Below are 225,985 nucleotides of genomic sequence, written 5' to 3'. Positions count from 1 at the left end.
ATGGCCGGCTGCCTCCAGAACACCGGCGAGGGTGCGCTCTCGCCGCACCACCGCCACGGCGGCGACATCGTCTTCCAGATCGGCACCTCCTACTTCGGCTGCCGCGACGAGCACGGCCGCTTCGACCTGGCCCGGCTCGTCGACCTCGTGCAGTCCGCTCCGGTCAGGGCGATCGAGGTCAAGCTCAGCCAGGGCGCCAAGCCTGGCCTCGGCGGCATGCTGCCGGGGGAGAAGGTCAGCAAGGAGATCGCCGAGATCCGGGGCATCCCCCAGGGCAAGGACTGTGCGTCGCCGAGCCGCCACGAGGTGTTCGGCGACGTCGACTCGATGCTCGACTTCGTGGAGACCGTCGCCCAGGCGACCGGCCTGCCGGTCGGCATCAAGTCAGCCGTCGGCAACCTGACGATGTGGGACGAGCTCACCGCGGCGATGGCCGACGGCCAGCGCGGCGTCGACTTCGTCAACATCGACGGTGGTGAGGGCGGCACCGGTGCCGCGCCGATGATCTTCTCCGACTCGGTGGCCTACCCCTTCCGGATCGCCTTCGCCGAGGTCTACCGCCGCTTCGCCACCGCGGGCCTCACCGACGACGTGGTCTTCATCGGCGCCGGCAAGCTCGGCATCCCGGAGAACGCGATCGTCGCCTTCGCCCTCGGCGCCGACATGGTCAACGCCGGCCGCGAGGCGATGATGTCGATCGGCTGCATCCAGGCGCAGAAGTGCCACACCGACCACTGCCCGGTCGGCGTCGCCACGCAGAACCCGCGCTACACCCGTGGCCTCGACGTGTCGCTCAAGAGCGTGCGAGCGGCCAACTACGTCCGCTCCATGCGCCGCGACCTGCTCAAGGTCTCCGAGGCGATCGGGGTCGTGCACCCGGGCCTGATCTCCCCGCGCGACATCGACATCCTCGACGGCACCCGCTCGGCCGTCGGGCTCGCCGAGACCTACGGCTACGACCCGACGTGGCCCCGGCTGGGCGAGCGCCTCGTCAAGGAGATCGAGGCGCTCATGGTCGCGCAGGACGCCACCGACCACACCGTGGACGAGGTGCGGCCGGGCCGCTAGTCAGCCGGCGTGCGGCTTGCGCGTCGCCTTGTCGTGGTGCTCGGGCAGCGTCTCGAGCTCGTGGAGGAAGTCGGCCGCCCAGCGGGCGACGTCGTGCTGGACGACGGTCTTGCGCATCGCGCGCATCCGGCGGCCGGTCTCCTTGTCGTCGGCGGCGTAGGCCTCGAGGAGAGCTGCCTTCATGCCGTCGATGTCGTAGGGGTTGACCAGCCAGGCCTGCCGCAGCTCCTGCGCGGCTCCGGCGAACTCGGAGAGGACCAGCGCCCCGTCGTCCTCGTAGCGGCAGGCGACGTACTCCTTGGCGACGAGGTTCATCCCGTCGCGGAACGGCGTCACCACCATCACGTCGGCGGCGCGGTAGAGCGCGGCCATCTCCTCGCGCGGGTAGGAGGAGTGCATGTAGGAGATCGCCGGGCGACCGATGCGTCCCTCGTCGCCGTTGATCCGGCCGACGAGCCGCTCGATCTCGTCGCGGAGGATGCGGTACTGCTCGACGCGCTCGCGCGACGGGGTCGCGACCTGCACGAAGACGGCGTCCTCGACGTCGATGTGGCCGTCGCGGACGAGCTCGCCGAAGGCGCGCAGCCGGGAGTAGATGCCCTTGGTGTAGTCGAGCCGGTCGACGCCGAGGAAGATCTTCTTCGGGTTGCCGAGGGCGGAGCGGATGTCCTCAGCACGCTTCGCCACGCCCTCGGAGCGGGCGAGCTCCTCGAAGCCGGCGGTGTCGATCGAGATCGGGAACGCCGTCGCCCTCACCGGCCGGCCGTCGGGCAGGTAGATCGTGTCGCGGTGCGTCTTGTGGCCCACCCGGCTGCGCACCAGGCGGACGAAGTTGGCGGCCGCCCCCGGCAGCTGGAAGCCGATCAGATCGGCACCGAGCAGCCCCTCGAGGATCTGGCGGCGCCACGGCAGCTGCGAGAAGAGCTCGGCGGGCGGGAACGGGATGTGGAGGTAGAAGCCGATCCGCAGGTCGGGTCGCCGGTCGCGCAGCATCTGCGGCACCAGCTGGAGCTGGTAGTCCTGCACCCAGACCGTCGCCCCCTCGGCGGCCACCTCGGCGGCCCGGGCGGCGAAGCGCTCGTTGACCGAGACGTAGGAGTCCCACCACTCACGGTGGAATTCCGGCTTGGCGACCACGTCGTGGTAGAGCGGCCACAGCGTGCCGTTGGAGAATCCCTCGTAGAACTCCTCGACCTCCTGCGAGCTCATCGAGACCGGCACCAGCGAGAGCCCGTCCTCGACGAACGGGTCGAACTCGTCCTCGTCGGCCGAGCCCGGCCAGCCGATCCAGGCGCCGTCGTTGGCGCGCATCACCGGCTCGAGGGCCGAGACCAGGCCGCCGGGGGAGCGTCGCCACGAGACGCCCCCGTCGGGCAGCGTCACCCGGTCCACGGGGAGGCGGTTGGCCACGATCACGAGGTCTGCCTGCGGGACGGTGGTCACGTCGTCACCCTATCGACGCACGGTGACGGGCGGGTCACCCCTCCGTGGCCGTCCGGTGCCCCGACGGGGACCGGTCGACCGCGACCGAGGGTCCGCCCGAGTTTGTCCAGACGACTCGCCGGAGGCGAATGACATCGTTGTCGTTCGTCACCTAGACTGACCGCAGTCCGCCCGGCCACGGGTGGACGTGGGGTCGAGGAGGAGATGGCACGGATGGACGCCGCCAAGCACATCGCAGCCGAGCAGGAGACTGCTGCCGGGCTGAGCCAGCGCGACCGCGACATCCTGGAGTTCGAGCGCCACTGGTGGAAGTACGCCGGTGCCAAGGAGCAGGCGGTGCGCGAGAACTTCGACATGTCCTCCACCCGCTACTACCAGGTCCTCAACGCGCTCATCGACCGTCCCGAGGCCCTCGAGGCCGACCCGTTGCTGGTGCGCCGCCTCCGCCGGCTGCGCGCCTCGCGCCAGCGCCAGCGCTCCGCCCGCCGCCTCGGCTTCGAGATCTGACGGGCGTCCACCTCCACCACTCACGATTGGTCACCTTCCCCATGGCCTCCTTCCCCAGCAGCACCGGCCGTCACCCCGGCTCCCGCCCCTCCCGTCGTTCGCGTGACGAGCGTGGCGTCGCGTTCCCGTCCCCGCTCGTGATGCTCTCGGTGCTCGCCGTCGCGATGGCGTCGATCACCTTCCTGGCCACCCGCGAGCAGTCGCCGACCGAGCGGCGGGTCGACAACACCGCCACGATCGCCAGCGCCGAGCAGACGCCGGAGGCGACGCCGAGCGCGACGAAGACGCCGAAGCCTCCGCCGGCGATCAAGCGCGGCGAGGTCTACGTCGAGGTCTACAACAACTCCGGGATCAAGGGCCTGGCCGCGACCACGGCCACCCGGGCGACCACCATCGGCTGGTCGGTGGTGGGCGAGGACAACTGGTACGGCGTCGTCCCGACGACCACGGTCTACTTCCCGCCGCGGCTCAAGGCGGCCGGCAAGCAGCTCGCCCTCGACCTCGGCATCGCGCGCACCGCGCCGGCCGTGGGGGAGATGAGGAAGGACCGGCTCACGGTCATCCTCACCACCGACGCGCCCCAGTAGTCCCCCAGCAGCCGGCCGGCGGTCCCAGCCACGCTCGGTTCGCCGTGCGTCCCCGCTGCGTGGTTGGGTGGGGGCATGGAGTTCACCTCCGACGACGCGCGCGCCCACTACGACGCCGTACGAGCCGTCCTCGACGGTGTCGTCGTCGGCCTCGACTTCGACGGCACCCTCTCCCCCGTGGTCGACGACCCGGAGGCGGCCCGGCTGCACCCCGGGGCGCCGGGCGCCCTGCTCGAGCTGGCCGAGGTCGTCCGCGCGGTCGCCGTGATCACCGGCCGCCCGGCCCGCCAGGCGATCTCGATGGGCGACCTGGACGCCCTCGGCAACGCGATGCTCGACCGGGGTGCCGAGCTCTTCGTCTTCGGCCACTACGGCAACGAGCGCTGGTCGGCCACCGACCAGCGGATCCGGTCGCCGCGACCGCCCGCCGGCCTGGCGACCTTCGAGCGCGAGCTGCCGTCGGTGCTGCGCACGGCCGGGGCCGCCGACGCGTTCATCGAGGAGAAGGGGCTCGCCGTCGCCGTGCACACCCGCCGGATGGACGACCCGGCAGGTGCGTTCGAGCGGCTGGTCAAGCCGCTGACGAGCCTCGCCGAGCGCCACCACCTCTCCGTCGAGCCCGGCCGCAACGTCATCGAGGTGCGCTCGGGCGACATGCACAAGGGCCACGCCGTGCGCGCGTTCGTGGCCGAGCAGGAGGCGACCGGCATCGTCTTCGGCGGCGACGACCTCGGGGACATCGAGGCGTTCGAGGCCGTGCGCGCGCTGCGGGCCGACGGCCTGCCGGGGCTCGTGGTCTGCTCCGCCTCGCACGAACAGCCCGACCTCGTGGAGCTCGCCGACGTCGTGGTCGAGGGCCCCGCGGGCGTCGTCGAGCTGCTCAGCGGGCTCGTCGTACGTCGCTGACACCCCGGTGCGACCACATCGTGGACTCGATGTGCGCATCGTGAGACGGCCTGCCTACTCTGGTCCTGCTCATCACGAGGGACTGAGGGAACGGCCCGTCGAAGTCCCGGCAACCACCCATGAGCCTCCTGTCCGGAGACCTTCCGGCAGTCATGGGAGCAGGTGCCAAATCCGGCCCACGCGAAAGCCGCGGGGGACAGATGAGAAGGAGGACTTCATGAGCACCCTGCTGGACGACACCACCACTCCCGGCACTGCCGGCACTCCCGCCCCGGCGAAGAAGGGGCCGCGCGACGGCGCCTTCGGCAATGCCCGGGCGCTGGCCTGCCGCGAGTGCGGCCACGAGGTCGAGCTCGGCCCCTCCTACGCCTGTCCGGAGTGCTTCGGGCCGCTCGAGGTGGCCTACGACTTCCCGGCCGTGACCCGCGAGGAGATCGCCGCCGGCCCCCGCAACATCTGGCGCTACAAGGCGCTGCTGCCGGTCCCGACGGACATCGAGCAGAGCCCCAACACCGAGCCGGGCTTCACCCGGCTGCTGGAGGCGAAGAACCTCGCCCGTGAGCTCGGCATCGACAGGCTCTGGGTCAAGGACGACTCCACCAACCCCACCAACTCCTTCAAGGACCGCGTCGTCGCCTGCGCCCTGAGCGCGGCCCGCGAGCTCGACGCCAAGGTGTTCGCGTGCCCCTCGACGGGCAACCTGGCCAACGCGGTGGCAGCGGCCGGCGCCCGGGCCGGGATCCCGACCGTGGTGTTCATCCCGAGCAACCTCGAGACGCCGAAGAAGGTCAACTCCGCCGTCTTCACCGAGAAGCTCGTCGCCGTCGACGGCAACTACGACGACGTGAACAAGCTCGCCTCCGAGATCGCCGGCGAGGAGGAGGGCTGGGCGTTCGTCAACGTCAACGTGCGCCCCTTCTACGCCGAGGGCTCGAAGACCCTCGGCTACGAGATCGCCGAGCAGCTCGGCTGGCGCCTGCCCGACCAGATCGTCATCCCGGTCGCCTCGGGCTCGCAGCTCACCAAGGTCGACAAGGCCTTCCAGGAGCTGATCAAGCTCGGCCTCGTCGAGGACAAGCCCTACAAGGTCTACGGCGCGCAGGCCGCCGGCTGCTCGCCGGTCTCGGTCGCCTACAAGGCCGGCACCGACGCGATCCGACCGGTGAAGCCCGACACGATCGCCAAGAGCCTGGCCATCGGCAACCCCGCCGACGGCATCTACGTCCTCGACGTCTGTCGTCGCACCGGCGGCGCCGTGGAGGACATCACCGACGACGAGGTGCGCGACGCGATCGTCCTGCTCGCCCGCACCGAGGGCATCTTCACCGAGACCGCCGGCGGCACCACGGTCGGCGTACTGAAGAAGCTCGTCGAGTCCGGTCAGCTCGACACCTCGCTCGAGACCGTCGTGATCAACACCGGCCACGGCCTGAAGACCCTCGACGCGATCTCCGACCGGGTCGGCCCCGTCGCCACCATCGCCCCCACCTACGACGCCTTCGCCGCGTCCGGAATCGTCTGAGGAGCCCAGCACATGAGCGTGTCCGTCCGGATCCCCACCATCCTGCGCACCTACACCGGTGGCGAGTCCGAGGTCAGCGCCGAGGGCGACACCCTGGCCGCGGTCCTCGACGACCTCGACGCGAGCTACGCCGGGATCAGGGCCCGCATCCTCGACGACGCCGGGGCGTTGCGCCGGTTCGTCAACGTCTACGTCGGCAACGACGACGTCCGCTTCCTCGAGGACCTCGCCACGCCGACCCCCGACGGGGTGCAGATCTCGGTGATCCCGGCCGTCGCAGGCGGCTGAGCGGAACCGTCCGGTGACCCCGGCACGTCGGAGGGACATGACCTCCATGAAGCGCCTGTCCCTCGTCGTCCTGCTCGCCGCCGTCGTCGGCGCCGGTGCTGCGCCGGCGTACGCCGTCACGGACCCGCAGCCGGTGCAGCCGTTCGTGCCCGGGATGAACGACGACCCAGCCCTCGACCGCGCGTGGCAGCGGTGGCAGTCCAAGGACATCGACGACTACGTCATCACCGTCCGGCTCAGCTGCTTCTGCCAGGTCTCCGAGCCCGTGCGCACCGTGGTGCGCGACGACGCGATCGTGCGGGTCACCCAGGGCGAGCGACGCGTCGCCCCCCGTCGCGGCTGGTCGGTGGACGAGGTGTTCACGATGATCCGCGAGTCCCAGGGGACCGCCGACGCGGTGGACGTCGACTACACGCGCCGCGGCGTCCCGACCACGATCACCGTGGACCGGATCGCGAACGCCACGGACGACGAGCTCTACTACACGGTCTCGCTCAGCCGCCTGTGAGGGCGCCGGTCACGGTGCACGTACGTCGACGACGGCGGCGTTGCCCCGACCGTCGACCTTGACCTCCGCGACGGCGCCGTCGCGGAGCAGCCGTTCGACCTGCTTCGCCTCGTCCTGCGGCAGGAACCAGCTCTCGATCCCGCACTGGACCTGCCACGTGCGGTCGTCGCACGCGAGGTACGGCCCGTCGTCCGGGCGCTCGCGGCTCCACTCGCCGGCCCGCCACACGTCGCCGTGCTGCTCGAGGGTGACGTAAAGGTCGCCCTGGCGACCGTCGTCGAGGACCGGGGCGTCGTCCTCGCGCAGACCGGGGTAGTCGAGCGCGACGTAGGCGCCGCGGAAGGGGTCGATCGGGTCGACCGGTGCCACCCGCAGGAGGTAGGTGTCGCCGCTCGCGCGGGCGGAGAGCTGGGGTGCGACGGCGAGGCCGACCAGGGCCAGCTGGCTGGCGGCGATCACGCCGGTGGTGAGGACGCGGTTCATCGGACGTCTCCTTCGGTGGTGTCGGTGCTGTCGGGGCTGTCGGTGGTGGTGTCGAGTGCCTGCACGAGCTCGCGGCGTGCCCGGTCGACGAGGAAGCCGGTCCCGAGGAACACGGTGCCGAGGACGACGAACAGCCAGGCCCCGGTGACGATCGGGGCGAAGACGGCGAAGCTCTGGAAGGTCGTGAAGACCACGAGCCCGACCATCGCCATCCACGACAGCGACGGGTGCTCGCGCACCGTGCCGAGGGCGACCAGCGCCACCGCCAGGGCGACGTAGGCGCCGATGGAGACCGCCGCGTGCAGCCAGTCGGCCGCGTCGACGTCGGAGGTGTCCGCGCCGGTGCTCCAGAGCGCGAGGAGGGTGGCAGCGCCCAGCACGACGATCGCGCCGAGCGGCTCGAGCGCCCGCTGGCCGGGGTGGACGACCAGCGCGGCTGCGGCGGACAGCCCGGCCATCGCCAGCACGACGACGAGCCAGGTGGACCACTCGACGCCACCTCCACCGATGTCGGGGACGGCCGCGACGAACAGCGCCAGCAGCGCCATGCCCCCGGCGAGCGTGCGCCAGGTCCGGGCGAAGGTGTCGAGGCGTCTGTCGTGCAGGACCGCCAGCCCGGCCGCGAGGACGGCGGCCGCGCCGAGGAGCACGACGACGGTGAGACCGCTCTGCGCGTCCCACATGGGCTGCGCGAACCACCAGCCGAGGCCGGTCACGATGCCGACCACGAAGGGCAGGTAGGCGCGAGCGAGGTAGCCGTGGAGGAGGGCGCCGGCAGCCCACACGCCGACGAGGCGCGGCTCGAACGCCGGCACCTGGAGCGACTGCGCGGCCTGGAAGACCACCGCACCGGTGCCGAGAGCGGCGAGGAGCCGGATCCCGCCGACGAGCGCGGGGGAGGCGTTGCGGGCGGCGAGCGCCTCGCCGCCGACGAGGAAGACCAGCCAGAGGCCGGTGACCACGCCGAAGCGGGCGACGGGGGCGAGCTGGTCGAGGTTCGCGGCGACGAGCCAGATGAGGCCGATGCCGACGAAGCCGCCGCCGAGGAGGAGCAGGACGCGGCCGATGCTGGACCGCGTGTGGTGGTCGGAGCGGTAGCGGGTGCGGATCACGTCCGCCTGCTCCGGGCTGATGAGTCCCTGCGAGGCCCAGTCGGAGACCTCGGTGCGCAGCCAGGCGAGCTGGCGCGGTGGGACCGGACGGATGGGGAGCGTCGATGTGTCGGTCATGTCCCCACCCTGTGCGCGCGACCGGTCGGGCGCATGAGTACGACGACCCAACTCGGGGCCGGCAGTTGGGTCCCCCGCCACCCGGGGGTGCCGGGCCGTTCACGTCCGTGTGGTTCAAGGGAGGCGTGTCCAGCAATCACCTGACCCGGGCCGGCGTGGCGCTGGCCGTCGTGAGCGGCCTCGCCGGTGGGACGGCGTACGGCGCGCGGGAGCTGTTGCAGCGCCAGGCGGCCCAGGCCCGTCGCGCGATCGGCAAGCCCCTCGGTGAGGTGGCGCCGTCGGCCGACCGGCACTACAAGAAGAAGTACGGCGAGCCGGTGGACCTCCTGGTGCTCGGCGACTCGATCGCTGCCGGGCTGGGCGCGGAGAAGCCCAAGCACACCCTCGGCGGACGGCTGGCCAACGGCATCGCCAAGCACGCCGGGCGTTCGGTGCGGCTGCGGACGGCCGCGGTCGTCGGCTCGGAGAGCAGCATGCTCGCCGAGCAGCTGGCCTCGTTGCCGTCGTCGTACCGTCCCGACGTCGCCGTCATCGTCGTCGGTGGCAACGACGTCACGCACCGGGTCCCGGTGTCGGAGTCCGTGCGCCACCTCGCCGAGGCGATCGACGAGCTCCGCGCCCGCGGGGCCCAGGTCGTCGTCGGCACCTGTCCGGACCTCGGTGCGTTGCGCCCGGTCCCGCAACCCCTGCGGGCACTGGGATCCCGGGCCTCTCGGCAGCTCGCCGCGGCCCAGCGGACCGCGGCCCTCCGGCACGGTGCACGCGTGGTCTCGCTGTCCCACGTGGTCGGTCCGTTCTTCTACACCTTCCCCGAGGAGATGTTCAGCCTCGACCGCTTCCACCCCAGCGCACACGGCTACAAGCGCACCGCGAAGGCGATGCTGCCGTCGGTGCTGGCCGCGCTGGGCGTCGTGCAGGCCGTACCGTTCGGGCACCACGCACCCGGGGTGGGCGGGTCAGGCTAGGGTCTGCGGGTGCGCACCACTGCTCGACGAGCCGGCCGGGCCGTCAAGAAGGCTGCCCAGAAGGCAGGCCGCATGCAGCCTCCCGCCGTTCCCCCGCCCGCCGAGCCCGCCGCCGTCGACCCGAAGGTCGAGCGCCGCCGCAGGCTCCTGGCCAGCAACCTCACCGAGCTCGCGATCGAGTTCCGCACCGACAAGTGGGGCGTGCACAAGTACACCCCCCACTACGAGCGGCACCTCCAGCACCTCCGCACGGAGTCGTTCACGCTGCTCGAGCTCGGCATCGGTGGCTACCAGAAGCGGCGCAAGAGCGGCGCCTCGATGAAGATGTGGCGCTGGTTCTTCCCCAAGGCGCGCATCGTGGGGCTCGACATCGAGGACAAGTCGTGGCTGACGCGCGGCCACATCCACACCTACCTCGGTGACCAGACCGACCCCGGGATCCTCCAGCAGATCATCGAGGAGCAGGGCGCGCCGCTGGTCGTGATCGACGACGGCAGCCACATCCCCGCCCACGTGCGCGAGTCGTTCCGGATCCTCTTCCCGCTGCTGCCCGACGGCGCGATCTACTGCATCGAGGACATCCAGACCTCCTACTGGCCCGCCTGGGGCGGCCAGCTCGACCCGCGCGCCCCCGGCACCTCGATGGACCTCGTGAAGGACCTCGTCGACGGCCTCAACCACGAGGAGTTCCTCGTGGAGGGCTACGAGGCGACCTACACCGACCAGTGGGTCCGGGCGGTGCACTGCTACCACAACCTCGTGATCATCGAGAAGGGCGACAACCGCGAGGGCACCAATCGCGACCACTCCGCCCACCACTTCCACGGCACCTCGGAGGTCCCCGATCCCGAGGTGGGCGAGTGAGCGTCCTCCTCGCCACGAGTGCCGGCTACCCGGACGGCGAGCCCGGCGCCCCGGTCCTCGACGCGGCCCTGCGCGAGCGCGGGATCGACTTCGCCTGGGCCCGGTGGGACGACCCGTCCGTCGACTGGGCCGCCGCCGACCTCGTCGCCCTCCGTTCGCCGTGGGACTACTTCACCCGGCAGGACGAGTTCCTGGCCTGGACCGCCTCCCTCGACCAGTCGCGCCTGCTCAACGGCGCCGACGTCTTCGCGTGGAACCACGACAAGCGCTACCTCGCCGACCTCGGTGACCTGCCGGTCGTCCCGACGCTGCTCGCCGACGACCGCGCAGGGCTCGCCGACGCCGTACGCCATTTCGGTTCCGCCGAGGGCGGGCGCGGCTCGGCGGTCGTCAAGCCACGCATCAGCGCGGGGGGTGCCGGCCTGCTCGTGGTCACCGACCCCGACGACCCCCGACTCGGTACGCCGATCCGCAGCACCCCGGACTACCCCGAGGTCGGTGGACCCTGGGTCGTGCAGCCGCTCGTCGAGTCGATCCGCACGGTCGGCGAGGTGTCGGTCTACGTGCTCGGGGGTGAGGTCACCGCGCGCTTCGACAAGCTGCCGGGTGCGGGCGACGTACGCGTCCACGAGGAGTTCGGCGGCCGGGTGCGCGAGGTCGAGCCCGGCGACGTCGGCGATCTCGCCCTGCAGGCCGCCGACGCCATGGCCGAGCGCTTCGGCCGACCGCTGGACTACCTGCGCGTCGACCTGCTGCAGTGGGAGGGTGCGTGGGTGGTGAGCGAGCTCGAGCTCATCGAGCCCGGCCTCTACCTCGAGGTCTCGCCCGCCAACGCGGCTCCCTTCGCCGATCTGCTGGCATCCCGCCTGCGCGCGTAGTCATTTCGGGCCATGCGTCTAGTGCGTCGTGACCATTTGCGCTGACGTCACGGCAAAATTACCCAGATCGGGAGAGGGCCCGTCTCGCCAGCCGATACTTTTGCGGCTGATCTGGCTGCACTGGGGGGTGCAGCGGGACGGGCTTCCCGGCACGGGTCGGGGGTCTACGAGGCGGCCGTATCGGGCGGCGCCACCTGCAGAGGGGGATCCAGTGCTCAAGTGGCGTCGTCGTCGTGGAGACGACCGCGGTGCGGCAGCGGTCGAGTTCGCACTCGTCGTTCCCCTCCTCCTCACCTTCCTGCTCGGCACGGTCGAGCTCGGGCTCTACATGAAGGACTACGTGTCCATGAGCAGCAGCGTGCGCGCCGGCGCGCGCGCTGCGTCCGCGTCGGCGGACGCCGGTCCCGGCACCTGCGAGGCGAGCGCGAACCCGCCGCCGTGCACCCCGGTCAACGCCCCGGCCCTGGCCCAGGCGGCGGCCGACACCATGCAGACCGCCGGGACGGCCATGAAGTCCGAGGACATCCAGTGGGTGATGATCTACTCGGCCAACACGGCGGGGTTCCCCGGCTCGGGCACCAGCATCCCGGACAACTGCACGGCCAAGTGCGTGAAGTACGTGTGGGACGCCGGCCTGAAGAAGTTCCGCTACTCCAGCGGTTCGTGGACCTCCGCCACGGTCAACGCCTGCCTCAACGACGACAACCGTGAGTCCGTCGGGGTGGCCCTGCGCGCCAACCACAACTGGATGACCGGACTGGTCAGCGGGCTGATGGGCGGCAACAAGGTGATGACCGAGCGCACGGTGATGCAGTTCGAGCCGCTCACCCAGGACAGCTGCAAGCCCGGAACCCCCAATGCGCACAGCTGATCGGACTTCTGCGATGCCGTTCTCCAGCAGGCTGAGGCGCCGGCGCGACGATGCCGGTGCGATCGCCATCATCGTCGCGATGTTCTTCGCCTTCATCGCGGTGCCGCTGAGCGCCCTCAGCATCGACGTCGCGCGTCTGTACGTCGAGCTGGAGCGCGTGCAGGCCGCCGCGGACGCGGCGGCCACGGCGGGCGTCACGTACATGCCCGACGACTTCACGAGCGCCAAGGCACGCGCCCTGGACATCGCAGCCGACAACGGCTTCCCGAACTCGGGCTCGACCTCGGTCGTCGTGACCGCCGGCGAGAAGCCGACGCAGCTCAAGGTCACGGTTTCGTCGACGGTGAAGAACTCGTTCGCCAAGAACTTCGGCGTCGGCCAGTCGACGATGTCCCGGTCGGCGGTGGCCGACTTCAACGGCCCGGCTCCCATGGGCAGCCCCTGCAACGCCTTCGCCAACGTCCCCAACGGCACGACCGTCACCACGGGTGCGGGCGTGGTGCCGGCCGGCTACGGACCCGTCGCCTCCGGCATCTTGGTCCCCGCGCCTGCCACCTGCCCGACCGAGCCCGACTTCTGGGGCGCGATCTCCGGACCGGACGTCTACAAGGACGAGGGCTCCGAGTTCGAGGCTCGCTGGTGCAAGGGCGGCGAGGTCGGCTGCACCGGCGGCAAGAACGACGAGTTCGACAGCCGCGGCTACATCTACCTGGTGCGCATCGGGGCGTCCGCCGTGGGCCGTCCCATCGACCTGCAGCTCTACGACCCGCAGTTCACCGGCACCGGCCTGCGCTGCGCCGACGGCCCGTCCGGCACGGCGATCTCGGGGGCGAACTACAACGACTACACCCCGACCGACTCCGCGGACCGCTACGGCAAGACCACCAACTCGTTCTGCGCCGGCGACGACGGCAGCAACACGTCGTCGTACAACGGCAACACCGAGTACGGCACGATCACGTCCTTCGGCCTGCGAGCCCCGGTCGACACCCTCGACCCCTACACCGCGCCGCCGATCACCTCCTGCGTGAAGCAGTACCCGGGCTGGCTCCCGAGCTCCTACACGCGCAACACGTTGCGCAAGGACTCGGGCAGCTACAACGACAAGCTGGCACGGGTCTTCCACCAGTGGACCTCGCTGTGCACCTTCACCCCGTCGAAGGCCGGCGACTACTACCTCCAGGTGCGCAGCAACGTCGCGCTCGGCGGCACCGAGACGAACGGCGTCTACTCGGGCAACATGAACGTCTTCAACCAGGCCGGGGACAACACAGCCGTGCGCGGCACCGGCAAGAACCACTTCGCCGTCCGGGCGATCTCGACCGCGCCGGCCGGTGGCGTCTCCGTCGCCGCCTTCGAGCGGATGCGCATCTACGCCAACGCGACCGGCGCCGAGACCGAGTTCAACCTGCTGCGCGTGCCGCCGGCGGCGGCGACCAAGACCCTGCTCATCACCTTCTTCGACGTCGGTGAGGGTGCGGGCAGCGGCGGGACGGTGAAGATCGTGAAGCCGACCGACAGCAACCTGCCGACCAACATCGTCGGCTGCGTTGGTGCGGGAGTGAAGGACGGCAACCTCTCCAACTGCGAGGTCACCGGCATCACGTCCGCCAACTACAACGGGCAGCTCCAGACGATCCGGGTGCCGATCCCGAGCACGTACACGTGCACGGTCGCGAGCACCGGCGGGTGCTGGTTCCGGGTCTCGGTGAAGTTCGGCTCCGGCAACGCCGTCAACGACTCTACGACCTGGACCGCCAAGATCGTCGGCGAGCCCGTCCGCCTCATCGAGTAGTCCCGACTTCCACCGCGTGGACGCCGCTCCGGACCCCCGGGGCGGCGTTTGCACTCTCCGGTGTCGAGTGCTAAACATGACGCTGGCACTCTCGTCATGAGAGTGACAGCGACCCCAGGTGACGCTGAGGTCCGCAGAAGCCGACGTGAATGGATCGCCGGCGGAGCGGATCGTCCGTCGCGGGCAGCCCAGCTGGTGGCCGCACACACAGACTCACGTCGATAGGAATCGCACGCGATATGGCCAAGCTGATTGCTTTCAACGAGGAGGCCCGCCGCGGCCTCGAGCGGGGTATGAACACCCTCGCCGACGCGGTCAAGGTCACCCTCGGCCCCAAGGGCCGCAACGTCGTCCTGGAGAAGAAGTGGGGCGCCCCCACGATCACCAACGACGGTGTCTCGATCGCCAAGGAGATCGAGCTGGAGGACCCCTACGAGAAGATCGGCGCCGAGCTGGTCAAGGAGGTCGCCAAGAAGACCGACGACGTCGCCGGTGACGGCACGACGACGGCCACCGTTCTGGCCCAGGCCATGGTCCGCGAGGGCCTGCGCAACGTGGCTGCCGGCGCCAACCCGATGGGTCTCAAGCGCGGCATCGAGGCCGCCGTCGCCGCCGTGTCCGAGCAGCTGCTCGCCATGGCCAAGGACGTCGAGACGAAGGAGCAGATCGCCTCCACCGCCTCGATCTCCGCCGCTGACACCACCGTCGGCGAGATCATCGCCGAGGCGATGGACAAGGTCGGCAAGGAAGGCGTCATCACGGTCGAGGAGTCGAACACCTTCGGGCTCGACCTCGAGCTCACCGAGGGCATGCGGTTCGACAAGGGCTACATCTCGGCCTACTTCGCCACCGACCTCGAGCGCATGGAGGCCGTGCTGGAGGACCCCTACATCCTCATCGCCAACTCCAAGGTGTCGACGGTCAAGGACCTGCTCCCGCTGCTGGAGAAGGTCATGCAGTCCGGCAAGCCGCTGCTGATCATCGCCGAGGACGTCGACGGCGAGGCGCTGTCGACCCTGGTCGTCAACAAGATCAAGGGCACCTTCCGCTCCGTCGCCGTCAAGGCGCCGGGCTTCGGTGACCGTCGCAAGGCCATGCTCCAGGACATCGCCATCCTCACCGGTGGCCAGGTCATCTCCGAGGAGGTCGGCCTCAAGCTGGAGTCCGCCGGTCTCGAGCTGCTCGGCCAGGCCCGCAAGGTCGTCATCACCAAGGACGAGACCACCATCGTCGAGGGTGCCGGCGACAACGGCCAGATCGAGGGCCGGGTCAACCAGATCCGCGCCGAGATCGAGAAGTCGGACTCCGACTACGACCGCGAGAAGCTCCAGGAGCGCCTCGCCAAGCTCGCCGGCGGCGTGGCCGTCATCAAGGTCGGCGCGGCCACCGAGGTCGAGCTCAAGGAGCGCAAGCACCGCATCGAGGACGCTGTCCGCAACGCCAAGGCTGCGGTCGAGGAGGGCATCGTCGCCGGCGGCGGCGTCGCGCTCGTCCAGGCTGCTGCCACCGCGTTCGACAAGCTCGACCTGTCGGGCGACGAGGCCACCGGCGCGAACATCGTCCGCGTCGCCACCTCGGCCCCGCTGAAGCAGATCGCCATCAACGCCGGCCTCGAGGGCGGCGTCGTGGCGGAGAAGGTCGCGAACCTGGAGCCGGGCCACGGCCTGAACGCCGCGACCGGTGACTACGTCGACATGATCGCCACCGGCATCATCGACCCGGCCAAGGTCACCCGCTCGGCCCTGCAGAACGCTGCGTCGATCGCCGCGCTGTTCCTCACCACCGAGGCCGTCGTGGCCGACAAGCCCGAGAAGGCCGCTGCCATGCCCGGCGGCGACATGGGCGGCATGGGCGGCATGGACTTCTGATCCGTCCTCCCACCAGCACCACCAGCGAGGCTCCCGCTCCGGCGGGGGCCTCGCTGCCATTTCACGCCGAGATGTTCGGTACGACGCGGATGTAACCAATTCGCGTACCGAGACGCCCGTCACGTCCTAGGCTCCACACGCTGCGCTGCCATCGGGGTGGGCGCACCGTCCTGTGGGAGTCACCTACCTTGCGTTCACTCATGCCTGCGCGCCTCAGCGGCCGCACCGTTCCCGCCCTGCTCGTCGCAGGCGCCCTCGTGGTCTCGGCCGGTGTCGGCGGCGCGACCGCCGGCGCCCTCATCACCGGCCGGGACATCAAGGACAAGTCCGTCACCGCGGCCGACATCCAGGACCGCACGCTCGGCACCAAGCAGCTGAGCGAGGAGGCCGTGAACAGCCTCAAGACCGTCTGGAACTCCGGCGTCGGCGCGCCGTCGGCCGAGGACGGCACGACGAACAACTGGTACCTCGACACCGCCACCGGCGACACCTACAAGAACACCCGCAAGGGCTGGGAGTTCCGGGTCAACATCATGGGCGCCACCGGTGCCCCCGGCGCCGTCGGCCCGCAGGGTGTCGCCGGCGCCAAGGGCGAGACCGGCGAGACCGGCGCCACCGGAGCCACGGGCGCGACCGGCGCCAAGGGCGACAAGGGCGACAAGGGCCTGACCGGCGACAAGGGCGACAAGGGCACCACGGGCGACACCGGTGCCACGGGTGCCACGGGCGCCACGGGCGCCACGGGCGCCACGGGCGCGGCCGGCAGCAGATGGCTCCAGGGCACCGCCGCCCCGACCGCCGGCGACGGGGTCGTCGGTGACTGGTACCTCAACACGACCACCTGGGACGCCTCCGAGAAGACTGCCTCCGGCTGGTCCGTGCGGGTGAACCTCCGCGGCCCGATCGGTCCCAAGGGCGACACGGGTGCCACGGGCGCGGCCGGTGCCGCCGGCGCCACCGGTGCCACCGGTGCCACCGGTCCCGTGGGACAGGCCGGCACGAACGGCACCAATGGCAGCAACGGCGCCACCGGTCCCCAGGGGCCTGCCGGGCCGATCGGTGCCACGGGCCCCCAGGGTCCGGCGGGACCGACCGGGGCCACCGGTCAGCAGGGCCCGGCCGGTGCGTCGGGTGCCGGCGGGGCAGTCCTCAAGGACGTGAACGGCGTCGTCCTGGGCACGATCCTGTCCGCCGGCTCGCCCTCGGCCGGCAGTGGTGTGGCCCAGTACAGCCGGGGCGTGCTGATCAAGACCTCGACCGGGTACATCATCAACGTCGGCTGGGACGGCTCCGCCTCCAAGGGCCAGCTCTACTACTCCGGCAGCTGCACGGGCGACGCGTACTGGAACGCGGGCAACTCCACGCCCCAGACGATGTACGGCAAGAGCGCGGTCTACTCCCACTCGCTCAACCAGTGGATGGTCGTCGCGACGGTCGTCAACGGCTTCGCCACCTCGGCCGCCATGCCGGCCGTCGGCGGGTTCGACAACTCCGGCCAGAGCGGGTGGAGCTGCAGCGCCCCGACCCAGACGCCCACGCAGTCGGCGTGGAAGATGCGTGCGTCGACGACCGCCGAGCTGGGCCTGCCCACGATGTCGGGCAACCAGTTCGCCGTTCCCCTGACGATCGGCTGACACCGGCAGCAGGCTGACCTACCAGCAGGGCCCCCGCTCCGGCGGGGGCCTTGCTGGCGTCCCGGCACCGACGTCCCCCATTTTGGGTACGGCGGGGTCCTCGGAGTCCTAGGCTTCTCACGCTGCGCCGCCATCCGGGTGGCCGCACCTGACTCTGGGGGTCATCCATCGTGCGTTTCTCCATGCCCTCGCGCCCCAACGGCCGCGCCGCCTCCGCCCTGCTCGTCGCAGGTGCCCTCGTGGTCTCCGCCGGTGTCGGCGGCGCGACCGCCGGTGCGCTCATCACGGGCCGGGACATCAAGGACAAGTCCATCACCGGCGCGGACATCAAGAACCGCGCCCTCGACACGCACCACCTGAGCTCCGAGGCCGTGGACACCCTCCGCACCAGCTGGAACTCGGGCACGGGCGCCCCGAAGGCCTCCGACGGGGCGACGAACAGCTGGTACCTCGACACCGCCACGGGCGACGCGTACAAGAACACGCCGCGCGGCTGGGAGTTCCGGGTCAACATCATGGGCGCCACCGGTGCCCCCGGCGCGGTCGGTCCGCAGGGCGTGCAGGGTGCCAAGGGCGACACCGGCGCGAAGGGCGACAAGGGCGACACCGGTGCGACCGGCGCCCAGGGTGCGACCGGTGCCCAGGGCGCGACGGGCGCCCAGGGCGCGACCGGTCCCCAGGGTGCGACGGGCGCCCAGGGTGCGACCGGAACCACCGGCGCGGCCGGCAGCAAGTGGCTCCAGGGCACGGCAGCACCCGCCGCCGGCCTCGGCACCGTGGGCGACTGGTACCTCAACACCGCGACGTACGACGCCTACGAGAAGACGGCCAGCGGCTGGACCCCGGTGGTCAACCTCCGCGGTCCCGTCGGCCCGAAGGGCGACACCGGAGCCACCGGAGCCGCGGGGGCCCAGGGCCCGCAGGGCACCGCCGGCACCACCGGTGGCACCGGCGCGACCGGCGCGACCGGACCGCAGGGTCCCCAGGGGGCTACGGGCGCCACCGGACCCCAGGGTCCGCAGGGTCCTCAGGGCCAGCAGGGGCCGCAGGGCACTGCCGGTGCGAACGGTGCCACGGGCGCGCCGGGCGGCCTGACGTTGAAGGACGGGGCGGGCAACACGCTGGGCAGGGTCACCTCGATCGACTCCTACGGTGTCGGTTTCATGAGCTCCACCGGTTACCTCCTCTACGCGGGCTGGGACGGCGAGACCTACCCCGCACAGATCTACTACACGACGGCGTGCGGCAACACGGCCAGCGGGCAGGCCTACCTCAACGACGGCGGCGAGGGCGGGCTGGCCCACATGGCCAAGGCCGTCTCGTTCAGCAACAGCCGCAACGCCTGGATGGTGCCCAGCTCGGTCGCCAACGGTTACGCGACCTCCGGTCCCTTCACGTCGCAGAGCCTCGACAACCCGGACTGCGGGACCAACGCCGGCCCGCGCAGCGGTTGGCTGCTCAGGACGGCGACGACCAGCGAGCTCGGACTGCCGGCAAGCGGGTCGCAGGTCAACAAGTTCGCGGTGCCGCTCACGACCGTCTCCAACTGACCACCAGCTCCACCAGCTCCACCAGCAGGGCCCCCGCTCCGGCGGGGGCCCTGCGCCCATTTCGGGCACGCGGTAGAAACGTCGCATGCGCCTTCCCGTGCCCGGCCCCCGCGACGTCCTCTCGGCCTTCGAGCGGGGCACCGACCAGATCGAGGCCCTGGTCGGGGCGGTGCCCAGGGTGCTGGCGCTGCTCGACGACGCCGAGCGCCTCATGGTGCGCGCCTCGGCGGCGATCGACCGGGTCCGGGAGGTCACCGAGTCCGCGCACGTGGTGGTCGTGCGCACCAGCGGCGTGGTGGACGACGCCGACGCGCAGGTGGCACGCATCACGGGCCTGCTCGACACCTTCGAGCCCTCCCTGACCCGGCTGCAGCCCACGCTCCAGACCCTGGCCGACACCACGTCCCCCGAGGAGGTCGCCGCCCTGGTGGGCCTCGTCGACCATCTGCCCGCCCTGACCGAGCAGGTCGAGCGCGACCTGCTCCCCGTGCTGACGACCCTCGGCACCGTGGCGCCCGACCTGCACGACCTGCTCAACGTCTCGCGCGAGCTCAACGAGATCCTCGGCAAGGTCCCCGGGATCGGGCGGCTCAAGCGCAAGGTCGAGGAGGAGGACGAGGAGATCGAGGCCGCCGCTCCCTGACCTCGTCGGGAGGGAACGCCACGACGTCGTCCTGCGTCCAAGGGCATGTGGCACGGTGAGGACACCGGCCCGATCCACCAGGAGGAATCGTGAACACCAGCCGTACCCCCAGCCGAGCACGTCAGCTGCTCGCCGTCCCCGTCCTCCTCGTCGCGCTCACCGGCCTCGCCGCCTGCGGCTCCGACGACGCGTCCGGCACTGCGCAGGAGTCGGGCGACACGACCGCCAGCCCGACCACCCCGGCCCCGTCCGACGACCCGACCGCCGGGGGCACCCTCGCCTTGGTCGCCGACGGCTCCGTGGCCGGCAAGTGCGCCGTCCCGTCGGCCGAGATGCTCGCGGGCTTCGACACCGCCTTCGAGGGCACGGTGACCAGCGTCGACGACGGCGCGGCGACCCTCCAGGTCGACCAGTGGTACGCCGGCGACGAGGCCTCGACGGTGACGGTCGAGGCGCCGAGCAAGGACCTGCAGGACCTCCTGATGGCCGTCGACTTCGAGCAGGGCAAGACCTACCTCGTCAGCGCCACGGGTGACCGGGTCACGCTGTGCGGCTTCACTGCGGAGAAGTCCCCGGAGCTCGAGGCGCTCTACTCCGAGGCCTTCGCCCTGTGACCTCGGTCGTCGGACTGCTCCTCGCGGCAGGCGCGGGGAAGCGGTTCGGCGGCCCGAAGGCGCTCGCCCGTGACGAGGACGGGACGTCCTGGCTACTCCGCGCGGTCCAGGCGCTGCGCCCGTGCGCGGAGGTCGTCGTCGTGCTGGGCGCGGAGGCGGAGCGCGCCGCCGCGCTGCTCCCGATGTCGGTGGCGCGCATCCGGGCCGACGACTGGGCCGAGGGGATGGGGGCCTCGTTGCGCGCGGGCCTCCTGGCCCTCGAGCCGACCGAGCACGACGCCGTCGTCGTGACCCTGGTCGACCTGCCCGACGTCGACGCCGCCGTGGTGGCGCGCCTGGCGGGTCGGGTGTCCGGCCCGGGCGACCTCCTGCGAGCGTCGTACGACGGCGTGCCGGGGCACCCGGTCGTGCTGGGCCGTGACCACTGGGCCGGGGTCGTCGAGGTCGCGACCGGGGACCGCGGTGCCCGCGACTACCTCGCGACCCGCGACGTGGCCCTCGTCGAGTGCGGCGACCTCGCCACTGGTGCCGACGTCGACACCCGCTGAACCTCGCCCCCCAGGTTGGGCGTCGCACGCCAACGTGCGACCAACGTGGTGGGTCGTAGCCTGAGTGCATGGAGTCAGCTGCGGACGTCGCCGCCCGCCTCGGCACGACGGGCTACCTCGTCGACGGCGAGCTGGCCACCGTCGTGTTCCTGGCCGCACGGATGCAGCGGCCGCTGCTGCTCGAGGGCGAGCCCGGCACGGGCAAGACGGCCCTCGCCGAGGCCCTCGCCCAGTCCCTCGGCCTCCCGCTCGTGCGGCTGCAGTGCTACGAGGGGATCGACGCCAGCCAGGCGCTCTACGACTGGGACTTCCCGCGCCAGATCCTTCACCTCCGCGCGCTCGAGGCGGCCGGAGCGGTCGACTCCGACGAGGCCGAGAAGAGCCTGTACGACGAGCGCTTCCTGCTCGCGCGCCCCGTCCTCGCCGCGCTCCGTCAGGCACCCGCCGTGCTGCTGGTCGACGAGGTCGACCGCGCCGACGACGAGTTCGAGGCGTTCCTGCTCGAGGTGCTCTCGACGTGGCAGGTCACGATCCCCGAGTTCGGCACGGTGACGGCGCCCGAGCCGCCGCTGGTGGTGCTCACCTCCAACCGCACGCGCGAGCTCCACGACGCGCTCAAGCGGCGCTGCCTCTACCACTGGATCGACCACCCCGGCCTCGAGCGCGAGGTCGAGATCGTCCGCTCGCGGGCCCCCGAGGTCAGCGAGGCCCTGGCCCGTCAGGTGGTCGGGGTCGTCCAGCAGCTGCGCACCCGCGACGACCTGCTGAAGCCGCCCGGCGTGGCCGAGACGCTCGACTGGGCCCGGGCGCTGACCTACCTCGGCACCGCCGACCTCGACCTCGCCTCCGCCGCGGCCACCCTGGGCGCCCTCCTGAAGTACCGCGAGGACGCCGACCGGGTGAAGGCCGCGCTCGACCGGATGCTCTCGCGATGACCGACCGCGGTGCCGACGAGGTGCTGCTCGGCTTCGCGCGCGCCCTGCGCGCCGCCGGCGTACCCGTCACCCAGGACCGGTCGCACGGGTTCCTCGCCGCCGTCGCGACGGTCGGGGCCGGCGACCGCCAGGCGACCTATTGGGCCGGCCGCGCCACCCTGTGCGGCTCGCCCGACGACCTCGAGCGCTACGACCAGGTCTTCGCCTCGTGGTTCGACCCCCACGACGGCCTGCCCCGCGCCCGGCCCCGCGAGCACAGCCGGCCGCAGACCGCGCACCTGCTGCCGGACACCGAGGTCGCCGGCGGTCCGGGCGACGGCGAGGAGGACGTCGTCCAGGCGATGGCCTCGACGTCGGAGGTGCTGCGCCACCGCGACGTGGCGACGCTGGACGCGGCCGAGAAGCGACGCCTGGCCGGCATGTTCGCCCGGCTGTCGCTGCACCCGCCCGCACGTCGTACCGCCCGTCACCGCAAGTGGCACCGCGGCCAGGTCGACGCCGCGCGCACGCTGCGCCGCTCGCTGCGGCACCTCGGCGAGCCCGCCGAGATCGCGTGGCGGCGACGCGGCACCCGGCCGCGCCGGGTGGTGCTCCTGGTCGACGTGAGCGGATCGATGAGCGCGTACGCCGACGCGTTGCTGCGGCTGGCCCACCGCCTCACCCAGTCGGCGCGGGCCGGCGGCGGCGCGGTCGAGACCTTCACCGTCGGCACCCGGCTGACCCACGTCACCCGCGCCCTGCGCTCGCCCGACGCCGACCGTGCCATCGTCGCGGCCGGTGAGGTGGTGCCCGACTGGTCGGGCGGCACCCGGCTGGGCGAGACCCTGCGGGTGTTCCTCGACCGCTGGGGCCAGCGCGGCCTCGCGCGCGGTGCCGTGGTCGTGGTCTTCAGCGACGGGTGGGAGCGCGGCGACGCCGAGCTGCTCGGCGAGCAGATGGCCCGGCTCCAGCGGGTCGCCCACCGCGTCATCTGGGTCAACCCGCACCGCGGGAAGGCAGGCTACGAGCCGCTCCAGGGCGGGGTGGTGGCGGCGCTGCCGCACTGCGACGACTTCCTGGCCGGGCACTCGCTGGCGACCTTCGCGGACCTCACCGAGGTGATCGCCGGTGCGTGAGGTGCTGCCCGAGCTGCTGGCGTGGTGGGAGGCCGGAGAGACGATCGGCGTCGGCACGGTCGTGGCGACCTTCCGGTCGGCGCCGCGGCCGCCCGGCGCCTCGATGCTCGTGGGTCCCGACGCCTCTGCCGTCGGCTCGGTGTCCGGCGGGTGCGTGGAGGGCGCGGTCTACGACCTCGCGCAGGAGGTGGTCGCCTCGGGTGAGCCGGTGCTCGAGCGCTACGGCGTCTCCGACGACGACGCCTTCGCGGTCGGCCTCACCTGCGGCGGGATCCTCGACGTCTTCGTCGAGCGCGTCTCGCGGGAGACCTTCCCCGAGCTGGGGGACGTCGCCGCCGACATCGAGGCAGGCCGTCCGGTCGCGCTCGCCACCGTGATCGAGCACCCTGACCCGTCGTGGGTCGGGCGCCGGATGGTCGTCCGGCCCGACGGTGACCCGGTCGGTGGGATCGGGTCGCCCCGCGCCGACGCCGCGGTGCGCGACGACGCCCTCGGCCTGCTCGCAGCCGGCACCAACGCGACGCTGACCTACGGGCCCGACGGGGAGCGACGTGGCGAGGGCATGCGGGTCTTCGTGTGGGGCTTCGCGCCCAAGCCGAGGATGATGGTCTTCGGCGCGATCGACTTCGCGGCGGCCGTGGCCCGCGTCGGCTCCTTCCTCGGCTACCACGTCACCGTGTGCGACGCCCGGCCCGTCTTCGCCACGACCTCGCGCTTCCCCGGTGCCGACGAGGTCGTCGTCGACTGGCCGCACCGCTACCTGGCCGCCGAGGTCGAGGCCGGACGGGTGGACCGGCGCACGGTGCTCGCGGTGCTCACCCACGACCCGAAGTTCGACGTGCCCCTCCTGGAGGTCGCGCTCCGGCTCGACGACGACGTACGCCCCGGCTACATGGGCGCCATGGGCTCGCGTCGCACGCACGACGAGCGGATGGCGCGACTGGTCGAGGCCGGGCTCACCGACGACGAGCTCGGCCTGCTCTCGTCGCCGATCGGGCTCGACCTCGGTGCCCGCACCCCGGAGGAGACGGCCGTGTCGATCGCGGCGGAGATCGTCGCCCACCGCTGGGGAGGCTCGGGGGAGCGCCTCGTGACCACGCGGGGCCGGATCCACCACGACGACTGAGGACCGAACCGGTTGCGTGCGGCACTGTTACCAGCGTCACAGCCGGGTTAGGTTGGCCGCGACCACGGGGGAGCCGCCATGGATGACCTGCAGGACCGACGCGTGCGCGCCATGCGCGCGTGGGCGCAGTTCGTCTCCGACGGAGGCGACGAGGCCGACGCCGTCCGGCCCGAGATCCTCAGCAGCTGGCAGCTCTCAGGCGTCGTCTCGCCCGACGTGACCCACGCGCCCCTCGCCGACGAGGGCGACACGGCCGACTTCTGGAACGCCTCGCCGCTGCAGACCGCCGTCGAGCGGGTCCAGGACGAGCTGCGTCGCACCGCCGAGGACGGCGACCTGGTCATCGCCGTCACCGACGAGCAGACCCGGATCCTGTGGACCTACGGCGGCCGGGTGATGCGGCGCAAGGCCGAGACGGTCAACTTCGTGCCGGGCGGACGGTGGGACGAGCTCAGTGTCGGCACCAACGCCCTCGCCATCGCCGGGCGCACCGCCGCACCGTCGATGGTCTTCAGCGCCGAGCACTACGCCGAGGTCGTGCACAACTGGGTCTGCTGGGCCGCACCGGTCTTCGACCCGGTCACCGGCCGGTCGCTCGGGGTCATCGACCTGTCGACGACCTGGGACCGGACGCACCCGATCGGCCTGGCGACGGCTCGGGTGATGGCGCGGCTCATCGAGGGCGCGCTGCCCACCGACCGGCGTACGCCGCTCACCGGGGACGTCGGTCCCGACGAGCCCGGGCTGTTCCTGACCCTCCTCGGCACCGCGGAGGTGTGGTTCGACGGGCAGCGGCTGCTGCTCAACCGGCGCCAGACCGAGATCCTCGCGCTGCTCGCGCTCCACCCGGAGGGCTTGTCGGTCGAGCACCTGCACGCCCTCCTCTACGGCGACGCCGCGGTCACCACCTCGACGCTCAAGGCCGAGGTGTCGCACCTCCGCACGGCCCTGTCGGGCCAGCTCTCGTCGCGTCCCTACCGGCTGACGATGCCGGTCACCACCGACGTCGAGGAGGTGCAGCGCCTGCTGCGCCGCGGTGACGTACGTCGAGCAGTGCGCGCCTACGGCGGTGACCTGCTGCCCGGCACCGACTCGCCCGCGCTGGTCCAGATGGCCGACTTCCTCGCCGTGAGCGTGCGCGAGGCGTTGCTGGCCCGCCCCGACCCCGACGCGGTGCTGCGCTACAGCGAGCTGGCGCCCTACGACACCGCGGTCGTCGAGGCGTGCCTGGCCGCGATCCCGGTGCACCACCCCGTGGCGCCGCTGCTGAAGGGCAAGCTCGCCAGCGCGCGTTGACCGATCCCGCAGATTCCGGTCATTTCCCACCTAGTGGGTGGCCGGGGCGAAGGAACCGGGTCGATCCTGCAACGAGGTGCCGTGCCGGGAGGGCGTGGCCCCGACGAGGGAGAGACGCATGGTCACGACACGAGGTGGGATGGCTGCGGGAGCGGCCGTCCTGCTGGCGGGGAGCCTGCTCGGCGCCCCGACGGCGGGGGCCGCCCCCGCACCCGAGCCCACGACGGTGGCGAAGAAGCTGGTCTCGCCGCTCAGCATGGTGGTCGCCGGCGACGGCACCGCCTACGTCAGCCAGAACTTCGCCGGCCTGCTCACGGCCGTCCCGCCCGGCGGTAGGCCGAAGGTCGTCTTCGCAGCGCCCAAGAAGGGCACCGAGGTCGGCGCGCTGTCCGAGTCCGGTGGCGTCGTCCACTTCGCCACGACGAAGGGCAAGAAGGCCGTCCTGTGGTGGATGCGCCCCGGCGGCGCGCCGAGGATGCAGGCCGACCTGGGCGCCTACGAGGCGAGGAAGAACCCGGACGCGAAGCAGGCCTACGGCTTCACCGACCTCGACGCGACCTGCCTGGCGCAGGTCCCGAAGGAGGTGCCGGCTGCCTACACCGGCATCGTCGAGTCGCACCCCTACGGCTCCGCGGTCGGCCACGGCACGACCTACGTCGCCGACGCCGCGGGCAACTCGATCCTGGGGGTGGACGCGAAGGGCAAGGTCTCGACGGTGGCCGTGCTCCCGCCGGTCCCGGTGGTGATCACCGCCGAGGCGGCGACGGCGAACAAGCTCCCGGCCTGCGTCGTCGGGCACACCTACAACTTCGAGCCGGTCCCGACCGACGTCGAGGTCGGCACGGGCGGGTGGCTCTACGTCAGCCTCCTCCCCGGAGGTCCCGAGGACGGCAGCACCGGCGCCAACGGCATGGTCGTGAAGGTCAAGGCGAGGACCGGCAAGGTGCGCACCGTGGCCACCGGCTTCGCGGCGGCCACCGGCGTGGCGGTCGCCGACAACGGAGACGTCTACGTCGCGCAGCTGTTCGGCGGGATGGTCTCGCGGATCAAGGCGGGGTCCGACACGGCCAGGCCCTACGTCATGGCGAAGATGCCGGCCTCGGTGGAGTGGGCCGACGGCCACCTCTACGTCTCGGCCGACGTCCTGTCCGAGAAGCCGAGGGGCACGATCCTCCAGTACTGATGCGCGGGTTGGTCCGCGGGCAACCGCGGACCAACCATCGACGCCTAGCGTCGGTGGCGAGAGTGACCCACCTCACACGCCCGGAGGCGCCACATGACCAAGATCGACCTCACTGTCGACGGAGCCGCGGTATCCGACGACGTCGAGCCCCGGCTGCTGCTCGTGCAGTACCTCCGGGAGAAGCTCGGCAAGACCGGCACCGTGATCGGCTGCGACACCTCGAACTGCGGGGCGTGCACCGTGCACCTCGACGGCACCAGCGTGAAGTCGTGCAACGTGCTGGCCGTGCAGGCCAACGGCCGCACCGTGACGACGATCGAGGGGCTCGCCGACACCGCCGAGGGTGACCTGCACCCGGTGCAGGAGGCGTTCCGCGAGTGCCACGGCCTCCAGTGCGGCTTCTGCACGCCCGGGATGGTCATGCAGGCCGTCGACCTCCTCGGTGAGAACCCGCACCCGACCGAGGAAGAGGTCCGGCTCGGGATGGAGGGCAACCTCTGCCGCTGCACCGGCTACCACAACATCGTCAAGAGCGTCCTCCACGCCGCCGAGGGAGCGAGGTCATGACCGCCACCCAGGACCGTCCCGCAGCCGAGATCGGCAAGGACCGCCGGCGCAAGGAGGACCAGCGCCTGATCACCGGTCGCACCCGCTGGACCGACAACATCACCCTGCCCGGGATGCTGCACCTGGCGATGGTGCGCAGCCCGTTCGCCCACGCGACCATCACCTCGATCGACACCGAGGCGGCCAAGGCCTCGCCCAACGTGGTCGCCGTGCTCAGCGGCAAGGACTTCGGCGAGGAGCTCGGCGCCTGCATCAACGCGTGGCCGATCACCCCGGACCAGAAGACCCCGACCCACTCGCCGATGCCCGCCGACCGGGTCGCCTTCGCCGGCGAGATCGTCGCCGTCGTCGTGGCCCGGAGCGTCGCGGAGGCCCGCGACGCCGCCGAGCTCGTGGACGTGGAGTACGACGAGCTGCCGGCCGTGATCGGCATCAAGAACGCGCTCAAGGACGAGGTGCTCGCCCACCCGGACCTGGGCACCAACAAGTCCGCGCTGTGGGTCTTCGACTCCGGCGAGGCCGGCACCGGCACCGACGCCGAGGCCGCCATCACCGAGGCCCGCGCCAACGGCATCGTGATCGAGCGGGAGTACCGCCAGCAGCGGCTCATCCCGGCCTTCATGGAGCCCCGCAGCGTCGTGGTCGACCCGACCAGCGAGCAGCTGACCATGTGGTCGGCCACCCAGATCCCGCACATCCTGAGGTTCGCCCTGGCGGCCACCACCGGGGTGCCCGAGAGCAAGATCCGGGTCATCGCCCCCGACGTCGGTGGCGGGTTCGGCGGCAAGCTGCAGGCGACCCCGGAGGAGTGGATCGCCTGGGCAGTCGCCCGACGCCTGTCGAAGCCGGTCAAGTACACCGAGACCCGCAGCGAGAGCCTGATGGCGGCCCACCACGGGCGCGACCAGGTGCAGACGCTGACCCTCGCGGCCGACAAGGACGGCAAGGTGACCGGGCTCAAGGTGCACCTCGACGCCGACCTCGGGTCCTACGTCGCCATCGTCGGCGGCGGTGTCCCGGTGCTGGGCGCGTTCATGTTCAACGCGATCTACAAGTTCCCGGCCTACCGCTTCGAGTGCCAGACGGTCCTCACCAACACGACCTTCACCGACGCCTACCGCGGCGCCGGGCGGCCGGAGGCGACGTACGCCATCGAACGGCTCATGGACGAGCTCGCCGCGGAGGTGGGCGTCGACCCGCTGGAGATCCGCGAGCGCAACTGGATCACCCACGAGGAGTTCCCCTTCACGACGGTGGCCGGGCTCGAGTACGACACCGGCAACTACGAGGCCGCCACCGAGAAGGCCAAGGCGTCCTTCGGCTACGACGAGCTGCGCCGCGAGCAGGCCGAGCGGCGCGAGCGCGGCGACCGGGTGCAGCTCGGCATCGGCGTCTCGACCTTCACCGAGATGTGCGGCCTGGCCCCGAGCCGGGTGCTGGGCAGCCTGGACTACGGCGCCGGCGGCTGGGAGAGCGCGAGCGTGCGCCTGACCCCGCTCGGCAAGGTCGAGGTCGTCACCGGTGCGAGTGCCCACGGGCAGGGCCACGAGACGGCCTTCAGCCAGATCGTCGCCGACCGCCTGGGGGTGCCGTTCGAGGACGTCGAGGTGCTGCATGGGGACACCCAGGTGGCGCCCAAGGGCCTCGACACCTACGGCTCGCGGTCGCTGGTCGTGGGAGGCGAGGCGCTGGTCAAGGCGGTCGACAAGGTGATCGACAAGGCCAAGGTGCTCGCGGCGCACCTGCTGGAGGCCAACGCCGACGACCTGGACTACGCCGACGGCAAGTTCACCGTGCGCGGCACCGACCAGGGCAAGGCGATCCAGGAGCTGGCGACGGCGACGTTCGCGGGGCACGACTACCCCGAGGGCATGGAGCTGAGCCTCGACGCCGACGCGACCTACGACCCCGTGAACTTCAACTACCCGCACGGCACGCACCTCTGCGCGATGGAGGTCGACACCGAGACGGGTGCGGTGAAGATGCGGAAGTACACCTGCTGCGACGACATCGGCACGATCATCAACCCGCTGATCGTCGCCGGGCAGGTGCACGGCGGGCTCGTGCAGGGCATCGCACAGGCGCTCTGGGAGGAGGCGGTGCACGACGAGGCCGGCACCCTCGTGAGCGGGTCGTTCGTCGACTACCTGCTGCCCACGTCGGCCGACACGATCTCCTTCGACGTCGTCCACACCGACGAGCCGAGCATCTGCACGACCAACACCCTCGGCACCAAGGGCGTCGGTGAGGCGGGGACCATCGCCTCGACCCCGGCCGTGGTCAACGCCGTCGTCGACGCCGTCCGACACCTGGGCGTGAACGACGTCCAGATGCCGTGCACCCCGGAGCGGGTGTGGCGCGCGATCCAGGGCTCGTCGGCCGGCGGGGCGACGGAGACACCGCCCGACGCGATGCCGCACTTCGACGAGGGTTCCCTCAACCAGGACGGAGCGGGCCAGTGATCCCGGTGAAGTTCGACTACCTCGCACCTGCATCGGTCGAGGAGGCCCTGGCCGCGCTCGGCGAGCACGGCGACGACGCGAAGATCCTGGCCGGCGGCCAGAGCCTGCTGCCCGTCCTGCGGATGCGGCTCAACGCGCCCGAGGTGGTCATCGACCTCGGCGGCATCTCCTCGCTGCGGGGCATCCGCGACGACGGCGACGCCATCGTGGTCGGGGCGATGACCACCCACCACGACGTGCGCGACCACGACCTGGTCAAGGAGCACGCGCTGCTGGTCGCCAAGGCGGCGGCCGAGGTGGCCGACTCGCAGATCCGGCACCGCGGCACCTTCGGCGGGGCGCTCGCGCACGCCGACCCCGCAGGTGACCTCGGCGCGCCGGCGCTCGCCCTCGGCGCGCAGTTCGTGATCGCCGGCCCCGGGGGGACCCGCACGGTCGAGGCAGCGGACTTCTTCGTCGACCTCTTCGAGACCGCCATCGGCGACGACGAGATCCTCACCGAGGTCCGGCTGCCCAAGCACACCGGCTGGGGCGCGCACTACGAGAAGTTCGTCCGCGTCGCCCACCAGTGGCCGATCGTCGCGGTCGCGGCGACCGTGCGGTCCTCGGGCGGCTCGATCGACGAGGCGAAGGTCGGGCTCACCAACATGGGCTCCACACCGCTGCGGGCAGCGGCCACCGAGGCCGCACTCGCCGGGGCGAGCGCGACCGAGGACGGCGTACGCGCTGCCGTGGAGCTCGCCGCCGACGGGACCAACCCGCCGACCGACCTCAACGGCGCGGCCGACTACCGCCAGCACCTCGCACGGGTGCTGACCGGGCGTGCGGTCCTGAAGGCGGCTGGCGCGTAGATGGAGCTGAGCCACCGCTTCACGGTCCCGATCGGCGTCGAGGAGACGTGGGCGCACTTCAAGGACATCGCCTCGGTCGCCGAGTGCTTCCCCGGAGCCCAGGTGACCGAGGCCGACGAGTCCTCCTTCGCCGGGTCGGTGAAGGTCAAGCTCGGTCCGATCGCGCTGCTCTACAACGGCACCGGCACCTTCGTGGAGAAGGACGACGCCGCGCACCGCTTCGTCGTCGACGCGAAGGGCAAGGACAAGCGCGGCAACGGTACGGCGGGGGCGAAGGTCACCGTCGAGATGACCGATGCCGGCGGTGCCACCGACATCTCCGTGGAGACAGACCTCGCCGTCACCGGCAAGCCCGCCCAGTTCGGGCGGGGCGTGATGCAGGACGTCTCCGACAAGCTCCTCGGCCAGTTCGTGGCCTGCCTCGAGCAGCGGCTCGCGGCACCCGAGCCGGCGGCTCCCGAGCCACCCACCGATCCGGACCCGGGGACCGCGGCGGGGGCGGATGCTGCCCTACCCCCCGAGCAGCTGGCAGCCCCGCCCCCGTCGCCCCCTCCCGGTCCGCGGACGTCGCCACCACCGCCACCTCCGCGGGAGGCCGAGGCGCTCGACCTCGGCAGCGCGGTGCTGCCGGTGCTGGTGAGGTCGTACTGGAAGCACGCACTCGCGGCCGTCGCGGGTCTCGCGGTGGTGCGGCGGATCCTCAGAAGACGTTGAGCGGGCGGAACTGCACCGAGATCCGCGGGCCGGCGTGCGCGACCTTGGGCACGGCGTGCTCCCAGGTGCGCTGGCAGGACCCGCCCATCACGACCAGGTCGCCGTGGCCCATCGTCACCGAGACGGACGCTCCGCCGCCGCGCGGCCGGAGCATGAGGCGGCGCGGGTCGCCGACGCTGACGATCGCCACCATCGTGTCGCCGGTGCGACCGCGGCCGAGGGTGTCGCCGTGCCACGCGACGGAGTCGCGGCCGTCGCGGTAGTAGCAGCAGCCGGCGCTCACGAACGGCTCGCCGAGCTCGTCGCGGTAGTGGGCGGAGAGCGCGTCGCGCGCGCGCTCGAGCGACGGATGGGGGAGTGCGTCGCCGCCGAGGTAGGTGTGCACGAGCCGTGGCACGTCGACGACCCGGTCGTACATCTCGCGGCTCTCCGCCCGCCACGGGACCCGGGAGACGAGTGCGGAAAACGCGGCGTCGGGGTCGGCCAGCCAGTTGCGCTGGACGTCGACCCACGCTCCACGCGTCAGGGTCCGGCGCTCAGGGGTGAGCGCCACGGAATCCGTGGTGGCATCGGCGAAGAGGGACGTCTGGAAGTCCACACGGGCATCCTAGCGCACGATCGAACACGCGTTCGATCCTCGAGGTTCCGTCGAGTGTTTATCGAAGGATTCCTCAATGTGGTGACACCTGGTCCAGCCCAGTCCTAATCTGACTGGCTATGGAACCTGTGGACCTCGTCGTACCGCGCCAGCGGGCGTTGAAGCACGTCCAGGTTCGTGAGCACGTCCGCAGCCTCATCGAGGCGCAGCCCCCGGGATCCGCGGCACCGTCGGAGCGCGAGCTGGTCGCTCGCTTCGGAGTGGCCCGGATGACCGTACGACAGGCGCTCGACGCGCTCGTCGCCGAGGGTCTGCTGGAGCGCATCCCTGGACGTGGCACGTTCGTCGCGCAGCCGCCCAAGACCGCCGGTCGCCTGACCTCCTTCACCGAGGAGATCCGTCGCCGGGGCATGCTGCCGGAGTCCCAGACCCTGCTGGCCCGCGTCGAGCAGGCCGGTCCGGGCGTCGCCCGCGCCCTCGACATCTCGCCCGGTGACCCGGTCCTGCACTGGCGCCGGCTGCGCCGTGCCGACCAGGCGATCGTGTGCGTCGAGGACGCCTACCTCAACGAGGTGCTGCTGCCGGGCTTCCTGCAGCACGGCACCCCGACGAGCCTCTACGAGGCGCTCGCCGCTCGCGGCCTGCGTCCCACCGAGGTCGAGGACTCGATCAGCGCCGACCGCGCCAGCGCGGAGGAGGCCACCGTCCTCGAGGTCGCCGAGGGAGACCCCGTGCTGCGCCACTCGCGTCGCGCCGTCTCCGACGGCCGCATCGTCGAGGTCTCGCGCACCTGCTACCGGCACGACCGCTTCACGGTCTACCTGTCGCTCGCCGACCGCTGAGCCTCACGCGCGGAGCTCGTCGAGCTCGCGCGTGAGGTTGGCGCGCGCCCCTGCCTCCCAGAGGCCGCGCCCCTGGGCAGTGTGGAAGAGCCACGGCTTGGCCGCGAGGTCGGCGAGCACCAGCGCCCGGCCGACCCGGAAGTCGTCGTCCGCGACGTGGGCGAAGTCGGCGCGCACGCCTGCCACGTAGGCGTGGTAGCGCTCGCGCGGAGCCGCCAGGATCGCGAGGTCCGCGTCGCTCAGCGCGCCGCCCGCCGGGTCGTCGTCGCCCGGTCGGTGGTGCACGGTCATCCGGACCAGCCGCGCCACCTCGTCGGCGTACGGCACCGGGAGGGCGCGCTCGGCCCACTGCGCCGACCGCTCCTCGTCGTCGGCCGTGCCGTCGTAGACGGCGTCGTGGAACCACGCCGCCAGCCCTACGGAGGTCGGGTCGAACCCGGCGCCGGCAGACCGCAGCAGGTCGAGGCGATCGAGGACCTCGGTGAGGTGCAGCAGGTCGTGGTAGCCGGACCGGTCCCAGGCGGCGAGGAGCTCGTCGCGCAGGTCGAGGTGGTCCTCCATCGGCCAGCGCGTGGCCAGTCGCGGGCCGAGGCTCACGCCCGCGAGTCCTCGATCGTCTGCGCGTGCTCGCGCCCGGAGGTCATCGCCCACCGGATCGCACCGGTCGACACCTTGCCGAGCGCGCGTCCGACGGTGACGTCGATCGCCCGGTCGAGCACGGGGGGATGCGGCAGCCCCAGCTCGCGACGAGCCGACTCGGACGTGAGCGAGACCGCGGCACCCACCAGGGAGAGGTAGGCCGGACGCGCTGCCAGCGGGAGGTCGGGGTGCCAGACCAGGAAGCGGATCGCGTCGCGCGCGGCGTCGGTGCCGCGCAGCTCGGGGGCGTACGACGCCAGGGTGGCGGCCAGCTCGTCCTCGGTCCGCGGCGGGTCGAGCACGCCGAGGTGGGCCGCGGCGACCGCTGCCTGGGCGACGTACTCGTCGCGCTCGGCACCGACCAGCGGGCGGTGGCCGAACCGGTCGTGCGCGCGCAGGAAGCTGTCGATCTCGGCGGCGTGCACCCAGCCGAGCAGGTGCGGGTCGGAGGCGGCGTAGGGCGTCCCGTCGGGCAGCGTGCCGACGACGGACTCGTGCGCGCGCTGGACGGCCCGGATCAGCTGCAGCGCGTCCTTCTCGGCGCCGAAGGTCGTCATCGCGATGTAGGTCGACACCTGGGCGAGCCGGCCCCACATGTCGCCCCGGTAGCCGGAGTGGTCGGCGACCCCCTGCATGGCGGCGGGGTGCAGCGACTGCAGCATGATCGCGCGGATGCCGCCGACGAACATCGAGGCGTCGCCGTGGACGCGGTGGATCGCGGAGCCGGGATCGAACCAGCGCGGGCCCGGCGTGCCGTGCACGCGCTCGCGCTGGCGGGGACCGTCCGGCCCCGCGACCTTGCGGAACAGCTCGGCGCCGATGCGGTCACGGACGTTCATGCTGCCGAGGCTATCCGTGCGACCCACGCGCGCCCTCGCGCGACGTCGTACCCGGTCAGGCGGAGCCGGCCGGCAGGTCCCCGGCGTCGACGATCCGGTAGGCGTAGCCCTGCTCGGCGAGGAACCGCTGCCGGTTCTGCGCGAAGTCGGCGTCGACGGTGTCGCGGGAGACGACCGTGTAGAAGTGCGCGCTGCGGCCCTCCGTCTTGGGTCGCAGCAGCCGGCCGAGGCGCTGGGCCTCCTCCTGGCGCGAGCCGAAGGAGCCGCTGACCTGGATCGCCACCTCGGCCGAGGGCAGGTCGATGGAGAAGTTGGCGACCTTGCTGACCACCAGCAGCCCGATCTCACCGGACCGGAACGCCTCGAAGAGCCGCTGGCGCTCCTTCACCGTCGTCTCGCCCTTGATGACCGGCGCGTCGAGCATCTCGCCGATCTCGTCGAGCTGGTCGATGTACTGCCCGATCACGAGGGTCGGCTGACCGGCGTGCTGCCTGACGAGGTCGCGTACGACGCCGATCTTGGCGTGGGTGCACGACGCGAGCCGGTACCTCGTGTCGGGGTCGGCCGTGGCGTAGGCGAGCCGTTCGCCGTCCGGCAGGGTCACCCGCACCTCGACGCAGTCGGCGGGCGCGATGTAGCCCTGCGCCTCGATGTCCTTCCACGGCGCGTCGTAGCGCTTCGGCCCGATCAGCGAGAACACCTCGCCCTCACGACCGTCCTCGCGCACGAGCGTCGCGGTCAGGCCGAGGCGGCGTCGGGCCTGGAGGTCGGCGGTCATCCGGAAGATCGGTGCCGGCAGCAGGTGCACCTCGTCGTACACGATGAGGCCCCAGTCGCGGGCGTCGAGCAGCTCGAGGTGCGGGTAGACGCCCTTCCGCTTCATCGTCAGCACCTGGTAGGTCGCGATCGTGACCGGGCGGACCTCCTTGACGGCACCGGAGTACTCACCGATCTCGTCGGGCGTCAGCGACGTGCGCTTGACCAGCTCGTCCTTCCACTGCCGCGCGCTCACCGTGTTGGTGACCAGGATCAGCGTGGTCGCCTGCGCGTGCGCCATCGAGGCCGCGCCCACGATCGTCTTGCCGGCTCCGCACGGCAGCACGACGACTCCCGACCCGCCGTCCCAGAACGACTCGGCCGCCTCGCGCTGGTAGGGCCGCAGGGACCAGCCGTCCTCGGCGAGGTCGATCGCGTGCGCCTCGCCGTCGACGTAGCCGGCGAAGTCCTCGGCCGGCCAGCCGAGCTTGAGCAGCGCCTGCTTGAGGTTGCCGCGCTCGCTGGGGTGGACGGCGACCGAGGCGTCGTCGAGCCGCTCGCCGAGCATGCCGGCGATCTTCTTCGCGCGCAGCACCTCCTCGAGCACCGGCTGGTCCGTCGACGACAGCACCAGCCCGTGGACCGGGTGCTTCTCGAGGCGGAGCCGGCCGTAGCGCCCCATCGTCTCGGCCACGTCGACGAGCAGCGCGTGCGGGACGGCGTACCTGCTCCAGGTCAGCAGCGCGTCGACGACCTGCTCGGCGTCGTGCCCGGCGGCGCGGGCGTTCCAGAGACCGAGCGGGGTCAGGCGGTAGGTGTGGATGTGCTCGGGGGACCGCTCGAGCTCGGCGAACGGGGCGATCGCCTTGCGGGCCTCGGCGGCCGACGGGTGGTCGACCTCGAGCAGGAGCGTCTTGTCCGACTGGACGATCAGGGGGCCGTCGTTCACCCATCGATCCTACGGATCAGCTGGCTGCGGCCCTCTGCCGCGCACGGTAGGCGGCCACGTTGGCCCGCGACGAGCACCGGTCGGAGCAGTAGCGGCGCGACTGGTTGGGCGAGGTGTCGACGAAGACGTTGTCGCAACGCGCCTCCGAGCAGATGCCGAGCCGGGTGGCGCCGAGGTCGCAGACCAGGTTCGCCAGGCCCATCAGGGACTCGGCGACCAGCAGCTCGGCGACCGAGGAGGCCCGGTTGGTCACGTGCATGTGGAGGTTCGACGGGTCGTGGTCGGAGATCATCGGCGTGACCGGGTGACTGGCGAGCAGGTCGTTGAGCGAGCTCACCACGAGGGGCACGTCGTCGACGTCGGACGCCTCGAACACCGGCCGCAGCTCGTCCTGGAAGGCCCGGAGCGCCGGGACGTCGGCCGCGACCACGGACCGGTGCAGCCACGTGCGGTCGGCGAGGTGGTCGTGCAGCGCGCCCTCGTCGACCAGCTCGGCGTTGACGAGCGCGGCGGAGCGCTCGGCGTAGCGGATGAAGTCCACATTTCAATCGTAGCGGGGAATGGTCCTTACACCATTCACACGGTCCGCACGCCCGTGATGCGGTGCACCGCGAACTCGCGCACGTCGTCGGCGCGGTGGTCGTACGCCGACAGCCGGCCGCCGTCGAGCCGGCGCGGGTCGACGACGCGCTCGCCGGTGGCTCCGTGGTTGTCGACGTAGCCGATGACGAGGGTGGAGCCGGCCTCGATGGCCTCGCGGATGGCGGCGAGCGCGGCCGACGGGTTCGTGGCCTCGGCCGTCGACGGCCGGGACGACTCCGCCCGGTCGCCGGCGCGGATCGCGGTCGCCACGGCCCGGACCTGGGCCGCGGCACGCGCCTCGACGGCACCGGCCGGTCGGCGGCCGCGTCGGGTGCGGGCGCGGTGCAGGTCGGGGCGCGACACCCGGACCGTGCCGTCGGCGGCCTCGACGACGGGCGCGGCACCGAGCTCGCGCAGGCGGGGGAGCAGCACGTCGAGCGGGGAGGTGGCGATGGCGACCGTCGGGGCCAGCAGGCGCAGGCCGAGCGTGCGGGCGCGGGGGTCGTGCACGAGGGAGGCGAGGGCGGCCTCGTCGTCGGCGCGCAGGAACGCCTCGGCGTGACCGACGCGGACCGTGCCGAAGGTGCGCGCGACGTCGTCGACGAGGAACTCCAGCGGCTGCGGGACCGGGGTCTGCGACACGGTCGTGAGGAAGTCGCGCACCTCGACGGCCGACCAGCCGGCGTCGAAGCCGCGGCGCAGCGAGCCCGGCGTGAAGCGGTAGACGGTGGCTCCGCCGCGCGACTCCACGTCGGCGAGCAGGTGCAGGCGCCGGGCGACCTCGGTCTCCAGCGGACCGGGCGCGACCGCCGTGAGGTCGGCCTGCAGGAGGACGTGGTCGACGGCCTGGGGCAGCTGCGGGTCGATGGCCGCGGCGGCGCCCGGGAGGTCGCCGTCGGCGACCAGCCGGCCGCTCGGTGGCAACCCGCCCGCGCCGCTCACGCCGAGCACCGCGGCCTCCGCGACGGCGGCGGCGACGAGGTCGGCGAAGACCCGTGGCCTGCGCGGGCGCAGCCAGTCGACCCGCCGGACGAGCGAGGCGATCCCGGTGCCGGCGGCGAGCACCTCGCCGTCGGGCAGGCCGGCCAGCTCGCCCAGCGCGAGGCGGCGGGCCTCCTCCGCCAGGCCGCTGGAGAGCTCCGGGGCGAGCGCGTTCCACGCCTTCCCTGCGGAGTCGCGCGAGCCGACGAGCGACGGCATCCGGCTGCTGGCCAGCCAGCCGCCGACCAGCCGTGCCCAGCGCTCGGAGACACCTCGCCCGGACCACACGTCGAACTCCTCGGTCGGCAGCCACGACGGCGTCCCGTCGGCGACCGCCGCCTCGGCGACCAGACCGGCGGATAGCGCCAGCTCCACGATGAGCGCGGCCTCGGCCTCGTCGACGTGCAGCTCGGTCGCCGTGGCCTTCAGGTCGCGGACGGCCAGGCCGCCGCTGCGCAGGACCGCCGGAGGTGCGACGCCCCAGTGGTCGAGCAGCAGCTCCACGCGTCGTACGACGTCGAAGGCGGCTCCGGCAGCCGTGCGGGCGACCAGCGCGGGCTCGCGCGACGACGTCGCCAGGGACGGCACGTCGTCGACCGGCCCCGTGGTCGTGCGCCCGCCACGGAGCGCCAGCCCGACCTCGCCCGGCAGCACCACGCTGTCGCCCTCCCGCGGCACGAGCAGGCGTCGGCTCAGCAGCTCCTCGGCGGGCGTGCGGGCGTCGGCGGGGGCCACCGTGCGCCTGGCTGCACCGGTCGTGCCCTCGCCGCCGTGCTCGTCGACGTGCCGCAGCAGCGCGGTCGCGGCCGGGCTCAGCTCGGCGATCCGCGCGGCGATGTCGGGGGCGGGTGCCGGGTCGGGGCTCGACGGCCGCAGGCCGCTCGTGATGCCGGGCATGCCGCGCATCGCGTCCGCGACGCCGGTCAGCGCGCGGACGCCGCCCGGACCCTCCCAGGCCAGGGCGAGGTCGAGCAGCCGCTGGAGCGCGGACGCCGTACGCCCCTCGTCGGCGAAGACGAGGGAGATCAGGTGCGCGGAAGTGGTTTGACCTGCAACCAGCAGGGCATCAAGGACGGTGAGCTCGAGACGGTCCAGGCCGTCGAGGGCCCGGTGAATCGACGAGCGAGTGGCGGCCCGCGAGGCCAGCTGCGACGAATCCTGAGGGGCGGGTGTGGCGAGATCCGGTCGGGCCCCCAGCAGCGCCACGAGTCGCTCGTCGGGCCAGCTGCGCAGCTGGTCGGCGAGGGTGCGTGCGGGTGTCGTCCGCGCTGAACTGGACATCCCTCTTACGCTACTCGCCGGGCAGCCACCATCGCCCACGATCTCGACACGGGGCGAAGAGGGCGCGGCATGAGGAACGTTGATCTGCACCACGGGGCGGCGACCGACGTCGGTCTGGTGCGCAAGGTCAACGAGGACTCCTTCCTGGTCGCGCCGCCGGTCTTCGTCGTCGCCGACGGCATGGGCGGCCACTCCGGCGGTGACGTCGCGAGCCAGATGGTCGTCGAGGAGTTCGAGCGGCTGGCCGGCTCCTACGACCCGACCCGCGGCGCCGAGCAGGTGGCCGACGCCTTCTCGCGCGCGCAGACCCGCATCGTCGAGCTCGGCAACGCCCATCGGGCGGTCCAGCCCGGCTGGCACGCCGGCACGACCGCGGTCGTGGCGGTGCTCGTCGACGACCAGGGCGTGGCCAAGTGGCTGCTGGCCAACCTCGGCGACTCGCGGATCTACCGCATCACCGAGGGCCGCCTCGAGCAGGTGAGCGTCGACCACTCAGTCGTGCAGGAGCTCGTCGACGCCGGCCACATCACCGCCGAGGAGGCGGCCGTGCACCCCGAGCGCCACGTCATCACGCGCGCGCTGGGCAGCCCGGGCGGCATCCACCCCGACTTCTTCCTCCTGCCCCTCGGCTCCGTCGAGCGCCTGCTGCTCTGCAGCGACGGCATCTCCGGGATGATCGAGGACAAGGAGATCGAGGACATCCTCGAGACCGTCGCCGACCCGCGCGACGCGGCTGACAAGCTCGTCCGCGCCGCGATCGCCGCCGGAGGTCGCGACAACGCCACGGCGATCGTCGTCGATGTGGTGGGATTGGTGAAGGACGCCACGTATGACTCCCAGCGCCAGCTGGAGAGCCTCGAATCCAAGCTGGGGGGACGACTGTGAGCACTGAGGCCAGGTTCGCCACGGGCGACTGGTACGCCGTCGTGGGTGACGAGGTCACCGTCCTGCTGCCCGGCAGCCAGCGCGGCCGGGTCGCCGCGATCTGGGACCTCGCCGACGCGGGTGCCGGTGCCGACGCCGTGCTCGACGCCCTGCTCGCGGGCGGACTCGCCTCGCTCGACCACTTCGCGCTCGTCGCCCACGGCGACGACGCCACGCGGCTGATCGTCCGCGGCGCGCCCAGCGCGACCGTCTCCTCGACCGACGGCGACGAGCTGGTCACGGCTGCGCCGGGCACCGCGTGGGCCGAGCGCCTCGTCACCGGTGTCACCAGCGTGCGCCTCACCCTGACCGGTGACGGGGTCGCCGACCTCCCCCTGACGGCCGGCGTCGCCCGGGTGTCAGTCGTCGAGGTCGGCGCCCCGGTCGGGGCGCCCGACCCCTCCGCCTCGTTCGCTCCCGTCGAGCAGCCGGCCGAGCAGCCCGTCGAGCAGCCCGTGGAGCAGCCCGTGGAGGCAGCGGTCGAGGAACCGGTCGACGAGCCCGTCGACGCGTCGACCCCGGAGCCGTACGCCGACCCCGTCGCGCCGGCGCCCGCCCTGGACGACGCGCTGTCGAGCCCGGTGCCCGACGCCGAGCCGGCCGTGGAGGCCGAGCCCGTCGCGTCGACGCCGATGAGCTTCGGCGAGCCGGGCGACGACCCGACCCCGACCGGCGAGACCCCGGTCGTCGACGAGGCGTGGTCCGAGCACGACGGCCACACCCAGGCCGGTGCGCCGATCCCCGACTTCGCCCGTCCGCCGATCCCCGGCCAGGAGATCGCCCCGGACGTGGTGTCCCAGCCCGTCGCGTCGCTCGTCTTCTCGACCGGCGACGTCGTCCTGGTCGACCGCACCGTGCTCGTCGGCCGCGCGCCTGAGGCGCGGCGCTTTGCCTCGCACGACCAGCCGCACGTCGTGTCGGTCCCCAGCCCGCAGCAGGAGATCTCCTCGACGCACCTCGAGATCCGCCCCGGCGCCGGCGCCGACCACGGCTCGGCGATCGCGACCGACCTCGGCTCCACCAACGGCACGGTCCTCGCCCAGCCCGGCCTCGACCCGGAGGAGCTCAAGCCCGGCATCGCGGTCAGCCTGGTCCCCGGTGCCGTCCTCGACCTCGGCGACGGCGTCACCATCCAGGTCACCAACCCCTAGCGACACCCCGTGACCCAGCACCCCCCGCACCCCCAGCAGCTCGCGCCGGCCCAGCCACAGGCGTTGACCTACCCCGTCGCCCAGCTCGAGCGGCGCTTCACCGCGTTCGCGATCGACCGGCTGCTGGCGTGGAGCCTGCTCGCCGCCGTCGGGCTGGTGACGGCCTACGCGATCTCCGACGAGCTCTGGACCGTCGTCGGCGCGGTCGCCGGTGCGACGGTGCTGCTCTGGCTCGTCCTCGCGGTCGTGCTCGGGATCGGCGGCTCCTCGCCCGGCAAGGCGATGACCGGACTCCGGGTGGTCCACCACGGCACCGGCACCCCGATCGGCGTCGGCCCGGCCCTCCTGCGCTCGTTCGTGCTCGGTTTCTGCGGGCTGCCGACCTTCGGCATCGGCATGGCGGCCCTGGCCTGGACGGCCGTCGAGGACCGCGGCCGCCAGCGCCGCGGGTGGCACGACCACCTGACCCACACCGTCGTGGTCGACGTACGGCCCGTGGTCGAGGTGGAGGACGCGGTCGACGAGGGTCCGCGCCACATCGTCAACCTCACCGCCATGCGGCTGATCCCGGCCCCCGCGATCGAGGTGCCGCGCACGCCCGAGCGCTCCGAGCAGTCGATGCGCCGCCAGCCGCTGCCCGCCGACGTCATCGCCCCTCCCGGTGCGGGCCCCGCACCCGGGACCGCGCCGCAGCAGCAGGCGCCCCAGCAGCAGGCGCCTCCGCTGCAGGCTCCGCCGCCGGGCCCGCCCTACCCGCAGCAGGTGCCACCGCAACAGCTGCCTCCGCAGGCGCCGCCCCACCAGTCCGCGCCGCAGTGGTCGCCGCCGCCCCAGCGCCCGCAGCCGGTGGCTGCCCGGTGGCGGGTGCACTTCGACAACGGCGAGAGCTTCGTGATCGCCGGCCTGGCGCTCGTCGGTCGGCGCCCGGAGGCCCGGGCGGGCGAGCAGGTCGCCCACCTCATCCCGCTGCAGTCGGCGGACATGTCGGTGTCCAAGACCCATGCCCAGTTCGGCCCGGCGAGCGACGGCACGATCGTCGTGATGGACCGCGGCTCGACCAACGGCACGATGCTCGTGCGCCAGGGCGTGTCGCGGCAGCTCGCCCCCGGCAAGCCGGCCGCGCTCGTCGACGGCGACAAGGTCGTCTACGGTGACCGCGAGATGACCATCACCCGCGAGGCGTAGGAGCTCGCCATCACGCCCGGAGGGTCCTCGTGAGGTGGGCTCAGCGGGTCAGCGCGACCGGGACCCGGGTGACGCCGCCGCGGGCGCCGAGCCAGACGAGCTCGCCGTCGTCGAGGCGGCCGGGGGTGCTGGGGCCCGAGACGGTGATGGTGAAGCGCGCGGACTCGCCCGGCGCGAGGCGTACGGCGAGGGGCTGCACGCGCACCTGGTGGGAGGTGAAGCCCCTGGCGGTGACGGAGAAGTACTCGGGTCGGGTGCCGATGTTGGTCAGCGTGCGCACCGCAGTCCGCTGCCGTGCCGACAGCAGCAGCGAGCTGGTGTTGAGGTCGGCGAGGCTGTGGGTGCGCAGTGCACGACGCCACGCACCCGGCGCCACGTCGAGCGCCAGGTGGGCCGTCGGCGCACGGCCGGGGAGCGCGCCGGAGCCCTGCTGGAGGGCCGACGAGCCGGGGACCCGGCGGGCCGCCGTGACGACCAGGGAGCGGACGACGGCTGCGGAGTAGTCGGGGTGCGCGGAGCGGACGAGCGCGGCGAGGCCGCTCGCGTGGGCCGTGGCCGCCGAGCTGCCGTTGAACACGCCCCACCCGCGACCGGTGGAGTCGGGCAGGGCGCCGAGGACGGCGTCCCCGTCGGCCACGGCGTCGGGCTTGAGGGCGGCACCGCGGGGGTCGCCGGCCGCGCTCCACGGAGCCGTACGGCGCGTGCCGGGGTCGCCGCCGACCCGGGTCATCCGGACGCGGGTGTCGGGGTGTCGCGCGGCCCAGCGGGTGAGCTCGCGTCCCGCGGTCGCGGCGAGGTGCACGGTCGGCACGGCGTGGAGGTCGGCGCTCACCGCCCCCGGTCGCCGGTTGACCAGGACCATCGCGCGACCACCGGCCAGGGCGACGGCGTCGGACTTGTCGATGCGGCCGATGCCGCCGCGGCGGCACACGACGATGCGGTCGGCGACCTGCCGGGTGTCGAGGGCGCCGGGACGGCACTGGGCGGCGGCGGTCCGGGTGGCACCAGGTGCGGCCGCGTCCCCGGCGAGCACGAGGCGGCCCGCGACGGCGACGGGTCGTCCGCCGCCGGTCCACGTCCGGCCGCCGGGCAGGGTGATGCGGCCACGTGACATCCGGCCGACGGCCGCGCCGACCGTGGTCACCCACGGCCCCGCGTGGGCGGCGTACGCCGAGCCGGCCGCGTTGCCAGCGGCACCGACGACGACGATGTCGGCCTCCGCGGCGCCGAGCAGCGCACGCTGGAGCGTGTCGATGCCCTCGCCACCGGCCAGCGCCAGGCTCAGCACGTCGACCCGGTCGGCGACCGCCGCGTCCACGGCGCTGACCACGTCAGCCGTGGAGCAGCCGTCGCCCGACGGGTCGGGTGCGCCCCAGCAGGCCTTGTAGGCGGCGACCCGGGCCTGGGGTGCGACGCCGCCGAACTGACCGGCGTCCCGGTCGTCGACCCGCACGGTGACGCCGGCGTTGCCGGCCGCGACCGAGGCGACCTGGGTGCCGTGGCCGAGGTCGTCGAGCGCCGAGAGGGTCTCCGAGGAGCGGATCCGGTCGGCGCCGAAGCCGTTGACGAACCAGCGGGCGCCGACGACCTTGCGCGTGCACTCCTCGACCGACCAGCCCTCGCCCTCGACGCACTCGCCCGCGAAGTCGCGCGGGGAGGCACCGAGGCCGGGCACTGCGGCGAAGGCGGGGGAGCCGGGCGCGATCCCGGAGTCGACCACGCCGATCACGACCCCGGCGCCACCCTTCAGCCGTGGGGACCCCGCAGCACCGCGGACGGCGGCGAACGACGTCCGCCCGGCGAGCGGACGGACCTGGTCGGCCTCGATCGCGACGACCCCGGGCTGGTCGTCGAGCTCGTGGAGCTGGGCGTCGGTGAGGGGCGCGGCGAAGCCGTTGAGGGCGGTGGTCCAGCGGTAGGTCGGCTCGCCGACGCCGATCGAGGCGAGCACGGCGTCCTGGCGGGCGAGCAGGTCGGAGGCGTCGGCACGGCCGGCGGCGGTGCCGGCACCCTGCAGGGTGACCAGCGTGAGCGTCGCGGGCGCGGTGGCCGCCTCGTCGGCGACCGCCAGACCCGTCGCCGGCAGGGTCGCGGCGAGTGCGAGCACGCCGCAGCCGAGGGCTCGGCCCACTGCTCGTCCACCCATGCTGCGTCACCCACCTCGTCGTTCGTCCGGGTCGTGCTGGTCGTCCCCGCCGTTGCGGCGGCCCCACGAGTGGTCCATCGTCCCAGCAGTCACGGCGCTGGGCAAAGGGCGGCAGGCAGAACCCGTTGGTGGCCGTGCCTCCCCGGGCCCTATCCTTTCCGCGCCGACTGCACCGACATGGGTGGCGGCACACGTGACTGACCGACCTGAGTGGAGTGGACCGTGCCCAGTGGCAAGGTGAAGTGGTACGACGCGGAGAAGGGCTTCGGCTTCCTGTCCCAGGAGAGCGGCCCGGACGTCTACGTGCACTCCGACGCCCTGCCCGAGGGGGTCACCACCCTGAAGGCCGGCACCAAGGTCGAGTTCGGCATCGCCCAGGGCCGCCGTGGCGACCAGGCCCTGCAGGTCCGCGTGGTCGACGCGCCCGCGTCGGTCACCCGCAACCAGCGCAACGCGCAGCGCAAGCAGCCCGACGCGATGGTCACGATCGTCGAGGACCTCATCAAGATGCTCGAGGGGGTCGAGGAGACCTACCGACGCGGCCGCCACCCCGAGCGCGCCGCCGGTCGCGGCACCGCGAAGGTGCTGCGCGCGCTCGCCGACGAGCTCGAGATCTAGGTCCGCGAGATCCAGGACGCCGTCAGGACCGGGCGGGCGCCTGCGCGGACCGCGCCGGTCGGCTGACCAGCACGAACGTGGCCCACAGCCCGAGCACGCCGGCCGCGATGCCCAGGCCGAGCTGCGGCATCAGCGGCATCGCGATGCCGATGAACCCGCCGATCACCCAGGCGAGCTGGAGCGTGGTGTCGGAGCGGGCGAACGCGCTCGCCTGGATCCGGCTCGGGATGTCGCGCTGGATGGTGGAGTCGAGCGACAGCTTGGCCAGTGACTGCGCGAGACCGGCCGTCAGGCCGAGCAGCACCAGCGGGACGAGCCCGTAGAAGAGGGCGGCGACCGTCGCGACAGCGGCGTCGGCCAGCAGTGCGAGCACCACCGTGACCGCGGGGTTGAGCTTGCGCAGCAGCGACCCGATCGTGATCCCGAGGGTGTTGCCCAGGCCGGCCGCGCCGATGACGAGGCCGAGCAGGACCTCGGGGCGCCAGTCGCCGATCGGGTTCTCGCGCAGCAGGAACGCCATGAACATCGTGAGGAAGCCCGAGAGCCAGCGCGGCCCGCAGTTGGCCCGCAGCGCGAACGCGACGGCCGCGGGGATCCGGGTGCGCGACCGCTTGCCGGTGGTCGTCGGCTCGACCTCCTCGCCGCCGAGCACCAGGTCGCCCTCGCCGTGGCTGGCGTCGACCTGCTCGGGCAGCCGGATCGCCCAGATGGTGGCGATCACGAAGATCACGAACGCATAGCGCAGCGACCACTCGGGGCCGAAGGTCGAGGCGAGGACCGCGAGCGGGGCGGAGACGCCCGCGCCGACGACGCCCGCGAGCGAGACGCGGGCGTTGGCCTTCACCAGGGTCAGGTCGGGGGGCACCAGCCGCGGCACGGCGGCGGCACGGGTGACGCCGTAGGCCTTGGAGGCGACGAGCACCCCGAGCGCGGCGGGGAACAGCCAGTAGGACTCGGTGGCCACCGCCGTGGCGAGCACCCAGCACAGGAAGCCGCGGATCGCCATCGTCGAGCCGACCGCCCACCGGCGGCCGTGGCTGAACTTGTCGAGGAAGGGGCCGATCAGCGGCGCGACGATCGCGAAGGGCAGCATCGTGATGCCCAGGAAGAGCGCGACCTGGCCGCGTGCCTCGCCGGTCGGGACCTGGAAGAACAGCGTGCCCGCGAGCGAGATCGCCACGGCCGCGTCACCGGCGGCGTTGAAGGCGTGCAGCTCGATCAGCCGGGAGAGCCCGGAGTCGCCCGCGCCCTCGGCGCGGGCGGCGCGTCGGGCCTGCCGCACGGCGTACTGGCCGGCCGTCCCGGCTCCGTGGCCGACCGCTCGGGCGCCCCGCCCCGTCGCGCGGACACCGCGTGCGGCGCCCGACAGCGAACGGCGTACGGCACCGCTGGGATGTGCCGACATCGGCTCGGTCGGCTGCCCCGCGTCGTGCTCCTGCTCGTGACCCGGGTCCTGCCCCGGCACGGGGTGGGGGCGCTCGGAGGTCACGGCACCATCTTGGCGTACGCACCCGACAGGACGGGTCAGGACGTCCACCGAGACGTGCACCGGGACGTCCGGACGGGACGTCGAGGGGACAGGACGACCAGGCGTTTGCGAGGATGCACTCGTGATCGCTCTCCCCACCCGTGCCGGAAAGCCGGACTCGGCCCTCGCCAAGGCCGTCGACCTGGCGCGCCAGGTCGTCCTCGAGGTCGCCGAGCCCGAAGAGCTGGGTGACCACCTCGGTGCCCGCGCCGAGGGTGAGCGCGTCGTGACGCACCAGTTCGCCTGCGTGCGCCCGGGCTACCCCGGGTGGTTCTGGTCGGTGACCCTCACCCGCGCCAAGCGCGGCAAGGAGCTCACCGTCAACGAGGTCGTGCTGCTGCCCGGCGACGAGGCGATCGTGGCGCCGGCCTGGGTGCCCTACAAGGAGCGGATCCAGCCCGGAGACCTCTCGCCCGGCGACCTGCTCCCGGTCGAGGACGAGGACGCGCGCCTCGTGCCGACCTACCTCGTCGGCGACGACCCGCTCGACACGCCGCTCGACGGCGACGCGAAGGCGCAGGTGCGCCGCGTGGCCGAGGACCTCGGGCTCGGTCGGGTGCGCACGCTCAGCCGCGAGGGCCTGGACATGGCGGCGGAGCGCTGGCACGCCGGCACCGGCGGCCCCGACGCGCCGCTGGCGAAGAGCGCGCCCGACCACTGCTTCTCGTGCGGGTTCCTCGTGCGGCTCAACGGCTCGCTCTCGATGAGCTTCGGCGTGTGCGCCAACGGCAACGCCAACGACGACGGCCGGGTCGTCACGCTCGACCACGGCTGCGGCGCCCACTCCGAGGTCAAGCTGGCTCGCAAGCAGCAGCCGCTGCCGATGCCCGAGCACGTCTTCGACACCCTGACCGACGACGGCTTCAGGCCCGCGTGAGCACCCAGACGGCGTAGTCGTCGTTCGGCTCGTGCAGCTCGTAGCTGCCGAACCGGTGCACCACCCGCAGGCCGGCCGACGCCACGTCGGCGACGAACTCGTCGGCCGGGTAGGTCCGGCTGCCGGTCTTGACCGCGGTCAGGTGGAAGCCGACGACGGCGCGACCACCGGGGGCGAGCAGGTCGCGGACCCGCTCCAGCACGGCCACCTCGGTGTCCTCGCCGAGGTAGATCATCACGTTGCCGACCACGACCACGAGGTCGAACGCACCGACCTCGGCCGGGTCGAGGGCGAGGGCCTCGTGGGGGAGCACGGCGAGGTCGGCGTACGTCGACTCCGACTGCGCACGCAGGTCCGGGTCGGGCTCGGTGGCGACCACCTCGTGGCCGCGCGCCTGCAGGGAGGCGGCGACGCGCCCCATGCCGGAGCCGATGTCGAGGATCCGTGCGCCGCGCGCGGCGAGCGCGTCGACGAACCGCGCCTCCCCGTCCACGTCCGCACCCCGGGCCACCTGTTCGGCGAAGTGCTGGCCGTAGCCCCGGTTGCCCTGGCCCGTGAGCTCCCAGCGGGTCCTGGGCAGGCTCACCGGTGCGCTCCGCCGGCACCGCGCTGCGCCGCGCGCTCCTTGCGACGACGGCGGCAGTACTCCAGGCCGCACAGGCCGAGGCCGAAGCCCGCCAGGCAGGTCCACAGCCACCAGGTGCGTCCGTTGTCCTGGAGCGTGCTCCAGAAGGGGAGCAGGCCGAGGAAGCCGAGCAGCCACAGGGCCGTGCCGACCTCGGTGGTGCGCACGCCGTCGACGTCGAGCGGCTCGACCTGCGCGACGATGTAGGTGCGGTTGCCGATCTCGTGCTGCGTCGGCTGCTCGTCGCCCAGGTCCACGATCGTCACGCTACACGCGCGTCACGGGGCGAAACACGGCCGTAGCAAGGTTCTGCCACACTGCGGTTCCGTGAGTGACACCAAGACTGCACCGACAGCCGGCCTCGACGGATTCTTCAAGATCAGCGAGCGGGGCTCGACCGTCGGTCGCGAGCTCCGCGGTGGCCTGGTCACCTTCCTCACGATGGCCTACATCATCGTGCTGAACCCGCTGATCCTCGGCTTCGTGCCCGACTCGACGGGTGCCTTCCTCGGTGGCGGCGCGGAGCCCGGCAGCGGCATCCCGGCGATCGCGGCCGGTACGGCGCTGGTGGCGGGCGTGCTGACCATCCTGATGGGCGGCTACGCCAACTTCCCGCTCGCCCTGGCGACCGGCCTGGGCCTCAACGCCTTCGTGGCGAACTCGATCGCGCGCCAGTCGACCTGGGGCGCGGCGATGGGCCTGGTGGTCCTCGAGGGCATCCTGATCCTCGTCCTGGTGCTCACCGGGTTCCGCAAGGCGGTCTTCCACGCGGTGCCGCAGCAGCTCAAGGTGGCCATCTCGGTCGGCATCGGCCTCTTCATCGCGCTCATCGGCTTCGTCGACGCGCGAGTGGTGACCCGCATCCCCGACGCGTTCCAGACCACCGTCCCGGTGCAGCTCGGCGGCGACGGCCACCTCGGCGGCTGGCCCGTGCTGGTCTTCGTGCTCGGCCTCGCGCTCGTGATCGCCCTCTGGGTGCGCCAGGTGCGCGGCGCGATCCTCATCTCGATCGTGGTCACGACCGTGGTCGCCGTCGTCGTCGAGGCCGTCGGCGACATCGGCGCCTCGTCGGCGGAGAACCCGAAGGGCTGGTCGCTCAGCGTGCCGACCCTCAGCGGTGACGTCGTGGGGCTGCCGCACTTCGACACCCTCGGCGACTTCAGCCTCTTCGGTGCGTTCGGCAGCGCCGGGACCGGCACGCTCGCCGCCCTGCTCCTGGTCTTCTCGCTCCTGCTCGCCGACTTCTTCGACACCATGGGCACGATGACGGCCATCGGCGCCGAGGCCGGGCTCAACGACGAGGAGGGCATCCCGCCCCACGCCCAGAAGATCCTGGTCGTCGACTCCGTCGCTGCCATCGCGGGCGGCGCGGCCGGCGTCTCGTCCAACACGTCCTACATCGAGAGCGCCTCCGGCGTCGGCGAGGGTGCCCGCACCGGCCTCGCGTCGGTCGCGACCGGCGTGCTGTTCCTGCTCGCGACCTTCTTCACGCCGCTCGTCGCCGCGATCCCCTCCGAGGCGGCCGTCCCGGCCCTCGTGCTGGTCGGCTTCCTGATGATGCAGCAGGTCACCGAGATCGACTGGCGCGACCTCGAGGTGGCGATCCCGGCCTTCCTCACCGTCGTGCTGATGCCCTTCACCTACTCGATCTCCGTCGGCATCGGCGCCGGCTTCGTCGCCTACGTCTTCATCAAGGCCGTCGTCGGCAAGGCTCGCGAGGTGCACCCCCTGATGTGGGTCGTCGCCGCCCTCTTCGTCGTCTACTTCGCCTACACGCCGATCAGCGGCTGGCTGTCCTGACCCACGCCCCTCAGTGATCCCCGGATGACCGGGGATCACTGAACTTGTCAGGCGTTGCAACCGCCGACATGTTCAGGAATCCCCGGCCGACCGGGGATCACTCCAGCGACCCGACGGTCGCCGGAATAGTTAGCACAGGTAATGAGTTACGCTAACGACATGCCGACCGCCGACCTTCGCACCGACGCCGGGCTCGCCTCCGAGCTCCGGGGTGGTGTGATGCGCCTGCGCCGCCGCCTGATGAGCGAGCGCCACCCCGACAACGACCTCAGCATCAGCCAGATGGTCGTCCTCGGGCTGCTCGTCCGCCTCGGCGACCAGACCGTCGGTGACCTCGCCCGTGCCGAGCGCGTGCAGCCGCCGTCGATGACCCGGACGGTCAACTGCCTGGAGCAGGACGGCTTCGTCGTACGCCGTCCGCACGAGACCGACGGCCGCCAGGTCGTCGTGAGCCTGACCGACGCGGGTCGTGCCGCGGTCCTCGCCGACCGTGAGCGCCGCGACGCCTGGCTCGCGCGCCGGCTCGACGCCCTCACCGACGCCGAGCGCGAGACGTTGCGCGAGGCCGCGCCGATCCTGGCCCGCCTGGCCGTCACCGACTGACGCCCGGCCTGCTCACCACGTCATCCCTGACCGCACCACCTGACCGCTGACCACCTGAGGAGTCACCACGAGTCCCACCTTCCGCTCCCTGGCCAACCCGAACTACCGCCGCTACGCCGCCGGCGGTGTCGTGTCGAACACCGGCACCTGGATGCAGCGCGTGGCCCAGGACTGGCTCGTCCTCGAGCTCGCCGCCGGCTCCGGCGCGACCGCCCTCGGCATCACGACCGGCCTGCAGTTCCTGCCGTTCCTGCTGCTGACGCCCTTCGCCGGGCTGATCGCCGACCGGGTGCCCAAGCACCGGCTCCTCCAGCTGACCAACATCGGCATGGCGGCGCCGGCGGCCGTCCTCGGCGTCCTGGCCGTCACCGGCCTCGCCCAGGTCTGGCACGTCTACGTCCTGGCGCTCATCCTCGGAGCAGCCTCGGCCTTCGACGCACCCGCGCGCCAGTCGTTCGTCAGCGAGCTCGTCGACCCCGTCGACCTCACCAACGCGGTGGGCCTCAACTCGGCGAGCTTCAACGCCGCCCGCCTGGTCGGCCCCGGACTCGCCGGTCTGCTGATCGCGGCGTTCGGCGGGGGAGCGGTCGCCACCGGCTGGGTCATCCTGCTCAACGCGGTGTCGTACGCCGCTCCGATCTGGTCGCTGCGCCACCTCGACGTCAGCCGGATCGACGCCGCCCGGCCCGCCGGCCGCGGACCCGGCGCGATCCGCGAGGGACTGGCCTACGTGCGGGCCCGACCCGACCTGCTGTTGGTGCTGAGCCTGGTGTTCTTCGCGGGCACGTTCGGGCTCAACTTCCAGATCACCTCCGCGCTGATGGCGACCGAGGTCTTCGACAAGGGCCCCGAGGAGTTCGGGCTGCTGGGCAGCGTCCTGGCGATCGGGTCCCTGACCGGCGCGCTCCTCGCCGCGCGACGCACGCAGGTGCGTCACCGTCTGGTCGTGGGCGCCGCGCTCGCGTTCGGCGCCTCGGTCGTGGTCGCCGGGCTGATGCCCTCCTACCTCACCTTCGCGCTCTGGGCGCCGGTCACCGGGTTCCTCGCCCTGACCATGATCACCGCGGCCAACACCTACATGCAGCTGCACACCGACGCGGGCGTCCGCGGCCGGGTGATGGCGCTCTACCTCATGATCTTCATGGGCGGCACGCCGCTCGGTGCGCCCATCATCGGCTGGATCGGGCACGAGTACGGCGCTCGCTGGACGCTGCTCGGTGGTGGCTGCCTGACGATCGCCGGGGTTGCCCTGTCTGCGATCATGTACCTGAGGCTCGAGAGGGCGCGTCACCAGCGGTCCTCCGAGGCCGGCGAACCGGCCGTGGAGACCGCTTCCGCGGCGTTTTGACCCTGTCGAAGCGCCCGAGTAGCCTCATTCCTTGTGTCTGGTCCGTCCAGACGCATGCCCACTGCTCGCCGAGTCGCGGCCCTCGAGGCCGCACCGACCTGCTGGCACCAGGCACATCGCAACATCGCTCCACACCCGAGTCCGGCACCGCGCCGGTCCGTGATGAGAAGACAGAGAGAGGGAACCACCCGGTGCCCACCATCAACCAGCTGGTCCGCAAGGGCCGCCAGGACAAGGTGTCGAAGTCCAAGACGCCTGCCCTGAAGGGATCCCCGCAGCGCCGTGGCGTCTGCACCCGCGTCTACACGACCACCCCGAAGAAGCCGAACTCCGCCCTCCGCAAGGTCGCCCGCGTGCGCCTGAGCAGTGGCGTCGAGGTCACCGCCTACATCCCGGGTGTCGGTCACAACCTGCAGGAGCACTCGATCGTGCTCGTGCGCGGCGGCCGTGTGAAGGACCTTCCCGGTGTCCGCTACAAGATCATCCGCGGCACGCTCGACACCCAGGGTGTCAAGAACCGCAAGCAGGCCCGCAGCCGCTACGGCGCGAAGAAGGAGAAGTAATGCCTCGCAAGGGTCCCGCCCCGAAGCGGCCTCTCGTCTCCGACCCGGTCTACGGCTCGCAGCTGGTCACCCAGCTCGTCAGCAAGGTCCTGCAGGACGGCAAGAAGGCCGTCGCCCAGCGCATCGTCTACAGCGCCCTCGAGGGTTGCCGCGAGAAGACCGGCACCGACCCCGTCGTCACGCTCAAGCGCGCGATGGACAACGTCAAGCCGGCCCTCGAGGTCAAGTCCCGCCGCGTCGGCGGTGCGACCTACCAGGTCCCCGTCGAGGTCAAGGCCAACCGCTCCACCACGCTGGCGCTGCGCTGGCTCGTGGGCTACGCCCAGGACCGTCGCGAGAAGACCATGGCCGAGCGCCTGATGAACGAGATCCTCGACGCGAGCAACGGCCTCGGTGCCGCTGTGAAGAAGCGCGAGGACACCCACAAGATGGCCGAGTCCAACAAGGCCTTCGCCCACTACCGCTGGTGATCGGTGCGGGGCTCCGCTGACGGAGCCCCGCACCCACCAACCCCACCAACTCTTACGAGGGACTGAGACTTTCAGTGGCTGTCGACATCACCACCGACCTCAAGCAGGTCCGCAACATCGGCATCATGGCGCACATCGATGCCGGCAAGACCACCACCACCGAGCGCATCCTCTTCTACACCGGCATCACCTACAAGATCGGTGAGGTCCACGAGGGCGCGGCCACGATGGACTGGATGGAGCAGGAGCAGGAGCGCGGCATCACCATCACGTCCGCTGCGACGACCTGCTGGTGGAAGAAGCACCAGATCAACATCATCGACACGCCCGGCCACGTCGACTTCACCGTCGAGGTCGAGCGCTCGCTGCGCGTCCTCGACGGCGCCGTCGCCGTCTTCGACGGTGTCGCCGGTGTCGAGCCGCAGTCGCAGACCGTGTGGCGCCAGGCGAACAAGTACGCCGTCCCGCGCATGTGCTTCATCAACAAGCTCGACCGCACGGGCGCCGACTTCTACAAGTGCGTCGACTCCATCGTCGAGCGCCTGCACGCCACCCCGCTGGTCCTGCAGCTCCCGATCGGTGCCGAGTCCGACTTCATCGGCGTCGTCGACCTGGTCGAGATGCACGCCAAGGTGTGGCGCGGCGAGACCGAGATGGGTGAGGACTACACCATCGAGGAGATCCCCGCCGACCTCGCCGACAAGGCCGCGGAGTACCGCGAGAAGCTCGTGGAGACCCTGGCCGAGGCCGACGACGACATCATGGAGGTCTACCTCGAGGACGGCGACACGTTCGACGTCGCGACCCTCAAGGCCGCCATCCGTCGCGCGACCCTCGCCGACAAGCTCAACCCGATCCTCACCGGCACCGCGTTCAAGAACAAGGGCGTCCAGCCCCTGCTCGACGCCGTCGTCGACTACCTCCCCTCGCCGCTCGACGTCGACGCGATCGTGGGCCACAAGCCCAACGACGAGGACGTCGAGATCCTGCGCAAGCCGAGCGACGACGAGCCCTTCTCGGGCCTCGCGTTCAAGATCGCCTCGGACCCGCACCTCGGCAAGCTGATCTACGTCCGGGTCTACTCCGGCAAGCTCGAGGCCGGCTCGACCGTGGTCAACTCGGTCAACGGCCGCAAGGAGCGGATCGGCAAGGTCTACCAGATGCACGCCAACAAGCGTGAGGAGATCGCGTCGGTCGGTGCCGGCCAGATCGTGGCCGTCATGGGTCTCAAGGACACCAAGACCGGTCACACCCTGTCCGACCCCACCCAGCAGGTCGTCCTCGAGTCGATGACGTTCCCGGCCCCGGTGATCGAGGTCGCGATCGAGCCCAAGACCAAGGGTGACCAGGAGAAGCTCGGCACCGCGATCCAGCGGCTCACCGAGGAGGACCCGACCTTCACCGTCAAGACCGACGAGGAGACCGGCCAGACCATCATCGCCGGCATGGGCGAGCTCCACCTCGAGGTCTTCGTCGACCGGATGAAGCGCGAGTTCAAGGTCGAGGCCACCGTCGGCAAGCCGCAGGTCGCCTACCGCGAGACCATCCGCCGCAAGGTGGAGAACTACTCCTACACCCACAAGAAGCAGACCGGTGGTTCGGGTCAGTTCGCCAAGATCGTCATCTCGATCGAGCCGAACATCGACCCCGAGACCGGCACGGGCGCGGGCTACGAGTTCGTCAACGCCGTCAGCGGTGGTCGCGTGCCGAAGGAGTACATCCCCTCGGTCGACCAGGGTGCCCAGGAGGCGCTGCAGTTCGGCATCAAGGCCGGCTTCCCGATGGTGGACGTCAAGGTCACCCTCGAGGACGGCGCCTACCACGACGTCGACTCCTCGGAGCTCGCGTTCAAGATCGCTGGCATCCAGGCCTTCAAGGAGGCCGCTGCCAAGGCCCAGGCCGTGCTGCTCGAGCCGATGTTCGCCGTCGAGGTGACCACGCCGGAGAGCTTCCTCGGCACCGTCATCGGCGACATCAACTCGCGCCGCGGCCAGATCCAGGCACAGGAGGAGCGTCACGGCGACCTGGTCGTCAGCGCCCTCGTGCCGCTGTCAGAGATGTTCGGGTACGTTGGCGACCTGAGGTCCAAGACCTCCGGTCAGGCGTCGTACTCGATGGAGTTCGACTCGTACGCCGAGGTTCCCACGAACATCGCCGACGAGATCGTGAAGAAGGTCCGCGGCGAGTGATCGCCGCCGGATCCTCGGCACCCAGCTACACCCCACACCCACGAGTCAAGTAACAACCAATCAGGAGGAGCCCCAGTGGCTAAGGCGAAGTTCGAGCGGACCAAGCCGCACGTCAACATCGGCACCATCGGTCACATCGACCACGGCAAGACGACGCTGACCGCGGCGATCACCAAGGTGCTGCACGACAAGTACCCGAACCTCAACGAGGCTTCGGCGTTCGACCAGATCGACAAGGCTCCCGAGGAGCGCCAGCGCGGCATCACGATCTCGATCGCGCACGTCGAGTACCAGACCGAGGCGCGCCACTACGCGCACGTCGACTGCCCCGGTCACGCCGACTACATCAAGAACATGATCACCGGCGCGGCGCAGATGGACGGCGCGATCCTCGTGGTCGCCGCCACCGACGGCCCCATGCCGCAGACGCGTGAGCACGTGCTGCTCGCCCGCCAGGTCGGCGTGCCCGCCCTGGTCGTGGCGCTCAACAAGTGCGACATGGTCGACGACGAGGAGCTCATCGAGCTCGTCGAGATGGAGGTGCGCGAGCTCCTCTCCGAGTACGAGTTCCCGGGCGACGACATCCCCGTCGTGCGCGTTGCCGCCTTCCCGGCCCTCCAGGGCGACGAGAAGTGGGGCGAGTCGATCATCGAGCTCATGACGGCGGTGGACGAGTCCATCCCGACGCCCGAGCGCGAGACCGACAAGCCGTTCCTCATGCCCGTCGAGGACGTCTTCACGATCACCGGTCGTGGCACCGTCATCACCGGTCGCATCGAGCGCGGCATCGTCAAGGTCAACGAGGAGGTCGAGATCATCGGCATCCGCGAGACCGCCCAGAAGTCGACCGTCACCGGTGTCGAGATGTTCCGCAAGCTGCTCGACGAGGGCCAGGCGGGCGAGAACGTCGGTCTGCTCCTCCGTGGCACCAAGCGCGAGGACATCGAGCGCGGCATGGTCGTCATCAAGCCGGGCACCACGACGCCTCACACGAACTTCGAGGCCTCGGTCTACATCCTCTCGAAGGACGAGGGCGGCCGTCACACGCCGTTCTTCAACAACTACCGCCCGCAGTTCTACTTCCGTACGACTGACGTGACCGGTGTCGTGACCCTTCCCGAGGGCACCGAGATGGTCATGCCGGGTGACAACACCGAGATGTCGGTCGAGCTCATCCAGCCCATCGCGATGGACGAGGGCCTGCGCTTCGCCATCCGCGAGGGTGGCCGCACCGTCGGCGCCGGCCGCGTCGTCAAGATCACCAAGTGATCACCGCCGGTCGCTGACCGGCACCCAGCGCCACACCGAGACCCCGTCTCCCGCGAGGGAGGCGGGGTCTCGTGCTGCTCGACCCGTGTCGGCGGGCGCGGGTACGGTCGCCGGCATGACCCTGAGCATCGGCATGATCACGATCGACACCCCGGCGGCCATGCCGCTCGCGACCTGGTGGGCGGAGCGGTTCGGCGCCGAGGTGGTGCAGGACTTCGGCGGCGAGTTCGTCATTCTCGGTGGGGGTGGCCTGCCGGCACTGCTGGGCTTCCAGCAGGTCGAGGACGCCACCCCGGGAAAGAACCGGATCCACCTCGACCTCGCGGCGGCCGACCTCGACGGCGCGGTCGACGAGCTCGTCGCGGCAGGTGCCGCACTCGTGGAGCGGCGTGGCGACGAGAACTTCCGCTGGGTGACCCTCACCGACCCCGACGGCAACCTGTTCTGCGTCTCCGGACAGCACGACGCGGAGCAGGCTCTCACCTGAGGGAGAGCCTCCTCGTGGGCGGTGCGGGCCGGGTGGCAGGATCACGGCCCATGGATGCCAAGGCTGTCGAGTCCGCCGTCGCCCGCGCCGTGGTCAAGGTCTTCGGGCGGGCGCCCGACCGCGTGCAGAGCCTCGTCGGCGGGCGGCGGGTCAACCGGGCCGGCGCCGTGCTCGAGCCCGAGGTGGCGGCGGCCCTGCGCCTGCTCGACGCGCTGCCCGAGAGCGACTACACCCAGCTGACGGCGGAGGCGGCGAGACGCCGCGTCGACGAGGAGGCTGCGCTGTTCGGCGGTCGTCCGCTGCCGATGGCGCTCGTCGAGGACGTCGAGATCCCGACCTTCGCCGGCCCGATCACCGGCCGCCGCTACCTCGCCCACCGCGACGACGCCGACCGCCTGCTCGTCTACTTCCACGGAGGCGGCTTCGTGGTCGGCTCGCTCGACAGCCACGACACGGTCTGCCGCTTCCTGGCCGAGCACGCCGGGGTGTCGGTGCTCGCGGTCGACTACCGCCTCGCCCCCGAGCACCCGTTCCCGGCAGCGCTCGACGACGCCCGGGCGGCGTTCATGTTCGCCGCGTCGAAGGCCGCCGCGTGGGGCCACGACGCGCACCGGATCGGGGTGGGCGGTGACAGCGCGGGCGGCAACGTCTCGGCAGTGCTGTGCCAGGACCTCGCGAAGGCCCAGGTGCACCCGGCGTTCCAGCTGCTCCTCTACCCGGTCACCGACACCAGCCGGCAGAGCGCGTCCTACCGTGAGTTCGCCGACGGCTTCTACCTCACCGAGAAGCAGATGGACTGGTACACCGAGCGCTACCTCGGCGACGCCGACCGCACCGATCCGCGCGTCTCGCCGCTGCTGGCCGAGGACCTGACCGGGCTGCCGCCGGCCTACGTCGCGACCGCCGGCTTCGACCCGTTGCGCGACGAGGGCGAGGCCTACGCCCGCCGCCTCGCGGAGGCCGGCGTACCCGTCGCGCTGCGCCGCCACGACAGCCTCATCCACGCCTTCGTCAGCACGACCGGTGTCGGGCGCTCCGGTCGGGAGGCCGTGCTCGAGGCGTGCGGGGCGATCCGGATGGGGCTGGGAGCCGGCCTGCGGCGCCACGCCCCGCGCTGACGGCGATGGGGTTCACCAGGGCCGAGCTCGAGTCCTTCCGCGACACCGAGGTGCCCGACCTGCTCCCGCCGCCGGGCCGGCCCCTGCGGCTGCTCTTCGTGGGCATCAACCCCGGTCTGTGGACGGCTGCGACCCAGACCCACTTCGCGCACCCCGGCAACCGGTTCTACCCGGCGCTGCTGCGGGCCGGGATCCTCACCGCGCCGATCGACCCGGCGGCGGGGATGAGCGACACGGACCGCGAGACGCTGCGCGACCGGGGGATCGGCATCACCAACGTCGTCGCGCGGGCCACCGCCCGGGCCGACGAGCTCACCCGCGACGAGCTCCGCGCAGGCGGTGCCCTCCTGGAGGAGCTGGTGGCCCGGCGCAGCCCGCGCGTGGTGGCGGTCGCCGGCATCACGGCCTACCGCACCGCCTTCGGAGACCGGGCCGCGAAGGTCGGCGAGCAGCCCGAGCCGTGGGGCAGCTCGAGCGTCTTCGTGGTGCCCAACCCGTCGGGCCTCAACGCCCACGAGACCGTCGACAGCCTCGCGACGGCGTACGCCGCAGCGGCGCGCGCAGCGGGCGTGATCGGCTAGTCAGCCGAGGTCGACGCCCTCGAAGTCCTCCGGGGTGAACTCGCGCCTCTCCACGAGCACCATCCAGTTGCCGGAGTTGTCGCGCATCAGCGCCTCGACGCCGTAGGGCCGCTCCTCGGGCTCCTGGAGGAACTCCACTCCCTTGGCCTTGAGCTCCTCGTAGGTCGCGCGGCAGTCGTCGACGTCCATCCCGACGCCCGGCAGGCCGCCCTCGTCCTGCGCGCGGCGCATCGCCTCGATCAGGTAGTCGGGCAGGGGACCGCTCGGCGTCGTCAGGTGGAGGTGGATCTCGGGCTGCTTCGGGTGGAAGACGGTGCACCAGCGGAAGTCGGGACCGAGCTGGAGGTCGTCGCCGACCTCGAAGCCGAGGACGTCGGTGTAGAAGGCGAGGGACTCGTCGATGTCCTTCACCCAGACGGACACGAGGGAGAGGTTGGTGATCATGCGACGAGCCTAGGAACGACCGGCGTCGTCCTGCTTCTCCTGTGTTGCTCTGCCGCGCTCGACCAGCCCGGCCATGAAGACGTAGCAGCCTGGGATGCGCGGGTTGCCGGCGACGGCGTACCTCCGCTGGAAGTCGCTCGGGCTCTCCCCGACGATCTCGCGGAACCTCGAGCTGAACGACCCGAGGCTGCTGTAACCGACGGCGTGGCAGACCTCGGTCACCGTCAGGTTGGCCCCCCGCAGCAGGTCCTGGGCGCGCTCGACCCGTCGCGCGGCGAGGTACGCTGCCGGCGTCGTGCGGTACGTCGTCGCGAACGACCGCGCGAAGTGGAACCGGCTCATCCCGGCGAGCCCCGCGAGGTGGTCGAGGTCGAACGGCTCGTCGAAGTGCCGGTCGAGGTGGTCGCGCGCCCGGCGCAGGTGGACGAGCACGTCGCCCGGCACCCGCCGCTGACCGGTCATCCGAGCAGCGCCTCCACGGCGCCGCGGAACGCCGACGTGTGCGCGTCGACGTCGGCGCGGGTGTGGAAGGGCGAGAAGAGCGACATGTTGTGGAACGGCGCGAGCAGCACGCCGCGGTTGACCGTCCAGAGGTGGAAGAACGCGTCGAGCTCCTCGTCGACGGCGGCCGCGGCCTCGGCGCCACCACGCGGGGGAGGGCAGAACCAGTACTCCGCGCGGCAGCCGAGCCGCTGCACGTGCCACGGGAGCCCGTGCTCGTCGATGACGCCCCGGATGCCGTCGGTGAACGACTCGGCGAGCGGGATCGCGACGTCGAAGTCCTCCTGCCGCAGGGCGGTCGACAGGGTCGCGCGGACCGCGGCCATCGCGAGCGCGGAGCCCGAGAGCGTGCCGCCCACTCCCGCCACGTCGATGTCGTGCCCGAGCATCGGTCCCTCGAGCCGGGCCGCCACCTCGGCGCTCATGCCGTAGGCGGCGACCGGGATGCCGCCGCCGATCGGCTTGCCGATGACCACGAGGTCGGGCTCGAGGTCCCACGCCGCCGTGGCACCCCCGGGGCCGGCGCAGATGGTGTGGGTCTCGTCGTTGACGAGCAGCACGCCGTGCCTGCGGGTGATCTCGCGTACACCTGCGAGGTAGCCGTCGTCGGGCAGCACGATGCCGATGTTGGTCAGTGCCGGCTCCATGAGCAGGCAGGCGACGTCACCCTCCGCCAGGCGGGCGTCGAGCGCGTCGAGGTCGTTGAAGGGGACGACGGCCGTCGTGACCGACACGTCGACCTGGGGACCGAGCGCACCCGGACGGGGCACGACGCGGTCGCCGGCCCGGCCGTGCTCGAGCACGCCGAGGGTCTCGTCGACGGTGCCGTGGTAGCACCAGTCCATGACCGCGATGCGAGGCCGGCCGGTCAGGTGGCGGGCGAAGCGGAGCACGAACCGGTTGGCGTCGGTCGCGGTCATCGCCATCTGCCAGCGGGGCAGCCCGAACCGGCGGCTGAGCTCGGCGGCGACCCACGCGGCGTCGGTCGAGGGCAGCATCGTCGTGATGCCGCGCTCGGTCCGCTCGCGCACGGCGTCGGCCACCGCGGGGAGGCAGTGCCCGGTCATCGAACCGGTGTCGCCGAGGCAGAGGTCGACGTAGGCGATCCCGTCGACGTCGGTGAACCGGCCACCCCCGGCCGACTCGACGAAGAGCGGGAACGACCCCGGCCACCGGGTCATCCACGGCATCGGGACGCCGGCGAGCAGGTGCTCGCCGGCCTCCGCCGCGAGCCTCGCCGAGGTCGGGTGCAGGTCGATGAAGCGCTGCTCCTCGTCCGCATGCAGGGTGGCGAGGCGCGCCCGGTCGATCGCGGTGCCCATCCTCAGAGTGCGCTGCCGACGTACTTGGTCTCGAGGTACTCCTCGATCCCCTCGAAGCCGCCCTCGCGCCCGAAGCCGGAGTGCTTCACCCCGCCGAAGGGCGCGGCCGGGTTGGAGACGATGCCGGTGTTGAGCCCGACCATGCCGAACTCCAGGGCCTCGCTGACCCGCAGGACCCGGGCGTGGGTCTTCGAGAAGACGTAGGCGACCAGGCCGTACTCGGTGTCGTTCGCGCTGGCGATCGCCTCCTCCTCGCTGTCGAAGGTCGTGATCGGCGCGACGGGACCGAAGATCTCCTCGCGGAGCACGCGCGCGGTGGCGGGTACGTCGACCAGGACCGTGGGCGGGTAGAAGTGACCGGGCCCCTCGGGGATCGCCCCGCCGACGACGGCCTGGGCGCCGGCCGAGACGGCGTCCTCGACGAGCTCGTGCACCCCAGTGCGGGCCTTCTCCGTGATGAGCGGACCGACCTCGACGCCCTCCTGGGTGCCGTCGCCGACCTTCATCGCCCCCATCCGCGCCGCGAGCTTCTCGGCGAACTCCTCGGCGACGGCCGAGTGGACGAGGAAGCGGTTGGCCGAGGTGCAGGCCTCGCCGATGTTGCGCATCTTCGCGAGCATCGCCCCGTCGACGGCGGCGTCGAGGTCGGCGTCGCCGAAGACGATGAACGGTGCGTTGCCGCCGAGCTCCATCGACACCCGCAGCAGCTGGTCGGCCGCCTGCGCGACGAGCTTCTTGCCCACGGCCGTCGACCCGGTGAAGGTCAGCTTGCGCAGCCGCGAGTCCTTGATGATCGGCTCGCAGACGCCGCCCGAGTCGGTCGTGGTGACCACGTTGAGCACGCCCTTCGGCAGGCCCACCTCCTCGAGCAGGGCGGCGAGCGCCAGCATGGTGAGCGGGGTCTCCGCGGCCGGCTTGACCACCATCGTGCAGCCGGCGGCGATCGCCGGGCCGATCTTGCGCGTGCCCATCGCGAGCGGGAAGTTCCACGGCGTGATCATCAGCGTCGGGCCCACCGGCCCCTTCATCGTGATCAGGCGGGTGTTGCCGGCGGGCGCCTCGGCGTAGCGCCCGTGGATGCGCACCGCCTCCTCGGAGAACCAGCGGAAGAACTCGGCGCCGTAGGCGACCTCGCCCTTCGCCTCCGGGAGGGCCTTGCCCATCTCGAGCGTCATCAGCCGGGCGAAGTCGTCGGCCCGCTCGGTGAGGAGCTCGAAGGCGCTGCGCAGGATCTCGCCCCGCTTGCGGGGCTCGGTCGCGCGCCACTCGGCCTGCGCACCGGCGGCCGCGGCGAGCGCGCGCTCGCCGTCGGCGGGCGTGGCGTCGGCGATGCTCGCGAGCACCTCGTCGTTGGCCGGGTTGGTGACCTCGAAGGTGGCGCCGCCGGTGGCATCGACCCACTCGCCGCCGATGAGGAGCCGGGTGGGGACGGACGTGATCACGGAGTCGTTGCTCGTCATCCCTCCACCTTGCCACTGGCGGCGGCGTCGAAGGCAGCCTCGAAGACGTCGAGGCCCTCGACGAGCAGGTCGTCGCCGATGGCCAGCGGCGGCAGGAAGCGGAACACGTTGCCGAAGGTGCCGCAGGTGAGCGTCACCAGGCCCTCGGCCGAGCAGGCCCGGTGGACCGCACCGGCGAGCGCCGCGTCCGGCGTACGACCGGGGCCGTCGCTGACGAGCTCCACCGCCAGCATCGCGCCGCGGCCGCGGATGTCGCCCACGCGGTCGGGGTGCCGCTCGGCGAGCGCCCGCAGCCGGGGCAGGAAGATCGCCTCGATCTCGCGGGCGCGTGATGGGAGGTCGGAGGCCTCCATCGTCTCGATCGCGGCCAGCGCGGCCGCGCAGGCGACCGGGTTGCCGCCGTAGGTGCCGCCCAGGCCACCGACGTGGACGGAGTCCATCACCTCGGCGCGACCGGTGACGGCGGCCAGCGGGAGGCCGCCGGCCATGCCCTTGGCGGTGGTGACCAGGTCGGGCACGACACCCTCGTGGTCGCAGGCGAACCAGTCGCCGGTGCGCGCGAACCCGGTCTGGATCTCGTCGGCGATGAGCAGGATGTCGTGCTCGGCGCACCACTCGGAGACGCGCTTCAACCACCCCGGCGGCGGGACGATGAAGCCGCCCTCGCCCTGGATCGGCTCGATGAGCACGGCCGCGCAGTTGTCCTCGCCGACCTGGGCGTGGACGGTCGAGACGAAGGCCTCGAAGGCCTCGTCGGCGCACGCCTCCGCGCCACCGGGCCAGCGGTAGGGGTAGGCCATGGGGGAGCGGTAGATCTCGCCGGCGAAGGGCCCGAAGCCGTGCTTGTAGGGCATGTTCTTCGCGGTCAGCGCCATCGTGAGGTTCGTCCGGCCGTGGTAGGCGTGGTCGAAGACGACGATGGCGTCGCGGCCGGTGTGGTGGCGCGCGACCTTGACCGCGTTCTCCACCGCCTCGGCGCCGGAGTTGAAGAGCGCCGAGCGCTTCTCGTGCCCGCCCGGGGTGAGCTCGGCGAGCTTCTCGCAGACGGCGACGTACTCCTCGTAGGGCGTGACCATGAAGCAGGTGTGGGTGAAGTCGGCGACCTGCCGCTGCACCGCCTCGACCACTCGCGGCGAGGCGTTGCCGACCGTGGTGACCGCGATGCCCGAGCCGAAGTCGATGAGCTGGTTGCCGTCGACGTCGCGGAGGATGCCGCCGCCCGCCTGCTCGACGTAGACCGGCAGCGTCGTGCCGACGCCGGCGGAGACGCTCGCGACCTTGCGGGCCTGGAGGGCCTGCGACTTCGGGCCCGGGATCTCCGTGGCGAGGATGCGTTGCTGGGTGAGTGTCATCGTTCCTCCATGCCCCACGGGGATCCGTACCCCTCGGGCTTCGGTGCTGCGAGCAGGTCGAGGAACGGCTTGGGGGGCAGCGCCTCGGGGCCGAGCACGCCGGTGCCCGACCAGGTGCCGTCGGCCAGGAGCTCCAGCGCGACGACGGGGTTGATCGCGGTCTGCCACACGACGCACTGCGCGCCGTAGTCGCGCATCGAGTCGGCGTTGTCGACCACGTGGTAGAGGTACGTCGAGCGCGGGAGGCCGTCCTTGCCGGTGCCGGTGACGAACATCCCGGCGCAGGTCTTGCCCTCCATCCGGGGGCCGATCGTCGCGGGGTCCGGGAGGCAGGCCGCGACCACGTCGCGGGGCGACACCTGCACGCCCTTGACGCTGACCGGCTCGACCGAGTCGAGGCCGAGCGTGTGGAGCGTGCGGAGGATGGCGATCATCTCCTCGCCCAGGCCGTACTTGAACGTCACCCGGTCGGCCTCGACCCAGCGCGGCATGAGGAGGACCTCCTCGTGCTCGACGTGCACGCACTCGACCGGCCCGATGCCCTCGGGGAAGTCGAAGACCTCGGGCTCGGAGAAGGGTGGGAGCGTGAAGAAGCCGGCCTCGAGGTCGCCGCCGCCACGCGCGCGCTCCCACACGACGGGCGGGTTGAGGCACTCCTCGATGATCGTCCACATCGAGAAGCCGGGCGCGAAGACCTCGTTGCCGTCGTCGTCGCGGATGACCAGGTTGGCGCCGTCGCGGGTGCCGAGCTCGTCGATGTGGTCGAAGAGCTCGTCGGCGGCGTAGCGCGCGAAGACGTCGGAGAGGCCGGGCTCGACACCGATGCCGAGCAGGGCGAGCCGGCCGGCCCGCTCCCACTCGCCGGCGAGCGCGAACTGCTCGTCGCCGAGCTTCACGCCGACCTGGGAGTAGGGCTCCTCGGGGTGCCGCACCGACAGGCTCATCGCCATGTCGAGGTAGTGGGCGTCCGCGGCCAGCGCGCCGGTGAAGATCGGCATCACGAAGCGCGGGTCGACGGCGTTGAAGACGTGGGTGGCCCGCACCTCCCGCGCGAGCGCGGCGACGGCCTCGGCGTCGGAGGCGTCGACCCGGGCGGCACTGAACCGCTCCTCGCCCGGACGACGTCCGCGAGCCGCCTCGACGGTCCGCCCGGCCCGGTCGAGGTCGTAGTCGGCGACCACCCAGGCCTCGAAGAAGTCACGCTCGACGGCGATCCGGGCAGCGGCGTCGCCGACGCCACCCGCCCCGACCATCAGCACCCGCATGGGTTCCGGCACTTGCTCACTCACTCCTTGTACTTGGATGCCCGCAACGAGCCCACGACCTGCGCGCCGATGACGAGCAGGACCGCGAGCACGAACATCGAGAAGCCGATGACGTTGGCCTCGGCAGGGATGCCACGGCGCGACGCGACGTAGACGAACTTGGGGAACGTGGACTCGTTGCCGGAGACGAAGTTGGTGATGATGAAGTCGTCGAACGACAGCGAGAAGGCCAGCATCGCCGCACCCGCGATGCCCGGCAGGATCAGCGGGAAGGTCACCTTCCAGAAGGTCTGCATCGGGCTGGCGTAGAGGTCCTGCGCCGCCTCCTCGATCCGGGGGTCGAGGGACTGGATGCGCGCCTTGACCGTCACCACCACGAAGCTCAGGCAGAACATGATGTGCGCGAAGACGATCGTGCCGAAGCCCAGGCTGATGCCCACGTTGGCGAAGCCCTGCACGAAGATCGTCAGCAGGGCCGCGCCCATCACGATCTCCGGCGTGGCCATCGGCACGAAGATCAGCACGTTGCTGGCCGCCTTGCCGCGGAACTTGTAGCGCACCATGGCCAGCGCCATCATCGTGCCCATCACGGTGGCGATCGCCGTCGAGAGCGCACCCACCTGGAGCGAGGTCACCAGCGACTCGCACGCCCCGGACACGCGGCACGGGTCCTGCCAGTGCTTCCAGGTGAAGCCCTGCCACACGATGTTGGTCTTGCCGTGGTCGTTGAAGGAGAAGGCGAAGGTGTAGGCCACCGGCAGGAACAGGTAGAGCAGCACCAGGATCGCGGAGAGCATCGCGAAGTGGTTGGCCAGCCAGAGCTGTGCGCGCTTGGCTGCCGAGGGCTTGTACGCCGGTGATGCGGGCGTCGTGGGCGTCGTCGTGGGAGTCGTCATCGTGGCCACCTCACACCAGCTCCTCGGTGCCGAACCGGCGTACGTAGAGGAAGACCATCACCAGGATCGCGGCCATCAGCGTGAACGACAGCGCGGCCGCCACCGGGTAGCCGCCGGGGATGGCGAGGAACTGGTCGTTGATGACGTTGCCGACCATCTTCCCGCGCTGGGGGCCGAGCAGCTCCATGTTCACGAAGTCACCCGCGGACGGGATGAAGGTCAGCAGCGTGCCCGCGAGCACGCCGGGCATCGACATCGGCAGGGTCACGGTCCGGAAGGTCGTGAAGCCGTTGGCGTAGAGGTCGCCGCCGGCCTCGATGATCCGCGGGTCGGCCCGCTCGAGCGAGGCGTAGATCGGCAGCACCATGAAGGGCAGGAAGTTGTAGGTCAGGCCCGCGACCACGGCGAGCGGGGTGTTGATGATGTGCCCGCTCGGCAGCAGGTGCAGGAGGTTCAGCGTCTGCGCGACCCAGCCCTCGTCGGCCAGGATCTGCGACCACGCGAAGGTGCGCAGGATGAACGAGGTGAAGAACGGCGCGACGACGCAGATCATCATCAGGTTGCGCCACTTGCCGGCCTTGAACGCCATCGCGTAGGCCAGCGGGTAGGCGACGGCGAACGCGAGGAACGTCGCGAGGCCGGCGTACACGAACGACCGCGCGAAGTGCGGGGCGTAGTCGGTCAGCGCACTGACGTAGTTCTCGAAGTTCAGGTCGCGGTAGTAGTAGCCCGGGAAGCCGGGGAAGCGGCTCTGCAGGCTCACCGACGCCAGCTGCACCAGCGGCAGGATGAAGAAGACGCCGAGCCAGAGCACGCCCGGCAGCAGCAGGAGGTACGCCGTCGGGCTGCGCCTGGCCGTCTCGGGCGCGGGCGCCGCCGGATCGACCGCGGGGTCGCCCGCCACCTGGGCGAGGGCGCTCATGTCAGTCCACCTCCACGCCGAAGGCGTGGGCGGGGTTCCAGGTCAGCCAGACCTCGTCGCCGGGTCGGAGGTCGACGGGGTCGACGTCGAGGTTCTGCTCGTAGCAGCTCCACGTCGTGCCGCTCGGCATGTCGACGAGGTAGCTCGTCGCCACCCCGAGGAACGACACGTCGCGCACGACGCCCTTGACGTCGTTTCCGACGCCGTCGGGCTGCTTGCGCGAGACGGTCACCTTCTCGGGACGTACGCCGAACATGAGCTCGCCGTCCTGCACCTGCGAGCGGGACCTGAGGACCTGCACCTTGGTGCCGAGGACGTCGGCCACCAGGCGGTCGCCGTCGGTGCCCTCGATGGTGCCGACACCGGTGTTGGCCTGGCCGAGGAAGTTGGCGACGAAGCGGGTGCGGGGGAGGTCGTATAGCTGGGCCGGGGCGCCGAGCTGCTCGATGTGGCCCTTGTTCATCACCGCGACCGTGTCGGCCATGGTCATGGCCTCCTCCTGGTCGTGGGTGACGTGGATGAAGGTGAGCCCGACCTCGGTCTGGATCCGCTTGAGCTCCACCTGCATCTCGCGGCGCAGCTTGAGGTCGAGGGCACCGAGCGGCTCGTCGAGGAGCAGGACCTCGGGGTGGTTGACCAGTGCCCGCGCCAGCGCCACGCGCTGCTGCTGGCCACCGGAGAGCTGGGCGGGCTTGCGCCCGGCGAACTGCGTCATCTGGACCAGCTCGAGCGCGTCGTCCGCCCGCTTGGCCGCGTCGGGCTCCTTGCGGCGCTTCGGGCCGAACGCGACGTTGTCGCGGATGGTCAGGTGCGGGAAGAGGGCGTAGGACTGGAAGACGGTGTTGACGGGCCGCTCGTAGGGGCGCGAGCCGGTGAGGTCGGTGTCGCCGATCTGGACCCGCCCGGCGGTCGGCTGCTCCAGCCCGGCGATCATCCGCAGGGTGGTCGTCTTGCCGCAGCCGGAGGGGCCGAGCAGGGCGAAGAAGGATCCTCGGGGGACCAGCAGGTCGATGTCGTCGACGGCGGTGAAGTCGCCGAACGACTTGGTCACGCTCTCCAGCTTGAGGTCGCCGCGCGCCTCGCGGAATCCGGCCATGTCAGTTCCCCATCACCTTCGTGGACCAGAGGTCGGCGAACTCGATGTCCTCGTCGGCCGTGAGCACCCGGAAGGACTGGATGTTGTGCTCGGCGATGTAGTCGGCCGTGGGGAAGATGAAGGGGCTCTCGGCCAGCGTCGGGTCGATCTTCTCCATCTCCGCCTGCGCGCCGTCGACCGGGCAGACGTAGTTGACCCACGCGGCGACCTGCGCGGCCACGGCCGGGTCGTAGTAGTAGTCCATCAGCTTCTCGGCGTTGGACCGGTGCGTGGAGGTGATCGGCACCAGCATGTTGTCGGACCAGAGCGTGCCGCCGGACTCCGGCACGGTGAAGGTCCAGTTGTCGTCGCCCGTGTCGGCGGCGAGCACGAAGATGTCGCCGCTCCAGGTGATGCCGGCGACGGCGTTGCCGCTGGTGAGGTCCTCCATGTAGGAGTTCCCCTTCACCTTGCGGATGTAGCCGTCCTCGATCTTGCCCTCGATGAAGTCGAGCGCCGCCTCGAACTGCGCCTTGCCCCAGTCGCTGTCGATGTCGACGCCCTGCGACTGCATCACCAGGCCTGCGGTGTCCCGGAACTCCGAGAGCACCACGATGCGGCCCTTGAGGTCGTCGCTCCAGAGGTCGTCGAGGGTCTTCAGCTCGCGGCCGACCTTCGCCTTGTTGTAGCCGATCCCGGCGAAGCCGCTCTGCCAGGTGATCGAGTGCTGGCGGCCGGGGTCGAAGGAGACGTCCTTGAGCGGCTGGAGCAGGTTGTTGACCACGTTGGGCATCTGGATCAGCTCGAGCGGCTGGCACAGCTGGTCGCGGATCACGCGGGCGGCCATCCAGTCGGTGAAGGTGAAGATGTCGCGGTCGATGCTCTGGCCGGCGCGCAGCTGCGGCCCGACCTTGGCGTAGTAGGAGTCGTTGTCGTCGACGTCCTCGCTGTAGGCGACCTCGATGCCGGTCTGCTGCATGAAGGCCTCGAGCGTCGGTGACTGTGTCTCCTTGCCGTTCATGTCGAGGTACGCCGTCCAGTTCGCCCACTTGAGCGTCTTGTCGGTGGCGGACACGTCCTTGGGCAGGTCGAGCGCCGCCGTGCCGCCCGACGGCGGCTCCGGCGGGGCGCAGGCGCTGAGGGCGGCGACCGAACCGGCGGCGAGACCGGAGCCGAGCAGTGCCCGACGGCTCATCCCCCCGGCCATCGCCTGGGTGAGGGCGGCCGCCGGCGGCGACAGCGGGCGCCGTGGGCGGCGCGCGATCGGTGTCATCAGTTCAGGTCCCTTGCTCTCAGCCCCGAGTGGTGTCTGGTGTGCTGCCCGGTCCGGTCCTGCTCAGCTCTCGATGTTGGCCATCACGTGCTTGACGCGGGTGTAGTCCTCGAACCCGTACATCGACAGGTCCTTGCCGTAGCCCGACTTCTTGTAGCCGCCGTGCGGCATCTCCGCGACGAGCGGGATGTGGGTGTTGATCCACACGCAGCCGAAGTCCAGCGCCTTCGACATCCGCATCGCGCGGCCGAAGTCCTTGGTCCACACCGAGGAGGCGAGGCCGTAGTCGACGCCGTTGGCCCAGCGGACCGCCTCGGCCTCGTCGGTGAACTTCTGCACGGTGATCACCGGGCCGAAGATCTCGTTCTGGATGGCGGCGTCGTCCTGCAGGAGCCCGGAGAGGACGGTCGGCTCGAGGTAGTAGCCCGCGCCCAGGTCCGTACGACGGTTCCCTCCCGCCGACACGGTCGCGTGCGAGGGGAGGTCCTCGATGAAGCCGCTGACGTGCGCGAGCTGCCGGGCGTTGTTGACGGGGCCGAAGAGGGCGTCCTCGTCGTCGGGTAGCCCGACGGGCGCCTGGCTGCGTGCGTAGTCGGCGAGCGCCGCGACGAAGTCGTCGTGGATGCCGGGCGCCGCCAGCACGCGGGTCGCGGCGGTGCAGTCCTGGCCGGCGTTGAAGTAGCCGGCGATCGCGATGCCCTCGACGGCCGCCTCGATGTCGGCGTCGTCGAAGACCACCACCGGCGCCTTGCCGCCGAGCTCGAGGTGGACCCGCTTGACGCTCGGCGCAGCACTGGCGGCGACCTCCGCGCCCGCGCGGACCGATCCGGTGATCGCGACGAGCCCGGGCAACGGGTGCTCCACCAGCAGGCGTCCGGTCTCCCGGTCCCCGGTGATGACGTTGAGGGTGCCGGGGGGGAGGAACTCCGAGGCCAGCTCGGCCAGCCGCAGGGTGCTCTCCGGCGTGGTGTCGCTGGGCTTCAGCACGACGGTGTTGCCGGCCGCGAGCGCGGGCGCGATCTTCCAGACCGCCATCATCAGCGGGTAGTTCCAGGGGGTCACCTGGCCGACGACGCCGATCGGCTCGCGCCGGATCCACGAGGTGTGCCCGGCCAGGTACTCCCCGGCGGCCTTGCCCTCGAGGACACGGGCGGCGCCGGCGAAGAACCGGAGCTGGTCGACCATCGGCGGGATCTCCTCGCTCGCGGTGAGCGCCTTGATCTTGCCGGTGTTCTCCGACTCCAGGTCGATGAGCTCCTGGGCGTGCGCCTCGATCGAGTCGGCGAACTTCAGCAGCGCCTGCTGGCGCTCGCTGGGCGTCGTGCTGCCCCACTCCTGGAACGCCGTGCCGGCCGCCTCGTAGGCCGCGTCGACCTCCTCGCTGCCGCTGACCGGTGCCAGGGCGACGACCTCGCCGGTGGCCGGGTTGACCACGTCGGAGGTCGAGTCGGCACCCGCGACGTAGGCGCCGCCGATGAAGTTGCGGAGCGTGCGTGGGCTGGGCATGTGAGGTCCTCCCGGTGTGGTGCGGTGCTGGGAGACTAGGACGGGTGCGGGACCGAACTCCATAGTTGTCCACAACAAAAGTGCGGTAATCGCAGATTTAACGAGTATGAAATGCGGATTCCGCGCTCGTCGGCTTGCGGAGAGGGCAACGGGCACAGCACGATGGGCCCCATGACCGAGCCATCTGTGCGGCTGGATGCGACCGCCAAGCGCATCATCGAGCTGCTCCAGGAGGACGGCCGGATCTCGTACGCCGCGATCGCGAAGGCGGTCGGCCTGTCCGAGGCCGCCGCGCGGGCGCGGGTGCAGAAGCTGCTCGACTCCGAGGTGATGCAGGTCGTCGCCGTGACCGATCCGACCCAGGTCGGGTTCACCCGCCAGGCGATGATCGGGGTCCGGACCGAGGGCGACCCGCTGAAGGTGGGCGACCGACTCGCCGAGGTGCGCGAGGTCGACTACGTCGTCACCACGGCCGGCAGCTTCGACCTCCTCGTCGAGGTCGTGTGCGAGGACGACCCCCACCTGCTCGACGTCATCCGTCAGATCCGAGAGCTCGACGGCGTGGTCTCCTCCGAGACCTTCGTCTACCTCAAGCTCAACAAGCAGCACTACAACTGGGGCACCCGATGAGCATGCAGTCCATGGACCCGTCGTTCGACTACCAGAGCGCCGGCCGCGACCACCTGTGGTTGCACTTCACGCGGCACTCGACCTACGAGAACGGCGGCGAGATGCCGCTGATCGTGAAGGGCGAGGGCCACAAGATCTGGGACAGCCACGGTCGGGAGTACATCGACGGCCTCGCGGGCCTCTTCGTCGTCCAGGTCGGCCACGGTCGTGAGGAGCTCGCCGAGGCGGCCGCTCGCCAGGCGAAGGAGCTGGCCTTCTTCCCGCTGTGGTCCTTCGCGCACCCCAAGGCCGTCGAGCTCGCCGACCGGATCGCCTCGCTGGCCCCCGGCGACCTCAACCGCGTCTTCTTCACCACCGGCGGCGGGGAGGCCGTCGAGTCGGCCTGGAAGCTGGCCAAGCAGTACTTCAAGCTCACCGGCAAGCCCGGCAAGCACAAGGTCATCTCCCGCGCGGTCGCCTACCACGGCACCCCGCAGGGCGCGCTCTCCATCACCGGCATCCCGCCGCTGAAGGAGATGTTCGAGCCGCTCGTCCCCGGCGCGCACAAGGTGCCCAACACCAACTTCTACCGCCGTCCCGAGTTCGTCGGCGACGACGAGAAGGCCTTCGGCCGCTGGGCCGCCGACCGGATCGCCGAGGCCATCGAGTTCGAGGGCCCCGACACGGTCGCCGCCGTCTTCCTCGAGCCGGTCCAGAACGCCGGCGGGTGCTTCCCGCCGCCGCCCGGCTACTTCGAGCGGGTCCGCGAGATCTGCGACCAGTACGACGTCCTGCTCGTCTCCGACGAGGTCATCTGCGCCTTCGGCCGCGTCGGCGAGATGTTCGGTGCCGCCGAGTTCGGCTACCAGCCCGACATCATCACCTGCGCCAAGGGCATGACCTCGGGCTACTCGCCGATCGGCGCGATGATCGCCAGCGACCGCCTCTTCGAGCCGTTCAAGTCCGGCACCACGGCCTACGCCCACGGCTACACCTTCGGCGGCCACCCGGTCTCCTCGGCCGTCGCGATGGCCAACCTCGACATCTTCGAGCGCGAGGGCCTCAACGCCCACGTCCAGGAGAACGCGCCCGGCTTCCGGGCCACCCTGGAGAAGCTGCTCGACATCCCGATCGTCGGCGACGTCCGCGGCCACGGCTACTTCTACGGCATCGAGCTGGTCAAGGACCGCGAGACCAAGGAGACCTTCGACGAGGCGGAGTCCGAGCGGCTCCTGCGCGGCTATCTCTCCGGCGCGTTGTGGGAGGCCGGCCTCTACTGCCGCGCCGACGACCGCGGCGACCCGGTCATCCAGCTCGCCCCGCCGCTGATCATCGGACAGCCCGAGTTCGACGACATCGAGCAGCGCCTGCGGTCGGTGCTGACGGGCGCACTGGCACACCTCTGAGGCGCGCCCGACCCGGCGAGCACTCGCAAGCGGAGCGAGCGACAATGTCTCCGTGAACGACGTCGTACGCCCTGCCCGGCCGCACCACAAGCTCACCGAGGACGGGCGTCGCATGCGCGAGGTCCTCACCTACTCCCGGCGCGGCAGCCGCTTCACCCCGCGGCAGGCCGAGTCCTGGGCGGCGCACCAGGCCGACTGGGTGATCCCCGACGAGGCCGTCGACAAGCCGGACTTCTCCCTGGCCGAGCGCTTCGGGCGCGAGGCGCCGCTGATCGTGGAGATCGGCTCGGGCATCGGCGAGGCGACGGCGGTGCTCGCCGCCGCGCGTCCCGACCACAACGTGCTGGCGCTCGAGGTGTGGCTCCCGGGTGTGGCCGACTCGCTGTGGCGGGTGGCCGAGGCCGGCGCCGACAACGTCCGGTTCTGCTCCGTCGACGCGGTCTGGTCGCTCGAGCACCTGCTCGCCCCCGCCAGCCTCGCCGAGCTCTGGACGTTCTTCCCCGACCCGTGGCGCAAGACCAAGCACCACAAGCGGCGCCTGGTGAACCCGGCCAACGCGGCCCTCGTGTCCTCCCGGCTCGTGCCCGGCGGCGCCTGGCGGCTCGCCACCGACTGGGCCGACTACGCCGAGCAGATGCGCGAGGTGCTCGACGCCGAGCCGACGCTCGAGGGCGGGCCGGTCGAGCGTTGGGCAGAGCGCCCGGTGACCCGTTTCGAGCGCAAGGGCGTCGAGGTCGGCCGCGACATCGTCGACTACGTCTACCGCCGTACGACCTGAGGTCCGGTCCGGCGCGCGCCTATCCTCGTGCTGTGCGCGGCGTCGGGAGGGGCAGGGGAGCGGCGCTCCTCGCTGCGCTCCTGCTGCTGGCGTCCGGGTGCTCGGGCGTCGGCGACGACAGCCCCGCTCCCTCGGGTGAACCGGTCGTCGACGCGACGCCCGACCCCACGGCTGCGCTGCGCGAGCGCTGCGGATCGGCGATCCCGGAGGGGGCAGAGCTCGATGCGTTCACCATCAGCGGCTCGACCGGCGGGGACATCGAGGCGGCCCGCATCGGCCCGGCGACTGCTGCGACGGTGGCCGTCCTGCTTCCCCAGATCACCGGGATGTGCGGCTGGGGACGGTGGGCGAGCGCCGCGCAGGATGCGGGACTGACCTCGCTGCTGGTGAACCCGTGCGGCTACGGGGAGTCGGTCTGCACCCCGGAGCAGGACGCCGATCCGCTCAACGAGGTCGCCGCCGCCGTGGCGACCGCCCGCGGCGAGCTCGGCGCCGATCGCGTGGTGCTCGTGGGTGCCTCGATGGGCGGCTCCCTCACCGTGATCGCCGCCGCCAGCGGTGCGGACGTCGACGCCTGGGCCGACGTGTCCGGCCCCTCGTCCTGGGAGGCCGTCGAGCTGGCCGGGCTCGCCGACCGGCTGCCGGAGCCGGGGCTGGTGGTGATGGCGCCCAGCGACGGACGGCAGGCGTTCCGAGATGCCCGCGCGCTGGCTCGTGCCGCCGGCGTAGGCTTCGTGCCGGGCCGCGACGGCCACGGCTGGGACCTCCTCGTCGATCCGGTCGACCAGGCCGTCACCCGGATCGGCAGGCGTCTGCTGGCCTTCGTCGCCGGCTGAGCCGGGCTCCGGGCATTCCGATTTGGCGTGGGGCAGTCGCGTCTGTCAAGATGTTCCGGTTGCTCCGGCGGGTCGCCGGGGACGGCACACATTGACTTCTGAATCGCGTCTCCTTGATCGAGCCAGTCGTCTGCGTGCGCCGCACCAGGTCACACGGTGATCGGAGACCCGACCAGATCCGCCGACCGGCGGGTGCCACCCACAGATACACCGCTTCCCCAACGGGGTCGTGTCATGGCTCCAGTTCTTTCGGGAGCGGCGACACGCCCGACCGCGGGGGTCGGAGGGTGGAGGAGAGACAGGCGGCGCTCGCCCACCGGGGGCTGAGAGCCGAAACAAGACCAGGCGTACGAGATCGAAGAGGACAGGGACCTATGGCGGGACAGAAGATCCGCATCAGGCTCAAGGCCTATGACCACGAGGTGATCGACACCTCGGCGCGGAAGATCGTGGACACCGTCACCCGCACGGGTGCGAAGGTCGCCGGCCCTGTGCCGCTGCCGACCGAGAAGAACGTGTACTGCGTCATCCGATCGCCCCACAAGTACAAGGACTCCCGCGAGCACTTCGAGATGCGCACGCACAAGCGGCTCATCGACATCATCGACCCGACGCCCAAGACCGTCGACTCGCTGATGCGTCTCGACCTGCCTGCCGGTGTCGACATCGAGATCAAGCTCTGAGGCTGCTGAGATGACTTTCGAACGCAACGTGAAGGGGCTGCTGGGCACCAAGCTCGGCATGACCCAGCTCTGGGACGAGAACAACAAGGTCGTCCCCGTGACCGTGATCGCCGCGAGCACCAACGTGGTCACCCAGGTCCGCCAGCCCGAGGTGGACGGCTACAACGCCATCCAGGTCGGCTTCGGCGAGATCGAGGCCCGCAAGGTGAACTCGCCCGAGGCCGGGCACTTCGCCAAGGCCGGGGTCACCCCCCGCCGCCACGTGGTGGAGATCCGCACCGCCGACGCCGCCGGCTACACCGTGGGCCAGGAGCTCACCGTCGACACCTTCGCCGCCGGCGAGGAGATCGACGTGACCGGCACCAGCAAGGGCAAGGGCTTCGCCGGTGTCATGAAGCGCCACGGCTTCGCCGGTGTCTCGGCCTCGCACGGTGCCCACCGCAACCACCGCAAGCCGGGCTCGATCGGCGCCTGCGCCACCCCGGGTCGCGTCTTCAAGGGCACCCGCATGGCCGGCCGCATGGGTAACGACACCGTGACCACCCAGAACCTGACGGTGCACGCCGTCGACGCCGACAAGGGCCTGATCCTGATCAAGGGTGCCGTTCCCGGCCCCAAGAACGGGCTCGTCGTCCTCCGCTCGGCCGCGAAGAAGCAGGAGGCCTGAGCATGGCTGTCAAGACCGTCAAGGTCGACCTCCCCGCCGAGATCTTCGACGTCGAGGTCAACGTCCCCCTGATCCACCAGGTCGTCGTGGCCCAGCAGGCCGCGGCCCGCCAGGGCACGCACTCGACCAAGCGTCGCGGCGAGGTCCGCGGCGGTGGCAAGAAGCCCTACAAGCAGAAGGGCACCGGTCGTGCCCGCCAGGGCTCGACCCGCGCGCCGCAGTTCGCCGGTGGTGGCATCGTGCACGGCCCCAAGCCGCGCGACTACGACCAGCGCACCCCCAAGAAGATGAAGGCCGCCGCCCTGCGCGGTGCCCTCTCCGACCGGGCCCGCAACGACCGCGTGCACGTGGTCGACGGCCTGGTGTCGGGCGACAAGCCCTCCACCAAGGCCGCGCTCGCCACGCTCACCTCGCTGACCGACCGCGTGGGCTACCTCGTGGTGCTCGAGCGTTCCGACGCGATCACCTGGCTCTCGCTGCGCAACGCGCCCGAGGTCCACATCGTCGCCGTCGACCAGCTCAACACCTACGACGTGATCGCCTCCGACGACGTCGTCTTCACCAAGGGTGCCTACGACGCGTTCGTGGGTGGCTCCGCTGCGGCCCCGGCCGCGAAGGCGGAGAAGCCCGCGACGACCGAGGCCCCGGCCGAGGTCAAGGCGTTCGCCGCCGTCCCGGCTGCCGACGAGGCCGCCGCCGACGAGGCCACCGCCCTGCCGAAGGGTGCCAAGGCCCCGCTGAAGAGCGGCAAGGCCCCGAAGGGCTACGAGGTCAAGGGCAACGCCGACTCGGGTCTCTACCACGAGCCCGACGGCCAGTGGTACGACACCACTGAGGCCGAGTTCTGGTTCAAGAGCTCCGAGGACGCCGAGGCCGCTGGCTTCACGCGTGCCGGTGGCGCCAAGGAGGACGACAAGTGAGCACCCTGCACAAGGACCACCGCGACATCCTGATCGCGCCGGTCGTGTCGGAGAAGAGCTACGGCCTGCTCGACGCCAACAAGTACACCTTCATCGTCCACCCGGACGCCAACAAGACCGAGATCAAGATCGCGGTCGAGAAGGTCTTCGACGTCAAGGTCACCTCGGTCAACACGATCAACCGCCAGGGCAAGACCCGTCGCACCCGCTACGGCATGGGCAAGCGTCCCAACACCAAGCGCGCGATCGTCAGCCTCGCCGAGGGTCACCGCATCGACATCTTCGGAGGTCCGGTCTCCTGACCGGGCTCCTGACTAGGAACTGATATGGCTATCCGCAAGTACAAGCCGACCACCCCGGGCCGTCGTGGCTCGTCCGTGGCCGACTTCGTCGAGATCACCCGGACCACGCCGGAGAAGTCGCTGACGCGCCCGCTGCCCAAGAACGGCGGCCGCAACAACCAGGGACGCATCACCACCCGCCACAAGGGTGGTGGCCACAAGCGTGCCTACCGCATCATCGACTTCCGTCGCTACGACAAGGACGGCGTCCCGGCCAAGGTCGCTCACATCGAGTACGACCCCAACCGCACGGCCCGCATCGCGCTGCTGCACTACGCCGACGGCGAGAAGCGCTACATCGTGGCGCCCAAGGGCCTCGAGCAGGGCATCCACGTCGAGTCCGGCCCGAACGCCGACATCAAGCCCGGCAACAACCTGCCGCTGCGCAACATCCCCGTCGGTACCACGATCCACTGCGTGGAGCTCCGTCCGGGCGGCGGCGCCAAGATCGCCCGCTCGGCCGGCAACTCCGCCCAGCTCGTGGCCCGCGAGGGAAGCCGCGCGACGCTGCGCATGCCTTCGGGCGAGATGCGCTTCGTCGACGTGCGCTGCCGCGCGACGATCGGCGAGGTCGGCAACGCCGAGCAGTCCAACATCAACTGGGGCAAGGCCGGCCGCATGCGGTGGAAGGGCGTTCGCCCGACCGTCCGCGGTGTCGTCATGAACCCGGTCGACCACCCGCACGGTGGTGGTGAGGGCAAGACGTCCGGTGGTCGCCACCCCGTCTCGCCCTGGGGCCAGAAGGAAGGCCGTACGCGCAAGCGCAAGGCGTCCGACTCCCAGATCATCCGTCGTCGCAAGTCCGGCAAGGGTAGGAAGTAACCGACATGCCTCGCAGCCTGAAGAAGGGCCCCTTCGTCGACGACCACCTTCAGAAGAAGGTGGACGCCGAGAACGAGAAGGGCAGCCACAACGTCATCAAGACCTGGTCGCGCCGGTCGATGATCGTGCCCGACATGATCGGTCACACCATCGCCGTCCACGACGGTCGCAAGCACGTCCCGGTCTTCGTGACCGACTCCATGGTCGGCCACAAGCTCGGGGAGTTCGCCCCCACCCGCACCTACCGCGGACACGTCAAGGAAGACCGGAAGGGACGCCGTCGATGAGCACCACCGAGCGCAGCCGCACCAGTGCGCGCCGCGAGTCGCTGCTCGGCGACCAGCCGGGCGCGTTCGCCAGCGCACGCTACGTGCGGATCACCCCGATGAAGGCCCGCCGTGTCGTCGACATGGTCCGCGGCCTCCAGGTCGACGAGGCCCTCACCCTGCTGCAGTTCGCGCCGCAGGCCGCCTCCGAGACCGTCTACAAGGTGCTGGAGAGCGCCGTCGCCAACGCCGAGACGACCGAGGGCCTCAACCGGGCCGACCTGGTCCTCTCCGTCGCGATGGTCGACGAGGGCCCGACGATGAAGCGTTGGCGTCCGCGTGCCCAGGGCCGTGCGACCCGCATCAACAAGCGCACCAGCCACATCACCCTCGCGGTGCAGCCGGCCGACGCGCTCACCACCAAGAACGGAAAGGGTGCCTGATGGGCCAGAAGATCAACCCGAACGGCTTCCGCCTGGGCATCTCCACCGACCACAAGAGCCGTTGGTACGCCGACAAGCTCTACAAGTCGTACGTGGGCGAGGACGTCGCCATCCGCAAGCTGCTCTCCAAGGGCATGGAGCGGGCCGGCATCTCCAAGGTCGAGATCGAGCGCACCCGTGACCGCGTCCGTGTGGACATCCACACCGCGCGTCCCGGCATCGTCATCGGTCGCCGTGGCGCCGAGGCCGACCGCATCCGCGGCGAGCTCGAGAAGCTGACCGGCAAGCAGGTCCAGCTCAACATCCTCGAGGTCAAGCAGCCCGAGATCGACGCGCAGCTGGTCGCCCAGGGCGTCGCCGAGCAGCTCGCCGGTCGCGTGCAGTTCCGCCGCGCCATGCGCAAGGCCATGCAGACCTCGATGCGCTCCGGCGCCAAGGGCATCCGGATCCAGTGCTCGGGTCGCCTCAACGGCGCCGAGATGTCGCGCACGGAGTTCTACCGCGAGGGCCGCGTGCCCCTGCACACGCTCCGCGCCGACATCGACTACGGCTTCTACGAGGCCAAGACGACCTTCGGTCGCATCGGCGTCAAGGTCTGGATCTACAAGGGCGAGGTCGCCGGCACCCGTGCCGAGCGCCAGGCCCAGCAGGCCGCCCGCGCCGGTGCCCCCGGCCGCGGTGGTCGTCCCAACACCCGTGGCGGCGAGCGCCCGAGCCGTGGCTCGCGCGGCGACCGCGCCCCTCGCTCCGAGTCGACCGAGGCTCCGGCCGAGGCCGCTCCCAGCGCCGGATCGGAGGCCTGACCCCCATGCTGATGCCCCGTCGCGTCAAGCACCGCAAGCAGCACCACCCCAAGCGCACCGGCGCCGCCAAGGGCGGCACGTCGCTCGCCTTCGGTGAGTTCGGCATCCAGGCGGTCGAGGGTCACTACGTGACCAACCGACAGATCGAGTCGGCTCGTATCGCCATGACCCGTCACATCAAGCGTGGCGGCAAGGTCTGGATCAACATCTACCCGGACCGCCCGCTGACCAAGAAGCCTGCCGAGACCCGCATGGGTTCCGGCAAGGGTTCCCCCGAGTGGTGGGTGGCCAACGTCAAGCCCGGCCGCGTCATGTTCGAACTCTCCGGTGTCGACGAGGAGACCGCTCGCGAGGCCATGCGCCGCGCGATGCACAAGCTCCCGATGAAGTGCCGGTTCATCTCCCGAGAGGCCGGTGAATTCTGATGGCTACCAAGCTGGAAGCCCACGAGCTCGACGAGCTCAACGCCACCGAGCTGGAGGCGAAGCTGCGCGAGGCCAAGGAAGAGCTGTTCAACCTGCGCTTCCAGGCCGCCACCGGTCAGCTGGAGAGCCACGGCCGACTGCGCGTGGTCAAGAAGGACATCGCCCGCATCTACACCGTGGTCCGCGAGCGCGAGCTCGGCATCCGCACCGCGCCGGGCACCAACGAAGAGGCGAAGGCATGAGCGAGAACGCAGTTGAGCGCAACCAGCGCAAGGTCCGCGAGGGCCTGGTCGTGAGCGACAAGATGGACAAGACCATCGTCGTGAGCGTCGAGGACCGCGTGAAGCACGCGCTCTACGGCAAGGTCCTGCGCAAGACGTCGCGCCTGAAGGCCCACGACGAGACCAACCAGTGCGGCATCGGCGACCGGGTCCTGATCATGGAGACCCGCCCGCTGTCCGCCACGAAGCGCTGGCGCCTCATCGAGGTCCTCGAGAAGGCCAAGTGACCTGAGGCCCCCGGGCCTCGAGCACCAGTTTCCACATATCAGTTCGGCCAGGCTCGCTCCCCGCTGAGGGGGCGAGAACCAGCTCGACAACCAGGAGAAATCAATGATCCAGCAGGAGTCGCGACTCAAGGTCGCCGACAACACCGGTGCGAAGGAGATCCTCTGCATCCGTGTTCTCGGTGGCTCTGGGCGTCGCTACGCCGGCATCGGTGACGTCATCGTCGCCACCGTCAAGGACGCGATCCCCGGTGGCAACGTCAAGAAGGGCGACGTCGTCAAGGCCGTGGTCGTGCGCACCGTCAAGGAGCGTCGCCGCGCCGACGGTTCCTACATCCGCTTCGACGAGAACGCCGCCGTCATCCTCAAGAACGACGGCGAGCCCCGTGGCACGCGCATCTTCGGCCCCGTGGGTCGTGAGCTGCGCGAGAAGCGCTTCATGAAGATCATCTCGCTCGCCCCCGAGGTGCTGTGAGAGATGGGTAAGGACATGAACATCAAGAAGGGCGACACCGTCAAGGTGATCGCTGGCAAGGACAAGGGTGCCCAGGGCAAGGTCATCTCGGTGCTCCGCGAGGAGGACCGCGTGATCGTCGAGGGTGTCAACCTCGTCAAGCGCCACACCAAGTCCGTTCAGCAGACCAACACCACCGGCGGCATCATCACCCGCGAGGCGCCCATCCACGTCTCCAACGTGATGCTGGTCGAGGGTGACGGCGTCACCCGCGTCGGCTTCCGCCGCGACGAGGTCACCAAGCGCCGTCCCGACGGCTCGACCTACAGCGCCACCCGCTCGGTCCGCGTGTCCCGCAAGACCGGCAAGGAGATCTGAGATGGCCGAGACCACCACCGAGATCCCGCGTCTCAAGACGCGCTACCGCGAGGAGATCGTCCCCGCGCTGCGCTCCGAGTTCGAGATCGCCAACATCATGCAGGTCCCCGGCCTGACCAAGATCGTGGTCAACATGGGTGTCGGCGAGGCTGCTCGCGACTCCAAGCTGATCGAGGGCGCGATCCGCGACCTCACCGCGATCACCGGCCAGAAGCCGGCCGTGACCAAGGCACGCAAGTCCATCGCGCAGTTCAAGCTGCGCGAGGGCATGCCGATCGGCGCGCACGTGACGCTGCGCGGCGACCGCATGTGGGAGTTCCTGGACCGCCTGCTCTCCCTGGCGCTGCCCCGCATCCGTGACTTCCGCGGCCTCTCGCCCAAGCAGTTCGACGGCCGCGGCAACTACACCTTCGGTCTCACCGAGCAGGTCATGTTCCACGAGATCAACCAGGACAGGATCGACCGGTCGCGCGGCATGGACATCACCGTGGTGACCACCGCCACCAACGACGACGAGGGCCGCGCGCTGCTGAAGCAGCTCGGCTTCCCGTTCAAGGAGAACTGACATGGCGAAGACTGCACTCAAGGTCAAGGCCGCCCGCAAGCCGAAGTTCGCTGTCCGCGGCTACACCCGCTGCCAGCGCTGCGGTCGCCCGAAGTCCGTCTACCGCAAGTTCGGCCTGTGCCGCATCTGCCTGCGCGAGATGGCCCACCGCGGCGAGCTGCCCGGCGTCACCAAGTCCTCCTGGTAATCACCTCACACCCGTTGCAGGTCCCCAGGCCGCGAGCCTGAGGAAACCACGACGAGAAAGAACCACATCATGACGATGACTGACCCGATCGCAGACATGCTCACGCGTCTGCGCAACGCCAACCAGGCGTACCACGACGTGGTGTCGATGCCTTACAGCAAGATGAAGGCCGGCCTCGCGGAGATCCTCAAGCAGGAGGGTTACATCACCTCCTACGACGTCGCGGACAACGTCGACTCCGAGGGCGAGCCCGCCGTCGGCAAGACGCTGACCGTCACGCTCAAGTACGGCCGCAACCGGGAGCGCTCGATCGCCGGCGTCCGCCGCATCAGCAAGCCCGGCCTGCGCGTCTACGCCAAGAGCACGAACCTGCCCCGGGTCCTCGGTGGACTCGGCGTCGCGATCATCTCGACGTCGCAGGGCCTGCTGACCGACCGCCAGGCGAACCAGAAGGGCGTGGGCGGCGAAGTCCTCGCCTACGTCTGGTGACCCGGACCAACTGAGACCAGGAAGAGAGAGAAGCATGTCGCGCATTGGCAAGCTCCCCATCGCGGTCCCGTCCGGTGTCGACGTCGCGATCGCCGACTCGCTGGTGACCGTCAAGGGCCCCAAGGGCACCCTGTCGCACACCATCGCGTCACCGATCACGGTCGCCCAGGGCGAGGACGGCGTCCTCGAGGTTCAGCGCCCCGACGACGAGCGCAACAGCCGCTCGCTGCACGGCCTGACCCGCACGCTCATCAACAACATGGTGGTGGGCGTCACCGAGGGCTACGAGAAGAAGCTCGAGATCGTGGGCGTGGGTTACCGCGTCCTGCCCAAGGGCCCGACGCAGCTCGAGTTCCAGCTCGGCTACTCGCACCCGATCATCTTCGACGCCCCCGAGGGCATCACCTTCACCGTCGAGGGCCCGACCAAGCTCGGTGTCGTCGGCATCGACAAGCAGCTCGTCGGCGAGGTTGCGGCCAAGATCCGCAAGCTCCGCAAGCCCGAGCCCTACAAGGGCAAGGGCGTGCGCTACTCCGGTGAGCACATCCGCCGCAAGGTCGGAAAGGCCGGTAAGTGACATGGCGATCTCGCTGAGCAACAACAAGCACACCGCCAACCGCGTGCGTGCGCGGCTGCGCCGTCAGGCGCGTGGCCGCAAGCGCATCAACGGCACCCCGGAGCGTCCGCGCCTCGTCGTGACCAAGTCGGCCAAGCACCTCTCGGTGCAGGTCGTCGACGACCTGCAGGGTGCGACGCTGGCCTACGCCTCCACCATGGAGGCCGACGTCCGTGGCACCGACGGTGACAAGACCGCCAAGGCCAAGAAGGTCGGCGAGCTGGTGGCGTCGCGTGCCAAGGCGGCCGGTATCGAGGACGTCGTCTTCGACCGTGCCGGAAACAAGTACCACGGCCGCATCGCGGCCCTGGCCGACGCCGCCCGTGAGGGCGGCCTCCAGTTCTGATCGCCCGAATGATGATTAAGGAGCAAGTCTCATGAGCGGAGCCCAGCGCGGACAGCGCGGTGGCGAGCGCCAGTCTGGTGACCGTCGCGGAGGACGCGACAACGGTCGTGGCCAGGCTGACAAGACCGCCTACATCGAGCGCGTCGTGGCGATCAACCGTGTCGCCAAGGTCGTGAAGGGTGGTCGTCGCTTCAGCTTCACCGCCCTCGTGATCGTCGGCGACGGTGAAGGTCTGGTCGGCGTCGGCTACGGCAAGGCGAAGGAAGTTCCCGCGGCGATCGCCAAGGGTGTCGAGGAGGCCAAGAAGCACTTCTTCAAGGTCCCCCGCATCCAGGGCACCATCCCGCACCCGGTGCAGGGCGAGAAGGCCGCAGGCGTCGTCCTGCTGCGTCCCGCCGCTCCCGGTACCGGCGTCATCGCCGGTGGCCCGGTGCGTGCGGTCCTCGAGTGCGCCGGCATCCACGACGTGCTGAGCAAGTCGCTCGGCTCGTCCAACCAGATCAACATCGTCCACGCGACGGTCGAGGCCCTGCGGATGCTGGAGGAGCCGGAGCAGGTCGCGGCTCGTCGCGGCATGCGGGTCGAGGACGTCACCCCGGCTGCGCTGCTCAAGGCGCGTGCCGAGGGTCAGGCCGAGGCCGCGGGGGTGCAGTCGTAATGGCTCAGCTCAAGGTCCAGCAGAAGCGCGGCACGGTCGGCCTCAAGGCCAACCAGCGCGAGACGCTTCGCTCGCTCGGTCTCAAGCGGATCGGCGACGTCGTCGTGAAGGAAGACCGCCCGGAGATCCGGGGCATGATCAACACTGTCCGTCACCTGGTGACGTTCGAGGAGGTGGAGTGACATGACGCTCAAGCTGCACCACTTGCGTCCCGCTCCGGGCGCCAAGACCGCCAAGACCCGCGTGGGTCGTGGTGAGGCGTCCAAGGGCAAGACCGCCGGTCGCGGTACCAAGGGCACCAAGGCTCGCTACCAGGTTCCGGTGGCGTTCGAGGGTGGCCAGATGCCGATCCACATGCGTCTGCCCAAGCTGAAGGGCTTCAAGAACCCCTTCCGCGTGGAGTTCCAGGTCGTCAACCTCGACCGCCTCGGGGAGCTCTTCCCCGACGGTGGCGCGGTGACCGTCGCCGACCTCGTCGAGAAGGGCGCGGTCCGCAAGGGCCAGCCCGTCAAGGTCCTGGGCCAGGGCGACATCTCCGTCGCCGTCCAGGTCAGCGTCGACGCGTACTCGACCTCCGCCAAGGCGAAGATCGAGGCCGCAGGCGGCACCGCGACCGTGGCCTGACGGGCCGCGCACTCGCACATCCGGTGAAGGCCTGGCCGCACAGTGGGAACTGTCGGCCAGGCCTTCGTCGTTCTCCCACTGACTGACGGGGAAGAGCGGGCTGAACCGCGACTTGTTAGGCTTCCCCGGGCCCACCGGCGCACGACGTCGAAGGTCTCTCGTCCGCCCGCCGTCCCCGGTCGGGCACCCTTACGAAAGAGGAACCAGTGCTAGGCGCGTTCGCCAACGCTTTCCGGACTCCGGACCTGCGGAAGAAGCTGCTCTTCGTCCTGCTGATCGTCACGATCTTCCGGCTCGGATCGCAGGTACCCACCCCGGGTGTCCACGTGGCCAACGTGCAGGCCTGCATCAGCCAGCTCGAGGAGGGCGGGCTCTACAGCCTGATCAACCTCTTCTCCGGTGGTGCGCTGCTCCAGCTCACCATCTTCGCGCTCGGGATCATGCCCTACATCACGGCCTCGATCATCCTGCAGCTGCTCGTCGTGGTCATCCCGCGGCTCGAGGCGCTGAAGAAGGAGGGTCAGGCCGGCCAGGCCAAGATCACCCAGTACACCCGCTACCTCACGCTCGGCCTGGCCGTGCTGCAGGCCACCGGCATCGTCGCGCTCGCGCGCAACAAGGCGCTGCTCCAGGGCTGCGACCGGGACCTGCTGCACGACAACGGCACCGCGACGTTCCTCGTCATGGTGATCACCATGACCGCCGGCACCGCGGTCATCATGTGGCTCGGTGAGCTCATCACCGACCGCGGCATCGGCAACGGCATGTCGATCCTCATCTTCACCCAGGTCGTCGCCACCTTCCCGGCGTCCCTGTGGAGCGTCCAGACCTCGAAGGGCTGGGTCACCTTCGCCATCGTGATGGTCATCGGCCTCATCCTCGTGGCCGCGGTCATCTTCATCGAGCAGGCGCAGCGCCGCATCCCGGTGCAGTACGCCCGCCGGATGGTGGGCCGCAAGATGTTCGGCGGCAACTCCACCTACATCCCGTTGAAGGTCAACCAGGCCGGCATCATCCCGGTCATCTTCGCCTCGTCGCTGCTCTACCTGCCGGCGATGGCGGTGCAGTTCAACCCGGACAGCGCGAACCCTGTCCTGGACTTCATCGGCACCTACCTGGTGGGCGGTGACCACCCGCTCTACATGGCGGCATACTTCCTGCTCATCATCTTCTTCACGTACTTCTACGTCTCGATCACCTTCAACCCTGTCGAGGTGGCGGACAACATGAAGAAGTACGGCGGCTTCATCCCCGGGATCCGGGCGGGCAAGCCGACCGAGGACTACCTGTCCTACGTCCTGTCCCGCATCACGTTCCCTGGAGCTCTCTACCTCGGCCTGATCTCGTTGGTCCCGCTCGTCGCGTTCGCGATGATCCAGGCCAACCAGAACTTCCCGTTCGGTGGCACGTCCATCCTCATCATGGTCGGCGTCGCCCTCGACACGGTGAAGCAGATCGAGAGCCAGCTCCAGCAGCGCAACTACGAAGGATTCCTCCGCTAAATGAGACTCATCCTCATGGGCCCCCCGGGGGCCGGCAAGGGCACGCAGGCCCGCTTCGTGGCCGAGCACTTCGGCGTCCCGGCCATCTCCACGGGCGACATCTTCCGCGCCAACGTCTCCGACGGCACGCCGCTCGGCGTCGAGGCCCAGCGCTACATGGACGCCGGCGAGTACGTCCCCGACGAGGTCACCAACAAGATGGTGCGCAACCGGATCGACGAGCCCGACGCCGAGCCCGGCTTCCTGCTCGACGGCTACCCGCGCACGCTGGCCCAGGTGACCGAGCTCGACGGGATGATCGGCTTCACCGGCCACCGCCTCGACGCCGTGGTCGTGCTCACCGTCGACCCCGAGGAGCTCGTCCAGCGCCTGCTCCAGCGGGCGCAGACCGACGGCCGCGCCGACGACACCGAGGACGTCGTACGCCGGCGCCAGGAGGTCTACTCCGAGCAGACCGCCCCGCTCATCGAGGTCTACCGCGAGCGCGGCATCCTCGTCGAGGTCGACGGGATGGGCGAGGTCGACGAGGTCACCCAGCGCGTCTTCGACGCGCTCGACGTGGTCCCGCAGAGCTGACCCGGGACCGGCAGGACGGGCAGGCCCGGGAGATGGCGTTCCGTGACCGCGGGATCGAGATCAAGTCGGCCGACCAGATCGACCTGATGCGGGTCGCCGGGCGGCTGGTGGGGGAGACCCTCGACCTGCTGCGTGCTGCCGTGAGACCGGGCGTCACCACGCTCGAGCTCGACACCCTCGCCGAGACCAACATCCGCGACCACGGCGGCATCCCGTCGTTCAAGGGCTACAGCCAGCCGCCGTTCCCGGCGACCATCTGCGCCTCGGTCAACGACGAGGTCGTGCACGGCATCCCCGGCCCGCGCGTGCTCGCCGAGGGTGACGTGGTCTCCATCGACTGCGGCGCGATCGTCGAGGGCTGGCACGGCGACGCCGCCATCACCGTGCCGGTGGGCGAGGTGTCCGACGACGTACGACGCCTGCTCGAGGTCACCGAGGAGTCGCTGTGGCGGGGCATGGCCGCGGCCAGGCTCGGCGGCCGGGTGACCGACATCAGCCACGCGATCGAGACCTACGTCCGCGGCCAGGGCCGCTACGGCATCCTCGAGGACTACACCGGCCACGGCATCGGCACCGAGATGCACATGGCCCCCAACGTGCCCAACTACGGCCGCAAGGGTCGCGGCGCGTCGATCGTCGAGGGCCTCGCGCTGGCGGTCGAGCCGATGGTCACCCTCGGCAGCAAGCACACCGACCTGCTCGAGGACGAGTGGACCGTGGCCACGGTCGACGGGTCCTTCGCGGCACACTTCGAGCACACCTTCACCGTCACGGCCCGGGGCGCCTGGGTGCTCACCGCGGTCGACGGCGGAGAGGCCCGGCTCGCCGCGCTCGGTGTCCCATTCGGCGGACGCTGACCCGCCCGAGTCGACCCGCCCCGCCGGGCGTGGAAGGATGGGTCCGCTGGAGGGGAGTATTCCCCGACGGTGGTGCCGTCATCACGGTGTCGCGCGAGCGGCCCCCGGTGCCATCGGTTCGCCCGTCCGGGTGAGCGGAAGAGACCTCCGGTGGCCGTGCCGTGCGCGGACACCGGCACTCACCTTTCATCCCTAGGAGCAACAGCGTGGACGTCCCCCTCTGGGTCTGGATCGCGACCTTCGTCGTGACCGCCGCCATCTTCACCTTCGACCTCGTGATCGTCGGTCGCCGGCCGCACGAGCCGAGCATGAAGGAGTGCGCGACCTACCTGTCGATCTACGTCGGCCTCGCCATCGTCTTCGGCGCCGGCGTATGGATGACCTGGGACCACCAGCACGGCCTGGAGTTCTTCTCCGGGTGGCTGGTCGAGTACTCGCTGTCGATCGACAACCTCTTCATCTTCATCATCATCATGGCGAAGTTCGCCGTGCCGAAGGAGCTCCAGCAGTACGCCCTGATGATCGGCATCGTGATGGCGCTGGTCATGCGTGCGATCTTCATCGGCGTCGGCGCAGCGGCGATCAACAACTTCAGCTGGGTCTTCTACCTCTTCGGCCTGTTCCTGGTCTACACGGCGATCAAGCTCGCCAAGGAGGGTGCCGAGGACGAGGACGAGGAGTTCGAGGAGAACAAGCTAGTCGCCTTCGTCGAGAAGCGGTTCCCGGCCACGTCGGAGTGGCACGGCAAGAAGCTGCTGGTCTCCGGCGACGGCGCCAAGAAGATGATCACACCGATGTTCATCGTGATCATCACGCTCGGCACGACCGACCTGCTGTTCGCGCTCGACTCGATCCCCGCGATCTTCGGCATCACCAAGGAGCCCTACCTGGTGCTCACGGCCAACATCTTCGCGCTGATGGGCCTGCGCCAGCTCTACTTCCTCATCGGCGGCCTGCTCCAGCGCCTGATCTACCTCTCCTACGGCCTGGCGTTCCTGCTCGCCTTCATCGGCGTGAAGCTCATCCTCCACGCGATGCACGAGAACGAGCTGTCGTTCATCAACGGCGGCGAGCACATCTCCTGGGCGCCCGACGTGCCGATCTGGCTCTCGCTGGTCGTCATCATCGCCACCCTGGCCGTCACCGCGGTCCTGTCGCTCGTCGTCTCGAGCCGGATGACCCCCGCCGAGCAGGACGCGTCCAGCGGCCCGCGGCGCGACTGGGAAGACGACTGACGCTCAGCAGCGGCGAGCGACTCGTCGTACGACGTCGGCGTCGGCCGTGGTGAGGGGGAGGTCCCACACCACGGCCACGCGGACGTAGCGGCGCACGTAGTCGCAGCGTGCGCGCCGCCACGGCGGCAGCCAGTCCTCCGGGCCGTCGGCGACCTTGTCCTGGTTGCTCCGCGCCGAGACCGCGAGGAGCTCGTGGCGCACGTCGTTCGCGAACGCCACGCGACGGCGCTGGGACCACGCCCAGGCGCCGCCGTGCCAGGCCCGCGCCAGCGGGTACACGTGGTCGATGGCGATGACGTAGCCGTCGTCGCGCCAGGTGAGCACCTCGCCGGTGTAGGGGTCACGCAGCCGGGCCTCGTAGATGCGGCAACGCGAGCCCCAGCGCATCTCGATGCCGCTCATCTGCAGGAGCAGGACGTCCTCGCGGGTCGTGCAGCCGTTGTGCCCCCGGGGTCCGTCGTGGTCGTCGGTCCAGGGCTCGCCGAAGACGCACGCGCCCGGGTCGCAGGAGCGGTCGTAGCCGGGGTGGTACCCGAGGTCGTCGACGACCCGCGCCCGGTCGAGCAGGCGCAGGATGCGGTCCTTCTCCGGCGACGCAGCGGGCGATGCAGCGGCCGAGGCAGCAGGTGGGAAGCCGGTGAGGCCGAGTGCGAGGACGCACGCAGCGATCAGGACACGCACTGGCTCGCGCTCGGCGACACGTCGTCGCCGCGCGTCATGCGGAGGTCGAGGCAGACCGGGCCGGGGGTGCGGACGAGGAGCTGCTGCTTGGTGGTGGTGCCGGCCTCGTCGGTGTCGTCGCGGTGCCAGCTGAAGGTGTCGCCGGGCTCGACGTCCACCGGTGCGTTCCATTCGAACAGCACGCCACGCGGGGTCCTGCTGCCGGACAGCAGGGGGGCCTGCGTCAGCGTGTCGACCACGATGCCGTCGGGCGTGCGGGTGGCGCCGGGGTCCCCGACGCCGGGGTCCTCCTCGCGGTCACCGCCGAGGAAGAGGAAACCGAGGATGAGGGCCAGCACCGCCACGCCCACCCCGGCCCACACGAGGCCGGAGACGCCCGAGCCGGTGGTGGCCTCCTCGGCCTCCTCGGGGTCCTGTGCCGCGATCCGCCGTGGGCCGCTCGCGGAGATGACGGTCACCGGCTTCATCGCGGTGGCGTCCTCCGGCACGTCGACGGCCTCGGTCGGCGCGGCCGAGGAGGAATCGGGCCGGTCGCCCTCGACCGCGACGGCGGTGCGCGCCCACCCGGCCGCGGACTCGATCCGCTGGAGCGCGCGGGCGAGCTCGAGCGCACTGGCGGGCCGGTGCTCCGGACGCTTGGCGAGGCACTGCTGGAGGAGGCGGTCGAGGGCCGGCGGGACGTCGGGCCGCTGGGTCGCGGGAGGAGCGGCGTGCAGGATCCGGGCGCTGAGGGCGCGCGTGGAGTTGTCGCCCGAGGGGATGGCGAACGGGGAGCGCCCCACCAGGAGGTGCCAGATCGTGGCGCCGAGCGAGTAGACGTCGGAGGCGACCGAGCCGTTGGACCGGCCGTCGAGCAGCTCGGGCGGCGACCACGGGTAGGAGATGCGGACGTCGTTGTCGCCCTCGACGTCGGCCATGTGACCGGCGATGCCGAAGTCGGTCAGGGCGGGCTCGTGGTAGCTGGTCACCAGCACGTTGCTGGGCTTGATGTCGCGGTGCAGGATGCCCGAGCGGTGGGCGGTCTCGATCGCACTGGCGAGCTTGATGCCGGTCGAGACGGCGTCCACGGGAGCCATCGGGTTGGAGCGCACGCGCACCCCGAGGTCCGGAGGTGGGCAGTAGCGCATGACCAGGAAGGGCCGCCCGCCCTCCGCGGTCACGCCGGCCGTGATCACCGAGACGATGTAGGGGTGGTCGGCCAGACGGGCCATCGCGTTGGCCTCGGCCGTGAAGAGGTACTTCTCGCGGTCGGTCAGCGGGACGTCCGGGCGCACGACCTTGACCGCGACGCGCTGGCGGGGCCACTGCTGCTCGTAGAGGAAGACGTCGGCGAAACCGCCGCTGCCCAGGTGCTCGACGAACGCGAACCCGGGGATGACGGGAGCGCTCACCGGCCGAGTCCCCCCGTCTCGAAGCGCACGGCGTAGACGTGCGCCAGGTCGATGACCGTGCCGGGCTCGAGGACGTAGGCCTCACCGGGCCGCATCCGCTCGGCGTCGCGTCCCGGCGGGGCGATGGTCGACCCGCCCCGGCTGTCGAGGTCGCGGGCGATGACGTCCCAGCCGTCGAGCTCGACCTGGAGGTGGCGGCGGGAGACGAAGGAGTGGTCGGACGGCAGGTGGACCAGGTGCGGCCAGTCCGTGCTGCCCACGTCCGGGGCGGGCTTGCGCCCGATGATCACTCCGCGGTCGAGCGGGACGACCTCGCCCGTCGGCAGCCGGAGCCCGCCGAGGGAGGGACGGTCGACCTGGCGGGGCTCCTGCGGTGCGACGCGCTGGTGGCACACCCGGCACTGGGGTGAGATCGGCGGCGTCAGGTGGCCCAGCGGGCAGCTCACCGCGAGCACCGTCGGGATGGTGCTGTGGGACAGGTGGGCGGAGCGCGCCGAGGTGGAGCCGTCGTGGTCGTCGACGTCCGCGACCGGTGCCGTGAGCGGGTCGCTGTCGGAGCGGATGGTGGTGCGGGTGCCCTCCTCGATGCGCGCGACCACCAGCGGGTCGGGCTCGGAGGTGTCGGTCAGGGAGCCGGTGTCCTCGACGCGGCGGCGGACCCGGGTCCGCGGGGGAGGGCCGTCCGGGCCCCTGGCGGCGAGGATGGAGTCGGGGATGCCGTCGATCATCGCGGCGGCCGGCTCGGGCGCCGCCACCTCCTGGGCGCGGTGGGCCGGCGCCGTGCGCACCGTCAGCGGCTGGATCTCGACCCGGTCGGCGGCGACCACGCCGCCCACGAGGCGGCGCGCGGGGGCGAGGTGGTCGGGGTCGGTGCCGCCGTCGAGGCTGAGCACCCGGGACGCGCCGGCCAGGCGCACGTGCCCGTTGCCGCGCGACAGCGTGGTGGAGGCGCCGGCGGTGAAGTCGACCAGGGCGAGGCCGGGCGGGTCGCCGTCGAAGGCCTTCTCCACGATCGCCATCACGCGCTCGACGACGGAGGACCCGCTGGGCGCGGTGAGGGACAGGGCGTCCCAGATCTCCTGGACGACCTGCTCGTCAGCGGGGTCGGTCAGCAGCACCCAGTGCGCGCCGCTGCCGAGCAGCACGCCGGACCCGCTGGCGTACCTCGCATCCACGATCAACGTCGGCCCCCCTCGTACACGCCCACCACTCCATCATCACCCATTCCGCCGTTCGCGCGCACGCGGTCCCGACTTGATGGATCCTGACCTCATACATACCCTCCTCTGGGTAGACGGCTGCGGCCGCATGTGATCGGCGGGGGCCAAGGGGGATCGACGTGGCACGTGCGACCGCTCTGCGCCGGCACCGGGCAGGCATCGCCTCCGGCGTCGCGCTCACGCTCGCTGCGGCGGCCGTCCTCGCGTACGCCGTGACGGCGAGCGGCTACAAGAAGCACGAGGCCGAGCTCAACGACGGCGGCGTGTGGGTCGTCAACGGCGAGAAGGGCTGGGCGGGCCGGCTCAACAAGCCGATCAACCAGCTCGACGGCGTCGTCCCGAGCCAGGACGGCAAGACGCGCCTCGACGTCGTGCAGGACGGGGCGGCCGTCGTCAGCCTCGACCTCAACGGCAGTCGGGGGCAGTCGATCGACGCCAGCAGGCTGGTCTCGCAGGACGGCGGCGCGGCCGCGGTGCCCGCCGGCGGCGAGATCCGCATGGCAGGAGGCACCCTGGCGAGCGCGGACGTCGAGACCGGTGACGTCTGGGCCGTGCGCTTCGACGACCAGCTCGGCAAGCCGGTGATGAGCGCCCTCGACCGGCAGGCGGAGCCGCTCCTCGAGACCGGTGAGGGCGCGGCGCTCGCCGTCAGCCAGTCGGGCACCGTCGTCGTCACCTCCAGCGTCGACGGCACGGTCACCACGCTCGGCGCGGGCACGACCTCCTTCGCGGGCGAGAAGACCCGCGACCTCCCGGGCGACGCCGGCCAGGTCGCCGCCGTGACCACGGTCGGCGAGCGCATCGTCACCCTCGACCCGGACTCCGGCGTCCTCAGCGTCGTCGGCGGCGCCACGGCCTCGGTGCCGGCGGGCTCCGTCCTGCAGCAGTCGGGGCCGGCGGCCGACTCCGTGCTCGTGGCCGGTCCCGAGGGCCTCTACAGCGTCGACCTCGACTCCGGCGACGTCACGACCGTGGCCGCCACCGACGGCAGGCCGGTCGAGCCGGTCCGCCTCGGCGCCTGCACCTTCGGAGCCTGGTCGGGCGGCACCGGTCACCTCGCCACCCAGTGCGGGTCACAGCCGGCCACCACCTCCGACCTCGGTGGCAACGCGACCAACCTCGCCTTCCGCGTCAACCGCGGCGAGATCGTCCTCAACGACGCGAACAGCGGTGCGGTCTGGGACGTCCAGCAGGACACGCCGATCCGGATCGACAACTGGGAGTCGTTCACCTCGAAGAAGAAGAAGGACGACGACGAGGAGGACAACGAGAACCAGAACGACACCGATCGCCGTCCGCCGCAGGCCAAGCCCGACTCCTACGGCGTGCGCGCGGGTCGCACCACGGTGCTGCACCCGCTCGACAACGACTCCGCGCCCCAGGGACGCATCCTCAGCATCGTCGACGTCGAGCAGCCCTCCGGCGGAGCGCGGGTGGAGATCAGCCCCGACGGGCAGACCCTGGTCCTCCAGATGCCCGAGGACGCGCGCCCGGCCACCTTCGACTACTTCGTCGACGACGGTCGCGACGGACTCTCCGCGCACGCCGCGGTCAGCGTCGACGTCCGCGCCGACCGCGACAACGAGGCGCCGACGGTGCGCGAGGGCTACGAGAAGCCCACCTTCAAGGTGCCGAGCGGCGGCTCGCTCTCGGTGCCGGTCCTGGCCGACTGGCGTGACGACCGTGACGGCGACACGCTCATGCTCGAGTCCGCACGCGCCGTCGACGGCGAGCAGAACGGCGCCGTCGCGCGGACCACGGCGGACGGCCGGATCCGGTTCTCCGCACCCACGGCCGCGGTGGACGGGCAGCAGACCGTCCGCGTCGACTACGCCGTCACCGACGGCAGGTCGGCGGCAGTGCGGAAGTCGGTCAGCTTCCAGGTGCAGGCACCCCGGGACCAGAAGGCCTTCGCGCCCACCGCCGAGCCCGACGTGGTCCGCGGCGAGGTCGGCAAGCCGATCAAGATCCGGCCGCTCCTCAACGACCTCCCCGGCTCCGACCCCAGCACGCCGGACGCGGACCTCGGACTGGCCGGCAAGGTGCCGCAGCAGCCCGGGGCCCGGATCGTCACCGACCTCGACGCCGGCCAGCTGTCCTTCACGGCCGACCAGGTCGGCACGTACTTCCTCGACTACGACGCCGGCTACGGCAACGCCCCGCCGGACCAGGGCACCATCCGGGTCGACGTCAAGCCGCGTCCCAAGGGTGAGGCCGAGCCGATCGCGATGCCCGACACGCTCACGGTCTACGGCCAGGCGCCGGGGATCGTCGACGTGCTGGCCAACGACCTGGACCCGGCCGGCGGCCTCCTGGTCGTCCAGCGCGCCGAGGCCGACCTCGGCGACCAGCTCGACGTGGCCATCATCGAGGGCCGCTGGCTCCGGATCTCGGCCGTGCAGCCGATCCTCGCGCCGACCACCCAGACGGTCTCCTACACGATCAGCAACGGCACCAGCTCGGGCGTGCGCGGCGAGGTCGTCGTCACCCAGCGCCCCGCGCCGGAGGACAACACGCCGATCACGGTCGCGGACAAGGTGGTCGTCCGTGCGGGCGCGTCGGTGACCGCACCCGTGCTCGACAACGACCTCTCGCCCTCGGGCGACCGGCTGACCCTGCTCGGCGACCTGGGCGAGGACGGCACGCCCGGCAGCCTCGACGTGGTGGCCCCGGTCGACGTCACGGGCGACGTGGGCAGGGCCTACGTCTCGGGCCGCGTGGTGCGCTACGTCGCTCCCGCCGCCATCGACGAGCGCGACACCTACACGGTCACCTACGTCGCGCAGAACCTCGACGGCCAGCGCGCCAACGGCACCCTGCGGGTCACGGTCGTCCCGGCCGACGACCCCAACGACCCGCCGGAGCCGCCGACCCTCGAGGGTCGGGTCGTGTCGGGCGACAACGTCAAGGTCCGGGTGCCGGGCGTCGGGGTCGACCGCAACGGCGACCCGGTGACCGTCACCGGCATCACCTCGGCGCCCCGGCTGGGCCGGATCGTGTCCTACGGCGGCAACTTCCTCGAGTACCAGGCCTATCCGCGCACGGTCGGCACCGACGAGTTCACCTACTCCGTCGCCGACTCCCAGGGCGCCTTCGCGACCGGCACCGTGCGGATCGTGATCGTGACGCCCACCGAGCCGCAGCCGCCGCTCGCCGTCGCGGACCGACTGACCGTCGAGCCGGGTCGCACGGCGACCTTCGACCCGCTCGCCAACGACTTCATCGCCCCCGGTGACTCCGTCGAGCTGAAGCTCCTCGACGCGCCGTCGGGAGCCAGGCTCGACCCGAAGACGAACCTCGTCACCGTGCCCGCTCCGGCGACGACCGACGAGCCGCCCGTGGTGATCGTCTACAGCGTCACCAACGGTCTCGCCGAGTCGCGCGCGACGATGACCCTCGAGACCGCCGAGGACTTCAACAACCCGCCGATCATCTACGACGCCTTCGGCAGCGCCCGGGACAGCGGTGCCGTGGTCGTCGACGTGCTCGACGGTGCCTACGACCCCGACGGCGACGCCGGGGACCTCGAGGTCACCTCCGTCGCGGGTGAGGCCGAGGTGGTCGGCGGCACGCAGGTGCGCGCCCAGCGCGGCCCGTCGCCGCAGGTGCTGCCGTTCGAGGTCAGCGACGCCGACGGCGCCGTCGCGACGGCTTCGGTCTACATCCCGCCGACGGGCAACGGCCTCCCGTACGTCCTCGACGACGCCCTGATCGAGCTCGACTCGGGGGAGAGCTTCACCGGCAAGCTCGCCGACTACGTCGCGGCCCCCGACGGTGGCGACGTACGACTCGCGTCCGGCCGGCGCTCGTGGTCGGCCTCCCCGTCCCAGCTGACGGTCGGCGCCGACAGCGACACCCGGTTCACGGTGTCCGCGGCGCCCGGTCTCCGCGGTCCCGGGGCCGTGCTGGTGGAGGTCACCTCCGCGACCGACGACGCCGGCAACGAGGACACCTCGACGACCGACGACGGCGCCACGGTGCTGCTGTCCATCCCCGTCCAGGTCGGCGACGACACCCCGAGCCTGGAGTGCCCCTCCACGGTGCTGCCGATCTCGGCCGGCCAGGCCTTCGACCTCGACATCGCCACCTTCTGCAAGGTGTTCACCCTCGACCCGCGCGACGTGGCCGAGCTCGACTACACCGCCGAGTGGACCACGAGGATCGACGGCGTCGACGTCGACAGCCCGCGCGGCTCGATCGCCCGCGTGACCGCTGCCGAGTCGGCCACCGAGGGCGGCGAGGGCGTGCTGGTCGTCCGGGCCGGGACGAGCAACACCCAGGAGATCAGGTTCCGGCTGTCGCAGTCGCCGCCGCCCACCCTGCTGCCGATCCGCGTGGACACCCTCGAGGCCGGTCAGAGCCGCAGCTTCGACATCGGCGCCTACCTCCGGGCCGGCGTCGCGGAGCCGAGCCCGCAGGTCGTCACCGTGGAGAACACCGGCAACCCCGAGGTGACGGCCAAGGTCGACGGCAGCCGGCTGACCTTCACCGCGTCGAAGGACGCGCGCGGCGCGGACGCCGGCTTCCGCCTCGTCGTGAGCGACGTCGGCACGTCGGACCCGCCGGCGTCGCGCCGGGCCGAGGGCCGCGTCCAGTTCAAGGTCGTCGGCGTGCCGGACGCGCCGGGCGAGCCGCGACCGTTCCGGCTCTCCGACGAGATCGGCACCGTGAAGATGTCGTGGGCGCCGCCCCGCGACGACGGTGGTGCACCCATCCAGCACTACGTGGTCAAGGAGCAGAAGACCGGCGCCGAGCAGCGCTGCGCCACGAACATCTGCGTCTTCCGCGACCTCCAGGGTGGTCGCGACTACACCTTCCGCGTCAAGGCCGTGAACCGTGTCGGCGAGAGCGAGTGGAGCGACCTGTCGCGCACCGCCCAGGCAGACACGGCGCCCGGTCGTGTCCGGAACATCCGGATGAAGGACCGCGGCAACGGCACCATCACCCTCGCGTGGGACAAGCCGGCCGACTCGTCGAAGATCCTGAGGTACTACGTCCTGTGGTCGGGCGTGCAGCAGGCCGTGGAGGTTCCCGGCAACGTCACGCAGTACACCGCGACCGGCCTCGACAACAACGCGCGCTACATCTTCGAGGTGAGGGCCGAGAACAAGGTCGACCTCTCCCTGCCCCGGCAGTCGGGCGAGCTGCAGTCCCTCGGAACCCCGCTGCCGCCGCCGCTGCCGACCGTGGCCGACCTCGAGTCCGGCCTCAACCAGACCAGCATCCGCATCGGCTGGCAGGGCGTCCTGCCGGAGGGCCCCGGCCCGACGGCGTACACCGTGTCCTACAGCAACGGCGTCACGAGCGGTGCCGTCCCGGGGTGCCAGAAGCTGATCGCCCTCACCTGCACGCACACCAACGTGCCCTACGACGGCCTGACCTACACCTACCGCGTCGTCGCCTCCAACGCACCGGGGAACCGCTCGCAGCCCAGCGAGGGTGCCGCGATCCAGGCGGTGGGTCGACCGGCCCAGTGGGGCGCGTTCCAGCTGATCGCCACCGGGGCCAACCAGGAGGCCCAGGTCTCCTACACCGTGCCCGACTCGCGAGGCTCCGACAGCCGCGTCGACGTGCTGGTCAACGGCGTCTCGGCCAGGTCGTTCAGCAGCCAGACCGGTGCCAACACGACGCGGTTCCCGGTGCCCAGCAACGACACGGCGTTCTCCGTGCAGCTGCGCGTGTGCAACGAGGACGCCCCCGCCGGGTGCACGCTGAGCGGCGCGCAGTCGGTGCAGACGTTCGGGCCGCTGCAGACAAGCCACATCACCGGCATCACGCCGGTGGTCGACAACCAGAACATCTCGTGGGTCATCACCGGGACCTCCAACGGTCGCCCGGCCACGCTCACGGTGGCGTCCAACGACCGCAACCAGAGCTTCCAGGTGCCGGCGGGCACCTGGTCGGTGCAGACGCAGAACGTCAACCTCGGATGGCGCGAGAACGAGCGCGTCACCGTCACGCTCGCCGACCCCGGCAACGGCAGGGGCCCGGTCAACCGCACGGTGGACGCCAGCACGGGCAGCCCGCCTGACCCCGAGCTCGTGATCTTCCGCAGCGGCGACCGCTGCTCCACCGATCCCGACCGCCCCTCGGACCTCCCCGACTGCCGAGGCCGCGGCTGGAACGGCGAGGACTGCACCGACAACAACTGTTCCTTCATCCAGTTCAGCGTGCGCGGGTTCCTCGAGCGGTACACCTGCACCATCCAGCGCCGAGGCCGTCCGGACATCGGCTTCTCCGTCGATCCGGTCGACTCCCGCGGTGGCAACTCCTACTACTACGGCGGCGGCTCGATCATCGGCGGCTCGCAGGTGGCGCTGAACTGCGGCACCAGCGACTACAACCCCGGTCAGGGCAACTACCAGGGCGGCGGGACCGGATGGGTCAACTGGTGACCGCCCGACGCACGACCACCCCACCTACTCCCCGCCAGCGCGAGCAGAGGACACAGCACAGATGACGATCAGCACCGAACAGGCCGAGTGGTTCAAGTCCACGTTCGACCAGCTCACCGACAACATGGAGAAGGCCGTCCTCGGCAAGCGCCACGTCGTCCGGCTCGCGCTGACCTGCCTGCTCTCCGAGGGCCACGTCCTCCTCGAGGACTTCCCTGGCACCGGCAAGACGATGCTCGCCCGGGCGCTCGCGAACACCGTGCAGGGGAGCCACGCCCGCATCCAGTTCACACCCGACCTGCTGCCCTCGGACGTCACCGGCGTCACCGTCTACGACCAGCACAAGGGCACCTTCGAGTTCCACCCCGGCCCGATCTTCCACACGATCGTGCTGGCCGACGAGATCAACCGTGCCTCCCCGAAGACCCAGTCGGCGCTCCTCGAGGTGATGGAGGAGGGCCGGGTCACCGTCGACGGCGTCGCTCACCCGGTCGGTCGGCCGTTCCTCGTGATCGCCACCCAGAACCCGATCGAGCAGGCCGGCACCTATCGGCTGCCCGAGGCCCAGCTCGACCGCTTCCTGATGAAGACCTCGGTGGGCTACCCCGACCGGCAGGCGACCGTCGAGCTGCTCAACAACGCCGCCGTCCGCGACCGGGCGGCCCTGGTCACGCCGGTCATCACCGCCGCCACCATCGCCCAGATGAGCGGACTGGCCGACGACGTGTACGTCGACCCCGCCGTGATCGGCTACGTCGCCGAGCTGGCCGAGGAGTCCCGGCGCCAGCCGCACGTCAAGCTGGGCCTGTCCGCCCGCGGCTGCCTGGCCTTCGTCCGCGTGGCCAAGACCTGGGCCGCGGCCGACGGACGCGACCACGTCGTCCCCGACGACATCAAGGACCTCGCCGAGCCGGTGCTCTCGCACCGCGTGCTGCTCGACGCCGAGGCGCAGTTCAGCGGCATCGACGTGCAGACCGTGATCTCCCGCCTGCTCGACTCCGTCGCGCCCCCGACGGACCGCATCGGAGCCTGAGACGTCCATGCGGCAGCGGTTGAACGACGCGCTCGAGGTCATCAAGCCGATCGGCTGGTTGGTCCTCGGGCTCGGCCTGGGCTCGCTCCTGGTCGCCAGCGCCATGCAGTGGCGCGAGCTGGCGGTCCTCGGTGTGGCGTGCCTGGCGCTGATCGTCCTGGCCCTGCCCTTCCTGGTCGGGCGCACCGCGGTCTCGGTCGACCTCCGGCTCCAGCCCGAGCGGGTGGCGGCGGGGGAGTCGGTCGCTGCCGGGGTGCTCGTGGTCAACCGCGCCTCCTCGCGACTGGTGCCGACCAGCCTCGAGGTGCCGGTCGGCTCGGCCATCCACCGCTACGGCATCAGCTCGCTCGCCCCGGGCGCCGTGCACGAGGAGTCGTTCACCATCCGCACCGACCGACGCGGCGTGATCGCCGTCGGGCCGGCCATGACGCGACGCGGCGACCCGGTCGGCATCTTCTCCCGCGACGTCGTGTGGACGCCCGTGCGCGAGGTGCTCGTCCGTCCGCACCTGGTGCCGATGGAGTCGTTGGGCGCCGGTCTGCTCCGTGACCTCGAAGGCGTCTCGACCGACGCGGTCAGCCAGAGCGACCTGGCCTTCCACGCCCTGCGCGAGTACGTCCCCGGTGACGACCTGCGCCACATCCACTGGCGCTCGTCGGCCAAGGTGATGGCCTCGTCCGGCGACGCGGCGCTGCTCGTGCGCCAGTACCTCGACACCCGTCGCAGCCACGCCACGATCGTGGTCGACGACAAGCTGTCGTCGTGGGCGGACCCCGAGGACTTCGAGACCGCGATGGCCGTCGCCGCCTCCATCGCCGTCCGGGCGGTCCTCGACGAGTTCGACGTCTCGTTCGTGTGCGGTCGTCACGCCTCGACCGGCTCCGACGGGCACCTGGCCCTCGACGCCGTCTGCCGCGCCGAGCTGGGGCACCGCGGGATCGTCGAGTCCGGCCGGCAGGCCAGCATGCTCGCGCCCGACACCAGCCTCGCCTTCTTCGTCGGCGGTCGGGAGACCGAGTTCACCGACCTGCTCCGCTCGGCCGCCGCCTTCCCGCCCGAGGTGCGCCGCTTCGGCATCGTCGTGGATCCCGAGGGCAACAGCCGCGTGACCGAGACCGGCGGCCTGCCGGTCCTGCACCTGGCCGCCAAGGAGGACCTCGGCGGCCTCCTGCGCTGGAGCGTGCGATGAGCTCGCGGAGCCCGGGCAGCACCGGCGCCCGGCAGGCCACCGGCACCCGCACGCGGGTCCGCTCGCACCCGCTGCTGCCCGACCGCCACTCGTGGATCGACATCGCCTTCACCCTGGCGCTCGTCGGGATCGCGCTCAGCGCCTTCGGCTCCTCCTTCACCGGCTCGGCCTACCTCGTCGTCGGCATGCTCGGCGCGGTCATCGCCGTGGCCGTCACCCACGTGACCCGCGCCGCGGGCTGGCCGATCATCTCCGCGGTCGTGATCTGCCTGGTCGTGTTCTTCCTGCTCGGCGGACCGTTGTGCCTGCGCTCGCTGGGTGACACCTCGGTGCTGCCCGGCCCCTCGACGCTCTCCCGGGTCGCCGACCAGGCGATCTTCGGCTGGAAGGACCTGCTCACCACCCTCCCGCCGATCGACGGGGACGGGCCCCTCCTGGTGCTGCCCTGGATGTCCGGCATGGTCGCCGGCATCGTCGGGCTCGGCCTGGCCCACCTGTCGGTCCGAAGGCCGTGGCTCTCCGCGCTGCTGCCCGTAGCCGGCCTGACCGTCGTGCTGTCCGGCGCCATCGTCCTCGGCGTACGCCACCCGCAGTCGCTGCTGCTCCAGGGCTCGGTGTTCGCCGGCGTCGCGCTGGCCTGGCTCGCGGTCCGCGCCCGCCGCGCCAGCGCCTCCGTGCAGGGAGGCAGCACGTCGTACGTCCGGGGCGTGGGTGCCGTCGCCATGCTCGCGCTGGCCGCCGCGCTGGCCTTCCCCGCGAGTGCGGTCTTCGCCCGCGACGACCGCGAGCGGCTGGTGGCCCGCAACTGGGTCGAGCCGCCGTTCGACATCGGCCAGTACGCCTCACCGCTCGCGGGGTTCCGCAAGTACATCGACCTCAAGGGCCGCACCGACGAGGCCAACGTCTACGACAAGGCGCTGTTCGAGATCGAGGGCGTCGCACCCGGCACGCTCGTCCGGTTCGCGGCGATGGACCGCTACGACGGCATGGTCTGGGGCGCGACCGACGACGCGCTGCCCGGACCTGCCGACGACTCCTTCCAGCGGGTGTCGTCGACCATCGACAACCCGGTCGCGGGCAAGGAGGTCGACGTCTCCATCACCCTCGACGAGGGCTACGACGGCGTGTGGCTGCCCACCGTGGGCGCGCTCCAGTCGATGACGTTCGAGACCGGCGACGCCCGGGCGAAGGCCGAGGTGTTCCGCTACAACCTCGCCACGTCGACCGCGGTCGTGCCCAGCGGTCTCCAGCCGGGTGACCGCTACACGTTCACGGCGATCGAGCCGGACACCGAGCTGACCCCCGAGACCGTGGCCTCGGCCGACGTGACGGGCCTCCCGGCCAGCGCCGCCTTCATCCAGGGCCCGACCGAGAAGTGGACCGAGTCCGCGGGCTCCTCCCCGATGGCGCGCGTCCTCGCCGCGGCCGACCACCTCAGGACCGAGGGCAAGTACTCCGACGGGATCGGGCGCGCCCAGCGGGTCTACGTCGCCGGCCACAGCGTGTGGAGGCTGTCGGACGAGTTCGTCAACGCGCCCCAGATCGTCGGCAACGACGAGCAGTACGCCGCCACCATGGCGCTGATCGCCAACGCCATCGGCGTCCCGGCCCGGGTCGTGCTCGGCGCGACCGTTCCGGAGGACGGCACGGTCACCGGCAAGGACGTCTCGGCGTGGGTCGAGCTGCGCGCCGCCGACGGGTCGTGGAAGACGCTGCCGACGAGCGCCTTCATGTCGACGACGCCGCCGGCCGACCAGGTCCCCGAGACCAACACCCCCATGTCGGGCACGGTCATCCCGCCGCCCAACCCGATCCCGCCGCCGTCCGACGCGGGGGAGCAGAGCGACGCCGACCTCAAGGAGCGCCGCGCGACCCGCAAGGACGCCGACGAGGAGGAGGGCCTGATCGCCGGTCTCCCCGGATGGATCGGCGCCGTCCTCACCTATGTCGGCGCTCCGCTCCTGCTGATCGCCCTGCTGCTCGGCGCGGTCGTCGCGCTCAAGGCCGTCCGCCGCCACCGCCGGCGCAGCGCCGACTCGCCCTCGGCACGCTTCGTCGGCGCCTGGCGCGAGCTCGTCGACCACGCGCGCGACCTGGGCCAGGTCGTGCCGCTCGGCCCGACCGTGACCCGGCGCGAGCAGTCGGTGGGCATCGTCTCAGACGGGGCCGGTGCGCTGGCCCGGCGCGCGGACAGCTTCGTCTTCGGTCCGAGCGTGCCCGAGGCCGCGGCGGCGACGACGTACTGGGCCTCCGTCGACGCCGAGCGCCGCGCGATGTCGCAGGGCGTACGCCGTCGCCAGCGGGTGCTGGCGGCGATCAGCCTGCGGTCCCTGCTCGGCACGCGTTCCCGGGCGGGTGCCGACCCGGTCACGGTGTCCGACGACGCCCCCGCCGAGGCGCACCGGCCCGCCGGACTGCCGGCCCGCCTCCGCGCGGCCCTGGGCAGGCGTGCAGATTGGCGTTCTCGCAGGTCGCCTGACTAAACTGGTGCGTCGGCCCAACGTGGGCTGTGTTTCGTGGCGCCTCGCGGCTGCCCGGAATCTCGTGTGATCGTCCTCGACGGTTGCGCGCGTGCCCGGGAATGAGGTTCCACGGGCCGCCTCACGAGGTCCACCGGCCACCTTCGCGGTGCCGGGCGGTTCCCGGGCCACGGTAGACAACGAGACAACAGATTGTGGAGGACATGCCGAAGAAAGAAGGCGTGATCGAGATCGAGGGCACCGTCGTGGAGGCCCTTCCCAACGCCATGTTCCGCGTGGAGCTGGCCAACGGGCACAAGGTGCTCGCGCACATCAGCGGCAAGATGCGACAGCACTACATCCGGATCCTCCCCGAGGACCGGGTCGTGGTGGAGCTCTCGCCGTACGACCTCACGCGAGGTCGCATCGTCTACCGCTACAAGTAACCAGCCAGCCGAGCAGCAAGGATTCGTTGACATGAAGGTCAACCCCAGCGTCAAGCCCATCTGTGACAAGTGCAAGGTCATCCGCCGTCACGGCCGGGTCATGGTCATCTGCGAGAACCCGCGCCACAAGCAGCGGCAGGGCTGAGCAGAGCTCCACTGCACCACCACAACGTGATCGCTAGGCCAGGCACCGCCTGACCGAATCCACCTCCGGCGCTTTGGCCGGAGCTCACCCGAGGCGGGATGAGACGCGACACGACCAGAAAACCAAAGCGATGAACAGACAAGGAAACCGCCACATGGCACGCCTCGTTGGTGTCGACCTCCCGCGCGACAAGCGCATCGAGATCGCTCTCACCTACATCTACGGCATCGGCCGTACCCGCTCCCAGCAGCTGCTCGCTGCCACCGGTGTGGACCCGAACGCTCGCGTCCACACCCTCGGTGACGAGGAGCTGGTCAAGCTTCGCGACGAGATCGAAGCCAACTTCAAGATCGAGGGTGACCTCCGACGTGAGGTCCAGGCGGACATCCGCCGCAAGATCGAGATCGGCAGCTACCAGGGTCGCCGCCACCGCATGGGCCTTCCGGTCCGCGGCCAGCGCACCAAGACCAACGCTCGCACCCGCAAGGGTCCGAAGCGCACCGTCGCCGGCAAGAAGAAGGCGAAGTGATCGGCGCCCTGCGCCCGATCACCTCGATCCCTGCCTCGTCATCGAAGCTTCCAGACCAGAACCTCAGGAGTAACTGAATGCCTCCCAAGAGCCGCGCGACCAAGGTCCGCCGCAAGGAGAAGAAGAACATCGCTCAGGGCGAAGCCCACATCAAGAGCACGTTCAACAACACCATCGTCACGATCACCGACCCGACCGGTGCGGTGATCTCGTGGGCCTCTGCCGGCACCGTCGGCTTCAAGGGCTCGCGCAAGTCCACCCCGTTCGCCGCGCAGATGGCTGCGGAGGCCGCTGGCCGTCGCGCCATGGACCACGGCATGAAGAAGATCGACGTCTTCGTCAAGGGTCCGGGCTCGGGTCGTGAGACCGCCATCCGTTCGCTGGGTGCCATCGGCCTCGAGGTCGGCACCATCCAGGACGTCACGCCCACCCCCCACAACGGATGCCGGCCGCCCAAGCGCCGTCGCGTCTGACCCGAGACTGAGAAAGAGAGACTGAAACATGGCCCGCTACACCGGTCCCATGACCCGCAAGTCGCGCCGTCTCGGTGTCGACCTCGTCGGTGGCGACGCTGCCTTCGAGAAGCGTCCCTACGCTCCCGGCCAGCACGGCCGCGGCCGCATCAAGGAGTCCGAGTACCTCCTGCAGCTCCGTGAGAAGCAGAAGGCTCGCTTCACCTACGGCGTGATGGAGAAGCAGTTCGTCCGCTACTACAAGGAGGCCAGCCGTCGCCAGGGCAAGACCGGCGACAACCTCCTGCAGCTGCTCGAGTGCCGCCTCGACAACGTGGTCTACCGCGCCGGCTTCGCCCGGACGCGTCGCCAGGCCCGCCAGCTCGTCGTGCACGGCCACTTCCTGGTCAACGGCAAGAAGGTCGACATCCCGTCCTTCCAGGTCACCGACCACGACATCATCGACGTGCGCGAGAAGTCGCTCGAGATGACGCCGATGATCGTGGCCCGCGAGACGCACGGCGAGCGCGTGACGCCCGCCTGGCTCGAGGTCATCCCCACCCGGATGCGCGTCCTCGTGCACCAGGTCCCGATCCGGGCGCAGATCGACGTCCCGGTCCAGGAGCAGCTCATCGTGGAGTACTACTCCAAGAAGTGACCCCTTGTCGGTGGCCTTCCTCGCGCGAGGGAGGCCACCGGCGCCCCTCTTCCACACCACTCCTCATCATGTTCGGATCCGTCAAATAGCGGGTGGATCCGGAAAGGAACAGCTCCGTGCTCATCGCTCAGCGCCCCACCCTCACGGAAGAGACCGTCGACGAGTTCCGCTCGCGGTTCGTCATCGAGCCCCTGGAGCCGGGCTTCGGCTACACGCTCGGCAACTCGCTGCGCCGTACGCTCCTCAGCTCGATCCCGGGTGCGTCCGTCACCAGCATCAAGGTCGACTCCGTCCTCCACGAGTTCTCGACCATCGAGGGCGTCACCGAGGACATGACCGAGATCATCCTCAACCTCAAGGGCATCGTCGTCTCCTCCGAGCACGACGAGCCCGTGGTGATGTACCTCCGCAAGTCCGGTGCCGGTGACGTCACCGCCGCCGACATCACGCCGCCCGCCGGCGTCGAGGTGCACAACCCCGAGCTCAAGATCGCCACGCTGTCCGACAAGGGCAAGCTGGAGATGGAGCTCGTCGTCGAGCGTGGCCGCGGCTACGTCTCGTCGGTCCAGAACAAGGGTGCCGACAACGAGATCGGCCGCATGCCGGTCGACTCGATCTACAGCCCCGTGCTGAAGGTGACCTACAAGGTCGAGGCCACCCGTGTCGAGCAGCGCACCGACTTCGACAAGCTCGTCATCGACGTCGAGACCAAGCCGTCGATCCGTCCCCGTGACGCGATCGCCTCGGCCGGCAAGACGCTCGTCGAGCTCTTCGGCCTGGCCCGTGAGCTCAACGTCGAGGCCGAGGGCATCGACATCGGCCCGTCGCCCGTCGACGAGCAGCTCGCCGCCGACCTCGCCCTCCCGGTCGAGGACCTGCAGCTGACGGTCCGCTCCTACAACTGCCTCAAGCGCGAGGGCATCCACACCGTGGGTGAGCTCATCTCCCGCTCGGAGCAGGACCTGCTCGACATCCGCAACTTCGGCGCCAAGTCCATCGACGAGGTGAAGGCCAAGCTCGTCGAGATGGGCCTCTCGCTCAAGGACAGCGCGCCCGGCTTCGACCCGCACGCCGCCCTCGCCGCCTACGGCGACGACGACGACGACGCGTTCATCGAGGACGAGCAGCTCTGATCTCCCGACCCCGGCCACCCTCCGCGGTGGCCGGGGTCGTACCACTCAAAACCGACCGGCAGCCCTGCCGGTCGTCTACCCGGGTACCTGACACGGCCCGAGAGAAGGAAGCCACGACATGCCCAAGCCCAAGAAGGGTCCCCGCCTCGGCGGCAGCCCGGCCCACCAGCGCCTGATGCTCTCGAACCTGGCCACGGCCCTGTTCGAGCACGGCCGGATCACCACCACCGAGACGCGCGCGCGCCTGCTGCGCCCGGTCGCGGAGAAGCTGATCACCAAGGCCAAGCGGGGCGACCTGCACAACCGCCGCGAGGTCCTCAAGACCATCCGCGACAAGTCGGTCGTGCACACCCTGTTCACCGAGATCGCCCCGACCTTCTCCGAGCGCCCCGGTGGCTACACCCGCATCACGAAGATCGGCCCCCGCAAGGGCGACAACGCCCCCATGGCCGTCATCGAGCTGGTGACCGAGGCCTACAGCCCGAAGGCCCCCTCGACCAAGAAGACCGAGGCTGCCGCCGCTCCTGCGCCGGCTGCCGAGTCCGAGGTGGAGGAGACCGAGGCCACCGCGGCCGAGGAGCACGAGGCCGCCGCCGCCGAGCACGAGGCCGCTGCCGAGGAGCACGAGGCCGCCGCTGAGGAGCACGAGGCCGCTGCCGAGGAGCACGAGGCCGCCGCTGAGGCTGCCGAGTCGGACGAGGCCCCCGAGGACGAGTCCAAGGCCTGAGCCACACCGTTCGCACCGCGAGGCCCGTCACCCCACCGGGGTGGCGGGCCTTCGTCATACCCCCCGCCGGCCGGCAGCCGCGCTGTAACGCCGGGTCATGAGCTGTACCACCCCTGTTGCAAGGGGGTGGGTACAAGCACGAACCCGGCGTTACAGCGCGGCGAGCAGCTCGGAGGCGTCGAGGGACCGGGGCGGCACCCCGTCGCGGGCAGCCGCGGTCGAGACGCGCTGGAGGGCGGCGTTGGCCGGGACGGGTACGCCGTGGAGGCGGCCGAGGAGGACGACCTCGCCGTTGAGGAGGTCGGTCTCGACGTCCCCGGTGCCGCGGGTCAGGCTCTGCCAGGTCGACCCGAAGGCGTCGGGGCGCTGGCGTCCCTGCAGCTTGTCCCCTCGTCGTACGGCGTCCTGCTCCTCGGTCACGACCGGGATCCCGGCGGCGGCGAGGACGGCCTCTCCCTCGGCCCGGACGCGGACCTGGAGCTCGTCGGCGGCGGGGGAGGGCGCGAAGCAGGCCTGCACGGCGTTGGCCAGGTTGAGCACGAGCTTGCGGTGCTTCCACGCCATGATGTCGGGCCGCGGGACGGACTCGAAGCCCGCTCGCTGGAGGTCCTGGGACACCGCCGTGCAGACGTCGTCCACGCCGGCGGGGTAGCGGCCGATGTCGAGCAGCCCGGGGATCGGGTGGCACTGCTGGACCACGACGCCGGGCTCGAGGTGGGCACACGGCTGCATGACCGTGATGCCGTAGGTGCGCTCGAAGCGGCGGAGCAGCTCGCGCTCGTTGGCGACCCCGTTCTGCACCGAGACCACCGGGGTCTCCGGCGGGGCGCTGGCGACGAGGTCCTCGAGCGCGGCGACGGTCTGCTGCCCCTTCACGCACAGGAGCACGACGTGGTCCTGCGCCCAGTCGACCTCGGCGGGGGAACCGACGGCGACCACCTCGGCCACCTCGCGGCCGGCGGCGGACTCGACGACCAGGCCGCGGGAGCGGATGGCGTCGAGGTGCGGGCCGCGGGCCACGAGCGTGACGTCCACGCCCGCGAGGGCCAGCCGGGCGCCGATGACTCCGCCGACCGCGCCGGCCCCGATGACGACGTACCTCATGTCGTCGACCCTAGGGGAGGGCGTCAGGGTGCCGGCTCCCAGGCGGGGTCGCGGCCCACGAAGCCCATCAGCTGCGCGACCACGGGCTCGTCGTCGGCCACGGGGAACGCGGGACCGTACTGGCCCGAGCTGCGGAGCACGTCCTCCATCGCAGTCATCCCGCCGAGCAGCTCGGTGGCGAACTCCTCGTCGAGGCGGGCGACCTGGCCCGTCGCCGCCGCGAGGTCCCACGAGTGCATGAAGACGTCGGAGACGTAGAAGCGGTCGACGGCCTGCGCGAGCGTCATGGTGCCGAGGAAGGGGTGCGTGAACTCGTCGTCGCCGCGGTCGACGAGCAGGGCCTGCACGCCGTCGGCGTGGTGGTGCCAGGCGCCGACCGGGTCGTCGGCCGCGGCCGGTCCGGCGGGCAGCTCCACACCGCCGGAGGCCAGGAAGCCGGGCAGCCAGGTGACCAGGTGCTCGACCACGTCGCGCGCCGTCCAGCCGTCCACGGGTGCTGGTGCGGCCCAGTCGGTGGCAGCCCCGACAAGGCGGGAGAACTCCCCGGCCACCACCTCGTGGCGGGCGGCCGGGGCGTCGGGGAGTGACATCAGAAGGTGCCCTTCGCCAGCATGTCGTCGAGCTTGGCGTAGCCCTCGTGGACGCCGGTCTCCATGCCGCTGGCGAGCATCTGGTCGCGGCCCTCGAAGGAGTCGCAGAGGGAGAACGCGTGGAGGCGGGTGCGACCGTCGCCGAGGTCCTCGAACGTCAGCGTCTCCAGCGCGACCGCCTCCGGCATGCCCTCCCACGTGAAGGTCTGCACGATCTTGTCGTCGCCCACGAACGGGAACGTGCCGCGGAAGGCGTACTCCTCCTCCCCGCGGGTGGAGACGTAGCGGTAGGCGCCGTTGGTGCGGCACGCCCACTCCTCGATGCGGGTGGTGAGCGAGCTCGGCCCGATCCACTGGGCGAAGAGGTCGGCGTCGGTGTGCGCCCGCATCAGCTGCGCGGGCGTGGCCTCGAAGTCGCGCCAGATGTGAACGGCCGGCACGTGCTCGTCGGGGAGGATGGCCGCCTCCGGGTAGCGGGTCGTCTTCTCGGGGGTCTGCGTGGTGGTCATGATGCGGTTCCTTCCTGGGTGGTGTCGTTGGGGGTGGGGTTGTCCTCGTCCTGCATCCGCGCGAGCACGGCGTCGAGGCGGCTGAACCGCTCCTCGGCCTGTCGGCGGTAGCGCTCGATCCACTTCGTCATCAGGTCGAACACCTCGGCTTCCAGGTGCACCGGGCGGCGCTGGGCCTGCCTGCTCCGGGTCACCAGGCCGGCGTCCTCGAGCACCTTGAGGTGCTTGGAGACGGCCTGGAGGCTCACGTCGTACGGCTCGGCGAGGTCGCCCACGGTGTGGTCGGCCTCGGTGAGGCGGGCCACCATGTCGCGACGGGTCGGGTCGGCGAGCGCAGCGAAGACGCGGGACAGCTGGTCCGTCATGGAGCACCTTCTTCAACTGATTGGTTGAATAGAAGGTAGGCCGCCGGTGAGGCGTTGTCAACCCATCGGTTGACAAAGGGTCAGCGCGGGACCCGGACCGTGCGGGAGGTCGCCTTGCCGCACTCGGCCACGCCGGTGCTGTAGGACGGCGAGACCGTCACGTAGTAGCGCGCACCGCCGGGGACCTTGAACTTCCGGCGTCCGTCGAAGGACGCGTTGGACGAGAGCAGCTTGTCGGCCCGGTCGGTGCGGTCGAGCCAGAGCTTGATGCGGGCGCGGGACGCACAGGCGCTGACCGGCGAGCTCACCTGCGCCTGCAGGCGCTGCTCGCCCGCGAGCCACCTCAGCGACACCTTGCGCCAGGCGGACGGGCAGCCGGTCGGGTTGCTCGAGGCGACCGTCGGGCAGCCGTCGCCGTCGTCGGCGAGGCCGTCGCCGTCCGAGTCGGTCCCGAGCCCGGTCCCCGGGGCGCGCTGCACCCCGGACCGGTCGTCGGAGGGTGGGGCGGCCACTGCCGGCGCGACGGCGTACGACACCGGGGCGACCAGGACGGCGGACGCGAGCAGCGAGGCGAGGCGCAGGGAAGTCATGACGCGACCAGACTAGGCACGCCTCGCCCTCGGGTGCAGGTGAACGCCCGGGACGGCGCCGCCCTAGGATCGCCTCGTGCGGCTGCGGATCGACTGTGCCTATGACGGCACCGACTTCTCGGGGTGGGCCGCCCAGCCTGGCCTGCGGACCGCGCAGGGGACGCTCGAGGCGGCGCTCGCGACCGCGCTGCGGGTCCCGCAGGTGCGCGTCACCGTCGCCGGACGCACCGATGCGGGCGTGCACGCCCGCGGACAGGTCGCCCACCTCGACGTCGAGCCCGAGGTCGTCGAGGCCTCCGCGGGTCGCTCGACCGAGGCGCCCCCGGCCGCCCTCGCCCGCCGGGTCGACGGGATCCTGCCGCCGGACCTGCGGGTACTACGGATCCGGGAGGCGCCCGAGGGCTTCGACGCCCGCTTCTCCGCGATCTGGCGCCGCTACGCCTATCGGATCGCCGATGCCCAGGAGCTCGCCGACCCGCTGGTGCGCGGGCACGTGCTGGCGTGGGGACGCCGGCTGGACGTCGACGCGATGAACCAGGCGTCCGGCCCGCTCGTCGGGCTGCAGGACTTCGCGGCCTTCTGCAAGCAGCGCGAGGGCGCGACCACCGTGCGCACCCTGCTCGACCTCGACTGGCGCCGCGACGACGCCGGGCTGGTGGTCGGCTCGGTGCGCGCCGACGCCTTCTGCCACAACATGGTGCGCGCTCTCGTCGGCAGCCTCATCGCGGTGGGGGAGGGCCGGCAGCCGGCCTCGTGGCCGGCCGAGGTGATGGCCGGACGACGCCGCGACCAGGGCGTGCGCGTCGTGCACGCCCACGGCCTCACGCTCGAGGAGGTCGGCTACCCCGACGACGACGAGCTGGCCGCGCAGGCCACCCGTGCCCGAGCCAAGCGAGAGGCCATCGATGCCTGACCAGGACGACACCACCGAGCACTACTTCTCCGCGGACCCGAGCGTGCCGTTCGAGCGGGAGAGCTTCACCGCCCAGCTGTGGGGGAGCACGATCTCCTTCGACACCGGGTCGGGCGTCTTCAGCCGCGGCCACCTCGACCACGCGACCGCCGTGCTGTTCAGGGAGCTCGAGCCGCCGGCGCAGGGCCAGTTCCTCGACCTCGGCTGCGGCTACGGCGTCATCGGGCTCGCGCTGGCCAGGGCCGTGCCCCTCGCCAACGTGACCGGCGTCGACGTCAACGAGCGTGCCCTGCTGCTCGCCAACGACAACGCCAGGACGGCCGGTCTCGACTCGCGGTTCGTGGCGTGCACGCCGGAGCAGGTCCCGGGCAACCAGGTCTTCGACGAGATCTGGTCGAACCCGCCGATCCGGATCGGCAAGGCGGCCCTGCACGAGCTCCTGCTGACCTGGCTGCCCCGGCTCGCGCCCGGTGGCCGGATGGTCATGGTGGTCGGCAAGAACCTCGGCGCCGACTCGCTCCAGCGCTGGCTCGGCGAGGAGGGCTGGCCCACCGAGCGGCTGGCGAGCCACAAGGGCTTCCGGGTCCTGGAGACCCGGCGCGGCTGAGCGCGCCCTACCCGGCGCCGTCGAGGAACATCCGCAGGCGGGTGTGGGTCTGGGCCGGGTCGCCGGGCATCGCCCCGTTGATCGCCCGGCACACCCACCCGAGCCGCATCGCGCGGCGGGCCGCGTCGTCGAGCTCGTCGGGACCGAGCTCGTAGGCCTCCGCGTAGGGCCGCAGGTAGGCCGCGAGGTGCGGCCCGAGGTCCTCGGACCCCGCGACGTCGTCGACGCCCCACGCGATCACGCCCTCGAGCGTCACGGCGAGGGTGAGGAACGGGTGCGAGACGCAGGCGTCGCCCCAGTCGAGGATGTGGGCGCGACCGTGCGGGAGGAACACCTGGCCGTCGTGGAGGTCGTCGTGCTGCACGGTCTCCCGGATGCCGTACGCCGCCAGCGCGTCGCACATCGACGCGACGGCCGACGGGTCGGGCAGGCGCGGGTCCGGGTCGTCGAGGCCCGCCAGCAGGTCGGCGTACGCCCCGGGCAGCGTGTGCAGGCGGCGGTCGGGGACGCCGAGGGCGAGGAGGGCGTCGACCTCGTCCTCGCAGGCGAGCTGGATGCGCGCGTAGGCCTCCAGGACCTCGGGCCAGCGATCGAGGCTCCGCTCCTCGGCGACCACCTCGCGCAGGCGGGGGGACATGTCGACCACCAGCATCCACCCCGTCTCGGGGTCGAACGGCCGGGGAAGGGGCACGCGCCCGTCCGAGCGAGGTGCGAGGAAGGCGGTGAGCGCCGCCTCGTGCACCATCGACGGGTCGTTGGCCTTGAACCACCTCGTCCGGGATCGAGTGGTCACCCGCATGACGGTCGACCAGTCGGTGACGTGGGTCTGCTCGATGGAGACGACGGGCGAGACGGTCCCGTCGAGCTGGTCGTGGATCCACGCGTGGGCGGCGGCGACGAACTCCTCGTCGCGCCAGCGGTCGCTGAGGCCGGGCATGCGGCGCATCCAACCGCGGCGCAGCTCCGGCGGGCAACCCGGTTTCAGGCCGCGGGGCGGGTGGCGACGAGGACGCCGATCTTGTCGATGCGGTGCTCGGGGTTGTCGAACTCGTCGGCCCAGTAGTTGCCGTTGGCGTGGTCCTCCGGCGTCGCGCAGGTGGACAGGGTGATCATCGGTCGGGTCGCGGTCGCGTCCGGTCGCCCGGGCACCGCGGAGCGCTGCGCCTCGAGCGACGCGACCCGGCGGAACGACGTCCAGCGGGTGCGGCGGACCTCGTAGACGAAGACCGTGTCGCCCGTGCGGACGAGGATCCGGTCGCCGCGCTGCAGGGAGGGAGAGTCGCGGAGGGGAGCCGTGCCGGTGAGCCGGTGCCCGGTGACGATGTAGTTGCCGACCTCGCCGGGCCCGGTGCCGCCGCGCGGGCCGCGCGGGGAGGCCATCTCGCCGGCATCCTGCAGCGCCGTGCCGGGACCGTCGTCCGGCGAGCCGCGGTAGCGCACGACCGGGAAGTCGCGCAGGCCGATCGCCGGGACCGTGACGAAGGAGCGCCTCGGCTCCGGGCGCGCGGGCTCGGTGACGGGCTCCTCGGTGGGCTCCTCGGCGGTCTCCTCGGTGGGCTCCGCGGTGGGCGTCGTGGCCTCGGGGGTCGGGTTGGGTGTGGTGCCCGGCGCGGACGTCGTACGACGCTCGGCAGGCGACGTGCCCGACCGGGGGTCCTCGGCCGTGCAGGCGGTGGCGACCGCGACGAGGGCCGCGGCGAGGACGAGGGCGGGCCGACCTGCCATGCCTCGAGGGTACGGACGGGGACCCAGCCGTGGTGCCTAGCGCAGGCGGACGGGCAGCCTCTCCACCGCGTGCACGATCGCGAGCTCGCTGAACCTCAGCTCGGACGGGTCGCAGGCCAGCGAGAGGTCGGGGAAGCGGCGGGCGAGCGCGACCAGCGCGGTGCGCAGCTCCATCCGGGCGAGCTCGGCGCCGACGCAGCGGTGCAGCCCGTGGCCGAACGCCAGCGTGCCCGCGGCCTCGGTCGTCGGGTCGAACTGCTGGGGCTCGACGTGGCGGGCCGGGTCGCGACCCGCCCCGGTCAGGGAGACCACGACGATGTCGCCCTTGCGCACCCGGGCGCCACCGATCTCGACCTCGTGGCGGGCGATCCGGGGGAACGCGACCTGCACCGGGCACACGAACCGCAGGAGCTCCTCGACGACGCGGTCGACCTCCTCGGTGCTGCCGCTCTGGAGCGCCTTCCACGACTGCGGGTCCTGGAGGAGGACGTAGGTGCCGAGGGAGAGCATGCTGGCGCTGGTCTCGTAGCCGCCGAGGAAGATGCCGTCGGAGAGCCCGCCGAGCTCGACGTCGTCGAAGTCGGCGCCGTGGTCGGCCACCATCCGGGAGACGAGCCCGTCGGGGAGGTGGGGGTCGCGCCGCTCGGACGCGACGAGGTCGATGAGGAACTGGCGGGTGCCGGTCGCGGTGTCGAAGATCCCGGCGCCGGCGTCGCGCAGGTCGAAGCGTGCGGCGCCGTGCTGGCGGAACTCCTGACGGTCGACGTGGGGCATGCCGAGGAGGTCGCAGATCACGCCGAAGGGCACCGCGAAGCCGAAGTGCTCGACGAGGTCGACCTCGGGACCGTGGGCCTCCATGTCGTCGAGGGCGGCCTCGACCACGCGGTCGATGTCGCCCTGGAGCTCGGCGAGCCGGCGGCGGGTGAAGTAGGGGGTGAGCACGCCGCGGAGGCGGCCGTGGTCGGGCTGGTCGGTCATGCCGAGCCCGCCGATCCGCTCGGCCGGTGCGCGGTCCTGCCGCCCGATCAGCCCCCGCACGTCGTTGGCGAACGCCTCGGAGTCGGCCAGCACGGACCGGGAGACGTCGTACCCCGTCACGAGCCAGAGGCGGGTGCCGAACAACCGCCCGAGCTGGACGACGTCACCGCGGGTGCGGCTGGCCTCGAGGCGGGGCACGGGCTGGAGGCCGTCGCGCTGCAACGGGAAGCGGATGCTCGCCGGGACGCGCTTCACGGACGCGATCGCGAGGCGCAGTGCGGAGCTGCGCAGGGCGGTGGCGAGCGAGGAGGACATGGGGCAAGTCAACCCTGTCGGGTGCGCGTCCACCATCAGGCATCCCCCCGACACGCCTCCGGGGCCATCCCTGACCTGTGAGCAGCGGCTGCGGAACGGGCAGGATGGGGTCATGGCCTACGACGCAGCCCCCGACAGGTACGACGAATCGACCGGCATGCAGTACCGCTCGACCGGCAGGAGCGGCCTCAAGCTCCCGGTGCTGTCGCTGGGGCTGTGGCAGAACTTCGGCACCGACCGGCCCGAGGAGACCCAGCGTGCGATCCTGCGCCGGGCCTTCGACCGGGGCATCACGCACTTCGACCTCGCCAACAACTACGGCCCGCCCTACGGTCGTGCCGAGGAGAACTTCGGCCGCTACCTCAAGGACGACTTCTCGCCCTACCGCGACGAGCTGATCATCTCGACGAAGGCCGGCTGGGACATGTGGCCCGGTCCGTACGGCCAGGGTGGCGGGTCGCGGAAGTACGTCCTGGCCTCCCTCGACCAGTCGCTCGAGCGGCTCGGCCTCGACTACGTCGACATCTTCTACAGCCACCGCTTCGACCCCGACACCCCGGTCGAGGAGACGATGATGGCGCTCGACGCGGCGGTCCGCTCGGGCCGCGCGCTCTACGTCGGGATCTCGTCCTACTCCGCGGCGAAGACGAAGGAGGCCGCCGACATCGCCCGCGAGCTCGGCACGCCGCTGCTGATCCACCAGCCGTCGTACTCGCTGCTCAACCGCTGGATCGAGGGCGGCCTGCTCGACGAGCTGGAGGCCCAGGGGATGGGCTGCATCGTCTTCACCGCGCTCGCCCAGGGCCTGCTCACCGACCGCTACCTCGACGGCGTGCCGCAGGACTCGCGCGCCGCGCGGGACGACTCGACGATGACCGGGCTCGACGAGGAGACGCTCACCCGGGTGCGCAAGCTCAACGAGATCGCCCGCGAGCGCGGCCAGAAGCTCGCGCAGCTCGCGCTCCAGTGGGTGCTGCGCGACGAGCGCGTGACCAGCGCGGTCATCGGTGCCTCGAGCGTCGAGCAGCTCGACACCAACCTCGACGCGCTCGAGAGCCCGGCGTTGACCGGGGTCGAGCGTGCCGCCATCGACTCCTTCGCCGTCGAGTCGGGCATCAACCTCTGGGCGAAGCAGACCGAGGAGTGATCGGGCGGGGCGAGGGAGTGGGTCCCCAGCGGGTCGTCGTCGTCGGAGCCGACGCAGCCGGCATGTCGGCGGCGCACCAGGCGCTGCGGACGGCGAGGAGGTCCGGTCGCGAGCTGGCCGTCACGGTGCTCGACAAGGGCACCCACACGTCCTACAGCGCCTGCGGCATCCCCTACTGGATGGCCGGGGACGTCGCCAGCGGCGACGACCTGGTCGCCCGGACCGCCGACCAGCACCGCGCGGCGGGCATCGACCTCCGGCTCGGTGTCGAGGTGGTCGGCGCCGACCTCGTCGCCCGGACGGTGACCACCGCCGACGGCACGGTGGTGGAGTACGACGACCTGGTGGTCGCCAGCGGTGCCCCGGCCGTGGTGCCCGGTTGGGCGCTGCGCCCCGACGGATCTGCCTACGACGGCGTGGGCGTGGTGAAGACGCTCGACGACGGTGCCGCCTGGCTCGAGCGCTTCCGGGCCGCGGACGAGGGTGCCCGCGTGGTCGTCGTCGGCGGTGGCTACGTCGGCGTCGAGGTCGCCGAGGCGGCCCTGCGCCACGGCTTCGGCGTCACCGTCCTCACCCGGGGACGCGGCATGTCGATGCTCGAGGACGAGATGAAGGAGCGGGTCAACGCCGCCCTGCGCGACGCCGGTGCCGAGGTGGTGCTCGGCGCCGAGGTCACCGGCCTCGACACCGAGGGCGATCGCGTCACCGGTGTGCGGTGGGACGGCGGCAGCCGGCCCGCCGACCTCGTGGTGGTCGCGGTCGGCGTACGCCCGGCCACGGAGTTCCTGGCCGGGTCGGGCGTCGAGATGGCCGACAACGGCGCGCTCCGGCCCGACCCGCACGGCCGGATCGCCGAGCACCTCTGGGCGGCCGGCGACTGCTGCGAGGTGCGGCGACGGATCGACGACGCGTGGGTGTTCCGACCGCTCGGGACCTACGCCACCAAGCATGGACGTGCCCTCGGCGACAGCCTCGCCGGTGGCTCGCTCGCCTTCGACGGGATGGTCGACACCTCGATCACCCGGTTCGCGCACGGCGACACCTACCTCGAGATCGCCCGCACCGGCCTGTCGAGCGCAGAGGCGTCGGACCTCGACGTCGTCTCCCTGGTCACCGAGGGCACGACGACCACGGGTTACATGCCCGAGGCCGAGCCGATCGCGATCTGGGTGATGGCCGACCGCACGACCCGTCGGCTGCTGGGCGTGCAGGTCGCGGGCGGGCGCGGTGCCGGCAAGCGCATCGACACCGCGGCTGCGGTGCTCTGGGCCGGCGGGACCGTCGACGACCTGGCGTGGATGGACCTCGCCTACGCACCGCCGTTCTCCTCGACGTGGGAGGTCCTCGGCGTCGCGGCGCGGCGGGTGGCCGAGAGAATCTGACCCCTGCTCGCAACACGCGGCCGGGGCGCCGCGTTGGTAGGGCATGACGACGTTGATCGAGGCCGGGAGGACCCGCGTGCAGGTGCCCGACTTCGACAGCTGGGTCGCGGCCCGGGGTCCGGCCCTGCTGCGGCTGGCCTACGTCCTCACGGGCAACGCGACCGACGCCGAGGACGTCGTGCAGGACGCGCTGTCACGGGCGTTGCCGCGCTGGTCGCGGATCTCCCGCGTCGAGGACCCCGACGCCTACGTGCGCCGGATGGTCGTCAACGCCAACGTCACGCGCTGGCGCGCGTTCCGCCGGCGCGAGCTGCCGGTGGACACCGTCATCGACCGTCCCGTCCCCTCGGGCGTGGCGCCCGAGGAGCGCGACCGGCTCTGGCGCGCCTGCCGGGCTCTGCCGCCCGACCAGCGCACCGCGGTGGTGCTGCGGTTCTACGAGGACCTCGACTACGCCGAGATCGCCGCCCTGACCGGGGTGCGCGAGGGCAGCGTGCGGTCCCGCGTGTCCCGCGGGATCGCAACGCTCCGACACGAGCTCCGACACGATCTGGGAGACGACGATGAGTGACCCGACGAGCGACCTCGAGGCGCGGCTGCGCGACACCCTCGGCGAGCGCGCCGCGGCGGCCCCCGACGCGACCGGGCTGGCCGCCGGTGCGCGGCGCCGGCTGCGCCGACGTCGTACGACGCTGGCGGTGGCGACCGCGGCGGTGGTCGCCGCGTCGGTGCCGCTGGGCCTCACCGCGCTCGGCGCCGGCAGCGGGAGCGGGCCGGGGATCGCCGACGGCTCGGCGGTCGACCCGGGACCGCCGCCCGGCGTCGTGGAGACGGGCTACCGGGCGGAGTCGTGGCACGACGTGACCCTGGAGGTGCCGGTGGACTGGGGCCACGGCGGGGCCTCGGCCTGGTGCGTGGGCGGTGTCGCGGCGCCTGCGGACGCCCGCCCGGTCGTCACCCGGCCCGACACGGCGGTGGCGCGGATCGGGTGCGAGCCCGCCCACGGCTACGGCGTGACCATCGGTTCGCTGGACGGCGAGGACCCGCCCTACGCCAGCGGCGACGTCTGGCAGGCCTGGTACGAGGCGGAGGGTGCGGACTACCCCGACGGGACGTGGCTGGGCTACTGGTACGACGGCCAGGACACGGTCACGGTCGCCACGCCCGACGAGGCGCTCACCCGACGCATCGTCGACTCGGTGCGGCTGATCGACGGCGTCGACCCCAACGAGTGCCCCGTGACGCTCGGGGAGTCGGAGGCCCTGACCGGGTCGACCTCCGACTCCTTCTCGCTGTGCCGGTACGACGCGGACGACCAGCTCACCGCCAGCCGCCGGTTCATCGGGGTGGACTCGCGTGACGCCCAGGACACGATCTTCTCCGCACCGGTCCGCCGGACCGACTACGACTGCCCCGCCCCGGGCCCGCTGCCGCGGACCGCGCTGCTGTCCGGTGGCGGCTACGTCGGCACCGTGGTCACCGACGCGACCTGCGAGGGCTTCAACGGCGTGTTCGTCGGTGACGAGGTGCGTGAGGTGACCGGCGCCGTACGACGTCAGGTCGACCTCACGCGGCTGCCCTGATCGGCGCCCCGGGAGTCGTTCAGGCCCCGTCGACCGCCTTGCGCACCTCGTTGACGCACAGGACGACGAAGGCGAGCGCGCAGAGCACCATCAGCACGTTGGAGTGCAGCTTGTTGCGCCACTGGACCGGTGTGCGGTCCGTGTTGAGCAGCCACAGCAGGGTGACGGCGAGGAACGGCATGAAGAAGGCGCCGAGCACGCCGTAGGCGAGGATCAGCCAGACCGGCTTGCCGAGGAACATCATCACCATCGGCGGGAAGGTCAGCCAGAGGATGTAGATCCGGTACCACCGGCCTCCCGCGCGGGCCTCCGGGTCGTCGCTGGTGCCGCCGGTCACGTTGGTCATGAAGTCGGCGAACATCAGGCTGACGCCGTTCCACACCCCGACCAGCGACGACATCGCGGCCGCCCAGAAGCCGAGCAGGAAGAGCTTGCCGGCCCACTGGCCGTAGCGGTCCTGCAGGACCACGCCGAGGTCGACGAGGCCGGCGTCGCCGTTCTCGATCGCGACGCTCGTCGAGTAGAGCAGCTCGGCGCCGACGACGAGCGTGGCCAGTACGAAGATCCCGGTGACGACGTAGGCGACGGTGTTGTCGATGCGCATCACCCGCATGTACGTCGGGGTGGCCCAGCCCTTCTCGCGCAGCCAGTAGCCGTAGGCGGCCAGGGTGATCGTCCCGCCGACGCCACCTGCGAGGGCGAGGGTGTTCACGAGGCCGCCGTCGGGGATGCGCGGCGCGAGCCCGGTGAGCAGCTCGCCGAGGTTGGGCAGGGTCAGCAGCGCCGCGCCGACCATGGTGACGAACATGATGCCGACGAGGGCGGCCAGCACCTTCTCGAAGACGCCGTAGCGGCCGCTCCACACGAGCACCAGGCCGAGCAGGCCGGAGAGGATGCCCCACCACGTGGTCGACAGGCCGCCGGTGAGTCCGCGGAGGGCGAGGCCGGTGCCGGCCATCGCCGCGGCGCCGTACACGAACCCCCAGATCACGATGTAGGGCGCGAAGTACCACGTCGTCCACTTCCCGAGGGAGCGCCAGCCCTCGAAGATCGTCTGCCCGGTGGCCAGCGAGTAGCGACCGGCCCCCTCGACCAGCACGATCTTCATCACGCAGCCGACGACCACGCACCACAGCAGGGTGTAGCCGAACTTCTGGCCCGCGATCAGGGTGGCGACGAGGTCGGCCGCGCCGACGCCGGTGGCGGCCACCACCAGCCCGGGGCCGATGATCCGCCAGCGTGGGACCGTGGTCTGTTCTTCCGAGGTCGTCGAAGCCATGCCCTTCACCCAACCACAATCCGGGTGCGCGCCCCGCACCCGATGCCGGACAATCCTCCGCGTGGGACATGTGGACGTGGCCGGTGTGAGGTACGAGCTGCCGGACGGGCGGGTGCTGCTCGACGACGTCAGCTTCCGTGTCGGCGACGGGCAGAAGGTCGCCCTCGTGGGTGCCAACGGGGCCGGGAAGACGACGCTCCTGCGCATCGTCACCGGCGACCTGACCCCGCACGCAGGCGTGGTCACCCGCTCCGGCGGGCTGGGCGTGATGCGCCAGTTCGTCGGCCACGGCGGGGGCGAGGAGACCGTCCACGACCTGCTGCTCTCGGTGGCCCCGCCGCGGGTCCGCGCGGCCGCGGAGGCGGTCGACGCCGCCGAGCTGGCGCTGATGGACGTCGACGACGAGCGCACCCAGATGGCGTACGCCACTGCCCTGGGCGAGTACGCCGACGCCGGCGGCTACGACACCGAGGTCGTCTGGGACGTGTGCACGACGGCGTCGATGTCGCTGCCCTTCGACCGCGCGCGCCACCGGCTGCTGTCGACGCTCTCGGGCGGTGAGCAGAAGCGGCTGGTGCTGGAGTACCTCCTGCGCGGCCCCGACCAGGTGCTGCTGCTCGACGAGCCCGACAACTACCTCGACGTGCCCGGCAAGATCTGGCTCGAGGAGCGGATCCGCGAGTCGGCCAAGACGATCCTGTTCATCAGCCACGACCGCGAGCTGCTCAACAACACCGCGACCCGCATCGTCACCGTCGAGCTCGGCAGCGCCGGCAACCTCGTGTGGACGCACCCGGGAGGCTTCGCGAGCTACCACGAGGCGCGGAGCGACCGCTTCGAGCGCTTCGAGGAGATGCGCCGCCGCTGGGACGAGGAGCACGCCAAGATCAAGGCGCTCGTGCTCAGGCTGAAGATCAAGTCGGAGTACAACGACGGCATGTCCTCGCAGTACCGCGCGGCCCAGACGCGGTTGAAGAAGTTCGAGGACGCCGGGCCGCCGATGGAGCAGCCGCGTGAGCAGCAGGTCACCATGCGCCTCAAGGGCGGCCGCACGGGCAAGCGCGCCGTCGTCGCGACCGGCCTCGAGCTGACCGGGCTGATGAAGCCGTTCGACCTCGAGGTCTGGTACGGCGAGCGGGTGGCCGTGCTCGGCTCCAACGGGTCCGGCAAGTCGCACTTCCTCCGGCTCCTCGCGGCCGGCGGCAGCGACCCCGACATCGAGCACCAGCCCGTCGGCGACCCACCGGCCCCGGTGCCGCACACCGGCAACGCCAAGCTCGGCGCGCGGGTGCGGCCCGGCTGGTTCGTGCAGACGCACGCCCACCCCGAGCTCGTGGGCCGCACGCTGCTGGAGATCCTGCACCGCGGCGACGACCACCGTGACGGGATGGGCCGCGAGGCGGCGAGCCGGGTGCTCGACCGCTACGAGCTCGCCCATGCCGGCGAGCAGGCCTTCGAGTCGCTGAGCGGCGGTCAGCAGGCGCGGTTCCAGATCCTGCTGCTCGAGCTGTCCGGCGCCACCCTGCTGCTCCTCGACGAGCCCACCGACAACCTCGACGTGCAGTCGGCCGAGGCGCTGGAGGCAGGTCTCGAGGCCTTCGAGGGCACGGTCCTCGCGGTCACCCACGACCGCTGGTTCGCCCGCGGCTTCGACCGGTTCCTGGTCTACGGCGCCGACGGCGAGGTCTACGAGTCGCCCGGCCCGGTCTGGGACGAGGGACGCGTGAGCCGCGCGCGGTGACGCACAGTGCGGTGCCAATGACGCTCATGCCGCGTCAGGAGGACCGCACAGCGGCAGGGTCCCCGCACGGGGGAGTCCGGCCACCCTCAGGTGAAGGCGTTGATCCCGGTCTCGGCGCGCCCGATGAGCAGCTTCTGGATCTGTGAGGTGCCCTCGTAAAGGGTCATCACCCGGGCGTCGCGGAGGTACTTCGCGACCGGGAAGTCGTCGACGTAGCCCGCCCCGCCGTGCACCTGGATCGCGTTGTTGGCGGCGCGGACGGCGGCCTCGGAGGCGAAGAGCTTCGCCTTCGACGCGGCGGTCCCGTAGGGCTCGCCACGGTCGATCAGGTCGGCGCAGCGCCACGCGAGCAGCCGGGCGGCGTCGGCGTCGACGGAGATGTCGGCGATCATGTCCTGCACGAGCTGGAACGACGCGATCGGTTTGCCGAACTGGGTGCGCTCGACGGAGTACGCCACCGACGCCTCGAGGCAGCCCTGCACGATGCCGACGCAGCCGGAGGCCACCGCGAGGCGCCCCTTGTCGAGGGTGCCCATCGCGATCTTGAAGCCCTGGCCGACCTCGCCGAGCCGCGCCGAGTCCGGGACCCGTACGTCGTCGAGGAACAGTTCGGCGGTCGCCTGGCCGCGCAGCCCCAGCTTGTTCCTCACCTCGCGGGCGCGGAAGCCGGGGGAGTCGGTCGGCACGAGGAACGCCGTCACGCCGCGCGGGCCGTCGTCGCTGGTGCGGGCGAAGACGAGCGCGACGTCGGCCCAGGTGCCGTTGGTGATGAAGAGCTTCTGCCCGGAGACCACCCAGTCGTCACCGTCGCGGGTGGCGCGGGAGGTGAGGTTGCCGGCATCGGACCCGGTGCCGGGCTCGGTGAGCCCGAAGCAGCCGAGCTTCGTTGCCGAGGCCAGCGCCGGCAGCCACTCCTGCTTCTGCTCCTCGGTGCCGTGGAAGAGGATCGACTTGCCGACCAGCCCGCTGCTCACCGACACGATCCCACGGAGCGCGGAGTCGGCACGGCCGAGCTCCTCCATGGCGAGCGAGTAGGTGACGTAGTCGCCGCCGACGCCGCCGTACTCCTCGGGGATCGTCAGCCCGAAGAAGCCGAGCTCGGCCATCTTCGGCACGATCGCGAGGTCGACGGACTCGTCGTGGTCCCACTGCATGCGGTGCGGGACGGCCTCGCGCTCGAGGAAGTCGCGCGCCAGCGCCCGGAAGGCCTGCTGCTCCTCCGTGAGCGAGAGGTCCACTAGAGCGCCTCGACCAGCTCGTGGTCGTCGACGCGGGCGGCCAGTCGCGTGAGGTGGTGCGAGCCGTTGCCGAGCCACTGCTCGAGGACGGTGAGGTGCGCCGTGCCGACTCCGACGGCGTACTCCGCGGTCATCCCGATGCCGCCGTGCAGCTGGATCGCCTCCTGGCCGATGTGTCGCCCGGACCGGCTGACCTGCAGGCCGACCCGGTCGGCCGCCTCCGCCACGGCCTCGGGGTCGCCACCGGCGATCGTCATGGTCGCCCAGTCGACGAGGCTCTGGGCGAGCTCGAGCGAGACGTACATGTCGGCGGCCCGGAAGGTCAGCGCCTGGAAGGTGTTGAGCGTGACCCCGAACTGCTTGCGGGACTTGAGGTAGTCGGTCGTCGCCCTGACCTGGGTCTGCATCACGCCGAGCGCCTGGTTGGCGCCCATGATGCGGGTCAGGTCGCTGATCGTGGCGATGCTCGCGGCCAGGTCGCGCCCCGGCTCGCCGAGGGGAGTGGCCGCGCTGCCGGCGAAGGTCACGCTCGCGGCACGGGTGAGGTCGGCGGTCGCGTAGCCGGCTCGCACGACGTCGTCGGAGGCGACGAGGAAGACCCCGGTGCCGCCGTCGTCGGGCAGGGCGGCCGTCACGACGAGCACGTCCGCGGACTCGCCGCCGACCACCGGGTCGGCCACGCCGTCGAGCGTCCAGGTGTCGCCGTCGGCGGAGGCACGCACGCCGTCCGCGCGCGAGGCCCAGCGCCCGCCGGGGGAGGTGTCGGCCGCGGCAAGCACGAGCTCGCCGGCACTGAGCCGCCCCAGCAGGTCGGCCTTCTGCTCGGCGGTGCCGACGGCGGCCACGAGGCCGCCGGCGTGCACGACCGAGGCGAGGTAGGGCTCGGGCGCGAGCACCCGGCCGAGCTCCTGGCACACGATGCCGATCTCGACCGGCCCGGCGCCGACGCCTCCGTCGGCCTCGCTGAAGGGCAGCCCGAGGACGCCCATCTCGGCCAGCCGGCCCCACAGGGCACGGTCGAAGCCCGGCTCCTCGGCCACCGTGCGGCGCCGCGCCTCGTGGTCGGCGTACGCGCCCTTGAGGAGGCCGCGGACGGCCTCGCGGAGCGCCTGCTGCTCGTCGTCGTAGGTGAAGTCCATGTCGCGCTCTCCTCAGAGTCCCAGGATGGTGCGGCTGATGATCTGGCGCTGGATCTCGTTGGAGCCGCCGTAGATCGAGGCCTTGCGGAGGTTGAGGTAGGTCGGTGCGGCCCGCCTCGCCCAGCCCTCCTGCGGTGAGTCGTCGTCGGCGCGTGCGGCCAGCGATGCCGGCCCGGCGAGCTCGACGGCGAGCTCGCTGACGGCCTGCTGGAGCACGGTGCCCTGCAGCTTCAGCACCGACGACGCCGGGTGCGGCGCCCCGTCGGTGGAGTTCGCCACGACGCGCAGGGCGGTGAGCTCGAGCGCGAGCAGGTCGTTCTCCAGCTCGGCGACGCGCGCACGGACGAGCGGGTCCTGCATCTGGTCGGCGGCGTTCTGCTTGAGGGTCGCGAGCGCCCGCTTGGTCGCGCCGACCGGGGCCACCCCGACGCGCTCGTTGCCCAGCAGGAACTTGGCCTGCGTCCAGCCGCTGTTGACCTCGCCGACCATGTTCTCCCCGGGCACCCGGACGTCGGTGAACCACACCTCGTTGACCTCGTGGCCGCCGTCGATCAGCTCGATCGGGCGGACCTCGACGCCGGGCGTGGTCATGTCGATGAGCAGCATCGAGATGCCCTGCTGCTTCTTCACCTCGGGGTCGGTGCGCACGAGCGTGAAGATCCAGTCGCCGTGCTGGCCGAGGGTGGTCCACGTCTTCTGCCCGTTGACGACCCAGTCGTCGCCGTCGCGCACGGCGCTCGTGCGCAGGCTCGCCAGGTCGGAGCCCGCGTCGGGCTCGGAGAAGCCCTGCGACCACCAGATGTCGAGGTTGGCGGTGTCGGGCAGGAAGCGCTGCTTCTGCTGCTCGCTGCCGAACTGCGCGATCACCGGCCCGATCATCGAGGCGTTGAAGGCCAGCGGCAGAGGCACCCCGGCGCGCTGCATCTCCTCGTGCCACAGGTGTCGCTGGAGCTCGGACCAGTCCTGGCCGCCCCACTCGGTCGGCCAGTGCGGCACGGCCAGGCCCTCGGCGTTGAGGACCTGCTGGCTCTCCACGATCTGGTCGCGGGTCAGGTGACGACCCTCGAGCACGGTGTCGCGGATCTCCTGCGGCACCTGGGTCGTGAAGAACTCCCGCATGCGGTCGCGGAACTCGGCGTCGGACGGGCTCAGCTCGAGCTGCATGTGACTCCCCTCTGGTGGACCGGCAGGAGACGGACCAGGCCGGCCGCACCATCATGGCGCGACCGGCCTGAGCCGTGCGACGGAGACCCCCCGGAAGGAGGAGGGGTCAGCCGTTCGCGGAGGTGGCGTCGGAGTCGAGCACGAGGTCCGCGCTCTGCTCCTTGCCGCCGCTGGTCCAGGTGACGCTGACGGTGTCGCCCGGACGGTAGGAGCGGATCGTGGCGACGAGGGAGTCGGCGCTGGTGATGCGCTGGTCGTCGACCTTGGTGATCACGTCGCCCGAGGCCAGTCCGCCCTTCTGGGCGGTCGAGCCCGCGGACACGTCGGACACGACGGCGCCGGCCTCGTCGGTGGTCTGCGGTTCGCCTACCTGGATGCCGAGGCGGGCGTGGGTCGGGGTCTCGCCCTTGGCCATCTGGTCGACGATCGGCATGACCTCGTCGATCGGGATCGCGAAGCCCAGGCCGATCGAGCCCGACTGCGACTGCGTGCTCGACGAGGCGGTGCGGATCGAGGAGTTGATGCCGATCACGGCGCCGGTCATGTCGACGAGCGGGCCACCGGAGTTGCCGGGGTTGATCGCCGCGTCGGTCTGGATCGCGGGGTACGTCGTGGAGTTGCCCTGGTCGTCGGAGCCGACGTTGACCGGACGGTCCAGCGCGCTGACGATGCCGCTGGTGACGGTCGCGTCGAGGCCGAAGGGCGAGCCGATGGCGACCACGCCCTCGCCGACGCCGAGGTTGGCCGACTTGCCGATCGTGGCGGGCGTCAGGCCGGACACGTCCGTGGCCTTGATCACGGCGGTGTCGGTGAGCGGGTCGGTGCCGAGGATCTCGGCGTCCGCGCTGGTGCCGTCGGAGAAGTCGACCTTGATCGTGCCGCCGGTCCCGGCCACCTCCACCACGTGGTTGTTCGTGAGGATCGTGCCGTCGGCGGTGAGGATGATGCCGGAGCCGGAGCCTTCGCCCTCCTGGCCGGCCACGTCGATCTTCACCACGCTCGGGAGCACCTTCTGGGCCACCGACTCCACCGAGCCGTCGGTGACGGGTGCCTGGGTCTGGGAGACCTGCGACGTCGCGACCTGGTCGGCCTGCGAGGTGCCGGCGGGGTCGTCGTGGGTGGCGTCCCAGAAGGCGGCACCACCGATGCCGGCACCGGCGCCGAAGACGAGCGAGGTCGCCACGACAGCGGCGGCGAGGCCGGTACGACGACGCTTCCGCGGCTCGGCGGGACGGGGCGGAGCGGCGAGCCCACCGCCACCGGACTGGTCGCCACCGGACCACCCGGCAGGAGCCTGCTGGAAGGGGTTCTGCTGGGGGGCGTGCTGGGGGTGCTGCTGGGGACCCTGATCGGAGGGCTGGTAGGGGCTCTGTCCGTCGCTCATGTCTTCGAGGTTGCGCCGCGACCCTGTGGATGCCCTGAGAAGCGGCTGGGAAGGTCCGGAGATGTCGGAAGCCCCCGGCCGTGGCCGGGGGCTTCCAGGAGGTGCTGCGGGCTCTGGGTCAGGCCCAGCGCTCGGAGGCGGCCGCGAAGGTGAGCTGGCGGTCGCCGGTGTAGATCTGCTTCGGGCGGGCGATCTTCTGGTCCTTGTCCTGCACCAGCTCGGCCCACTGCGCCAGCCAGCCCGGCGTACGACCGATGGCGAAGAGCACGGTGAACATCTCCGGCGGGAACTGGAAGGCCTCGTAGATCAGGCCCGAGTAGAAGTCCACGTTGGGGTAGAGCTTGCGCTTGACGAAGTACTCGTCCTCGAGCGCGATCTTCTCCAGCTCCTTGGCGATCTCGAGGAGCGGGTTGACCCCGGTGACCTCGAAGACGTCGTCGCAGGCCTTCTTGATGATCGTGGCGCGCGGGTCGAAGTTCTTGTAGACCCGGTGGCCGAACCCCATCAGGCGCTCGTTGCCGTTCTTCACGCCCTCGATGAAGGCGGGGATGTTCTCCTTGCTGCCGATGCGCTTGAGCATCCGCAGCACGGCCTCGTTGGCGCCACCGTGCAGCGGGCCGTAGAGGGCGCCGACGCCGGCCGCGACGGCCGAGTACGGGTCGACCTGCGAGGAGCCGACGGAGCGGACCGCGTTGGTCGAGCAGTTCTGCTCGTGGTCGGCGTGCAGGATGAAGAGCACGTCGAGCGCCTTGACCAGGCGGGGGTCGGCCTCGAACTTCGACTCGCTCATCTTGAAGAGCATCGAGAGGAAGTTGGCGGTGTAGCCGAGGTCGTTGTCAGGGTAGACGTAGGGCTTGCCCTGCGCGTGGCGGAACGACCAGGCGCCGAGGGTCGGCATCTTCGCGATCATGCGGACGATCTGCATGTGGCGGTTGTCCGCGTCGCTGATGTTGCGGGCGTCGGGGTAGAACGTCGACAGCGCGCCGACCGAGGCCATCAGCATGCCCATCGGGTGGGCGTCGTAGCGGAAGCCCTGCATGAAGGTCTTCACGTTCTCGTGCACGAACGTGTGGTAGGTGATCTCGTGCACCCACGTGTCGTACTGCTCCTTCGTGGGCAGCTCACCGTGGATGAGGAGGTAGGCCACCTCGAGGAAGTTGGACTTCTCGGCGAGCTGCTCGATCGGGTACCCGCGGTACTCGAGGATGCCCTTGTCGCCGTCGATGAAGGTGACGGCCGAGCGGCACGACGCGGTGTTCACGAACCCCGGGTCGTAGGTCGCGAGACCCGGCTCGTCGTCGGTGAGGCGGATCTGCCCCAGGTCCTTGGCCGCGATCGTGTTGTCGGTGATCGCGAGGTCGTACGTCTGACCGGTCCGGTTGTCGGTGACAGTCAGGGAATCCTTGGCCGCAACGTCGGTCACGTCGGCTCCTGTTCACTACGTCTGTGTACGTGTAGGTACGTCTTCAGGTCACCTCAACTTAGTCCGGGCCGTCACGGCGCTGCCACTCAGGTGTCCACCTTGAGACCCGACCCCTACTTCAGTACGACGGTCAGCGGCCCGCCACCCGGTTGGCGACGCGGGCGATCCGGCTGGTGCTGCCCAGCCCCGCGTCCTCCCGCCGGTCGGCGGCGCGGTAGAGGCGGTAGAGCGCGTGCACGCCGAGCCACCTGAGCGGCTCCGGCTCCCAGCGGCGCACGTCGTGGCCGGTCCACGGCAGCGCGGTCAGGTCGGTGCTGCGACCCAGCACCAGGTCACGCAGCGTGCGCCCGGCGAGGTTGGTCGCGGTGAGGCCCGAGCCGACGTAGCCACCAGCGTGGCCGAGCCCCGTCGCGGCGTCGAAGGAGACGCTCGCGCTCCAGTCGCGCGGCACGCCGAGCACGCCGCACCAGGCGTGGTCGAGCCGGATGCCGTCGAGGGCGGGGAAGAGGGAGGTGAGCGTCGAGCGCAGCGACTCGACCGTCCGGTCCTGGGTGCGGCCGTCGACGTCGGTGCGGGAGCCGAAGCGGTACGGCACCCCGCGTCCGCCGAGCGCGATCCGGCCGTCGGCGGTGCGCTGGGCGTAGCAGTAGGCGTGCGCCTCGTCGCCGAGGAGCTCCTCGCCCGCCCACCCGACGGCGTCCCACTGGGCGTCGGTCAGCGGGGCGGTGACCACGATCGCGGAGTTCATCGGCAGCCAGTCGCGGCGGTGGCCGGCGAGCCCGGCGGTGAACCCCTCCAGGCACCGCAGCACGACCGGCGCCCGGACGGTGCCTCGCTCGGTGCGCACGACCCCGGGCCCGACCGACGTCACGCGCGTGCCCTCGTGGATCCGCACGCCGCGCTCGCGCACGACGCGGGCGACCCCGGAGACCAGCTTCGCGGGGTGGACCCGCGCGCAGTCGGGGTCGTGGTGGCCCGTCAGCGCACCGGCGACCCTGATCCGGGCGGCCACCTGGTCGGCGTCGAGCTCGCCGCCGAGCCGGCCCGCCTGCGCCTGCGAGCGGGCGACGTAGAGCACGCCGCTGCGCACGATGTCGGCGTCGATGCCCTCCCGCGCCGCGACGGCGACGACCTCGTCGACGCTCGCGCGCAGCTCGGCCCGGAGCCGCTCGACGCCGGCCTCGCCCGCCACGGCGGCGTACGTCGTCGCGCTGCCGGCCAGCTCCGAAGACAGCCAGCCGCCGTTGCGCCCCGACGCCCCGAAGCCGGCGAACTCCGCCTCGAGCACGCGGATGTCGAGGGAGGGGTCGGCCTCGTGGAGGTAGTACGCCGTCCAGAGGCCTGTGAGGCCCCCGCCGACGATGGCGACGTCGCAGCCCGTGTCACCCTGGAGCCGGTCGGTGGGGGAGGGCAGCCCGACCTGCTGCCACCAGAAGGACACTCCGCCGTTGAGCACGGGCCCATCATGGCCCCGCGCCGTTTTGACCCTCCCGCTCGGCGCGCCGTACTCTTGCTGGTCGCGACTCCTGCCGCGTCCACCTCCTCCGGTCGTGGGTGCAGATCCGGACGTCATCCCTCGTCTCGCCAGTCGAGCGGGGGAGCGAACCGGGCCGTGTTCGTCAGAAGTCGCAGCAGTACTCCGTCCCTCGTCCGAGGGGTGGGACCAACGAACCAGAACGGGATACCGCCGTGCGCACGTACAGCCCCAAGCCCGCTGACATCCAGCGTGAGTGGCTCGTCATCGACGCCACCGACGTGGTCCTGGGCCGCCTCGCCGTCCAGACCGCGAACCTCCTCCGCGGCAAGCACAAGCCGACCTTTGCTCCTCACATGGACATGGGCGACTTCGTGATCATCGTGAACGCCTCGAAGGTGTCGCTGTCGGGGACCAAGAAGACCACCAAGATGGCGTACCGCCACTCCGGCTACCCGGGCGGCCTCTCGGCCACCCCGTTCGGCGAGCTCCTCGAGAAGGACCCGCGCAAGGCGATCGAGAACGCCGTGTGGGGCATGCTCCCGAAGAACAAGCTCGGTCGCCAGATGCTGAAGAAGCTGAAGGTCTACGGAGGCCCCGACCACCCGCACCTGGCCCAGCAGGCCACCCCGTTCGAGATCTCGCAGATCTCCCAGTGACTGAGGACTCACAGATGACTGAGAACAGCACCGAGGTCGAGGAGACCTTCGAGACCGACGCCGACGGCGTTGCCTACACGTCCGAGAGCGACGCCTCGGCCGACACCCCCGCCCGCCCGGCCACCATCGCGCCCGGCGCGGCGACCGGCCGTCGCAAGGAGGCCGTCGCCCGCGTGCGCATCGTCCCCGGCACCGGCGAGTGGACCATCAACGGTCGCTCGATGGACAGCTACTTCCCGAACAAGCTGCACCAGCAGATCGCCAACGAGCCGTTCGTCGAGCTGCAGCTCGAGGGCCGCTTCGACGTGATCGCCCGCATCCACGGCGGCGGCATCGCCGGTCAGGCCGGCGCCCTGCGCCTCGGCGTGGCCCGCTCGCTCAACGGCATCGACGTCGAGGCCAACCGCCCGGCGCTAAAGAAGGCCGGACTGCTCACCCGCGACGCCCGCGTCGTCGAGCGCAAGAAGGCTGGCCTCAAGAAGGCCCGCAAGGCGAGCCAGTTCAGCAAGCGCTGACCTTGCCGCGACTCTTCGGCACGGACGGGGTCCGGGGCCTGGCGAACGCAGATCTCACTGCGGAGCTGGCCCTGGACCTCTCCGTCTGTGCAGCACATGTCCTGGCCGACCGCGGCGAGTTCGAGGGGCACCGTCCCCTCGCCGTGGTGGGTCGGGACACGCGCATCTCCGGGCAGTTCCTCGAGTCGGCGGTCGTCGCCGGCCTCGCGTCGGCGGGCGTCGACGTGCTCCTGCTGGGCGTGCTGCCCACGCCCGGCGTGGCCTACATGACCGACCGGCTCGGCGCCGACCTCGGCGTGATGCTGTCGGCCTCGCACAACCCGATGCCCGACAACGGCATCAAGTTCCTCGCGCGCGGCGGGCACAAGCTCGACGACGCGATCGAGATCGCGATCGAGCGCCGGATGGGCGAGCCCTGGGACCGGCCCACCGGCGGCGGCGTCGGCCGGGTCAAGGTCTACGACACCGCGGTGGAGGAGTACGCCGCCCACCTCGAGAGCACGATCACCCACCCGCTCGTCGGGCTGAAGGTCGTCCTCGACTGCGCCGAGGGTGCCGCCCACGCGGCGGGCCCCCGCGCGCTGGAGGACGCCGGTGCCACGGTCATCGCGATCCACGCCGATCCCGACGGCCTCAACATCAACGACAACTGCGGGTCCACCCACCTCGGTGACCTGCAGGCCGCCGTCCTCGAGCACGGCGCGCAGGCCGGCTTCGCCCTCGACGGCGACGCCGACCGCTGCCTGGCGGTGGACGCCGAGGGCAACGTCGTCGACGGCGACCAGATCCTCGCGATCCTGTCACTCTCGCTCCTCGAGCAGGGCCGCCTCGCCAAGGACACCGTCGTCGCGACGGTGATGAGCAACCTCGGCTTCGTGCAGGCACTCAAGGCCAACGGGGTCGGCGTGCGCCAGACGAAGGTCGGCGACCGCTACGTCCTCGAGGCGATGAAGGTCTCCGGCTACAACCTCGGCGGCGAGCAGTCGGGGCACGTCATCCTCAGCGACCACGCCACCACCGGCGACGGCATCCTCACCACGCTGCACGTCATGGAGCGGATGGCCACGACCGGCAGGACCCTGGCCGAGCTCGCGTCCGTGATGACGCGCCTGCCGCAGGTGCTGCTCAACGTCCCCGGCGTCGACAAGTCGCGCGCCGACGACGACGCCGTGGTCGCCGCGGCGGTCGCGGAGGAGGAGGCGGCGCTCGGCGAGCGCGGCCGGATCCTGCTCCGCCCGTCCGGCACCGAGCCGATCGTGCGCGTGATGGTCGAGGCGCCCACCCAGGACGAGGCGCAGGTCGTCGCGACCCGGCTCGCCGACGTGGTCAAGCGCCAGCTGTCGCTCTAGTCGCTCAGTCCTGCTCGTCCCGCAGCCGGCTCAGCCGGCCGGCCGCCTGGCGCGCTGCCGCCGCGCGCTCGGGGACCGAGCAGGCATAGGCGCGCCCGGCCTCCCTGAGCGAGGCGATCTCCGCGTCGAGGACGGCGACCTCGTCGGCGTCGCTGAGCACGCGTCGCGGGGCCTCGGTGGCCCCGACGCCGATCGGGGCGTCCTCGAGCGCGCCCGCGGTGGCCTCGGCGGGGACGGCCTCGGCGTTCTCCAGCGCGGCGAGCGCCGTGCGCAGGGTCGACACGGTCTCGGCGTCCCTGGCCCTGCGGGCCTCGAGCAGCGCCCGGCGCAGCCGTGAGCGGAGCGGGGAGTCGGTGGTCACGGGCTCCACCCTGCCGGTCCGTCGCCGGGCCCGCACCCGGATATCTGAGGACGTGGTGGACGGGCCGGACCGGAGATCACGTCCACCACGTCCTCAGATATCGGGTGCGGCGGTCGGACGGGCGTCGCTACGGTCGGGCCGTGGTCGACATCGAGCAGATCAACCCTCGCAACCTGGCCGCGCTCCGCGCGTGGTGGGAGGTCGGGCAGGCGGCGACGGCGTACCGCCCCGGCACGCCGTGGCCGGCCTGGGAGACGAGCCGGGTCGCGCTGCCCGCGGACAACCCCGAGCGCGGGGTGACGCTGATCGGCGCGATCGACGGCCGGGAGATGGTCGGCGCGGCGATCCTCATCAGGCCGCTGGAGGAGAACCTCCACACGGCCACGGCCATCGTGTACGTCCGCCCCGACCGCACGCGCGAGGGCATCGGGCGGCGGCTGGCCGAGGAGCTCGAGGTCGTCGCGGCCGGCGACGGACGTACGACGCTGCAGAGCGAGGCCTACCTGCCGCCCGACGGGTCGGGGGGCGCGTCCGAGGCCTTCGCGTCGGCGATGTCGTACGCCGTCGCGAGCCGGGAGTCGATCAAGGAGCTCGCCCTCGAGGACTACGCGACGCGGCGACCGGACCTCGACGTGCCGGTGCCCGAGGGCTACCGGGTCGTCACCTTCGACACCGTCTGCCCCGAGGAGCACCTCGAGTCCTACGGCCGGCTGCTCGGGATGCTGCTGTCGGAGGTGCCGCTCGGCGACCTCGACCTCGAGGACTCCGCCTGGACGCCGGAGCGGGTCCGCGCGGCCGAGAGCCGGCTGACCGGGATCGGCCGGCACATGCACACCGCGCTCGCGATCGCCCCGGACGGCTCGGTCGCCGGGGTGTCCGACGTGCGCATCGACGAGAGTGACCCGGTGCACGGCCAGGTCGGGATCACGATCGTCGACCCGGCCCACCGCGGCCGCCGGCTCGGGCTCGTGCTGAAGCTCGCGACCCACGACCTGGCGGTGGCGACGTACCCCTCCCTCGTCTCCGTCGACACCTCCAACGCCGAGGTCAACACGTGGATGAACGCCGTGAACGAGGCCCTCGGCTACCGCACGATCGAGACCCTCCTCGAGCTCCAGAAGCGGCTCTGACGCCAGTCCCCGCCCGCCTCCCCCTCAGAGCTTGCGGAGGCGGACGTAGCGGACCGAGTGGTCGGCGTCCTTGCGGAGGACCAGGTTGGCGCGGGAGCGGGTGGGTGCGACGTTCTGGACGAGGTTGGGCTCGTTGATCGACTCCCAGATGCGGGAGGCCTGGTCGACGGCCTCGTCGTGGGAGAGCGCGGCGTACTTGCGGAAGTACGACGCGGGGTCGCGGAAGGCGGTCTCGCGCAGGCGGAGGAAGCGGTCGACGTACCAGCGGCGGATGTCGGTGAGCGCGGCGTCGACGTAGACGGAGAAGTCGAAGAAGTCGCTGACCGCGAGGCCGGTGCGGCCGTCGTCGCGCACGCGCGCCGGCTGCAGGACGTTGAGGCCCTCGACGATGACGATGTCGGGACGCTTGACCACGACCTTCTCGTCGGGCAGCACGTCGTAGACGAGGTGGGAGTAGATCGGCGCCTCGACCTCGTCCTTGCCGGACTTGATGTCGATGACGAACTTCAGCAGCGCCTTGCGGTCGTAGGACTCCGGGAAGCCCTTGCGGTGCAGGATCCCGCGGCGCTCGAGCTCGGCGTTGGGGAGCAGGAAGCCGTCGGTCGTGACGAGCGCGACGTTGGGGTGCTCGGGCCAGTGGGCCAGCATCTGCTGCAGCACGCGTGCGGTGGTCGACTTGCCGACCGCGACCGACCCGGCGAGGCCGATCACGAACGGCGTGCGCGGCGGGGTGACGCGGTGCAGGAACTCCTCCTGCTCGCGGTGGAGGCGGGAGTTGCCGGCGACGTAGAGGCTGAGGAGCCGCGAGAGCGGGAGGTAGACCTGCTCGATCTCGCGCAGGTCGAGCTGGTCGCCGAGGCCGCGCAGGCGGACGACCTCCTCCGGCGTGAGCGACGTCTCCGCCGTGCCGGCGAGCTGGGCCCACGCGGCACGCTCGAGCTCGACGTAGGGGGAGACCTCTCCGCCATGGGCGGACGACGAGGCCTCGGACATGGGTGCGATTGTGGCACCGCGCCGCGGCGTCGTGGCGGGAGGCCTGCCGATAGACTTCCCGGTCATGTGCGGAATCGTGGGATATGTGGGTGACAGGCCTGCCGAGGGCGTGGTCATCGAGGGTCTGCGGCGACTGGAGTACCGCGGTTACGACTCCGCCGGTATCGCGCTGATCGACGCGGGCCAGATCGTCACCGACAAGCGAGCCGGCAAGCTCGCCAACCTCGAGAAGGCGATCGCCGAGTCGCCCCTGCCGCCCGTCACCACCGGCATCGGCCACACGCGCTGGGCGACCCACGGCCCGCCGACCGACCGCAACGCGCACCCGCACCTCGGGCGCGCGCGTCGCGTCGCGCTGGTGCACAACGGCATCATCGAGAACTTCGCCGAGCTCCGCGGGCGCCTGGAGTCCGAGGGCGTGGAGATGGCCTCCGACACCGACACCGAGGTCGCGGCCCACCTGCTCGAGGAGGAGCTCGAGACCGGCGTCGACCTCACCGTCGCCATGCAGAACGTCTGCCGCGGCCTCGAGGGTGCCTTCACCCTCGTCGCCGTCGACGCGCACGACTCCGACCGCGTGGTCGCCGCCCGCCGCAACTCACCCCTCGTGGTCGGCATCGGCGAGGGGGAGAACTTCCTCGGCTCCGACGTCGCCGCCTTCATCGAGCACACCCGCGAGGCGATGGAGCTCGGCCAGGACCAGGTCGTCACGATCACCCGCGAGGGCGTCAGCGTCTCGGGCTTCGACGGCACGCCCGCCGAGGGCACCCGCTACCACGTCGACTGGGACCTGTCGGCCGCCGAGAAGGACGGCCACGACTGGTTCATGCGCAAGGAGATCTTCGAGCAGCCCCGCGCGGTCGCCGACTCGCTGCTCGGTCGCCGCGGCGCCGACGGCCTGCTCCAGCTCGACGAGATGCGCCTGTCCGACCAGGACCTGCGCGACATCGACAAGATCATCATCATCGCGGCCGGTACGTCGTTCTACGCCGGCATGGTGGCCAAGTACGCCATCGAGCACTGGTGCCGCATCCCCGTCGAGGTCGAGCTGGCCAGCGAGTTCCGCTACCGCGACCCGATCCTCACCGCCTCCACCCTGGTCGTCGCGATCAGCCAGTCCGGCGAGACCGCCGACACCCTGCAGGCGATCCGGCACGCGCGCGTCCAGCGCTCCAAGGTGCTCGCGATCTGCAACACCAACGGCTCGACCATCCCGCGCGAGTCCGACGGCGTGATCTACACCCACGCCGGCCCGGAGATCGGCGTCGCGTCGACCAAGGGATTCCTCACCCAGCTGGTCGCCTGCTACCTCCTGGCGCTCTACCTCGCACAGGTCAAGGGCACCCGCTTCGGCGACGAGATCTCCCAGGTCATGGACCAGCTCGAGGAGATGCCCGGCCACATCGAGACGGTGCTCGGCAAGGCCGACCAGGTCTACGGGATCGCGCGCGACCACATCGACAACACGTCGGTGCTCTTCCTCGGTCGCCACGCGGGCTACCCCGTCGCCCTCGAGGGTGCGCTCAAGCTCAAGGAGATCGCCTACCTCCACGCCGAGGGCTTCGCGGCCGGCGAGCTGAAGCACGGTCCGATCGCGCTCGTCGAGGAGGGCCTGCCGATCCTGTGCGTCGTACCTCCCCGGGGTCGCGACCAGCTCCACGACAAGATGATCAGCGGCATCCAGGAGGTCCGCGCCCGCGGCGCCCGCACGCTCTGCCTCGCCGAGGAGGGCGACACCGCCATCGAGCCGTACGCCGACGTGCTGATCACGCTGCCCCAGGTGCCGGTGCTGCTCCAGCCGCTCGTCGCGGTCGTGCCGCTCCAGCTCTTCGCCTGCGAGCTGGCCACCCTCCTCGGCCACGACGTCGACCAGCCGCGCAACCTCGCCAAGTCCGTCACGGTCGAGTAGACCGTGCCCGTCATCGGCGTCGGGATCGACGTGGTCGACATCGACCGCTTCGTGACCTCCCTCGAGCGCACCCCGTCGCTGAGGGCCCGGCTGTTCACCCCGGCCGAGGAGGTCCGGCCGCCGGCGTCGCTCGCGGCCCGCTTCGCGGCCAAGGAGGCGATCGCGAAGGCGCTCGGTGCGCCGGTCGGGATGCACTGGCACGACGCCGAGATCGTCTCCGAGGACACCGGCCGGCCGCGCTTCGAGATCCGCGGCACGGTCGCCGCCCGGGCCGAGCAGCTCGGGGTCGCGCACGTCCACGTCTCCCTCTCCCACGACGCCGGCATCGCCTCGGCGGTCGTGGTGCTCGAGTCCTGAGGAGGTCGGCTTGCTCCGCGCGCACACCGTCGCCGACGTCCGCCGCGTCGAGGCACTCGCCATGGCCGGGCTGCCCGACGGTGCGCTGATGCAGCAGGCAGCGGCCGGTCTCGCGGCCGCGGTCGTCGACGTGCTGGGTGGTGCGTACGGCCGTCGCGTCCTGCTGCTCGTCGGCGCGGGCGACAACGGCGGCGACGCGCTGTGGGCCGGGGCCCGGCTCGCCCGCCGCGGGGTCCGGGTGGAGGCCCTGCTGCTCTCCGAGCGGGTGCACGAGGACGGCCTGGCCGCGCTGCGTGCGGCCGGCGGTGTCGCCACCGACGACCTGGCCGAGCTGGGCGAGGCCCCGGACCTCGTCGTCGACGGCATCGTCGGCATCGGCGGCCGGCCCGGCCTGCGTCCCGGTGCGGTCGCGGCGCTGGAGCGGTTCGCCGGCGTGCCGGTGGTCGCGGTCGACGTGCCGTCCGGGATCGACGTCGACACCGGGCGCGTCGAGGGCCCGCACGTGACGGCCGACCTCACCGTCACCTTCGGCACCCACAAGGTCGCCCACCTCGCCGACCCGGCCTCGCTCGCGTGCGGCGCGCTGCACCTGGTCGACATCGGCCTCGAGCCGTTCCTCGTCCACTCCGAGCCGGCCGTCGAGGCGCTCCAGCCCGACGACGTACGACACCTGCTGCCGCACCCGTCGCCGGACGCGCAGAAGTACGTCCGCGGCGTGGTCGGCGTGCGCGCCGGGTCGGGCGCCTACCCCGGTGCGGCGCTGCTCGCCGTCGGGGGCGCGAACACCGGCCTGGTCGGCATGGTCCGCTACGTCGGCCCCGAGCAGGTCGCCGACACCGTCCGCGTCGCGCACCCCGAGGTGGTCGGCGCCGGCCGGGTGCAGGCGTGGGTCGTGGGCCCGGGCGGTGGCGACGACGCGGGGGAGATGCTCGCCGCGGCCCGCGCGGACGGCGTACCCCTCGTGGTGGACGCCGACGCCCTGCAGCACGTCGACGGCCCGGTGCCCGGCTGGGTGCTCACGCCCCACGCGGGCGAGCTCGCCGCCATGCTCGGCGCCGACCGGACCGAGGTCGAGGCGGCGCCTCTGGAGCACGTCCGCGAGGCTGCCCGGCGATGGGACTGCGTGGTGCTGCTCAAGGGTCACCACACGCTGGTCGCCGGCCCCGCGGGCCGGGTCCGGGCGACGACGACGGGTGTCCCGTGGCTGGCCACCGCCGGCGCGGGTGACGTGCTGGCGGGTCTGGTCGGTGCACTGCTCGCGGCCGGCCTCGAGCCGTACGACGCCGCGTCCGTCGGCTCCTGGCTGCACGGCGCCGCCGCGACCGAGGCGGCCGCCGGCGGTCCGCTCACGGCCAGCCGGGTCGCGGTCCAGATCCCGTCTCTGGTGCGCGAGGTCCTCGCAGGTTTGGGAGGATCGACCCCATGACCGGTCCCGCGCATCGTGCCGAGATCGTGGTCGACCTGGCTGCCGTCCGGCACAACGTCCGCATCCTCAAGGACCTCGTCTCGGTCGACGGACCCGTGCAGCTGATGGTCGTCGTCAAGGCCGACGGGTACGGCCACGGCATGGTCGAGGTGGCCGCCGCGGCCCGCGACGCGGGCGCCGACTGGCTGGGCGTGGCCACGCTCGACGAGGCGCTCGCGCTCCGCGCGGCCGGCGACCACGGCCCGCTGCTGTGCTGGCTCACCGCCACCGGCGACGACTACGCGGCGGGAGTCGCGGCGGGCGTCGAGCTCACGGCGTACTCCGTCGCCGAGCTGGAGGAGATCGCCGCCGTCGGCGGCGCCCGGGTGCAGCTCAAGGTCGACACCGGGCTCTCGCGCGGTGGCGCCGCCCGGGACGACTGGCCCGCCTTCTTCGCCGCGGCCGCGGCCCTCGAGGACGCCGGTCGGATCACCGTCACCGGCCTCTGGTCGCACTTCGTGGCCAGCGACGAGCCCGCCCACCCGGCCAACGACGCGCAGGAGGCGGCCTTCCGGGAGGCGCTCGCGCTGGCCGAGGAGGCCGGGCTCGAGCCCGAGGTCACCCACCTCGCCAACTCGGCTGCCACGCTCCTGCGCCCCTCGTCGCACTTCGACCTCGTCCGCTGCGGGATCGCGACCTACGGCCTCGACCCCGCCCCCGGCACCAGCCCGCGCATCGGGCTCAGGCCGGCGATGACCGTCCGCGCACGCCTGGTGATGAGCAAGGCGATCGCGGCGGGCGAGGGGGTCTCCTACGGCCACACCTGGTACGCCGGCGAGGACACCACCGTCGGGCTGGTGCCGGTCGGCTACGGCGAGGGCGTCCCGCGGGCGGCCGGCAACACCGCGTCGGTGTGGGTCGAGGACTCGCTGCGCCCGATCCGCGGACGGGTCTGCATGGACCAGCTCGTCGTCGACCTCCACGGCGAGCTCCCACGGCCGGGCACCGAGGTGGTCCTGTTCGGTCCCGGCGACCTCGGCGAGCCGACCGCCCAGGACTGGGCCGAGGCCGTCGACACCATCAGCTACGAGATCGTCACGCGGATCGGTGGCCGGCTCGTCCGACGCCACGTCGACGCAGAGGTCGAAGGGACCACACGTTGAGCATCAAGGGCCGCATCTTCGGCACCGTCGTCGGCGCGGCCGGCCTGGCCGCCGCCGCCGGCGCGGTCGGCATCGCCCGCCAGAGCCGGATCATCGGCAAGCGCGACGCCGGGGAGACGGTCGACTTCGGCGAGCTGCACAGCCCGGCGCGGGTGGTGGTGGCCGACGACGCCCTCGACCTGCACGTCGAGATCGACGAGCCCCAGGACTTCGGCGGCCCGGCCCCGGCCGACGACGACCTCACGGTCGTGTTCGTCCACGGCTACTGCCTCAACCTCGACTGCTGGCACTTCCAGCGCGCGGCCTACCGCGGCCAGGTGCGCACCGTCTTCTTCGACCAGCGCAGCCACGGTCGGTCGCCCCGCTCCAGCGAGGAGCACAGCACGATCGAGCAGCTCGGGTCCGACCTGCGCCGGGTCATCGAGGACACGGTCCCCGGGCGTTGCCTCGTGGTCGGCCACTCGATGGGCGGGATGAGCATCGTCGCGCTGGCCCACGAGCACGCCGAGCTGTTCGGCGACAAGGTGGTCGGCGCCGCCCTGGTCTCCACCACCGCGGGCGGTCTCGACCCGGGCCGGATCCTCTTCCCCGTGCTGCCCCTCGGGCTCGGGGGACGCTTCATGGGCCGCGCCGTGCGCACCCTCACGATCGGCCACCGGGCCGTCGACGTCGCTCGCTCGTGGGGCCGGGCGGTCGCCGACGTGGTGACCGACCGCTACGCGTTCGGCTCCGACCCGGTGCCGGCCGCGATGGTCGAGTTCGTCTACTCGATGCTCAACGCGACGCCCTTCGCCGTGGTCGCGCAGTTCTACCCGGCCTTCGCGACGCTCGACAAGTTCGACCACCTCGAGGCGCTCGGCCGGGTGCCCACCTCGATCATCTGCGGCTCCGACGACAAGATCACCTCCGTCGGTCACAGCCGCAAGCTGCACAGCCGGATCCCCGGATCCAGCCTGCTCGAGTGCGAGGGCGCGGGCCACATGGTCCTCCTCGAGCGCCACAAGGAGGTCACCGCCGAGCTCGACGACCTGATCTCGCTGGCCCAGGGACAGGACCTGCGGTGAGTGTCGTCGTACGCCGGGTGGGTCCCGAGGCGGCCGCCGAGGTCCTGGCCGTGGTGCAGGAGGCCTTCGGGGCGCGACCGCCGCTCGACCCGCCGGCTGACGCGCTGGCGGAGGACGTCGACTCGATCGCGCGCCTGCTCGCCGGCCGCGGCGGCCTGCTCGCGACCCTCGACGGCACGCCCGTCGGGTGCGTGGTGCTCGACCCCCGCGCGGACGGTGTCGTGCTGCGCCGCTTCGGGGTCACCCCCGCCGCACAGGGACGGGGCGTCGCCACCGCGCTCGTCGAGGCCGCGCGCGAGGCGGCCACCGGCCGCTCCGCGGTCATCGTGCTCGCCCGCGAGGAGCTGCCCGGCACGGTGGCCTTCTGGGAGGCCCACGACTTCGTCGTCACCGGTCGCACCAGCCCCTACGTCGAGCTCGCGCTGTGGCTCGGCACGAGCTTCGACGCACCCGACGCCGAGACGATGCGGGCCCTGGGGGAGCGCGTCGGTGCGAGCCTCGTCGCCGGAGACCTCGTCGTGCTGACCGGCGAGCTGGGGGCCGGCAAGACCACCTTCACGCAGGGCCTCGGCGAGGGGCTCCAGGTGCGCGGCGGCGTCACCTCGCCGACGTTCGTGATCTCGCGGGTGCACCCGTCCCTGGTGGGCGGACCCGACCTGGTGCACGTCGACGCCTACCGCCTCGGCGGCCTCGAGGAGCTCGACGACCTCGACCTGGACACCTCGCTCGAGGACGCGGTGACGGTCGTCGAGTGGGGAGCCGGGCTCGCGGAGGGCCTGGCCGACTCGCGCCTCGAGGTCACCATCGAGCGCACCGTGGGCGACGCCCCGGGCGCCGACGAGCTCGACCCGCGACGGGTGTCCCTGCGCTGGGTCGTCGGGAAGTAGCCTCGACGCCGTGCTCCTCGCCTTCGACACCGCGACCCCGCTGGTCTCCGTCGCCCTCCACGACGGCGACCGCGTCGTGGTCGAGCACTCCTCCGAGGTGCCGATGAAGCACGGCGAGCACCTCGCACCGCTCATCGCCCGCGCGATGGCCGACGTCGGGATCGTGCGCCAGGACCTGACCGCGATCGCCGTCGGCGTCGGACCGGGCCCGTTCACCGGCCTGCGCGTCGGCGTCGTCACCGCCCGCACGCTCGGCTTCGTGCTCGACGTCCCGGTCTACGGCGTGTGCTCCCTCGACGCCATCGCGCTCGAGGCGGTCGAGACCGGGGCCGCGCGCGGCAGCTTCCTCGTCGCGACCGACGCCCGCCGCAAGGAGGTCTACCTCGCGTCGTACGACGCCGACGGCAGGCGGCTCGAGGGGCCGGTCGTCACCAGGCCGGCCGACGTGGCCACCGACGCCCCGGTCGCCGGGGCCGGCCCGGGGCTCTACCCCGATGCGTTCCCGACCGCGATCACGCCGACCCGGCCGAGCGCCGGCTGGCTCGCAGCAGGAGTCGGCGCCGAGCTCGTAGAATTGCTGGACCCCGAGCCCCTCTACCTCCGCCGACCCGACGCGGTCGCCGGCGCACCCAGAAAGCCCGTCTCGTGATCCGTCCCGCCGTGCTCGCCGACCTGCCTGCCCTCTCCGCGCTCGAGCAGGAGCTCTTCGGTCCCGACGCGTGGAGCGAGCAGCTGATCCGCCAGGAGATCGAGGGCCCCGGCCGCCGCTTCGTGGTGGCCGACGACCTGTCCGGGTACGCCGTCACGATGACGGCCGGCGACATCGTCGACCTGCTCCGCATCGGCGTACGGCCCGACGCCCGGCGCTCCGGCATCGCCTCCCGGTTGCTCGACGAGCTCCTCGTCGGCACCGACGACGCGTCGCGGATGCTGCTCGAGGTGAGCGTGACGAACTCCGAGGCGCTCGGCTTCTACGTCGCGCGCCAGTTCAGCGTGATCGACGTACGCCCCCACTACTACCGCGACGGGTCCGAGGCGCTGGTGATGTGCCGCTGGCTGCCGGGCGCGGCACGCGCGGAGACGGCGACCTCGCATGACTGACGAGCCCCTGGTCCTCGGCATCGAGACCTCCTGCGACGAGACCGGGGTCGGGATCGTCCGCGGGCACACCCTGCTCGCGGACACGGTGGCCAGCAGCGTCGAGGAGCACGCGCGCTTCGGCGGCGTGGTGCCCGAGGTGGCGAGCCGTGCGCACCTCGAGGCGATGGTGCCCACGATCGAGCGCGCCGCCGAGACCGCCGGGATCGCGCTGAGCGACGTCGACGCGATCGCCGTGACGAGCGGCCCCGGCCTGGCCGGAGCGCTGCTCGTCGGGGTGGCCAGCGCCAAGGCGCTCGCGATCGGGCTCGGCAAGCCCATCTACGGCGTCAACCACCTCGCCGCGCACGTCGCGGTCGACCAGCTCGAGCACGGGCCGCTCCCCGAACCGTGCCTGGCGATGCTCGTCTCCGGCGGCCACTCGAGCCTGCTCGAGGTCACCGACGTGACCGTCGGCGTCGAGCCGATGGGCTCCACGATCGACGACGCGGCCGGCGAGGCCTTCGACAAGGTCGCCCGCCTGCTCGGGCTGCCGTTCCCGGGCGGGCCGCACATCGACAAGCAGGCCCGCAGCGGCAACAGCGTCGCCATCGACTTCCCGCGCGGGTTGACCAGTCGCCGCGACCTCGAGCGGCACCGCTTCGACTTCTCGTTCTCCGGCCTCAAGACCGCCGTCGCCCGCTGGGTCGAGGCCCAGCAGCGCGCCGGCGCCACCATCGACGTCGCCGACGTCGCGGCGTCGTTCCAGGAGGCGGTCTGCGACGTGCTCACCCGCAAGGCGATCGACGCCGCCACGAGCCGCGGGATCGAGGACATCCTCATCGGCGGCGGGGTGGCCGCCAACAGCCGGTTGCGCGCGATGGCCGAGGAGCGCGCCACCGCCGCGGGGATCCGCGTCCGGGTGCCGCGACCGGGCCTGTGCACCGACAACGGGGCCATGGTCGCCGCGCTGGGCGCCGAGCTCGTCGCGCGAGGTCGTACGCCGTCGCTGCTGGACCTGCCGGCCGACAGCTCGTTGCCGATCACGACCGTCGTCGCCTGACCCGGGGCACGGGTCAGGAGATGAAGAAGGTCCCCGCCCGAGAGCGGGGACCTGCCACATTGATCACCTGACCGGGGCGATCCCGAGGTTCGGCCTCAGTCGAGGACTCCGGGGGCGACGTCGTCGTCGCCGAGCCAGTCCTGGTCGTAGACCAGGCTGTCGCGCTCTGCTGCCTCGTCACGCTCGCCCTTGCGGCCGCCACGGCCGCCCTGGCCACCTGCTCCGGCGCCGCGAGCGCCGCTCGAGCCACGTCCGCCGGAGCGCGAGCCGGACTGCGAGCCCCCGGCTGCGCCCCGCCCACCGGCTGCACCGCGGCCCGCGGCCTTGCTGCCGGCGCCACGGCCGGCGGTCGAACCCGTCGCGCCTCGCGAGCCGCTGCCGGCCGCACCGCTGCGGGACGCGGTCGAGCCGGCTGCTGAGCCGGTCGTGCGCCCCATCGCCGATGCGCTGCCGGAACGGCCGGTCGCCCCGATCGGACGGGCCGGTGAGGAGCTGCCCGGTGCCCCGGGGAGGTGGCCGGGCCGGACCCCGCCGGACATGCCACCCATCGCGCCTGCGCCACCCGCCGCAGCACCGAACGCCGCGGCTCCGTGCGAGCCCGCCCCGTGCGAGCCGCCACCGAGGGACGGCGTCGCGCCGGAGGTGCCGGACGTGCCGGACGGGTGGTAGGTCGTCCCGCTCTGGGACTCGCCGCCGATGGTCGTCGTCGGGGTGTTCGGCCGTTCGGGGTGCTTCGGCTCGGGCCTCTCGGGCTGAGGCTTCTCGGGCTCGGGCTTCTCCGGCTCCGGCTTCTCCGGCTTCTCGGGCCTCTCGGGCTCCTCGGGCCGCTCCGGGCGGTCCTTGTCCTTGTCCTTGTCCTTGTCCTTGTCCTTGTCGTGGTCGTCCTTGTCGTTCTTGTCGTCCTTGTGGTCGTCCTTGTGGTCGTCGTCGTCCCCGCCGCCGCCGCCACCGCCGGGCACGTGGCCGGGACCGGTCGGGCCCGGAGGCGTGATCGGCGGAGGCTCGGTCGGGTCGGGCTGACCGTGGATCGCCACCATGGGCGGGATGGCGGCCAGGAAGGCGCCATCCATCTTCTGCGACCACTGCGTGGCAGCGGACTCCTGCTGGGTGCGCGCGGTGGTGTACTCCGTCATCGCGTCGTTGGCGCTCTTGCGCTTGTTGCCCTCCGCGGTGATCTCCGCGGTGGTCGGCTGGTAGCCGGGGGAGTAGGTGGGCGGCGTGTAGGGGGCCGGCTGGTCCAGGTCGGCCATGGACTTCTCGGCGGCCTGCGCCTTCTTGACGACCTCAGCGGTGTCGCGGAGCGCGGTGCCGGCCGTCTCGAGGCGCTTGCCCTTGTCGTCCATGGACGTCGCTGACGCGTCGAACGCCTCGAGCACGCGCTGCGCGGTGACGCCCGACATGCCGTCGCTCTGGCCGTCGCCGTCGCGCACCTTCTTCGCGCCCTTGCGGATTGCCTCGGCCGTGTCCTGGAGGAGCTTGCCGGCCTTCTCCCAGCTGGAGCCGGAGTCGTCGGTGTCCTCCCACCGGGCTCCGGCGAGGTAGGACTGCAGCTTCTGGCGCTCGGGACCGTGGCTCATCACGCACCGCCGTCCGTGGCCGGGGGCTCGTAGTCGCCGTTGCCCATGTCCGGAGTGGCGGACTGGTCGCGGGCGTCGTCGAGCGTCGTGTTGACCTGGCTGAGCGCGGTCTGGCGCTGGATCATCTCGGCGGTGGTGAGGCCGTCGACGTCGCGGACCTCCTCGGCCCACAGGTCGATCGCCTCGCCGTACTGCCGCAGCGAGTCGGCGAGCTTCTGGAACTCGTCGACCGTGGCCTGGTGGGCCATCGCAGCGTTCACGCCGATGCGGTGGGCGTTGGTGCTCCCCCCGAACCAGCTCGCGTTGACCGAGTCGACGACCTGTCCGGCCAGTCCCTCGGAGTTGGAGTTGAGCAGGGTGACCACCTGCTCGATGAGGTCCGGTGGTGCCTTCAACGCCGTCATGGCGTTGGTGACCAGACCGATGTCCGCGCTCAGCATGCGTCCCCCTTTCCCGCCGCGCCCGACGGTGAAACCAGATGTGGTGGCGATTTTCCCACGGATTCCGCAGCGGCGGACCATCCCCGAGGATCTGCCACCCGTCGGATACGGTCGGGCAGGTCGGACACCGGGTGACGCGGGAGGACTCATGACCAGGCACGCATCGGTCGCAGGCGCGGTCCTGGTGCTCCTGCTGACGGGGTGCAGCGGCGGGGGCACGGATTCCGCGGACGGCTCCACCGACCCCTCGACGACCCCGACGAGCAGCGCCTCGACCCCGACGGACGACTCGAGCGCGACCTCGGAGCCGACGCCGACGATCGAGCCGGCGACCGGGCCGCAGCTCGACGTCGAGGGCGTCAAGGTCAACGCCCCGGCGTCGTGGAAGCAGAGCTACGACACGATCGTGGTCGACATGGCCGAGAACGACGAGAGCGGTTCCCTGATGCTGAGCGTCGCCGGGACGGGCGGTGACCAGCTGTCCCTCGAGCAGGCCGAGAAGTACTTCTGGACCCGCAGCCAGAAGCCCGAGGGGTACGAGCCCCAGGACACGACGGTGATGGGCGGCCTCACGGCGTACCACTACCTCCTCCGCGACCGGCACCAGGTCACCCACGCGGTCGGCCTCTGGGACGCGGGCTACGTCGTCAAGGTCGAGCTCTCGATGCCCAAGCGGGTGTCGGAGGACGAGGTGCTCGCGGTCCTCGACTCGGTCGTCGCGACCTACGAGTCGCCGCGGACCGCTGGCTGAGGTCCGGGCGGTGCGCGCCTAGGTCCCGGCCTGGCTCGCGGCGAACTTGATCGGGACGAGGCTCGGGTCGATGCCCGACAGGTCCACGTCGATCCGCCCGACGGTGCCGTCCAGCCCGAGGCGTACGACGTACTGGCCCGCACCGCTCACCAACGTCGCGAGCATCGAGTCGTCGTCCTCCCACGCGACCTCGTGGATCCCGCGGATCCCCTGACGGGGGCCGACGAGGTCGAAGTCCAGGAGGACCTCGCCCGTGTCCGCGTCGAGGATCGCGAGCGTCGGGGAACCGTTGGCGTCGAGGTAGCTCGAGAACCCCACGACGTAGGAGCCGTCGGGGCTGAACGACACCAGGGTGTGGTCGCACGTGCTCCAGAGCGGCTCCCCCGTCCGGGAGCGGGCGTCGACGACCGATGAGCACGACGAGCTGTCGGCCTTGACCCGGGTCACCCCGACGGCCATGCCGGTGGTCGCCGAGGAGGCCCAGGGCCGGACGATCCCGGGGAGGTCCGCCGCACCCGTGCCGTCCGCCACGAAGGTCGTCTGGGAGTAGTCGTCGGGGTCGGTCAGGCTGGCGAGGACCTCGGTGTCGGACACGAAGCCGACCGTCGTCACGCTGGCGTCCTCCGGACCGGCGGGCAGCTCGGTGCGCCGGTCCTCGCGGCTGCCGTCGGTGGCCCGGTCGACCACGACCCAGCGCGTGCCGTCGTACTCGGCCCACGCGATCCGGGACTCGTCCGCCGAGACGGTGAGTCCCGTCGTCGGCCGCCCGTCCCCGTCCACCTCCTGGAAGTCGGAGTCGAGGACCTGCACGGTCTGGTCTCCCTCGACGTTGACCGTCGCCAGCCAGCCGTCCCGGTATGCGACCAGTGAGTCGTAGGCCTCCGGCAGCGGGATCGCCTCGTCGCCCACCAGGAACGTGGGCTCGACGACGTTGATCATCGGCACCTCGGGGCCGTCCTCCACGGGCGCGCTGCGTGCGTCGACGCGGACCGTGCCGCTGGCGATCGCCGGCGGTGGCTGGGGGGCGGGAGGTACGTCGCTGCGCTGGGCCTGCCCGACCATCGTCAGGCCGACCGGTACGGCGATGGCCAGGACGGCGGCCACGGCGGCGCCTGCGGCGAGCGCTCGGCGGCGCTGGATCCGGCGGGCGCGGGTGCGGACGTCGCCGACGTCGAAGGGGGCGCGCTGGACGCCGTCGGCCCGGCGGTGCAGCGCGTCGTGGACCTGGTCCTCGAGGGGAGTCTCGTTCATCGTGCGTCTCCGGACTCGTGGGGGTTGAGTGAGTGGGGGGCGCGGGCGCGCAGCGCGGCGAGGGCGCGACTGGCCTGCGACTTCACCGTGCCGGGGGAGATGCCGAGCACGTCGGCGATCTCGGCCTCGCTGAGCTGCTCGTAGTAGCGGAGCACGATCACGGCACGCTGCTTGGGCGACAGGGTCTGGACGAACGACCACAGCACGCCGCCCATCCCGTCGTCGTACTCGTCGTGCACACCGGACTCGGGCATCGCGCCCGCAGTGGGGTCGGTGGAGTTCTCGCGGCGCTTCCAGGCGCGGCGCCACAGCGAGTTGTTCTCGTTGACCATGACGCGCCGGACCCAGCCGTCGAGCGCCTGCGGGTCGCGGACCTTGTCCCACGACAGGTAGAGCTTGGCGAAGGCGTTCTGGAGGAGGTCCTCGGCGCCGGCGTGGTCGCCGGCCAGCAGGTAGGCCGTGCGGTAGAGGGCAGGTTGGCGCGCGGCCATGTACGCCGAGAAGTCGGCGTCCTTGTCCGTCTGTCGGTCGGCGCGTGCCACGTCGTTCCCCGGTCCTGATCCCTCGATGAGTGCCATGCCCACGATCCACCTCCCTTCGGCTTGCAGGCCACATGCGAGTGGCTTTCACGGTGGCGTGTCGGGGTGAGGACGCGGCCGGGTCGACGGGGGTTGCATCTGTTTGGGAGGCTCGACGCGACTCCGGGCGACCCGACGCCCCGGACACCCCAGCTCGACAAAGCAGGAGGCATCGATGCAGCAGGTCAAGGCCGTGGTCGCACTCGCGAAGGGCGAGCCGGTCCAGCTCACCACGATCAACGTCCCGGACCCCGGTCCGGGCGAGGCGGTGGTGAAGATCCAGGCCTGCGGCGTGTGCCACACCGACCTCCACTACCGCGAGGGCGGCATCAACGACGACTTCCCGTTCCTGCTCGGCCACGAGGCGGCCGGTGTCGTGGAGAGCGTCGGACCCGAGGTGGCCGGGCTCGAGCCGGGCGACTTCGTGGTCCTGAACTGGCGCGCGGTGTGCGGCAACTGCCGGGCCTGCAACCGCGGTGAGCCGCAGTACTGCTTCGCCACCCACAACGCGACGCAGAAGATGACGCTGGCCGAGGGCGACCTGGCCGGCACGGAGCTCTCGCCGGCGCTGGGGATCGGTGCGTTCGCCGAGAAGACCCTGGTCGCCGCGGGCCAGTGCACGAAGGTGGACCCGTCCGCGCGCGCCGCCGCCGTGGGCCTTCTGGGCTGCGGCGTGATGGCCGGTCTCGGTGCCGCGATCAACACCGGCAACGTGGGCCGCGGCTCGACCGTTGCCGTCATCGGCTGCGGGGGCGTGGGTGCCGCCGCGATCGCCGGCGCCGCGCTCGCGGGTGCGGCGAAGATCATCGCTGTGGACATCGACGACCGGAAGCTGGAGAACGCGCGCAAGCTCGGCGCGACGCACACGGTGAACTCCTCGGAGGTCGACGCGGTCGAGGCGATCAGGTCGCTCACCCCGCCGCCGGACGGCACTGGCCACGAGGGCGGCGCCGACGTCGTGATCGACGCCGTCGGTCGACCCGAGACCTGGAAGCAGGCGTTCTACGCCCGCGACCTCGCCGGCACCGTCGTGCTCGTCGGCGTCCCGACCCCGGACATGAAGGTCCCCGAGATCCCGCTCATCGACGTCTTCGGCCGCGGCGGGTCGCTCAAGTCGTCCTGGTACGGCGACTGCCTGCCCTCGCGCGACTTCCCGATGCTGGTCGACCTCTACCAGCAGGGCCGGCTCGACCTCGACGCCTTCGTGACCGAGGAGATCGGGATCGGCGACGTCGAGGCCGCCTTCGCCGCGATGCACGACGGCAACGTCCTGCGCTCGGTGGTCGTGCTGTGACCGCGCGGGTCGACCACGCGGTCGTCTCCGGGACCTTCAGCCTCGACGGGGAGACCCACCAGGTCGACAACAACGTCTGGGTGATCGGTGACGATGAGCAGTGCCTCGTGATCGACGCCCCGCACGACGTCGACGCGATCATGCAGGTCGTCGCCGGCCGCACGGTGAAGGCGATCGTGTGCACCCACGCCCACGACGACCACGTCCGCGTCGCGCCGGCGCTGCGGGTCGCCACGGGTGCGCCGATCCTGCTGCACCCCGACGACCGGCCGCTGTGGGAGCTCACGCACGGCGGGGACGAGGAGGGGGCCGAGCTCTGGGACGTCGACCTCTCCGACGGCCTCACCCTCACCATCGGCGGGGCCGCGGTGACGGTGCTCCACACGCCGGGGCACGCGCCGGGCGCGGTGTGCCTCTACGTCCACGACCTGGGCTGCGTCTTCACCGGGGACACCCTGTTCGAGGGAGGTCCCGGCGCCACGGGGCGGTCGTTCAGCGACGCCGACCTCATCAAGGACTCCATCCGGGCGCGGCTCTTCGACCTCCCGGACGAGACCGTCGTGCACACCGGCCACGGCCCCGACACCACGATCGGTGCCGAGAAGGCCAACGTCTGAGCGGTCACCTCGCGAGGTGCGTACGCCGGCGGGTCACGCGGCCCGTCGGCGTAGGCGCTCCTCGCGCGCCTCGTCCATGTGGTGCGCCTCCGCCACGTGCTGCTGGTCGCTCGGGTGGTCCACCGGCGTGCCGTGGACGTCGCGGAAGATCCGCTTCCATGCCTTCAGGTGGTACCTCACCCGCACCGTCTCCCGGCTTCTCGATACCTTCGTCCACCGGGGCCAGCTGCCGTCCGACAGCGAATCCTTCGGGGTCCACCACCCGGTCACCTTCAGGTCGACGTGGGCCGGGAAGCGACGTCCGCCGAGGTCACGTGCGCCGTCGTCGCGCATGGGCTCGACCTCCTCGCCGCTGGGCACGTCGTGGAGCTCGACGCCGACCTCCGCCATCCGCAGGAGCCTCAGCAGCACCGCTGCCCTCGGGCTGGTCCGACCCGTCTCCCACCTCGCGACGACCGACTGGGACACCCCGATCAGTGCGGCCAGCCCGCGCTGGGACACGTCGAGGATCCTCCTGATCCGGCGCACGAGCCCGGGAACCTCGCCGTCGAACGGACCCATGAGCCACCACTCGACCTCGTCGGTGGTCCACCCCTCCATCCGCTCCCAGTCGAGCTCCGTCTCCTCCTCGAGCCCCGTCCCCGGCCCGGTCCGGAGCCGCGTCGTGGCCGGCCCCCGCATCACTACTGTCGACATGCCATCCCGTCCTCGTGTCGTCGTGTGAACCTCGTCCACCGAGCACAGACGCCACCACCGACAAGACCTCCTCCGTCGTCCACAGCCTCGCGTCGTCCACAGGCCGGGCCGGCCCAGGTGGCCACCCTGCCGAGCCCTGCGCAGCCGCGCCGGCGCAGCCGCCCTGCCGCTCGCGCGCTGGATCCTGAGTCTCCGAGGGACTCAGGGCCGAGCGCGGCGGGGAATGGCGGGGAGGGTCGGGGAGGGTCGCTGCTCATCGCGCGCGATGCGACCTGAGTCTCCTGGGGACTCAGGGGCCAGCGGCCGGAGTCAGGGGGTGCCGGAGACGGTGTCGGAGACGCGGGTGCCCGGTGCCGGCGGCTTGTCGGCGCTAGGGTCGGGAGATGGCGAGCGACGAGGTGGGCGAGGGGTTCGTGCCGGAGGGGTTCGAGCCTCCGCGGGAGCTGGTCGGCGAGGGCTTCCGGCTGGAGCCGCTCGGGCCGCAGCACAATGCGTCGGACCTGGCCGCGTGGACCTCGAGCATCGAGCACATCCGCGCCACGACCGGGTTCGAGAAGTGGAGCTGGCCGCCGCTCGAGGGGATGAGCGCCGAGGAGAACCTGTCGGACCTGACCCGGCACGCGCAGGACTTCGTCGAGCGGACCGGGTTCACCTTCACGGTCCTGGACCCGGGCACGGACCAGGTCATCGGCTGCGTCTACGTCTACCCCAGCAAGGACCCGGACCACGACGCGCAGGTGCGGTCGTGGGTGAGTGCGGACCGGGCGGAGCTCGACGGGCCACTGGCGGCCGCCGTTGCCGGATGGCTCGCCGATGCGTGGCCGTGGGAGCGGGTCGACCGCCACGGGCGCTGACGCCGGGCCTTCACCGGGCCGTGCCACCATGACCTGATGCGTTCCCACTCGACGAGCCGGCTGACCGCGCTGCTCGCGACCGTCGCGCTGGTCGTCGGCCTCGGTGGGTGCGACGGTGCGGCTGACGGTGGGGGAGAGGCCGACGACTCGCCCGCAGGCGAGAGCGCGGCGGCTGCCAGCGCGCAAGAGGCACCGAAGTCGCCGTCCGAGGAGCTCGGGCTCACGGAGGGCTGGGGGCCCGACCGCGCCGAGCTCGACCGGGCCGCCCGGATCGTGGGCAGGATGCGCTTGCCGGACCTCGCCGGCCAGGTGATCGTGGCCGACTGGAGCGGTACGGCGGCGCCGGTGCGGATGGTGCGCGACCTGCACCTCGGCGGGGTCATCGCCTTCGACTCCAACGTCGCCTCGGCGGCCCAGATCGAGTCCGTGAACACCAAGCTGACCCGGCAGGTCAAGCGGACCTACCCCCTGTTCCTCGGCGTCGACCAGGAGGGTGGCGTGGTCGAGCGGCTGCGCGGAGCAGCGACGAGGTTCCCGGCCTTCATGAGCTCCGGTGCCGCCGCCGACCCGGCACTGACGCAGCAGGCGTACGCCGCGAGCGGGGGCGAGCTGCGCGGGCTCGGCTTCACCGTCGACTTCGCGCCCGACGCCGACGTGACCTCCGGGCCCGGCGACCCGACCATCGGGTCGCGCTCGGCGTCGTCGCGTCCGGCGACCGTCGCCGAGCAGGTGGTCGCCGCAGCAGCCGGCTTCGACGAGGCGGGCGTCCTGCCCGTCATCAAGCACTTCCCCGGCCACGGCTCCGTCCCTGCCGACAGCCACCTCACCCTCCCCGTCCAGACGAAGTCGCTGGAGGAGCTCGAGGCCGGCGACTTGGTGCCGTTCCGCGCCGCCGCGGAGGCCGGCCTGCCGGCGGTCATGGTCGGGCACATCGACGTACGCGCCGTGGACCCGCGGATGCCCTCCTCCCTGTCGCGGAAGGTGACGACCGGCCTGTTGCGTGACGAGCTCGGCTTCGAGGGCCTCGTCGTCACCGACTCGCTGGAGATGACCGGCGTGACGAAGGGCCGCGACCCCGGCCAGATCGCCGTCCGTGCGATGAGGGCGGGTGCCGACGTGCTCCTGATGCCGGCGTCGCCCGCCGTGGCCCGCGCCGCGCTGGTGAGGGCGGTGCGGGCCGGCGCGCTGAGCCGCGAGCGCCTCGAGCAGTCCGCGGCGCGCCAGATCGCGCTCCTCCTCCACCTCGACGGCGCGAAGGGCGCGCCCGTCGGCTCGGCCCAGGTGGCGTCGAGGGCGCTGTCGAACGCGGCCATCACCGTCACCGACGGTCCGTGCACCGGTCGGCTGGTCGAGGACGCGGTCCATCCCTACGGCGACCCCGGCGCCGTCTCCAGCTTCGCCGCCGCAGCGAGCCAGGCCGGGCTGTCCGTCCTCCTCCGCCGGTCCCCGCCGCCCCGGCTGGCCCTGGCCGCACCGCGGCCGGAACGGAAGAAGCACGAGGGCAAGCAGCACTTCAGGAAGCGCGTGAAGGCGTGGAGGAAGGCCGAGGCGATGCGCGAGCTCCGGCTCGGTCGCTGGACCGCACGCGAGGACGCCCGGGTCGCGGCCGGCACCCAGGTCGGGTTCACCGGCTACCACGACGCCCCGGTCGACGGCACGATCGCCGTCGCCACCGACACCCCGTGGGTGCTCGGCCGGGTGGGTGCGCCGACGCGGATCGCGACGTACGGCGACACCCCCGCCGCGATGCAGGCCCTGGTCGAGGTGCTGCTCGGCCGGGCGTCGGCCCCCGGTCAGCTCCCCGTCAAGGTCGCCGGGGTCGCCCGGACCGGGTGCTGAGGTCCGCTAGAACGGCTCGACCAGGAGTGCCGTGCCCTGGCCGGCGACGCGCGTGAGCACCACGGTCGCCTCGTTGTCACCCTTCAGCGCGAGCCGCTTGCGCAGCTCCTCCGGCACGACCTGCACGCCACGCTTCTTGATCGTCAGCCGACCGATGCCGCGCTCGTGGAGGGCCGCCTTGAGCTGCTTCTCGCGGTAGGGGAGGTGCTCGACGACGCGGTAGCCCCGCGCGAACGGCGTACGGAACGAGGCGTCGCCGGTGACGTAGGCGATGTGCTCGTCGACGAGCCCGCCGCCCACGCCGGCGGCCACGGCGGTGACCAGCCCGGCCCGGATCACGGCGCCGTCGGGCTCGTAGAGGAAGGCCCCGACCTCGCGGACCTCGACGCCGTCCGCTCCCAGCGGCGGGGCGTCCTCGTCGGTGAGCGTGGCGAGCCCGCCCTCCCCGATCACGGTGGCCCGCCGGTCGGTGGTCGACAGTCCCGGCGACCAGATGACGGCCTCCTTGACCTCGCCGCCGTCGCTGACCCACTCCGCCTCGGCGCCCGGCGGGACGAGGTCGTGGCCGATGCCCGGGGCGACCTTGACCAGGGAGCGCCGGGTCAGCAGGTCGAGCACCCACGGCCACGGCGGCGTCCAGCCCTCGACGTCGAAGACCCGGCCCCGGCCGCCGCGGCGGGCGGGGTCGGCGAAGGCGGCCCCGAAGCCGCTCGGGTCGATCGTGGTCGCGTCGCCGACCTGGACGGCTCCCGCGAGGCCCAGCACCTCGAGGTTGGCGGCGGCCATCGCGACCCGGACCGGGTCCTGGTCGATGCCCGCCGCGACGAGGCCGGCGCGCGCGAAGGCGAGGAGGTCGCCGCCGATGCCGCAGCCGAGGTCGATCACGCTGCCGCCCGGGATCGCGGCGGCCAGGCGCGCCGCGCGGTGGTCGGCGACGCGGGCCCGGGTGGCCTGCTCGAGCGCATCGGGGGTGAAGAACATCAGCCGTGCGTCCTCGCCGAACTTGGCGACGGCCTTCTCGCGCAGCTGGACCTGCGTGGTGGCCGCGGCCGCCTTCTCGGGGTCGGGCTCGAGACGTCGTACGACGCTCGCGACCCGCACCGGGTCTCGCGGGTGGTCGACCCAGGCCTGGGCGGCGTGGACCAGCAGCCGACCACCGTCGTTGGTGCGCAGCCACTCCAGCGTCCCGATCTCCACGGGGGCATCCTGTCAGGGAACCCGCAACCGCCCCTGCCGGCCTCTGTCTGGCACTCGCTCGGGGTGAGTGCTAGCGTCTGTTCTGGCACTCTCACCCTGAGAATGCCAATGCTCGCGAGCCTGGCACGACCCCCGCGACGGCGTGCCGCCGGACCGTGAGCCCACGTCCTGAAGAATCTCGTTGCAGAGAAAGTGGAGGTTGATCCGAAGTGTCGGTCAACATCAAGCCCCTCGAGGACCGCATCGTCGTCCAGACGCTCGAAGCCGAGCAGACCACGGCCTCCGGCCTGGTCATCCCGGACACCGCCAAGGAGAAGCCCCAGGAGGGCGAGGTCGTGGCGATCGGTCCCGGTCGCATCGACGACAACGGCAACCGCGTCCCGCTCGACGTCGCGGTGGGCGACAAGGTCATCTACAGCAAGTACGGCGGCACCGAGGTCAAGTACGCCGGCCAGGAGTACCTGATCCTGAGCGCGCGCGACATCCTCGCCGTCGTCTCCTGACGCACCTGGCCGCCCGGCCGGCGCACTGCCGCCGGCCGGGCGCCAGGCACGTCAGGCCCTGAACCACCCCATGAACATTTCCTAGGAGCACCTAGATGCCCAAGATCCTGGAGTTCGACGAGAACGCCCGCCGCAGCCTCGAGCGCGGCGTCGACGCCCTCGCCAACGCCGTCAAGGTGACGCTCGGCCCCAAGGGCCGCTACGTCGTCCTCGACAAGAAGTGGGGCGCCCCCACGATCACCAACGACGGTGTGACCGTCGCGCGCGAGATCGAGCTCGACGACCCGTTCGAGAACCTCGGTGCCCAGCTCACCAAGGAGGTGGCCACCAAGACCAACGACGTCGCCGGTGACGGCACCACCACCGCCACCGTCCTGGCCCAGGCCATGGTTCACGAGGGCCTCCGTGCCGTCGCGGCCGGCGCCAACCCGATGGGCCTCAAGCGCGGCATGGACGCGGCGGCCGAGGCCGTCGGCGACGCGCTGCGCGAGGCGGCCCGCGAGGTCGAGTCCCGCGAGGACATGGCCTCCGTCGCCACGATCTCCAGCCGTGACAGCCACATCGGCGACCTGCTCGCCGAGGCCTTCGACAAGGTCGGCAAGGACGGCGTGATCACGGTCGAGGAGTCCAACACCATGGGCACCGAGCTCGAGTTCACCGAGGGCATGCAGTTCGACAAGGGCTACATCTCCGCCTACTTCGTCTCCGACCCGGAGTCGATGGAGGCCGTCCTCGACGACCCCTACATCCTTCTCCACCAGGGCAAGATCTCCTCGATCCAGGAGCTCCTCCCGGTCCTCGAGAAGGTCATCGCGACCGGCAAGCCGCTCTTCATCCTCGCCGAGGACGTCGACGGCGAGGCGCTCTCGACGCTCGTGGTCAACAAGATCCGCGGCACCTTCAACGTCGCCGCCGTCAAGGCCCCGGCCTTCGGCGACCGCCGCAAGGCGATGATGCAGGACATCGCGATCCTGACCGGTGCCCAGGTCGTCGCCCCCGAGGTCGGGCTCAAGCTCGACCAGGTCGGCCTCGAGGTCCTCGGCCAGGCCCGTCGCGTCGTCATCACCAAGGACAACACGACGATCGTCGAGGGTGCGGGCGACGCCGGCCAGATCGACGGCCGCGTCAACCAGATCAAGGCCGAGATCGAGAACACCGACTCCGACTGGGACCGCGAGAAGCTCCAGGAGCGCCTCGCCAAGCTCGCCGGCGGTGTCTGCGTGATCAAGGTCGGCGCCGCCACCGAGGTGGAGCTCAAGGAGAAGAAGCACCGCATCGAGGACGCCGTCTCCGCGACGCGCGCCGCGATCGAGGAGGGCATCGTCCCCGGCGGTGGCTCCGCGATCATCCACGCCGTGTCGGTGCTCGAGGACAACCTCGGCCTGACCGGTGACGAGGCCGCCGGTGTCCGCGTGGTCCGCAAGGCGGCCGACGAGCCGCTGCGCTGGATCGCCGAGAACGGTGGCGAGAACGGCTACGTCGTGACCGCCAAGGTCCGCGAGCTCGGCATCGGCAACGGCTACAACGCCGCGACCGGCGAGTACGGCGACCTGGTCGCCCAGGGCGTCCTCGACCCGGTCAAGGTCACCCGCTCGGCCCTGGTCAACGCGACCTCGATCGCGGCGATGCTGCTCACGACCGAGACGCTCATCGTGGACAAGCCCGAGGAGGAGGAGCCCGCGGCCGGTGGCGGCCACGGGCACGGCCACGGTCACTGACCCCCGCCGCTCCGCTCGACGCAGCACCTGAACGACCAGCAGGCCCGCACCGGATCCCGGTGCGGGCCTGCTGCGTGTGACGTCGGTGTTACGCGTCGTACGACCTCGTGAAACATCCCTGGGGCATCATCAGGGCATGTTGTGGAGAGTGCGTACGACGCTGGAGGACCGTCCCGGTGCTCTCGCGGACCTGGCCACGGCCTGCGGCTCCGCCGGGGTGAACATCCTCGGCCTGCAGGTCTTCCCCGGGATCGACCGGGTCACCGACGAGCTCGTGCTGCGCACGCCCGACGACTGGGAGCTGCCCGACCTGGCCGACCTCGTCGAGCGGGCCGGCGGCAGCCGGGTCAGCGTGCTGCCGTGCACCGAGGCGGCGCTCAACGACCAGCCGACGCGCTACGTCCTGGCCGCCCGCAGCATCCTGGCCCACCCTGCGGGCTTCCCGGACGTGGTCGCCCAGCTCTTCGACGCCGAGGCGGACCCGGTCGGCTCGGAGCTCGACCCGGTGCTCGACGCGATGGACCTCGAGATCGGCGACGTGCTGGTGCAGCTGCGTCGTACGGCGCCGTTCACGGCTGCCGAGCACGCGCGCGGCACCGCGCTCGCCGAGCTCGTCACCGACGTCCTGGCCGCTGCGTCGGACCAGCCGGCCGTGCCCGACCCCGACACCGCCGTCGACGCCGGTCCGGTCTTCACCACCTCGGAGTCCGCGGTGACCGCCACGGTCGGCGGCGCGCCCGTCGGGTCGGCCTCGTGGACGGCCGACGACGAGGGCGCGTGGCACCTCGAGCTCGAGGTCGACCCCGCCTGGCGGCGTCGCAGCATCGGCTCGCGGCTCCTGCTCGAGGCCACCCGCGCGGCCCGGGCGAGCAGCGTGTCGGAGGTCGTCGTGCGCACCGCCGCGGACAACTCGGCCGTGCTGCCCCTCATCCTCGGCAGCGGCCTGCGCGGCCGCATCCGGATGGGGACCGACGACCTGACCGTGCGGATCCCGATCACGCCGTTGGTAAGGAGCACGTACTAATCCGTCGTGGTGCCTCGGCACTGACAGTCCTACTGTCGAGGAATGGAGCCGGGCCACTCGGGGTCCCGGACCATTCCCAGAGGAGTTGTCTGCCCATGTGGCACCTCGCACGCACGCACGCCGCCCCCCTCGCCCTGGCGCTCGCCGCCTCGGCCCTCACCACGACCGCCGTCGCACCCCCGTCGGGCGCGACCCCGGCCCGCGAGTCGGTCACCGGCACCGCCGGCGCCCAGCTCGCGCCGGGCGACCTGGTGTGGCAGCAGGAGTTCGACGGCCCGGCCGGCGCCGCACCCGACTACTCGGTGTGGAGCCACGACCTCGGCGCCGGCGGCTGGGGCAACGCCGAGCTGCAGAACTACACCGACTCGCGCGCCAACTCCGCGCTCGACGGCGCCGGCAACCTCGTCATCACCGCCAGGCGCGAAGGAGACGGCTACACCTCGGCGCGGCTGCAGACCAACGACAAGTTCGAGGCGCAGTACGGCCGGATCGAGGCGCGGATCCAGATCCCGCGCGGCCAGGGCATCTGGCCGGCCTTCTGGATGCTCGGCGGCGACCTGCCCGGCGTCCAGTGGCCGCAGGCCGGCGAGATCGACATCATGGAGAACGTCGGCTACGAGCCGCACATCGTGCACGGCACGATCCACGGACCGGGCTACTCCGGCGGAGCCGGCATCACGGGCCAGTACGTGCACCCGCAGGGCTGGTCGTTCGCCGACACCTTCCACACCTTCGCGATCGACTGGAAGCCCGACTCGATCACCTGGCTCGTGGACGGCGTCGCCTACCAGACCATCGACCGCTCGCGCGTCGGCGGCAACGAGTGGGTCTTCAACAAGCCGTTCTTCCTCATCCTCAACCTCGCGGTCGGTGGCCAGTGGCCCGGCTACCCCGACGGGAGCACCGTCTTCCCGCAGGAGATGAAGGTCGACTACGTCCGGGTCTACGCCAACTGACACGCCCACTGGCACCTACCCGGTGGGTCAGCCGATGAGCCGGCCGACCCACTGTGTGGCGCCGTTGCGCCGGTTCACCGGCGTGTGCCACATGAAGTCGCCGTCGGGTGCCGGGCCGCCGACGCCGAAGCTCGAGACCGCGTCGGAAAGTCGGAGCAGCGAGCCGTCCGCGAGGTCGTACACGTAGGTGCCGCCCTGCGCCCGGTCGTACGACGTGATGGTGACCAGCTCGTTGCCCGGTCCGGCGGGGCCGCCCTCGATGCCGCTGCCCTGGATCGTGGTGACGAGGTCGCCGTCGGTGGAGAGCACCTGGACGCGATCGTCGCGGACGCCGTCCTCGTAGGTGCCGCAGTACTGGCTCATCATGATCCGATCGCCTGACGCGCCGAAGCCGAGCAGGTTGCACCGGTCGCCGGTCCTCGGGTCGAACGTCGTCTCCGATCCCGACGCGAGGTCGCGCACGTGGACCAGGCCGGCGTCGCCGTTGGTGCGGTCGGTCCACACCATCGAGGTGTCGGTGAAGGCGACGTCGCCGACGCGCAGGCCCTCGTCCCGCGCGTCGGAGGTGTCGTCGAGCGACACCGACCACAGGTCGTAGGTGTCGCCCTCGGCATCGGCGTCCTCCGCCTCGCCGTCCGGCGCTGTCGGCCAGCCGCCGTCGGGGATCGCTCCCTCGGTCGCGGGGACCTTCACGTAGAGCCGGCCGTCGGGCGCCGACCGGGCGCCCCAGGCGTCGCCGGTCCCGGGCAGCCCGGGCCAGCTCGTCGCCGTCCACCGCTCGTCGGCCCGGTCGTAGACGTCGACCACCAGTGCGTCCGTCTCCCCGCTGGTCGGGAGGCGCAGCAGGGCGATCCGGTCGGCCGACAGCTCGACGGGCCAGAACTGGGCGCTCGGGTCGGGCAGGCCGTCGAGCCACGTCCTCTCACCGGTCACCGGGTCGAGGAGCGCGAACCGCGACGCGTTGGACCGGCCGTGCGGGCCGTCCCGGAACAGCACCAGTCCGTCGTCGGTGACGCCGTCGAGGTACTGGCCGTTGGCGGCGTCCAGGTCGTTGTTGGTGTACGACGTCAGCACCCGGTAGTCGGTGCCCTCGACCGCCGGCCGGGCGTCGCCCAGTCCGATGACGGGCCCCTCGGGCCGGGGCACGCCGGCGGCGGCCAGGTCGGGCGGGCTCGGGTCCAGCCAGGCCATCGAGCCCAGCGTGATCGCGCCGGCGGCCAGTGCCGTGCCCCCGATCGTCGCGGCCCGCCGCACTCTCACCCGTCGTCGTCCGGCACCCAGCACGGCCGAGACGTCTCCGTCGTCGTGCGGGGCGTGCGAGGAGGCCTCGCGCATCAGGTCACGCAGGTCGTTCACCATGAGACAGCTCCTCGGGACGGCTCGTCGGTCGACGAGTCCTCGAACACGGACCGGAGCGAGAACAGGGCGCGCGAGGTCTGGCTCTTGACCGTGCCCTCGGTGCACCCGAGGAGGGCTGCGGTCTGCTCGACCGACAGGTCCTCGAAGTAGCGCAGCACGACGCAGGCGCGCTGGCGCGGTGCCAGGTCGGCGAGCGCCGCCAGGAGCGCCGCCCGGTCGGTCACCGCCGTCGCCACGTCCTCGTCGGAGGCGAGCGTGGGGTCCGCCTCCTGCGGGCGCTCGGTGCTCGAGCGCCGGCGTGCGTGGTCGAGGAAGGCGCTGACCACCGCCTTGCGCGCATAGGCGTGCTCGCCACCGTTGCGCACCAGCCGCGGCCACCGGACGTACACCCGGACCAGGCCCTCCTGGACGAAGTCGGACGCCTGGTCCCAGTCGCCGCACAGCAGGTACGCCGTGCGGCGCAGCCGGTCGCGGGACGACTGGGCGAACTCCACGAAGGCCGCCTCGTCACGCACTGTTCTGCTCCATGCTGGTCAGAACGGGGCCAACCCCGCGGAAGGTTGCATCACTGTCCCCAGATGGTCCGGTAGGGCGTCGTGCAGTCGACGTCGAGCTTGACCGGGTCGACCGAGTTGAGCCGGTAGATCCGGTAGCGGTCGCACGCGGTGACGACGAACTCGTACTTCCTGATGAGCGACTGCTCGACGGGCATCGTGCCAAGCTCGCTCCACGTGTTGACGAAGGTCGCCTCGACGAACCAGGTGGGCGGGTCGGAGCCGGTGAGCACGTCGTGCAGGTCCTCCAGCCCGGGGTCGAGCGTGCGCATCGGCAGCGACCAGAGGTAGGGGTACGGCGACTGGGCGCGGCTGGCCCACTGGATGTCGGCCCGCCCGCCGTAGACGAGCACGCGGTCGCCCGGGCGCGCGGCCGCGGCGATCGCCTCGCCGGTGCGGACCTCGACCGGCACGCGACCGGCCACCCAGGCGCTCGTCCAGCCCACGAGGGAGAACACGCTCGACGCCACGACGAACGCGACCGCGGCCGGCGTCACGAGGTGCCAGCGCCGGTCGAGGTGCCCGTGCGCGACCAGCGCGGCCAGTCCCAGCGCCAGGCCGGGGATCGGCACGAAGAGGTAGGGCGTCCAGAAGCTCCCGCTGGCGGCGACCCCCAGGAGGTCGACCACCAGCAGTGCGCCGGTCGCGACGACCACGACCGGCTCGCGGCGCAGCATCGCCCGGAGCCTGGCCACGAAGCACAGGAGCAAGAAGAGCATCCCGACTCCGACGAAGATCAGCAGCAGCACGCTGATGCGGCCGGTCGCGCCTCCGGCGTTCGCCTCGATGACGCGGTTCGCGTCGGAGCGGAAGGCGACCACGACGTACCAGAGCGTCTGCAGCCGTACGCCGACCCAGAGCGCCCACCCGACCACGACGAGGACCGGCACGAGCGCACCGGCCGCGGCGGCCACCGAGAGGCGTACGACGTCGCGCCACGTGAGCCGGCCGGCCACCCCGGAGGCGAGGAGCAGCACGCCGCCGAACACCAGGCCGCCCGCGACGCTCTGCTTCATCCCGACCGCGAGCACGGCCAGCAGGCCGGCCCAGAAGGCGTCGCTGCGGGAGAGACGGCGTACGCCCCGCAGCGCCAGCCAGCACGAACCGAGCACGAGCGGGATGCCGAAGAGCTCGCCCTTCGCCCCGACCGAGTCGATCTGGGTGTTGGCGACCAGGGCCGCGGTGGCCACGGCGACCCACCCCGAGAGGCGTCGGAGGTCGGCGTCCTCGGAGACGCCCATCCGCACCGCCACCTCGCGCGCCGCCGCGGCAGCGGCCAGGACGAGGACGGAGCACGCGACCGCGCCGACGAGGCGGTGGGCGTAGGGACCGCCCGCCCAGTCGGTCAGCCTCATCAGCGCGATGATCGGCGGCGGCCGGTCCACCCAGTACCGGCCGTAGACCGAGTCGGGAGCCGGGTGCCACGTCTGCGCGACCAGCAGGAACCCGGCCTCGTCGGGTCGCAGCGGCCAGAGCAGGGAGGGGAAGCGAGCGAGGAAGGCGACGACGGCCGAGACCCAGACCACGCGCGCGAACCCCATCCCGACACTGTTCCAGAGCACCCATGAGCCGCCGGTAGGATCAGGGGGGTGGAGATCCCTGAGAAGTTCGCGGCCCTGGGCCTCACCTACGACGACGTGCTGCTGCTGCCGGGCGAGTCCGACCTCGCCCCCAGCGACATCGACACCACGACGCGCCTGACCCGCGAGATCTCGATCCGCGTGCCCCTGATCAGCGCCGCGATGGACACCGTCACCGAGTCGCGGATGGCGATCGCGATGGCCCGCGAGGGCGGCATCGGCGTGCTGCACCGCAACCTCTCCATCGAGGACCAGGCCCGTCAGGTCGACCTCGTGAAGCGCACCCAGACCGGGATCATCTCCAACCCCGTCACCATCGGCCCCGACGCGACGCTGGAGGAGCTCGACCGCCTCTGCGGCGAGTACCGCGTCTCCGGCCTGCCGGTCGTCGACGTCGACAACCACCTGCTCGGGATCATCACCAACCGCGACCTGCGCTTCACCCCGGTCGCGGAGTGGGCGACCACCAAGGTCACCGAGGTGATGACCGCCGAGGGCCTGATCACCGGCGCCGAGGGCATCTCCCGCGAGGAGGCCACCTCCCTGCTGCGCGCCCACAAGCGCGAGCGGCTCCCGCTCATCGACGACGAGGGCCGGCTGGCAGGCCTGATCACGGTCAAGGACTTCGTCAAGGGCGAGCAGTTCCCCCACGCGTCGTACGACGCCGACGGCCGGCTGCTGGTCGGGGCGGCCATCGGCTACTTCGGCGACGCCTGGGAGCGGGCCACGACCCTGGTCGAGGCCGGTGTCGACGTGCTGGTGGCCGACACCGCGCACGGCCACGTCCACCTGCTGCTCGACATGGTCAAGCGGCTCAAGACCGACCCGGCGACCAAGCACGTCCAGGTCATCGGCGGCAACGTCGCGACCCGCGAGGGTGCCCAGGCGTTCGTCGACGCCGGCGCCGACGCGGTCAAGGTCGGCGTCGGGCCGGGCTCGATCTGCACCACCCGGGTCGTCACCGGCGTCGGTGTCCCGCAGGTCACGGCCGTCTACGAGGCCTCCCTGGCCACCCGGCCGGCCGGCGTCCCGCTGATCGCCGACGGCGGCATGAAGCACTCCGGCGAGATCGCCAAGGCACTCGTCGCCGGCGCCGACGCGGTGATGGTCGGCTCGATGCTCGCCGGGTGCGAGGAGTCGCCGGGCGACGTCGTCTTCGTCAACGGCAAGCAGTTCAAGTCCTACCGCGGGATGGGCTCGCTGGGCGCGATGAGCAGCCGCGGCAAGAAGTCGTACTCCAAGGACCGCTACTTCCAGGCCGAGGTCGCCAGCGACGACAAGATCGTGCCGGAGGGGATCGAGGGCCAGGTGGCCTACCGCGGCCCGCTGTCGGCCGTCGCCCACCAGCTCGTCGGTGGCCTCAACCAGTCGATGTTCTACGTCGGTGCGCGCACCATCCCCGAGCTCCAGGACAAGGGCCGGTTCGTCCGGATCACCTCGGCCTCGCTCAAGGAGAGCCACCCCCACGGCGTGCAGATGACGGTGGAGGCGCCCAACTACTCGGGCAGCTGAGCCTTCCACCGGTCCGCGGAGAAACCGTCCTTCGGTATCTGTACGTGCCCCCGCAGCAGGTCTAGCGTCGGACCCTCAGGGATTCGGGGCCCTGCTCATGAAGTTCTTCCGTTCCAGATGTGCGAGCCAGGCCTCGGTCCGTATCTCCATCTCGGGAGGGAACATCCGCATGCGCAGAACCATCTCCACCGCGGTCGGCGTCGCAGCCGCCGCGTGCCTCGTCGCCCCAGCAGCCATCTCCGGGGCAGCGCCCGGTGAGGGCGAGGGGCTGACCCCCGGTCAGCAGGAGGCCCTCGACCTCGGCATCCAGGTCGCGCCCAAGGGCTCGGCCGACGCCACGCAGGGCCTCGCGAAGGGCGTCGTCTCGCCCAACCCGTGGCTGGCCAACATCCCCGACGTCGCCGACGCCGACTACTTCACCTGGAACAAGCGGATGCACGAGGCCGCCGACCAGCGCGCCGGCTCCGCCAAGCTGTCCGCCAACCGGAAGGCCGCCGCGTCTGTCCTCCCGCCGGCGTTCGTCCACGACGAGGAGGAGCCGGCCGGGAGCGCGGGCTCGAACGACTCGACCACCGACGCCGAGCCGATCACCGCCTTCGGCACCGCCGCCGCGAAGAACCCGCGCGTGCGCATCCTCGGCGAGCTCGCCGACCTCGCCGGCGCGGCACCGAGCGCGATCACCACCGAGGAGGACCAGGGCTCGATCACGCTCGCCACCGACACCGGGATCGACGGCTCCGGCGCCGTCACCACGACCTCCGTGCTCGGCGACGGCCCGCACGGCAGCATCACCGGCGACGGCAGCAACGACTTCGACTTCTACAAGGTCAACGTCGCCGAGGGCCAGTCGATCCTGGCCGACACGGAGGGCACGCCCACCGGGCTCGACACCGTCCTGGCCGTGTACGACGCCGAGGGGACGCCGCTCGCCGCCGACGACGACGGCGGCACCGGCGCGCTGAGCAACCTGTCCTACAGCCCGGAGGCCCCCGGCGACTACTACGTGCTGGTCGCGGGCTACGACTTCTTCGGCCCGCTCCCCAACGATCCCTTCGACTCCGGCAGCGGCAACGGACTGGCCGACGAGGGCGACTACGCGCTCGCCATCTCGGTCCAGGAGGTCGACCACGACTTCTACTCCGTGCGGCTGCGCCCGGGCGACACCATCGGCGGCGTCGCCAACGGCGTCGCGAACGGCCTGACGATCACCACGCCCAGCGGTGAGCAGCGCGTCGGCGGCGTCGGCACGGACGCCTCCTCGCTCTACCCGCCGACGTCACCGCTGCCCGGCGGCGGCAACACGGCGGTGGCCTACGTCGCCGAGGAGGCGGGCTGGTACGCCGTCGAGGTGTCCGGCGCCGTCGGCTCCTACGACGTGACCGTCGAGGGCTACCGGCCCGGCACCCAGGGTGACCGGGGTCGTCGCCAGACCGTGCTGCTCGACTTCGCCCCCGGGCGGGTCAACAGCGCGACGTGGGGTGGCACGGGCGTGGTGAACGTGACCCCGTTCGGCTCCTTCGTCCCGCTGTGGGGCATTGCCCGCACCGACGCCCGCAAGGTCGAGAACCGGATCGTCAACCAGGTCCGGGCGAACCTCCAGGCGGAGATCGCCGGCACCAACCCCGCGGTCAACGTCGACGTGCTTAACGCGCGCGGCAACGAGGACCTCATCGGCCAGGAGAACGTCTCGCGCATCTACGTCGCGGGCACGGTCGCCGAGACCGGCATCAACACGATCGGGATCGCGCAGTACATCGACCCGGGCAACTTCGGCCACCAGGACGAGGCCATCGTGCTGCTCGACTCGCTCAGCGAGCCGGCGGGGTCGGCGTACTCGCTCAACTCCTACATCACCGCGGCCAGCGACAGGATCAAGTTCGTCTCGCAGGCAGTGGCCAACGTGACCGCCCACGAGGTCGGCCACACGATCGGCAACTACCACACCGACAACGCCAACGACGTCCACAACATGATGGACTCCGGCGGCGCGAACTTCGGGCAGAACCTCTACGGAGTCGGCCCGGACGGCATCGGTGGCACGGCGGACGACGAGAACATCCAGTTCGTCGTCGACACCTACTCCCCGGTCGAGGGCTTCACCCACGAGGAGGACACCGAGAACGTCACCTCCTGGGCCTACGCCGGTCGCTGACCGCGCGACCCTGCAGGAGCGGCGCGGTCACCCGCACGGGTGGCCGCGCCGTGGCGCACCGGTCCAGACCAGGGGTGGATCGGCTGCGGTTCGTCCCCACTTTTGAATACGGTTGCCTCGTATCCAAATGGGGGAGGCCGGGATGGCCGTGCGTGGGGCACGGTACGCCGTCGCGGGGGCGACGGTCAGGGAATCCCAGCCCGGTCGATGCGTTCGCGTCGACGCTGGCCCACCGGGCCAGCGTCGACGGCGGACGCCATGACGTGGCCTAGGGTCGTCCGCGTGGAGGACCCGGACGCACCGACGCGTCGGCCGTACGACGCCAGCGGTCGGCGCGCCGCGGCCGAGCAGCGTCGTCAGAAGGTCGTCGACGCCGCCGCGGAGCTCTTCCCCACCCAGGGCTGGCGCGCCACGACGATCGCGTCGGTGGCCGCCGAGGCGGGGGTCTCGCCGGAGCTGGTGACCAAGACCTTCGGCGGCAAGCAGGAGCTGCTGATGGCGGCCATGCGGTCGCGGAGCTTCAACGAGGGGCTCCCGCTCCCGCAGGCGTTCGCCGCGATGAGGCTCGACGACGAGCCCGACCGCGAGGTGCGGCTCGACCGGATCGTCGAGTTCGTGCTCGCCTCCCTCGAGCCGATGGCGCCGTTCGTCCCCGTCATGGTCCAGGGCGCCGACCGGGACCCGCGGATGCGTGCGGTCCTCGACGCTGCGCGGGACGGTCACCTGGTCGCCACGCAGGACCTGGTGCGCCTGGTCAGCACGGGCCCGCTCGACCCGGACGCCATCGACGTGGTCTACCTGCTGACCCGCGCCGAGACCTACCTGACGCTGGTGCCGCAGCGCGGCTGGACGCCCGAGCGCTACACGACGTGGCTGAGGCGCGCGATCGACGACGCGGTCCGTCCCATCACGGGGTGAAGCCGGCGCGCTTCGGAGCACCCCGGCCGATCACGGCGTCCGCGGGTCGCGCCAGCAGGCGGGCCGAGGTCGTGCGACCGCGGTCGGCGACGACGTACGTCCCGGCGTTGTGCCGCGTCACCAGCCCGGGGGAGCGGGTGGGGTCGCCGGTCGAGCGCACCCGGCCGGGCAGCCGCGAGGCCTCGCCGGGGATCCCGGGCCGGACGCGGAGGGCGCCCGTGGTGTCGACGGCCGCGACGTAGAGCCTGCCCGCGACCTCGCCGACGGCCGGGGAGGCGTACGGCGACCAGCTGCCGTCGAGCGTGCGGGCACGGCTCCAGCGGTGGCCCGCGAGCGAGCGCACGACGAGCGTGCCCCTCGCGGTCACCTGGTGCAGCCAGGCCGAGCCGTCGCCGGCGCTGGTGAGCGCCGGGGTCGAGGTGATCGAGGCCGCGGCGCCGGGCAGGCGCACGAGCCGGCCGCGCCCGAGCGTGAGGGAGTACGTCGACCCGGTGCGGCCGACCGCGACCAGCAGGGTGTTGCCGGAGCGGTCGCGGCCCAGGACGGGTGCGGTGTGGGTGGCCCACGAGCCGGGCCGCCCGACCCGGGCGGGTCGGCTCCACCGACGCTGCTGGGTCAGCCGGCGGGTGGTGAGGGTGCCGGCCGGGGAGATGGTCGCGACGACCGGGCGGCCGGTGCGCGACAGCGCGACGGCGGGGCTCGCGGTGGTGGCGGAGGTGCCGATCGGGCGGAGCGCGAGGCGGTTGCCCCGGGTGGTGCCGGCCAGGACGCGTCCGGTCCGGGTCGTCGCGGCGACCCACGGCAGCCCGCGCCGGTCGAGCGTCAGGGCGGGGGCGACGACCGGGGAGAAGGCGCCCCGCGGCCCGGCCGCGCGTGCGGCCCTGCCAGGGCGGGCGACCCAGAGGGTGCCGTGGCCGTCGACGCGCGCCGTCCACGACTCGCCGAGGCGGTCCGAGACCGAGACCACCGGGCGGTCCGACCCGACCAGCGGGGACGGCGCCACGTCGTCGAGGTGCAGGTAGCGGAAGTCGCCGACCGGGACGGTGCGCGTGCCGTAGCCGCCGGGGACGGCGTGGTTGTACTCCTCGACGGTCACCGTGCCCGGTCCGATCGCGCTCACCCAGGCGACGTGGCCGACCCGGCCGTCGTCGGTCTGGGCGACCGCACCGATCGCCGGCACGTCGTCGACGCGGTAGCCGAGTCGACGGGCGACGTCGTCCCAGTTGCTCGCGTTGCCCCAGTGCTCGCCGCCGAGGGAGTTGCTGAAGGAGGTCATGCCGTTGCGCTCGTGCAGGCGCCACGCCACGAAGCTGGTGCAGTTGCGGAGCACGAAGCCCCACGGGTCGCCGATCGAGCCGTCGATCGCCCAGACGCGGCGCGCACACGTCGGCCTCGGCCCGCGCGGGTCGTAGAGGTGGCCCGACACGGGGTCGAGCACCGGCTCCGGCGCCGGCGGCTCGGTCTCGGGAGCCGGCTGACCCGGCTGACCCGGCTGACCCGGCTTGCCCGGCTTGCCGGGTGTCGGTGCCGGCGTGGGGGTGGGGGTCGGCGGTTCGACCGGCTCCTGCGCCACGATCGGGCACTGGCCCAGGCCGGCCCAGGGGTAGTCGTCCGAGGCGTGCGCGACCGCGACGGACGCGCCCCACAGCCCGCCCGCGATGCAAGCGGTCGCGAGCAGGCGCACGATGATCCGTCGCGGCCACGCACCACGGAGCCGCTTCCCCGTATTCCCCACGTCCTCGACGGTAGGGACGCGGTGTCGGGGCCGTGGCGTTTTTGCCGTGCCGTGGAGAAGACGTACATCAGGAACGGGCGGCTCGTTGCTCCCGGTCGACGGGATGGGCGGCCGGGCGAACGCCGCCGATAGGCTGAGGGGGTGACCGAGATCGAGATCGGCCGTGCCAAGCGCGGTCGCCGCGCCTACTCCTTCGACGACATCGCGATCGTGCCCTCGCGGCGCACCCGCGACCCCGAGGAGGTCAGCACCGCCTGGCAGATCGACGCCTACCGCTTCGACGTCCCCGTCCTGGCCGCGCCGATGGACTCGGTGATGTCACCCTCGACCGCGATCGCGCTCGGCCAGATGGGCGGGCTCGGGGTGCTGAACCTCGAGGGCCTCTGGACCCGGTACGACGACCCCACGGTGCTGCTCGAGGAGGTCGCGGGCCTCGAGGGTCCCGAGGCCACCCGGCGGATGCAGGAGATCTACGCCGAGCCGATCAAGCCCGAGCTGATCACCGCGCGCCTCAAGGAGGTGCGCGCCGCGGGCGTCACCGTCGCCGGCTCGCTCTCCCCGCAGCGCACCAAGGAGCACGTGAAGGCCGTCGTCGAGGCCGGTGTCGACATGTTCGTCATCCGCGGCACGACCGTCTCGGCCGAGCACGTGAGCAGCCAGGCCGAGCCGCTGAACCTCAAGGAGTTCATCTACGAGCTCGACGTCCCGGTCATCGTCGGCGGGTGTGCGACCTACCAGGCCGCGCTCCACCTGATGCGCACCGGCGCGGCCGGCGTCCTCGTCGGCTTCGGCGGCGGCGCGGCCCACACGACCCGCACCGTGCTCGGCGTCTCGGTGCCGATGGCGAGCGCCGTCGCCGACGTGGCGGCGGCGCGCCGCGACTACCTCGACGAGTCGGGCGGGCGCTACGTCCACGTCATCGCCGACGGCTCGATCGGCAGCTCCGGCGACATCGCCAAGGCGATCGCCTGCGGCGCCGACGCGGTGATGATCGGCTCCCCGCTGGCGCGGGCGACCGAGGCGCCGGGCCGCGGCTTCCACTGGGGCAGCGAGGCCACGCACTCCGAGCTGCCGCGCGGCGAGCGCGTGGCGTTCGCCCCGGTCGGCACGCTCGAGGAGATCATGTTCGGCCCCTCCCGCGTCGCCGACGGCACGATGAACCTGATCGGCGCCCTGCGTCGCGCGATGGCGACCACGGGCTACACCGAGGTCAAGGAGTTCCAGCGCATCGAGGTCGTCGTCCAGCACTGAGCGGGGACGTGGTGCCTGCTGAGACACTGGAGCCATGAGTCTCGCCAAGGCCCTCGACGCCGACCAGCGGGCCGACGCCCTCCAGCACCTGGCCGCCGGCCAGCTCGACGTCCTCGTCGTCGGCGGTGGGATCGTCGGTGTGGGTGCAGCTCTCGACGCGGTCACCCGCGGCCTGAAGGTCGGCCTCGTCGAGCAGCGCGACCTCGCCTCCGGCACGTCGTCGCGCTCGTCGAAGCTGGTGCACGGCGGCCTGCGCTACCTCGAGATGTTCGACTTCGCCCTGGTCAAGGAGGCGCTGGAGGAGCGCGGGCTGCTCTACACGCGGCTCGCCCCGCACCTCGTCCGCCCCGTGCCGTTCCTCTACCCGCTCGAGCACGCGTGGGAGCGGCCCTACGTCGGTGCCGGCGTCGCGCTCTACGACGGCATGGCGATGACCGGCAAGTACGACATGGGCGTGCCGAAGCACAAGCACGTCTTCCGCAAGCAGCTCGCCCGGATGGCCCCGGACATCAGGACCGAGGGCCTGCACGGCGCGATCCGCTACTACGACTGCCAGGTCGACGACGCGCGCCTGGTGATGACGATCGCGCGCACCGCCGCCAACAACGGCGCCCACGTCGCGACCCGCACCAAGGTGACGGGATTCCTGCGCGAGGGGGACTCGGTGGTCGGGGTCAGCGCCCGCGACCTCGAGGGCCAGCGCGACCTGGAGATCCGGGCGAAGGTCGTCATCAACGCCGCCGGCGTGTGGACCGACGAGGTGCAGGACCTCATCGGCGGCCAGGCGCAGCTCGACGTCGACGCCAGCAAGGGCATCCACATCGTGGTGCCGAAGGACCGGATCCGCTCCGAGTGCGGCTTCATCACCAAGACCGAGAAGTCGGTGCTCTTCGTGATCCCGTGGGACCAGTTCTGGATCATCGGCACGACCGACACCGCCTGGGACTACGACCTGGCCCACCCGGCGGCCAGCAAGACCGACATCGACTACCTCCTCGGCCACGTCAACCGGCTCCTCAAGGACCCGCTCGACCACCGCGACGTCATCGGCGTCTGGGCGGGCCTGCGCCCGCTGCTGAAGCCGATGCGCAAGGAGGGTGAGATGGGGGAGACCACCAAGCTCTCCCGCGAGCACACGGTCGCCAACCCCGTGCCCGGCCTCGTGCTGGTCGCCGGCGGCAAGCTGACGACGTACCGGGTCATGGCGCGCGACGCCGTCGACCACGCCATCCGCGACTTCGAAGCGACGCCCGCCTCGATCACCGACCGGGTGCCGCTGATGGGCGCGTGGGGCTTCGAGGCGCGCACCAACCAGCGGGTGGCGCTGAGCCGCTCGTCGGGCCTCGACATCGGCCTCGTCGACCACCTGCTCGGCCGCTACGGCGGGCTCGTCGACGAGGTGCTCGCGATGATCGACGCCCGGCCCGACCTCGGCGAGCCGCTCGAGGGTGCCGAGCACTACCTCCGCGCGGAGGTGCTCTACGCCGTCACGCACGAGGGTGCGCGCCACCTCGACGACGTGCTGGCCCGCCGCACGCGCGTCTCGATCGAGACCTTCGACCGCGGCATCACCGCCGCCCGCCCCGCCGCCGAGCTGATGGCGGGCGCCCTGGGGTGGAGCGAGGCGCAGCTCGAGGACGAGGTCGACCACTACCTGCGCCGGGTCGAGGCGGAGCGGCAGAGCCAGCTCATGCCGACCGACCAGGAGGCCGACGAGGCCCGGGTGAAGGCGCCCGACATCGTCTGACCGGCCTCTTTACACAATGATGTGAAGTGTCAAATGCTGGGACGGAAGTGACCAACCAGTAGCAACGGTCGTCACACCGACCTACGCTGCAAGGATGAGCGAGCAGACCCCCGCTGTCACCGGCCCCGCCGACCCCGAGCACGACTCCACGGCGGCCTACGCACTCGACCGGCAGTACGTCGCCTCCCTCACGCGTCGCGTGGTGAGCACGTCCGGCCGGACCCACGCCGTGTCCTCGCCGATCGGCGGCACGCCGCTCGCGCACGTGCCGCAGTCGAGCCCGGCCGACGTGGCCGAGGCGTTCGCCCGGGCCCGCAAGGCGCAGGTCTCGTGGGCGGCCACCTCGGTCGACCAGCGCTCGGCCGCGCTGCTGCGGCTGCACGACCTCCTCCTCGACCGCCAGGACGAGCTCATCGACCTGGTCGTGTGGGAGTCGGGCAAGGCCCGCAAGGACGCCTACCTCGAGGTCGCCCACCTCGCCCTGACCGCGCGCTACTACGCGCGCACCGCCCACGAGCACCTCGACACCCGCCGGGTCGGCGGCATGTTCCCGGTGCTCACGCGGGCCGAGGTCAGCCGGGTGCCGAAGGGTGTCGTCGGGATCATCTCGCCGTGGAACTACCCGCTCACGATGGCGCTCTGCGACGGCCTGCCGGCGCTGCTGGCCGGCAACGCGGTGGTCTCCAAGCCCGACGCCCAGACCATGCTGACGGCGCTGCTCGCCGCCCAGCTGCTCGAGGAGGCCGGCTTCCCGGCCGAGCTCTGGCAGGTCGTCGCCGGGCCCGGCCCCGAGGTCGGCGGGGCGATCGTCGGCGAGGCCGACTACGTCTGCTTCACCGGCTCCACCGCCACCGGCCGGCTCATCGCGAAGGGATGCGCCGAGCGCCTGATCGGCTGCTCGCTCGAGCTCGGTGGCAAGAACCCGATGCTCGTGCTGCGCGACGCCGACGTGCACCGCGCGGCCGAGGGCGCCACGCGCGCCGTGTTCTCCAACGCCGGGCAGCTCTGCGTGTCGATGGAGCGGCTCTTCGTCGCCGACCAGGTCTACGACCGGTTCGTCGACGCGTTCGTCGCCCGCACCCAGGCGATGACCCTCGGGGCCAGCCAGGACTGGTCGGTCGACATGGGGTCGCTGATCTCGCAGGCCCAGCTCGACACCGTCACCGCCCACGTCGACGACGCCGTGGCCAAGGGCGCTCGCGTCCTCACCGGCGGCAAGGCACGACCCGACCTCGGCCCCTTCGTCTACGAGCCGACGATCCTCGAGGGCGTGTCGGCCGACATGACCTGCTTCGGCCACGAGACCTTCGGCCCCGTCGTCTCGCTCTACCGCTTCCACAGCGAGGACGAGGCGGTCGAGCGGGCCAACGACGGCCACTACGGCCTCAACGCCTCGGTCTACACCCGCGACACCGCCCGGGGCCGGGCCGTCGCCGGCCGGATCAAGTGCGGCACGGTCAACGTCAACGAGGCCTACGGCGCGACGTTCGGCTCGCTCGGCGCCCCGATGGGCGGGATGCGCGAGTCCGGCATGGGCCGGCGCCAGGGCGCCGAGGGCATCCACCGCTACACCGAGGCGCAGTCGATCGCGACGCAGCGGCTGGTGCCGATCGCGCCGATGTTCGGGATGTCGGAGGAGACCAACGCCAAGGTGCTGACCGCGTCGCTGCGGCTGCTCAACAAGCTGGGTCGCGCCTGAGATGACGTCCCCCGAGGTCCAGCACTACGACGTCCTCGTCATCGGGTCCGGCTTCGGCGGCTCGGTGACGGCACTGCGACTGACCGAGAAGGGCTACCGGGTCGGGGTGCTCGAGGCGGGCGCGCGGTTCGAGGACGACGACTTCCCGGCGACCTCGTTCGACGCCAGGCGCTTCCTCTTCGCGCCGTCGATGGGGATGTACGGCATCCAGCGCATCGACATGGTCAAGGACTGCCTGATCCTCGCCGGGGCGGGCGTCGGCGGTGGCTCGCTCGTCTACGCGAACACCCTCTACGAGCCCACCGACGCCTTCTTCCACGACCCGTCGTGGTCGCACATCACCGACTGGAAGTCCGAGCTCTGGCCCTACTACGACCAGGCCAAGCGGATGCTCGGAGTGGTCGAGAACCCCCGCCACACGCCCTCCGACGAGGTGATGAAGCGGGTGGCCGACGACATGGGAGTCGGCCACACCTTCCGGCACACGCCGGTCGGCGTCTTCTTCGGCGGTCCCGACGCGACGGCGGGGGAGCGGGTCGAGGACCCGTTCTTCGGCGGTGCGGGTCCCGCCCGCAACGCCTGCCGCAACTGCGGCGAGTGCATGACCGGGTGCCGCCACAACGCCAAGAACACCCTCGTGAAGAACTACCTCCACCTCGCCGAGCAGGCAGGGGCGGTAGTCCACCCGCTGACGACGGTCACGCGCGTCCGGCCCCGCGCCGCCGGCGGCTACGAGGTCACCACCCGCTGGACGAAGGCCAAGCTGTCGCGCCTGTCCCGGAAGCAGTCCGTGACCAAGGTGTTCACCGCCGACCAGGTCGTCTTCTCGGCCGCCGCCCTCGGCACCCAGAAGCTGCTCCACCAGCTCAAGGGCGAGGGCGACCTGCCGCGGATCAGCGACCGGCTCGGCATGCTGACCCGCACGAACTCCGAGGCGATCCTCGGCGCGCTCGCCCCCTCGAGCAGCGAGACCGACTACACCGAGGGCGTGGCGATCACCTCGTCGTGGCACCCCGACGCGGTCACCCACATCGAGCCGGTGCGCTACGGCAAGGGCTCCAACGTGATGGCGCTGATGCAGACCGTGCTCGCCGACGACGAGCCCGGCCGCTCGCGGGTGCGCACCTGGCTGCGCGAGCTGTGGGCGCAACGGCGTACGGCCCTCGACCTCTACGACTTCCGGCACTGGTCCGAGCGCACCGTCGTCGCACTGGTGATGCAGACGCTCGACAACTCGATCACCACGAAGGGCGTCAAGGGCCGGTTCGGGTGGCGGATGACGAGCGTGCAGGGACACGGCCGGCCCAACCCGACCTACATCCCGGTCGCCTACGACGCCGTGCGCCGGATGGCCGACGTCATGGGCGGTACGCCCGGGGGCAACGTCGGCGAGCCCTTCAACCGGCCGTTGACCGCGCACTTCATCGGCGGCTGCACGATCGGCGACTCGCCCGAGACCGGTGTGGTCGACCCGTGGCAGCGGCTCTTCGGGCACGAGGGGCTGCACGTCGTCGACGGCTCGGCCGTCTCGGCCAACCTCGGGGTGAACCCGTCGCTCACGATCACCGCCCAGGCCGAGCGCGCGATGGCCTTCTGGCCCAACAAGGGCGAGGCCGACCCGCGACCCGCCCTGGGGTCGGCCTACGTCCAGCTGTCGCCGGTCGAGCCGAAGAACCCGGTCGTGCCGGACGCGGCGCCCGGTGCGCTGCGCCTGCCCATCGTCGGCGTCAGCTGACGGCGAAGAATCATCCGAACGGGCCATAACGGACCTCCGCAGACCTCGTTGGGCCGGGTGAGGGGTCCGGCAGTCATGCTCCCTCCCAAGGGCCGGGCCCCTGTTCTCGGCACGCTGCTCAGCAGCTCGCTGGGAAGTGAAGTCCCAGGGCCCGATCACCCTCCCTCCCCGATCGGGCCCTGGGACGATTTCGGCCGATGTGGGAGCGGGGATGACCGCCGATAGACTCCGTCCGTGACGCAGCCTGCAGAGCACGACCTGGTCCTCGTCGTCGACTTCGGGGCGCAGTACGCCCAGCTCATCGCGCGACGGGTGCGCGAGGCGCGTGTCTACTCCGAGATCGTGCCGCACACGATGCCCGTCGAGGACATGCTCGCCCGCAACCCGAAGGCGATCATCCTGTCCGGCGGTCCCTCCAGCGTGTACGCCGACGGTGCCCCCGGCATCGACACGGGCGTCTTCACGGCCGGGGTGCCGGTCTTCGGCATGTGCTACGGCTTCCAGCTGATGGCCGCGGGCCTCGGCGGCGAGGTTGCCCAGACCGGCGCGCGTGAGTACGGCCGTACTCCCGTGACGGTCTCGGAGCCGGGCACGCTGCTCGAGGGCATCCCCGCCGAGCACCGGGTCTGGATGTCGCACGGCGACTCGGTCGCCCAGGCGCCCGCGGGGTTCACCGTCCTCGCTTCCACCGACGTCACGCCGGTCGCCGCGTTCGAGGACCTCGACCGTCGTCTCGCCGGTGTGCAGTGGCACCCCGAGGTGCTGCACTCCGAGCACGGCCAGAAGGTGCTCGAGCACTTCCTGCACCACATCGCCGGTGCCCGCCAGACCTGGACGATGCTCAACATCGCCGAGGAGCAGATCGAGCGCGTCCGCGAGCAGATCGGCGACTCCGGCCTCGCGATCTGCGGCCTCTCCGGCGGCGTCGACTCCGCCGTCGCCGCGGCCATCGTGCAGCGCGCGATCGGCGACCGGCTGCACTGCGTCTTCGTCGACCACGGCCTGCTCCGCGAGGGCGAGGCCGAGCAGGTCGAGCGCGACTTCGTCGCCGCGACCGGCGTGAACCTCCACGTCTACGACGCCCAGGAGGCCTTCCTCACCGCGCTCGCCGGGGTCACCGACCCCGAGGAGAAGCGCAAGATCATCGGCCGCGAGTTCATCCGCGCCTTCGAGGCCGCCGAGGCCACGGTGCTCGGCGAGGCCGCCGAGCAGGGCGAGAAGGTCGGCTTCCTCGTCCAGGGCACGCTCTATCCCGACGTCGTCGAGTCGGGCGGCGGTGCCGGGACGTCCAACATCAAGTCGCACCACAACGTCGGCGGCCTGCCCGAGGACCTCGAGTTCGCGCTGGTCGAGCCGCTCCGCACGCTCTTCAAGGACGAGGTCCGCCTCGTCGGCGAGCAGCTCGGCCTGCCGGCCGAGATGGTGTGGCGCCAGCCCTTCCCGGGCCCCGGCCTCGGCATCCGGATCATCGGCGAGGTCACCGCCGACCGGCTCGACATCCTCCGCCGCGCCGACGCGATCGCCCGCCAGGAGCTCACCCGCGCGGGCCTCGACCGCGACATCTGGCAGATGCCGGTCGTGCTCCTCGCCGACGTCCGCTCCGTCGGCGTCCAGGGCGACGGTCGCACCTACGGCCACCCCGTCGTGATCCGACCCGTCACCTCCGAGGACGCGATGACCGCCGACTGGGCCCGCCTGCCCTACGAGGTCATGGAGCGCATCTCGACCCGGATCACCAACGAGGTCGAGGAGATCAACCGGGTCACCCTCGACATCACCTCCAAGCCCCCGGGCACCATCGAGTGGGAGTGAGCCGCACCCGCTGAGCTGCCGGTGCGCTGCGGACGTCCGGCTCCGGGGGCCCAGTGCGGTCCTCATGACGTGATATCCACGTCACGATCACCGCACAACGTGCCTGGGCAACACGGCTAGCGGGACTCGTCCCGGCAGGCGGCCGAGTCCAGCGTGCGGGGGCAGCCGGCGACGTCGGAGCCGATGACGAGCCCGGCAACGAGGGTCGAGACGACCGCGAGGCCGAGGGCCGAGAGAGCGAGCACGCCGCTGCGGTGGGCGGCGGCGTACGCCCCGAGCGGCAGCGCCGCGGTGAGGCCGGCCACGACCAGCAGGATGCGGGTGAGACCGGGGTCGGTCGACACGCCGAAGCCGCCACCCGTGCAGCCGGAGACGCCGCACATCACGAACCCGGCGGCCAGGGTCGGGACGACCGCCAGCGCGAGGCCGAGGAGCACGAGGAGTGCGACCACGCGGCCCGAGAACGCTCCGTCCGACATGTCCTCACCCTGACATCCCGAAGGGTGGTCGCGCGAAAAGCCGGGGGAGGTCTAGGTTGCTGGGTGGCCCAAACAAATGAATCTCGGGAGGTGACATGTCGTCAGACACCCTGATCGACGCATCCTGGCTCGACTACCTGCTGGTGGCGATCTACTTCGGCTTCGTCCTCGGCATCGGCGTGATGGCCAGACGACAGGTCTCCGACTCGATCGACTTCTTCCTCTCGGGGCGTTCGCTCCCCGCGTGGGTCACCGGCCTGGCGTTCATCTCGGCCAACCTCGGCGCCGTCGAGATCATGGGCATGTCGGCCAACGGTGCCGAGATCGGCATGCCGACGGTGCACTACTTCTGGGTCGGCGCAGTGCCGGCGATGCTGTTCCTCGGTGTCGTGATGATGCCGTTCTACTACGGCTCCAAGGTCCGCTCGGTCCCCGAGTTCATGTTCCGGCGCTTCGGCACCGGCGCCCACCTGGTCAACGCGATCAGCTTCGCCGTGGCCCAGCTCCTCATCGCGGGCGTCAACCTCGCGCTGCTCGCCAGCATCGTGCACGCCCTGCTGGGCTGGCCGATCTGGATCGCCCTCATCGTCGCCGGCGCCATCGTGCTGTCCTACATCACCCTCGGCGGCCTGAGCGCGGCGATCTACAACGAGGTGCTCCAGTTCTTCGTCATCGTGGCCTCGCTGGTGCCGCTGACCCTCATCGGCCTGCACCGCGTCGGCGGCTGGGACGGCCTCACCGACAAGATCACCGCGGCGGCCGGCAGCGCACCTGCTGACGCGGGCGTCGCCCCGGCGAGCCAGCAGCTCGAGTCCTGGCCCGGCCAGGCGCTGTCCGGCTTCGACTCGCCGCTGCTGTCGGTGATCGGCATCGTCTTCGGCCTCGGCTTCGTGCTCTCCTTCGGCTACTGGACGACCAACTTCGTCGAGGTGCAGCGCGCGATGGCCTCCGACTCGATCTCCGCGGCCCGCAAGACCCCGATCATCGGGGCCTTCCCGAAGATGTTCATCCCGTTCATCGTGATCATCCCGGGCATGGTCTCGGCCGTCCTGGTCACCGAGATGATCGACCTGAAGAACGGCGGCTCACCAGGTGGAGGAGCCTCCGGTGACGGGGTGACCTACAACGACGCGCTCCTGTTGCTGATGCGCGACGTGCTGCCCAACGGCCTGCTCGGCCTGGCGATCGCTGGTCTCCTCGCCGCCTTCATGGCCGGCATGGCGGCCAACATCTCGGCCTTCAACACGGTCTTCTCCTACGACCTGTGGCAGCGCTACATCCGCAAGAACCACAGCGACGACTACTACCTGCGCATCGGCCGCCTCGCGACCGTCGCGGCCACCGTCATCGCGATCTTCACCGCCCAGATCGCCATGGGCTACGACAACGTCATGAACTACCTGCAGACGCTGTTCGGGTTCTTCAACGCCCCGCTCTTCGCGACGTTCATCCTCGGCATGTTCTGGAAGCGGATGACCCCGACGGCCGGCTGGGTGGGCCTCGTGGCCGGCACGCTGTCCGCCATCGCGGTCGACCGGCTCGCGGCCGCCGGCGTGATCGACCTGCCCGGCCAGGGTGCGGCCTTCCTCGCCGCGTCGACGGCGTTCGTCGTCGACATCGTGCTGAGCATCGTCGTCTCGCTCGTGACCAAGCCCAAGCCGGCCTCCGAGCTCAAGGGCCTCGTCTACTCCGAGACGCCCCGCGAGGACCGCACCGACCCGAACGAGGCGGCGATGCCGTGGTACCGGCGTACGGTCCCACTGGCGGGCATCGCGCTCGTGATGGTCATCATCCTCAACGTCGCCTTCTGAGAGAGGGGCAGCAGCCATGTCCGACGACACCACCGGCACCACCGACGCCCCCGTCCCGGGGGAGAGCCACAAGGCGGGCGCGTTCGACGTCCGCAACATCATCGGCGCGCTCATGGGCGTCTACGGCGTGATCCTCGCGCTGACCGGGCTCTTCGGCGACCAGGAGCTCGACAAGACGGGCGGGGTCAACGCCAACCTCTGGACCGGCCTGGCCCTGATCGTCGTGTCGGCCCTCTTCATCGGCTGGGCGCGCCTCAAGCCCATCGTCGTGCCGGCCGAGGTGCACCGTCCCGACGACGACCCGACCCGACCCGCGCCGCAGCGCAAGCGGCCGCCCGTCGAGTAGGTCGGGCAGGACGGGCGGGACGGGTCAGACGGCGGTGAGCTCGGTCCGCTCCGCCGCCAGGAGCACCGCGCCGACCAGCGAGGCGCGCTCGCCGAGCTCGGAGGCCTCGACCGGCGTCGCGGCGACCGCGTCGAGGGCGTGGCGGCGCAGGCCGATGCGGGCCGACTCGAGCAGCAGCTCGCCGGCGCGGGCCATGTCGCCGCCGACGACGACGAGGCCGGGGTTGAGCAGGTTGACCACGCTGGCCAGCGCCCAGCCCAGGTGGAGACCGGCGTCCTCGAGCGCACGGACCGCCGAGACGTTGCCCTGGCGCGCGGCGGCGACGATCTCGTCGACCCCCGCTCCGGGCAGCTGGGTGTGCATCATCGCCTGCAGGGCACCGGTGGAGGTGTAGGCCTCGAGGCAGCCACGGCTGCCGCACCGGCACACGGGGCCCGACTCGTCGAGCGTGAGGTGTCCGATCTCGCCGGCCGTGCCACCGCTGCCGTGGAAGAGCCGGTCCTCCAGCACGATGCCGGCGCCGACACCGGAGGAGACCTTCACGAAGACCGAGTTGGCGTGGCCGCGCGCGACGCCGTGGCGGTGCTCGGCGAGCGCGCCGAGGTTGGCGTCGTTCTCGGCGTGGATCTCGAGGCCGAACTGCTGCCGGGCGGCGTCGAGGGCGTTGACCCCGACCCAGCCCGGCAGGATGGCCGAGCTGCGCACGATGCCGTCGGTCAACGGGGCCGGCAGGCCCATGCCGATGCAGCGCAGGGAGTCGAACTTGGCGTCCGCGTCGTCCAGCACCTCGTCGAGCAGGTCCGCCGCCGCGTCGAGCCCGGCGTCGCACGGGTGGCCGGAGTCGAGGGGCGTACGCCGTTCGGCGAGCAGGGTGCCGGTCAGGTCGCCCAGCGCGACGGAGACGTGGCTGTGGCCGAAGTCCACGCCGGCGACGAGGCCGGCGGCGGCCGCCAGCGCGACCGTCGTACCGCGTCGGCCGCTGCCCGGCTCGGTCGTTACCAGGCCGGCGGAGGCGAGGTCGCGCACGATGCTCGAGACGGTGGCGGGGGCGAGTCCGGTCTGGCGTGCGAGGTCGGCCTGGGTCACCTGGTCGCCGGAGCGCAGCACGTCGACCACACGCTGCTGGTTGGCCGAACGCAGTGACGCGGTCGATCCCGGGGAGCCGGTCACGGACATGGCGCAAGGGTGAGTCACCGGACGCGTAGTCGTCAAGAGGCACACACAAGGTCACGAATTATCACGATTTTGACGTGTTTGTGTTCGACTCTTGACGACAAGGCGTGATGGTCACCACACTCTCCCTGAACCCACGGGCTCGGCCACGAGCCATCACCACCCAGGAGATCCACATGTCACGAACCCACCGCTTTGCCGGTGCCGGCGCCGCCATCTTGATCGGTGCGCTCAGCCTGACTGCCTGTGGCGCCAACGACGCCCAGAGTGGCGGCGGAGACGGCGCCGGGGACGGCGGCAGCGACAGCAAGATCATCGCGCTGCTCCTCCCCGAGTCGAAGACCACCCGCTACGAGACCTTCGACAAGCCGCTCTTCGAGGCGGCCGTCGCCGACCTCTGCGACGACTGCGAGGTGTCCTACTACAACGCCGACCAGGACGAGGCCAAGCAGTCCCAGCAGGTCGACAGTGCCATCTCCGAGGGTGCGAGCGTCATCGTGCTCGACCCGGTCAACGGTGCGGGTGCCGGCGGCATGGTCACCTCCGCCCAGAGCGAGGACATCCCCGTCATCGCCTACGACCGCTTCATCGACGGCGTCGACTACTACATGTCCTTCGACAACGAGACGGTCGGCAAGATGCAGGCCCAGGCGCTCGTCGACGACATGGGCGACGAGGGCAACATCCTCATGCTCAACGGCTCGCCCGACGACCCCAACGCCGCGCAGTTCAAGGCCGGCGCCCACTCGGTCCTCGACAGCAGCAACGTCAAGATCCTCGAGGAGTACGACAACCCCGACTGGAGCCCGGAGAACGCGCAGAAGTTCGTCACCGACCAGCTCAGCAAGTACGACACCTCTGACATCCAGGGCGTCTACGCCGCCAACGACGGCCAGGCCGGCGGCGTCGTCGCGGCCCTGACCGGTGGCGGGTTCTCCGCCGACGACCTGCCCCCGATCACGGGCCAGGACTCCGAGGTCGCCGCGATCCAGCGCATCCTCGTCGGCGAGCAGGCGATGACCATCTACAAGCCCATCCCGATCGAGGCCCAGACGGCCGCCGAGATCGCGGTCGCGCTCGCCAACGGCGACGAGATCGGCTCCACCAGCGACACCGGTGTCGACCAGACCGACTTCGAGGGCGTCCCGTCCTACATCTTCGACCCGACCGTGCTGACGGCCGACAACGCGAAGGTCGTCATCGACGACGGGCTCTACACCGCCGACGACATCTGCACCGGCGAGTACGCCGACGCGTGCGCGGAGGCTGGCATCTCCTGATGTCGACGTCCGTGTCTGACCGTGCGCCGGCCGGGGAGATCGTTCTCTCCCTGGCCGGCGTCACCAAGCGTTTCGGCGCCGTCCAGGCCCTCTCGGACGTCCACATGGACGTCCGGGCGGGCGAGGTCGTCGCCCTCGTCGGCGACAACGGCGCCGGCAAGTCCACCCTCGTCAAGGTCATCTCGGGCGTCTACCAGCCCGACGCCGGCGACATCACGTTCGCCGGCAGCAAGGTGTCCGTGGGTGGTCCCTCCGAGGCGCAGGCCCTCGGCATCGCGACCGTGTTTCAGGACCTCGCCCTGTGCGACAACCTCGACGTGGTCGCCAACCTCTTCCTCGGGCAGGAGAAGCGCACCGGCCCGTTCATCGACGAGGTCGGCATGGAGAAGGAGGCCTGGCGCCTGCTCAAGACGCTGTCGGCCAAGATCCCCAGCGTCCGGATCCCCATCGCGTCCCTCTCAGGAGGCCAGCGCCAGACCGTCGCCATCGCGCGCAGCCTGGTCGGCAGCCCCAAGGTCGTGATGCTCGACGAGCCCACCGCGGCCCTCGGCGTCGCGCAGACCGCGGAGGTGCTCAACCTCATCGAGCGGCTGCGCGAGACCGGCCTCGGCGTGATCCTGATCAGCCACAACATGGCCGACGTGCAGGCGGTGGCCGACCGCATCGTCGTGCTGCGCCTGGGCAAGAACGCCGCTGAGTTCCGCGTCGAGGAGGCCTCGACCGAGGAGCTCGTCGCGGCGATCACCGGTGCGTCCGACAACGTCGTCGCGAGCCGGGCCTCACGGCACGCCAAGCCCGTCGACCCGATCCAGGAGGGTGGCCAGGATGGCTGAGCCCCAGTCCACCGTGGCAGCCGACCTCGCCGACGAGCGCCTCGTCGCGACCAACGGCATCGGCGGCTACGCACAGCTGCTCTGGAACCGCCTCCGCTCCGGCGAGCTCGGCTCCGCGCCGGTCATCGTCGGCCTGGCGATCATCTGCATCGGCTTCTACACCGCCGAGCCGCGCTTCCTCTCCTCGCGCAGCCTCGTCTCCATCACCCAGTTCGCGGCGCCGGTCGGCATCATCGCCCTCGGCATCGTGCTCGTGCTGCTGCTCGGCGAGATCGACCTGTCGGTCGGCTCGGTCAGCGGCTTCGCGTCCGCGGTGATGGCGGTGACGCTGCTCGACAAGGGGCAGTCGATGGTGGTGGCCCTGCTGGCCGGCATCCTCGTCGGCCTCGCGATCGGCGCCCTCTACGCCGTGCTCTACACCAAGCTCGGCGTGCCATCGTTCGTCTTCTCGCTGGCCGGCCTGCTCGGCTTCCAGGGCGCGCTGCTCTACGTCCTGGGCGCCAACGGCACGCGCAACCTGCCCTCGGACTCGTTCCTGGTGGACTTCACCCGGTTCCAGTTCGTGACGCCGACGTGGTCCTACGTCCTCGTCGCGCTGACCGGCGCGCTGTTCTTCCTGGCCCAGCTCCGGGTGATCCAGCAGCGCACCAAGGCCGGGCTGAGCGCGCCGTCGATGACCTTCGTCGCGATCAAGACGGCCGTGCTGGTCGTCGCGCTCGGGCTGCTGACCTGGTACGTCAACATCGACCGCGGCTGGACGTTCCTCTGGATCTTCTTCGTCGTGCTCGTCGTGCTGATGGACATCGTGCTGCGCCGCACCCGGTGGGGACGCCACGTCTACGCCGTCGGCGGCAACGAGGAAGCGGCCCGTCGCTCCGGCATCAAGGTCGACCGGGTCTACTTCTCGGTCTTCGCGGCGTGCTCCACGCTCGCGGCGATCGGCGGCATCCTGGCGGCCGGCCTGCAGACCAGCGTCTCCCAGGCCAGCGGCACCAACGACACCAACCTGACGGCGATCGCCGCAGCCGTCATCGGCGGCACGTCGCTGTTCGGCGGTCGCGGGTCGGCGTACTCCGCCATGCTCGGCATCATCGTGCTCCAGGCGATCCAGACCGGCCTCAACCTGGTCGGCGTGGACTCCTCGGTGCGCTTCATGGTGACCGGTGGGGTGCTGCTCCTCGCCGTCGCGATCGACTCCGTGTCGCGTCGGGCCCGCTCCTCGAGCGGTCGGGGCTAGCCCGATAACCTCGTCGGGATGTTCCGCGCCCGACTCCTGCCCCTCGTGCTCGTCGTCGTTGCACCCCTGCTGTCCGGGTGCATCGGCGGCGAGCCGACGGTGGCCCTCCTCGTCGCCGACGGCTCCGACGCCTCGTCCCGTGCGGTCGACGCCGACGTGTTCACCGAGCGGGTCGAGGCCACGTGCGACGAGTGCCGCGTGGTGACCTACGACGCCGAGGGTGACGCCGCGACGCAGAAGAGCCAGGCCCGCCAGGCCGAGGCCTCGTCGGCCGACGTCATCGTCGTCGTCCCGGTCGACCCCGACGACCTCGCGAGCCTCACCGGCCGTGGCGTCCCGGTGGTGGCGCTCGGGACGAGCGTCCCCGGCTCGGACCGGTTCGTCGGGCTCGCGGGAGGCGAGGTGCCGACCCTCTCCGGATCGGACCTCGACACCGCCCGCGCGATCATCCTCGGTGAGGAGAGGTCGATGACCTTCGTCCCGACCCACGCCATGAGCGAGCAGTCGGCCGACGTCGCGGTCGGGCTCCTCGCCGACACGCCGGTCGACGGCGGGGAGGACGTCGACGGCGTCACGTCGTGGCTCTTCGAGGACCAGGAGGTCACCGTCGACACGCTGACCTCCGTGCTCGTCTCCCAGGGCGTGCTCACCCTCGACGACCTGTGCAGCGGCGAGACCGCGAAGGCGTGTGCGAGGCTGGGCCTGAAATGATCGAGATCCTCACTCCCGCCCAGGTGGACAAGGCCCGCCGCACCGGCGCCCTGGTCGGCACCATCCTCCAGACGCTCAAGGACCGCAGCGCGGTCGGCACCAACCTGCTGGAGCTCGACCGGTGGACCGCGGACATGATCCGCGACGCCGGCGCCGAGTCCTGCTACGTCGACTACGCCCCGTCGTTCGGCCGCGGCCCGTTCGGCCACTACGTCTGCACGGCGGTCAACGACGCCGTCCTCCACGGCCGCCCGAAGGACCAGGTCCTCCGGGACGGCGACCTGCTCACCCTCGACCTCGCGGTCAGGCTCGACGGCATCGCCGCCGACTCCGCGATCAGCTTCGTGGTGGGCGAGAGTCGTCCCGCGGGCAGCGTCGAGCTGATCGAGGTCACCCAGACCGCCCTGGCCGCTGCCATCGACGCGGCCGGCCCGGGCCAGCGGATCGGCGACATCTCCCACGCCATCGGCTCCGTGCTCGGCGGTGCGGGCTACCCGATCAACATGCAGTTCGGCGGGCACGGCATCGGGACGACGATGCACCAGGACCCGCACGTCTCCAACGACGGCCGGGCGGGGCGTGGCTACCAGCTCCGTCCGGGGCTCCTGCTCGCCCTCGAGCCGTGGGTCATGGCCGACACCGACGAGCTGGTCACCGACGACGACGGCTGGACGCTCCGCAGCGCCACCGGTTGCCTGACGGCCCACAGCGAGCACACCGTCGCGATCACCGAGGACGGTGTGGAGGTCCTGACGCTGCCTGCCTGAGGCAGGTCAGTGCACGGTCTCCATCGGGGCGGCCGCCTCGGCCTCGGTCAGGGGCGTGTCGGCACTGTCGAGCTTGCTCGGCCACCAGATCTTGCCGCCGAGGTCGAGGTTGAGCGCGGTCACCAGCACCGAGCGCACCACGATCGTGTCGAGCATGACGCCGAGTGCCACGGCCACGCCGAGCTCGGCGAGGAACACCAGCGGCAGCGAGCCGAGCACCAGGAAGGTCGCGGCGAGCACGATCCCCGCCGAGGTGATCACCCCGCCGGTCGAGGCCAGCGCGATCAGGGATCCCTTGCGGGTGCCGTAGGTCGCGGTCTCCTCGCGCACGCGCGTCATCAAGAAGATGTTGTAGTCGATGCCGAGCGCCACCAGGAACACGAAGGCGAACAGCGGGAAGCCCGGATCGGACCCGGCGAAGCCGAAGACGTACTCGAAGAGCAGCGCCGAGATGCCGAGCGCGGCGCCGAACGACAGCACCACCGTCGCCATCAGGATCAGGGGCGCGACCACGGCCCGCAGCAGCCCGATGAGGATGAGCAGCACCACGGCGAGCACCAGCGGCATGATCACGCGGCTGTCGCGGTCGGAGGCGATCTTGGTGTCGACGTAGAACGCCGAACCCCCACCCACGAGGGCGTCGGCCCCGTCCACGGCGTGGGCCGCGTCGCGGGACTCGTCGACGATGTCGGCCGCCGCGGGGGAGGAGACGTCGGCGTCGATCGTCGCCTCGAACCACGACCTCCCGTCGGCGAGCGGCTGCACCTCCCCCGGGGCGGCGAGGCCGTCGATGCCCTCGAGCGACGAGGCGACGTCGGCCACGGCGTCGGTGTCGGCGACGACCTGGAGCGTGTTGGAGTTGTCGGACAGGTCGTGCTCGGTGAGCAGCTTCTGTCCCTTGATGGAGTCGAACTCCTTCGTGTAGGTCTCCTCGGTCGACAGGCCGGAGGTGTCGAGGCGGAAGAGGCCGAGGCAGGCCAGCAGCAGCAGGCCGGTCGTGGCGAGCCAGACGCGGCGGGGCCGGTGGCTGATCGTCCGGCCGACCTTCGCCCACAGCCCGGTGGAGGTCGGCTCCGCGCTCCGGAAGGTCGGGCGCTTCGGCCAGAACACCCAGCGGCCGCAGATCACCAGCAGGGCCGGCAGGAGCGTGACCATCACGAGCATGGTGACCGTGACGCCGATCGCCGCCACCGGGCCGAGCCCCGCCGTGGAGTTGAGCTCGGCGAACGACAGGCACAGCATGCCGACCGCGACGGTCGCGGCGCTGGCGAAGATCGCGGGCGCCGCGCGGTGCAGCGCGAACGCCATCGCCTCGTGCCGGTCCTCGTGGCGGCGCAGCTCCTCGCGATACCTCGCGACCAGCAGCAGGGCGTAGTCGGTGCCGGCGCCGATCACCAGGATGCTGAGGATCGCCTGGCTCTGGCCGTTGACGGTGAGGTCGGCGTACTTCGCCAGCAGGTAGACCAGGCCGGTCGCGATGAAGTTGGCCACCACCGCGCAGAGGATCGGCAGCAGCCAGAGGATCGGGCTGCGGTAGGTGAAGAGCAGGATGACGATGACCACGCCGAGCGTGGCGAAGATCAGGTTGGTGTCGATGCCCTCGAAGGCCTCGGCCGAGTCGGCGGCCGAGCCGCCGTAGCCCGCGAGGTGGACCTCGCCGCCGTCGATCGTGGCGAGGTCACGGATCTCGTCGGCCGCCGCGGGGATGGCGTTCCACCCGTTGCTGCCGAAGTTGAGCACGAAGTAGAGGTAGGCCACCTCGCCGTCCTCGGAGACGAGGGCCGGCACCGGTGCGCCCTGGGCCGCGGCCGCCTCGGCCGCGGTGGGCGTCAGCACGCCCTGGTCCGTGACGCCCTCGAGGTCGGCGATCTCGGCGCCGTCCTCCTCCATCGCGGCGAGGTCGGCGTCGGTCAGGCCGCCGTCGCGGTGGTAGACCACGAGCGTCGGGATGTCGTTGGGGTCGACGGAGGCCGACAGCTCCTCGAGCACCTTGGTCGACTCGGCCGATCCGGGCAGCCACGACGACGCCTCGTTGTTCTGGACGTCGGCGAGCTTGGCCGAGAAGGTGGCCATGAAGCCGGTGATGACGACGACCACCACCAGCACGAGCCACTTGGTGACGCGTCCGGTCAGGGATCCCGCGATCTGTCGGTGCATGTCGTCCAGTGGAGCAGCCACCACGGGCACCGTGCATCGGTGATTCCCCCGAGGTCTAGACCGGGGCCGCCCCGGCTACCGCGTCTGGAGCTGGAACGGGGACCTGACGTCGGTGCCGGCGCGGGGCGCGACGGCGTACTCCATCGAGCCGTCGAGGCCGAGCCGCACGACGGCCCACTCGCCCTGGCCGCCCCGGCCCCTCTGGAAGGTCACCACGAGCACGTGAGCGGCGTCCTCCCAGACCTGCTCGAAGTAGGTCGCCGAGCGGGGGTTGCCGGTGAACGAGTGCACCACGGCACCGTCCGCGGTCGCCAGGACGTCGAGCTCCAGCGGTCCGAAGCCGTCGGCGTAGGCCGGGGTGCCGATGACGTGACGGTTGTCGGTCGAGATGCCGGAGAGCTGGTTGTCGCACGTGCGCCACCGCACCTTCCAGCTGCGCATCATCACGCTGCACGAGCCCATGTCGGAGACCGACGTGATGCCGCCCAGCCAGCGGTCGCGACCCGTGGTCGTGAGCTGCACCTTCGGTGCCGTGTCGACGATGCCGTGGGAGGAGGTGAACCAGCTGTCGGCCACGCCCTTGACGGTGCCGTTGACGTAGATCGTGCAGCCGTTGCCCTCGTCGCCCTCCTTGCAGCTCTCGCCGACCATCGCGACGGCGCGGCCCTTGCCGCTGGTCGGGACCGGGTTGAAGCGCAGCACCCGGTCGCCCTCGTCGTCGATCGACCACACCTTGCCGCCGCGCCCCGAGAACGCGACGGCGCGACCCTCGGCGGAGACGGCGAGGCCGTAGCCGGTCCTCCACGAGCGGCGTCCCGCCGTGCCGTCGGCAGCGACCCACGAGGTCGTCGGGGGGCGGGCGCCGGCGGTCTGGATCACGTAGCCCGAGCCCATCGGCGCGAGCTCGCTGATGCTGTTGTGGACCGGTGTGGTGGTGCCGTCGGCCCCGTGCACGACCGTCCTGCCCGACCGCCTCTCGGCCCAGGCGATCGCCGGAGGCGCGCCCTGCGCGAGGTTGCGGACGTCGAGCACCGTGCTGGGAGCCCGGTCGTCGGGGGCGGCGGTGGCGGTGCCCGAGGCCGCCGGGACCAGGCCCGCTGCGAGGGCGAGCATCGTGGCGCCGATCAGAGAGGTCTTCATGACAAGGAGACGCCTTTCGCAGGCAGATGGTTGCCGGGGAAGCCCGGCGGCAGGTCGCGACCCTCGTCGGCGAGCACCTCGCGCAGCCGCTCCGGGCGGTTGGTGATGAGCCCGTCGACGCCGATCCGGACGAGGTGGCGCATGGTCGCCTCGTCGTCGACGACGTACGGGACCACGCGGAGCCCGGCCCCGTGCGCCTCGTAGACGAGCGCCTCGGTCGTGAAGGGCGTGTACGCCGGGTCGGCCACGCCGCTGGCGTAGGGCGAGCCGTGGACGGGCGAGATCGCCGTGAACCCCTGCGTCGTCGCGGTGCGGACGAAGTCGGGGTCGACCTCGATCCCGTCGAACCACGGCGAGGGTCCGTCGGAGCCGGGGCGGAGGTACCTCGGTGACACGAGCAGGTTGCGCTCGAGCCTCGGCTCCGCCTCGTGCACGAGCGCCAGCACGCCCCAGTCGAAGCACTGGATGCTGGTGCGCTCGACCATGCGGTCGATCCTCAGCGCGGCGACGACCTTGTCCACGAACTCCTCGCGGGTGGTCAGCTCCGCGGCGTCGAGGGCGTCGTACTTGATCTCGAGGTTGACCCGCACCGGGTCGGCTCCGCGCTCGCGGAGGAGCGCCGCGACCTGGCGCAGCAGCGGCATCGTCGGGGGCAGGTCGGCGCGGGTGAGCTCGCGGATGCGGTGCGCGTCGGCCAGCCCGCCGTGGACCGTCGGGTCGTGCGAGACGACGACGTCGTCCTGCGCGGTGAGGTGCACGTCGAGCTCGAGCGTGCTGACGCCCAGGGCCAGGGCGCGACCGAACGCCTCGAGGGTGTTCTCGGGCCAGAGGCCCGCGCCGCCGCGGTGGGCCTGCAGGTCGAACGGGAGGTCGAGGGTCACCCGTACAGTCTGTCGACCACGTCGGCGTACTTCGTCCGCACCACGCGGCGCTTGAGCTTGAGCGTCGGGGTGAGCTCCTCGGACTCGGCAGTCCACTCGTCGGCGAGCAGCTCCCACGCCTTGACCTGCTCGGGTCGCGAGAGCCGCTCGTTGGCGGCATCGACCGCGGCCTGGACCATCGCGCGGATCGGCTCCTTGGTGGAGAGGTCGGCGAGGTCGAGGTAGTCCACCCCCTGCTCCAGGCCCATCCTGGCCGCGACGAGCGGGGCGATCTCGCCGTCGAGGGTGAGGATCGCGACGACGTAGGCCTGGTCGTCGCCGAGCGCCATGGCGTGCCCGACGATGGGCGACTCCTTGAGGTAGTTCTCGATGTTGGAGGGCGCGATGTTCTTGCCCGCCGAGGTGATGATCAGCTCCTTCTTGCGGTCGACCACGGAGTAGAAGCCGTCGTCGTCGACCGTGCCGATGTCGCCGGTGTGGATCCAGCCGTCCTCGTCGATGAGGTTGCGGGTGGCCGCCTCCTGCTGGTGGTAGCCGGGCGTGTTGACCGGGCCGCGGGTGAGGATCTCGCCGTCCTCGGCGAGCCGCACCTCGATGCCGGGGTTGGGCACACCGACGGTGCCGAGCTTGAAGTGCTCGGGGCCGTTGGAGGTGAAGGCCCCGGTCGTCTCGGTCATGCCGTAGACGTCGTACACCCGCAGGCCGAGGCCGCCCATGAACTTCGCGACCTCCAGCGGCATCGGCGCGGCGGCGCTCGCCGCCCACGTCACCTGGTCGAGGCCGAGCAGCAGCCGGAGGAAGCCGAGGATCGCCTCGTCGGCCTTCGCGTAGGCCTCCTCGACCTCGGGCGTCATCGTGGCGCCGTACTGCTGGGCCTCCGTCCAGGCGAGGCCCGCCGCCATGGCGTTCCTCACCATCTCCTGGTTGGCCGGGTCGGGGTCCTCGGCGAGCCTGGCGGAGATGCCGGTCTTGATCTTCTCCCACACCCGCGGGACGCCGAAGAACGCCGTCGGGTGCACCTCCCCGAGCGCGCCGAGCAGGCCCGCCGGGTCGGGGATCGCGTGCACGTGGCTGCCGAGGAAGGGAGGGGAGTACGTCGCCAGGATCCGCTCGGCGATGTGCGCGAGCGGCAGGTAGCTGATCGCCCGCTGCGGGCCCTGCAGGCCGGCGTTGTCGAGGGTGGAGACGGCCTCGAACATCACGTTGTGGTGGGTGAGCACCACGCCCTTGGGGTTGCCGGTGGTGCCGGACGTGTAGAGGTAGGTCGCCGGGAGGTCGGGCGTGATCCGCTCCATCCGCTCCTCGACGCCGCTGGTGTCCTCGCCGTGCGCGAGGAACTCGTCCCACGTCATCGCACGGGCGTCGTCGACGCGCTCGCGGTCGGCGAGCATCACCACGTGGCGGATCGAGTCGACCTCGGCGAGGGCGCGCTCCCAGCGCTGGTAGCGGTCGTGGTCCTCGAGCACCACGACCACCGGGCGCGACTCCGCGGCGATGAAGGCGACCTGCTCCTGCGCGAGGGTGTTGTAGATCGACATGGGGACCGCGGCGGCCGCCATCGCTCCGTAGTCGGCCAGCGTGTGCGCCGTCCGGTTGGCGGCCATGATCGCGACGGGATCGCCCCGGTCGACGCCGAGGTCGATGAGCGCGGCGGCCACGCGCTGGGTCTGCTCCCACGTCTCGGCCCACGTGATCGTGGACCACGTCTCGCCCTCGGGCACGTCGAAGCGGTCGGAGAAGGCCGGCATGTCGCCGTGCTTGCCGGCCGCCGCGCGCACCTGCGCCGGCATGTGCAGGCCGAGGATGCGGGCTTCGTACTGCTCGCGGACCTCCGCGACATCGGCGGGGATCTCGTACGTCATGGTCGGCTCCTCGATGTGGCGGGGGTCACATCATGGCTGCTCCCCATGAGGACTGACCAGATGCGGCTGGGGTTGAATGGACCGGCTGCCGCGATCGTCCGGCTGCTCATCCAGGAGGCGACATGGTGGCGAGCCGCTCGGCGCGCGAGAGGAAGGCTGCGGCCCAGGCGGGCCCCCTGGCCCGGGTGAGGATCGACCTCGACGGCGAGCAGCAGTTCCTCTACCGCATCAGCTGCACGACCTGCACGGCCCGCGGCCACCGCGCCTGGTCGACCCACCGGGCCGGGGACGACAACGGCTTCATGGCCGCGATGGACCGCTGGATCTTCCACCTCGTCGAGAAGCACCCGGGCAATGACGCACCCTGCCTGGCGTTCCTCGCCGAGGCGCAGCAGCGGCTGCACGAGCGGCGAGGTGGCCGACGGCCCGCGTCAGGCAGGCAGCTCGTAGTCGAACCAGATGCGGTGCGTGCCGTCGTCGTCGACGGTCAGTCCGCCGGACCCGGTCAGCCCGGTGAGGTCACCGGTGCCGCTCGCCGGCACGATGGTGAAGAACGGCGCGAGCCGATCGGTCCCGGTCGTGGTGGCGGAGTGCGCGAAGTTGAAGCTGCCGGTCCGGCCGTCGAGCGCACCCTCGAACGACTCCATCGCGACGTAGGTGCCCACGCCGGTGGCCTGGTCGAAGGCAGCGGTGAAGAGGGTGGCCGCCCTCCCCGTCACCCCGCCGGCGAAGTCCTTCTCCATCCGGGCCACGCCGACGGGCATGCCCGTCGCGATCGCGGGCTCGGGCGCGAGCTCGGTGGGGACGAACGACGTGACGGTGAAGGTGCCCTCGGTGTGCATGGGAGCCCACTGTAGGGCTGGCGGGTCGGCGGGCGTGTAGGACGGCTTGTGTCCTGCACCTGGAGGAGACTCAGGAGATGACGACCACGACCTCGCGTCTGCTGCACCTGCTCTCCCTGCTGCAGAGCCGCCGGGACTGGCCGGGCTCGCTGCTGGCCGAGCGGCTGGAGGTCAGCGACCGCACGGTGCGACGCGACATCGAGCGGCTGCGCGAGATGGGCTACAGCATCGGGGCGACGATGGGCCCCGAGGGCGGCTACCGGCTCGGGGCGGGCAGCGAGCTCCCGCCGCTGCTGTTCGACGACGACCAGACCGTCGCGGTCGCCGTCGCGTTGCAGACCGCACCCGCCGCCGGGGTCGGGATCGAGGAGGGCGCGATCCGCGCCCTCGCCACGATCCGCCAGGTGATGCCGTCGCGGCTGCGCCACCGGCTCGACGCGCTCGAGGTCACCGCCATCACGGGCAGTGCCGGCAGCGGGACCCCCGCCCAGGTCCCGGTCGACGTGCTCGTCTCCCTCGCCGGCACCGTCCGTGCGCGCGAGGTCCTCCGCTTCGACTACGCCGCCCGTGACGCCGACCCGGCCGCAGGGACGACCTCGCCGCCCCGGCGCGTGGAACCGCACCGGATCGTCACCTCCCGGGGCCGGTGGTACCTCCTGGCGTGGGACCTCGACCGTGACGACTGGCGCCTGTTCAGCGTCGACCGGGTCACTCCCCGGATCCCCACCGGCCCGAGGTTCACGCCCCGCGAGGTCCCCGGCGGCGACGTGCGCGAGTTCGTCTCCGCGCGGTTCAAGGGCCGCGACGTGAACGAGTGGGCCTGCCGCGGGACCGTCATCCTCGACCTGCCCGCCCGCGAGGTCCTGCCGTTCGCGGGTGACGGGACCGTGCGCGCCGTCGACGAGACCCGGTGCAGCCTTGAGTCCGGCTCCTGGTCGTGGGGCTCGCTGGCCGCGTCCCTCGGCCGCTTCGAGGTCCCCATGGAGGTCGTCGAGCCCGCCGAGCTCGTCGAGGCCTTCGCCGAGCTCGCGGCCCGGTACGCCACCACGGCGCGGACCGGACGCTCCTCGACCTGATCGCCGGGCGCAGCGCCATACTGGGCGCATGACCGAGCCCGAGCGCACCCGCACCCCGGAGCAGGCGGCCGCGTGGTCGAAGGTCGAGGAGGAGCGGCGCAACGCCGGTCCGCGGCCGCCGGCCGGTCCGGGCGCGGCGGCGCTGGCACGCGTCGTGATCGGCGTCCTGGTCGTGGCCGCCGCGCTGACGGCGTACTTCGCCATGTCGCCCGACGTGCCGGACGACCGGACCGACGTGCTGCTCCTGGTCGGCCTCGTCGGCGGGGGAGCGGCTCTGGCCGCGAGCGCGCTGCCGCGCGACTGAGAGGCGGTCAGCCGCGTCCACCCCGCGCGGCCGACGGGCGCGCGAGCGCCTCGCGCACGGCCGGCACGACGTCGTCGACCGTCGCGACGCAGCGCGCGATCGCGACGTCGGCGGGGTCCGCGACGAGGTTCGCGCCGACGACGTCACGCACGGCCTCCCACGACCGACCGACCATCACGAGCTGGGCGGCGCCGGGCTCGGTCTGGGCAGCGCCCCACACCATCGCCGCCTCGGCGAGGGTGCCGATGCCACCGGGCAGCGCCACCACCGCGTCGGCGGCCATCAGCAGGCGCAGCCGCTCGGCGTAGTCGGCCGCCCACCGGACCTCGGCGTTGCTCTCGTGCGGCGCGAGGTGCGTCCACGCCGACATCGGCAGCCCGACGGTGTGGCCGCCGGCCGCGGCGGCGCCCGAGGAGGTCGCGCCCATCAGCCCGCCGTACCCGCCGGTCACGACGGTCCAGCCCTCCGCCGCGAGCGCCCCGCCGAGGCGTACGGCGTCCTGGTAGGCCTCGTCGTCCGGCCCGAGCCGGGCGGACCCGATGACGGCGACCTCGATGCTCTCCATGCGGCGAAGCCTCGCACGGGCCCCGTGCGGGTAGGTTCGAGAGGTGTACGACGACTACGAGAAGTGCTCGGTGTGCGGCTCCGAGGTCCGGCTGGTCCCCCACCCCGGCTCGGACGGAGGCGCCACGGACGGCCCGGCCGGTCCGCGGGAGGGCTACGTCGGCGCGGGGGACGACCCGGTCGACGTGCGCCGCTGCACCAACGACGACTGCCCGACGCGGAAGGCCGACGGCCCGGACGCCTAGACCCGTCGCGGCAGCCGGTGCAGGGTGACGTCGCGGAGCTCGCCGTGGGCGGCCGTCGCGGTCAGGTAGGTGCAGTGCGGCTGGCGCCGCCGGTCGGTCGGTGAGCCCGGGTTGAGCAGCCGCAGCCCGGTGGCGGTCGTGCTGTCCCACGGGATGTGGCTGTGCCCGAAGACCAGGACGTCGAGATCGGGGTGGAGGGCGCTCATCCGCTCCTCGCGGCCCCTCGCTTGCCCGGTCTCGTGCACGACCCCGATCCGCACGCCCCCGACCTCCACGCGCGCGACCTCGGGCAGGCGGGTGCGCAGCTCGCCGTGGTCGTTGTTGCCGAAGACCCCGACGAGGCGGCGCGCACGTGAGTCGAGCTCGTCGAGGAGGCCCACGTCGACCCAGTCGCCGGCGTGCACCACGACGTGCGCCGCGTCGACGGCCGTCCACACCTCCGCCGGCAGGTCCCGGGCCCGCACGGGCAGGTGGGTGTCGGCCAGGATCAGCAACGAGGTGGTCATGCGGCCAGTCCAGCACCCGCGGCCTAGGGTCGTGGCATGGCTGACGTCGTGGTGGTGGGTGCCGGCATCGCGGGAGTCGCGTGCGCGCGGGAGCTGCGCGCGGCCGGGATCGACGTACGCCTCGTGGACCGCGGGCACGCCGCCGGTGGCCGGATGGCCACGCGCGGGCTGTGGGAGCGGCGCGTCGACCTCGGGGCGTCCTACTTCACGGTGACCGAGCCCGGGTTCGCCGCGGTCGTGGAGGACTGGTCCGAGCGCGGGCTGGCCCGCGAGTGGACCGACACCTTCTGCCTGCTCGACGGCGACGACGTCTCGGTGAAGCCGGGGCCGGTGCGCTGGGGCGCGGCGCAGGGCATCCGGTCGCTGGTCGAGGACCTGGCAGCGGACCTCGGACCCGAGCGCCACGTCGTCGAGTCGATCGCGGACCTCGACGAGCCGACCGTCGTGCTCGCCATGCCCGACCCCCAGGCGCGACGCCTCGTGGGGGCGCACCCGATCGCCGACCTGCTCGACCGTGCCTGGGAGCCGGTGATCGCCCTGGCCGCCCGGTGGGAGGAGCGCACGTGGGACCCGGTGAGCCCGACCGGCCGCTTCGACGGCGCCTTCGTGCACGGCGACGAGGTCATCGACTGGATCGCCGACGACGGCCGGCGGCGTGGCGACGACGCGCCGGTGCTGGTGGCCCACTCGACCGCCGCGCACGCACAGGCGCACCTGGCCGATCCGGACGCCGCGGGTCCGGCGCTGGTGGCGTCGTTGCGCGAGCACCTCGGCCTGGCCGACCCGGCCGCGACCCACGTGCACCGCTGGACCTACGCCCGTCCCACGGGGGAGCGCGACCTTCCCCACGCCCTCGCCGGGGACGACCGGCTCGTCGGGGTGTGCGGCGACGGCTGGGGCGCGACCCCCAAGGTGGAGACGGCCTGGCTCTCGGGCGTGCTGCTGGGACGCGAGCTCGCCGGTCGGCTCAGCGGGGCCTGAAGCCCGAGCACATCACCCGCAGGTGCTCGATCCGGTCGGTGCCGCGGTAGTAGGCCTGCTGCTCGGCGACGTAGGCCCCGTCGGGGCAGGCGAGGTCGAAGCGGTAGCTCACGTGCGCGGTGTCGGCGACGTCGAGGCCGTCCTGGACGTCGACGACCTGCTCGATCGTGTCGGAGTCCTCGAACCACGACCCGAGGACGGTCTCCACCACGTCGTCCGGGGTGCTGCCCTCCCAGGTGCGCCCGGGCGTGAGCCCCTTGAAGTCCACGTCGTCGGCCAGCAGGGCACGCATCGCGGCCCCGTCCTTCGCGGCGATGGCGTGCGCCAGGCGGCTCCCCAGGGTCTCGGTCATCGCGCCAGTGTGCTCCCGACCAGCCCGCTGCGTCACCCCGTGCGGGGGCCGCTCCCCAGGACTGGTGATCAGGTCGACGAGCCGGGCTCCTGGCCGGCCCGGTCGACGACGGCCGTCTCGAGCACGGCGGTCGCGCCGAACAGGGTGTCGGGAGAGCCGTCGGCATGCGTGAAGAACCACCGCGTGCCACGCAGCTCGAAGGTCTCGGCGTCGAAGACCCACGTCGTCCGGGTGTGGAAGCGCTCGTCGGCGCGGCTGATCCCGATGCCGCGACGTCCGAGCGCGTCGGTCGCCCCGCGGTCGACCTCGACCCCGTCGATCCGCGTCACGGCGCGGTAGAGCGCGGCCGCCGTCGTCGGCGGCAGCAGCTGCTCGGAGACCAGGTTGCCGACCACGTCGAAGGTGGCCTGGTCCTGCGACTGCCCGTCGACGGGCACGGCAACGTGCTCGAGCGCGTCGAGCAGCGCGTCGGGGTCGGTGGGCAGCGCGGCCAGCCAGGCGTACGTCGGACGGCGGGCGCCGGCGGGCGACGGACCGCCCGACTCGATCGGCCAGTCCTGGCCGAGCTCGCGGATCACGTCGTCGCGCCAGCCGAAGGCGCCCGGGTCCTGGCCGAGCCAGATCTCGCGCGTGTGGAGGTCGCCGAGCGACACGGCGCCGCCGAAGGTGCCCTCGTTGGTCAGCGCGGCGCTGCGGGTGTAGACGAACTGGTCCTCGCGCACGACCGGCGCCGCGGTCGCGAGCGCCCGGGCGGCCGCACGGTCGAGCACCCGGACGGCGGCGGCCGACGCGAGGACGGGGCGGTCGACGGTCGCGGTCGGGGCGGGGGAGGTGCCGGTGAGGGCGAGCACCGCGACCGCGGCGACGGCGGTGGCGCACGCCAGCACGGTGGCGGGCGCGGCGACCGCGAGGACGACACGCCGGCGGGCCTCGTGGCGGCCGATGGCGCCCTCGACCCGGGAGTGCAGCCGGTCACGGTGCCCGGAGGTCAGGGTGATGTCGTGCGGGGCGGGGTGCGAGCTGCGGAGCTCGACCAGGTCGGGGGAGAGGTCGGTCACGGTCGTCCTCCTCGGACGGAGCGGTCGGCAGGATCGGTGGGGTCGGTGTGGTCGGCGGTGTCGGCGGTGTCGGCGGTGTCGGCGACGAGCGCGCGCAGCCGGGCGCGAGCGCGCGACAGCCGTGAGCGGACGGTGCCGACCGGGACGCCGAGCGCCTCGGCTGCCTCGGCGTAGGACAGCCCGGACCACACGCACAGCGCGAGGACCTCGGCCTCGGCGCGCCGCAGTGAGCCGATCACCCGCGCCGCCTGCGCCAGCACCTCGGCGTCGTCGAGCCGCTGCACCGCCTCGTCGGCGAAGTCGGGCACGACCTCCTCGCGCGGGCGTCGCGCCAGGAAGGTGACCAGCCGCCGTCGGCTGCGTCGGGCGTTCAGCGCCTGGTGGGTCGCGATGCCCCACAGCCACGGCTTCAGCGGTCGGTCGTCGTCGGCGACGAGCTCGCGGGTGCGCCATGCGGCGAGGAACGTCTCGGAGGTGACGTCCTCCGCGGTCGCCCAGTTGCCCGTCAGGCGGTGCGCCAGGGTGAAGACGCCGTCGACGTGCTCGGCGTACACCGCGTCGAACGCGGCCCTGTCTCCCTGGCGCAGCCTCCGGCGGAGGTCACGGTGTCCTGTGCTCACGACCCTCTACTGTCCGCCGCGGCCGGGGGGTTCCCGACCTGCCACCGGAATCCTCGCGCACGTCGCTAGAGTCCGCGTCGTGGCCGGCCCCGACATGCGCGCACGCGACTCTGACCGCAACGAGGCGATCGAGGTCATCGAGGCCTCGTGGACCGACGGCCAGCTCACCCGCGAGGAGTACGACGCCCGCACGACGCAGGCGTTGACCGCGAGGACGCTCAACGACCTCGAGCGGCTCGTGCGCGACCTCCAGGAGCCCGGCAGGAAGCGCGTCCGGGCGAGCCTCACGCGCCTCGCGGAGGTGCGGGGCGCGCCTGCCCCCACCGGGACCCAGGTGGCGACGGCCGCGGGCCTCGCCGGGTTCGCCCGCAGGTTCGGCGTCGGCGTGGTGGTCGTCGCCGTCGCCGCGGTGGCGGTGCTCGTCGTCCTGCCGTGGCTGCTGCGCGGGTCGTCGGGCGACGTCGACGTCGACGGCACGGCGGCCCCGGTGGACCTCCTCTCCGCCCAGGGCTTCCGCACGTTCGTCGACGCCCTCGAGGCGAGGTCGGGCGACACCGTGGTCTTCGGGATGAACGTCGGCAACGAGAGCTACGGAGGCGTGACCGTGCCCGTCGACGCGGCGAGCGACCGCTCCGTGCAGTGGACCTGGCGTGACGCCGGGTTCGAGGAGGGCGAGCTGACCGGCACCGAGATCGACCCCGTCCGGTTCGACCTGTCGCGCATCAAGCCGGAGGCGATCCCGGACCTCGTCGACCAGGCGGGTGCGCTCATCGAGGAGCCGGACCAGTTCTACCTGACGGTCCGGCCCGACGAGTACGCACCGAAGGCGGAGTGCTACCAGATCAGCGCCCACAACCGGTTCAGCGAGGTCGCCCGCCTCAGCGTCGCGTGCTCCGGACGGGTGCTCGAGGTCGATCCCGGCTAGAGCCGGGCGAGGTCGCGCTCGGCGTAGAGCCGGTGCTCCCACTCCTCGTTGAGCACGACCTTCAGGCACTGCGCGACGTCGAGCCCCGAGGCCTCGGTCATGAAGGGCGTCGCCGAGGCGACCTCGCGCGACAGCCCGGCGTCGGTGAGGTCGTCCAGCACTGCCTGCACCGTGGCCCGGCGCTGCGCGCGAACGTCGAGGACCTCGTCGAGCGAGGGGCGCACCTCGCGGTCCCACGGCACGCCGTCGACTGCGGGCGCCTCGTCCCAGGGCAGGTCGAGCGGGTGCCAGGGCGAGGGGTCGGCGAGCACGATCCCACCGACCCAGCACGCGTGCGCGAAGCCGAGGTGGCGCAGCGTCTCGACGAACGACCACTCCTCGTCGACCTGCTCGTGGAGGCTGGCGGCTGGAAGGGCGCGGGCCTTCTCGACCGTTCCGGCCCAGAGCCGGTCGAGGGTCTCGAAGGCGAGCCGGAAGCCGGCGACGTCGGTCGGCGACATCAGCGTGCGCTCGGGCATCCGCCGGTTCAGCTCGGCCTCGACGAGCGGCGCGACGTCGACGCCGTTGACGACCAGCCGGACGATCTCGCCGTAGATCTCCATGTCGGGCACCTCGACGCCGGTCATCCGGACGCCGTTGAGCCAGGCCGCGCGGACCCGCAGGTCGCTGAGGTCGGCGTCGCGGACGTCGGCGCCGGTCAGGCGCACCTCGCGGTAGGTCGAGCGGCTCAGGTCGACGCGCTCGAAGGTCGAGCCGGAGAGGTCCTGCTCCCTGAATTCGTGCCCTGTCTCGGTCATGGGACCAACCTAGGGACGGTTGCGGACGTTCGGCGACCGGATCGATCATGGCTGCATGACCAGCCACACGATCGACGTCCCCGGCGCCACCCTCCACTACGAGGTCATCGGCGACCCGGCGTCCACCGACGACCTGCCCCTGCTGCTCGCCGGCTCGCCGATGGACAGCTCCGGCTTCGCCAGCCTCGCCGCGGGGCTCGCCGGCACCGGCCGGGTCCTCGTGCTCACCGACCCGCGCAACGTCGGTCGGAGCACGCGCGAGGACGACACCGCCGCCGTCACGCCCGAGCAGCACGCCGAGGACCTCCACGCCGTCATCGGGGCGCTCGGCGGTGCGGTCGACCTCTTCTCGTCGTCGGGTGCCTCGGTCAACGCGCTCTTCCTCGTCGCCGCGCACCCCGACGACGTACGCCTGCTGGTGGCGCACGAGCCGCCGATGGCCGCACTGCTGCCGGACGGCGACGCCATCGGCAGGTCGTGCGACGAGATGGTCGCGCTCTACGACTCCTCCGGCATCGGCCCCGGGATGGCGCTGTTCATCACCCTGGTGATGCACCGCGGCCCGTGGACGGGCGAGGAGCCGATCCCGGACCCCGGGATCTACGGCCTGCCGGGCGCAGACGACGGCGCCCGCAACGACGGCCTCATGGCCAACATGCGGGGCGAGGGCTGCACCCGCGTCCCCGACCTCGACGCGATCCGGGCCGCCCCGACCACGGTCGTCCTCGGTGTCGGCGAGGAGTCCGGCGGACCCGAGGACGGCGAGATCGCCGGCCGCGCGGCACACGCCGTCGCGCGCGAGCTCGGCGTCGACGCGGTCGTCTTCCCCGGCGGCCACAACGGCTTCCTCGGCGGGGAGTACGGCCAGACGGGCAAGCCGGAGGAGTTCGCGGCGAAGCTGCGCGAGGTCCTCGAGGGGTGACCTACCAGGTCAGCTCGATCTCGACCTCGTTGTCGTCACCGAGCTCGACCTCGACCTTGAGGTTCACCTGCTCGGGGACGGCCACCGTGATCCGTCCGCCGTCCCGGGCGAACTCCACCGAGTTGTGCTTGGCCAGCGAGTCGGCGAGGGCGCGCAGCCGGGCTGCGGCCTCCTCGCGGCTCATCGTGCGGGTCTCGTCCATCTCGAAGAGGTCCATGCCCCGACGGTAGCCAGCGCACGGAAACTCCGCGTGCCGGCCGGGCCGTGCAACCCCCGGGACGCCCGCGCCCGTCATGGTGGGTGACAGGGGGCCCGCGCCGGGTCCCCGCCCGACCGGGGCCGACCACCAGGGGGACACGTGCTGAAGGACGCCGAGCGCGACGCCGAGTTCTCGGCGTTCGTGGCCGAGCACCGAGGGGCGTTGCTCCGCATCGCCCGCCTGCTGGCGGCCGGTGACGACGCCCGGGCCGAGGACGTCCTGCAGACCACCCTCACGCGGCTCTACGTCGGGTGGCGCCACGTCCGTCGTGCCGACAACCGGCTCGGCTACGCGCGCACCAGCCTCACCCACGCGTTCGTCGACGAGTCGCGTCGCGCTCACCGCCGGCGCGAGCTCACCACGAGCCGGCCGGCCGAGGGGCTCGACGGCCCCGACCCGGCTGCTGCCGATCCCGACCTGCGCCAGCTCGTGGTCGCAGCACTCGCCGACCTGGGCCCGCGGCAGAGGGCCGTGGTGGTGCTGCGCCACTGGCTCGACCTGGACGTCGCCGAGACCGCCCGCGTCCTGGGCTGCAGCACGGGCACGGTCAAGTCGCAGAACGCCCGCGCCCTGGAGCACCTGCGCAGCAGGCTCGGCCCCAGCATCCACCCCGTCCCCGAGGAGTCCACGTGAACGACATCGACCAGCCCCACGAGCCGAACCGGATCGACGACCGGGGTCTCCACGACCTCCTCGACGACGTGGCCGGGCCCGACGCCGGCGGTGCACCCGAGGTGCCGCACGACCTGGCCCGCGCCCGTACGGCGCTGCGGCACCGCCGTCGCCGGGCCTACTCGCTGGGCGCGAGTGGCCTGGCGGCCGCGGCCGTGCTGTCGATCGGGACCGTCGCCATCATGACGGGCGCGCAGGACCCGGCCCCGACGACCTCGCCCTCGCCTCCTGCGCCGTCGGTCCCCGTCGAGTCGCCGGACCCGGCCTCGCCCACGCCCTCGCCCGAGACGTCCGCCTCCGAGGAGCCCGTGGTCGTGCAGGAGGTGCGGCTGGTGAACCAGGCGCTCACCGCGGGGCCCTACACCTTCGGCACCACGCCGCAGGGCTGGGAGGTGCAGAACAACGACCCGCTCGCCGTCACCATCGGTCGCATCGGCGACCCGGACACCGACGCCGGATCGTTCGTGGGCAAGCTGGTGATCATGCTCGACGACCTGCCGCTCGGCGGTGGCGAGCACGTGACGCGGGAGGGACGCGACCTCGTGGTGCGCGACAACGGCGACGGCTACACCACCATCTCGGTGGCGACCCGGCCCGGGGAGCCCGGCACGACCGTGCGCATCCAGTTCCCCGCCGAGCTCGGCTGGACGCGCGACGCCGCGCTGACCTTCCTGTCCAGCGTCGAGGTCGGGCCCGACGCGCTGCCGGTGGTCGGCTGAGCCTGGCCCGACGAGGAATGGGCCGAGGGTGGGAACAGCAGGCCCACCCTGGTGCCGTACGACGCTGGGCCCGGGCTGCGACACTCGGAGCGTGGACCTCAACGGGCTCGGCTCGCAGCTGAAGCTGTGGCGCGACCGCACCACGCCCGCCTCGGTCGGACTGCCCACGCAGAAGCGGCGGCGAGCACCCGGGCTGCGGCGCGAGGAGGTCGCCCAGCTCGCCGGCGTCTCGGCCGACTACCTGGTGCGCCTCGAGCAGGGGCGCGCGCGACACCCGTCCGTGCAGGTCGTGCAGTCGCTCGCCCGGGCGCTGCGCCTCGACGCGGGCGAGCGCGACGTGCTCTACCGGCTCGCCGGGCACCTGCCGCCCTCGCCGTCGCGCATGGAGCGGCACGTGCCGCCGAGCGTGATGCGGCTCGTCGACCGTCTGGGCGACACCCCGGTCAGCGTGATCGACGCCTCGTGGCAGACGATCATGCAGAACCGCGCGGCCGCCGCCCTGTTCGGCGACCTGACGGGTGAGTCCGAGCGCGGCCAGAATCGCGCGTGGCGCACCTTCATGGACCTGCCCGGGATGGGTCGCTTCGAGCCGCAGACCCGCTCGATGGTCGGGCGCGACGTCGTCGCCGACCTGCGGGCGGCGCTGCTGCGCCTGCCCGACGACCCCGACCTCGGGGCCCTCGTGGCCGACCTGCGCCGGGAGAGCCCGCGCTTCGCCGAGCTCTGGGAGACCACCCCGGCCAGGCCGCGGGGCGCGCAGCGCAAGACGCTCCACCACCCGGTCGTCGGGTGGATGACCCTCGACTGCGACAAGTTGACGGTCAACGACGGCGAGCTGCAGATCGTGGTCTTCACCGCCGAGCCCGGCTCGCCCGACGCCGAGGCGCTCGCGCTGGCCGTCGTCGTCGGGCTCCAGGAGATGGGTGAGGAGCTCACCCCGGCCTGAGTCAGTGGCCGACGGGCCGGGGCTGCACCTGGTCGAGCCGGGCCAGGTCGTCCTCGTCGAGGACGATGTCGAGGACGGCCATGTTCTCCTCGAGGTGCGCGACCGAGCTGGTGCCGGGGATCAGCAGCACCCGGTCGTACTGCGCGAGCAGCCACGCCAGCGCGACCTGGCTGGCGGTGACGCCGTGCCTGGCAGCGACGCTCGAGACGTGCTCGTCGGCCGCGAGGGCCGCTGGGCCGCCGGTGAAGGCGGAACCCAGCGGGAAGTAGGGCACGTAGGCGATCGAGCGCTCGCGGCACACCTCGAGCACGTCCTCATCGGTCCGGTCGAGGATGCTGAACGCGTTCTGCACCTCGCCCAGACCGACGAGCTCGTGTGCGCGTCGTACGGTCTCCGCGGTGACGCTGGAGACGCCGATCAGGTCGATCTTGCCCTCGTCGCGCAGGTCTGCGAGCGCACCGAGCTGGTCCTCGAGCGCGGGCTCGACGCGGTCCGGGTCGTCGCGCTCGAAGCGACGCAGGTTGACCAGGTCCATCCGCTCGACGCCGAGGGAGCGGAGGTTCTGCTCGACCTGGTGCTTGAGGTCGGCGGGCTCGGCGCCGGGCACCCACGCGCCCTGGTCGTCGCGGGTGGCGCCGACCTTGGTGACGAGCCGGAGGTCCTCGGGGTAGGGGTGGAGCGCCTCGCGGATCAGGTCGTTGACGACGTCGGGCCCGTAGAACTGCGCGGTGTCGATGTGGTCGACGCCGAGCTCGATCGCGCGGCGCAGCACGGCGCGCGCACCGTCGGGGTCGGCCGGCGGTCCGAAGACGCCGGGGCCCGCGAGCTGCATGGCCCCGAAGCCGATGCGGTGGACGGGCTTGTCGCCCAGGAGGGAGGTGGTGCTGTGGTGGGTCATGCCTCCACCGTGCGCCGGTCCGCGACGCGGGACCAGCGGACCCGTTGTCATGGGAACGGGAGTACCACCCTGGCGCGCCTCACAGCCCGAGCATGCGCCCGATGATCTCCTTCTGGATCTCGGTCGTGCCGCCGTAGATCGTCTGGATCCGCGAGTCGGTGTAGGCCTTGGAGATCGGGTACTCGTCCATGTAGCCGTAGCCGCCGTGGAGCTGCACGCCCGCGTCGACGACCCGCTTCTGGAGCTCGGTGGTCCACCACTTCGCCATCGCGGCGAGCGCGGTGTCGGCCTCGCCCGCGTTGAGCCGCAGCACGCAGTCGTTGATGAAGACGCGCGCGATGTGTGCCTCGGTGGCCATCTCCGCGAGCACGAAGCGATTGTGCTGGAACTTCCCGATGGGCCGTCCGAAGGCCTCGCGCTCCTTGGCGTAGGCCAGGCACAGGTCGAGGACGTGCTCGATCGCGGCGACCGCGATGCACCCGATGGAGATCCGCTCCTGCGGCAGGTTCTCCATCAGCGAGATGAAGCCGGAGCCCTCGGCGCCGAGGAGGTTGGCCTTCGGTACCCGTACGTCGGTGAAGCTGAGCTCGGCGGTGTCCTGCGCGTGCAGGCCCATCTTGGCGAGGTTGCGGCCGCGCTCGAAGCCCTCCATGCCGCGCTCGACGACGAGCAGCGAGATGCCCTGGTGGCCGGCGTCGGGGTCGGTGCGGCAGACCACGACGACGAGGTCGGACAGGATGCCGTTGGAGATGAAGGTCTTCGACCCGTTGAGGACGTAGTGGTCGCCGGCGTCGACCGCGGTCGTCCGGATCCCCTGGAGGTCCGAGCCGGCCCCCGGCTCGGTCATCGCGATCGCGGTGACGATGTCGCCGGACACGCAGCCGGGCAGCCAGCGCTGCTTCTGCTCCTCGGTGCCGAGGGAGGAGAGGTAGGGGACGATGATGTCGGTGTGCACGGCGAAGCCCGGCCCGCTCGCACCTGCTCGGGCCGCCTCCTCGGCGAGCACCATGTTGTAGCGGAAGTCCTTGATGCCCGGCCCGCCGTAGGCCTCGTCGACGTCGAAGCACAGCAGCCCGCGCTCGCCCGCCCTGCGCCAGACCTCACGGTCGACGATGCCGGCCTCCTCCCACGAGGCGTGGTGGGGCACGACCTCCTTGTCGAGGAAGGACCGCGCGACGGCGCGGAAGTCCTCGTGCTCCTGCTCGAGGATGCTGGGGCGCTCAGGCATGGGACCTCCGATCGGCCGGGGCGTCGGCAGGCCCCGGTGGGGTGAGCCGCGCCCGGGTGGGCGCGCCTACGTTGGCGAGATGAGCATCGTGAGCACGACCGTCCGCGCGACCCACCTGGTGACCAACGCAGCCTGGTTCGGAGGCTCGCTGATGGGGGCGGTCGGGCTCAACCCGGCCTCGCGGGAGCCCGACACCGAGCGTGAGCGCGTGGAGGTCTCGGGGACGGGCTGGGAGCGGTGGGGTCCGGTCCAGGGAGCGGCCGTCGCGCTGCACCTGGTGAGCGGGCTGGCGATCGTCGCCGACAACCGCAGGCGGGTCGTGGCGCACCCGCCGACCACCGTTGCGGTCGGCCTCAAGACGGCGCTCACCGCGGCAGCCGTCGCGTCGAGCGCCGCGGCCTACGTCTACGGCACCCGGCTCGGCGACGCGTCGGGAGAGGACGGTCATCCGCGCGATGCCCGGGCAGCCGACGAGGCTCGACGCAAGGTGGCGTGGCTGCAGTGGACGACCCCGGCGCTCACCGGCTCGCTCCTCGTCCTCGACGCGGTGCTCGGGGAGCAGCAGCGCGGGACCGCGGGGCTGCTCGACCGTCCGTGGTGAGGACTCCCGGCCGGCGGGCGCACACGCTCAGGACACCCATTCCTTGAGCTGGGCCACGGTCGCGGCCGGGTCCTCGGTGGCGGGGACGACGGTGAGATCGGTGACCCCTGCCTCCTCGAAGGCGGCGATCCGCTCCTTGACGTAGGACGCGGGGCCGACGAGGTTGGCCGCCTCGAGCCACTCGGCGGGGACGAGCGCCTCGGCCTCCTTCTTCTTGCCCGAGAGGTAGAGGTCCTGGATCTCCTCGGCCTCCTTCTCGTAGCCGTAGGCGCGCGCGACGTCGTTGTAGAAGTTCTTGCCCTTCGCGCCCATGCCGCCGACGTAGAGGGCGAAGAGCGGGCGCGCGAAGTCGAGCAGCGCCTTGGTCTCCGGGCCCTCGCCGATCGCGACCATGCCGCCCGCCATCACCTGCAGCGGGTCGAGGCCGGGCAGCCGCTTGGCGTTGCCGGCCGCGAGCGCGTCGCCCCAGACGAGGTGCGCCTTCTCGGGGTGGAAGAGGTGGGGGATCCACCCGTCGGCGATCTCGGCGGTCTGCTCGACGTTGTTCGGGCCCAGGGAGGCGATCCAGATCGGGATCGTGTCGCGCTCGACCTTGGTGAGGATCTTGAGCGGCTTGCCGAGCCCGGTGACGGCGCCGTGCTCCTTGGTGAGCGGCAGGTGGAAGACGCCGTCCGAGGTCAGCGGCTCCCGCTTGAGTCCACGACGGACCAGGTCGACGACCTCGGCGGTGCGGGCCATCGGCTTGCTGTAGGGCACGCCATGGAAGCCCTCGATCACCTGCGGACCGCTCACGCCGAGGCCGAGGATCGCGCGGCCCCCGCTGACGTTGTCGAGGCCGGCGGCGGTCTGCAGCAGCGCGCCCGGGGTGCGGGAGTAGATGTTGAGGATCGCCGAGCCGATCTTCACCGTCTCGGTCCTGGCCGCGAGGTAGCCCATCAGCGTCGGTGAGTCGAAGCCGTAGGCCTCCGCGACCCACACGCTGTCGAGGCCGGCCTTCTCCAGGGCGACCACCTGGTCGGCCGCGGTGCGGGGGTTGCCGTCGTACATCAGGGAGGTGGCGAGGCGCATGCCGCAACTGTGACAGTTTTACTGTCACGATGGCAAGGGGGACGGATCTGACACGTGTACGCCGTCAGCGGCGCAGGCCGCCCGTCGTGGCTCAGGCCTGGGTGGAGCCGTGCCAGGACTCCCAGAGCGCGGCGTAGGAGCCGCCGGCCGCGACCAGCTCGTCGTGGGAGCCGAACTCGGAGATCACGCCGTCCTCGACCACGGCGACGCGGTCGGCGTCGTGGGCGGAGAAGAGGCGGTGCGCGATGGCGATGACGGTACGTCCCTCGAGCACGGCCGCGAGCGACCGCTCGAGGTGGCGTGCGGCGCGGGGGTCGATGAGGGAGGTCGCCTCGTCGAGGACGAGCGTGTGCGGGTCGGCGAGCACCAGGCGGGCGAGCGCGACCTGCTGGGCCTGGGCGGGGGTGAGGGCGCGGCCGCCCGAGCCGACAACGGTGTCGAGCCCGTCGGGCAGCGCGTCCACCCACTCCAGCGCGTCCACCGCCTCGAGCGCGGCGCGGATGTCGACGAGCGAGGATCCGGGGCGGGCCAGCACGACGTTCTCCCAGAGGGTGCCGACGAAGACGTGGTGCTCCTGGGTCACCAGCGCCACGTGTCCGCGCAGGTCGTCGAGGGGCAGCTCGACGAGCCCGACGTCGCCGACGGTGACCCGGCCGGTCCGCGGCGGGTGGATGCCGGCGAGCAGCCGGCCGAGCGTCGACTTGCCCGCACCGGACGGGCCGACCATCGCGATCCGCTCGCCGACGCCCACGTCGAGGTCGACGCCGTGCAGCACGTCGCGGCCCTCGATGTACGAGAAGCGCACGTCCTCGGCGTCGAGCTTCTCGTCGACCGGCACCGCGCCGCTGACCTCGCGGTCGTCGGGGACCTGGCCGACGCCGAGCAGCCGGGCGAGCGAGGCCGCGCCGACCTGCAGCTCGTCGAGGATCGACACCAGCCGGTCGACGGGGTCGATGAGCATCTGGACGTAGAGCGTCGCCGCCGTCACCTCGGCCAGCGACACCTCGCCGCGGGTGTAGAGCCAGCCGCCGAAGAGCAGCGTCCCGACCACGGGCAGCAGGTAGGCGATCTCCATCGACGGGAAGAACACGGTGCGCAGCCGAAGCGTGTAGCGCTCGGCGTCGTAGGACTCCGCACAGTCCGCGTCGGCCGCCGCGACGCGCTCCCGGCCCAGGCCCAGCGCCTCGACCGTCCGGGCGCCCTCGACCGTCTCGGCGAGGGTCGTGGTGATCTGGCTGTACGACGCCGACTCCCGCTCGTAGCCCGGACGCGCCCGGCGGAGGTACCACCGCAGCCCGGTGACGAGCGGCGGCAGGGCGAGCAGGCAGGGGAGGAGCACCCACCAGCCCACCGAGATCGCGGCCGCGAAGGTCAGCACCGCGGTCACGACGGCGATGGTCCACTCGGGCAGCGCCCACCGCACCGACCAGCCGAGCTGGTCGACGTCGCGGCTGGTGCGGGTCAGCAGGTCGCCCGAGCCGGCCGACTCGACCGTGCCGACGGGCAGGGCGAGCGCGTTGTCGACGAAGTCCTCGCGCAGCTCGGCCAGGACCTGCTCGCCGAGCACCTGCGAGAGATAGCGGGCATAACGGGTGAGCACGGTCTGCAGCACGAGGAAGCCGCCGAGCAGCAGCGCGATCCGGTCGACGTGGCCGACCGTCGTGCCGTCCTCGACGGCCTGCACCAGCCCGCCGAGGAGCCGGGGCGCGGCCAGGCCGGCCGTCGCGGCGAGCACGTGGAGGCCGAGCGCGGACCACAGCATCCGGGGGTGGCGACGAGCGAGGTCGCGGGCGTAGCGGCGTACGTCGGCGGGGCCGGCGACCGGCAACCGGGTGCTCACGAGGCGGCCTCCCCGATGTCGGTCGTGACGTCGCGCGTCACGATCGCGCGGTAGGCGGGGTTCGTGTCGAGCAGGTCCGGGTGGGTCCCGGTCGCGACGACACGACCGCCCACGAGCAGGGCGACCTCGTCGACCTGGTCGAGCAGGAGCGGGCTGACGGTGGTCACGACGGTGGTCCGGCCGGCACGGTGCGACCGGAGCCGTGAGGCGATCCGCGCCTCGGTGTGGGCGTCGACCGCCGACGTCGGCTCGACGAGCACCAGCACCTCCGGGTCGCTGGTCAGCGCCCGCGCGAGCACCAGCCGCTGCCGCTGCCCGCCGGAGAACGACCGACCGCGCTCGGCGACCACGGTGTCGAGGCCGTCGGTCAGGCCGTCGAGGACGTCCTCGGCCGACGCGGTGTGCATGGCCGCGTCGACCCCGCCCGTCCCGTGGACGTCGATCCCCGCACCGAGCCGCCCGCTGAAGAGCGCGCTGCTGGTGTCGGACACGACGATCCGGCGGCGTACCTCCTCGTGCGGCAGCGCCGTGAGGGGTACGCCGCCCAGCGTCACCTCGTCGTCGACCGGGGCGGCGCAGAGGCCGAGGCGGTCGGCGAGCGCGGCGGAGTCGTCCGGCTGGTCGCTCACCAGGGCGAGCATCGTGCCCGGCCGGACCACCAGGCCCGAGCGGGCATCGGCCAGCACGCTGCCCGGCGCGGGGGAGGGCTGCGGGTGGGCGGGGTCGGTGACGTCGGGCTCGACGGCCAGGACGTTGCAGACCCGTCTGGCGGCGACGTGGGCGCGGATGAACCGGTTGGCGAACTCGGTGGCGGTGCGCAGCGGCAGCATCAGGAAGGCGGCGTAGCCGTAGAAGGCGACCAGCTCGCCCGCGGTGATCTGGCCGGAGACGGCCGTGCGGGCGCCGAGCCACACCACGACGACGACGAAGACGCCCGGCAGCAGCACCTGGAGCGCGTCGAGCACCGACTGCACCCGGGCGACCTGGACACCGGCGTTGCGGGCGCCCTGCGACTCGCGGCGGTACCGGTCCAGGAAGACCTGCTCGCCGCCGATCCCGCGCAGCACGCGCAGCCCGCCGACGATGTCGCTGGCGGTGTTGGCGAGGGCGCCGGTCAGGTGGCGCTGGTGCGCGCTGCGGGCCTGGAGCGGCTTGAGCAGCGGCCCGACGGCGACCATCAGGAGCGGCACCCCGATCAGCACGACGAGCCCCAGCGTGACCGACGTGCGCAGGAGCAGGAAGCCGACCAGGAAGAACGACACGACCGAGCCGACGAAGCGGGCGCTGGTGTCCATCAGGGCGCCGAGGTGGGACAGGTCGCTCGTGCCGATCGCGACGACCTCCCCGGTCGACACCCGGCGCGGGAGCGTGCCGCCGAGGCGCACGGTCTGGCGGGTGATCAGCTGGACCGTGCGGTAGGCCGCGGTGAGCCAGTTGGTGACCGCGAACCGGTGCCGCATGATCCCGCTGACCGCCTGGACGAGGCCGATGGCGAGCATCACGCCGGTCCAGTAGACGAGCTGGGAGGTGTCCTTCGCGGCGACGCCGAGGTCGATCGCGCGGCCGAGGACGGCAGGCATCACCGCCTGCGAGGCGCCCCACAGGATCCCGAAGAACATGCCGCCGAGCAGCGTCTGCCACTGGTGCCGGGCCAGCCACCAGAGGAAGTGGTTCGGTGTGCGATGGTCCGCCACTCCGGGATCGGGGACGGGGAGGGTGCGCACCGCACGATGTTAGGTACGGGGCACCGGGCGCGACGAATCCTTTTCCGGGGTCAGGCCTCCGCCCAGGACGCCCCGTCCAGCACCTCGCGCACGGCCCGCGAGCGGGCCGGCACGTCGAGCAGGGTGGCCGTGACGAACTCGGCGGCGAGGCGCTCGAACGTCCGGCCGTGGCGCAGCATGGCGTGCTTGCCGCCCGGGACCGCGATGTAGCCGACCCGACCCGACTCCGACAGCCGGCGGGCCAGCTGGAGCGCGCGGTCCGGGCGCGCGATGCGGTCCTCGGTGCCGTGCACGAACAGCACGCGGGTGTCGCCGAGCCGCACGCGGTCGGTGGTCTGGACCCACGGGTTGAGGGCCACGACGCTGTGCACGCCGGGCTCGACCCCGCCCAGCAGGGCGGCCCGACCACCGAGGGAGTGGCCGACGAGCGCGACCGGGAGACTGCCGTGCTGCTCCGCGACCTGTCCCAGCGCCCAGGCCACGTCCATCACCGGGGTGGTGCGCGCGTCCCACCCGCGGTGGGTGTTCAGCAGGCGGTGGACCGCCAGCCGCTTGCCGCCCGCACGGGCGATGCGCCGCGCGACGGGCACCATCCGCAGCACCGACAGCTGGGTGGGGCTGACCATGGCCCGCTCACCGCGGCTGGCGCCGCCGTGCAGCACGATCACGACCCCCTCGGGCTCGCGCGGGACGTGGACCGGGACCAACCGGGGCGTGGTCACCGTCCGAGGTCCGCAACGACCTCGGCGCCCGGCAGGTCGGCCAGGATCCGTCCGGGGACGAGCAGCTTGGAGCGTCGTACGCCGCTGCCGAGCACGACCACCGGCTCCTCGAGCAGCGCCTCGTGGACCAAGACGCGCCAGCCCTCGGGCAGGCCGACCGGGGTGATCCCGCCGTGCTCCATCCCGGTCTCGGCGACCGCGCGCTCCATCGGCAGGAAGGAGCACTTGCGCACGTCGAGCATCTTGCGCACCAGGGTGTTGACGTCGGCGCGGGTGTCGGCGCGGACCACGCAGGCGGCGATCCGCTCCTCGCCCGCCCGGGCGCCGGAGACGACCACGCAGTTGCCGCTCGCCGTCAACGGGATGTCGAAGGCCTCGCTCATCGCGGCGGTGTCGGCGAGGTCGGGGTCGATCTCGACGACGGCGACCTCGGAGGCGCCCGCCCACCCGGCGAGGGCGGCCGCGACGGGAGGCGCGAGGAGCGTCGGGTGGTCGGCCGCGGGGAGCGAGGCCAGGGTCGGGAAGGAGGGGAGCGTCACGCGGTCATCATGCGTCATTCACCATGAGGCCACCCGCCGGTCCCCGGTCCGACGGCGAGGGCGCGCACGCTCGTGGCATGACGCTGACCCGCGAGGCTGCTCCGGGTGGGGACACGAGGACCTCGTCGTTGGTCCTCACCCCCGCCGTGGTCGCGCACCGCGGCGCCAGCGGTCACCGTCCCGAGCACACGCTCGACGCCTACCGGACCGCGATCCGGATGGGCGTCGACGACATCGAGCTCGACCTCGTCTCCACCCGGGACGGGGTGCTGGTCGCCCGCCACGACCTCGAGCTCAGCACCACGACCGACGTCGCCGGTCGTCCGGAGCTCGCCCACCTGCGCCGCACGATCACGGTCGACGGCGTCGCGGAGCGGGGCTGGTTCGTGCAGGACCTCACGCTGGCCGAGCTCAAGACCCTCGCCGCCCGCGAGCGGATGCCGCGCACCCGTCCGGCCAACACGGCGTACGACGGTGCCGAGGGCGTGCCCAGCCTGACCGAGGTGCTGGCGATGGTCGGCGCCGAGTCGGCCCGGCGTGGTCGTGCCGTCGGGGTGCTGCTCGAGCTCAAGCACGCCGCGCACCACGACCGGATCGGGCTCCCGCTCGACGAGCCGCTGCTGCGCGACCTGGCCCGCCACGGCCTCGACCACCCGTGGGCGCGGGTGAGCCTCATGTCGTTCGAGGCCGCGATCCTGCGCCGCCTGGCCGGTCGGACCCGGCTGCCGATCGTCCAGCTCCTCGAGGACCGCGACCCGGTGACGCCGGAGGCGCTCGACGCGATCGACGAGTACGCCGACGGCATCGGCCCCGACAAGGCGATGGTGCTGCCGCGCGACCGGACCGGCGCGATCGGGCGGCCCTCGAGCCTGGTCCGCGACGCCCACGGACGCGGCCTGACCGTCCACGCGTGGACCGTGCGCGGCGAGAACCGCTTCCTGCCCAGCAACCTCCGCCACGGCGGGGCCCCCGATGCGCTCGGGGACATGTCCGCCGAGGTGCGTGCGCTGCTCGACGCCGGCGTCGACGGCGTCATCACCGACCACCCGGAGGCAGCCCTCGCGGCGGTGCGGGAGGTGCAAGGCCCAGCCTTGCACCGGCGTACGCTCGCCCCGTGACTGAGGCAGTGGCAGAGGGACTGGTCGACCGGATCCGCGCGTCCGTCATCGGCGACGACCAGGTGATGCAGGGGCCCTACGGCCCGCGGCGGGTGACGTACGCCGACTACACCGCCTCGGGTCGCAGCCTGACCTTCATCGAGGACTTCATCCGCGAGCAGGTGCTGCCGGCCTACGCCAACACGCACACCGAGGCGAGCGGCACCGGCCTGCAGACCACGCGGCTGCGCGAGGACGCGCGGCGGATCATCCGCGACGCGGTGGGCGGCGACGACGAGACCGTGGTGGTCTTCTGCGGCTCCGGCAGCACGGCCGCCATCGACAAGCTCATCGGCATCCTGGGCCTGCGGATCCCGGCCGGCCTCGACGACACCTACCACCTGAGCGCGGTGATCCCGGCCGACCAACGGCCGGTCGTGTTCATCGGCCCGTTCGAGCACCACTCCAACGAGGTCAGCTGGCGCGAGACGATCGCCGACGTCGTGACCATCCACGAGGACGCCGACGGCCTGGTCTCGCTCGACCACCTGCGCGAGGAACTCGAGCGCCATGCCGACCGGCCGCTCCTGATCGGCTCCTTCTCCGCCGCCTCCAACGTGACCGGCATCGTCACCGACACCGAGGGCGTCGCCGACCTGCTCCACGAGCACGGTGCGCTGAGCTTCTGGGACTTCGCCGCGTGCGCGCCCTACGTCGACATCGAGATGTACGGCCCCGGCCGTTCGCGCAAGGACGCGATCTTCATCAGCCCCCACAAGTTCATCGGCGGCCCCGGCACGCCCGGCGTGCTCGTCGTCCGCAAGGAGCTGATGGCCAACCGGGTGCCGGTGGTGCCCGGCGGCGGGACGGTCATGTACGTCAACCCGACCGAGCACCGCTACCTCGACGACAGGGCCCACCGCGAGGAGGGCGGCACGCCCGCGATCGTCGAGTCGATCCGCGCCGGGCTGGTCTTCCAGCTCAAGCAGGCCGTCGGCGTGGAGACGATCCAGGCCCACGAGGAGCAGATGCTGCGCCGGGCCGTGTCGGCGTGGCAGGAGGAGCCGACGCTCCAGATCCTCGGCAACCTCGAGGCCCAGCGGCTCTCGATCGTCTCGTTCGTGATCAAGGCGCCCGACGGGTCCTACCTCCACCACAACTTCGTGGTCGCGCTGCTCAACGACCTCTTCGGCATCCAGACCCGCGGCGGCTGCTCCTGCGCCGGCCCCTACGGGCACCGGCTGCTCGACATCGACCTCGCCACCAGCCACCAGTTCGAGCAGCAGATCGCCGGCGGGTGCGAGGGCATCAAGCCGGGCTGGGTGCGGGTGAACTTCAACTACTTCGTCGACGAGGACGTCTTCAGCTACGTCGTGGGGGCCGTCCGCCTCGTCGCCCGCGACGGCTGGCGGCTGCTCGGCGACTACCGCTTCGAGCCGGACACCGGCCTCTGGCGGCACCGCGACGGTGCGGTCGAGCCGCCGCTGCGCCTCGCCGACGTGTCCTACGCCGCCGACGGCACGATGACCTGGCCCAGCCACACCCAGACGGCCCCCGCCTCGGTGCTCCGGGAGCACCTCGACGAGGGCCGCGAGATCATGGCCGCCGCCACGCCTCCGGACTGGTCGGACACCGGCCACCTGGGCGCCGACTTCGACGACCTCAGGTGGTTCGCGCTGCCCGCTGCGTCACTTGCGTGAGGGCAGCACGGTCGCTGCGAGACCGGCGGCGCCGGCCGCGAGCCACGGGATCGGGAGCAGCCACCGCAGCTCGCCGGTCTCGACGACGTCGCCCTGGACGAGCGCCCACACCAGCACCATGCCGGCGAAGGCGACGCCCATCACGAGCTGGCCGATGTTGACCGGGTGGAAGCCGCTCGACGTCTCGGGGGCCTCGAGGGGGCCGACCATCGGCTCGTCGTAGCCGTACACGTCGGTGTCGTACGTGGTGTCGTGGCTGGTGTCGTGGGTGGTGTCGTGGTCGAAGCTGTTGTCAGTCATGGCGCTGCTCCTCAGGCCGCTTCGCGGACGATGATCTCGCCGCCGACCAGGTCGATGGTGATGGACATGTCGGGGACGCCGTCGCCGCCGTCGAGGAACCCGTCCTGGGTGACGTCGAACCCGTCGCTGCGCTGGTCGAAGACCCGGCTGTCGCCGCCGACCACGGAGGTCTTCACGTCGACGTCCATCCCGTCGGGGACGACGACCTCGACCTGTCCGCCGACGCCGTCGATCGCGATGTCGCGACCGTCCAGCCCGTCGACGTCGCTGATCCCGGAGAGGTCGAGGGTGAACTTCCCGGCGCCGAAGTCGTAGCTGTCGCGCACGTCGCCGGCGGACGTGGGCGAGTAGCTCCGGTCGCCCGCGTCGAAGTTGTCGCTGGCGGTCGCCCCGGCCGTGGCGACCGCGGCCACCAGGCCGACCGCGATCAGGCCACCGGCGCGGCCCCAGAACGAGCCGACCAGCAGCATCAGCGCGGTGATGCCGAGCGCGAGCGCCGGGTAGGCGCTGTCGGCGACGTCCGTGCCGGCCAGGTCGACGACCCCGAGGACACCCTCGGCCAGGGCGATCAGCGCGATCGTGAAGAGGAAGAGCCTCGGTCCGCGCTTGCGCGGGTTGCGGGGACGCTCGCGGACGTACGACGTCGGCGGCACCCAGGCGTAGGGCTGCGAGTACGCCGGCTCCGGCGGGACGTCGTACGACCCGGCGGGCGCGTCGGTCACGCTCTCGGCGGTCCCGGTGTCCGGCGCCGCCGTCTGGGTCGCGGCCGTCTGGGTCGCGGCCGTCTGGGTCGCGGTCTGCGGGGTGTAGCCAGGCTGTGCGTAGCCCGGCTGTGCGTAGCTCGGGTCGTACCCGTAGCCGGACTTCGGAGCCTGGGGTGACGTCGAGCCCTTCTGCTTGTGGTTGAGGAACCACACGACGACCGCGGCGACGATCGCCAGCGGCCACGGGAACCAGAAGGCGCCGGCCCAGTCGCCCACCGCGCAGAGCACGGCGAGGACGCCGACCCCGGCGAGGGCGAGGGAGCGGTTGCGGCGGTCGAGGCCGAGCGGCTCGTCGTTCGTGCCCTCCTCGGGCACCAGGACCCAGGCGCCGACGTAGGCCAGCAGGCCCGCGCCGCCGAAGAAGACCGCGACGACCAGGGCGACGCGCACGATGATGGGGTCGATGTCGAGGTGGCGGGCCAGTCCGCCGGCGACGCCGGCGATGTGCCTGTCGGTGACGCTGCGGCGCAGGCGGCCCAGGTCCTTCATCTCGTCCCGGGTGACCCGGGGGCCCTGCGCCTGTTCCTGCGGCGGTGCGGGCTGCTGCTCGGTGTCCATGCTCCCACTCTCGGCGCTGCAGGCGGTTCCCACCATCGGGGACAGCCCTGATTCACCCGCCCCCGTCCCGGGTCGGACTCAGGGTCGGCTCGGGGTCAGTCCTCATGGTCGCGCACGCGCGTGCCTGCGACGATGGAGCCACGATGTCGTACGCCAACCCCCCTCACCCCACCTCCCCGCGGTCGCGCCCCGTCGGACCGCGGCGGGCCTACCGCGACACCTCGTCGTCGGTCGTCGGCGGCGTGGCGTCCGGGCTGGCCGCCCACCTGGCGGTGCCGGTCCTGTGGGTGCGCGTCTTCTTCGTCGCGACCGCACTGCTGCAGGGCTTCGGACTGATGGTCTACGCCGGCCTGTGGGTCTTCCTGCCCGCCGGCCAGGGCTTCGACGTCAGCTCGCCCGGCCTCGAGAGCGCGACCCGCACCGGGAAGCGTCCGGGCAGGCGGTCGCGGCTGCGGGACGCCGGTCCCGCGATCGCACTGGGGGCGCTGCTCTTCGGCGTGGTCCTCGGCTTCGAGGGGATCTTCGGCCAGGGCGCGCTGTTCTGGCCGGTCGTCCTCGGCGTCGCCGGGGTCGCGCTGCTGTGGCGCCAGGCCGACGAGGCGCAGCGTGAGCGCTGGATCGACTCCTCCGGCCGGATCGACCCGTTCCGTGCGGTGTTCGGCAACGGCGGCTGGGCCGCGTACGCCCGCATCGCCGCCGGCCTCGGCCTGATCGTCACCGCCCTGATCGTCTTCGCGGTGGTCGCCGGGCAGGTGACCTTCGCGCTCCCGGTGCTGGTCGCCGGGCTGCTCGGGCTCGCCGGGCTCGCGATCGTGGTCGGGCCGTGGGTGATGCGCCTGGTCGACGACCTCGGCGCCGAGCGGGCCGAGCGCGTGCGCACCCAGGAGCGCGCCGACATGGCCGCACACCTCCACGACTCGGTGCTCCAGACCCTCGCCCTGATCCAGAAGAACTCCCACGACTCGACGATGGTCGCCCGGCTCGCCCGCTCGCAGGAGCGCGACCTGCGGCAGTGGCTCTTCGAGGCCGACACCACCGACGCGGCGACGCTGGCGGGCGCCCTCAAGGAGATGGCCGCCGACCTCGAGACCGACCACGACGTCGTGGTCGACGTCGTCACCGTCGGCGACTGCCCGCTCACCGAGGAGCTGCGACCGGTCGTCCACGCCGCGCGCGAGGCGGTCGTCAACGTCGCCAAGCACGCCGGCACCAGGCGCGCCGACGTCTTCGCCGAGATCTCCGACGCCGCCGTGGACGTCTTCGTCCGCGACCGGGGCAGCGGCTTCGACGTCGACGCCGTCGCGGCCGACCGGCAGGGCGTGCGCAACAGCATCGTCGACCGGATGGCGCGCCACGGCGGTCGCGCCGACGTACGCTCGGCCCCCGACGAGGGCACCGAGGTCCGCCTCCACATGCCCCGCACCGCAGCACCCGACGAGGAGAACCGATGAGCCAGCCCAGCCCGAACGGGGCCGTCCGCGTCGTCCTGGTCGACGACCACGCGATGTTCCGCGCCGGCGTGCGCGCCGAGCTGGCCGCGGCGGGCGCGGGTGTCGTCGAGGTCGTCGGCGAGGCCGCCGACGCCGACGCCGCCATCAAGGTGGTCGCGGACCTCCAGCCCCAGGTCGTGCTGCTCGACGTGCACCTCCCCGGCGGAGGTGGCGTCGAGGTGATGCGGCGCCAGCCGTCGTCCGACACGCTCTACCTCGCGCTGTCGGTCTCCGACGCCGCCGAGGACGTCATCGGCACCATCCGCGGCGGCGCCCGCGGCTACGTCACCAAGACGATCACCGGCCCCGAGCTCGTCGACGCGATCACCCGCGTCGCCGGGGGAGACGCGGTGTTCTCGCCGCGCCTGGCCGGCTTCGTGCTCGACGCCTTCGCCGGCTCGATCGACGTCGCGGCCGTCGACGAGGACCTCGACCGGCTGACCGAGCGCGAGCGCGAGGTGATGCGGCTGATCGCCCGCGGCTACGCCTACAAGGAGGTCGCGAAGGAGCTCTTCATCTCGGTGAAGACGGTGGAGACCCACATGTCCTCGGTGCTGCGCAAGCTCCAGCTCTCGAGCCGCCACGAGCTCACCAAGTGGGCCTCGGACCGACGCCTGCTCTGAGCCCTTCGGGGTGGGGTGCAGTTGACAACGCCCGCCGGGACCGATGGGGTCGGTGGATGTCAGACACCGCCACTGCGCCCCCACTGGACGAGGACGACAGCGAGCTCAAGCGCTCGATCACCGGTCGCCTGCTCTTCTTCTACACCCTGGGCGACGTGCTCGGGTCCGGCATCTACGTCCTCATCGGACTGGTCGCCGCCGCCGTCGGCGGGGCCTTCTGGATCGCCTTCGCGCTCGGCGTCACGGTCGCGGCGATCACCGGGGCGGCGTACGCCGAGCTGGTGACGAAGTACCCGCAGGCGGCCGGGGCCTCGCTCTACGTCAACAAGGCGTTCGGCAGCCGTCCGTTGACCTTCCTGATCACGGTGTCGTTCCTGGCCGCGAGCATGGCGGCCTCGGGCTCGCTGGCCGTCGGCTTCGCCTCCTACTTCGACACGCTGTGGTCCGGTCCGCCGGCGCTGCTGGTCTCGCTCGTCTTCGTGGCGCTGCTCGTCGTGGTCAACTTCATCGGCATCACCGAGTCGGTGGTGATGAACATGCTGATGACCTTCGTCGAGGTGGCCGGGCTGCTGATCGTGCTGGTCATCGGCATCGTCTACGTCTTCCAGGGCAACGCCGACTTCGGCGTGCTGACCCACATCGACACCAGCGGCGACTTCGGCAGCCCGGCACTCGCCGTGCTCGCGGGCATCTCGTTCTCCTTCTTCGCCATGACCGGCTTCGAGAACACCGCGAACGTCGCCGAGGAGACCATCGACCCCTACAAGTCGTTCCCGCGCTCGCTGGTCGGCGGCATGGTCGTGGCCGGACTGGTCTACGTGCTCGTCTCGATGGCCGCCGCGCTGACGGTGCCGACGGAGACCCTGGCCACGTCCGACGCGGCGCTCCTCGAGGTGGTCAAGGCGGGCATCCTGCCCTTCTCCACCGACCTGATGACCACGCTCTTCTCGATCATCGCGCTCGTCGCGATCACCAACACCACGCTGGTCACGATCGTCACCCAGCCGCGCGTCCTCTACGGCATGGCCCGCCAGGACGTGGTGCCAGCGGTCTTCGCCAAGATCCACCCGGTCCGCCGCAGCCCGTGGGTCGGCCTGATCTTCTCCGGGCTCGTCGTCGGCTCGCTGCTCGTCATCGGCACGCTCGTCACCGAGGCCGGCGGCGGCATCGACCTGGTCGGTCGCCTGGCCACCGTCACGGTGGTGCTGCTGCTCGCGATCTACGCGCTGGTCATCGTGGCCTGCCTCCGGCTGCGCGGTCGCGACGAGCACGACCAGGTCTTCCACGCCAGCACGCCGCTGCTGGTCCTCGGCTTCGTCGGCAACGTCGCCATCCTCGGCTTCACGGTCTACGACGACCCGCACTCGCTCATCTGGTGTGCCGGACTGCTGGGGGTCGGCCTCGTGCTCTTCCTGGCCGAGTACTTCTTCGGCAGCAAGGGCACCGGAGCCACCACTCCCGACCTCGAGGAGGTCTGATGCACGTCATCGTCGCGACCGACGGCTCGAAGCAGTCCCTGGCCGCAGCCAAGCAGCTCAAGGCGTTCGCCGACCCGACCAGGATCACCGAGATCTCGGTGGTCGCGGTGATCCGGCCGCTGGCATCGGTCGCCTTCGCCGACGACCTGTCGGAGGGCAGGATCGACGGCTCCTTCCGTGATGCCGCCCAGGGCGCGGTCGACGCGATCGCCGCCGTCTACGACGGGTGGGGACCCAAGGTCAACAAGCGCATCCGCAGCGGGTCGGCGGCCAACGAGATCATCAAGGCCGCCAAGCAGTACGACGCCGGGCTGGTGGTGGTCGCAGCCGGCGGTCGCGGCCTGACCGACGGCGTCCTGGTGGGCAGCACGGCGCAGCGCGTGCAGCACTACGCGCCGTGCCCCGTGCTCGTCGTGCGACCGGCGCCACGGAAGCCGCGCAAGCGCTGACGTCGTCCTAGGGTGTCGGCCATGGAGACCCTGCGCCTGGTGCTGCTGTTCGTCCACATCCTCGGCTTCGCCGCGCTGCTCGGCGGCCTCCTGGTGCAGGTGCGCGAGGAGACCAGGTCCGTCAACCCGTTGATGCGCGACGGGGCGGGTACGGCGTTCCTCGCCGGCCTGCTGCTCGTCGGGGTGCTGGAGGCCGGCGACGGCGACGTGAACCACGCCAAGATCGGCGTGAAGTTCGCCGTCGGCCTCGTGATCCTGGTGCTGGTGATGGTCAACATGCGCAAGCCGAGCATCCCCCGGGGGCTCTACCTGGCCCTGCTCGGGCTCACCCTGCTCAACATCGCGGTGGCGGTCTTCTGGTCGCCGGCGCACGCCTGATCGTCGTACGCCTCCACAGGGCCGTGCCGGGGCGCCCGGTTGTCGGTCGCGCCGCCTAGGCTGGAGCCGACATGAGCCCCACAGATGCACTGATCGACAACCCCCTCCTCGACGGCCTCAACGAGCCCCAGCGCGCCGCCGTGGTCCACTCCGGCGCGCCGCTGCTCGTGGTCGCGGGTGCGGGGTCGGGCAAGACCCGGGTGCTCACGCGGCGGATCGCGTGGCTGATCAACGAGCGCAAGGCGCACCCGGGCTCGATCCTGGCGATCACGTTCACCAACAAGGCCGCCGCCGAGATGAAGGCGCGCGTCCAGGACCTGGTCGGCAACCGGGCCAGGATCATGTGGGTCTCGACCTTCCACTCCTCGTGCGTGCGGATCCTGCGCAAGGAGATCGACCGGGTCGGCTTCAAGTCCAACTTCTCGATCTACGACTCCGCCGACTCCAAGCGGCTGATGACGATCGTGCTGCGCGACCTCGAGCTCGATCCCAAGCGCTACCAGCCCAACGCGGTGCTCAACTGGGTCTCCGACCAGAAGAACGAGCTGCGCGACGCGGAGGACGCCGCCAAGGAGGCGCGGAACTCGTTCGAGGAGGCCTACGCCAAGGCGTTCGCGAGCTACCAGCGCCGGCTGCGCGAGGCCAACGCGCTCGACTTCGACGACCTCATCATGACCACGGTCCACCTGCTGCAGGCGTTCCCCGACGTCCGGGAGAACTACCGGCGCCGGTTCCGCCACGTGCTGGTGGACGAGTACCAGGACACCAACCACGCGCAGTACAGCCTGATCCAGCAGCTCTGCGGCCAGGTCTTCGAGGAGCTCGGGACCGAGGTCGCGGGCGAGCACGTGCCGCCCAGCGAGCTGATGGTCGTCGGTGACGCCGACCAGTCGATCTACGCCTTCCGCGGCGCCGACATCCGCAACATCCTCGACTTCGAGCAGGACTTCCCCGACGCGACGACGATCCTGCTCGAGCAGAACTACCGCTCCACGCAGACCATCCTCAGTGCCGCCAACTCGGTCATCGGCAACAACCGAGGCCGCAAGCCCAAGCGGCTGTGGACCGACGCGGGCGAGGGCGAGCGCATCGTCGGCTACGTCTCCGACGACGAGCACGACGAGGCGCGCTTCGTCAGCGAGGAGATCGACCGGCTCGTCGACGACGCCGGCGTGAAGCCGTCCGACGTCGCGGTGTTCTACCGCACCAACGCCCAGTCGCGCGTCTTCGAGGAGGTGTTCATCCGCACCGGCCAGCCCTACAAGGTCGTCGGCGGGGTCCGCTTCTACGAGCGCCGCGAGGTCCGCGACGCGCTGGCCTACCTCCGGGTGCTGGTCAACACCGCCGACGAGATCTCGCTGCGCCGGGTGCTCAACACCCCCAAGCGCGGCATCGGCGACCGGGCCGAGGCCTGCATCGCCGCACTCGCCGACCGCGACCGGATCACCTTCTGGGAGGCCCTGACCCGCGCCGCCGAGGCGCCCGGCCTGGCGACCCGGAGCCTGAAGAACATCGAGGGCTTCGTCGCGATCATCCAGGAGCTCCAGTCGATGGTCGAGGCCGACGAGCGCCCCGACGTCATCCTGGAGTCCGTGCTCGAGCGCTCCGGCTACCTCGCCGAGCTCGAGGCCAGCGACGACCCGCAGGACGGCACGCGGGTGGAGAACCTCGCCGAGCTCGTCGCCGTCGCGCGCGAGTTCGCCGAGGACCCGCAGCCCGGCCCCAGCGCCGACCCCGCGGAGGTCGAGGCCGGCACGGTCTCGGTCGGGCTCGGCGACTTCCTCGAGCGGGTCGCCCTGGTGGCCGACGCCGACCAGATCCCCGACGCCCCCGACGGCGACGACGCCGGCGTGGTCACGCTGATGACGCTCCACACCGCCAAGGGCCTGGAGTTCCCCGTCGTCTTCCTCACCGGACTCGAGGACGGTGTCTTCCCGCACCAGCGCTCGCTGGGTGACCAGCCCGAGCTCGAGGAGGAGCGCCGGCTGGCCTACGTCGGCCTGACCCGCGCCGAGAAGCGGCTCTACATCTCCCGGGCGATGGTGCGCTCGGCCTGGGGCGCGCCCAGCCACAACCCGGCCAGCCGCTTCCTCGACGAGCTCCCGGTCGACCTCGTCGACTGGCGGCGTACGGCGGCCGAGCAGACCCGCTGGGGCCGCCCCGACCTCTCCGGCTCCACCCGGCTCGGGACCCCCACCGACGCGGGGCGCCGCAACTTCAGCTCCGCCGCCCTCCGTGCCGACGCCGCGGCCAAGGCCAAGCCCGCCCGCGAGATCCCGAGTCTGTCGCCCGGGGACCGGGTCGTGCACGACTCCTTCGGGATGGGCACCGTCGTCGCCGTCGACGGGGTCGCCGACAAGTCGGTGGCCTCCATCGACTTCGGGTCCGAGGGCGTCAAGCGGCTGCTGCTGCGCTACGCCCCGGTCGAGAAGCTCTGACGAACGGCCGCGCGTCGCGGGGGACACGCCGACGCGTCGGTGTCCCACCCACGTCCCGCGGTCCCGGAACGTGGCTCACGCACCGCCCGGCGCGTGGCAGGGCGTCGATCAGGGAACGACGCCGTGGGCGACGAACTCGGGGAAGGGGTCGACCGGGCCACCGCCGCCGGGGCGGACCTCGACGTGGAGGTGCGAGCCCGTGACGTTGCCGGTGGCGCCGACGGTGCCGATGGTCTCGCCGCCGGTGACCTGGTCGCCGACGGAGACGTAGATCGTGGTCTGGTGGCAGTACCAGATCTCGGTGCCGTCCTCGAGCGTGACGACGGTCTTGTTGCCGTAGGCGCCGTCGTAGCCGGTGAAGGTCACGGTGCCGTTGGCCACGGAGTGGATCGGGTCACCGGTGTTGCCGTTGAAGTCGAGACCGGTGTGGTAGTTCGCCCAGAGGCCGTACTGCCCGAAGACAGCGGTGATCTGGTAGTTGTCGAGGGGGAGAACCCACTTGTTCTCCTTGATCTTCGCCGCCTGCTTCTCGGCGGCCTTGCGCATCTCGTCGAGCTTGGCCGTGCGCTCGGCCATCTGCTTCTCGGCGAGGGCGACCAGCTCGGGGTCGGTCTCCTCGCCTGCCTCGCGGGTGTAGTCGCGGCTGGTGACCGTGCCGCGGCGGGCGAGCGCCTGGCCGGCCTTCGCGCCGATCGCGCCGGTGGCGTCGACCGAGGAGCCGGCGCTGGCCAGGGCCGAGACGTCGGCTCCCGAGGCGGTCACGGCGCCGCCCGCGGAGATCGCGAGGACCGCGACACCGGCGACGAGCGGCAGGGACGGAAGCGAACGCAGGCGGCCGGACGAGCGGCGGGGCAGTTCTGCGCGCCGCTTCCCGTTCACGGGTGCAGGCGTGGCCGAGGTGCGGCGCTTGGGTGCGCGCTCCGCTCGGTGGTTGCCCATAGGGGTGATTACCAATCTGCCGTGTCGTCAGGGGGGTCCGGTCGGCAAGACCGCGACCGACCATAACGGAAAGATCACGGGTAAGTGCAACTGTCGATCAAATTGATGTGCACAACCCGCGAGGTGTCCGGAATCCGGACTTGGGGACCCGGGCGCGGGGGTCAGCCACGAGCCGCCTGGTAGCGGTCGAGCGCCTCGCGACGCTCGTCGGCGTGGTCGACGATCCGGAGCGGGTAGTCCTGCTCGTAGCCCACGTCGGACTTCCACGGCTCGTGCGCGGACTTGCCCGGGAGGTGGTCGAGCTCGGGCACCCAGCGACGTACGTAGTCGCCCTGCGGGTCGAACTTCAGGCCCTGGGTCACGGGGTTGAACACGCGGAAGTAGGGAGAGGCGTCGGTGCCCGTGCCGGCCACCCACTGCCACCCGTGGTTGTTGGAGGCGACGTCGCCGTCGAGGAGCAGGTCGAGGAAGTGCCGCGCCCCGACCGGCCACCACACGTGCAGGTCCTTGGTGAGGAAGGACGCGGTGATCATCCGGACGCGGTTGTGCATCCACCCCGTGTGGAGCAGCTGGCGCATCCCGGCGTCGACGATCGGGAAGCCGGTGGTGCCGGTGCGCCACGCCTCGATCGCGTCCTCGGGGTCGTCGTACGCCATGCCCTCCAGCGCCGGCTTCAGGTCCTCCCACGCGGACTCGGGCGTGTGCCACAGCACGTCGGCGTAGAACTCGCGCCACGCGATCTCGTTGGCGTAGGTCGACGAGGTGTCCATGTCGGCCAGGAGCGAGCGCGGGTGGAGCACCCCGAGGTGGAGGTACGGCGAGAGGCGTGAGGTGCCGTCGTGGTCGGGCCGGTCGCGCTCGCGGGGGTAGTCGCGCAGCCCGTCGTCGCGGAAGGAGCGCCACCGCCGCCAGGCGGCATCCTCGCCGGCCGCGGGCAGGTCGACCGGCGCGTCGGCGACCGCCTTCTCGAGCATGTCGAGCGCGCGCTCGTGGGAGTCGCCCTGCTCGATGGCGGGGGAGCGCGGGGTGTGCGCGGGCTCGGGCCAGCCGTGCTCGCGCCAGGCGCGGGCGAAGGCGGTGAACACCTGGTAGGGGTCGCCGCTGCCGTTGCGCACCAGGCCGGGCCCGACGGCGTACGGCGACCCGGTGGCCACCAGCTCCACCCGGTCACCGATCGCGGCGTCGCGACGGCGGCCGTAGGGCGTGGTCTCCGCGGAGACGTGGACGCGGCGGCCGTCGGCGACGCGGGGCACGACGTCCCGGGGATCGCCGTGGTGGACGGTGAGCGGGATCCTCTCGGCCAGCGCGAGCACGTTGGCCGCGAGCCACGCCTGCCGGGCAGCGCCGGCCCTCGACCAGATCGCCGGGTCGACGACGAAGAGGGCCGTCACGGTGCCCTCGTCGAGCGCGGCGAGGAGGGCTGGGTTGTCGCGCACGCGCAGGTCGCGGCGGAACCACATCACGGACGAGTCGGAGGTCGACATGGTCACCAACGTAGTTCCCGGAGTGAGCACCACCACGCTCACCCGGCCTCGTCGCGGTCGCTCGACGGGTCTAGGGTGCCGAGAGGGAATCCCCGCCACTGTTCGCAAGACGAAAAGGACTGGTCACCTCGTGGACCTGATGGAATTTCAGGCGAAGGAGCTCTTCGCCAAGCACGGAGTCGCAACGACGCTCGGCGTGATCGCCGAGACCCCCGAGGCGGCCCGCGCGGCCGCCGAGGAGATGGGCGGCGTCACGGTCATCAAGGCGCAGGTCAAGGCCGGCGGCCGCGGCAAGGCCGGCGGCGTGAAGATCGCGAAGACCGCCGACGAGGCCGAGTCCTACGCCCGCGACATCATCGGCATGGAGATCAAGGGCCTGCGCGTCAACCGCGTCCTGGTCACGCCGGCCACCCCGCCGGTGGAGGAGTACTACTTCTCCTTCCTCCTCGACCGCTCGAACCGCTCGCACCTGTGCATCGCCTCAGTCGAGGGTGGTGTGGAGATCGAGGAGGTCGCCAAGACCAACCCCGAGGCCGTGCGCCAGATCCGCATCGACGCCCTCGAGGGCGTCACGCCGGAGAAGGCCGCCGCGATCGTCGACGAGGCCAAGTTCCCCGCCGAGCTGCGCGACCAGGCCATCGAGATGGTGCAGCAGCTCTGGCAGGTCTACGTCCAGGAGGACGCCACCCTCGTCGAGGTGAACCCGCTGGCCCGCCTCGAGGGCGACAGGCTCGAGGCCCTCGACGGCAAGGTGTCGCTCGACGACAACGCCTCCGAGGTCCGCCACCCCGAGCACGAGCAGTTCGAGATCCGCGAGGAGGCCGACCCGCTCGAGGC

225 protein-coding genes and 1 riboswitch (2 of these 226 cut by a window edge) are annotated in these 225,985 nt (G+C 71.8%); of the genes, 146 read left to right on the top strand and 79 right to left on the bottom strand.

Features of this window, described 5'->3' with window-relative positions; genetic code table 11:
- Positions 1–1,068 carry the 3' portion of an FMN-binding glutamate synthase family protein gene (locus EUA93_RS02985; RefSeq protein WP_129398605.1) on the top strand. The gene continues 504 nt to the left of window position 1, outside the view, so only the last 1,068 of its 1,572 coding nucleotides appear in the window; the start codon falls outside the window, past its left edge; it ends in the stop codon at positions 1,066–1,068.
- Here the strand turns inward: EUA93_RS02985 and EUA93_RS02980 are convergent, their stop codons facing one another.
- Entirely contained in the window at positions 1,069–2,511 is a 1,443-nt protein-coding gene (locus tag EUA93_RS02980; protein WP_129398603.1) for an alpha,alpha-trehalose-phosphate synthase (UDP-forming), read from the bottom strand. It abuts the gene before it with no gap.
- A 213-nt stretch (positions 2,512–2,724) separates the two neighbouring features.
- On the opposite strand from EUA93_RS02980, the gene EUA93_RS02975 reads away from it, so the two are divergent.
- The 6 genes from EUA93_RS02975 (at position 2,725) to EUA93_RS02950 (ending at position 6,829) form a co-directional block, all read left to right on the top strand.
- Positions 2,725–3,018: a DUF3263 domain-containing protein gene (locus EUA93_RS02975; protein ID WP_207208591.1), complete on the top strand. Its 294-nt coding sequence runs from the start codon at positions 2,725–2,727 to the stop codon at positions 3,016–3,018.
- Positions 3,019–3,059: 41 nt separating this feature from the next.
- Positions 3,060–3,605 carry a LytR C-terminal domain-containing protein gene (locus EUA93_RS02970; RefSeq protein WP_129398599.1) on the top strand — a complete coding sequence of 182 codons (546 nt, stop codon included), beginning with the start codon at positions 3,060–3,062 and terminating at the stop codon, positions 3,603–3,605.
- A gap of 75 nt (positions 3,606–3,680) precedes the next feature.
- Positions 3,681–4,511 carry a trehalose-phosphatase gene (otsB, locus tag EUA93_RS02965; RefSeq protein WP_129398597.1) on the top strand — a complete coding sequence of 277 codons (831 nt, stop codon included), beginning with the start codon at positions 3,681–3,683 and terminating at the stop codon, positions 4,509–4,511.
- A gap of 66 nt (positions 4,512–4,577) precedes the next feature.
- A riboswitch (SAM riboswitch) is annotated at positions 4,578–4,718 on the top strand.
- Between the two features lie 10 nt (positions 4,719–4,728).
- Positions 4,729–6,033 (top strand): threonine synthase, encoded by a 1,305-nt coding sequence (gene thrC / locus EUA93_RS02960; RefSeq protein WP_129398596.1) that lies wholly within the window; start codon positions 4,729–4,731, stop codon positions 6,031–6,033.
- Between the two features lie 12 nt (positions 6,034–6,045).
- A complete protein-coding gene (locus tag EUA93_RS02955) occupies positions 6,046–6,321 on the top strand; it encodes a MoaD/ThiS family protein (protein WP_129398594.1) in 276 nt (91 codons plus the stop codon).
- Between the two features lie 37 nt (positions 6,322–6,358).
- Positions 6,359–6,829, top strand: a complete 471-nt coding sequence (locus tag EUA93_RS02950; RefSeq protein ID WP_129398592.1) for a DUF6174 domain-containing protein — start codon at positions 6,359–6,361, stop codon at positions 6,827–6,829.
- Between the two features lie 9 nt (positions 6,830–6,838).
- On the opposite strand, the gene EUA93_RS02945 is transcribed toward EUA93_RS02950, so the two are convergent.
- Both EUA93_RS02945 and EUA93_RS02940 read right to left on the bottom strand, forming a co-directional pair.
- Positions 6,839–7,312 (bottom strand): GDYXXLXY domain-containing protein, encoded by a 474-nt coding sequence (locus tag EUA93_RS02945; RefSeq protein ID WP_129398590.1) that lies wholly within the window; start codon positions 7,310–7,312, stop codon positions 6,839–6,841.
- On the bottom strand, positions 7,309–8,541 hold the full coding sequence (locus EUA93_RS02940) for a DUF2157 domain-containing protein (RefSeq protein ID WP_129398588.1): 1,233 nt from the start codon (positions 8,539–8,541) through the stop codon (positions 7,309–7,311). Before EUA93_RS02940 ends, EUA93_RS02945 begins: the two co-directional genes overlap by 4 nt.
- 125 nt (positions 8,542–8,666) lie before the next feature.
- Between EUA93_RS02940 and EUA93_RS02935 the strand changes: the two genes are divergently transcribed.
- The 20 genes from EUA93_RS02935 to EUA93_RS02840 all read left to right on the top strand — a co-directional run bounded on the left by EUA93_RS02935 (position 8,667) and on the right by EUA93_RS02840 (position 31,020).
- Positions 8,667–9,506, top strand: a complete 840-nt coding sequence (locus tag EUA93_RS02935; RefSeq protein WP_242497215.1) for an SGNH/GDSL hydrolase family protein — start codon at positions 8,667–8,669, stop codon at positions 9,504–9,506.
- 9 nt (positions 9,507–9,515) lie between these two features.
- Positions 9,516–10,370, top strand: a complete 855-nt coding sequence (locus EUA93_RS02930) for a class I SAM-dependent methyltransferase (RefSeq protein ID WP_129398585.1) — start codon at positions 9,516–9,518, stop codon at positions 10,368–10,370.
- Positions 10,367–11,248, top strand: coding sequence for an ATP-grasp domain-containing protein (locus EUA93_RS02925; RefSeq protein WP_129398583.1), 882 nt, complete (start codon positions 10,367–10,369; stop codon positions 11,246–11,248). Before EUA93_RS02930 ends, EUA93_RS02925 begins: the two co-directional genes overlap by 4 nt.
- 211 nt (positions 11,249–11,459) lie before the next feature.
- Positions 11,460–12,119 carry a TadE family protein gene (locus EUA93_RS02920; protein ID WP_129398581.1) on the top strand — a complete coding sequence of 220 codons (660 nt, stop codon included), beginning with the start codon at positions 11,460–11,462 and terminating at the stop codon, positions 12,117–12,119.
- A 13-nt stretch (positions 12,120–12,132) separates the two neighbouring features.
- Entirely contained in the window at positions 12,133–13,914 is a 1,782-nt protein-coding gene (locus EUA93_RS02915; RefSeq protein ID WP_165355036.1) for a pilus assembly protein TadG-related protein, read from the top strand.
- Between the two features lie 239 nt (positions 13,915–14,153).
- Complete coding sequence (gene groL, locus EUA93_RS02910) at positions 14,154–15,782, top strand: chaperonin GroEL (RefSeq protein ID WP_129398577.1); 1,629 nt, start codon at positions 14,154–14,156, stop codon at positions 15,780–15,782.
- 200 nt (positions 15,783–15,982) lie between these two features.
- On the top strand, positions 15,983–17,416 hold the full coding sequence (locus EUA93_RS22135) for a collagen-like domain-containing protein (protein WP_129398575.1): 1,434 nt from the start codon (positions 15,983–15,985) through the stop codon (positions 17,414–17,416).
- Between the two features lie 182 nt (positions 17,417–17,598).
- Complete coding sequence (locus tag EUA93_RS02900) at positions 17,599–18,966, top strand: collagen-like protein (protein WP_207208590.1); 1,368 nt, start codon at positions 17,599–17,601, stop codon at positions 18,964–18,966.
- 85 nt (positions 18,967–19,051) lie between these two features.
- On the top strand, positions 19,052–19,609 hold the full coding sequence (locus EUA93_RS02895; protein ID WP_129398573.1) for a hypothetical protein: 558 nt from the start codon (positions 19,052–19,054) through the stop codon (positions 19,607–19,609).
- Between the two features lie 89 nt (positions 19,610–19,698).
- Positions 19,699–20,223 (top strand): hypothetical protein, encoded by a 525-nt coding sequence (locus tag EUA93_RS02890; protein ID WP_129398571.1) that lies wholly within the window; start codon positions 19,699–19,701, stop codon positions 20,221–20,223.
- Positions 20,220–20,771 carry a nucleotidyltransferase family protein gene (locus EUA93_RS02885; RefSeq protein ID WP_129398569.1) on the top strand — a complete coding sequence of 184 codons (552 nt, stop codon included), beginning with the start codon at positions 20,220–20,222 and terminating at the stop codon, positions 20,769–20,771. The genes EUA93_RS02890 and EUA93_RS02885 overlap by 4 nt, the downstream gene beginning before the upstream one ends.
- Before the next feature lie 68 nt (positions 20,772–20,839).
- Positions 20,840–21,706 carry an AAA family ATPase gene (locus EUA93_RS02880; RefSeq protein ID WP_129398567.1) on the top strand — a complete coding sequence of 289 codons (867 nt, stop codon included), beginning with the start codon at positions 20,840–20,842 and terminating at the stop codon, positions 21,704–21,706.
- The gene (locus tag EUA93_RS02875; RefSeq protein WP_129398565.1) at positions 21,703–22,821 is read left to right on the top strand and encodes a vWA domain-containing protein; all 1,119 of its coding nucleotides are present in this window, start codon (positions 21,703–21,705) and stop codon (positions 22,819–22,821) included. Before EUA93_RS02880 ends, EUA93_RS02875 begins: the two co-directional genes overlap by 4 nt.
- Positions 22,814–23,947, top strand: coding sequence for an XdhC family protein (locus EUA93_RS02870; protein WP_129398563.1), 1,134 nt, complete (start codon positions 22,814–22,816; stop codon positions 23,945–23,947). Before EUA93_RS02875 ends, EUA93_RS02870 begins: the two co-directional genes overlap by 8 nt.
- A gap of 78 nt (positions 23,948–24,025) precedes the next feature.
- On the top strand, positions 24,026–25,243 hold the full coding sequence (locus EUA93_RS02865) for a helix-turn-helix domain-containing protein (protein WP_129398561.1): 1,218 nt from the start codon (positions 24,026–24,028) through the stop codon (positions 25,241–25,243).
- Between the two features lie 139 nt (positions 25,244–25,382).
- Entirely contained in the window at positions 25,383–26,426 is a 1,044-nt protein-coding gene (locus EUA93_RS02860) for a ScyD/ScyE family protein (protein ID WP_165355035.1), read from the top strand.
- Between the two features lie 93 nt (positions 26,427–26,519).
- Positions 26,520–26,993 carry a (2Fe-2S)-binding protein gene (locus tag EUA93_RS02855; protein WP_129398557.1) on the top strand — a complete coding sequence of 158 codons (474 nt, stop codon included), beginning with the start codon at positions 26,520–26,522 and terminating at the stop codon, positions 26,991–26,993.
- Complete coding sequence (locus tag EUA93_RS02850) at positions 26,990–29,455, top strand: xanthine dehydrogenase family protein molybdopterin-binding subunit (RefSeq protein ID WP_129398555.1); 2,466 nt, start codon at positions 26,990–26,992, stop codon at positions 29,453–29,455. Before EUA93_RS02855 ends, EUA93_RS02850 begins: the two co-directional genes overlap by 4 nt.
- Before the next feature lie 5 nt (positions 29,456–29,460).
- On the top strand, positions 29,461–30,306 hold the full coding sequence (locus EUA93_RS02845) for an FAD binding domain-containing protein (RefSeq protein ID WP_242497214.1): 846 nt from the start codon (positions 29,461–29,463) through the stop codon (positions 30,304–30,306).
- Positions 30,307–31,020, top strand: a complete 714-nt coding sequence (locus EUA93_RS02840; RefSeq protein ID WP_129398552.1) for an SRPBCC family protein — start codon at positions 30,307–30,309, stop codon at positions 31,018–31,020.
- On the opposite strand, the gene EUA93_RS02835 is transcribed toward EUA93_RS02840, so the two are convergent.
- Positions 31,007–31,618: an alpha-ketoglutarate-dependent dioxygenase AlkB gene (locus tag EUA93_RS02835; RefSeq protein ID WP_129398550.1), complete on the bottom strand. Its 612-nt coding sequence runs from the start codon at positions 31,616–31,618 to the stop codon at positions 31,007–31,009. The two genes, EUA93_RS02840 and EUA93_RS02835, sit on opposite strands and share 14 nt — an antisense overlap.
- Positions 31,619–31,737: 119 nt before the next feature.
- Here EUA93_RS02835 and EUA93_RS02830 point away from each other — a divergent pair, with 119 nt between their 5' ends.
- Positions 31,738–32,460: a GntR family transcriptional regulator gene (locus tag EUA93_RS02830; RefSeq protein ID WP_129398548.1), complete on the top strand. Its 723-nt coding sequence runs from the start codon at positions 31,738–31,740 to the stop codon at positions 32,458–32,460.
- A gap of 3 nt (positions 32,461–32,463) precedes the next feature.
- Here the strand turns inward: EUA93_RS02830 and EUA93_RS02825 are convergent, their stop codons facing one another.
- Genes EUA93_RS02825 through EUA93_RS02805 form a run of 5 tightly spaced genes read right to left on the bottom strand, consistent with a single transcriptional unit; the run spans position 32,464 to position 38,487 of the window.
- Positions 32,464–33,057, bottom strand: a complete 594-nt coding sequence (locus EUA93_RS02825; protein WP_129398546.1) for an HD domain-containing protein — start codon at positions 33,055–33,057, stop codon at positions 32,464–32,466.
- A complete protein-coding gene (locus EUA93_RS02820; protein ID WP_129398544.1) occupies positions 33,054–33,938 on the bottom strand; it encodes an oxygenase MpaB family protein in 885 nt (294 codons plus the stop codon). The genes EUA93_RS02825 and EUA93_RS02820 overlap by 4 nt, the downstream gene beginning before the upstream one ends.
- Positions 33,939–33,993: 55 nt before the next feature.
- Entirely contained in the window at positions 33,994–35,643 is a 1,650-nt protein-coding gene (locus tag EUA93_RS02815; RefSeq protein WP_129398543.1) for a DNA repair helicase XPB, read from the bottom strand.
- A 16-nt stretch (positions 35,644–35,659) separates the two neighbouring features.
- Positions 35,660–36,184: a CGNR zinc finger domain-containing protein gene (locus tag EUA93_RS02810; RefSeq protein ID WP_129398541.1), complete on the bottom strand. Its 525-nt coding sequence runs from the start codon at positions 36,182–36,184 to the stop codon at positions 35,660–35,662.
- Between the two features lie 35 nt (positions 36,185–36,219).
- Entirely contained in the window at positions 36,220–38,487 is a 2,268-nt protein-coding gene (locus tag EUA93_RS02805) for a helicase C-terminal domain-containing protein (protein ID WP_129398540.1), read from the bottom strand.
- A gap of 69 nt (positions 38,488–38,556) precedes the next feature.
- On the opposite strand from EUA93_RS02805, the gene EUA93_RS02800 reads away from it, so the two are divergent.
- Genes EUA93_RS02800 through EUA93_RS02790 form a run of 3 tightly spaced genes read left to right on the top strand, consistent with a single transcriptional unit; the run spans position 38,557 to position 41,747 of the window.
- A complete protein-coding gene (locus EUA93_RS02800) occupies positions 38,557–39,372 on the top strand; it encodes a PP2C family protein-serine/threonine phosphatase (RefSeq protein ID WP_129398538.1) in 816 nt (271 codons plus the stop codon).
- A complete protein-coding gene (locus EUA93_RS02795) occupies positions 39,369–40,562 on the top strand; it encodes an FHA domain-containing protein (protein WP_129398536.1) in 1,194 nt (397 codons plus the stop codon). Before EUA93_RS02800 ends, EUA93_RS02795 begins: the two co-directional genes overlap by 4 nt.
- 9 nt (positions 40,563–40,571) lie before the next feature.
- A complete protein-coding gene (locus EUA93_RS02790; protein ID WP_129398534.1) occupies positions 40,572–41,747 on the top strand; it encodes an RDD family protein in 1,176 nt (391 codons plus the stop codon).
- A gap of 40 nt (positions 41,748–41,787) precedes the next feature.
- Here the strand turns inward: EUA93_RS02790 and EUA93_RS02785 are convergent, their stop codons facing one another.
- The gene (locus tag EUA93_RS02785) at positions 41,788–43,893 is read right to left on the bottom strand and encodes a S8 family serine peptidase (protein WP_129398532.1); all 2,106 of its coding nucleotides are present in this window, start codon (positions 43,891–43,893) and stop codon (positions 41,788–41,790) included.
- A 222-nt stretch (positions 43,894–44,115) separates the two neighbouring features.
- On the opposite strand from EUA93_RS02785, the gene EUA93_RS02780 reads away from it, so the two are divergent.
- Positions 44,116–44,511, top strand: a complete 396-nt coding sequence (locus tag EUA93_RS02780; protein WP_129398531.1) for a cold-shock protein — start codon at positions 44,116–44,118, stop codon at positions 44,509–44,511.
- 22 nt (positions 44,512–44,533) lie between these two features.
- On the opposite strand, the gene EUA93_RS02775 is transcribed toward EUA93_RS02780, so the two are convergent.
- On the bottom strand, positions 44,534–46,000 hold the full coding sequence (locus EUA93_RS02775) for an MFS transporter (RefSeq protein WP_242497213.1): 1,467 nt from the start codon (positions 45,998–46,000) through the stop codon (positions 44,534–44,536).
- 121 nt (positions 46,001–46,121) lie between these two features.
- On the opposite strand from EUA93_RS02775, the gene EUA93_RS02770 reads away from it, so the two are divergent.
- Complete coding sequence (locus EUA93_RS02770; protein ID WP_165355034.1) at positions 46,122–46,916, top strand: DUF3027 domain-containing protein; 795 nt, start codon at positions 46,122–46,124, stop codon at positions 46,914–46,916.
- Here EUA93_RS02770 and EUA93_RS02765 read toward each other — a convergent pair.
- Together EUA93_RS02765 and EUA93_RS02760 are read right to left on the bottom strand one after the other, a co-directional pair.
- On the bottom strand, positions 46,903–47,502 hold the full coding sequence (locus EUA93_RS02765) for a class I SAM-dependent methyltransferase (RefSeq protein ID WP_207208589.1): 600 nt from the start codon (positions 47,500–47,502) through the stop codon (positions 46,903–46,905). The genes EUA93_RS02770 and EUA93_RS02765 overlap by 14 nt on opposite strands.
- Positions 47,499–47,807, bottom strand: coding sequence for a DUF2530 domain-containing protein (locus tag EUA93_RS02760; protein WP_242497212.1), 309 nt, complete (start codon positions 47,805–47,807; stop codon positions 47,499–47,501). The genes EUA93_RS02765 and EUA93_RS02760 overlap by 4 nt, the downstream gene beginning before the upstream one ends.
- 61 nt (positions 47,808–47,868) lie before the next feature.
- Here EUA93_RS02760 and EUA93_RS02755 point away from each other — a divergent pair, with 61 nt between their 5' ends.
- The 10 genes from EUA93_RS02755 (at position 47,869) to EUA93_RS02710 (ending at position 57,969) form a co-directional block, all read left to right on the top strand.
- Complete coding sequence (locus tag EUA93_RS02755) at positions 47,869–49,341, top strand: NCS2 family permease (RefSeq protein ID WP_242497211.1); 1,473 nt, start codon at positions 47,869–47,871, stop codon at positions 49,339–49,341.
- A gap of 159 nt (positions 49,342–49,500) precedes the next feature.
- Complete coding sequence (locus EUA93_RS02750) at positions 49,501–49,944, top strand: MarR family winged helix-turn-helix transcriptional regulator (protein ID WP_242497210.1); 444 nt, start codon at positions 49,501–49,503, stop codon at positions 49,942–49,944.
- Positions 49,945–50,032: 88 nt separating this feature from the next.
- Positions 50,033–51,292 carry an MFS transporter gene (locus EUA93_RS02745; RefSeq protein WP_129398527.1) on the top strand — a complete coding sequence of 420 codons (1,260 nt, stop codon included), beginning with the start codon at positions 50,033–50,035 and terminating at the stop codon, positions 51,290–51,292.
- A gap of 191 nt (positions 51,293–51,483) precedes the next feature.
- Complete coding sequence (gene rpsL / locus EUA93_RS02740; RefSeq protein WP_056599611.1) at positions 51,484–51,855, top strand: 30S ribosomal protein S12; 372 nt, start codon at positions 51,484–51,486, stop codon at positions 51,853–51,855.
- The gene (rpsG, locus tag EUA93_RS02735) at positions 51,855–52,325 is read left to right on the top strand and encodes a 30S ribosomal protein S7 (RefSeq protein ID WP_129398525.1); all 471 of its coding nucleotides are present in this window, start codon (positions 51,855–51,857) and stop codon (positions 52,323–52,325) included. Before rpsL ends, rpsG begins: the two co-directional genes overlap by 1 nt.
- A 74-nt stretch (positions 52,326–52,399) precedes the next feature.
- Entirely contained in the window at positions 52,400–54,514 is a 2,115-nt protein-coding gene (gene fusA, locus EUA93_RS02730; RefSeq protein ID WP_129398524.1) for an elongation factor G, read from the top strand.
- Positions 54,515–54,589: 75 nt separating this feature from the next.
- Positions 54,590–55,783 (top strand): elongation factor Tu, encoded by a 1,194-nt coding sequence (gene tuf / locus EUA93_RS02725; protein ID WP_129398522.1) that lies wholly within the window; start codon positions 54,590–54,592, stop codon positions 55,781–55,783.
- A gap of 115 nt (positions 55,784–55,898) precedes the next feature.
- Positions 55,899–56,270 (top strand): VOC family protein, encoded by a 372-nt coding sequence (locus EUA93_RS02720; protein WP_129398520.1) that lies wholly within the window; start codon positions 55,899–55,901, stop codon positions 56,268–56,270.
- Positions 56,271–56,320: 50 nt separating this feature from the next.
- On the top strand, positions 56,321–57,388 hold the full coding sequence (locus EUA93_RS02715; protein WP_129398518.1) for an alpha/beta hydrolase: 1,068 nt from the start codon (positions 56,321–56,323) through the stop codon (positions 57,386–57,388).
- Between the two features lie 5 nt (positions 57,389–57,393).
- Positions 57,394–57,969, top strand: a complete 576-nt coding sequence (locus EUA93_RS02710; RefSeq protein ID WP_129398516.1) for a mismatch-specific DNA-glycosylase — start codon at positions 57,394–57,396, stop codon at positions 57,967–57,969.
- Here the strand turns inward: EUA93_RS02710 and EUA93_RS02705 are convergent, their stop codons facing one another.
- The 11 genes from EUA93_RS02705 to EUA93_RS02655 all read right to left on the bottom strand — a co-directional run bounded on the left by EUA93_RS02705 (position 57,970) and on the right by EUA93_RS02655 (position 69,985).
- Complete coding sequence (locus tag EUA93_RS02705; RefSeq protein WP_129398514.1) at positions 57,970–58,413, bottom strand: VOC family protein; 444 nt, start codon at positions 58,411–58,413, stop codon at positions 57,970–57,972. It abuts the gene before it with no gap.
- A gap of 9 nt (positions 58,414–58,422) precedes the next feature.
- Positions 58,423–58,875, bottom strand: a complete 453-nt coding sequence (locus EUA93_RS02700) for a helix-turn-helix domain-containing protein (protein WP_129398512.1) — start codon at positions 58,873–58,875, stop codon at positions 58,423–58,425.
- Positions 58,872–60,236, bottom strand: coding sequence for an aspartate aminotransferase family protein (locus tag EUA93_RS02695; RefSeq protein WP_129398511.1), 1,365 nt, complete (start codon positions 60,234–60,236; stop codon positions 58,872–58,874). The genes EUA93_RS02700 and EUA93_RS02695 overlap by 4 nt, the downstream gene beginning before the upstream one ends.
- A gap of 2 nt (positions 60,237–60,238) precedes the next feature.
- Positions 60,239–61,696 carry an NAD-dependent succinate-semialdehyde dehydrogenase gene (locus EUA93_RS02690; protein ID WP_129398509.1) on the bottom strand — a complete coding sequence of 486 codons (1,458 nt, stop codon included), beginning with the start codon at positions 61,694–61,696 and terminating at the stop codon, positions 60,239–60,241.
- Positions 61,693–63,048, bottom strand: coding sequence for a 4-aminobutyrate--2-oxoglutarate transaminase (gene gabT / locus EUA93_RS02685; RefSeq protein WP_129398507.1), 1,356 nt, complete (start codon positions 63,046–63,048; stop codon positions 61,693–61,695). Before gabT ends, EUA93_RS02690 begins: the two co-directional genes overlap by 4 nt.
- Complete coding sequence (locus EUA93_RS02680; protein ID WP_242497209.1) at positions 63,045–64,325, bottom strand: saccharopine dehydrogenase family protein; 1,281 nt, start codon at positions 64,323–64,325, stop codon at positions 63,045–63,047. The genes gabT and EUA93_RS02680 overlap by 4 nt, the downstream gene beginning before the upstream one ends.
- A gap of 8 nt (positions 64,326–64,333) precedes the next feature.
- A complete protein-coding gene (locus EUA93_RS02675; protein WP_129398505.1) occupies positions 64,334–65,209 on the bottom strand; it encodes an ABC transporter permease in 876 nt (291 codons plus the stop codon).
- Positions 65,210–65,219: 10 nt separating this feature from the next.
- Positions 65,220–66,131, bottom strand: coding sequence for an ABC transporter permease (locus EUA93_RS02670; RefSeq protein WP_129398503.1), 912 nt, complete (start codon positions 66,129–66,131; stop codon positions 65,220–65,222).
- A 1-nt stretch (position 66,132) separates the two neighbouring features.
- Positions 66,133–67,227, bottom strand: a complete 1,095-nt coding sequence (locus tag EUA93_RS02665; RefSeq protein ID WP_129398501.1) for an ABC transporter ATP-binding protein — start codon at positions 67,225–67,227, stop codon at positions 66,133–66,135.
- A gap of 1 nt (position 67,228) precedes the next feature.
- Positions 67,229–68,479, bottom strand: a complete 1,251-nt coding sequence (locus EUA93_RS02660; RefSeq protein ID WP_129398499.1) for an ABC transporter substrate-binding protein — start codon at positions 68,477–68,479, stop codon at positions 67,229–67,231.
- A gap of 63 nt (positions 68,480–68,542) precedes the next feature.
- Positions 68,543–69,985: a gamma-aminobutyraldehyde dehydrogenase gene (locus EUA93_RS02655; RefSeq protein WP_129398497.1), complete on the bottom strand. Its 1,443-nt coding sequence runs from the start codon at positions 69,983–69,985 to the stop codon at positions 68,543–68,545.
- Positions 69,986–70,156: 171 nt separating this feature from the next.
- On the opposite strand from EUA93_RS02655, the gene EUA93_RS02650 reads away from it, so the two are divergent.
- The 29 genes from EUA93_RS02650 to EUA93_RS02510 all read left to right on the top strand — a co-directional run bounded on the left by EUA93_RS02650 (position 70,157) and on the right by EUA93_RS02510 (position 87,976).
- Positions 70,157–70,615, top strand: a complete 459-nt coding sequence (locus tag EUA93_RS02650) for an Lrp/AsnC family transcriptional regulator (protein ID WP_129398495.1) — start codon at positions 70,157–70,159, stop codon at positions 70,613–70,615.
- On the top strand, positions 70,612–72,000 hold the full coding sequence (locus EUA93_RS02645) for an aspartate aminotransferase family protein (protein WP_129398493.1): 1,389 nt from the start codon (positions 70,612–70,614) through the stop codon (positions 71,998–72,000). The genes EUA93_RS02650 and EUA93_RS02645 overlap by 4 nt, the downstream gene beginning before the upstream one ends.
- Positions 72,001–72,052: 52 nt before the next feature.
- Entirely contained in the window at positions 72,053–72,778 is a 726-nt protein-coding gene (gene trmB / locus EUA93_RS02640) for a tRNA (guanine(46)-N(7))-methyltransferase TrmB (protein ID WP_242497208.1), read from the top strand.
- Positions 72,779–72,810: 32 nt separating this feature from the next.
- Positions 72,811–73,614, top strand: a complete 804-nt coding sequence (locus EUA93_RS02635; RefSeq protein WP_129398492.1) for an alpha/beta hydrolase family protein — start codon at positions 72,811–72,813, stop codon at positions 73,612–73,614.
- 374 nt (positions 73,615–73,988) lie between these two features.
- Positions 73,989–74,297: a 30S ribosomal protein S10 gene (rpsJ, locus tag EUA93_RS02630; RefSeq protein ID WP_008360994.1), complete on the top strand. Its 309-nt coding sequence runs from the start codon at positions 73,989–73,991 to the stop codon at positions 74,295–74,297.
- A gap of 10 nt (positions 74,298–74,307) precedes the next feature.
- Complete coding sequence (gene rplC / locus EUA93_RS02625; RefSeq protein ID WP_129398490.1) at positions 74,308–74,964, top strand: 50S ribosomal protein L3; 657 nt, start codon at positions 74,308–74,310, stop codon at positions 74,962–74,964.
- Positions 74,965–74,966: 2 nt separating this feature from the next.
- The gene (rplD, locus tag EUA93_RS02620; RefSeq protein ID WP_129398488.1) at positions 74,967–75,884 is read left to right on the top strand and encodes a 50S ribosomal protein L4, sunset domain variant; all 918 of its coding nucleotides are present in this window, start codon (positions 74,967–74,969) and stop codon (positions 75,882–75,884) included.
- Positions 75,881–76,186 carry a 50S ribosomal protein L23 gene (rplW, locus tag EUA93_RS02615; RefSeq protein ID WP_056906590.1) on the top strand — a complete coding sequence of 102 codons (306 nt, stop codon included), beginning with the start codon at positions 75,881–75,883 and terminating at the stop codon, positions 76,184–76,186. Before rplD ends, rplW begins: the two co-directional genes overlap by 4 nt.
- A gap of 24 nt (positions 76,187–76,210) precedes the next feature.
- Positions 76,211–77,047 carry a 50S ribosomal protein L2 gene (gene rplB / locus EUA93_RS02610; RefSeq protein ID WP_129398486.1) on the top strand — a complete coding sequence of 279 codons (837 nt, stop codon included), beginning with the start codon at positions 76,211–76,213 and terminating at the stop codon, positions 77,045–77,047.
- A gap of 5 nt (positions 77,048–77,052) precedes the next feature.
- Positions 77,053–77,334, top strand: coding sequence for a 30S ribosomal protein S19 (gene rpsS, locus EUA93_RS02605; protein ID WP_090969263.1), 282 nt, complete (start codon positions 77,053–77,055; stop codon positions 77,332–77,334).
- Positions 77,331–77,756, top strand: a complete 426-nt coding sequence (gene rplV / locus EUA93_RS02600) for a 50S ribosomal protein L22 (protein WP_129398484.1) — start codon at positions 77,331–77,333, stop codon at positions 77,754–77,756. The genes rpsS and rplV overlap by 4 nt, the downstream gene beginning before the upstream one ends.
- Entirely contained in the window at positions 77,756–78,559 is an 804-nt protein-coding gene (gene rpsC / locus EUA93_RS02595; RefSeq protein WP_129398482.1) for a 30S ribosomal protein S3, read from the top strand. The genes rplV and rpsC overlap by 1 nt, the downstream gene beginning before the upstream one ends.
- A gap of 5 nt (positions 78,560–78,564) precedes the next feature.
- Entirely contained in the window at positions 78,565–78,984 is a 420-nt protein-coding gene (gene rplP / locus EUA93_RS02590; protein ID WP_129398481.1) for a 50S ribosomal protein L16, read from the top strand.
- Positions 78,984–79,226, top strand: a complete 243-nt coding sequence (gene rpmC, locus EUA93_RS02585) for a 50S ribosomal protein L29 (RefSeq protein WP_129398479.1) — start codon at positions 78,984–78,986, stop codon at positions 79,224–79,226. The genes rplP and rpmC overlap by 1 nt, the downstream gene beginning before the upstream one ends.
- A complete protein-coding gene (gene rpsQ, locus EUA93_RS02580) occupies positions 79,223–79,492 on the top strand; it encodes a 30S ribosomal protein S17 (RefSeq protein WP_129398477.1) in 270 nt (89 codons plus the stop codon). Before rpmC ends, rpsQ begins: the two co-directional genes overlap by 4 nt.
- Before the next feature lie 103 nt (positions 79,493–79,595).
- Entirely contained in the window at positions 79,596–79,964 is a 369-nt protein-coding gene (gene rplN / locus EUA93_RS02575; RefSeq protein WP_056599693.1) for a 50S ribosomal protein L14, read from the top strand.
- A 15-nt stretch (positions 79,965–79,979) separates the two neighbouring features.
- Positions 79,980–80,321 (top strand): 50S ribosomal protein L24, encoded by a 342-nt coding sequence (gene rplX, locus EUA93_RS02570; RefSeq protein ID WP_129398475.1) that lies wholly within the window; start codon positions 79,980–79,982, stop codon positions 80,319–80,321.
- 1 nt (position 80,322) lies between these two features.
- Positions 80,323–80,886, top strand: coding sequence for a 50S ribosomal protein L5 (gene rplE / locus EUA93_RS02565; RefSeq protein ID WP_129398473.1), 564 nt, complete (start codon positions 80,323–80,325; stop codon positions 80,884–80,886).
- A gap of 1 nt (position 80,887) precedes the next feature.
- The gene (locus EUA93_RS02560) at positions 80,888–81,073 is read left to right on the top strand and encodes a type Z 30S ribosomal protein S14 (RefSeq protein WP_056151931.1); all 186 of its coding nucleotides are present in this window, start codon (positions 80,888–80,890) and stop codon (positions 81,071–81,073) included.
- Positions 81,074–81,142: 69 nt separating this feature from the next.
- Positions 81,143–81,562: a 30S ribosomal protein S8 gene (rpsH, locus tag EUA93_RS02555; protein ID WP_129398471.1), complete on the top strand. Its 420-nt coding sequence runs from the start codon at positions 81,143–81,145 to the stop codon at positions 81,560–81,562.
- A gap of 34 nt (positions 81,563–81,596) precedes the next feature.
- Entirely contained in the window at positions 81,597–82,139 is a 543-nt protein-coding gene (gene rplF, locus EUA93_RS02550; protein ID WP_129398469.1) for a 50S ribosomal protein L6, read from the top strand.
- A gap of 1 nt (position 82,140) precedes the next feature.
- The gene (gene rplR, locus EUA93_RS02545; protein ID WP_129398467.1) at positions 82,141–82,524 is read left to right on the top strand and encodes a 50S ribosomal protein L18; all 384 of its coding nucleotides are present in this window, start codon (positions 82,141–82,143) and stop codon (positions 82,522–82,524) included.
- A gap of 31 nt (positions 82,525–82,555) precedes the next feature.
- Entirely contained in the window at positions 82,556–83,182 is a 627-nt protein-coding gene (gene rpsE, locus EUA93_RS02540) for a 30S ribosomal protein S5 (protein WP_129398465.1), read from the top strand.
- On the top strand, positions 83,182–83,364 hold the full coding sequence (gene rpmD / locus EUA93_RS02535) for a 50S ribosomal protein L30 (protein ID WP_090969275.1): 183 nt from the start codon (positions 83,182–83,184) through the stop codon (positions 83,362–83,364). Before rpsE ends, rpmD begins: the two co-directional genes overlap by 1 nt.
- Before the next feature lies 1 nt (position 83,365).
- Complete coding sequence (rplO, locus tag EUA93_RS02530; RefSeq protein WP_129398463.1) at positions 83,366–83,806, top strand: 50S ribosomal protein L15; 441 nt, start codon at positions 83,366–83,368, stop codon at positions 83,804–83,806.
- 206 nt (positions 83,807–84,012) lie between these two features.
- The gene (gene secY / locus EUA93_RS02525; protein WP_129398461.1) at positions 84,013–85,308 is read left to right on the top strand and encodes a preprotein translocase subunit SecY; all 1,296 of its coding nucleotides are present in this window, start codon (positions 84,013–84,015) and stop codon (positions 85,306–85,308) included.
- Positions 85,309–85,884, top strand: coding sequence for an adenylate kinase (locus tag EUA93_RS02520; RefSeq protein ID WP_129398459.1), 576 nt, complete (start codon positions 85,309–85,311; stop codon positions 85,882–85,884). It begins immediately after the preceding gene.
- A 32-nt stretch (positions 85,885–85,916) separates the two neighbouring features.
- On the top strand, positions 85,917–86,741 hold the full coding sequence (gene map / locus EUA93_RS02515) for a type I methionyl aminopeptidase (RefSeq protein ID WP_129398457.1): 825 nt from the start codon (positions 85,917–85,919) through the stop codon (positions 86,739–86,741).
- 206 nt (positions 86,742–86,947) lie between these two features.
- Positions 86,948–87,976, top strand: coding sequence for a TerC family protein (locus EUA93_RS02510; protein WP_129398455.1), 1,029 nt, complete (start codon positions 86,948–86,950; stop codon positions 87,974–87,976).
- A 3-nt stretch (positions 87,977–87,979) separates the two neighbouring features.
- Here EUA93_RS02510 and EUA93_RS02505 read toward each other — a convergent pair whose 3' ends face one another.
- Genes EUA93_RS02505 through EUA93_RS02495 form a run of 3 tightly spaced genes read right to left on the bottom strand, consistent with a single transcriptional unit; the run spans position 87,980 to position 91,223 of the window.
- The gene (locus EUA93_RS02505; protein WP_129398453.1) at positions 87,980–88,657 is read right to left on the bottom strand and encodes a GmrSD restriction endonuclease domain-containing protein; all 678 of its coding nucleotides are present in this window, start codon (positions 88,655–88,657) and stop codon (positions 87,980–87,982) included.
- Entirely contained in the window at positions 88,645–90,048 is a 1,404-nt protein-coding gene (locus tag EUA93_RS02500) for a serine/threonine-protein kinase (protein ID WP_129398451.1), read from the bottom strand. Before EUA93_RS02500 ends, EUA93_RS02505 begins: the two co-directional genes overlap by 13 nt.
- Complete coding sequence (locus EUA93_RS02495; protein WP_129398449.1) at positions 90,045–91,223, bottom strand: FHA domain-containing protein; 1,179 nt, start codon at positions 91,221–91,223, stop codon at positions 90,045–90,047. Before EUA93_RS02495 ends, EUA93_RS02500 begins: the two co-directional genes overlap by 4 nt.
- Positions 91,224–91,387: 164 nt before the next feature.
- Here EUA93_RS02495 and EUA93_RS02490 point away from each other — a divergent pair, with 164 nt between their 5' ends.
- From EUA93_RS02490 to rplQ, 11 genes are all read left to right on the top strand, one after another.
- The gene (locus EUA93_RS02490) at positions 91,388–97,663 is read left to right on the top strand and encodes a fibronectin type III domain-containing protein (RefSeq protein ID WP_129398447.1); all 6,276 of its coding nucleotides are present in this window, start codon (positions 91,388–91,390) and stop codon (positions 97,661–97,663) included.
- A 61-nt stretch (positions 97,664–97,724) separates the two neighbouring features.
- On the top strand, positions 97,725–98,696 hold the full coding sequence (locus EUA93_RS02485) for an AAA family ATPase (protein ID WP_129398445.1): 972 nt from the start codon (positions 97,725–97,727) through the stop codon (positions 98,694–98,696).
- A gap of 7 nt (positions 98,697–98,703) precedes the next feature.
- Positions 98,704–99,885 carry a DUF58 domain-containing protein gene (locus tag EUA93_RS02480; RefSeq protein WP_129398443.1) on the top strand — a complete coding sequence of 394 codons (1,182 nt, stop codon included), beginning with the start codon at positions 98,704–98,706 and terminating at the stop codon, positions 99,883–99,885.
- The gene (locus EUA93_RS02475) at positions 99,882–102,368 is read left to right on the top strand and encodes a transglutaminase-like domain-containing protein (protein WP_129398442.1); all 2,487 of its coding nucleotides are present in this window, start codon (positions 99,882–99,884) and stop codon (positions 102,366–102,368) included. Before EUA93_RS02480 ends, EUA93_RS02475 begins: the two co-directional genes overlap by 4 nt.
- 200 nt (positions 102,369–102,568) lie before the next feature.
- On the top strand, positions 102,569–102,790 hold the full coding sequence (gene infA, locus EUA93_RS02470; protein WP_056599768.1) for a translation initiation factor IF-1: 222 nt from the start codon (positions 102,569–102,571) through the stop codon (positions 102,788–102,790).
- 31 nt (positions 102,791–102,821) lie between these two features.
- Positions 102,822–102,935, top strand: coding sequence for a 50S ribosomal protein L36 (rpmJ, locus tag EUA93_RS02465; RefSeq protein ID WP_004008316.1), 114 nt, complete (start codon positions 102,822–102,824; stop codon positions 102,933–102,935).
- 154 nt (positions 102,936–103,089) lie between these two features.
- A complete protein-coding gene (gene rpsM, locus EUA93_RS02460) occupies positions 103,090–103,464 on the top strand; it encodes a 30S ribosomal protein S13 (RefSeq protein ID WP_036490072.1) in 375 nt (124 codons plus the stop codon).
- Positions 103,465–103,541: 77 nt separating this feature from the next.
- A complete protein-coding gene (rpsK, locus tag EUA93_RS02455; RefSeq protein ID WP_010831742.1) occupies positions 103,542–103,937 on the top strand; it encodes a 30S ribosomal protein S11 in 396 nt (131 codons plus the stop codon).
- A gap of 28 nt (positions 103,938–103,965) precedes the next feature.
- A complete protein-coding gene (gene rpsD, locus EUA93_RS02450) occupies positions 103,966–104,574 on the top strand; it encodes a 30S ribosomal protein S4 (protein ID WP_129398440.1) in 609 nt (202 codons plus the stop codon).
- 116 nt (positions 104,575–104,690) lie between these two features.
- The gene (locus tag EUA93_RS02445; protein ID WP_121141540.1) at positions 104,691–105,707 is read left to right on the top strand and encodes a DNA-directed RNA polymerase subunit alpha; all 1,017 of its coding nucleotides are present in this window, start codon (positions 104,691–104,693) and stop codon (positions 105,705–105,707) included.
- A 118-nt stretch (positions 105,708–105,825) separates the two neighbouring features.
- Positions 105,826–106,434 carry a 50S ribosomal protein L17 gene (rplQ, locus tag EUA93_RS02440; RefSeq protein WP_129398439.1) on the top strand — a complete coding sequence of 203 codons (609 nt, stop codon included), beginning with the start codon at positions 105,826–105,828 and terminating at the stop codon, positions 106,432–106,434.
- Between the two features lie 150 nt (positions 106,435–106,584).
- Here the strand turns inward: rplQ and EUA93_RS02435 are convergent, their stop codons facing one another.
- The 5 genes from EUA93_RS02435 to EUA93_RS02415 form a co-directional block, all read right to left on the bottom strand.
- Entirely contained in the window at positions 106,585–107,538 is a 954-nt protein-coding gene (locus EUA93_RS02435; RefSeq protein WP_129398437.1) for a ketopantoate reductase family protein, read from the bottom strand.
- 23 nt (positions 107,539–107,561) lie between these two features.
- Positions 107,562–108,128, bottom strand: a complete 567-nt coding sequence (locus tag EUA93_RS02430; protein WP_129398435.1) for a maleylpyruvate isomerase family mycothiol-dependent enzyme — start codon at positions 108,126–108,128, stop codon at positions 107,562–107,564.
- Complete coding sequence (locus EUA93_RS02425) at positions 108,128–108,637, bottom strand: SRPBCC domain-containing protein (RefSeq protein ID WP_129398433.1); 510 nt, start codon at positions 108,635–108,637, stop codon at positions 108,128–108,130. Before EUA93_RS02425 ends, EUA93_RS02430 begins: the two co-directional genes overlap by 1 nt.
- A complete protein-coding gene (locus EUA93_RS02420) occupies positions 108,634–109,002 on the bottom strand; it encodes an ArsR/SmtB family transcription factor (protein ID WP_129398431.1) in 369 nt (122 codons plus the stop codon). The genes EUA93_RS02425 and EUA93_RS02420 overlap by 4 nt, the downstream gene beginning before the upstream one ends.
- Before the next feature lie 80 nt (positions 109,003–109,082).
- Complete coding sequence (locus tag EUA93_RS02415; protein ID WP_129398430.1) at positions 109,083–109,592, bottom strand: hypothetical protein; 510 nt, start codon at positions 109,590–109,592, stop codon at positions 109,083–109,085.
- A gap of 76 nt (positions 109,593–109,668) precedes the next feature.
- On the opposite strand from EUA93_RS02415, the gene truA reads away from it, so the two are divergent.
- Positions 109,669–110,505, top strand: coding sequence for a tRNA pseudouridine(38-40) synthase TruA (gene truA / locus EUA93_RS02410; protein ID WP_129398428.1), 837 nt, complete (start codon positions 109,669–109,671; stop codon positions 110,503–110,505).
- On the top strand, positions 110,498–111,112 hold the full coding sequence (locus EUA93_RS02405; RefSeq protein ID WP_129398426.1) for a class I SAM-dependent methyltransferase: 615 nt from the start codon (positions 110,498–110,500) through the stop codon (positions 111,110–111,112). The genes truA and EUA93_RS02405 overlap by 8 nt, the downstream gene beginning before the upstream one ends.
- A 7-nt stretch (positions 111,113–111,119) precedes the next feature.
- On the opposite strand, the gene EUA93_RS02400 is transcribed toward EUA93_RS02405, so the two are convergent.
- Genes EUA93_RS02400 through EUA93_RS02390 form a run of 3 tightly spaced genes read right to left on the bottom strand, consistent with a single transcriptional unit; the run spans position 111,120 to position 114,130 of the window.
- A complete protein-coding gene (locus EUA93_RS02400; RefSeq protein ID WP_129398424.1) occupies positions 111,120–112,049 on the bottom strand; it encodes a phosphotransferase family protein in 930 nt (309 codons plus the stop codon).
- 44 nt (positions 112,050–112,093) lie between these two features.
- Positions 112,094–112,837 (bottom strand): class E sortase, encoded by a 744-nt coding sequence (locus EUA93_RS02395; RefSeq protein WP_129398423.1) that lies wholly within the window; start codon positions 112,835–112,837, stop codon positions 112,094–112,096.
- 36 nt (positions 112,838–112,873) lie between these two features.
- On the bottom strand, positions 112,874–114,130 hold the full coding sequence (locus EUA93_RS02390; RefSeq protein ID WP_129398421.1) for a cytochrome P450: 1,257 nt from the start codon (positions 114,128–114,130) through the stop codon (positions 112,874–112,876).
- A 112-nt stretch (positions 114,131–114,242) separates the two neighbouring features.
- On the opposite strand from EUA93_RS02390, the gene mgrA reads away from it, so the two are divergent.
- From mgrA to EUA93_RS02370, 4 genes are read left to right on the top strand one after another with little or no spacing between them, the layout of a single operon-like run.
- On the top strand, positions 114,243–115,277 hold the full coding sequence (gene mgrA, locus EUA93_RS02385) for an L-glyceraldehyde 3-phosphate reductase (RefSeq protein ID WP_129398419.1): 1,035 nt from the start codon (positions 114,243–114,245) through the stop codon (positions 115,275–115,277).
- Between the two features lie 17 nt (positions 115,278–115,294).
- Entirely contained in the window at positions 115,295–116,659 is a 1,365-nt protein-coding gene (locus EUA93_RS02380) for an FAD-dependent oxidoreductase (protein WP_207208587.1), read from the top strand.
- 43 nt (positions 116,660–116,702) lie between these two features.
- The gene (locus tag EUA93_RS02375) at positions 116,703–117,230 is read left to right on the top strand and encodes a SigE family RNA polymerase sigma factor (RefSeq protein ID WP_129398417.1); all 528 of its coding nucleotides are present in this window, start codon (positions 116,703–116,705) and stop codon (positions 117,228–117,230) included.
- On the top strand, positions 117,223–118,242 hold the full coding sequence (locus EUA93_RS02370; RefSeq protein WP_129398415.1) for a hypothetical protein: 1,020 nt from the start codon (positions 117,223–117,225) through the stop codon (positions 118,240–118,242). Before EUA93_RS02375 ends, EUA93_RS02370 begins: the two co-directional genes overlap by 8 nt.
- 19 nt (positions 118,243–118,261) lie before the next feature.
- Here the strand turns inward: EUA93_RS02370 and EUA93_RS02365 are convergent, their stop codons facing one another.
- Positions 118,262–119,521: an Nramp family divalent metal transporter gene (locus EUA93_RS02365; protein WP_129398413.1), complete on the bottom strand. Its 1,260-nt coding sequence runs from the start codon at positions 119,519–119,521 to the stop codon at positions 118,262–118,264.
- A 61-nt stretch (positions 119,522–119,582) separates the two neighbouring features.
- Between EUA93_RS02365 and EUA93_RS02360 the strand changes: the two genes are divergently transcribed.
- A complete protein-coding gene (locus tag EUA93_RS02360; protein WP_129398412.1) occupies positions 119,583–121,262 on the top strand; it encodes an ABC-F family ATP-binding cassette domain-containing protein in 1,680 nt (559 codons plus the stop codon).
- A gap of 86 nt (positions 121,263–121,348) precedes the next feature.
- Here EUA93_RS02360 and EUA93_RS02355 read toward each other — a convergent pair whose 3' ends face one another.
- From EUA93_RS02355 to EUA93_RS02330, 6 genes are all read right to left on the bottom strand, one after another.
- The gene (locus tag EUA93_RS02355; protein WP_129398410.1) at positions 121,349–122,500 is read right to left on the bottom strand and encodes an acyl-CoA dehydrogenase family protein; all 1,152 of its coding nucleotides are present in this window, start codon (positions 122,498–122,500) and stop codon (positions 121,349–121,351) included.
- Positions 122,500–123,639 (bottom strand): acyl-CoA dehydrogenase family protein, encoded by a 1,140-nt coding sequence (locus tag EUA93_RS02350; protein WP_129398408.1) that lies wholly within the window; start codon positions 123,637–123,639, stop codon positions 122,500–122,502. Before EUA93_RS02350 ends, EUA93_RS02355 begins: the two co-directional genes overlap by 1 nt.
- A 12-nt stretch (positions 123,640–123,651) precedes the next feature.
- Positions 123,652–124,803: an acyl-CoA dehydrogenase family protein gene (locus tag EUA93_RS02345; protein WP_129398406.1), complete on the bottom strand. Its 1,152-nt coding sequence runs from the start codon at positions 124,801–124,803 to the stop codon at positions 123,652–123,654.
- A gap of 106 nt (positions 124,804–124,909) precedes the next feature.
- The gene (locus EUA93_RS02340; RefSeq protein ID WP_129398404.1) at positions 124,910–126,187 is read right to left on the bottom strand and encodes a S1C family serine protease; all 1,278 of its coding nucleotides are present in this window, start codon (positions 126,185–126,187) and stop codon (positions 124,910–124,912) included.
- A 118-nt stretch (positions 126,188–126,305) separates the two neighbouring features.
- Positions 126,306–127,610, bottom strand: a complete 1,305-nt coding sequence (locus EUA93_RS02335) for a citrate synthase (protein WP_129398402.1) — start codon at positions 127,608–127,610, stop codon at positions 126,306–126,308.
- Positions 127,611–127,740: 130 nt separating this feature from the next.
- Entirely contained in the window at positions 127,741–129,066 is a 1,326-nt protein-coding gene (locus EUA93_RS02330) for an NAD(P)/FAD-dependent oxidoreductase (protein WP_242497207.1), read from the bottom strand.
- Between the two features lie 233 nt (positions 129,067–129,299).
- On the opposite strand from EUA93_RS02330, the gene rplM reads away from it, so the two are divergent.
- Genes rplM through glmM form a run of 3 tightly spaced genes read left to right on the top strand, consistent with a single transcriptional unit; the run spans position 129,300 to position 131,607 of the window.
- Positions 129,300–129,743, top strand: coding sequence for a 50S ribosomal protein L13 (rplM, locus tag EUA93_RS02325; RefSeq protein ID WP_056906648.1), 444 nt, complete (start codon positions 129,300–129,302; stop codon positions 129,741–129,743).
- Between the two features lie 14 nt (positions 129,744–129,757).
- Positions 129,758–130,258, top strand: coding sequence for a 30S ribosomal protein S9 (rpsI, locus tag EUA93_RS02320; RefSeq protein WP_129398398.1), 501 nt, complete (start codon positions 129,758–129,760; stop codon positions 130,256–130,258).
- A gap of 2 nt (positions 130,259–130,260) precedes the next feature.
- Positions 130,261–131,607, top strand: a complete 1,347-nt coding sequence (gene glmM / locus EUA93_RS02315) for a phosphoglucosamine mutase (RefSeq protein ID WP_129398396.1) — start codon at positions 130,261–130,263, stop codon at positions 131,605–131,607.
- 4 nt (positions 131,608–131,611) lie between these two features.
- Here the strand turns inward: glmM and EUA93_RS02310 are convergent, their stop codons facing one another.
- Positions 131,612–131,968, bottom strand: coding sequence for a hypothetical protein (locus EUA93_RS02310; protein WP_207208586.1), 357 nt, complete (start codon positions 131,966–131,968; stop codon positions 131,612–131,614).
- Positions 131,969–132,108: 140 nt separating this feature from the next.
- On the opposite strand from EUA93_RS02310, the gene EUA93_RS02305 reads away from it, so the two are divergent.
- On the top strand, positions 132,109–133,098 hold the full coding sequence (locus tag EUA93_RS02305; RefSeq protein WP_165355033.1) for a GNAT family N-acetyltransferase: 990 nt from the start codon (positions 132,109–132,111) through the stop codon (positions 133,096–133,098).
- Between the two features lie 24 nt (positions 133,099–133,122).
- Here EUA93_RS02305 and coaA read toward each other — a convergent pair whose 3' ends face one another.
- Positions 133,123–134,091 (bottom strand): type I pantothenate kinase, encoded by a 969-nt coding sequence (coaA, locus tag EUA93_RS02300; RefSeq protein WP_129398390.1) that lies wholly within the window; start codon positions 134,089–134,091, stop codon positions 133,123–133,125.
- A 64-nt stretch (positions 134,092–134,155) separates the two neighbouring features.
- Here coaA and glmS point away from each other — a divergent pair, with 64 nt between their 5' ends.
- Genes glmS through tsaD form a run of 9 tightly spaced genes read left to right on the top strand, consistent with a single transcriptional unit; the run spans position 134,156 to position 143,016 of the window.
- Positions 134,156–136,000, top strand: coding sequence for a glutamine--fructose-6-phosphate transaminase (isomerizing) (glmS, locus tag EUA93_RS02295; protein ID WP_129398389.1), 1,845 nt, complete (start codon positions 134,156–134,158; stop codon positions 135,998–136,000).
- A gap of 3 nt (positions 136,001–136,003) precedes the next feature.
- The gene (locus tag EUA93_RS02290) at positions 136,004–136,357 is read left to right on the top strand and encodes a holo-ACP synthase (RefSeq protein ID WP_129398387.1); all 354 of its coding nucleotides are present in this window, start codon (positions 136,004–136,006) and stop codon (positions 136,355–136,357) included.
- Positions 136,358–136,367: 10 nt separating this feature from the next.
- Positions 136,368–137,783, top strand: a complete 1,416-nt coding sequence (locus tag EUA93_RS02285) for an NAD(P)H-hydrate epimerase (protein WP_129398385.1) — start codon at positions 136,368–136,370, stop codon at positions 137,781–137,783.
- Positions 137,780–138,925, top strand: a complete 1,146-nt coding sequence (alr, locus tag EUA93_RS02280; RefSeq protein ID WP_129398383.1) for an alanine racemase — start codon at positions 137,780–137,782, stop codon at positions 138,923–138,925. The genes EUA93_RS02285 and alr overlap by 4 nt, the downstream gene beginning before the upstream one ends.
- Entirely contained in the window at positions 138,922–139,989 is a 1,068-nt protein-coding gene (locus tag EUA93_RS02275; protein WP_129398381.1) for an alpha/beta fold hydrolase, read from the top strand. The genes alr and EUA93_RS02275 overlap by 4 nt, the downstream gene beginning before the upstream one ends.
- Positions 139,986–140,876, top strand: a complete 891-nt coding sequence (gene tsaE / locus EUA93_RS02270) for a tRNA (adenosine(37)-N6)-threonylcarbamoyltransferase complex ATPase subunit type 1 TsaE (protein ID WP_129398379.1) — start codon at positions 139,986–139,988, stop codon at positions 140,874–140,876. Before EUA93_RS02275 ends, tsaE begins: the two co-directional genes overlap by 4 nt.
- Positions 140,877–140,886: 10 nt before the next feature.
- Entirely contained in the window at positions 140,887–141,525 is a 639-nt protein-coding gene (gene tsaB / locus EUA93_RS02265) for a tRNA (adenosine(37)-N6)-threonylcarbamoyltransferase complex dimerization subunit type 1 TsaB (RefSeq protein ID WP_129398377.1), read from the top strand.
- Positions 141,522–141,977, top strand: a complete 456-nt coding sequence (locus EUA93_RS02260) for a GNAT family N-acetyltransferase (protein ID WP_165355032.1) — start codon at positions 141,522–141,524, stop codon at positions 141,975–141,977. Before tsaB ends, EUA93_RS02260 begins: the two co-directional genes overlap by 4 nt.
- Positions 141,970–143,016 carry a tRNA (adenosine(37)-N6)-threonylcarbamoyltransferase complex transferase subunit TsaD gene (tsaD, locus tag EUA93_RS02255; RefSeq protein WP_129398375.1) on the top strand — a complete coding sequence of 349 codons (1,047 nt, stop codon included), beginning with the start codon at positions 141,970–141,972 and terminating at the stop codon, positions 143,014–143,016. The genes EUA93_RS02260 and tsaD overlap by 8 nt, the downstream gene beginning before the upstream one ends.
- A 95-nt stretch (positions 143,017–143,111) precedes the next feature.
- On the opposite strand, the gene EUA93_RS02250 is transcribed toward tsaD, so the two are convergent.
- Both EUA93_RS02250 and EUA93_RS02245 read right to left on the bottom strand, forming a co-directional pair.
- Positions 143,112–144,593: a hypothetical protein gene (locus EUA93_RS02250; protein ID WP_129398373.1), complete on the bottom strand. Its 1,482-nt coding sequence runs from the start codon at positions 144,591–144,593 to the stop codon at positions 143,112–143,114.
- The gene (locus EUA93_RS02245; protein ID WP_129398371.1) at positions 144,593–145,033 is read right to left on the bottom strand and encodes a hypothetical protein; all 441 of its coding nucleotides are present in this window, start codon (positions 145,031–145,033) and stop codon (positions 144,593–144,595) included. Before EUA93_RS02245 ends, EUA93_RS02250 begins: the two co-directional genes overlap by 1 nt.
- A 148-nt stretch (positions 145,034–145,181) precedes the next feature.
- On the opposite strand from EUA93_RS02245, the gene EUA93_RS02240 reads away from it, so the two are divergent.
- Positions 145,182–145,784: a hypothetical protein gene (locus EUA93_RS02240; RefSeq protein WP_129398369.1), complete on the top strand. Its 603-nt coding sequence runs from the start codon at positions 145,182–145,184 to the stop codon at positions 145,782–145,784.
- Positions 145,785–145,802: 18 nt separating this feature from the next.
- On the opposite strand, the gene EUA93_RS02235 is transcribed toward EUA93_RS02240, so the two are convergent.
- Positions 145,803–147,035, bottom strand: a complete 1,233-nt coding sequence (locus EUA93_RS02235; protein WP_129398367.1) for a hypothetical protein — start codon at positions 147,033–147,035, stop codon at positions 145,803–145,805.
- Entirely contained in the window at positions 147,032–147,613 is a 582-nt protein-coding gene (locus EUA93_RS02230; protein ID WP_129398365.1) for a SigE family RNA polymerase sigma factor, read from the bottom strand. The genes EUA93_RS02235 and EUA93_RS02230 overlap by 4 nt, the downstream gene beginning before the upstream one ends.
- A 175-nt stretch (positions 147,614–147,788) precedes the next feature.
- On the opposite strand from EUA93_RS02230, the gene EUA93_RS02225 reads away from it, so the two are divergent.
- Positions 147,789–148,907 (top strand): S-(hydroxymethyl)mycothiol dehydrogenase, encoded by a 1,119-nt coding sequence (locus EUA93_RS02225; protein ID WP_129398363.1) that lies wholly within the window; start codon positions 147,789–147,791, stop codon positions 148,905–148,907.
- Positions 148,904–149,524, top strand: a complete 621-nt coding sequence (locus tag EUA93_RS02220) for an MBL fold metallo-hydrolase (RefSeq protein ID WP_129398361.1) — start codon at positions 148,904–148,906, stop codon at positions 149,522–149,524. The genes EUA93_RS02225 and EUA93_RS02220 overlap by 4 nt, the downstream gene beginning before the upstream one ends.
- Positions 149,525–149,557: 33 nt before the next feature.
- Here the strand turns inward: EUA93_RS02220 and EUA93_RS02215 are convergent, their stop codons facing one another.
- Positions 149,558–150,220: a helix-turn-helix domain-containing protein gene (locus EUA93_RS02215; RefSeq protein WP_129398359.1), complete on the bottom strand. Its 663-nt coding sequence runs from the start codon at positions 150,218–150,220 to the stop codon at positions 149,558–149,560.
- Between the two features lie 383 nt (positions 150,221–150,603).
- Between EUA93_RS02215 and EUA93_RS02210 the strand changes: the two genes are divergently transcribed.
- Positions 150,604–151,074 (top strand): GNAT family N-acetyltransferase, encoded by a 471-nt coding sequence (locus EUA93_RS02210; protein ID WP_129398357.1) that lies wholly within the window; start codon positions 150,604–150,606, stop codon positions 151,072–151,074.
- 36 nt (positions 151,075–151,110) lie between these two features.
- Positions 151,111–152,913 (top strand): glycoside hydrolase family 3 N-terminal domain-containing protein, encoded by a 1,803-nt coding sequence (locus EUA93_RS02205; protein WP_129398355.1) that lies wholly within the window; start codon positions 151,111–151,113, stop codon positions 152,911–152,913.
- A 6-nt stretch (positions 152,914–152,919) separates the two neighbouring features.
- Here EUA93_RS02205 and EUA93_RS02200 read toward each other — a convergent pair whose 3' ends face one another.
- The gene (locus EUA93_RS02200; RefSeq protein ID WP_242497206.1) at positions 152,920–154,110 is read right to left on the bottom strand and encodes a class I SAM-dependent methyltransferase; all 1,191 of its coding nucleotides are present in this window, start codon (positions 154,108–154,110) and stop codon (positions 152,920–152,922) included.
- 209 nt (positions 154,111–154,319) lie between these two features.
- Here EUA93_RS02200 and groES point away from each other — a divergent pair, with 209 nt between their 5' ends.
- The 4 genes from groES to EUA93_RS02180 all read left to right on the top strand — a co-directional run bounded on the left by groES (position 154,320) and on the right by EUA93_RS02180 (position 158,311).
- The gene (gene groES, locus EUA93_RS02195; protein WP_056605525.1) at positions 154,320–154,613 is read left to right on the top strand and encodes a co-chaperone GroES; all 294 of its coding nucleotides are present in this window, start codon (positions 154,320–154,322) and stop codon (positions 154,611–154,613) included.
- A gap of 95 nt (positions 154,614–154,708) precedes the next feature.
- Positions 154,709–156,331, top strand: a complete 1,623-nt coding sequence (groL, locus tag EUA93_RS02190; RefSeq protein WP_129398353.1) for a chaperonin GroEL — start codon at positions 154,709–154,711, stop codon at positions 156,329–156,331.
- Positions 156,332–156,467: 136 nt separating this feature from the next.
- Positions 156,468–157,355 (top strand): GNAT family N-acetyltransferase, encoded by an 888-nt coding sequence (locus tag EUA93_RS02185; RefSeq protein ID WP_129398351.1) that lies wholly within the window; start codon positions 156,468–156,470, stop codon positions 157,353–157,355.
- Between the two features lie 95 nt (positions 157,356–157,450).
- Complete coding sequence (locus EUA93_RS02180; RefSeq protein ID WP_129398349.1) at positions 157,451–158,311, top strand: glycoside hydrolase family 16 protein; 861 nt, start codon at positions 157,451–157,453, stop codon at positions 158,309–158,311.
- A 27-nt stretch (positions 158,312–158,338) separates the two neighbouring features.
- Here the strand turns inward: EUA93_RS02180 and EUA93_RS02175 are convergent, their stop codons facing one another.
- From EUA93_RS02175 to EUA93_RS02165, 3 genes are read right to left on the bottom strand one after another with little or no spacing between them, the layout of a single operon-like run.
- The gene (locus EUA93_RS02175) at positions 158,339–159,670 is read right to left on the bottom strand and encodes a hypothetical protein (protein ID WP_129398347.1); all 1,332 of its coding nucleotides are present in this window, start codon (positions 159,668–159,670) and stop codon (positions 158,339–158,341) included.
- Positions 159,664–160,185, bottom strand: a complete 522-nt coding sequence (locus EUA93_RS02170) for a SigE family RNA polymerase sigma factor (RefSeq protein ID WP_129398346.1) — start codon at positions 160,183–160,185, stop codon at positions 159,664–159,666. The genes EUA93_RS02175 and EUA93_RS02170 overlap by 7 nt, the downstream gene beginning before the upstream one ends.
- A 50-nt stretch (positions 160,186–160,235) precedes the next feature.
- Positions 160,236–161,765, bottom strand: a complete 1,530-nt coding sequence (locus EUA93_RS02165) for a hypothetical protein (RefSeq protein WP_129398344.1) — start codon at positions 161,763–161,765, stop codon at positions 160,236–160,238.
- 48 nt (positions 161,766–161,813) lie between these two features.
- Here EUA93_RS02165 and guaB point away from each other — a divergent pair, with 48 nt between their 5' ends.
- The 3 genes from guaB (at position 161,814) to EUA93_RS02150 (ending at position 166,386) form a co-directional block, all read left to right on the top strand.
- Positions 161,814–163,316, top strand: a complete 1,503-nt coding sequence (gene guaB, locus EUA93_RS02160) for an IMP dehydrogenase (protein ID WP_129398342.1) — start codon at positions 161,814–161,816, stop codon at positions 163,314–163,316.
- A gap of 169 nt (positions 163,317–163,485) precedes the next feature.
- On the top strand, positions 163,486–165,468 hold the full coding sequence (locus EUA93_RS02155) for a pre-peptidase C-terminal domain-containing protein (RefSeq protein WP_129398340.1): 1,983 nt from the start codon (positions 163,486–163,488) through the stop codon (positions 165,466–165,468).
- Between the two features lie 282 nt (positions 165,469–165,750).
- Complete coding sequence (locus EUA93_RS02150) at positions 165,751–166,386, top strand: TetR/AcrR family transcriptional regulator (protein WP_165355031.1); 636 nt, start codon at positions 165,751–165,753, stop codon at positions 166,384–166,386.
- Here the strand turns inward: EUA93_RS02150 and EUA93_RS02145 are convergent.
- Positions 166,376–168,121: a CHAP domain-containing protein gene (locus EUA93_RS02145; protein WP_165355030.1), complete on the bottom strand. Its 1,746-nt coding sequence runs from the start codon at positions 168,119–168,121 to the stop codon at positions 166,376–166,378. The two genes, EUA93_RS02150 and EUA93_RS02145, sit on opposite strands and share 11 nt — an antisense overlap.
- A 141-nt stretch (positions 168,122–168,262) precedes the next feature.
- Between EUA93_RS02145 and EUA93_RS02140 the strand changes: the two genes are divergently transcribed.
- From EUA93_RS02140 to guaA, 5 genes are all read left to right on the top strand, one after another.
- Complete coding sequence (locus EUA93_RS02140) at positions 168,263–169,372, top strand: GuaB3 family IMP dehydrogenase-related protein (protein ID WP_129398335.1); 1,110 nt, start codon at positions 168,263–168,265, stop codon at positions 169,370–169,372.
- A 34-nt stretch (positions 169,373–169,406) separates the two neighbouring features.
- A complete protein-coding gene (locus EUA93_RS02135; protein WP_129398333.1) occupies positions 169,407–171,119 on the top strand; it encodes a glycerol-3-phosphate dehydrogenase/oxidase in 1,713 nt (570 codons plus the stop codon).
- Between the two features lie 94 nt (positions 171,120–171,213).
- Positions 171,214–172,818, top strand: a complete 1,605-nt coding sequence (locus EUA93_RS02130) for a succinic semialdehyde dehydrogenase (protein ID WP_129398331.1) — start codon at positions 171,214–171,216, stop codon at positions 172,816–172,818.
- Position 172,819: 1 nt separating this feature from the next.
- Positions 172,820–174,553 (top strand): GMC oxidoreductase, encoded by a 1,734-nt coding sequence (locus tag EUA93_RS02125; RefSeq protein ID WP_129398329.1) that lies wholly within the window; start codon positions 172,820–172,822, stop codon positions 174,551–174,553.
- Between the two features lie 234 nt (positions 174,554–174,787).
- On the top strand, positions 174,788–176,365 hold the full coding sequence (gene guaA, locus EUA93_RS02120) for a glutamine-hydrolyzing GMP synthase (protein ID WP_129398327.1): 1,578 nt from the start codon (positions 174,788–174,790) through the stop codon (positions 176,363–176,365).
- Positions 176,366–176,481: 116 nt separating this feature from the next.
- On the opposite strand, the gene EUA93_RS02115 is transcribed toward guaA, so the two are convergent.
- Positions 176,482–176,844 carry a hypothetical protein gene (locus tag EUA93_RS02115; RefSeq protein ID WP_129398325.1) on the bottom strand — a complete coding sequence of 121 codons (363 nt, stop codon included), beginning with the start codon at positions 176,842–176,844 and terminating at the stop codon, positions 176,482–176,484.
- Between the two features lie 95 nt (positions 176,845–176,939).
- Between EUA93_RS02115 and EUA93_RS02110 the strand changes: the two genes are divergently transcribed.
- Positions 176,940–178,655, top strand: coding sequence for a sodium:solute symporter family protein (locus EUA93_RS02110; protein WP_129398323.1), 1,716 nt, complete (start codon positions 176,940–176,942; stop codon positions 178,653–178,655).
- Between the two features lie 16 nt (positions 178,656–178,671).
- Positions 178,672–179,001, top strand: a complete 330-nt coding sequence (locus EUA93_RS02105) for a hypothetical protein (protein WP_129398321.1) — start codon at positions 178,672–178,674, stop codon at positions 178,999–179,001.
- Between the two features lie 24 nt (positions 179,002–179,025).
- On the opposite strand, the gene EUA93_RS02100 is transcribed toward EUA93_RS02105, so the two are convergent.
- A complete protein-coding gene (locus EUA93_RS02100) occupies positions 179,026–180,177 on the bottom strand; it encodes an ROK family transcriptional regulator (RefSeq protein WP_129398319.1) in 1,152 nt (383 codons plus the stop codon).
- 173 nt (positions 180,178–180,350) lie between these two features.
- Between EUA93_RS02100 and EUA93_RS02095 the strand changes: the two genes are divergently transcribed.
- From EUA93_RS02095 to map (EUA93_RS02075), 5 genes are read left to right on the top strand one after another with little or no spacing between them, the layout of a single operon-like run.
- Positions 180,351–181,454: a substrate-binding domain-containing protein gene (locus tag EUA93_RS02095; RefSeq protein WP_129398317.1), complete on the top strand. Its 1,104-nt coding sequence runs from the start codon at positions 180,351–180,353 to the stop codon at positions 181,452–181,454.
- 11 nt (positions 181,455–181,465) lie between these two features.
- Complete coding sequence (locus EUA93_RS02090; protein WP_242497205.1) at positions 181,466–182,287, top strand: ATP-binding cassette domain-containing protein; 822 nt, start codon at positions 181,466–181,468, stop codon at positions 182,285–182,287.
- A complete protein-coding gene (locus EUA93_RS02085; protein ID WP_129398313.1) occupies positions 182,280–183,524 on the top strand; it encodes a sugar ABC transporter permease in 1,245 nt (414 codons plus the stop codon). The genes EUA93_RS02090 and EUA93_RS02085 overlap by 8 nt, the downstream gene beginning before the upstream one ends.
- Before the next feature lie 18 nt (positions 183,525–183,542).
- Positions 183,543–184,235 carry a type 1 periplasmic-binding domain-containing protein gene (locus EUA93_RS02080; protein WP_129398312.1) on the top strand — a complete coding sequence of 231 codons (693 nt, stop codon included), beginning with the start codon at positions 183,543–183,545 and terminating at the stop codon, positions 184,233–184,235.
- Complete coding sequence (gene map / locus EUA93_RS02075; protein WP_129398311.1) at positions 184,232–185,002, top strand: type I methionyl aminopeptidase; 771 nt, start codon at positions 184,232–184,234, stop codon at positions 185,000–185,002. The genes EUA93_RS02080 and map (EUA93_RS02075) overlap by 4 nt, the downstream gene beginning before the upstream one ends.
- 6 nt (positions 185,003–185,008) lie before the next feature.
- On the opposite strand, the gene EUA93_RS02070 is transcribed toward map (EUA93_RS02075), so the two are convergent.
- The 5 genes from EUA93_RS02070 to EUA93_RS02045 form a co-directional block, all read right to left on the bottom strand.
- Positions 185,009–187,159, bottom strand: a complete 2,151-nt coding sequence (locus EUA93_RS02070; RefSeq protein ID WP_129398309.1) for an MMPL family transporter — start codon at positions 187,157–187,159, stop codon at positions 185,009–185,011.
- A 75-nt stretch (positions 187,160–187,234) separates the two neighbouring features.
- Complete coding sequence (locus EUA93_RS02065; RefSeq protein ID WP_129398307.1) at positions 187,235–188,299, bottom strand: hypothetical protein; 1,065 nt, start codon at positions 188,297–188,299, stop codon at positions 187,235–187,237.
- Positions 188,296–189,180, bottom strand: a complete 885-nt coding sequence (locus EUA93_RS02060; RefSeq protein ID WP_165355029.1) for a glycerophosphodiester phosphodiesterase family protein — start codon at positions 189,178–189,180, stop codon at positions 188,296–188,298. Before EUA93_RS02060 ends, EUA93_RS02065 begins: the two co-directional genes overlap by 4 nt.
- Positions 189,177–191,042 carry an AMP-dependent synthetase/ligase gene (locus EUA93_RS02055; RefSeq protein WP_129398303.1) on the bottom strand — a complete coding sequence of 622 codons (1,866 nt, stop codon included), beginning with the start codon at positions 191,040–191,042 and terminating at the stop codon, positions 189,177–189,179. Before EUA93_RS02055 ends, EUA93_RS02060 begins: the two co-directional genes overlap by 4 nt.
- A 431-nt stretch (positions 191,043–191,473) precedes the next feature.
- The gene (locus EUA93_RS02045; RefSeq protein ID WP_129398301.1) at positions 191,474–191,884 is read right to left on the bottom strand and encodes a DUF3224 domain-containing protein; all 411 of its coding nucleotides are present in this window, start codon (positions 191,882–191,884) and stop codon (positions 191,474–191,476) included.
- A gap of 77 nt (positions 191,885–191,961) precedes the next feature.
- On the opposite strand from EUA93_RS02045, the gene EUA93_RS02040 reads away from it, so the two are divergent.
- Together EUA93_RS02040 and EUA93_RS02035 are read left to right on the top strand one after the other, a co-directional pair.
- A complete protein-coding gene (locus tag EUA93_RS02040; RefSeq protein WP_129398299.1) occupies positions 191,962–192,960 on the top strand; it encodes a helix-turn-helix transcriptional regulator in 999 nt (332 codons plus the stop codon).
- A gap of 28 nt (positions 192,961–192,988) precedes the next feature.
- Positions 192,989–193,264, top strand: coding sequence for a hypothetical protein (locus EUA93_RS02035; RefSeq protein WP_129398298.1), 276 nt, complete (start codon positions 192,989–192,991; stop codon positions 193,262–193,264).
- A 7-nt stretch (positions 193,265–193,271) separates the two neighbouring features.
- Here EUA93_RS02035 and EUA93_RS02030 read toward each other — a convergent pair whose 3' ends face one another.
- A complete protein-coding gene (locus EUA93_RS02030) occupies positions 193,272–193,829 on the bottom strand; it encodes an LOG family protein (protein ID WP_129398296.1) in 558 nt (185 codons plus the stop codon).
- Positions 193,830–193,872: 43 nt separating this feature from the next.
- On the opposite strand from EUA93_RS02030, the gene EUA93_RS02025 reads away from it, so the two are divergent.
- Positions 193,873–194,073, top strand: a complete 201-nt coding sequence (locus EUA93_RS02025) for a hypothetical protein (protein ID WP_129398294.1) — start codon at positions 193,873–193,875, stop codon at positions 194,071–194,073.
- Here EUA93_RS02025 and EUA93_RS02020 read toward each other — a convergent pair.
- A complete protein-coding gene (locus tag EUA93_RS02020; protein WP_129398292.1) occupies positions 194,070–194,579 on the bottom strand; it encodes a metallophosphoesterase family protein in 510 nt (169 codons plus the stop codon). The genes EUA93_RS02025 and EUA93_RS02020 overlap by 4 nt on opposite strands.
- A 36-nt stretch (positions 194,580–194,615) precedes the next feature.
- Here EUA93_RS02020 and EUA93_RS02015 point away from each other — a divergent pair, with 36 nt between their 5' ends.
- Positions 194,616–195,560 carry an NAD(P)/FAD-dependent oxidoreductase gene (locus EUA93_RS02015; RefSeq protein ID WP_129398290.1) on the top strand — a complete coding sequence of 315 codons (945 nt, stop codon included), beginning with the start codon at positions 194,616–194,618 and terminating at the stop codon, positions 195,558–195,560.
- Here EUA93_RS02015 and EUA93_RS02010 read toward each other — a convergent pair.
- The 3 genes from EUA93_RS02010 to EUA93_RS02000 all read right to left on the bottom strand — a co-directional run bounded on the left by EUA93_RS02010 (position 195,547) and on the right by EUA93_RS02000 (position 197,590).
- Complete coding sequence (locus EUA93_RS02010) at positions 195,547–195,912, bottom strand: nuclear transport factor 2 family protein (protein WP_129398289.1); 366 nt, start codon at positions 195,910–195,912, stop codon at positions 195,547–195,549. The two genes, EUA93_RS02015 and EUA93_RS02010, sit on opposite strands and share 14 nt — an antisense overlap.
- A gap of 68 nt (positions 195,913–195,980) precedes the next feature.
- Positions 195,981–196,970: a CU044_5270 family protein gene (locus EUA93_RS02005; RefSeq protein WP_129398287.1), complete on the bottom strand. Its 990-nt coding sequence runs from the start codon at positions 196,968–196,970 to the stop codon at positions 195,981–195,983.
- Positions 196,967–197,590 (bottom strand): RNA polymerase sigma factor, encoded by a 624-nt coding sequence (locus EUA93_RS02000; RefSeq protein ID WP_129398285.1) that lies wholly within the window; start codon positions 197,588–197,590, stop codon positions 196,967–196,969. The genes EUA93_RS02005 and EUA93_RS02000 overlap by 4 nt, the downstream gene beginning before the upstream one ends.
- A 79-nt stretch (positions 197,591–197,669) precedes the next feature.
- Between EUA93_RS02000 and EUA93_RS01995 the strand changes: the two genes are divergently transcribed.
- A complete protein-coding gene (locus EUA93_RS01995) occupies positions 197,670–198,515 on the top strand; it encodes a DUF1707 SHOCT-like domain-containing protein (protein WP_129398283.1) in 846 nt (281 codons plus the stop codon).
- Here the strand turns inward: EUA93_RS01995 and EUA93_RS01990 are convergent.
- Positions 198,512–199,312 carry a DinB family protein gene (locus EUA93_RS01990; RefSeq protein WP_129398281.1) on the bottom strand — a complete coding sequence of 267 codons (801 nt, stop codon included), beginning with the start codon at positions 199,310–199,312 and terminating at the stop codon, positions 198,512–198,514. The genes EUA93_RS01995 and EUA93_RS01990 overlap by 4 nt on opposite strands.
- A 55-nt stretch (positions 199,313–199,367) precedes the next feature.
- Between EUA93_RS01990 and EUA93_RS01985 the strand changes: the two genes are divergently transcribed.
- Complete coding sequence (locus EUA93_RS01985; protein WP_129398279.1) at positions 199,368–200,234, top strand: alpha/beta fold hydrolase; 867 nt, start codon at positions 199,368–199,370, stop codon at positions 200,232–200,234.
- 1 nt (position 200,235) lies between these two features.
- On the opposite strand, the gene EUA93_RS01980 is transcribed toward EUA93_RS01985, so the two are convergent.
- A complete protein-coding gene (locus tag EUA93_RS01980) occupies positions 200,236–200,451 on the bottom strand; it encodes an amphi-Trp domain-containing protein (protein ID WP_129398277.1) in 216 nt (71 codons plus the stop codon).
- A gap of 141 nt (positions 200,452–200,592) precedes the next feature.
- Between EUA93_RS01980 and EUA93_RS01975 the strand changes: the two genes are divergently transcribed.
- The 3 genes from EUA93_RS01975 to EUA93_RS01965 all read left to right on the top strand — a co-directional run bounded on the left by EUA93_RS01975 (position 200,593) and on the right by EUA93_RS01965 (position 202,830).
- Positions 200,593–201,126 (top strand): SigE family RNA polymerase sigma factor, encoded by a 534-nt coding sequence (locus EUA93_RS01975; RefSeq protein WP_242497204.1) that lies wholly within the window; start codon positions 200,593–200,595, stop codon positions 201,124–201,126.
- Positions 201,123–201,884: a hypothetical protein gene (locus EUA93_RS01970; protein ID WP_129398275.1), complete on the top strand. Its 762-nt coding sequence runs from the start codon at positions 201,123–201,125 to the stop codon at positions 201,882–201,884. The genes EUA93_RS01975 and EUA93_RS01970 overlap by 4 nt, the downstream gene beginning before the upstream one ends.
- Before the next feature lie 91 nt (positions 201,885–201,975).
- Positions 201,976–202,830, top strand: coding sequence for a helix-turn-helix transcriptional regulator (locus tag EUA93_RS01965; protein WP_129398273.1), 855 nt, complete (start codon positions 201,976–201,978; stop codon positions 202,828–202,830).
- A gap of 1 nt (position 202,831) precedes the next feature.
- On the opposite strand, the gene EUA93_RS01960 is transcribed toward EUA93_RS01965, so the two are convergent.
- Together EUA93_RS01960 and EUA93_RS01955 are read right to left on the bottom strand one after the other, a co-directional pair.
- A complete protein-coding gene (locus EUA93_RS01960; protein WP_129398271.1) occupies positions 202,832–203,728 on the bottom strand; it encodes an oxidoreductase in 897 nt (298 codons plus the stop codon).
- A 79-nt stretch (positions 203,729–203,807) separates the two neighbouring features.
- Positions 203,808–204,956 (bottom strand): acyl-CoA dehydrogenase family protein, encoded by a 1,149-nt coding sequence (locus EUA93_RS01955; RefSeq protein ID WP_129398269.1) that lies wholly within the window; start codon positions 204,954–204,956, stop codon positions 203,808–203,810.
- A 79-nt stretch (positions 204,957–205,035) separates the two neighbouring features.
- Here EUA93_RS01955 and EUA93_RS01950 point away from each other — a divergent pair, with 79 nt between their 5' ends.
- The gene (locus tag EUA93_RS01950; RefSeq protein WP_129398267.1) at positions 205,036–205,557 is read left to right on the top strand and encodes a hypothetical protein; all 522 of its coding nucleotides are present in this window, start codon (positions 205,036–205,038) and stop codon (positions 205,555–205,557) included.
- 27 nt (positions 205,558–205,584) lie between these two features.
- Here the strand turns inward: EUA93_RS01950 and EUA93_RS01945 are convergent, their stop codons facing one another.
- The 5 genes from EUA93_RS01945 to EUA93_RS01925 form a co-directional block, all read right to left on the bottom strand.
- A complete protein-coding gene (locus EUA93_RS01945) occupies positions 205,585–206,625 on the bottom strand; it encodes an LLM class F420-dependent oxidoreductase (RefSeq protein ID WP_129398265.1) in 1,041 nt (346 codons plus the stop codon).
- Between the two features lie 91 nt (positions 206,626–206,716).
- Positions 206,717–208,465, bottom strand: coding sequence for an ABC transporter ATP-binding protein (locus tag EUA93_RS01940; RefSeq protein ID WP_129398264.1), 1,749 nt, complete (start codon positions 208,463–208,465; stop codon positions 206,717–206,719).
- On the bottom strand, positions 208,462–210,189 hold the full coding sequence (locus tag EUA93_RS01935; protein WP_207208585.1) for an ABC transporter ATP-binding protein: 1,728 nt from the start codon (positions 210,187–210,189) through the stop codon (positions 208,462–208,464). Before EUA93_RS01935 ends, EUA93_RS01940 begins: the two co-directional genes overlap by 4 nt.
- Positions 210,190–210,239: 50 nt before the next feature.
- On the bottom strand, positions 210,240–210,911 hold the full coding sequence (locus EUA93_RS01930) for an alpha/beta hydrolase (RefSeq protein WP_129398262.1): 672 nt from the start codon (positions 210,909–210,911) through the stop codon (positions 210,240–210,242).
- Positions 210,908–211,450 carry a YbaK/EbsC family protein gene (locus EUA93_RS01925; protein ID WP_420819062.1) on the bottom strand — a complete coding sequence of 181 codons (543 nt, stop codon included), beginning with the start codon at positions 211,448–211,450 and terminating at the stop codon, positions 210,908–210,910. The genes EUA93_RS01930 and EUA93_RS01925 overlap by 4 nt, the downstream gene beginning before the upstream one ends.
- A gap of 77 nt (positions 211,451–211,527) precedes the next feature.
- Here EUA93_RS01925 and EUA93_RS01920 point away from each other — a divergent pair, with 77 nt between their 5' ends.
- Positions 211,528–212,568 (top strand): glycerophosphodiester phosphodiesterase family protein, encoded by a 1,041-nt coding sequence (locus EUA93_RS01920; protein WP_129398258.1) that lies wholly within the window; start codon positions 211,528–211,530, stop codon positions 212,566–212,568.
- Positions 212,565–214,247, top strand: coding sequence for an aminotransferase class V-fold PLP-dependent enzyme (locus EUA93_RS01915; RefSeq protein WP_242497203.1), 1,683 nt, complete (start codon positions 212,565–212,567; stop codon positions 214,245–214,247). The genes EUA93_RS01920 and EUA93_RS01915 overlap by 4 nt, the downstream gene beginning before the upstream one ends.
- Here EUA93_RS01915 and EUA93_RS01910 read toward each other — a convergent pair.
- Complete coding sequence (locus EUA93_RS01910) at positions 214,236–214,547, bottom strand: hypothetical protein (RefSeq protein ID WP_129398257.1); 312 nt, start codon at positions 214,545–214,547, stop codon at positions 214,236–214,238. The genes EUA93_RS01915 and EUA93_RS01910 overlap by 12 nt on opposite strands.
- An 11-nt stretch (positions 214,548–214,558) precedes the next feature.
- Positions 214,559–215,869, bottom strand: a complete 1,311-nt coding sequence (locus EUA93_RS01905) for a PspC domain-containing protein (protein WP_165355028.1) — start codon at positions 215,867–215,869, stop codon at positions 214,559–214,561.
- A gap of 143 nt (positions 215,870–216,012) precedes the next feature.
- Here EUA93_RS01905 and EUA93_RS01900 point away from each other — a divergent pair, with 143 nt between their 5' ends.
- The 6 genes from EUA93_RS01900 (at position 216,013) to pcrA (ending at position 222,725) form a co-directional block, all read left to right on the top strand.
- Positions 216,013–217,320, top strand: coding sequence for an ATP-binding protein (locus tag EUA93_RS01900; protein ID WP_129398253.1), 1,308 nt, complete (start codon positions 216,013–216,015; stop codon positions 217,318–217,320).
- Positions 217,317–217,982, top strand: coding sequence for a LuxR C-terminal-related transcriptional regulator (locus EUA93_RS01895; RefSeq protein ID WP_129398251.1), 666 nt, complete (start codon positions 217,317–217,319; stop codon positions 217,980–217,982). The genes EUA93_RS01900 and EUA93_RS01895 overlap by 4 nt, the downstream gene beginning before the upstream one ends.
- A 56-nt stretch (positions 217,983–218,038) precedes the next feature.
- Positions 218,039–219,460, top strand: a complete 1,422-nt coding sequence (locus tag EUA93_RS01890; protein ID WP_129398249.1) for an APC family permease — start codon at positions 218,039–218,041, stop codon at positions 219,458–219,460.
- Positions 219,460–219,909: a universal stress protein gene (locus EUA93_RS01885; RefSeq protein ID WP_129398248.1), complete on the top strand. Its 450-nt coding sequence runs from the start codon at positions 219,460–219,462 to the stop codon at positions 219,907–219,909. Before EUA93_RS01890 ends, EUA93_RS01885 begins: the two co-directional genes overlap by 1 nt.
- Before the next feature lie 21 nt (positions 219,910–219,930).
- The gene (locus EUA93_RS01880) at positions 219,931–220,287 is read left to right on the top strand and encodes a hypothetical protein (RefSeq protein WP_129398246.1); all 357 of its coding nucleotides are present in this window, start codon (positions 219,931–219,933) and stop codon (positions 220,285–220,287) included.
- Between the two features lie 71 nt (positions 220,288–220,358).
- Entirely contained in the window at positions 220,359–222,725 is a 2,367-nt protein-coding gene (gene pcrA / locus EUA93_RS01875; RefSeq protein WP_129398244.1) for a DNA helicase PcrA, read from the top strand.
- Positions 222,726–222,833: 108 nt separating this feature from the next.
- Here pcrA and EUA93_RS01870 read toward each other — a convergent pair whose 3' ends face one another.
- On the bottom strand, positions 222,834–223,664 hold the full coding sequence (locus EUA93_RS01870) for a M23 family metallopeptidase (protein ID WP_165355027.1): 831 nt from the start codon (positions 223,662–223,664) through the stop codon (positions 222,834–222,836).
- Between the two features lie 161 nt (positions 223,665–223,825).
- Complete coding sequence (locus EUA93_RS01865) at positions 223,826–225,148, bottom strand: cryptochrome/photolyase family protein (protein ID WP_129398240.1); 1,323 nt, start codon at positions 225,146–225,148, stop codon at positions 223,826–223,828.
- A 130-nt stretch (positions 225,149–225,278) separates the two neighbouring features.
- Here EUA93_RS01865 and sucC point away from each other — a divergent pair, with 130 nt between their 5' ends.
- Positions 225,279–225,985, top strand: the 5' portion of a protein-coding gene (sucC, locus tag EUA93_RS01860; RefSeq protein WP_129398238.1) for an ADP-forming succinate--CoA ligase subunit beta. Its footprint extends 463 nt past the window's final position; the window shows 707 of its 1,170 coding nt (coding positions 1–707); its start codon is at positions 225,279–225,281; the stop codon falls past the right edge of the window.

The sequence above is a fragment of the Nocardioides oleivorans genome (assembly GCF_004137255.1).
GTDB classification, from domain to species: Bacteria; Actinomycetota; Actinomycetes; order Propionibacteriales; family Nocardioidaceae; genus Nocardioides; species Nocardioides oleivorans.
The sequence above is the reverse complement of the archived record's forward strand: the minus strand, read 5'-3'. Positions and strand labels throughout refer to the sequence as shown.

Excerpts from the sequence above, each read along its gene's own strand:
- EUA93_RS02065 (WP_129398307.1), bottom strand. The coding sequence starts at position 188,299 with ATGAAGACCTCTCTGATCGGCGCCACGATGCTCGCCCTCGCAGCGGGC.
- EUA93_RS02660 (WP_129398499.1), bottom strand. The coding sequence starts at position 68,479 with ATGACACCGATCGCGCGCCGCCCACGGCGCCCGCTGTCGCCGCCGGCG.
- EUA93_RS02070 (WP_129398309.1), bottom strand. The coding sequence starts at position 187,159 with ATGCACCGACAGATCGCGGGATCCCTGACCGGACGCGTCACCAAGTGG.
- rpsJ (WP_008360994.1), top strand. The coding sequence starts at position 73,989 with ATGGCGGGACAGAAGATCCGCATCAGGCTCAAGGCCTATGACCACGAG.
- EUA93_RS02365 (WP_129398413.1), bottom strand. The coding sequence starts at position 119,521 with ATGGCTTCGACGACCTCGGAAGAACAGACCACGGTCCCACGCTGGCGG.
- EUA93_RS02250 (WP_129398373.1), bottom strand. The coding sequence starts at position 144,593 with ATGAGCCACGGTCCCGAGCGCCAGAAGCTGCAGTCCTACCTCGCCGGA.
- rpsH (WP_129398471.1), top strand. The coding sequence starts at position 81,143 with ATGACGATGACTGACCCGATCGCAGACATGCTCACGCGTCTGCGCAAC.
- EUA93_RS02030 (WP_129398296.1), bottom strand. The coding sequence starts at position 193,829 with ATGGAGAGCATCGAGGTCGCCGTCATCGGGTCCGCCCGGCTCGGGCCG.
- gabT (WP_129398507.1), bottom strand. The coding sequence starts at position 63,048 with ATGACACTCACCCAGCAACGCATCCTCGCCACGGAGATCCCGGGCCCG.
- EUA93_RS02040 (WP_129398299.1), top strand. The coding sequence starts at position 191,962 with ATGACGACCACGACCTCGCGTCTGCTGCACCTGCTCTCCCTGCTGCAG.
- EUA93_RS02420 (WP_129398431.1), bottom strand. The coding sequence starts at position 109,002 with ATGACGGACCAGCTGTCCCGCGTCTTCGCTGCGCTCGCCGACCCGACC.
- EUA93_RS02175 (WP_129398347.1), bottom strand. The coding sequence starts at position 159,670 with ATGGTGAACGACCTGCGTGACCTGATGCGCGAGGCCTCCTCGCACGCC.
- EUA93_RS02155 (WP_129398340.1), top strand. The coding sequence starts at position 163,486 with ATGCGCAGAACCATCTCCACCGCGGTCGGCGTCGCAGCCGCCGCGTGC.
- EUA93_RS02705 (WP_129398514.1), bottom strand. The coding sequence starts at position 58,413 with ATGATCACCAACCTCTCCCTCGTGTCCGTCTGGGTGAAGGACATCGAC.
- EUA93_RS02850 (WP_129398555.1), top strand. The coding sequence starts at position 26,990 with ATGACCGCCACCCAGGACCGTCCCGCAGCCGAGATCGGCAAGGACCGC.
- EUA93_RS02245 (WP_129398371.1), bottom strand. The coding sequence starts at position 145,033 with ATGCTGAGCGCGGACATCGGTCTGGTCACCAACGCCATGACGGCGTTG.
- EUA93_RS02345 (WP_129398406.1), bottom strand. The coding sequence starts at position 124,803 with ATGCAGCTCGAGCTGAGCCCGTCCGACGCCGAGTTCCGCGACCGCATG.
- EUA93_RS02650 (WP_129398495.1), top strand. The coding sequence starts at position 70,157 with ATGACCGAGCCATCTGTGCGGCTGGATGCGACCGCCAAGCGCATCATC.
- EUA93_RS02785 (WP_129398532.1), bottom strand. The coding sequence starts at position 43,893 with ATGGGTGGACGAGCAGTGGGCCGAGCCCTCGGCTGCGGCGTGCTCGCA.
- rpmD (WP_090969275.1), top strand. The coding sequence starts at position 83,182 with ATGGCTCAGCTCAAGGTCCAGCAGAAGCGCGGCACGGTCGGCCTCAAG.
- EUA93_RS02230 (WP_129398365.1), bottom strand. The coding sequence starts at position 147,613 with ATGGCACTCATCGAGGGATCAGGACCGGGGAACGACGTGGCACGCGCC.
- EUA93_RS01955 (WP_129398269.1), bottom strand. The coding sequence starts at position 204,956 with ATGCCTGAGCGCCCCAGCATCCTCGAGCAGGAGCACGAGGACTTCCGC.
- EUA93_RS02425 (WP_129398433.1), bottom strand. The coding sequence starts at position 108,637 with ATGACCACCACGCAGACCCCCGAGAAGACGACCCGCTACCCGGAGGCG.
- EUA93_RS02520 (WP_129398459.1), top strand. The coding sequence starts at position 85,309 with ATGAGACTCATCCTCATGGGCCCCCCGGGGGCCGGCAAGGGCACGCAG.
- EUA93_RS02010 (WP_129398289.1), bottom strand. The coding sequence starts at position 195,912 with ATGACCGAGACCCTGGGGAGCCGCCTGGCGCACGCCATCGCCGCGAAG.
- rpsC (WP_129398482.1), top strand. The coding sequence starts at position 77,756 with ATGGGCCAGAAGATCAACCCGAACGGCTTCCGCCTGGGCATCTCCACC.
- EUA93_RS02430 (WP_129398435.1), bottom strand. The coding sequence starts at position 108,128 with ATGTCACTCCCCGACGCCCCGGCCGCCCGCCACGAGGTGGTGGCCGGG.
- EUA93_RS02645 (WP_129398493.1), top strand. The coding sequence starts at position 70,612 with ATGAGCATGCAGTCCATGGACCCGTCGTTCGACTACCAGAGCGCCGGC.
- EUA93_RS02095 (WP_129398317.1), top strand. The coding sequence starts at position 180,351 with ATGTCACGAACCCACCGCTTTGCCGGTGCCGGCGCCGCCATCTTGATC.
- coaA (WP_129398390.1), bottom strand. The coding sequence starts at position 134,091 with ATGTCCGAGGCCTCGTCGTCCGCCCATGGCGGAGAGGTCTCCCCCTAC.
- EUA93_RS02875 (WP_129398565.1), top strand. The coding sequence starts at position 21,703 with ATGACCGACCGCGGTGCCGACGAGGTGCTGCTCGGCTTCGCGCGCGCC.
- EUA93_RS02880 (WP_129398567.1), top strand. The coding sequence starts at position 20,840 with ATGGAGTCAGCTGCGGACGTCGCCGCCCGCCTCGGCACGACGGGCTAC.
- rplB (WP_129398486.1), top strand. The coding sequence starts at position 76,211 with ATGGCTATCCGCAAGTACAAGCCGACCACCCCGGGCCGTCGTGGCTCG.
- rplE (WP_129398473.1), top strand. The coding sequence starts at position 80,323 with ATGGCCGAGACCACCACCGAGATCCCGCGTCTCAAGACGCGCTACCGC.
- EUA93_RS02950 (WP_129398592.1), top strand. The coding sequence starts at position 6,359 with ATGACCTCCATGAAGCGCCTGTCCCTCGTCGTCCTGCTCGCCGCCGTC.
- EUA93_RS02125 (WP_129398329.1), top strand. The coding sequence starts at position 172,820 with ATGACGTCCCCCGAGGTCCAGCACTACGACGTCCTCGTCATCGGGTCC.
- EUA93_RS02695 (WP_129398511.1), bottom strand. The coding sequence starts at position 60,236 with ATGGGCACCGCGATCGACCGGGCGCGCCTCGCCACCCTGCATGCGGAC.
- rpsD (WP_129398440.1), top strand. The coding sequence starts at position 103,966 with ATGGCCCGCTACACCGGTCCCATGACCCGCAAGTCGCGCCGTCTCGGT.
- EUA93_RS02675 (WP_129398505.1), bottom strand. The coding sequence starts at position 65,209 with ATGACGACTCCCACGACGACGCCCACGACGCCCGCATCACCGGCGTAC.
- rpsQ (WP_129398477.1), top strand. The coding sequence starts at position 79,223 with ATGAGCGAGAACGCAGTTGAGCGCAACCAGCGCAAGGTCCGCGAGGGC.
- EUA93_RS01885 (WP_129398248.1), top strand. The coding sequence starts at position 219,460 with ATGCACGTCATCGTCGCGACCGACGGCTCGAAGCAGTCCCTGGCCGCA.
- EUA93_RS02035 (WP_129398298.1), top strand. The coding sequence starts at position 192,989 with ATGACCGAGCCCGAGCGCACCCGCACCCCGGAGCAGGCGGCCGCGTGG.
- EUA93_RS01910 (WP_129398257.1), bottom strand. The coding sequence starts at position 214,547 with ATGACTGACAACAGCTTCGACCACGACACCACCCACGACACCAGCCAC.
- EUA93_RS02405 (WP_129398426.1), top strand. The coding sequence starts at position 110,498 with ATGCCTGACCAGGACGACACCACCGAGCACTACTTCTCCGCGGACCCG.
- EUA93_RS02110 (WP_129398323.1), top strand. The coding sequence starts at position 176,940 with ATGTCGTCAGACACCCTGATCGACGCATCCTGGCTCGACTACCTGCTG.
- rplR (WP_129398467.1), top strand. The coding sequence starts at position 82,141 with ATGGCGATCTCGCTGAGCAACAACAAGCACACCGCCAACCGCGTGCGT.
- rpsE (WP_129398465.1), top strand. The coding sequence starts at position 82,556 with ATGAGCGGAGCCCAGCGCGGACAGCGCGGTGGCGAGCGCCAGTCTGGT.
- EUA93_RS02560 (WP_056151931.1), top strand. The coding sequence starts at position 80,888 with ATGGCGAAGACTGCACTCAAGGTCAAGGCCGCCCGCAAGCCGAAGTTC.
- EUA93_RS02710 (WP_129398516.1), top strand. The coding sequence starts at position 57,394 with ATGGGGTTCACCAGGGCCGAGCTCGAGTCCTTCCGCGACACCGAGGTG.
- rplX (WP_129398475.1), top strand. The coding sequence starts at position 79,980 with ATGAACATCAAGAAGGGCGACACCGTCAAGGTGATCGCTGGCAAGGAC.
- EUA93_RS02015 (WP_129398290.1), top strand. The coding sequence starts at position 194,616 with ATGGCTGACGTCGTGGTGGTGGGTGCCGGCATCGCGGGAGTCGCGTGC.
- EUA93_RS02895 (WP_129398573.1), top strand. The coding sequence starts at position 19,052 with ATGCGCCTTCCCGTGCCCGGCCCCCGCGACGTCCTCTCGGCCTTCGAG.
- EUA93_RS01980 (WP_129398277.1), bottom strand. The coding sequence starts at position 200,451 with ATGGACCTCTTCGAGATGGACGAGACCCGCACGATGAGCCGCGAGGAG.
- EUA93_RS02115 (WP_129398325.1), bottom strand. The coding sequence starts at position 176,844 with ATGTCGGACGGAGCGTTCTCGGGCCGCGTGGTCGCACTCCTCGTGCTC.
- EUA93_RS02415 (WP_129398430.1), bottom strand. The coding sequence starts at position 109,592 with ATGACTTCCCTGCGCCTCGCCTCGCTGCTCGCGTCCGCCGTCCTGGTC.
- EUA93_RS01895 (WP_129398251.1), top strand. The coding sequence starts at position 217,317 with ATGAGCCAGCCCAGCCCGAACGGGGCCGTCCGCGTCGTCCTGGTCGAC.
- EUA93_RS01950 (WP_129398267.1), top strand. The coding sequence starts at position 205,036 with ATGAGCATCGTGAGCACGACCGTCCGCGCGACCCACCTGGTGACCAAC.
- EUA93_RS02080 (WP_129398312.1), top strand. The coding sequence starts at position 183,543 with ATGTTCCGCGCCCGACTCCTGCCCCTCGTGCTCGTCGTCGTTGCACCC.
- EUA93_RS02180 (WP_129398349.1), top strand. The coding sequence starts at position 157,451 with ATGTGGCACCTCGCACGCACGCACGCCGCCCCCCTCGCCCTGGCGCTC.
- infA (WP_056599768.1), top strand. The coding sequence starts at position 102,569 with ATGCCGAAGAAAGAAGGCGTGATCGAGATCGAGGGCACCGTCGTGGAG.
- EUA93_RS01985 (WP_129398279.1), top strand. The coding sequence starts at position 199,368 with ATGACCAGCCACACGATCGACGTCCCCGGCGCCACCCTCCACTACGAG.
- rplO (WP_129398463.1), top strand. The coding sequence starts at position 83,366 with ATGACGCTCAAGCTGCACCACTTGCGTCCCGCTCCGGGCGCCAAGACC.
- EUA93_RS01990 (WP_129398281.1), bottom strand. The coding sequence starts at position 199,312 with ATGACCGAGACAGGGCACGAATTCAGGGAGCAGGACCTCTCCGGCTCG.
- EUA93_RS02400 (WP_129398424.1), bottom strand. The coding sequence starts at position 112,049 with ATGCCCGGCCTCAGCGACCGCTGGCGCGACGAGGAGTTCGTCGCCGCC.
- EUA93_RS02665 (WP_129398501.1), bottom strand. The coding sequence starts at position 67,227 with ATGGCCGGATTCCGCGAGGCGCGCGGCGACCTCAAGCTGGAGAGCGTG.
- EUA93_RS01870 (WP_165355027.1), bottom strand. The coding sequence starts at position 223,664 with ATGGGCAACCACCGAGCGGAGCGCGCACCCAAGCGCCGCACCTCGGCC.
- EUA93_RS02940 (WP_129398588.1), bottom strand. The coding sequence starts at position 8,541 with ATGACCGACACATCGACGCTCCCCATCCGTCCGGTCCCACCGCGCCAG.
- EUA93_RS01865 (WP_129398240.1), bottom strand. The coding sequence starts at position 225,148 with ATGTCGACCTCCGACTCGTCCGTGATGTGGTTCCGCCGCGACCTGCGC.
- EUA93_RS22135 (WP_129398575.1), top strand. The coding sequence starts at position 15,983 with ATGCCTGCGCGCCTCAGCGGCCGCACCGTTCCCGCCCTGCTCGTCGCA.
- rplD (WP_129398488.1), top strand. The coding sequence starts at position 74,967 with ATGGCTGTCAAGACCGTCAAGGTCGACCTCCCCGCCGAGATCTTCGAC.
- rplV (WP_129398484.1), top strand. The coding sequence starts at position 77,331 with ATGAGCACCACCGAGCGCAGCCGCACCAGTGCGCGCCGCGAGTCGCTG.
- EUA93_RS02225 (WP_129398363.1), top strand. The coding sequence starts at position 147,789 with ATGCAGCAGGTCAAGGCCGTGGTCGCACTCGCGAAGGGCGAGCCGGTC.
- EUA93_RS02670 (WP_129398503.1), bottom strand. The coding sequence starts at position 66,131 with ATGAGCGCCCTCGCCCAGGTGGCGGGCGACCCCGCGGTCGATCCGGCG.
- EUA93_RS02045 (WP_129398301.1), bottom strand. The coding sequence starts at position 191,884 with ATGCACACCGAGGGCACCTTCACCGTCACGTCGTTCGTCCCCACCGAG.
- EUA93_RS02840 (WP_129398552.1), top strand. The coding sequence starts at position 30,307 with ATGGAGCTGAGCCACCGCTTCACGGTCCCGATCGGCGTCGAGGAGACG.
- EUA93_RS02395 (WP_129398423.1), bottom strand. The coding sequence starts at position 112,837 with ATGGCAGGTCGGCCCGCCCTCGTCCTCGCCGCGGCCCTCGTCGCGGTC.
- EUA93_RS01900 (WP_129398253.1), top strand. The coding sequence starts at position 216,013 with ATGTCGTACGCCAACCCCCCTCACCCCACCTCCCCGCGGTCGCGCCCC.
- EUA93_RS02970 (WP_129398599.1), top strand. The coding sequence starts at position 3,060 with ATGGCCTCCTTCCCCAGCAGCACCGGCCGTCACCCCGGCTCCCGCCCC.
- EUA93_RS02235 (WP_129398367.1), bottom strand. The coding sequence starts at position 147,035 with ATGAACGAGACTCCCCTCGAGGACCAGGTCCACGACGCGCTGCACCGC.
- EUA93_RS02105 (WP_129398321.1), top strand. The coding sequence starts at position 178,672 with ATGTCCGACGACACCACCGGCACCACCGACGCCCCCGTCCCGGGGGAG.
- EUA93_RS02715 (WP_129398518.1), top strand. The coding sequence starts at position 56,321 with ATGGATGCCAAGGCTGTCGAGTCCGCCGTCGCCCGCGCCGTGGTCAAG.
- EUA93_RS02215 (WP_129398359.1), bottom strand. The coding sequence starts at position 150,220 with ATGTCGACAGTAGTGATGCGGGGGCCGGCCACGACGCGGCTCCGGACC.
- EUA93_RS01890 (WP_129398249.1), top strand. The coding sequence starts at position 218,039 with ATGTCAGACACCGCCACTGCGCCCCCACTGGACGAGGACGACAGCGAG.
- rplC (WP_129398490.1), top strand. The coding sequence starts at position 74,308 with ATGACTTTCGAACGCAACGTGAAGGGGCTGCTGGGCACCAAGCTCGGC.
- EUA93_RS02700 (WP_129398512.1), bottom strand. The coding sequence starts at position 58,875 with ATGACCGGTCAGCGGCGGGTGCCGGGCGACGTGCTCGTCCACCTGCGC.
- EUA93_RS02750 (WP_242497210.1), top strand. The coding sequence starts at position 49,501 with ATGCCGACCGCCGACCTTCGCACCGACGCCGGGCTCGCCTCCGAGCTC.
- EUA93_RS02135 (WP_129398333.1), top strand. The coding sequence starts at position 169,407 with ATGAGTCTCGCCAAGGCCCTCGACGCCGACCAGCGGGCCGACGCCCTC.
- EUA93_RS02100 (WP_129398319.1), bottom strand. The coding sequence starts at position 180,177 with ATGTCCGTGACCGGCTCCCCGGGATCGACCGCGTCACTGCGTTCGGCC.
- rpsG (WP_129398525.1), top strand. The coding sequence starts at position 51,855 with ATGCCTCGCAAGGGTCCCGCCCCGAAGCGGCCTCTCGTCTCCGACCCG.
- EUA93_RS02485 (WP_129398445.1), top strand. The coding sequence starts at position 97,725 with ATGACGATCAGCACCGAACAGGCCGAGTGGTTCAAGTCCACGTTCGAC.
- alr (WP_129398383.1), top strand. The coding sequence starts at position 137,780 with ATGACCGGTCCCGCGCATCGTGCCGAGATCGTGGTCGACCTGGCTGCC.
- EUA93_RS02820 (WP_129398544.1), bottom strand. The coding sequence starts at position 33,938 with ATGAACGTCCGTGACCGCATCGGCGCCGAGCTGTTCCGCAAGGTCGCG.
- EUA93_RS02435 (WP_129398437.1), bottom strand. The coding sequence starts at position 107,538 with ATGAGGTACGTCGTCATCGGGGCCGGCGCGGTCGGCGGAGTCATCGGC.
- EUA93_RS02830 (WP_129398548.1), top strand. The coding sequence starts at position 31,738 with ATGGAACCTGTGGACCTCGTCGTACCGCGCCAGCGGGCGTTGAAGCAC.
- rplN (WP_056599693.1), top strand. The coding sequence starts at position 79,596 with ATGATCCAGCAGGAGTCGCGACTCAAGGTCGCCGACAACACCGGTGCG.
- map (WP_129398311.1), top strand. The coding sequence starts at position 184,232 with ATGATCGAGATCCTCACTCCCGCCCAGGTGGACAAGGCCCGCCGCACC.
- rpsI (WP_129398398.1), top strand. The coding sequence starts at position 129,758 with ATGACTGAGAACAGCACCGAGGTCGAGGAGACCTTCGAGACCGACGCC.
- EUA93_RS02210 (WP_129398357.1), top strand. The coding sequence starts at position 150,604 with ATGGCGAGCGACGAGGTGGGCGAGGGGTTCGTGCCGGAGGGGTTCGAG.
- map (WP_129398457.1), top strand. The coding sequence starts at position 85,917 with ATGGCGTTCCGTGACCGCGGGATCGAGATCAAGTCGGCCGACCAGATC.
- EUA93_RS01880 (WP_129398246.1), top strand. The coding sequence starts at position 219,931 with ATGGAGACCCTGCGCCTGGTGCTGCTGTTCGTCCACATCCTCGGCTTC.
- EUA93_RS02055 (WP_129398303.1), bottom strand. The coding sequence starts at position 191,042 with ATGACGTACGAGATCCCCGCCGATGTCGCGGAGGTCCGCGAGCAGTAC.
- EUA93_RS02800 (WP_129398538.1), top strand. The coding sequence starts at position 38,557 with ATGAGGAACGTTGATCTGCACCACGGGGCGGCGACCGACGTCGGTCTG.
- mgrA (WP_129398419.1), top strand. The coding sequence starts at position 114,243 with ATGGCCTACGACGCAGCCCCCGACAGGTACGACGAATCGACCGGCATG.
- pcrA (WP_129398244.1), top strand. The coding sequence starts at position 220,359 with ATGAGCCCCACAGATGCACTGATCGACAACCCCCTCCTCGACGGCCTC.
- EUA93_RS02340 (WP_129398404.1), bottom strand. The coding sequence starts at position 126,187 with ATGAGCGACGGACAGAGCCCCTACCAGCCCTCCGATCAGGGTCCCCAG.
- EUA93_RS02690 (WP_129398509.1), bottom strand. The coding sequence starts at position 61,696 with ATGACGAGCAACGACTCCGTGATCACGTCCGTCCCCACCCGGCTCCTC.
- EUA93_RS02945 (WP_129398590.1), bottom strand. The coding sequence starts at position 7,312 with ATGAACCGCGTCCTCACCACCGGCGTGATCGCCGCCAGCCAGCTGGCC.
- groL (WP_129398353.1), top strand. The coding sequence starts at position 154,709 with ATGCCCAAGATCCTGGAGTTCGACGAGAACGCCCGCCGCAGCCTCGAG.
- EUA93_RS02900 (WP_207208590.1), top strand. The coding sequence starts at position 17,599 with ATGCCCTCGCGCCCCAACGGCCGCGCCGCCTCCGCCCTGCTCGTCGCA.
- EUA93_RS02655 (WP_129398497.1), bottom strand. The coding sequence starts at position 69,985 with ATGCCCAGCCCACGCACGCTCCGCAACTTCATCGGCGGCGCCTACGTC.
- rpmJ (WP_004008316.1), top strand. The coding sequence starts at position 102,822 with ATGAAGGTCAACCCCAGCGTCAAGCCCATCTGTGACAAGTGCAAGGTC.
- EUA93_RS02240 (WP_129398369.1), top strand. The coding sequence starts at position 145,182 with ATGACCAGGCACGCATCGGTCGCAGGCGCGGTCCTGGTGCTCCTGCTG.
- EUA93_RS02390 (WP_129398421.1), bottom strand. The coding sequence starts at position 114,130 with ATGTCCTCCTCGCTCGCCACCGCCCTGCGCAGCTCCGCACTGCGCCTC.
- rpmC (WP_129398479.1), top strand. The coding sequence starts at position 78,984 with ATGGCTACCAAGCTGGAAGCCCACGAGCTCGACGAGCTCAACGCCACC.
- EUA93_RS02375 (WP_129398417.1), top strand. The coding sequence starts at position 116,703 with ATGACGACGTTGATCGAGGCCGGGAGGACCCGCGTGCAGGTGCCCGAC.
- EUA93_RS02955 (WP_129398594.1), top strand. The coding sequence starts at position 6,046 with ATGAGCGTGTCCGTCCGGATCCCCACCATCCTGCGCACCTACACCGGT.
- otsB (WP_129398597.1), top strand. The coding sequence starts at position 3,681 with ATGGAGTTCACCTCCGACGACGCGCGCGCCCACTACGACGCCGTACGA.
- EUA93_RS02370 (WP_129398415.1), top strand. The coding sequence starts at position 117,223 with ATGAGTGACCCGACGAGCGACCTCGAGGCGCGGCTGCGCGACACCCTC.
- EUA93_RS02720 (WP_129398520.1), top strand. The coding sequence starts at position 55,899 with ATGACCCTGAGCATCGGCATGATCACGATCGACACCCCGGCGGCCATG.
- groL (WP_129398577.1), top strand. The coding sequence starts at position 14,154 with ATGGCCAAGCTGATTGCTTTCAACGAGGAGGCCCGCCGCGGCCTCGAG.
- rpsK (WP_010831742.1), top strand. The coding sequence starts at position 103,542 with ATGCCTCCCAAGAGCCGCGCGACCAAGGTCCGCCGCAAGGAGAAGAAG.
- rpsM (WP_036490072.1), top strand. The coding sequence starts at position 103,090 with ATGGCACGCCTCGTTGGTGTCGACCTCCCGCGCGACAAGCGCATCGAG.
- EUA93_RS02085 (WP_129398313.1), top strand. The coding sequence starts at position 182,280 with ATGGCTGAGCCCCAGTCCACCGTGGCAGCCGACCTCGCCGACGAGCGC.
- EUA93_RS02475 (WP_129398442.1), top strand. The coding sequence starts at position 99,882 with ATGAGCTCGCGGAGCCCGGGCAGCACCGGCGCCCGGCAGGCCACCGGC.
- rplQ (WP_129398439.1), top strand. The coding sequence starts at position 105,826 with ATGCCCAAGCCCAAGAAGGGTCCCCGCCTCGGCGGCAGCCCGGCCCAC.
- tsaD (WP_129398375.1), top strand. The coding sequence starts at position 141,970 with ATGACTGACGAGCCCCTGGTCCTCGGCATCGAGACCTCCTGCGACGAG.
- EUA93_RS02130 (WP_129398331.1), top strand. The coding sequence starts at position 171,214 with ATGAGCGAGCAGACCCCCGCTGTCACCGGCCCCGCCGACCCCGAGCAC.
- thrC (WP_129398596.1), top strand. The coding sequence starts at position 4,729 with ATGAGCACCCTGCTGGACGACACCACCACTCCCGGCACTGCCGGCACT.
- EUA93_RS02165 (WP_129398344.1), bottom strand. The coding sequence starts at position 161,765 with ATGGGGTTCGCGCGCGTGGTCTGGGTCTCGGCCGTCGTCGCCTTCCTC.
- EUA93_RS02975 (WP_207208591.1), top strand. The coding sequence starts at position 2,725 with ATGGACGCCGCCAAGCACATCGCAGCCGAGCAGGAGACTGCTGCCGGG.
- rpsS (WP_090969263.1), top strand. The coding sequence starts at position 77,053 with ATGCCTCGCAGCCTGAAGAAGGGCCCCTTCGTCGACGACCACCTTCAG.
- EUA93_RS02860 (WP_165355035.1), top strand. The coding sequence starts at position 25,383 with ATGGCTGCGGGAGCGGCCGTCCTGCTGGCGGGGAGCCTGCTCGGCGCC.
- EUA93_RS02020 (WP_129398292.1), bottom strand. The coding sequence starts at position 194,579 with ATGACCACCTCGTTGCTGATCCTGGCCGACACCCACCTGCCCGTGCGG.
- EUA93_RS02855 (WP_129398557.1), top strand. The coding sequence starts at position 26,520 with ATGACCAAGATCGACCTCACTGTCGACGGAGCCGCGGTATCCGACGAC.
- EUA93_RS02865 (WP_129398561.1), top strand. The coding sequence starts at position 24,026 with ATGGATGACCTGCAGGACCGACGCGTGCGCGCCATGCGCGCGTGGGCG.
- EUA93_RS01905 (WP_165355028.1), bottom strand. The coding sequence starts at position 215,869 with ATGGACACCGAGCAGCAGCCCGCACCGCCGCAGGAACAGGCGCAGGGC.
- EUA93_RS02185 (WP_129398351.1), top strand. The coding sequence starts at position 156,468 with ATGTTGTGGAGAGTGCGTACGACGCTGGAGGACCGTCCCGGTGCTCTC.
- EUA93_RS02350 (WP_129398408.1), bottom strand. The coding sequence starts at position 123,639 with ATGGACTTCACCTACGACGACGAGCAGCAGGCGCTCCGCGAGGCCGTC.
- glmS (WP_129398389.1), top strand. The coding sequence starts at position 134,156 with ATGTGCGGAATCGTGGGATATGTGGGTGACAGGCCTGCCGAGGGCGTG.
- EUA93_RS01920 (WP_129398258.1), top strand. The coding sequence starts at position 211,528 with ATGACGCTGACCCGCGAGGCTGCTCCGGGTGGGGACACGAGGACCTCG.
- EUA93_RS02915 (WP_165355036.1), top strand. The coding sequence starts at position 12,133 with ATGCCGTTCTCCAGCAGGCTGAGGCGCCGGCGCGACGATGCCGGTGCG.
- EUA93_RS01945 (WP_129398265.1), bottom strand. The coding sequence starts at position 206,625 with ATGCGCCTCGCCACCTCCCTGATGTACGACGGCAACCCCCGCACCGCG.
- EUA93_RS01960 (WP_129398271.1), bottom strand. The coding sequence starts at position 203,728 with ATGACCCACCACAGCACCACCTCCCTCCTGGGCGACAAGCCCGTCCAC.
- EUA93_RS02205 (WP_129398355.1), top strand. The coding sequence starts at position 151,111 with ATGCGTTCCCACTCGACGAGCCGGCTGACCGCGCTGCTCGCGACCGTC.
- rplF (WP_129398469.1), top strand. The coding sequence starts at position 81,597 with ATGTCGCGCATTGGCAAGCTCCCCATCGCGGTCCCGTCCGGTGTCGAC.
- EUA93_RS02480 (WP_129398443.1), top strand. The coding sequence starts at position 98,704 with ATGCGGCAGCGGTTGAACGACGCGCTCGAGGTCATCAAGCCGATCGGC.
- rplP (WP_129398481.1), top strand. The coding sequence starts at position 78,565 with ATGCTGATGCCCCGTCGCGTCAAGCACCGCAAGCAGCACCACCCCAAG.
- EUA93_RS02805 (WP_129398540.1), bottom strand. The coding sequence starts at position 38,487 with ATGTCCAGTTCAGCGCGGACGACACCCGCACGCACCCTCGCCGACCAG.